Below are 230686 nucleotides of genomic sequence, written 5' to 3' on the forward strand. Positions count from 1 at the left end.
TCCACGGCCAAGCGTTTCTGCTCCTTTATAATGAGAGTCTTTTAGGTGGGCAGGAACTTCACCGCTCTTTCCATTTCTTATATCAGATAATGCTGCATCCAGTGCTTTATAGGCACTGTTTGACTTTGGAGACAGTGCAAGTTCGCTCACAGCCACGGACAAGGGAATACGAGCTTCAGGGAAGCCGATTCTCTCGGCTGCTTCTACTGCTGCCAAAGCTCTTGGTCCTGCTTGGGGGTTAGCTAGGCCGATGTCTTCATATGCAATTACTACTAATCTCCTTGCAATACTGTCGAGATCCCCAGCTTCAATCAGTCTCCCCAAATAGTGTAGAGAAGCATCTACATCGCTTCCGCGGATGGATTTTTGAAATGCTGACAAGACATCGTAATGTGCATCTCCATCTTTATCATGGGAGAAGCTCTTCTTTTGCATACATTCTTCAGCAACTTCTAATGTGATGTAAACAAGTCCATTCTTATTTTCGGGTGTAGAATAAGCGGCAAGTTCTACCCCATTTAAAGCAGCGCGTAAATCCCCATTTGCGGATTGAGCGAAATGTTCAAAAGCATCTTCGGTCATTTCAATCTCTATATTTCCGAGGCCATTTGTTTTATTTCGTAAAGCCCGTTGTAAAGCTTCTCGAATCTCCTCTTGGGTCAGGCGGTAAAGTTCGAACAAGTGGCAACGGCTGCGAATCGCAGGGTTAATGGAATGGTAAGGATTGCTTGTGGTGCAGCCAATCAATGTCAAGCGGTTGCTTTCCAGGTGTGGGAGGAGAAAATCTTGTTTCGCTTTATCCAGACGATGAACCTCATCAAGAATCAAAACAAGCTGTCCATGCATTTTCGCTTCCTCTACAGCTATTTCCATATCTTTCTTTTTATCAGTCACAGCGTTCAGTGTTTTGTGAGGAATCTGCAGACTTTTTGCCAGGGCAGTTGCCATCGATGTTTTGCCTGTTCCAGGAGGGCCGAAAAGAATCATCGAAGCTAATCTTTCCGCTTTGATCATACGATGGATCGTCTTTCCTTCAGCTACCAAATGGGATTGACCGATTATTTCATCTATATTGGATGGACGCATACGAAATGCGAGTGGTTGTTGGTTCATTGTTCAGTCTCCTTTAGAACGTTATGAATGTAAGCGTAGAATGATTTATGTGAAAATGCAAGAGACTTGCCATTCATGCTATAATAGCGTTTGGTATAATAGAGAGAGGAGGATGTCTATGCGCTTAAATAGTAGGAAAAAGCGTGAAGTTATGCTTCGCTGGAGCTTTTTCTGTATTGGCTTAGTCATCCTTGGACTTGGGATTTCCATGACGATGCAAGTGAAAGAATTCGGAATTGGACCATGGGATGTTTTTCACTATGGATTGTTTTTGAAGTTTGGTTTGACTGTTGGCTCATGGGCTATCATCGCTGGGCTTGTGATTGTTCTAGTGAGTGCAATTATACAAAAAAGGATTCCGCAGAGCGGGACAATATTGAATATGGTTTTTATTGGTGTGTTCATTGATTTTTTTAATTGGATTCTACCAGAACCAGAGACCTTTGTTATGCAATCGTTTATTTTTATATCAGGGACATTTGTAATTGCACTTGGAATCGGCATTTATGTAGCACCTGATATCGGTGCAGGACCTCGGGATAGTTTAATGTTATTAATAACGGATGCTACCGGGTGGAAGGTGTCCACAGTAAGGAATGGAATAGAGATTCTTGTAGCTGTCCTGGGGTTCTCCCTTGGGGGGCCTGTAGGGATAGGTACCGTCTTCATCGCCTTGTTTCTAGGCACACTTGTCGGGTACACGCTTCCCCTGGCTAAAAATAGTCTACAGTTTCTAATAATGAAAGGTGAAATGTATGAAAATATCTACCAAAGGCCGTTACGGGCTGACCATCATGATTGAGTTAGCAAGGAAATTTGGCGATGGCCCGATTTCTTTAAAACAGATTGCACGTGATAATGAATTGTCCGAACATTATTTGGAGCAGTTAATCGCTCCCTTAAGAAATGCCAGTTTAGTCAAAAGTGTCCGTGGTGCATACGGCGGCTATATGCTTACCAAAGCACCCCATGAAATTACTGCAGGTGATGTCATCCGTGTATTAGAAGGACCGATCACTCCTGTCGAAGGAATAGAAAACGAAGAACCAGCCAAACAGGCATTATGGAAAAGGGTACGGGACGCAGTGAAAGATGTATTGGATACAACTACACTGGAAGACTTGAAAGACCATGTTGACGATCAAACACAAGATGAGTATATGTTCTATATCTGAAAAATCGGAGGTGAAAAAATGAAATCCATCTATTTGGATCATGCCGCTACTTCACCTGTCCACCCTAAAGTAGTGGAAGCAATGGTCCCTGTTTTGGAGGAGGTATACGGAAACCCTTCAAGTGTCCATCAATTCGGGAGAAAAGCAAGACGTATTTTAGATGAGGCACGTCGTCGAATCGGTCAGAGTCTGCGGGCGAATGAAAAAGAGATTGTGTTCACAAGTGGGGGAACAGAAGCGGATAATTTAGCTGTTATCGGCACAGCCCGTGCGAACGAACACAATGGAAAGCATATCATTACCACCTCCATAGAGCATCATGCTACATTACATGCAGTCGAATATTTAGAGTCACAAGGATTTGAAGTGACCTACCTCTCTGTGGATGAAGAAGGCATGGTGAAAGCAGAAGATGTGGAAGCGGAGTTGAGGGAAGATACAATCCTTGTTTCCATTATGATGGTAAATAACGAGACAGGTGCGATACAGCCTGTGGAGTCTATTGCTGCATTGCTTAAAGGCCATCAAGCCTATTTTCATTCGGATATCGTCCAAGCCTATGGATTGATGGAGATTGACGTCACGCGAACAGGTATCGACCTTATGGCTGTTTCAGGGCATAAAGTCAATGGACCTAAGGGAATCGGTTTTCTATATGTCCGAGATGGCACAGTGATGGAGTCACTTCAGTATGGTGGGGAACAGGAAAGAAAACGGCGGGCAGGTACAGAGAACATTCCAGCTGTGAAAGGAATGCAGGTGGCCGTTGAAGTTATGGAAGAACAGCGTTCCGATTATAAAGAAAAATACCTTCAATATAAACGGCTGTTTTTACAAACACTCCAGGATGAAGCTGTGGAATTCGGAGTGAATGGTTCAGAAAAGAACACAATCGAATCCATCGTTAATATCAGTTTTCCAGGTATGAATGTTGAAACATTACTGACAAACTTTGATTTGTCCGGCATCGCCGCCTCCAGTGGGAGTGCCTGTACGGCAGGGTCTGTGGAGCCTTCCCATGTATTGACGGAAATGTTCGGCTCCGACCACCCCAGGACCACAAATTCAATACGTTTCAGTTTCGGACTGGCGAATAATGAAGAAGATGTGATCGAGGGAGCAAAAAAGGTCAGTCAGATCATCAAACGATTGACTGCATAAAGGAAGGTGAAATAAATGAAAGAACGAAAAGATACACGAGTAGTGGTAGGAATGAGCGGAGGCGTTGATTCATCCGTCTCAGCCCTTTTACTCAAAGAGCAAGGCTATGATGTAGTCGGCATTTTCATGAAAAACTGGGATGATACAGATGAAAATGGCGTTTGTACCGCTACGGAAGATTACGAAGACGTGATTCGTGTCTGTAACCAGTTAGACATTCCTTATTACGCGGTGAACTTCGAGAAGCAATATTGGGATAAGGTGTTTACGTATTTCCTTGATGAATATAAAAAAGGAAGAACCCCTAATCCTGATGTCATGTGTAATAAAGAAATCAAGTTCAAAGCTTTCATGGATCACGCAATGTCACTAGGAGCAGATTATTTAGCGACTGGTCATTATGCTCAAGTACGGGAAAATGAAGGCACATATGAAATGCTGCGAGGGGTCGATCATAATAAAGATCAAACCTATTTCTTGAACCAGCTTTCTCAGGATGTTTTGGCAAAAGTGATGTTTCCGTTAGGACACCTGGAGAAAAAACAAGTGCGTCAGCTTGCCGAAGAACACGGTTTAGCAACCGCCACGAAGAAAGACTCAACAGGAATCTGCTTTATCGGTGAGCGCAATTTCAAGGAATTCTTAAGTGAGTACCTGCCTGCGCAGCCAGGAAATATGGAGACGTTGGATGGAGAGGTTAAAGGGAAGCATGATGGTTTGATGTACTACACTCTCGGTCAACGCCAAGGGCTGGGGATAGGCGGTGCAGGAGATCCTTGGTTCGTTGTTGGAAAAAATGTCGAGGACAATGTTTTATACGTCGGCCAAGGCTTTCATCATGATGCGCTCTACTCTGACGGTCTGATCGCTTCCGAAGCGAACTGGACGAAGGGAGAAGCACCGACTGGATCATTTGAATGTACGGCGAAGTTCCGTTACCGTCAGGATGATAGCGGGGTTACCGTCCATCCATTAGAAGATGGGCGATGGGAAGTGCTGTTCCATGATGAGGAACGTGCTATTACTCCAGGCCAGGCTGTAGTTTTCTATGATGGGGAAGTATGCCTTGGTGGTGCGACAATTGATATCGTACTCAAGGAAGATGCTGCAGTCACTTACGTCGGTTGATCATAAAAAGTCATGTCCTTTTAGCCCGGGCATGACTTTTTTAATCTTAATGGTTAACGCTAACAAACCGCGAATTTTAATAGTAATTGGAAGGGGTCCATGATGGATAAATTGAAGCAGGGAATCGAAGAGATGCAAAACCACAATTATGAAGAAGCTGCAAAACTTTTTACAGAGGCGATTGATGAGAACCCGAAAGAGCCGGTAGGGTATATCAATTTCGGGAACTTGCTGACACACATGAATGATTATGAAAGGGCCGTACGCTTTTTCAATCGCGCTATAGAATTGGATGAAAAAGCCGCCACCGCTTACTATGGGTTAGGAAATGTTTTGTATGAGCAGGAAAAATATACAAAAGCCCAAGAACAATTCATGTTTGCGATCCAGAATGGCTTGGATGAAGCAGATGTGCATTTCATGTTAGGAATGACATTCAACCATCAAGAGTACGTCAAACTAGCTCTTCCCTATCTTTTACGTGCGGCAGAACTTGCACCTGAGGATATAGATATTCAATTTCAATATGGTCTTTGTCTCGCCCAAAATGGGCAAATCAACGAAACTGAAAAGGTGATGAAGCATGTGCTACAATTGGAAGAACAGCACAGTGATGCCCACTACAACCTGGGAGTCGTAGCACTACATCAAGAAGAAGCGAAGAAAGCCTTGGACCATTTCACGAAAGCTTTGGAAATCCAGCCTGATCATATGTTGGCTGCTCATGCGAAAGGTCAAGTTGAACAAGCCTTAAATGAGTAGAATGAAGGAGAACGATGGACATGACTCAACAATCACTCTTTGATGAATCGAATGAAGAACGTCCTTATGTTAAAGGGGAATTGGGGCGGATGATTTTTCACAATGAATCCGAGCATTTTTCTATTGCCACTATTAACGTCAAGGAGACAAATGAAGCGTTTGAAGAGAAAAGCCTTGTGGTCAAAGGTCATTTTTCTCCTCTGGAAGAAGGCGAAACCTATATCTTTTATGGAGAGTTCAAAAACCATAAAAAATTCGGTTTGCAATATGAAGTAGTCATGTATAATCGTGTTCTTCCTGAAACTAAAGATGGAATAGTCTTGTATTTATCGAGTGATCTTTTTCATGGAATCGGTAAGAAGACAGCCGAACGTATCGTAGATGAGCTTGGTGAACAGGCGATTTCGCTTATTTTAGAAAATAGGGACGTGTTGGATACAGTACCTAAGCTGGCGAAGGAGAAGGCGGATCATCTTTATCAATCCTTGAAAGAACATCAAGGCTTTGAGCATGTGATGATACACCTGTCTCAGTATGGATTCGGTTTAAAACTGGCTCAAAAAATATATCAGGCTTTCCAGGATCAAACGATGAATATTATTGAAGAAGACCCTTATCAGCTTGTCTTTCATGTGGAAGGTTTCGGTTTCCACCGGGCAGACGAAATGGCAAGGATGCAAAACCTTTCCCATGACCATCCTACAAGAATCAGAGCGGCATGTCTTTACATTATGCAAAAAAGTATGAGTTCAGGACATGTATATTTGCCGACTGAAGAATGTCTTGTCCAGGTTGAGCAGCTGTTGAATCAGGGGTTGGATCCAACCATTTCATTTGACCAGCTTTCAGAGCAAGTGATTCATCTGGGCGAAGAGAAATTTATTTACATTGAAGAAGACCGTCTTTATCTTCCCTCTCTTTACTTTGCAGAAAATGGATTTCGCAGCCATATCGAACGGATTATAGAAAATGGAGTCGAAGTAGAGCATACTCAAGCAGATTTGATGAAAATCATCGGACAACTGGAAGAGGAAGAATCGATGAGCTATGGTGAGGACCAATTCAATGCCATTGAAAAGGCTCTCCATTCAAAGCTGATGATATTGACAGGCGGCCCCGGTACAGGAAAGACTACGGTAATAAAAGGAATTATTCAAACGTATGCCGAACTCAATGAAGAATCAATCGACCCAGAAGAGTATGACGGGGAGAAACCTTTTCCCTTTATTTTAGCCGCTCCGACAGGGAGAGCTGCAAAAAGGATGACCGAGTCTACAGGTTTGCCTGCGAGTACAATACACCGCTTGCTCGGCTGGGATGGCCATGATTCTTTTGAACGCAACCAAAACAACCCTTTAGAGGGTAAAGTGTTGATTGTAGATGAATTTTCAATGGTGGATATATGGCTTGCGAATCAACTGTTTCGAGCCATTCCATCGGATATGCAAGTCCTGCTCGTAGGTGATGAAGACCAACTGCCTTCAGTAGGACCTGGACAAGTGTTGGCAGATCTCCTGGCATCTGGACAACTTCCGTCGATTAAGCTGACTGAAGTGTATCGACAAAAGGAAGGTTCGAAAATCATCCAGCTTGCCCATGAAATTAAAAATGATGTGTGCTCACCTCAATCTCTTGTTAAAGAACATGATTTCAACTTTATTCCTGCAAAAGAACATCAATTGAGTGAACTAGTCACTAATATAGTAAAAAAAGCAGTCGATAAAGGAATCGATTTGAAGGATTTGCAAGTGTTAGCACCTATGTACCGCACAGAGGTAGGGATTCATAAACTCAATCAACATATCCAACAGACGATCAACCCCAAGAATAAGCAGAAAAGAGACCTGACTTACTATGATGTCACTTATAGAAAAGGTGACAAAGTGATTCAATTGGTCAATCAACCAGAAGATGGAGTATACAACGGAGATATCGGTGAGATTGTTGCGATTTTCCGAGAAGAAGAAAACGTCGATAATGTGGAGCAAGTCGTGATAGATTTTGATGGTAAAGAGGTTGTGTACCCAAAGAAAGATTTAAATAATGTCATGCACGCTTATTGCACTTCCATCCACAAATCTCAAGGTAGTGAATTCTCTATCGTGATTTTACCTGTCGTACGCAGCTACCGTCGCATGCTCAGGAAAAACCTTCTCTATACAGCGATCACACGTTCCAAACAGTCCTTGATTATTTGCGGTGATCGGGAGGCTTTCCTGGATGGGGTCGGTACAACAGATACAAACTCAAGGTATACCAGATTGAAAGAGAAACTCCAGGAAGATTCTTCGCCAGAGGTTGAGGAGGAAGAGGAAGAACAGCTTTCCCCCTATGATTTCATGTAAAGGAGAATAAGAATGCCCCACATATTAGGAATGTCAGGTAGCACAATATTATCCAATCCGGATCAGTTTTCAGAGTTATTTCAAGAAGGGCTCTCACATATTGAGATTGGTGAATTTCCCGATGATCATGCTTTTCAAAACTTCCTCCAACTGAAGAAAAAACATGGGGGAAGTTTCGGGATTCATTCTCCCTTGCTAAGAGGCAATAGTAAATATGATTTAATAGAAGAAGTAGCGATGCCTCCTGAAAAAGCCCGAAAACTCTTTATTGAAGAAGCAGCAGAGCTGGCTCGAGCTGGAGCTGATTATATGCTCGTCCATTTTCCGTATTTCAATAATACAGCCATTGAACCAGGCAAACAGATTGAAGAAGGACTTGAATTTTTACATAATGTGCAAGAAACCTACGGCATCCCTGTAGTGTGTGAACCAAAATTAGGGACCCAGCGCTCGGCCAAAGGTATTCAATACTTACATGAGTTTCCCTCATCCTTGTGGGAAAAGTATGGATTAAGCGTTTGCATTGATATCGGAGATTATCAGATGGCTGTTGGAGAAGAGTGGCGAACTTACATAGAACCGCTTCTTCCATTCACTAAAGTTGTTCACTTACATAATGTCCGCTTGCGAGAAAATGGCTATATTTGGGTTCCGATCCATCCGAAGCTCGAACACACAGAAGGAGCGTTTGAAATGCAGCGATGTCTGGAGTTATTGGGTTCTGGTTCGGATAAATATTTTATTTTTGAGCACACACCTCATACAGAACCATCCAAAAAAGAAGTATCTGAAAGTATCCAATGGGTGCGGGACCTACTAAGCTAATGTATGAGTACAGTTCTCATGGACATACTAATTGGTAAAAAAAGGAGTATGTTTCATGAGGTGCCCGAACTGTAACAATAAAAACCTGGGAAAGATCGGAAATGAACAATACTATTGCTGGAACTGTTGTTTAGAACTGTCCATTGAAGATGGGAAAATGAATATTAATCAAATTGAGGAAGATGGCAGCTTGAGCTCGTTGAATGATATTTTCTACCAACAGGGGTCCTGAATTTAAATGACAGACCGTTCTACAAAATGGTTACGCAGGTTCACCATCTTCTTCATTACATTGCTCTCTCTTCTGCTTCTCGCATGGCTTTTTCCGTATTATGACCATGTTCTGCTTATGATAGGAAGAGTGTTACTGCCATTTCTATTAGCTCTTGTATTATCTCTATTGCTTCATCCGCTTGTGAATGGTTTGGAAGTTCTCGGTTTTAAGAGGATACTTGCTATTCTGTTCATTTTCGTGATTTTCTTTTCGTTGATCAGCCTGGGAATTTACAAGGGATATCCAAAATTATTGGAACAACTTAAACTATTGAATGAACATCTTCCGCAACTCTTCCAGTCCTATCAAGAGTGGACCAAACAGCTCTATGCGCAGACGGAGAGATTGCCTGATGGTATTCATCACCAGCTTGATGATCGCTTTTCTCATTTTGAACAATGGTTGAGCTCGAGAGTGATGGCGATTTTTTCCGGTCTTAATGGAATCTTCAACATGATTGTCTTACTAGCCGTTGTTCCGGTCATGACTTTTTACTTTCTTAAAGATTACAAGAGTATTGGGAAGATGATTCTCAGCATTCTCCCTGCAAGGTGGCATGAGGAATCCAGAAGGCTCGTAAAAGAGTTGAATCAGTCTTTGGGAGGCTATATCCGTGGTCAATTATTGATCAGCCTTTTTGTAGGGGTATTGGCCACGATCGGCTTTTGGATTATAGATTTGCCGTACCCTCTTGTCTTAGGATTGATTGCAGGGATAACCAATATCATCCCTTACTTCGGTCCTTTGTTAGGGGCAGGTCCTGCCTTGATTGTAGCGGTAACCGTATCCATTCAAACCCTTGTTTTCACTTTGCTGATTGTAGTGATCATCCAAGTGATTGAAGGAAATTTCCTATCTCCTTACATCATGGGGAAGAGCATACACATCCACCCGCTGTTTATTATTTTCGCTTTACTGGCAGGAGGAGAGATAGCTGGTATAGCAGGACTGATATTAGCCGTTCCTGTACTCACTTGTCTGAAAGTGATTGTTTCTGAAATCCGTACTGGACGCCTGAATATTGACAGATGAAGAACAGTTATCTATAATAACGCATATCAAAGACTATATGAACGAAGAAACATGATGAAGGAAACGAGTAGGCAATGATTCCATGATCAGAGAAGTATGTTCTTGGCTGAAAAACGTACTGCATGATGATTGCTGAACGCTATTCCGGAGTGCGGTTAACACCCGCCGTAGTTATGCCACGTTACAGGCGATTTGAGATGATAGGCGCCAGACGTCTATAATCAGGGTGGTACCGCGGAACTGAAACTCCCGTCCCTGCCGTTTTACAGGCAGGGACGGGAGTTTTTTCATCGTCTAGGAAATGGATTGTGAATCACTTTTCTAGAGGGTGTCATCCAGCTCCAGCGCCTATCCCCTCGAGGTCTTGGCTCCACACGAGGTGGGGTCGTTCGGCGTTGTAACAGGACGTTGCAATCTTAGCCGAACTTCACTTCCCTCTCTGTGACAAAGAACGTCACGGCGAGTTTCGTCTTAAGCTTGTCGGGGATGAGCAAAGGCACTTGGGTATTTTAAATCTAATCTTCGTTCAGGCCGGTCTATTTGAAGGGAAAATTTAAGGAGGATATGATATGAAAACATTGACATCAGCAGAAGTGCGCCAAATGTTTCTGGATTTTTTCAAAAATAAAGGACATAGTGTTGAACCGAGTGCATCTTTAGTTCCACATGAAGATCCGACATTGCTGTGGATCAACAGTGGTGTGGCAACTTTAAAGAAATATTTCGATGGACGAGTAGTTCCTGAAAATCCCAGGATTGTGAATGCGCAAAAATCCATCCGCACAAATGATATTGAAAACGTAGGGTTCACAGCACGTCACCATACATTTTTCGAAATGCTAGGTAATTTTTCGATTGGGGATTACTTTAAAGAAGAAGCGATGGAATGGGGATGGGAGTTTCTGACAAGCAAAGATTGGATCGGCTTTGACCCGGTCAAACTTTCTGTCACTGTCCACCCTGAAGATGATGAGGCCTACAACATTTGGAAAGATAAAATCGGTGTGGATGAAGAACGCATCATCCGAATTGAAGAAAACTTCTGGGATATCGGCGAAGGGCCAAGTGGACCCAATACGGAAATTTTCTACGATCGGGGAGAAAATTTCGGAAATGATCCGCAAGATCCGGAACTTTATCCTGGAGGGGAAAACGAACGGTATCTCGAGATTTGGAATCTTGTTTTCTCCCAGTTCAACCATAATCCAGATGATACGTACACACCGCTTCCGAAGAAGAATATTGATACAGGGATGGGGCTCGAACGCATCGTCTGTGTCATTCAGGAAACGGAAACGAACTTCGAGACAGACTTGTTCAAACCGATTATCGAAGCAGCTGAGAAAATGACTGATCACAAGTATGGGGGAAGTGTTAAAGGGGATTCCTCTTTCAAAGTAATAGCTGACCATATGAGAACCGTGACATTTGCGGTTAGTGACGGAGCATTGCCTTCGAATGAAGGCCGCGGATATGTATTAAGACGTCTTCTGAGAAGAGCGGTTCGTTTCGCAAAACAAATCGGTATTGATGAACCGTTTATGTATAAGCTTGTTCCTGAAGTTTCCAATATCATGGTCGACTTTTATCCTGAAGTGAAAAAGAAAGAGGCATTCATTCAAAATGTGATCCAAACGGAGGAAGAGCGTTTTCATGAAACATTGAATGACGGCCTGCAAATATTATCCACTATCATGAAGGAAGAATCGAATAAAGGCAGCAATGTATTCCCTGGTACGGAAGTGTTCCGTCTTTATGATACTTATGGTTTCCCGAAAGAACTGACTGAAGAATATATCGGGGAAGCGGGCTTCAAGATTGATGAAGAGGGATTCCGACTAGAAATGGAGAAGCAGCGTGAACGCGCCCGTAATGCTCGTCAGAAATCGGATTCCATGCAGATCCAAGACGGTGTCCTTGGTGATGTGCAAGTGGAAAGCTCCTTCATTGGATATGATCGTCTAAAGATCGAAGCTACAATTGTTGAATTGATTAAAGGGAAAAACTTCAGCGATCATGCAGATGAAGGTGACACGGTTTATTTATTCTTGGATGAGACACCTTTTTATGCGGAAAGCGGCGGCCAAGTGGCTGATCGAGGCTATATCAAGACTGAAGATGCTTCAGTAGAAGTTACAAATGTACAGAAAGCTCCGAATGGCCAGCACATGCATGAAGCTGTGGTAAGACAGGGAACGATAGCTAAAGGAGCAAAGGTCGAAGCGGAAGTGGATCAACATGGGCGTTCTTTCATCGTGAAGAATCATACAGCCACCCACCTATTGCACCAGGCTCTCAAAGATGTCTTAGGAGAACATGTCAATCAAGCAGGGTCGCTTGTTACCCCTGACCGATTGCGCTTTGATTTTTCCCACTTCGGATCGGTGACAAATGAAGAAATGGAAAAAATAGAGTCGATTGTCAATGAAAAGGTGTGGCAGTCGATTCCGGTAGCAGTTGAGTATAATTCCATTGAAGAAGCAAAGGAAAAAGGAGCTATGGCTTTGTTCGGTGAAAAATACGGAGATACAGTCAGGGTCGTCCAGGTAGGAGATTACAGCTTGGAGCTTTGCGGAGGGTGTCACGTTCTGAATACAGCGGAAATCGGACTTTTCAAGATTGTCTCTGAAACTGGTATTGGTGCAGGCACAAGAAGGATTGAAGCTGTGACAGCCAAAGATGCTTACCTTTATATGAATGAAAAAGAACGACTGTTGAAACAGGCAGGGGAATGGCTGAAGACCAAACCTGAACAAGTTCCTGATCGGATCAATGTCCTGCATAAAGAAATGAAGAATTTACAGAAGGAAAATGATTCTTTGAGTGCGAAGATTTCTTATATGGAAGCTTCCAATATTCTTGATGAAGTAGAAGACATCAATGGTGTAAAACTCCTCGCCAAACAAGTGGATGTCAAAGACATGAATGCACTCCGTTCCATGGTTGATGATTTGAAACAAAAAATTGAATCAGGAATCATTCTTTTAGCAGCACCTAACGGAAATAAAGTACAGCTGATTGCAGGAGTATCGAAAGATTTAATAGAAGAAGGATACCATGCGGGTCATTTGATAAAAGAGGCAGCCACCCGGTGCGGGGGCGGCGGAGGCGGTCGTCCTGATATGGCCCAAGCTGGTGGGAAAGATGCTTCTAAGATCCCGGAAGCATTGCAATATGCTAGAGAATATGCCAGCCAAAACGCTTGATTTTTCCTATAGGCGATTTAGGTATATAATAGAGTAAATACTAATGAGTGCGAGGTGACTGTAATGAGCTCAATGGATAAGACGATGAGGTTCAATTTTTCTGAGGAACCATTTGATCAAGATGTTCAATCTGTACTGCTTTCTGTGCACGCCGCCCTACAAGAGAAAGGGTACAACCCGATTAACCAGATCGTCGGGTATTTACTATCGGGCGACCCTGCTTACATTCCTCGTCATCAAGATGCAAGGAATTTGATCCGTAAAATTGAACGAGATGAATTAATTGAGGAATTGGTAAAATTTTATATTAAAGAGAATAAAGAGGGCATTGAATGAAGAAGATAGGATTGGATGTGGGCGAAAAAACCATCGGCATTGCCATATCAGATGCTTTTGGCTGGACTGCCCAGGGTCTCAAGACTTTGAGGTGGGATGAGCGGAATTATGAAACAGCGAAAGAACCGCTCAGAGAGGTCATCCGTGATCATGAGGTGACTGAAGCCGTTGTCGGTTTTCCGAAGAATATGAACGGAACCGTCGGCCCTCGTGGAGAAGCCAGCCAGGATTTCGCCGCATGGATTGAAGAAGAGTTTCATCTCCAAACACACTTGTGGGATGAGAGACTTACGACGATGGCTGCTGAAAGAGTCTTACTAGATGCAGATGTCAGTCGTAAAAAAAGAAAAAAAGTAATTGATAAAATGGCAGCGGTTATGATTCTGCAAAGCTATTTGGATTCGAAACAATAAGGAGGATGTCTGACATGGCATTAGAAAAAGAAGAACGTATTATTATCCCTGATGAAAATGGGGAAGAGCACTTATTTGAAGTATTGTTCACTTTTGACGTTGAACAAACTGGACATTCTTACATCGCAGTAATTCCAGCAGAGCAGAAAGAAGGGGAAGAGGTCGAAGTTTTCGCTTTCCGTTATGAAGAGAAAGGAAACGAAGAAGACGATTTAGCCCTATTTCAAATCGAATCAGACGAAGAATGGGAAATGGTAGAAGAAATGCTGAATACTTTGACAGATGAAGATTTAACATAATATTGAAAACCTGCAGCTATTTGCTGCAGGTTTTTTTACTGTCTGTGAAAAATTCAGCCACTGGATTTTTCATGCTCTACTGCACGGTCTCAACTTGACAGGGGGAAGAACGCTTGCACTGCTGCTTCTGTCTTTTTGCCATTAAATGCAGGTTTGAAAATGGTGATTCCTGTAGAAAATTACATGAATATGTAGAAAGGTCCATTTATTTTGTAGTATAATGTAGCGGATGAAGGGGGGAAGTCTGTTGTCTAACTCTGATTTTAAAAACCAATATAAAAAAAGATTAAAGACGAGAATAGAAGAGGCGAGTACGGTTCGTAAAATTGTCGCGATTATACTTACTGTCTTAGTTCTTGTACTCGTTATCGGAGGATTATCAGGTTATTTCTATGTGAAATCTGCCTTAGAACCTGTTGATCCAGACAATGAAAAACAAAAAAACGTAGAGATCCCATTAGGTTCTTCCACTTCTCAAATCGCTTCAATCCTTGAGGAGAATGAGATTATAGAAGATGATATGATTTTCCGTTTTTACACGAAGTTCAAAAACGAATCAGGATTTCAGGCTGGTAACTATCAATTCACCTCTTCGATGACTATCGATGAAGTCATCGAAACATTGAAGACAGGGAAATTGGTTAAAGATCCTGTTTTAAGAGTCACCGTTCCTGAAGGTCAAACGCTAAAGCAGATCGCCGAGATTTTTGCTGAAGACCTGCCGTTCACGGCTGAAGAATTCATGGAACGGGTAGACGATGAAGAATATGTGAAACAATTGATGGAACAATATCCAGAATTACTGAAAGAGGATATCCTGGGCGACGAAATCCGTCATCCTCTGGAAGGATACTTATTTGCATCTACTTATGATATCTATGTCGAGGATCCAAGCATCGATCAACTCGTTAAAAAAATGTTGAATCAAACTCAATCCGTCGTCCTTCCTTATAAAAATCAAATAGACGGACTTAAGGGAATTGAAAATGTCCATGACCTGATTACAATGGCATCTCTTTTGGAAAATGAAGCAAGGACTGCAGAGAGCCGTCAAAAAATTTCAGGTGTTTTCCAAAATCGGTTGGAGGAAGAAATGATGTTGCAGACAGATCCAACGGTTGTCTATGCTAAAGGAGAGGGCCATCAAGCGAAAGTCACCTATGATGATTTGGAGGTCGAATCCCCTTATAATACGTATCAAGTGGAAGGTCTTCCAGTCGGACCGATTTCGAACTTCAATAAAAACTCTCTACAAGCTGCAGCTGAGCCGCTTGATCATGAACTGTTATACTTCCTTGCAGACAGTGAAGGCGAAATTCATTATGCAGAAACATTAGAAGAACATAACAAATTGAAAGAAGAACATATAAACTAATGCTTATTTTTTGAAGGAATGTGAAGAACAACTCGCATTCCTTCTTTTTTTTATGTTAAAATAATGGGGTTGTAAAATTGATGTAAATATTATGTGAAGGGATGAACCTTGATGAAGCAAGAAGACTACTTACAATCATTGCTTTCAGAGCCTTCCAAACCTGTAAAAGATATGGAATCTTATGCGAAAGAGCACAGTGTGCCTATCATGGAACCATTGGGGATTGATTTCCTCATGCAGCTCCTCCGGATTCAAAGACCCGATAATATTCTTGAAATCGGTACAGCGATCGGATATTCAGCCCTTCGCATGTTGGAAGCATGTCCAGGGTGCACGATCACCACGATTGAAAGAGATGAAGAAAGATATAAAGATGCATTAGGGAATATTAAGGAATGGAAAGCGGAAGCTCAGATCACAGTGCTTCATGGTGATGCCCTGGAAGTAGTAGACAAAGTGAAATCTCGTGGTCCTTTTGACGTATTATTTATCGATGCTGCGAAAGGAAAGTATGAACAGTTCTTTCATTTATATACACCTCTGCTTACAGAAGATGGAGTCATCATTTCTGATAATGTGCTATTTAAAGGCTATGTAGCCGATGATCAGGCCGCAACTCCACGAATGGCGAAAATCGCCGGTAAAATCAGGGATTTTAATGAGTGGCTGGTTCGTAACCCTCATTATCACACAACTATCATTCCAATCGGAGATGGAGTAGCCATCACGAAGAAGAGACCACAACAGGATTAAGGTTTCATATAGATTCTATCCATATGAATGAAAGGAGCTCCTAGAGCATGAATGACAAACCAGTAGTTATCGGTGTCGCGGGTGGGACTGGATCTGGAAAGACAAGTGTGACACGTTCCATCATCCGGCGCTTCACGGATAAAACTTTATTGATGTTAGAACAGGATTATTATTATAAAGATCAGAGTCACCTTCCTTATGAGGAACGTTTAGAAACGAACTACGACCACCCGCTGGCTTTTGATAATGATCTCCTGATCGATCATTTAGAACAATTGATTGAACAAAAAACAGTAGAAAAACCGGTCTATGACTATAAAATGCATACCCGGTCAAATGAAACCATTCATGTGGAACCGAAAGAGGTCATCATTGTGGAAGGAATTCTCGTATTAGAGGATGAACGTCTCCGAGACCTGATGGATATCAAGGTGTTTGTTGATACGGATGCTGATGTAAGGATCATCCGCAGAATGATGCGTGATATTAACGAGCGAGGTCGTACATTGGACTCGGTCATTGATCAATACATCAATGTCGTTCGGCCCATGCACTTGCAATTCGTAGAACCTACGAAGCGATATTCAGATATCATCATACCTGAAGGTGGACAAAACCACGTAGCCATAGACTTGATGGCGACGAAAATACAAACGGTGCTGTATGAAAAGGGCCAAACAGTAAGCAGAGAAAATAGTTGAAATACTAGCGGAAATCTGGCATAGTTTTCAATAGCAGTTCTAAAATATCATGTCCTCGGGTAAAGTATAGTAAATTGTTAATGAGCGTACAGGCGTACTGCTCATTTCCTATATTAAGGACATCTCATTCTTTCTTGTACTAAAGGAGTGTTTACGGATCATGGCAGAAGAAAAAAGTTATTATATGACTGAAGAAGGTAAACAAAAGCTAGAAGAAGAATTGCATCATTTAAAAACTGAACGACGTAAAGAAGTAGTAGAACGCATAAAAATCGCACGTGGATTCGGGGATCTTTCCGAGAACTCTGAATACGACGCAGCAAAAGATGAACAAGCTTTCGTCGAAGCACGGATCACACAGGTAGAGAACATGATTCGCAATGCTGTTATCATTGAAAATGATAATGAAAATCCTGATACGGTGACATTGGGTAAATCCGTTACGTTCCAAGAGCTTCCCGATGGCGATGAAGAAACCTATAAGATTGTCGGAAGTGCTGAGGCGGATCCATTCGAAGGCAAAATTTCCAATGATTCTCCAATGGCTCAAAGTCTCATTGGCCATGTGGTTGGCGATCAAGTGAAAGTGGCCACACCAGGTGGGGAAATCGACGTAAAAATTGTAACCGTCGATTAAATAATTGTGATGATAAAAAGACAGGGACTCCCTGTCTTTTTTCTTCGCTGCGGGCACTTTTTTCTTTTTGCAATGTAAGTTACATTTCTTATTCTTTCCTGGTGCTGTTTTCAAATTATATGCAAAATAAAAATCGACGTTATTCTTATAGAAGTTAGGTGACGTCCTGGAGATCAGAACCTAACGGATTCCTATGGAAAAGAGTAAGGACCATGGGAGGATTGGTCGATGAACTTTCTTCATGTATAATATATTGCGAGTCAAAAGGAGGAGAATAGAAATGAATGAAAAACATACATCCAAGTCCCGTGCGAACCGTTTTGAGAAGAAAAGGCGCAGCACGAAATGGTTGACTTGGCTTATACCTGCAGGAAGCGTCTTGGCAGTATTATTCATTTCCGTATTGATCTTCGGGGGAGATGACCAAAAAGGTCAAGCTCAAAAGTCTGAAGAAACACCAAGTGTAGAAAGTGAAACGGAAGAGGACCAAAATAACCAGGATGCTGGAGAAGAGGAAACGCAATCGTCTGATTCAGCAGATGAAAATAAAGAAGAGCAGGAAGAACCAAGCGATAAGCAGAAAGTTTCACTAGAAGGTTTCGAAGAATTGAAACCTATTGAGGATGAAGAGGGATTGAAAATCGAAAAGAGTGAAGATCCCAATGTAGAGCGTGTCGTTACGAAAGACTGGTCTGTCGTAGCAACAGAGCAGGAATTAAGCGGCGAACACCGGATCACTTATGAAGAAGGCTCAAAAGACTATCAGGAACTTTTACAAGCTGTCAGGAATGCTGTAGGCTTGTCTGAAGACAATATCATCTATTGGTGGGTCGGTAATGGCGGAGGACCAAACAAAGCAGTAGCGACCGTCTCAGACAAAAATGAAACAGGTTATCTCCGCGTCCACGTCGAATGGGTCGATGGACAGGGGTATAAACCTGTGAAACTTGAAGTATTGAAAGAAAAAGAAGTGAATCGTTAAGAGAGGGAGTTTCACATGACAGTTGGAATCATTGGAGCAATGGATGAAGAAATTGAACGGTTGAAAAGTGAAATGAACGTGACCGCAGAAAGTGAAGTAGCAGGAAGTCTGTTTATCGAAGGGGATCTGCTTGGGAAAAAAGTTGTACTCCTTAAATCCGGAATCGGAAAAGTCAATGCTGCCATGTCTACTACCATCCTTCATGAAAGGTATGATATAGAATCCGTCATCAATACGGGATCCGCAGGTGGTTTTGCTAAGGACTTGGAAGTAGGTGATGTTGTCATATCAAGCTATGTGACACACCATGATGTGGACGTCACTGCCTTTCAATACGAATATGGGCAAGTCCCGGGTATGCCTGCCATGTATCCAGCTGATGAATCCCTGATTCAAAAGGCTATGGAAGCTGTGAAAGGAACAGATACTACTGCTGCCAGGGGGCTCATCGCTACAGGTGATTCCTTTATGCAGGAACAAACAAAAGTGGACTTTGTCAGAGGTAAATTCCCCAAAATGATCGCAGCAGAAATGGAAGCGGCGGCGATTGCACAAGTATGTCATAAATACGGGACGCCCTTTGTAGTAATCCGCGCATTATCAGATATCGCAGGAAAAGAATCGTCTATTTCCTTTGAGCAGTTCCTGCCGAAAGCAGCAGAAAATGCAGCTCAAATGATTATGAAAATGGTGCGAACTCTCAATTAGCAACAATTCCCACCGAATCTTGCATCTATTTATGTTACGATGAAAAATGTGCAGGAGGTGGGATAAGGTGAAATCTACCGAATGGATGAAAAAGAAAATAATAGACTACAAACGTTTTATTATGACATTGCTGATTTTCAGCAGTTATTTATATATTGGTACATTGATCAGTATTTATGAATATCACACGAATGCTCATCTTTATCTTTACCCGGTTATCGCTTCAGCCTTGATTACTTCATTGATCATGACTATGAAGATAAGAAAATGGCAAAAGGGTACAGCCGAGGAATAAAACCACTCAGCCACTGCAATCTATAAAAAGATGGTAGTGGCTTTTTTTTAGCTCTTTTTTCCTTGTTTGCTCTGTTTATAAAACTCATGAAAAATTTTCATTAATGCTCTTTTTTCAATTCTTGAAACATAGCTTCTTGATATCCCCAGCTCTTTAGCTATTTCCCGCTGCGTCTTTTCTTCGGTCTGATTCAGGCCGTAACGGAAGATGATAACCTCTTTTTCCCTTTCATCAAGGACTGTGATAAAGTCTTTTATTTTTTCAAGTTCCATATGGAGTTGAATTTCCTCTACAATATCCGTGACATCTGCTTGAAGGATATCCAATAAATTAAGCTCATTGCCCTCCTTGTCGTGTCCGATAGGGTCTTGGAGGGAAACATCCTTATTCATCTTTTTTGTTGATCTCAGGTGCATGAGAATCTCATTTTCGATACATCTGGCTGCATAGGTGGCGAGTTTCGTTCCTTTTCCAGTGGAATAGCTCTCGATGCCTTTAATTAATCCGATGGTCCCGATAGAAATAAGGTCTTCAAAATCTTCTTTTGTATTTTCGAATTTTTTGACAATGTGAGCGACAAGTCGCAGGTTGTGCTCGATCAATTTGTTACGTGCATCGTGACTCCCTTCTTGCATCAATTGGAGCTGTTTAGCTTCTTCTTCTGAAGACAGCGGGTTAGGGAACGCTTGGTTTTTCACATAGGACATGAAAAAGAGGGACTCTTTAAAGAAATATAGGATGGAAGCGATCAGACTGCTCATGGACGCACCTCCTCATGGATTAGGCAATGGCCTACAACATACTTATGTGCCTGAGAGGCTGTCTGTGCTTGTCTGTAAATAAATATAATAGTCATATCCACAAAAAAATGCCTCCATTATTTGGAGGCATTAAAAACCGTTTATTGATCAGGTGCTTGTCTTTTTTGCTCTTCTTTCAGCACTTCTGCGTATTCATCTTTCACACTGTTCTCCCAAAGAGGCACACCACTTCGATATGCTGCTCTTGAGATCATATGGCCGGAAACAGGAGCCGTCAACAGTACGAAAAGAATTCCAAGTAACAACTTGCCACTGACGATGTCATGTTCGACATATAGGAACAAGAAGGCCCCTATCATTATACCGGCTACTCCGAGTGTGGAACTTTTTGTAGCGGCATGAAGACGTGTGTAAACATCTGGGAAACGCAGGATGCCAATCGAGCCTGAAATAAGGAAAAAAGTGCCCATCAGTAAGGACAAGCAAATGATGATGTCGAAAATTAAATTAATCCAAGTCCCGCTCAATGATAACACCCTTTTCTAAGAATTTCGCCAAGCCGACTGTCCCGATAAACAATAGAATCCCTATCAAGAGGACGACATCATTGAACTTAGTCGTAACGAGCAGGATGGCGATCAATCCTGCAAGAGCCATTAAATTTATACCTATGATATCTAATGCTACGGCCCTGTCCGGATTGGTGGGGCCGATGGTAGCACGGTATAAAAGCAATATGATTGAAATGGCGACCGCGATGATGGAAACAATGGCTGATAATTGAATCAACATCTGAGTGACATCCAGAATTTCATCCATTTAGCGAGTCACCTCCATAATTCGTTTCTCGAAAGTGTTTTTGATTTCATTTACAGACTCTTCTACGTCAGGCATGTCCATAGCGTGTATGAAGATCTTTGTATGATCCTCGCTGACAACGACGGAAAGGGTGCCAGGTGTCAATGAAATCAGATTGGCAAGTAAAGTTATTTCAAAATTGGTTTTTACGTCAATCGGCAACGCGAAAATCCCCGGCTGCATATTCATTTTTGGTTTATATACATGCTTCACGATGTCAATGTTTGAGAGAACGAGCTCCCTGATAAATAATAAAATAAGCTTGAAAAACCGCCATGCACGTTTCATATAAAATGAATCCGGTACGAACCGCTGTAAAAAGAACAGCAAAATAATACCTAAGATATATCCAACTAAGAAAGTAGTGAAGTTGTACGTTTCACTCAGAAACATCCACATGATTGCTATAACGATGTTTAATACAATTTGTAAAGGCATCAGCTTCTACTCCTTTAACACAGAATCAATGTAGATTTCCGGATCCATCAAATACTGAGCGATCGATTCGATTGTCGGAAAGAACAACTCGGCTCCGACACCTAATAGAACGGATAATGTCAACAATCCAGCTGCAGGCCAGGCCATCCGTGAACCCTTCTTCTTTCGCTCGGGAATCGGTATATCCATTTTTTCGCCCCAATAACCACGGATGAAGATGCGCATCATGGAGAATAAAATTAGTAAGCTGGAAATCAAAGCCACGATGACGATCATGATTTCCTCCTGCCCTAGACCTCCACGAATTAACTGGAGTTTCCCGATAAACCCACTGAAGGGCGGGATACCGGCTAATACGAGAGAAGCTATGAACATCAGCCACCCAAGGACAGGGTAATGATGGATCAGTCCACCCATCTTCCGCAAGTCCGATGTACCTGCGACGTAGGTCGTTGCCCCGACAAGTATGAAAAGGACCCCTTTGATAATCATGTCATGGACCAGGTAATAGATGGTTCCGCTAATGGATACTTCTGTGAAAATACCAATCCCCATCAGCATGAAACCAACTGCAGGAATAATGTTATAAGCTACGATCAGCTTAATGTTATTCGTAGATAAAGCACCGACTACACCGAAGATCATCGTAAATGCTGCCAAATAAATGAATAAGGTGTGAGTCAATGGCACCTCTTGATTAAATATCAAAGTGAACGTACGAAGTATCGAATAAACGCCTACCTTTGTAAGCAGGGCACCGAACAATGCTGATACAACCGGGTTCGGTGAAATGTATGGACGAGGCAGCCAATAGTAAAGCGGAAAAACCGCAGCTTTTGTCGCAAACACGAAAAAGAACAGGATCGCAATGGTTGTCAAGACCCCTTGTTGTTCTACCTCCTGGACACGTTGAGCAACCTGGGCCATATTGACGGTCCCTACAACTGAATAAAGAAAAGCGATAGTTGTAACGAACAACATGGAAGAAAACAAGTTGATCAGCACGTATTTAATGGATTCACGAAGCTGTGCCTTTCCATTCCCCAACACGATTAAACCATAGGAAGCCATGAGAAGGACTTCAAAGAAAACAAATAAGTTGAACAGGTCTCCTGTTAAGAAGGCGCCGCTCACACCTGATATTAAAATAAAGAAGAAACTATAGAAATAGAACGATTCTTCTTTATCAGAAAGAGATTGAGGTGCAAAGAAAACACAAGCGACTGCAATGATGTTCGTTGTCAAAACAAGCGTCATCGCAAGTAAGTCACCGACAAGGACAATCCCGAATGGTGCCGACCAGCTACCTACTTCTAAAACGATTGAACCTTCTTGCTGTACTTGAAAGAAAACCCAGCCGACAACAAGTAGATTGACAATGGCGATAAGTTTAGAAACGGTTCGGACGATGGATGTTTTTTTGTGTATGAATGCCACGAAAATGCCGGCTAATAGTGGCAATAAAATTGGTAATACTGCTAAATTACTCATAATCGTTACCCCTCAATTGTTCCATATTATCGGTACCATTGATTTTAGCTGCCCGATAAGCTAATACGAGTAGAAGACTAGTAACACCGAAACTTATGACGATCGATGTCAAAATCAAAGCTTGCGGGAGTGGGTCTGTATAATTTTCGACACCTTCCGTCAATACCGGTGGAGCGCCCGTTTTCAGTCTTCCCATCGTTAGGATGAAGAGGTGGGCCCCATGGGAAATGAGGGCCGTACCGATGATAATCCTCAATAATTGTTTTTGAAGGAGGTTATAGACACCTGTTGTGAAAAGTAGACCGGCAAGTACGGCCATGATGATTTCCATATTTTATTCCTCCCCCTTAGACTTTCTCAATCGAATCAGGGCAAAGATCGCCATCGCAGCGAGTCCTAAGACGACAATCTCGAATAATGTATCCAAGCCACGGAAATCGACAAGAATGACGTTGACGATGTTATCTCCCCCTCCAAGTTTGTAAGAGTTGTCTATGAAGTATTGGGAGATTGGATCGAAAAACTTGCTGCTATGTGATGAAATGGCGACCATCGTCATCATTGCACCGAAACCAATAGATATGATCAGGTTCAATGCTTTCGTACTCATAGGCTCATCTTTTTTCTTAAGTTTAGGTAAGTGATAAAAGACGAGTAAGAATAAAGCGACAGTTACAGTTTCCACAATCAATTGAGTGAGAGCAAGGTCAGGCGCCCGGTATAACACGAATAACATGGATAAGCCGTAACCGACGACGCCTAAAATCAAGATTGCTGCAATACGATTATTCGTCAATACGGTACCGATTGCAGCAATAACCATTGTTAAAGCTACCAGAATTTCAGGAGCAGTGATTTGAGCCACATTTGATGTATCAATTGTAAAGCCACCGGTTACTGCCATAAAAGCGAACGTAATGATAATAATCGCAGCTAATATCAAGCGCATATAACGGCCTAGTGATCCATTCATATAACCTTTTGTAATGGTGGCAGAGTAGCTTTCAATCCGATCGACAGCTCCATCGTAAACCTTGTTCATGCTGAGAACCCCCGGAACTACCCGGTATACCGGCTGCCAGATCTTTCTTGATAGGGCAAGAATCGTACCGAATACGACGACGGCCAGCGACATGATAAACGGTGGGATGAATCCGTGCCAGAAATAAATATCTTTCGGTTTTAAGCTTGCCCCGTTCACAGCATCAGCAGCATGGGCAATAAATGAACCATTAAACAAGTTCGGAAATACACCGATGATGATCACCCCTGCGACTAAGATGATCGGTGAAATAAGCATACCCCAGGGTGCTTCATGAGGTTTCTTCGGCAGCTCGTCTAATTGAGGCTTGCCGCGGAAGGTTCCGAAAAAGAAATACATCGAATAAACGAATGTGAATATGCTTCCGAATACAGCTAAATATGGAATAGCCGATTGCAGGAAACCTGAAATATCGGTGCCTGCAGATTCAAGGTGTAAAGAAGCTTCAAAGAACATCTCTTTACTATAGAAACCATTCAAGAATGGTAAAGGGACACCAGCCATTGAAAACGAAGCAAGGACAGCTAGAGTCGCTGTCATAGGCATATAAGTCATTAACCCGCCTAGTTTACGTATATCTCTTGTGCCAGCTTCGTGATCGACGATTCCTGCAATCATAAACAGACTTCCTTTGAAGGTTGCGTGGTTTAAAATATGGAAGACCGCACCAAAGAGAGCAGCTTCCGTGCCGAATCCAAGCATGGCCATGATCATACCTAACTGACTGATGGTAGAAAAGGCAAGTATACCTTTTAAGTCTGTTTGACGCACAGCCATGTAGGAGCCCCAGCATAAAGTTACAATACCGGCTGAAGATACAATGATGAAAAACCATTCATTAGCCGATAGCATAGGTGAATAGCGGGCCACTAAATAAAGACCTGCTTTTACCATTGTCGCTGAGTGCAGATAGGCACTGACAGGGGTCGGTGCTTCCATTGCGTCAGGTAACCAAATATGAAAAGGGAACTGCGCTGACTTGGTAAAAGCTCCAAGCAATAGTAAACCAAGTATTAAGGGGAAATACTCACTATTCAGGATCAGTTGCTGTTGATCAATCATTCCTTGAATACTTGTCGTATTTGTGAGCACACTCATGAAGATGAGAGCCCCTAGTAGACTCAATCCTCCGAAAACGGTGATGAGCATTGATTTCAAGGCACCATATCTGGATTCTTTTTTGTAATTCCAAAAACCGATCAACAAGAAGGAAGAGAGCGATGTAAACTCCCAGAAACTATAAAGTGCGAATATGTTATCTGATAAGACGACCCCGAGCATAGATCCCATAAAAATGAGAAAGTATACATAAAAATGTCCCAGTTGCTCCGATTTATGTAGGTAAAAAATCGAATAAAAGGCAACTAGGGCGCCAATTCCGCTAATTAGAAGTACGAATAATAAGCTTAAACCATCAAGGTGGAAGACCATATTCATATCCAATGAAGGAACCCATGAATACTCCTGCACGACGGGTTCAAACCCTGACCCTAAAAAACGGGCAAAATAAATAAAAATAACCGCAGGCACGATAGTTACAAAGAAACCTGGGTGAAGTTTATCTTTCCATTTGCTTAAGAATGGAATGAAAATAGCAATGATAAAAGGCAATAATACAGCCACCAACATGTGGAATGTTCCTCCCTTGACTTATGTTTCATCTATCTATGGATTAGGATGATCGAAATGATGTATTCACCCAATTGTAATCAAAAAGAGGGTGATTGTTCAACTGTGGCAATCCAGATAAGTCGCTGGGCAGTCACCATTTAGTCTTCCCATATAAATAAGAAGAGACACATCATTTCGAAAAATAAAAAAGTCGCAAAAAAAATCTCGTCTGCTTCTATCAGACGAGATTTTGTGTCGATTAAAGTAAATAAGTGTCATTTTTGATGTTAGTCAACCGACTTGGAAGATGTAGTCATCTATAAGATGCTGGATGGATCGTTTTTGGATTTCCCTTTTGATTTGGTCTATGAATTCTTTAGAAAGGTTGAGTTCAATGGCTTTGTGGTAAGATTGTATAAGTAGGGAATCAGATAATTGCTTCATGCCGCTGTCACACATGTGACAGTCACCTCCCGGATAATTGAAATCTATGAACGAGACAAATTTAATGTATTCTTACCTTATCATGACCTTAAATTCGCCACAATATGGAAGTTATCTACAAGAAAATGTAGATAACTTTTGGGAAAAGTTTATTAATTGAGTGATAACAAAGGTGTTACTGTGTGGAAAATGTGTATAAACTTATCCACAGCCTGTTTTTGTCAGTATTTGTCGAACGATTTTTGTTCTTTTATGAGCGAGTTTCAATTGACGAAAAGTTTGAATCAGTCTGAAAATAGGACGTTTTACAAGTTGAACTGTGTTGAGCTGCTTTCATAAATTCAGACACTTTTTGAAACATGCCGTAATTTTGTATATGATGGTGAAGGAGATTTTGCCGTTGTATGAAGAGATGGAGTGAATGAATATATGTTGAAAAAATTTCTACCAAATGAACATGTTCCCAGTGTATTTGACATTGACCCGAACGAATTGAAAGAAAAAGGGATAAAAGGAGTAATTACTGACCTAGATAATACCCTGGTTGCCTGGGATGTGGCAGATGCAACCGAAGATATAAAAACATGGTTTCAAAAAATGAATGATCATGGCATTCAAGTGACGATCGCCTCAAATAATAAAGAAGCCCGCGTCAAACTATTTTCTGAGCCATTGGACACCACTTTTATATATAGTGCTAGAAAACCATTATCCAAAGCCTTTAAAAAAGCTCAAAAGAAGATGGAGCTTACCAAGAGTGAAATTGTTGTGATCGGGGATCAACTTCTTACAGATGTATTAGGTGGGAATACTGCTGGATTTTATACAATCTTAGTTGTACCTATTGTAGAAACAGATGGATTCATAACAAGGATCAACAGGAAGATTGAACGGAGAATATTGAATTGGATGAGAAGAAAAGGGAAAATAACATGGCAGAGGAGAGATCAATAATGGCAGATATTCAATGCCAGGGTTGTGGTGCAGTTATTCAAACAACCAATCCAGAAAAAGCGGGCTATGCACCTGCATCGGCCCTGGAACGAGAAGATATCATATGTAAACGTTGTTTCCGGTTGAAACATTATAATGAAGTGCAGGATGTCCCATATCAAGATGATGATTTCTTGGAAATGTTGAATCAAATCAGTGAAACAGATGGACTGATCATCCAGTTGGTGGATATTTTTGATTTTAATGGTAGTTTCATTTCAGGATTGAAAAGATTGACAGGCAATAACCCTGTCGTGCTTGTAGGAAACAAAATGGATGTATTACCGAAATCGGTCAATCCGGGAAAGGTGAAACATTGGTTGAGGCGTTCTGCCAAGGAAAATGGATTGGATGTGGAAGATGTTTTCCTGATCTCGGCTGAAAAGAACCAGGGTATCGAAGAGCTGTCTCAAGCAATCGATCGTTACCGAAAAGGCCGTGATGTCTATGTAGTAGGAACGACCAATGTGGGGAAATCAACTTTCATCAACACATTGATTTCAAATACTTCAGGAGAGAAGGATGCAATCACAACCTCTTACTTCCCTGGGACCACCCTCGGTTTCATCGATATACCCCTGGACGAAAAGAGTTCCTTGTTTGACACTCCAGGTGTGATTCACCGCCACCAAATGGCTCATTACGTGTCAGATAAGGATTTGAAATTGATTACACCAAGAAAAGAAGTGAAACCGAAAGTCTATCAGCTGAATGAAGGTCAAACTCTCTATTTCGGAGGATTGGCACGGCTTGACTTTTCCTCGGGTGAACGCAGTTCTTTTGTTTGTTATCTTTCTAATGAGATGAATATTCATCGTACGAAAATGGAAAAAGCAGAGGAACTTTATAACAATCATGTCGGAGAGTTGTTGTCACCACCTGATGAAGAGTCATTAGCGAAATTACCTCCATTAAAGGGCCATACCTTGAAAGTAAGAGAAGATAAGATGGATATTGTATTCTCAGGATTAGGATGGGTAACTGTTCCGGAAGGGGACGTAACGGTAACTGCATATGTACCTGAAGGTGTGAAAGTATCCTTGAGAGAGTCTTTGATATAGGAGGGGATCATTTGTACAAACTAGGCTTAATCGGCTACCCGATCGGTCATTCATCATCGCCATGGATTCATGAGCAATTAATGAAGCAGCAAGGGGTCCAGGGGAAATATGACTTGTTGGAAATTCACCCAGATAAATTCGATGAGGAGATTTCATCATTAAAAGAAAAAGGACTGGATGGTTTTAATGTTACGGTTCCTTTTAAAGAAAAAATCATTCCTCACCTGGATGCCATTGATGGAAGTGCTCTCCACCTTGGTGCTGTTAACACAGTAAAAAATACGGAAAACGGGTGGATCGGATATAATACGGATGGGAGCGGGTTTGTACATTCCTTGAAAAACCGTTTCCCTGACATTTTCCAAAGTGGTTCAAAAGCTCTCCTTTTAGGTAGTGGTGGAGCTGCAAGAGGTATTTATGAAGCTTTGACTGGATCAGGGATGGATTCTGTAGATATAGCGAACAGAACGATAGGCAGAGCTGAGGAAGTGATTGAACAAATCTCTTCCCGTGCACAAGCTGAGGCCCTGACATTAGCAGAAGCGGAAGAGTCGTTGGGCAGCTATGACCTTGTGGTTCAAACTACCACTGTAGGTATGAGTCCAAATGATCAGCAAACCATTATACGCCTGAATCGCTTGACAAAAGGGACGGTTGTAAGCGATATTGTTTATCGACCGATGAAGACGAAATTTTTAAAGGAAGCTGAGATAAATGGGGCAAGGGTCCATTATGGACACGAAATGTTGTTGCAGCAAGCCGTGTATGCATTTAAGATATGGACAGATACAGAACCTGAGGCTTTGCCCCTGCTCGATGAATTCGAACAAAAATTGAAAGGGGTATAGGATGTTAACTAGTAAACAGAAGAAGCATTTGCGGAAAGCCTCCCATAATGTACAACCGATCTTCCAAGTAGGGAAGGCTGGCGTTAATGAGAATATGACAACACAGATTAATGAAGCATTAGAGAAAAGAGAACTTATCAAGGTAAGTATCTTACAAAACTGCTTCGAAGATAACAATCAAGTAGCTGATGAGATTGTTGAAGCCACTGACGCTCATATTGTACAAGTAATTGGAAACACGGTTATCCTTTACAAAGAATCTGAAGAAAACAAACAAATCGAATTACCGTAAAGGAGAGGCGATATGAATAGAGTCGGAATACTCGGGGGTACTTTCGATCCACCACATCAAGGTCATTTAATTATGGCTGAGTATGCTTTAGAAGAAATGGACTTAGATGAGGTTTGGTTCATGCCCTCCTTTATCCCCCCTCATAAGCAGGAATCTACTACGGATGCGAATGCCCGTTTGAAAATGGTCGAATTGGCGACCAAGGATCATCCTGAATTCAGGGTTTGTGATGTTGAATTAATGAGAAAAGGTACATCATATACGGTGGATACCATGACTTATTTAAAACAACAATACCCTGAGCTCGCCTTTTACTTTATCATTGGAGGCGATATGGTGGAGCACCTATCGAAATGGAACCGAGTTGATGAATTGCAGCAAATGGTTGAATTCATAGGTGTTGAGCGCCCAGGTTATGAGTGGAGTGATGAGATTCCTGTCCACTTCATAGATATTCCATCTATAGATATCTCTTCGACAGTGGTCAGGGAGAGGGTAACAAGTGGGAAGAGCGTCCGGTATTTGATTCCGGATGCAGTCGATTCCTATATAAAGGAGCATCACTTGTATGGAAATAACTCGTGAACAAGCTTTAGAGTATGTTCGTCCCTTTTTGAAAAAGGAAAGGTATGAACATACGGTGAGAGTGACGGATGAAGCAATAAAGCTGGCAGAACGCTTTGGAGCGGATGTCAAGAAAGCGGAAACCGCTGCAGCCCTCCATGACTATGCGAAATATAAGCCTCGGGACCTGATGAGACGGTGGATCCAGGAAGATCGGCGCTTACCTAAAGATTTATTGGATTACCATCATGAACTATGGCATGGTCCAGTAGGTGCGTTAATGTTGGAACGTGAAATCGGTCTTGATGATGGAGATGTAATATCGGCGATTTCCTGTCATACTACAGGAAGAAAACATATGACAAAACTGGAAAAAGTAGTGTTTTTAGCTGATTACATCGAGCCTGGCCGGGATTTCCCCGGTGTTCATGAAGTTCGTGAAATTGCAGAAACTAACCTGGATAAAGCCTGTTCTTTAGCATTGAAGAATACGATTGTTTTTTTGATTCGTATGGAAAGAACCGTTTATCCGGACACGTTCCATGCATATAATGATTTAATATGATCTTTTGATCATGGTAGATAGAGATAGGAATGAAAAGGGAGGAAACCCATGGAAAGTAAAGAATTAGTGACCTTAGCGGCACAAGCATGTGATGAAAAGAGAGCTAATGATATTGTTGTTTTAGATATGGCAGAAGTATCCTTGATTGCAGATTATTTCTTGATTTGTGAAGGATCTAATGAGCGACAGGTGCAAGCGATCGCCAGAGAGTTGAAAAATCAAGCAGAAGAAAATGGGATTGATGTTAAACGTATGGAAGGATTCGAACAAGCGCGGTGGATTTTAGTGGATTTAAACGGAGTCGTTTGCCATATTTTCCACAAGGATGAACGTCATTATTACAATCTTGAAAGACTTTGGGGTGACGCTTCCTCAGTAGCCGTAGAGGGGCTTGAAGGTTAAGATGAGTTATGGTGATATGGCTGTGGTTTATGATCGGCTGATGAAGGACGCACCTTATGATCTTTGGGTGGAGTTTACGAAGCAAATGATTGTGGATTATCAGCCTGATACCCGTACAATTCTTGATATAGGTTGCGGTACAGGTGAAATTACTCATCGGCTACAACAAATTGGCTTTCAACTGACAGGGGTGGATTTATCCTCTGATATGCTGACAGTCGCCCAGCAAAAAGACCCTCGGGCGAATATTCAATGGCTCAAGCAGGATATGACAAACCTGGAAGGGTTGGACCAATTTGATTGTGTCATCAGCTACTGTGATGTTTTCAATTATTTAGTCGAAGAATCTCAGGTGAAATGCGCGTTTGCGAATATATATGACGCCCTTCATTCTGACGGTTTGTTCTTGTTTGACGTCCATTCTTTAGAGCATATTCATAATGATTTGAGTGGTGCAACATTCGCGCAGGTCCAGGACGATTTATCCTATGTATGGTTTTGTGATCCTGGTGAAGAAGATAACAGCATCGTCCATGATTTGACCTTCTTTGTGCAATCAGGGGAAATTTATCAACGATTTGATGAAGTTCATCACCAACGTGGGTATATGCTAGATGATTTGAAAGACTGGCTTGAGGATACAGGCTTCTTGATTCAACAAATCAGTGCTGATTTTAACAGTCATTATTCCACAGAGGGAGAGCGTTGGTTGTTTGTCTGTAAAAAATAATGTTGGGGAAAGAGTCCGATATAGCCGGACTCTTTTTTAATATCAGTTACTAAAAAATACTTTAAGCCTGTCATCTTATGCTACATCTGTCATATTCAGTTCTGCACCTAGTCCCGCGAGGCTTAAAGACCATCCGAAGAGTGAAAGACGAGCGCTTCACTTTACGAATGTCTTAAGCTTGTTGAGGTTGAACGAAGTGCTTCTATTTTTATTTAGCAGGATTTCCCCAGTTTTTGTCGAATAAGATTATTGTAAGTCAATGTTCTTTTTATCTTCTTTATGTTTGTTCTGTGTCGCTTGAAACATTTTGTGAAACAGTGGCCCTATGTGATCCTCAAGTGCCTGTAAACCTTCTCCTGTCACCCCGCCTTTTACTGTCACCTTCTCCATCAATTCATCTAACGTCATGATTCTTTGTGAGAGCAGCTCTCCTAGTCCTATCATCATATTTTCTGTCAAGGCCGTCGCTTTTTGTTCAGGTAACCCGGCGACATCCCCCGCTGCTTTAATCCATTCGCTCAGTAAGTAACTGATGAACGCAGGACCGCATGAAACAATATCAGATGCCACTCGTATATGCTCTTCTTCCACCTCGATAGGAGTGGAGATCTGTTGAAAAGTAGTGAGAAGTAATTGCCGGTATCTTTCATTGATTCTGGAACCGAAAGTGAATAAGCTGACTCCTGCCAATGCGTGATTGGTAATGGAAGGTACGATTCTTGCGACTTGACATGGTGTAGCTTTTTCTAGTTGTTTTACCGCTACGGGACTAGTGATGGATACAAGGCACTGATTTTCTGTCCATTCTTCTTTTAGCGAGTCAATGATGTCTTTATAATGATGTGGTTTTACACAAATGAAGAGAATTTCGCTTGTCTTTTGAAGCGATATCAGGTCTTTGGCTACATTTAAATTTGGAAATTCTTCTTGAAGATCTTCCGCTTTTTTCAATGTTCTATTATAGATCGTTAAATCATGAGCGGGAATGGCCCCGCTTTTGATAAGACTGGTCGTAAGCATACTCCCCATATTCCCAGTTCCGATGATTCCCCATTTCATTGGAATCCCTCCCTTTGTGATTACCTATATATCTTTATTCTAAAAAAATGGAAATATGAAAGAAGGTTACTTTCATGAACCTAGTCAAAAAATATGGGTGGATATTAGCCATTATATTGATTGCAGGTGTCATTTATTTGCAAACCCCTCAATCGGAAACAAATACAGTTATCGACCAGCAAGCAGACTTTCATAAAGCTGAAAATGAAGTGAAGGATCCAGAAATCATTAAAGTCGACGTGAAAGGTGAGGTCGTCCGTCCGGGTGTTTATTCAGTTCAATCGGGGACGAGAGTGGATGATGTTATTAAAGAGGCAGGAGGATTGACGTCAAAGGCTGACGCCTCAAGCGTGAACCTGGCACAAAAGCTTCAAGATGAAATGGTGATCCATGTGACATCTTTGATCATGAATGGAGAAGGCAGTCCCAGTCAGACTGAAGTCGCTAGCAAAAAAATAAGCATCAATCGAGCAACAGCAGATGAGATTGAATCTTTGAATGGCATAGGCCCGTCTAAAGCTGCAGCAATTGTCCAATATCGAGAAGAGAACGGTCCTTTTTCATCAGTAGAGGATTTAGTGCAAGTACCTGGTATTGGAGAAAAAACGGTAGAATCCTTCAAGGATAAGATCCGTGTTCCATGAGTATTTGACTGAATTACAAGTGCAGAGTACACTAAATGAAAAAAGCAGGGGGATACATAATGGAACGTATTTCGTGGGACCAGTATTTCATGGCACAAAGTTATTTGCTTAAATCAAGAAGCACCTGTCAACGGCTCGCTGTAGGAGCCGTTATCGTAAGGGATAAAAGGATGATTGCCGGTGGTTACAATGGGAGTGTCTCGGGAGGCGTACATTGTATTGATGAAGGGTGTTATGTCGTAGAGGGGCATTGTGTCCGTACCATCCATGCAGAGATGAATGCACTCCTGCAATGCTCTAAATTCGGTGTCGCTACAGAAGCTGCTGAAATATACGTGACTCATTTCCCTTGTCTTCATTGTACAAAAGCAATCATTCAAGCAGGACTCAAAGCAGTATACTACAGTGAAGATTATAAAAATGATCCGTATGCGATTGAACTTCTGCAACAATCTGGCGTAAGGATGCAAAAAGTACCGGTAGAGATTGAGCCTATGCAAATCGAACAACAACAGGTGGTAGCTCAATTATTAAGGAAACTGGAAGCGTATGACGACCCTGATTTTCAAAAGTTGAATGAAGAAGCGGAACATTTATTCCGCAATACCGAATAAGTGCTCATGAAAGGATTCTGGCACATCCCCGCAATGGCCTTTGTGCTGGGCGGGGTTGCTGCCATTCAAACAGGATGGGCATTTTATGTACTTCTAATGATGGTTCTATTGTGGATATCTTTGTACCGTAAGCGCCTTGCCCTTTTTATGGTGATCCTCTTATATTTTGTGTTTGGTTGGCACTATTTACCCTCTCCTTCAGAAACAAAACCTTCTTCAAGCTTTTCTGGAGCAACTATATCCTCAGCCATAGAAGAAACCTCACACACCATCCAGATGATACTGAAACATGAAAGTGGTGAAAAGTTCCAGCTGGTTTACTATAAAAATGAGGATCAGGACCAGAACGTTCCTCCTGATTGGCATCACGGAGCTGTTTGTAATGGTTTCGGAGATGCAGAGCCTTTTGCACGTGCGAGCAACCCAGGTCAATTTGATTATCGTGCTTATATGTTAAACAAAGGGGTGAACAGTCAAATAATATTAAATGATATCGAGGATCTCCATTGTGAAGGAAGATCATATCTCAGTTACATGAATGTGTGGCGAGATCAAGTAATGAGAAAAGTGAAGGCCAATGTTTACCCGGGTTCTTATGGTTGGATAAAAGCGCTTATATTCGGGGAAACGGATGAGTTGAATGAGGATACCGTCGAATGGTTCCGGGAGTTCAATTTGTCTCATATTTTAGCGATTTCAGGGTTGCACGTAGGATTGACTATTGGCAGTCTTTACTTTGTCATCTATAGAATGGGCGTCGGAACTCGCAGGCAAGCCCAGTTTTTTGTTCTCCTTCTTTTACCTGTTTACGGTTTTCTTGCTGGGGCCGCACCTTCAGTTATTCGAGCTTCCCTCATGGCATTGATTTTGCTCTTACTAACATTAATCAACAGGAAAATCCCTCTCACAGATATCCTCGCGGTGGTTGCGTTCTTACTTCTTTTGTTAAACCCCTTCTATTTTCATCAAATCGGTTTTCAGTTTTCTTTCCTGGTGACTTTCAGTTTGATCCTGTCACTTTCTATTTTAAAGCAGTATGAAAGTACGTGGATGCAGACTGTTGTCATCAGTCTTGTCAGTCAATTTTCTATTTTAGCTTTACAAATTCACTATTTTTATGAAATTCAGCCTTTTTCTCTATTCGTGAACCTCATTCTCGTGCCTTATTTTTCATTTATTGTCATTCCGGTTGTATTGATTTTGTTTATTTCCTGCTTGGTTCTTCCTGTATTTTCTTATTCTCTTTCCTTCGTACTAGTCGAGGGCCATGAGAAATTGCTGTCAATGATTCAGATGTGGACCCGACTCCTTGATTTTCAGTGGGTAATCGGTGAAGTCACTCCCATTTACATCTTTTTTTATACACTCATCTTTATTTTCAAGATGAAATGGTGGGGAGAGAGAAAACATGGCTTAGCTTTTTTTGCTGGGGTGTCTGCTGTAAGTGTTTTGATACTTTATAGTGCTTTCCCTTACTTATCACCTAAAGGAACGGTTACGATGCTTGATGTAGGCCAAGGAGACGCTTTTGTAATCGAACTCCCCTACAGGCGTGGAGTGATTATGGTTGATGCGGCTGGGCCGCCGGTATTTAACGAAAATCAAAAGAAAACCGCAGACCAGGTGATTCTGCCCTTTCTAAAGTCGAAAGGCATCGACCACATGAATGCTATGTTCATTTCTCATCAAGATTCCGACCATAGTGGAAGCGCCCCTTTTATCTTAAATGAAATCGACGTCGAACAAATTATTGTGAGTCAATATTATGTAAGTCAATGGAGCGGAGAGGATACTCTTCGTGTAGAAGCAGGTGATCGTATTTCGGTTGCCGGTCATGTTTTTCATATTCTTCATCCTGGAGATGACCAAGGAGAGCCGAATGATAATTCTTTGGTTCTGGATAGCATGATTGGGGGCAAGAGATGGTTGTTCACCGGAGATATCTCCACGAAAGTCGAGGATATTATATTAAAAAAACACTCTTCCTTATGGGTGGATGTATTGAAAGTAGGGCATCATGGAAGTCGAACTTCGACCTCTCGTGCATGGGTGGATCGTCTTAATCCTGAAATAGCCTTGATCTCAGCTGGAGTGGATAACCGATATGGGCATCCGCACGCCGAAGTGACTGAACGCTTAGAAAAGCGAGGTGTTTTGCTATTAGAAACAAACCGACACGGAGCTGTCCAGTTCATTTTCTCTGGGCAAAGTGGAACGTTTTCTCCTTATTTCCCGTATAATGCGAGCAGAGAATAAAAAAAGACTGCCAGGACAGCAGCCTTCAGGTTTTGTATTCATTATTGTCCGATAACTGAAAATACGACTCCGATAAAGAAAATGACGAAGAAGAAAACAAATGAAAATACAAACCCTAACCCAGAGTCGATCACATCATTAGTTTTGGATTGAATATCGTTTTTGAACTCGTTCATTGTTACCCCTCCTATATCAATTACTAAGTATAGTCCATTCTCAAGCAAAAATCTACATTCTTGTCGAAGGAAATCAAAATTCATCCCCAATTCATAGCATTCCCACACCTAGCAAGACTTGTCACATATAATTATTTCAGAAGCGGTCAAACTAAACGCAAGAGAGGAACAACATCGTCCTCTCCAAAAGCTTCCGGGGCTTTTGGAATGGCGTTTATATAGATGGTTCATACGGCGACGGCAGGTCACTATTTTGACAGATGTCTTATTGCGACATAAAATAGTGACACTGACTCCCCTTTACGGGGTCGCCGTATTCTTTTTTATGAAGGAAGGAAATAACCTTTATGGTCAATGTAAAACAATCACAGGTATATTTATTATATGGAGAAGAATCATATCTCATACAAGAGAATAAGAATAAAATCATAAAACAAACCTTGAAAAAAGAAGATCGAGAATTCAATGTTTCTCAATATGACCTAGAAGAAGTTCCAGTGGAAGATGTCGTCACAGATGCAGAAACTTTCCCTTTTTTAGGGGATGGAAAAGTTGTTATTGCTTTTCACCCTGTTTTCTTAAAAGCTAAGCCAGATAAACTGTCATTCGAGCATGATGTTGAGGCACTGCTTGAATACATCCAAAATCCTGCTGAATACACGGTCTTAGTAATAGTTGCCCCATATGAGAAGTTGGATGAACGGAAAAAAGTTTTCAAGCAATTGAAAAAGCATGGAGAAGTGATCGACTGTCAACCCGTTAAAGAATGGGATATCGACAAGTGGATCCAAACTCTTGCGAATGAACTACATATTACAGTCCCTGAAGAAATTCATGAATTGTTCACTCAAGAAATAGGTGCCAATTTGATGGCATTGAGGAAGGAAATGGAAAAGCTCGCCTTGAATGTTGGTGAAGGTGGTGTCGTAACCAAAGAATTGGCTGAACAACTGCTTTCTCATAGTGCGGAAGCTTCTGGCCTCAAGCTGGTGGATGCAGTTATGGAAAAAGACTTAGGAAGAGCGATACGTATTTATAAAGACTTGGAAAAGTTGAATGAAGAGCCGATCGCGTTAACTGCTTTATTGGCTTCCCAGTTCCGCATTATCAATCAGGCAAAAGTATTGAAACAAAAAGGTTACGCACAAAATCAAATGAAAGGTTACATCAAAGCACACCCGTATGTAATAAAAATGGCTTTGAAACGGGAGCGGTTTTTTACAAATCAAGAATTGAACCGGATTATAGAACAGCTAGCAGAAACGGATTATACCCTGAAACAGGGGAGAATGGAGAAATCTCTAGCCTTTGAAATGCTGCTTTATAAGTTGATTCACATTAAACAAAATCAACCGATTACTTCTTGAAGGAATTGCTAACCTTCATGCTCATGATCAGAAAAAATGATCAACTAAGCTTATTACAGATAAAAAGAAGCCCTACTCATCTGAGCAGGGCTTCTTTTACATGAAAAACGATCCGTTCAAAGGGAAGGATCGTTTGTTGGTCATAAATCACAAATTAATTATAATGCGTTAACTAATTTAGTTAGGCGAGATTTTTTGCGGTCCCCGTTATTTTGTGGAAGGGCACCACGTTGAACAGCTTTGTCGATTTTCTTAACAGCTGTAGGAAGGGCTTCTTTCGCACTCTCTACATCCTTGCTTTCAACAAGCTTTTCTACACGTTTAACGGCTGTACGCATATCAGATTTGAATGCTGCGTTCAGAGAACGAGCGTCATCGTTCAAACGTACACGTTTTTTCGCTGATTTAATATTAGGCATAGTTTCACCTCCTAGGTAAAAACAAAAGACTCATTCATATCGAACAAGAGACATTTTACCAGAGCGGAGAGCCGTTTTCAATACTTATGTGTATCCTCTTCGCTGATTTGCATAGTTTCAACCTAAATGGGAGAAGATGGTTTTAAGGAGGTCGAAGCGTATGGAAGAACAATTCAAATACACATTAAGAACAGACCTGGCGCTTGAGGCTCAGGAAATGAATGTCAAAGATGATCCTTCCTCTTCAGATTCAGATGGTGTCCAGGTACGCGAAAATGAAAAAAATGATATAAAAATTACTTACGTTACGGTTGATGAAGCAGGTGCCGAACGCATAGGGAAGAAGGCTGGTCATTACGTTACACTTGAATCCTTAGCTATTCGTAAACAGGATACGGATTTACAGGCCAACCTGGCGAAAAGCGTATCTTCCCAACTCCGTCAACTTTTGAATGAATGTGGGATCAAGGATATGGATCGTGGATTGATCGTAGGTCTTGGAAACCATAATATCACCCCGGATGCTTTAGGCCCTCTTGTTACAGAAAAAGTATTGGTGACAAGTCATTTATTCGAGCTTCATCCTGAAACAGTGGCAGAAGGGTATCGTCCTGTTTCAGCTGTCACACCAGGGGTGATGGGCGTGACGGGGATTGAGACGAGTGATATGGTACACGGAATAATTGAAGAAACGAAGCCAGACTTCGTTCTTGTCGTCGATGCTCTTGCTTCTCGTTCGATAAATCGTATCAATGCTACCATTCAACTATCTGACACTGGGATTCACCCAGGGTCAGGCGTTGGTAATAAACGAAAAGAAATCAGCCGCGAAACTTATGGAATTCCTGTTATTTCGATCGGTGTACCTACAGTCGTCGATGCGGTGACGATAACAAGTGATACCATCGATTATGTCCTGAAACATTTCGGTCGGGAATGGAAGGAAAAGGATCGGCCATCCAATGCTCTCTCACCAGCTATGAATCCATTCGAAAGAAAAACTTTGACCGAAGAAGATCACCCTAATGAAGAACAAAGCAAGGCTGTTTTAGGGATGTTTGGACAATTAGAAGATACAGAGAAGAAACAGTTGATCAAAGAAGTTCTCACACCGCTCGGGCATAATCTAATGGTCACGCCAAAAGAAGTAGATAGTTTTATCAAAGATATGGCACATGTAATTGCCACGGGAATCAATGGTGCATTACATCCAGGAGTCGAAGATGGAGAAGCCCAATCGTACTCCCGCTAAAACTTAATAGAGGTCGGTTCTATTAAAATCCTCTCTTTCATACCATTTACTAGATAGAGTATGAGGAGAGGATTTTTATGTCTCAATACCCGAAATGGAAGAAGAATCGGACGAGTTATATGAAACAAGGGACAGGATGGGCCATCATAGCGATCACGGTTCTGATTTTATTATTTATTGGTATCGGTATATTAACCGGGGCGAAAACGACGTACCGGCTTTATTCCGATACGATCCAGGAGTGGACGACTAAGCTTGAAGGGAGTGCTTTTCTTTATTTGTTTGAAATGGAAAACCGTTCTTTCAAGGATGCTCACCCAGAGGGTAACCGCATACCTGGTTTAGGGACATTATCTTTTCAGCTTCTTACAAGCCTAACGCCTAATGACCCTCGAAGTCTTCTAGGGAGAGAAATCCCCGGATTATCTTCCTACAACAGTCAAATCATCATCGCTGGGGAGGGGACGGACTATTCAACGCTCCCTATCGAATCAGAACCTCCGATGATTGTCGATGAGAGGGGAGAAGTGGGAGATGTTGAGGAAGAGAAAGAAGAGAAAGAAGATAAAGATCAAACGGAGGAGAAACCATTAGGAGAAGAGGATATTTATATTTTTCACACCCACAATACCGAATCCTTTTATCCTCACCTCCCGGACAAATCTACAGCTTATGACGGGAAAGTGAATATTACTCTTGTCGGTGAACGTTTAGGGGAGAGTTTAGAAGAAAAAGGAATAGGAACCATCGTGGATAAAACAGATATTGCTTCACTACTGAATGAAAAAGGGATGAAGCATTATCAATCATATGATGCCATGCGGCCTGTAGTGGAAGAAGCAATTAGTCAAAATGATGGACTCAAATATTTCTTCGACCTTCACAGGGATTCTATTTCAAGGGAACATACGACGACAACGATCAACGGCAAGGAATATGCCCGCTTCGCATTTGTTATAGGTGCTGAACATCCCAAATACGAACAAAATTTAAAGTTCGCCTCAGAGCTGCACCAACGTCTTGAAGATAAATATCCAGGAATAAGTCGTGGTGTCATTACTAAAAAGGGAGCAGGTGTAGATGGAGTTTATAATCAGGACTTACATCCCAATGCAATAGTGATTGAATTCGGTGGTGTGAATAATCACCTTGATGAACTATACCGTTCCGCGGATATCATGGCTGAAGTCTTCAGTGAATATTACTTTGAAGATGAAAAAGTAAACTCAGATTCATAAACAGTGGGAGGGGTACAAATGAAGTGGATTGCAGGTGTTTTATTAGTGGGGGCGGTTTTTATAGCAGGAGCTTTCTATGGAATAGATAAAAATAATGAAAAAACAAAAGAGGAGCCAGTAGTCGTAACCACACAGCCAGAGCCAGATCATGAGCGAAGGGCTGGACAAAAACCTGAAAAAGAAGCGAGAATAGAAAATTCTGCTAAGAACCACTGTGCCCCCCCGTATATAGAAGGTGAAGTTCCATGGATTTCAAGGCTGGCCGGTGGAGTAGGGGAAGGGATAGCAGTCAGTTTCAATGGAGTAATCGTAGTCCTTTCCGAAATGATTCAGTCCGGGTCTTCTTAAAAACAAAAGAACTGGGCGCTCAGAGTGGGCACGTTTTTGAACTGAAGGTGGAACATATCTTTTATATAGATCGTATTTCACAGACCGCTCAAAAGCACCCTCTGTGCTAAGCATTGAATAATCTTACTCGTATTGCTATAATCAACCTAGATATTTGTGTCGAATTCAGTAGGAGTGATTTAAGTTGACAACAGAATCAAAACAGCAGAGGGTCCGCAATTTTTCGATTATCGCCCATATCGACCACGGGAAATCGACACTTGCTGATCGTATTTTAGAAAAAACAAAAGCGTTGACTCAAAGGGAAATGAAAGAACAATTCCTGGATGCTATGGATTTAGAACGTGAACGTGGAATTACGATTAAGTTGAATGCAGTTCAATTGAACTATGAAGCCAATAGTGGAGATGATTATACCTTTCATTTAATCGATACTCCAGGCCACGTCGACTTTACATATGAGGTTTCCCGGAGTTTAGCAGCTTGTGAGGGGGCAATCCTCGTTGTTGATGCAGCCCAGGGGATAGAAGCACAAACGTTGGCGAATGTGTATTTAGCACTGGAAAATGATTTGGAAATCATTCCGGTTATCAATAAAATTGACTTGCCAGGCGCAGATCCAGAGCGTATTAAACAAGAAATAGAAGATGTCATCGGAATCGATGCTTCGCATGCCATCCTCGCTTCCGCTAAAGAAGGCGTGGGGATTGATGAGATTTTAGAGCGAATCGTAACAGATATCCCAGCTCCAGATGGAAATGCGAATGACCCGACGAAAGCATTGATTTTCGACTCCCTTTACGATTCATACCGCGGTGTTGTCGCGTATACTTGTGTGCGGGAAGGTTCCATCAAGATCGGGGACAAAATTCGGATGATGGCAACCGGGAAAGAGTTTGAGGTCAACGAGCTAGGCGTCTTCCGCCCGACTCCAACACCTTTGAAGGAATTGAATGTCGGAGATGTCGGTTATTTGACTGCTTCCATCAAAAACATTGGAGACAGCCGAGTCGGTGATACGATTACACTGGCAAATAATCCTGCAGCTGAACCACTACCTGGGTACAAAAAGATGAACCCGATGGTTTTCTGTGGGATGTATCCGGTGGATGCGAATAAATACAATGATTTAAGGGATGCATTAGAGCGATTAGAACTCAATGATTCTTCCCTTCAATATGAAGCAGAAACCTCACAGGCTCTCGGTTTCGGTTTCCGTTGTGGATTCTTAGGAATGCTTCACATGGAAATCATTCAAGAGCGGATTGAACGTGAATATAAAATTGATTTGATTACGACAGCACCTAGTGTCATTTATAAAGTGAAGATGACGGATGGAACAGAAGCGAATGTTGATAATCCGTCTATGATGCCTGATAACCAGAAGCTTGATGAAGTCCAGGAGCCGTTCGTTAAAGCGACAGTCATGGTCCCTCACGATTATGTCGGACCTGTAATGGAAATTTGTCAGCGCAAACGCGGCAATTTTATGGATATGCAATATCTGGATGACAATCGTGTCAATATCGTTTATGAAATTCCGCTATCCGAGATTGTCTATGACTTCTTCGATTCTCTGAAGTCACAGACGAAAGGTTACGCATCTTTTGATTATGAACTGATCGGGTACCGGGTTTCTAATTTGGTGAAAATGGACATTCTCTTAAATGGAGATACCATTGATGCCTTATCCTTTATTGTTCACCGTGATTTTGCATATGAACGCGGCAAGCTCATTGCAGACAAATTGAAAGATTTGATTCCGAGACAGCAATTTGAAGTGCCCATCCAAGCAGCAATCGGGACTAAGATTGTCGCCCGTACGACCATCAAAGCGATGCGCAAGAACGTACTGTCTAAATGTTATGGGGGAGATATCTCCCGTAAGCGTAAACTCCTTGAAAAGCAGAAAGAAGGGAAGAAACGCATGAAGATGGTCGGTTCAGTAGAAGTCCCGCAAGAGGCCTTCATGTCTGTCCTTGATTTGAATGAAGACTAAACCCATGTTAGACAGGACCAAACCGCAGGAGAGGATCTCTTGCGGTTTTCCTTATGAAAGGTGGAACATCAATGAAGATCCCATCCGCTTATATACACATTCCTTTTTGCCAACAAATTTGTCATTATTGCGACTTCACTAAGTTCTTTTATAACGAGCGCTTAGCTGATGAATATATGGAAGCATTAGAAAATGAAATCCATACCTATATTCCCGGGGAAAAAGCACAGGTACGTACTATTTTTGTTGGTGGCGGGACACCGACGGCTGTTAATCACAGCCAGCTGAAAAAATTACTGCAAATGATTGATGATCACTTCGATCTTGCCAGTTGTGAAGAATATACATTTGAAGCGAACCCGGGAGATCTGGATCTTGAAAAAGTCCGTTTGCTCAAAAATTATGGCGTGAATAGAATATCTTTAGGTGTGCAGGTTTTTGATGATGAAATGTTAGAAAAAATCGGCCGCGTCCACAAAGTGAAGGATGTTTACACTAATATCGACCGACTCCTTCAAGTCGGATTATCCAATATCAGCATCGATCTCATGTATGCTCTTCCAGGTCAAACTGTAGAAGATTTTGAAAAGACAATTGATGAAGCCATGCAATTCGGTTTACCGCACTACTCTTCGTATTCTTTACAGATTGAACCGAAAACTGTGTTTTACCAACGTTATAAAAAGGGAACGCTGGTCAAGGCTCCTGAAGAAGATGATGCGCAAATGTATGAGCTGTTACAGCGTAAACTATCTGCAGCAGGGGCGGTTCAATATGAAATCAGCAACTTCGCGAAACCCGGGTTTGAAAGTAAGCACAATCTGACATACTGGAATAATGAGTATTATTACGGAATCGGAGCAGGTGCACATGGCTATCTTCCTGGCAAAAGGACGATCAATCTTCGTCCGCTTCCGGCTTATGTAAAAAAAGCTACTTCCGATGGTATTCCGATTCTTCATGAAGAGCCGATAGGAATAAAGGAAGAGATGGAAGAGCAGATGTTTCTCGGATTACGTAAGACAGAAGGGGTTCTTACCGATCAATTTTATCGTAAATACGGACAGACGATTGTCGATGTATTCGGTCATGCTCTGAATACTCTTAAAGAGCGTTCTTTAATCGAAGAAAACAGCGGCTATATCCGTATGACGCCAAAGGGTCGAATGTTAGGAAATGAAGTGTTCCAGGAATTTTTGCTGGATGATTAAAAAAAGAAAGGTTTATCCGTTGACATCCCCGACCCCATTTGATAATTTATTATTAGATTTAGCACTCACTACATACGAGTGCTAACAGAGGTGATCATCGATGTTAACAGAGAGACAATTGCTCATTTTGCAAGTCATTATTGATGATTTCATTTTGACCGCCCAGCCTGTTGGCTCGCGGTCGATATCCAAAAAAGAAGCCGTGACATTCAGTTCGGCAACGATTCGGAATGAAATGGCTGATTTAGAGGAGTTGGGCTTCATTGAGAAGACACACTCTTCATCAGGAAGGGTCCCTTCTGAACAGGGGTACCGCTTCTACGTAGATCATTTACTTTCACCGTTGCGTCTTTCCAGCCAGGAAATTGTGACAATACGTGATGCTTTCGCTGATAAAATGATGGAATTTGAAAGAGTCGTGCAAAAATCAGCGGGAATTTTGTCTGATTTAACGAACTACACCTCCATCATCTTAGGTCCGGAAGTGTTTGAGACAAAATTAAAGCAATTGCAGATTGTTCCTTTATCTGATCAATCTGCCATCGCGATTCTTGTCACAAATACCGGCCATGTTGAACATCGGGCTTTTAATGTGCCAGTTGAAATCAAAGGCGAGGATTTAGAAAAAATGGTGAATATCCTGAACAGCAGGCTTCAAGGTGTTCCATTGGTGAAACTGCATGAAAAGCTTTATTCTGAAATTAATGACTTGTTGAAGAAACATACAAGTCAACATGAAGAAGCGTTCTCCTATTTACGTGCAGCTCTCGTGGATGACCACCCCACTAAGCTTTACATCGGTGGTAAAACGAATATTTTGATGCAGCCCGAGTTCAGGGATTTGGATAAGGTGCGCTCACTGTATGCGACTATCGAACAAGAGAATGAGATGGCTGACTTATTACGGTCAGGTGAAGAAGGAATCCAAGTGAGGATTGGGCAGGAGAACCCATTTGATGCTATGCAGAATTGCAGTTTGATAACGGCTAGTTACCAGCTTGGAAATGACCAGATTGGTACAATTGCATTGTTAGGGCCTACTCGCATGGAGTATAACCGGATGTTCTCATTGATGAATGTTTTATCTAAGCATATGACGGACACATTTCGTGGTTGGTATTAGAATTGCGGAACACAGAATAAGGTGGGGACAAGTTCCCATCGCTTCTTTTTGTCTATTGCTTTTTCAGGTTATCGATTCATGTTATAGTCAGTAACGGTGTAATGGAAAGTAGGAGGTGGAAGTCGTGGAAGAGAACAAGCAAGAAATCATTGATGAAAAAGATGAACAAAACCAAAGTGAAGATTCACAGCAGGACGTAGTAGAAGAGAATGGTGAGTTCGAACAACTACGTCAAGAAAAAGAAGAAATCAACAATCGATTGCTTCGTCTGCAAGCGGATTATGATAATTTCCGCCGCAGGACCCAAAAGGAAAAGGAAGCGGATCGGAAATATAGATCGCAAAGCTTAGTAGAAGAGTTGATTCCTGCATTGGATAACTTCGAAAGAGCTTTACAGGTGGAAGTGGATGGCGGATCAGCCAAGAATTTCGCAGAAGGAATGAAAATGGTCTATGACCAATTCAAAGCTGCACTAGAAAAAGAAGGTGTAGAGGAAATTCCAGCAAAAGGCGAAGAATTTGATCCCCACTTGCATCAAGCGATTATGCAAGTCGAAGATGAAAATTATGATTCCAATATCGTAGTAGAAGAATTACAAAAAGGGTATCGCTTAAAAGATCGGGTCATCCGCCCGTCTATGGTGAAAGTGAACCAATAAAAATTGTTTTATAGAATGTAAAGGAGGATATTTAACCATGGGTAAAATCATTGGTATTGACTTAGGTACAACAAATTCTTGTGTAGCAGTAATGGAAGGTGGAGAATCCAAAGTTATTCCGAATCCGGAAGGCAACCGCACCACTCCATCAGCTGTTGCATTCAAAAATGGAGAGCGTCAAGTAGGGGAAGTTGCTAAACGACAAGCGATTACAAACCCGAACACGATCCTTTCCATCAAACGTTACATGGGTACAGATCACAAAGTGGAAGTAGAAGGTAAAGAATATACACCTCAAGAAGTTTCTGCAATCATTCTACAGTATATTAAGAACTATGCAGAAGATTACCTTGGAGAGACAGTTGATAAGGCTGTTATCACTGTTCCGGCATACTTCAACGATGCGGAGCGTCAAGCTACCAAAGATGCTGGTAAAATCGCCGGCCTGGAAGTTGAGCGTATCATCAACGAGCCAACGGCAGCAGCACTAGCTTACGGTATCGATAAAGAAGACCAGGATCAGACGATTCTCGTATATGACCTTGGTGGAGGTACATTTGACGTATCCATCCTTGACATCGGTGACGGTACTTTTGAAGTTGTTTCAACTGCAGGTGATAACCGCCTTGGTGGTGACGACTTCGACCAAGTCATTATCGACCATATGGTAGCTGAATTCAAAAAAGAAAACGGCATTGATCTTTCCCAGGATAAAATGGCGAAGCAACGCTTGAAAGATGCTGCCGAAAAAGCGAAGAAAGATCTTTCTGGTGTAGCTCAAACACAAATTTCCCTTCCATTTATTACAGCAGGTGAAGCTGGACCGCTTCACTTGGAAATGAACTTGACTCGTGCAAAATTTGAAGAGTTAGCTTCTGATTTGGTAGAGCGTTCTATGAAACCGACGCGTCAAGCACTTAAAGACGCAGGTATGAGTGCAAGTGACATTCATAAAGTCATCCTTGTCGGTGGTTCTACACGTATCCCGGCAGTACAGGAAGCGATTAAGAAAGAAACTGGTAAAGATCCTTCTAAAGGTGTCAACCCTGATGAAGTAGTAGCACTTGGTGCGTCAATCCAGGGCGGGGTCCTTCAAGGTGACGTCAAAGACGTTGTTCTTCTTGACGTAACTCCACTTTCTCTTGGTATTGAAACAATGGGTGGCGTAACTACTAAATTGATCGAGCGTAACACGACAATTCCTACAAGCCACTCCCAAGTGTTCTCTACGGCTGCTGACAATCAGACAGCAGTAGACATCCATGTCCTGCAAGGGGAACGTGAGATGGCTCAAGATAACAAAACACTGGGTCGCTTCCAGTTGACGGATATCCCGCCAGCACCACGTGGTGTGCCTCAAATCGAAGTCAGCTTTGACATTGATGCGAACGGCATTGTTAACGTCCGTGCAAAAGACATGGGAACGAATAAAGAACAATCCATCACAATCAAGTCTTCTTCCGGCCTTTCTGATGACGAAGTAGAAGAAATGGTACGTCAAGCCGAAGAAAACGCAGAAGAAGATAAGAAGAAGCGTGAAGCGATTGAACTTCGTAACGAAGCAGATCAGCTGATTTTCACTACAGACAAGACGATCAAAGATCTTGGGGAACAAGTAAGTGAAGATGAAAAACAAAAAGCTGAAACAGCGAAAGAAGAACTTCAGACAGCACTTGAAGGTGAAGACCTTGAGGCTATTAAAGAGAAGAAAGATGCACTTCAAGAACAAGTGCAGGCACTTTCTGTGAAACTTTATGAGCAAGCACAGCAGCAAGCTGAAGCCGAACAAGGACAAGAAGCCGGCAGTGAAGAAGAAGAGGTCGTTGACGCGGACTATGAAGAAGTGAACGAAGACGACAAGAAGTAAGATAAGGTAGAAAAGAAAAGTCAAAGTCAGGTTCTTCTTGACTTTGACTTTTTTCTTAGTGTAGGCGTGCCCTGAAGGTCCTGTTGTGTAAGAGGATATCTTTGCCCCCACAAGTCCTGCTTGGCATTTGCCTCTCTCTATCTTCAATGATAATATAAACGTTATGTAATAGCGTCCGGGAGAGTGATCGACAAGTGAGTAAACGTGATTTATATGAAGTTCTTGGAGTATCCAAGGATGCTTCAAAAGATGAAATTAAAAAAGCTTATCGTAAATTAGCACGCAAATACCACCCTGATGTAAGTGAAGAAGAGGATGCTTCTGAAAAGTTTAAAGAAGCAAAGGAAGCTTACGAAACACTGAGTGATCAACAGAAACGTGCTCAGTACGATCAATTCGGCCATGCTGGTCCGAATCAAGGCGGCTTTGGCGGCTTCGGTGGCGGAGCTGAAGATTTCGGTGGTTTCGGAGATATTTTCGATATGTTCTTCGGTGGCGGTGGCCGACGCCGTGACCCGAATGCTCCACGTAAAGGTGCGGACCTTCAGTACACGATGACATTACAATTCAATGAAGCAATTTTCGGTAAAAGCACTGACATTGAAATCCCTACTGAAGAGTCTTGTGAAACATGTGATGGATCAGGTGCTAAACCAGGTACATCACCTGAAACATGCTCCCATTGCCAAGGAAGTGGACAAATTAACCAGGAACAGAATACACCATTTGGCAGAGTGGTGAATCGTCGTGTATGTCACCATTGCCAGGGAACTGGGCAGTTCGTCAAAGACAAATGTAATACTTGCGGTGGCGATGGCCGCGTGACGAAACGCAATAAGATCCACTTGGATATTCCGGCCGGAATTGATGACGGTCAGCAGATCCGTGTCCAAGGTAAAGGGGAAGATGGAGTGAATGGTGGGCCAGCTGGCGATTTATTTGTTGTCATCCGCGTCCAGCCTCATGAGTTCTTCCAGCGCGAAGGTGACCACATCTTCTGTGAGATTCCGTTGACATTCACTCAAGCAGCACTTGGAGACGAAATCGAAGTACCGACGGTTCACGGTAATGTGAAACTTAAAGTACCTGCGGGAACACAAACCGGTAAGACATTCCGTATGAAAGATAAAGGAGCTCCGAATGTTCATGGCCGTGGACAAGGAGATCAACATGTGAAGACAAAGGTCATTACACCGAAGAACTTGACGGAACGCCAAAAAGAATTGTTGCGTGAGTTTAATGATATTAGTGGTAATGAAGCGACAGAAGAACAACATGGCAACTTTTTTGAGCGTATGAAACGTGCGTTCAGAGGAGATAGCTGAAGTTTGTAAACAAGTGTCTGTACGAATTGGTCTGCAGGGTTTTTCGAACTGAATCTCCCGTTCCATCGTACAGGCATTTTTTTCATCAACAAATAAATAATCCAGTGAAAAGGGTGGATCATAAATGAAATGGTCTGAAGTTTGTATCCATACAACGAGTGAAGCGATAGAACCTGTCTCTAATATCTTCCACGAATCAGGCGCAAGTGGGGTAGTCATCGAAGATCCTCAAGATATGGAACGGCAGAAAACGAAGCTTGGTGAAATTTACGAATTAAATCCAGATGATTATCCAGCAGAAGGGGTATATGTGAAAGCCTACCTCCCATTGAATAGCTTCCTGAATGAAACAGTTGATGGTATTAAACATTCCGTAACTAATTTGAAGGAGTTCGGTATAGATATCGGGCATAACGAAGTATCCATTAACGAGGTTCAAGAAGAAGATTGGGCTACCTCATGGAAAAAATATTACAAGCCAGTGAAGATTTCTGAGAAAATCACGATCATCCCGACATGGGAGGATTATACTCCAGTTTCCAGTGACGAAATCATTATTGAAATGGACCCAGGTATGGCATTCGGTACAGGAACCCACCCGACCACCGTTCTAAGCATTCAGGCTTTGGAACAATACATGGAAAAAGGGGACACCGTATTGGATGTAGGCGCAGGTTCAGGTATATTGAGTGTCGCTTCGGTCCTGCTTGGTGCTGAACATGTTCACGCATATGATTTAGACGACGTAGCAGTATCAAGCACGAAAAACAATGCTGCATTGAACAATGTGGAAGGCAAAATCACCGCTAAGTTGAATGACCTATTAGAAGGTGTGGATGGAGAAACGGACTTGGTCGTGTCCAACATCCTTGCAGAGATCATTGTAAAATTTACAGATGATGCTTATCGTGTCATTAAACCCGGGGGTTACTTCATTACTTGCGGCATTATTTCAGGCAGAAAAGAAATGGTCCGCTCCCGATTAGTTGAATCAGGATTCGAAATTGTGGAAACGAATAAAATGGAAGACTGGGTCAGCATTATTGCTAAAAAGCCGGAGTGATTGCTATGCAACGATATTTTATAGGTGAAGAACACTGGGGGCATCGTAAGGTTACTATTTACGGTGAGGACCTTCATCATATTTCCCGGGTGATGAGAATGACCTCCGGGGATCAGTTGATCGGAATTCATCCAGAAGAAGGACCTGCCCTCTGTAAGATTTTAAATGTAACTGAAGATGGGGCCGAGTGTGCGGTTTTAGAATGGCTGGAAGAGGATAAGGAACTTCCCATCCAAGTGACGATTGTAGCCGGCTTGGGAAAAGGGGATAAGCTGGAACACATTGTTCAAAAGGGGACAGAGTTGGGTGCTTTTGAATTTATTCCTTTTCAAGCTGACCGCTCTGTTGCAAAGTGGGATAAGAAAAAGGTGCCAAAGAAAATCCAAAGGCTCCAGAAAATTGCTAAAGAAGCGAGTGAGCAATCAGAGCGGAGTCACGTTCCAGAGGTTTGTACAGTTCATACCTTACAGCAGGTGTCTCAGTTGAAGGATCGATATCACTGGTGGCTATATGCATACGAAAACGAAGCAAGAAAAAAGGAACATCAATCTCTTGCCACAAGACTGAAACTGGTACGGCCCGGGGAGAAGGTCATCGTCATTTTCGGCCCTGAGGGGGGATTTTCAGAAAAAGAAGTTTCCCATCTGGAAGAAAAAAATTTCCTTTCTGTCCGTTTAGGACCGAGGATTTTACGTATGGAAACAGCACCATTATATTTTTTATCCTCCCTGTCGTATGTTTTTGAAGAAGAAAGATAGGTAAGTGGTACTTTGAAAAGGTGTGAGCACAAATGTATTCGCATTCATACTGGTTTCATGCTATGATGGATGAGATGTACGAACAACTTAATGATGAAGGGACGATCCAATTATGGAACAAAACTTAGCAAAAATGATTGACCATACACAATTAAAACCAGATACACAGAAAGAGAAAATCACACAAATTTGTCAAGAAGCTAAAGAGCACGGCTTCGCTTCTGTTTGTGTGAACCCTCATTGGGTCGAGTATTGCCATGAATTATTGAAAGATACAGACGTTAAAGTTTGTACGGTCATCGGTTTTCCTTTAGGTGCCACAACTAAAGAAACGAAAGCTTTCGAGACAAAACAAGCGATTGAAAAAGGGGCGACAGAAATCGACATGGTAATTAATGTCGGTGAGCTTAAGTCTGGAAACAAAGAGCTCGTTCAACAGGATATAGAAGCTGTTGTCCGTGAATCGGAAGGTAAAGCAATTGTAAAGGTCATCATTGAAACCTCTCTTCTTGACGAAGAAGAAAAAGTCACAGCTTCTGAACTTGCAAAGGTTGCAGGTGCGGACTTTGTTAAAACCTCTACTGGTTTCTCTGGCGGAGGTGCAACGGTGGAAGACATCAGCCTGATGCGTAAAACTGTCGGTCCTGAGATGGGCGTCAAGGCTTCTGGCGGCGTTCGTGATTATGAAGGTGCTAAAACAATGATTGAAGCAGGTGCGACTAGGATCGGTGCAAGTTCTGGAATTGCAATCGTAAATGGTGAACAAGGAACATCTGATTATTAAAATGGAAAATCAGAGCTATCTGCTTTAAGAAGCAGATAGCTTCTTTATGAGCAAGGGAATTAATAATATTTCTTCATCTGGTTCTGAAAATAATCTTCCAGGTTTTATAAAACTACAATATCCCCTTTACTTCGGGCATTATACATTGGTCCAATCAGATGAAAAAGTTAAAAAACCACCGTTTGTTGTTTCTTTTATCTATAAAAAAAGTTGACCATATCTCATCCATATAATATAATTGTCAAAGGTATGGGGGGTTCCCATACAAGAGAAACAGTTTTGTTTGCTTCGGAGGGAGGGAAATTAGCATGTCAAAAACAACTCGCGTTCGTAAAAACGAGTCTCTTGAAGATGCTCTTCGTCGCTTTAAGCGTGATGTATCAAAAAGTGGTACATTAGCGGAATATCGTAAGCGTGAATATTACGATAAGCCTAGCGTACGCCGTAAGAAAAAGTCTGAGGCGGCTAGAAAGCGTAAGTAATCTAAGAGGGTGTTGAAGAGATGACAATCACAGACCGTCTGACCCAAGATATGAAAATCGCTATGAAAGCTCGTGACAAGGAAAGACTGTCTACGATCCGTATGGTGAAAGCTTCTATGCAGAATGAAGCGATCAAGTTGGGAAAAGACTCATTATCTGAAGAAGAAGAATTGACTGTTTTATCTCGTGAGGTAAAACAGAGAAATGATTCCCTCCATGAATTCAAAGAAGCTGGACGTGAAGATCTTGTAGAAGGACTCGAACGTGAAATTGAGATTTTACAAGTATATATGCCGAAACAGCTGACAGATGAAGAACTCAGGCAGATCGTTCAGGAAACGGTCCAGGAAGTAGGAGCTACTTCTAAGAGTGACATGGGTAAAGTCATGAGTGCCGTCATGCCTAAAGTAAAAGGCAAGGCCGACGGAACCAAGGTCAATAAGCTCGTTCTTCAGCAATTATCTTAAATATAAAGACCTCTCTTTTAGAAGAGAGGTCTTTTTATATTATTTTGAAACCTACATACACCTTCAATCGTATAGTTATTATTCGATGGGAAAGATATCAAATGAGGGGGTGAAAGCTGGATGAAAGGTACTTGGCGCCTCGGCATGTGGTTGACAGTAATTTTTGTAGCGGGTGCTTTATCGGTATTTCAACTATATTCAACAGCCCAAGCGGACGGTAAGGGAGATACTGTGTATGTTATTCCTGTAAAAGATACTGTTGAGCGTGGGATGGCTGCCTTCTTGAAAAGAACTACAAAAGAAGCCAGGGAAAATAATGTCGATCATATAATATTTGAAATTGACACTCCTGGTGGCCGTGTCGATGCTGCTGGAGACATTGGGGAGATTTTTCAGGGTCTCGATATACCAAACAGTGCTTTTGTTACGAGCAGGGCCTATTCCGCAGGTTCATATATCGCATTGAATGCGGATGAAATTTATATGAAACCTCAAGCTACGATGGGGGCTTCGGGTGTGATCAATTCAGATGGTACAGCTGCTGATAAGAAGGCCCAGTCCGCTTGGATATCCTCTATGGTTGCTGCTGCTGAATCTAATGGACGTGACCCACTCTATGCCAGGGCTATGGCAGATAGCAGTGTTGATTTACCTGACTATGGAGCAGGAGAAGGAGAATTTCTTACTCTTGGTCCCAGCGAGGCGGAAGAAGTCGGCTATGCAGAAGGAATCGTAGATGATCGTAACGAATTACTTAATGTGTTAGGGATGTCTGAAGCAGAAATAGTTGAACAAAACCCTACTTTTTCTGAAAATGTAGCCCGTTTCTTAACAAACCCCGTCGTCATACCGATATTACTTTCGATTGCGAGCATTGGACTTGTGGTAGAATTGTATTCACCGGGTTTCGGTATTCCGGGTACGATGGGAGCACTTTCACTAGTCTTGTTTTTTTACGGGCATATCGTGGCGGGACTCGCAGGGTATGAAGCAATTATTTTGCTTGTTTTAGGTATTGGTCTTGTTGTTGCTGAGTTCTTTTTACCCGGTGGCATCGCTGGAATTGCCGGGATCGTGGCGATTGTCTCATCGCTCATGCTTTCTTCCGCTGATATGGGGCATATGGCTATGAGTATAGGGATCGCCTTGCTGGTGACCATAATCGTATCGGTCATCCTATTCAAGACTCTTGGTATGGAAAGAGGTTTCTTCAGGCATATCATATTACAGGATTCCACATCATCGGATAAAGGTTATGTTTCTACGATTAATCGTTTAGAATTGATTGGGATGGAAGGAGAAACCCTGACTCCATTACGTCCTTCTGGAACGGCAGACTTTGCTGGTGAACGATTGGATGTTGTAACAGAAGGCGGATTCGTCGGAGTACATCAAAAGGTCAAAGTCATCAAGGTAGAAGGTTCTCGTATCGTTGTACGGGAATTGAAAAAAGTTGAACATGAGGAGGAAACAGAGTGACACTTCAAGAATTAATGCCAATTATTATTATTGGTGTCATTATTATTGTATTAGCAGTGTTATTTACATTCATACCGGTCATGCTTTGGATCAGTGCGTTAGCAGCTGGTGTGAAAATCAACATCTTTACATTGGTGGGAATGCGTTTAAGACGTGTCATCCCTTCCCGGGTTATCAACCCATTGATCAAAGCCCATAAAGCAGGCGTCAATGTTGATACGAACCAATTGGAAAGTCATTACCTGGCAGGGGGTAACGTCGATCGCGTGGTCAATGCTTTGATTGCAGCTCAGCGTGCGAATATCGAGTTGAGCTTTGAACGTTGCGCAGCGATTGATTTAGCTGGTCGAGATGTTTTAGAAGCTGTCCAGATGAGTGTAAATCCAAAAGTGATTGAGACGCCATTTATTGCGGGTGTTGCGATGGACGGTATCGAAGTGAAGGCGAAAGCGCGTATTACGGTACGAGCGAATATCGACCGACTTGTCGGTGGTGCCGGTGAAGATACAGTAATCGCCCGTGTGGGTGAAGGGATTGTATCCACCATCGGTTCTAGTCAAAATCACAACAAGGTTCTTGAAAATCCCGATCGTATTTCCCAAAATGTCCTCGGTAAAGGATTAGACGCCGGCACAGCATTTGAAATCCTTTCAATCGATATTGCCGACATCGACATCGGTAAAAACATTGGAGCCATCTTGCAAACCGATCAGGCTGAAGCGGACAAAAATATTGCTCAAGCGAAAGCTGAAGAACGTCGTGCGATGGCGATCGCTCAAGAACAGGAAATGCGAGCTCGTGTTCAAGAAATGCAAGCCAAAGTTGTTGAAGCAGAAGCTCAGGTTCCGCAAGCACTTGCAGAGGCTCTGCGTTCTGGGAAAATGGGTGTCATGGATTACATGAACTATCAGAATATCAATGCAGACACTGACATGAGAAACACCCTTGGCAAGATGTCTGATGAAGACAATGAAGGTGAAGAAAGTTAATCCCTTAACGGATATAAAGGAGAATTTTCATGGGAGAACTTTTTGAACTAGTGTTCAGTAATTTTCTTATTCTCGCTGCAATCATAGGTGGAATCATCAGTTGGTTCAGTGGTATGTCAAAAGAAAAAGATACGAAAAAGGAGTCAGAAAAAAAACGTGTCCCTAGGCCTTCTACTTACCCTAGCGGGCCTGGCTCGGATGCTCCTCCAGAGCGGACGATGAAGTCTGGAGAAGACCGGCTGAAGGAATATTATGAAGAAAAGAAGAAAAGGTCGGAGGAGTTATCTGGAGGAAATCAAGAAACCGATCCGATCAATGCCTATTCTTACGATAATCCAGAAGATGACGCTCACACTGTCAGGGTTCATAAGGATAATGGCCGAAAGGATGCTGCAAGCCGATTGATTGAAAACGGCCCTCTCATCGAGAGTGCAAAAAAATGGGATAAGAAACGTTTAGCTGAAGGAATATTGATGGCTGAAGTGCTTGGTCAGCCTCGCGCTCATAAGCCTCACAGTTCTCATCCTCGAAAAAGATAACGAAACGCACGAATTGTAGTGATACAATTCGTGCGTTTTTCGTATAAATAAAAAGAGGGGAGGGCTTCACATGTCAAAATGGCAACAGCAAATCCGAGCATGGATCGGTCGTTACTTCGATTTGCCATCAGATGTCATGTTGGATTTACCTAGAATAACCACTATCGGGTCCATCCACGTGTACATAGAAAACCATACAGGCCTCCTGCACTTTTCTGATAGTGAAGTCAGAATTCAATATAAAAAGGGTCAAGTTCGTATCCTCGGTAAAGATTTAGGTGTGAAAATGATGTTGAAAGAGGAGCTTCTTCTTGAGGGAGAGTTGAAATCAGTGGAATTTTTACCTGATTCGGAAGGGGGATGAGGTCATGAAGAATCAACATGATTTCTTTCACGGAATCATGACCGTCCAAGTAGAAGGGAAATTGATTGAACCATTTCTGCAAGCTTGTACAAGGCGAGGCTGTCAGATTACCGACTTGAAGAGGATCGATGAGTCGGCTGTTATTATGTCCATTCGGCTGAAAGATTGGACGGTCCTGAGGCAGATAAGAAAAAAGTACCGCTGCAAATTGACCATAAAGTCCGGTAAGGGTGTCCCTTTTTTATACAAGCATCTACTTCGAAAGGTATCTTTATTAGTTGCTTTTTTTGCTGCAATTGCCGTTATTTTCTTACTTGCTAATACACTCTGGTCGATTAAGGTGGAGGGACTGACTCCTGAACTAGAGTCAAATGTTGAAGAAAAATTGAATAGTTATGGGGTTTCTCCTGGAAAACTAACCATAGGGATGAGTGATCCTAATGAACTTCAACAAAAACTGCTGGATGATATCCCGGACTTATTGTGGATCGGGGTGAAGAAACAGGGGACAAGCTATCACCTGTATGGTGTGGAGAAGACGCGTCACGATACAGACATGAACAAGAAACCTTCTAATCTGGTAGCGTCGAAAAAAGGGATGGTCGTTGAAACTTTCATCAAAAAAGGACGGCCTATGGTGTCTGTATATGATGTCGTAAAGAAGGGACAGGTGCTCGCTACAGGGCAGTTAGTCGAGGAGGAGAATATCTTTGTTCACTCTGATGGAGATGTAATTGCAGAAACATGGTATAAAGTAGAACAAAACCTCCCGATGAAACAAGTCATGCTTTTGACAGATGGGACAGTGGAAAGTGAGTATCACTTGCAAATCGCTGACATTAAATTGCCTATCTGGGGGTGGTGGAGAGGGAATGAGGGGAGGTTCCGGGAAGAGACATTTGTTTCTGATTGGAAGCTATTCGGTATCCGAAGCCCATTCAACATTAAAACGACTGATCATTATTCTGTAGACCCTAAAGCCTATGAATCTTCAAAGAAAGAACTTGAAAAACTAGGGGTTGCAACGGCAAAAAGGAGTTTACAGCAAGAGTTGGATGTGGACGCTGAGATAAAGGAAGAAAAAGTTTTGCACCTGGGTGAGGAGAATGGTAAAGTAAAATTAATCCTATTGTACAAAGTTCATGAAAACATTGCAGTGACAAAGTATATAAGTCAAGGAGATTGAGTATGCCAGAAGATATGAAAAACATGGACATCCAATTAGATAATACAACAGAAGCACTAGCCCTGTTCGGGACAGAAGACCGGAACCTCAAACAAATTGAGGAACAGCTGCAAGTCACGATCATTTCTCGTGGCGAACAGGTGCGTGTAACCGGGCAAGCGGAACATGTCAAGTTAGTTGAAGACATTCTGCTAAGTGTCCTTGCGATTATCCGCAAAGGTTTGACGATTACAGAACGAGATGTCGTTTATGCTGTTGAGCTTGCTAAAAAAGGGAAAATCAATCAGTTTGAAGCATTATTTGAGGATGAAATCACAAAAAACTCCAAAGGTAAATCCATCCGGGTGAAAACACTCGGTCAACGTAACTACATCGCTGCAATTAAAAACAATGACCTTGTGTTCGGGATCGGCCCCGCAGGTACGGGGAAAACTTACCTTGCTGTCATCATGGCTGTCAATGCATTGAAAAATGGTGATGTCAAAAGGATCATACTTACACGTCCAGCGGTTGAGGCTGGAGAGAGTTTAGGTTTTTTACCAGGAGATTTAAAAGAAAAAGTAGACCCATATTTGCGTCCTTTATATGATTCATTGCATGATGTCTTCGGTGTAGAGCACACAACGAGACTGATTGATAGAGGGACTATTGAAATAGCTCCACTTGCTTATATGAGAGGGCGTACACTTGATGATGCTTTCGCCATCCTGGATGAAGCACAAAATACGACCCCTGAACAAATGAAAATGTTTCTGACGCGTTTAGGTTTTGGATCCAAGATGATTATCACAGGTGATATCACACAAGTCGATCTTCCTAAAGGTGTGAAGTCCGGTTTGCGTGTCGCTGAAGAGCGATTAGGTAAAGTGAAGGGTTCAGCCTTTATCCATCTCGATCAATCCGACGTAGTCAGACACCCGCTCGTACAGCGAATCATTAACGCATACGAAGGTGAAAATAAATAGGGCCCATACTGTTGGGCCTTATTTCATACCTGTTCTTGGAATAATTTGTAAGGGAGTGTATAGCTATGTTGGAACGCTTCAGCAAGAAATTGCAGGAAATGAGGCTGCACAGTTCAAAAGTAGTTTTAGCACTACCGGCCCTTGTTGTAGCTGTCTTCTTTTTTGTGCTGGCGGCTTCCAATGTTCATACACAAACATACAGCCTTGAAAAATATAGTACAGCACCTGAGACAATTCGTTCGCCGATCACAATTGAAAATGAAAAAAAGACGGAGCAGCAAATAAGAGAGGTCACTCAATCTGTTGATGATCGATATTCGATTTCGGAGGATATTACAGAAGAAAGGGTCTCTCTAGTTCGTGAGGTCTTTGAGGTCATAAAGGAAACGGAACATGATGCTGAAGAGCAATCAAGTACTGGGGAGCAGCTGTTGAAAGTAGAATCTTTATTAGATGAAGATATCACCCGGGGGCTGCCTTCTGGTGTTTATGAGCCACTTTTATCTGCCAAAGTTGAAGATTTAAAAGCAAGTGAGGACTTCCTTGTTACAACACTACATAATTACTTCCAGGAAGGCATTCGGCCAGCTCGATTAGATGATGCAGAACGGCGGTTGAAATTAAAAGTTCAATATTCCAACCTTCCTGACACACTGAAGCAGGTTACCTCGGACATAGGGGCGTTCGCATTAGTGGAGAATGCTTTATATGATCCGCAACAAACAGAAGAGGCCATCAAAGCAGCCGCCACACAAGTTGAACCGATTATGCTGCGTGCGGGTGAGGTGATCGTGAAGCAAGGCTCTACTATTACAAACGATGTCTACGATGATCTTCAATTGACAGGCCTATTGGATGACCAGCATAATGGTCTTCCTTTTTTCGGATTAGCATTATTTTCACTCTTATTGGGGATGATGATTTATATTGAAAGCTTGCGGGCGGTTAAGGAGTCTCATCTGACTTTGAGACACCTCACCATTGCAGCGTTCACATCTTTATTCATCATTGGTTTGATGAAAATATTCAGTCTTTATGGCAGTGCTGATCAGCCGGTTCACTATCTTGTCCCCGCCGTAGCCGGAGTCTTCCTGATAAAAATCCTTTGTCATGAACGTCTTGCTCTTGTGCTTGCGGTTGTATATGCACTGATGGCATGCATTTTGTTCAATGGACACTTATCTGGGGCTTTGAATGCGACAGCGGGTATGTATTTATTATTATCGCAACTGGCGGGGATTTTCTTCCTGACCAAAATGAAGGATCGCTTGTCCATAGTAAGAGCTAGTGCAGGGGTGGCTTTTACTAATATATGTGCTCTGTTATTCTTTTTATTCATGTCTTTTGAAAAGTATTCGTGGACAGAAGTACTTCTTTACTGTGGCTATGGATTCAGTGCAGCCTTTCTAGCAGCTGTTTTGACATTAGGATTGCTGCCTTTCTTTGAAACAGGGTTCGGAGTCTTGTCGGATCAAAAGTTATTGACGCTTGCCAATCCCAATCATCCTTTACTTCGTAAGATTCTGACAGAAGCGCCAGGGACTTATCATCATAGCGTCATGGTCGCTAATTTAAGTGAATCAGCCTGTGAAGCTATCGGAGCCAATGGACTTTTAGCTCGGGTGGCAGCTTACTATCATGACCTTGGTAAAACGGTTCAGCCCCATTATTTCATAGAAAATCAAATGGGCTTGAAAAACCCTCATGATTTTATAGATCCAGAGAAAAGTGCTGAAATTATTATTAACCATCCTTACGACGGAGCAAGGATGCTGGAAGATGAGAAACTTCCGAGTGAAATCGTTGATATAGCTAAGCAGCATCACGGGACCACATTGTTGAAGTTCTTTTATTATCAAGCAAAAGAACAGAATGAACGTACCCTGGAGAAAGATTACCGTTATCCTGGGCCCAAACCACAAACAAAGGAAGCGGCTGTTGTCTGCGTTTGCGATTCTGTTGAAGCTGCGGTACGGTCTTTGAATCATCCGACGGAAGAGAAAATCAAAGCGATTGTACACTCCATTATCGAGGATCGTTTACTTGATGGTCAGTTTGACGATAGTCATTTAACGTTTAACGAAATAAAAAAATTGGAACATGCTATATGTGAAACATTGCATGGGATATTCCATTCTCGAATTGAATATCCAGAAACGAAACCTTTAGTCAGGGAGGCAAAATAATGATAACCATCGATTTTCAAGATGAAACCAATTCAGTAGATGAAGCTTTTGTAGACTTGATTCAACGCATCATCCGATTTGCAGGGGAAAAAGAAGGTCTCAAAGGGGACTCGGAAGTGTCTGTAAGTTTTGTCGATAATAGTGAAATCCAGGAGATTAATCGGAATTACCGGCAAAAAGATGAACCTACAGATGTGATCTCTTTCGCTATGCAGGAATTAGGTGATGGAGAAATGAATATCCTGGACGAGAACATGCCCGTAATGCTTGGAGATATTGTCATATCAGTCGATAAAGCAAAAGAACAGGCAGAGGAATATGACCATTCATTAGAAAGAGAGCTTGGATTTCTGGCTCTGCATGGCTTTCTGCATTTGCTTGGATATGATCACCTGAACGAAGAAGAGGAAAAAACAATGTTCGGGAGACAAGAGGAAATCCTCCATGAGTTCGGATTACAAAGATCGTAAATATAAGAGGATGGTCGGCTTCAGTTTTGCCTTGAACGGGCTCAAAGAAGTTTATAAATCGGAGCGGAATTTCCGCATACACCTTCTGATAGCGGCGTTCGTTCTTATTGCCGGCTTCCTCTTATCTATATCCGCTCTCGAATGGATAGTGGTCACTCTTGTTATATCAATTATTTTGTCGTTGGAAATGGTCAATACGGGGATAGAGAAATTACTGGACCACTTGGCTCCGGAGCATCATCAAGCTGTAGGAACGGTCAAGGATATTACCGCAGGAGCTGTACTTGTTGCAAGTATAGGTTCTGCTATAATCGGGATCGTTATTTTTTTACCGAAAATCCTTTCTTTGTTCTAGTTACATGAAACAAGTGTGATTATGTAGTAGAATGGATGAGAACGATCGTCTAGTAATCATTGGAGGAACAATTTATGACAGAGAATTTCAAATCAGGATTTGTCACAATCGTAGGTCGGCCAAACGTGGGGAAATCTACGTTCATGAACCGTGTCATCGGTGAGAAAATCGCAATTATGAGTGACAAACCCCAAACAACCAGGAACAAAATTCAAGGAGTTATGACCGACGATGAATCACAGATCATTTTCATTGATACTCCGGGAATCCATAAACCCAAACATAAACTGGGCGACTATATGGTTAATGTCGCAGAAAACACCTTGAATGGAGTAGACGCTGTCCTCTTCATGATCAATGCTGAAGAAGGCTATGGGAGAGGTGATCAATTCATATTGGATCGGCTCCAGCGTGTGGATCAACCTGTCTTCTTGATTATCAATAAAATTGACAGAGTACACCCGGATGAGTTATTACCCTTAATTGATCAGTACAAAGAAATGCTTGACTTCGAAGAGATTATTCCCATTTCAGCTCTTGAAGGAAATAACGTCAATCACTTGATCAGCATTTTAAAAAGAATGCTTCCAGAAGGACCTCAGTTTTATCCGGAAGACCAGATCACTGATCACCCGGAGCGTTTTGTCATCAGTGAATTCATCAGAGAGAAGGTCCTGCATCTGACTAGGGAAGAAATTCCTCATTCAATTGCTGTAGTCATTGAAGGGATTGAGCCAAGAGAAAATTCAAATGCTGTTTATATCCAGGCTGCGATTATTGTTGAACGCAAATCTCAAAAAGGCATCATTATCGGTAAGCAGGGGAGCATGTTGAAAGAAGTCGGGAAAAGAGCGAGGAAAGACATTGAATCATTACTTGGAAGCAAGGTCTTTTTAGAGCTTTGGGTGAAAGTGCAAAAAGACTGGAGAAATAAGCAAATCCAATTGAGTGACTTTGGTTATCGCGAAGACGAATATTAAGGATTGGAAAAAATTAAGCCTTATGAATTCGGGGAGAGGAAGCATCCTAAAAATGTAACTTGTTTAGTGATGATAAGAAAGGCGGTGTTTCTTGTGCGCGACAAACTTTCATGGAATGTTTTCAGTCAAACGGGCAATGTGGAAACATATTTATTGATGAAAGAGTTGGAGTCTCAAGATCAACAGTCTCAAGAGCAAAGTGCTTCCTCACCTGAACGGATACCTATGGATGATTTGAATCCTTAAATAGAGCAGGTGAGCCATTTGTTAGATAAGGTGGAAGGTATTGTCATCCGAACGACTAATTATGGTGAAACACACAAAATCGTTACGATGATGACGAGAGAAAAAGGGAAAATAGGTGTGATGGCTCGAGGTGCAAAAAAACCTAAGAGCCGAATGTCTTCAATCACACAACCGTTTATCCACGGCACATTTCTCATTCATATAGGGTCCGGGTTGGGATCGATGAGCCAGGGGGAAATGCTTTCCTCATTAAGGTCAATTCGCGAAGATATCGTGAAAACCGCATATGCTTCATATATTGCAGAATTGACAGATAAACTCATTGAAGAAAAACAACCGGACCCTTTTATTTATGAACAATTGCTGCAAACATTGGAATGGATTCACGAAGGAAAAGATCCGAATATCCTGACGATGATGTATGAATTGAAGATGTTCAAAAAGGCAGGTTTTGCTCCTGTGGTGGATCACTGTGTTCAGTGTGGAAGTCAGGATGGCCCCTATTCTTTCTCCATGTCGGAGGGAGGTCTCCTGTGTTATCGTTGTAAGCAGAGAGATCCCGAAGCATACGGTTTACCTGAACCGTTACCGAAACTTCTGCGCGTTTTTTTACATATGGATGCCAAACGTCTCGGTCAAATCACCATGAAAGAAGAAAATAAAAAATTATTGCGTCAAATCATGGATGAATATTATGATCGTTACGGTGGATATTTCCTTAAATCCAAGAAATTTTTGAAACAACTTGACCTCTTCACTGATTAATGTTTGACATTTTTACAGGAGTTAGAGTATGATTTTAATACAAAATAACGTGTTGTGACGAAGGAAAGTAGTAACTGCCTCCCGTATTCTACAAGCGAGCTTGTTATGGTGGAAGACAAGTGTTTACGGATCAGTGAAGGCATTCCGGAGCAACTTTTCAAAGGGGCTTCTTGGTAACATCAGGAAGCAATTAGGGTGGAACCGCGGAGATCCCGTCCCTATGTCTATTACAGGCGTAGGAACGGGGTCTCTTTGTTTTCTACGCACAACGATCAAGGAGGAAAATCATGAATATTCAAGAAATGATTTTAACACTGCAAAACCATTGGTCCAACCAGGGGTGCTTGTTGATGCAGGCGTATGATACAGAAAAAGGGGCAGGGACAATGTCGCCGATGACATTGTTGCGCAGCCTGGGTCCTGAGCCTTGGAACGTAGCTTATGTCGAGCCTTCTCGCCGTCCGGCAGATGGACGTTATGGTCAGAATCCCAACCGTCTATATCAGCACCACCAGTTTCAAGTAATCATGAAGCCTTCACCAGATAATATCCAGGAACTATACTTAGATTCTTTACGTGCTTTAGGCATCGATCCTTTAAAGCATGACATCCGCTTTGTAGAGGATAACTGGGAAAACCCTACCCTCGGGGCCGCTGGTTTAGGGTGGGAAGTATGGCTTGATGGCATGGAAATCACGCAATTTACGTATTTCCAGCAAATCGGTGGGTTGGAAGCACGCCCGGTATCTGCTGAGATCACTTACGGATTAGAACGGTTAGCCTCTTATATCCAGGACAAGGAAAACGTTTTCGAATTGGAATGGACAAATGGGGTTACTGTTGGTGATATCTTTACACAGCCAGAGTATGAACACTCTGTTTATACATTCGAAGCTTCAGACGAGGATATGTTATTCGAATTATTCTCCACTTATGAGAAAGAGGCCCAACGGATCATGGAACAAGGGCTTGTGTTCCCTGCTTATGATTATGTACTTAAATGTTCTCACACTTTCAACCTTTTAGATGCTAAAGGCGTCATCAGTGTGACAGAAAGAACCGGATATATCGCACGCGTAAGAAACCTGGCAAGAAAAATCGCGAAAACCTATGTGGAAGAAAGGGAGCGCATTGGCTTCCCAATGCTGAAGAAGGAGGAAAGTAACCATGAGTAAATCCGTATTATTTGAACTAGGCGTAGAAGAACTGCCGGCCCGTTTTATTGACGATGCATTAAAACAGTTACAGGAGAAAACGGCCGATTGGCTGAGTGAAAACCGGATTCCTTATGGTGAAGTGAAAGGCTACGCGACACCAAGACGTTTGGCAGTAAAAATTACGGATGTGGAAGAAAAGCAGCCGGATATTGAAGAAGAAGCTAAAGGACCTGCGAAGAAAATTGCGTTAGATGATAATGGGGATTGGACAAAAGCGGCGATTGGGTTCTCTAAAGGTCAAGGAAAAGACGTAGAGGATATTTACTTTAAAGAAATTAAAGGAACAGAGTATGTTCATGTAAATAAGTTCATTCAAGGTGAGCCTACAATGAAACTTCTTGAGGGTTTTGGTGACATCTTACTTGGTTTGACATACCCGAAAAACATGCGATGGGGAGATCGTGAGCTTCGATATGCACGTCCGATCCGCTGGCTTGTTGCTCTTTATGGAGAAGAGGTCATTCCTTTTTCAATTGAAAATGTTTCGACTGGAAAGACGACTTTTGGTCATCGTTTCCTTGGTGGGACGGCAACTGTCAACGATCCGGAGCAGTATGAAGATGTGCTGAAAGAACAATCAATAATTGCTTCTGTGGAAGACAGGAAGAAGACCATTTATGATCAATTGAAACAATTAGAAGCAGCAAATAATTGGAAGTTAATCATCGATGAAGATCTCTTAAACGAAGTCACACATCTGGTAGAATACCCAACGGCTTTCAGTGGTTCTTTTTCAGAGGAGTTCCTTGAAGTACCAGAAGAAGCACTAATCACTTCAATGAAAGAGCATCAACGTTACTTCCCTGTCCGCTCGGACGATGGCGTTTTGCTCCCTTACTTTGTGGGTGTTCGAAATGGGGATGACCAGCATTTGGATACGGTAGCTAGGGGAAATGAAAAAGTATTGAAAGCACGATTGAAAGATGCGCAGTTCTTTTATGAAGAGGATCAGAAAGGGTCCATCGATAAAAAAATGGAAAAGCTTTCACGTATGGTTTATCAGGAAGAGCTTGGAACGTTAGCGGATAAAGTTAAGCGGGTCGTAGCTATAACTGGAAAACTGAGTGAGTGGTTGGAATTGGATGAACCTGAGAAGCAAAAATCCCTACGTGCAGCAGAAATATGCAAATTCGATCTTGTCACACAAATGGTAGATGAATTCACTGAACTACAAGGTGTAATGGGAGAGAAGTATGCTCGTATTTTCGGAGAAGATGAAGAGGTAGCAAAGGCTATTAATGAGCACTACATGCCTAGACAAGCAAATGGACAAGTACCGACAACAACGATCGGCTCTATAGTCAGCATCGCTGATAAACTTGATACAATTGTCGGAAGTATTTCAATCGGCATCATTCCCACAGGGTCTCAAGATCCCTACGGGTTAAGACGCCAGGCGCTGGGAATTTTACAAACCTTGAATAAGCAGCAGTGGCCAATACCTGTGGAGAAGTTGATCGATCTTGTTCACCAGTTCTATTTTGAACTCCAATTGCCTACACGCTCGGAAAAAGAGGTTCATAGTGATTTGCATGAGTTCTTCCGCGTCCGTGCTGCTTATCTATTAAAAGAAAAGAATATTGACCCGGATGTGGTAGACGCTGTTCTGTCACGGGGTATCGGTATTTATCCGACAACAATTCTGAAAGCAGAATTGTTAGTAGAAAAACGTCAGGAGCCATCATTTAAACCGGTCCACGAAGCTCTTGGGCGGGCCTTGAAATTGGCGGAAAAAGCAGACGATGATAAAGTATCTCCAGGTCTGTTCAAAAATGATCAAGAAAAGAAATTATATGAAGTCCATCAGTCCATCAGAGAGGAATATTTGTCATATCTTCAGGACGGACATCCCTCTGAAGCGCTTGACTTATTAGCTGAGCTTTCAGAACCGATCCATAGCTTCTTCGATGCGACGATGGTTATGGCAGAAGATGAAAAGGTTCGTAATAACCGTTTAGGTTTGCTGAAACAAATCGCTCAAGATGTGTATGTATTTGCAGACTTGAATGCAATCGAGTGGAAACAGCAGTTTTAAGACTCCTTCTTTTACCCGTTAATAAAAATGAGCTATAATGAGAAATAGTATGTCACAGTCAGTGATCAGGGTGGTGAAAGATTGGAACTCTCTAATCGACAAGAACAAATTATCCAAATTGTAAAAGATAATGGTCCGATAACCGGTGAGAACATTGCAGATCAATTGAATTTGACACGTGCTACTCTGCGTCCCGACCTTGCTATATTGACAATGGCAGGGTATTTGGATGCTAGACCGCGTGTGGGTTATTTTTTCACGGGAAAGACCGGGTCTGAGTTATTCACAGAAAAATTGAAGAAGTTCAAGGTAGATGAATATCAGTCCCTGCCGATCGTCGTAGAAGAAGATGTATCTGCTTATGATGCTATTTGCGCAATGTTTTTGGAGGATGTCGGTACATTATTTGTGACAAATGAGAAGTCCCACTTAGTTGGAGTACTTTCACGAAAAGACCTTTTAAGAGCGAGTATCGGTAACCAGGATTTGTCATCTATCCCTGTTCATATCATTATGACAAGAATGCCGAACATCACGATTTGTAAACCAGAAGACCTCTTGTTAGACGCTGCACAAAAGCTCATAGAGAAACAAATTGATGCTTTGCCTGTAGTAAACCCCGCAGAAGAAGGTTTGGAAGTAGTCGGCAGATTAACGAAAACCAATATAACGAAAGCTTTGGTGGAGCTTGGCCGGGATCGTCACCTATAAGCTGCAAAGACCGGAGGAGGGTGAAAATGGAGAAACCTTTAATTTATGTACTATCAGATTCAGTAGGAGAAACTGCTGAACTCGTCGTAAAAGCTTGTCTCAGTCAATTCGATGATGGCCCTTTTGATTTGCAGCGTATTCCATATGTCGAAGATAAAGGGACAATCAACGAAGCAGTCCTCCAAGCGAAAGAACATAGCGCTATGATCGGTTTCACGTTAGTTGTGCCAGAGTTCAGACAGCACCTAATATCTGAAGCGAGAAAAAACGGTATTAAATGTGTGGATATTATGGGACCGATGATGGAATTGATGGAAGACCATTTGAAAATCAAGCCTCGTTTAGAACCGGGGCTTGTTCATAAATTGGATGAGGATTACTTTAAACGGGTAGAAGCCATTGAATTTGCAGTCCGCTATGATGATGGACGTGACCCTAGAGGGATTTCAAAAGCGGACATCGTATTAATAGGTGTTTCCCGAACATCGAAAACACCTTTGTCCCAGTACCTTGCCCATAAACGGTTAAAAGTCGCTAATGTTCCTATAGTACCAGAAGTTCATCCCCCGGCTGAGTTGTTCAGGGTTGATCCTGATAAGTGTATTGGACTTAAAATCAGTGCAGAAAAGCTGAACGATATCAGGAAAGAAAGACTGAAGTCATTGGGGCTTGGTGATCAGGCAAGCTATGCGAATATCAACCGGATCCAACAGGAAATCGACCATTTCAACCGTGTAGTGGAGCGCATAGGTTGTCCAGTCATCGATGTTTCAAATAAAGCGGTGGAAGAGACAGCAAATGTAATTATGAATAAATTGCGTCAAGATGCTCAAGAATAGTACAAATTAACAAAAGTCGCGCTATGATTAAGCGCGACTTTTGTTGGGAAGAATGAAATTAAATGAAATTGGATATAGCATTAATGGGAGGAATGTATTATAATATCTATTTGTGGTAAAAATCCTTTTAATGAAGGGTTTGTCCTTGTTCAGAACGCAACATCCATCAATTCTTGCAGGTATTGACTTTTCAGAATAATAAAACATTCGTTTTTTAGGAGGATTCTACCGCTTATTGTAGAAATACTGATACTATGCCAAAACTAAATGTGAAGGTCTGGGTAGATGCAGATAGTTGTCCTGTGCAAAATGAAATCGTTGAAGTGTGTAACCTCTATGAAATACAACCTCAATTCATTGCGACAGTCAATCATTACAGTCCAGTAAAATCAAATGAAGGGTGGACTTTTGTCGATGATGGATCACAATCAGTAGACATATACATCCTCAATCAAGTTCGCTTTAATGATATCGTCATCACACAAGATCTTTCCTTAGCCGTGTTATTAACATCTAAAGGAGTTTACGTATTAACACCACGAGGTAAACTGGTTAAAGAAAATGATGCTGATAATATTATGAATCAAAAATTTATCCGGCAGCAAACAATGAAGCGCCGGAAAAAGTGGAAAGGCCCATCAGCTTTTACCAGCAAAGATGGTGAAAGATTTCGCTCGGCTCTCCAAGATTTGTTGTCAGATGTTGAAGGAATTTAGTCTTTAATCGAGAATAATTGAGTAGTATGGTGATCAAATGGCTGGACACATACCAGATGAAAAAGTGGATGAAATCAGAACGTCATCGGATATTGTCGAAGTGATCGGCGATTATATCGATCTCAAGAAACAAGGCAGAAACTATTTTGGTCTTTGTCCCTTCCATGGGGAAAACACTCCTTCTTTTTCCGTTTCTCAAGATAAGCAGATATTCCATTGCTTTGGTTGTGGAAAGGGAGGGAATGTTTATACCTTCCTAATGGAGATGGAAGGCTTCAGCTTTGTACAAGCGTTGAAACAATTAGCGGAGCAATCGGGTATCGAGCTTCCGGAACAAATGACAGATGAAGGTCCGGCAGAAAGAAGTCAAGAATCTCAATCGATGTTGGAAGCCCATCAATGGCTCACCAAATTATATCATCATTTGTTAAAGAATTCCAAAGAGGGTCAGGAAGCTTATCAATATTTGATGGATCGAGGCTTTACGGATGAAACGATTCAAAAGTATCAGATTGGCTTTTCGCCGAATTCAAAAGACTTTGTCGTAACTTTCCTCGAAAAGAAAGGCTACCATCCACAAACGATGGTCAAGGCGGGGCTGCTCAGTACGAATGATCATGGAGACTATGCGGACCGGTTCAGAGGACGGGTCATCTTCCCGTTAAGAAATCACCTCGGAAAGACTGTGGCATTTGCAGGGAGATCCATAGGAGAACAAGAACCGAAGTATTTGAACAGCCCTGAAACGGAGCTTTTTCATAAGGGAAGGCTGCTTTATAATTTCGATCTGGCACGTTCAGCGATCAGAAAAGAAAAGTCTGTGTTACTCTTTGAAGGTTTCGGCGATGTCATAACAGCAGATCAAGCAGGTATTCATAATGCTGTAGCAACGATGGGAACAGCATTATCAAGTTCTCAGGCAAACCTTTTAAAAAGGTATGTCGAACAAGTAATTATTTGTTATGACGGAGACCGTGCAGGCATAGAAGCTGCGGTCAAGGCGGCGAAATTGGTTAAGAGTATCGGATGTCACACCTATGTTGCAAGAGTGCCAGACGGACTGGATCCTGACGATTTCATTCAAAAGAATGGGGGAGAACGATTTCGTCGGGAAATCATCGATACAAGTGATACGTATATTTCATTCATGATGAGCTACCTTCGAAGGGATTATAATCTTCAATTAGAAGGAGATCGGATCACATATATCGAAAAAGTATTACAAGAGATCGCCGTTCTCGATCGTGCTGTTGAAAGAGAACATTACCTCAATGAATTGGCAGCAGAATTCAAGATGGCCCTGGATACTTTGAAAGAAGAAGTGCAGAGAATCAGAGGTAAAAGCGGTGTAAAGGATAATGAGACCAGGAACCGATATACTAATCATACGAGAAAATCATCGGTCCAGAATAAATTACTGCCAGCCTTTCACAATGCAGAAAGGAAACTGATTGCATATATGTTGAAAGATCCTTATATTGCTGATAAAGTTCAGAAGGAAATAGGCGGTGCTTTTAATATAGAAGATCATCAAGTCATCGTGACCCATCTTTATGCATATTATGAAGACGGTAATGAATCGGATATCAGTCAGTTTGTGGAACTGATTGAAGACCCTGCCGTGAAAAGTCTAGCTATAGAGCTTGCGATGGCTCCCATCAGCGAAGAGGTCTCTGATCAAGAAATCAATGATTATATTTCATGGATACGAGCAGAATATTGGGATCTTACCGACATCAAAAATCTCGAAGCTGAATTGAAAAAAGCAGAGCAGCAGAAAGATCCTATCAAAGCAGCAGAAATTGCCATGGATCTTATCAAACGAAAAAAAGAGCTGAAAAACAACTAGGTATAGTTTGTATAGATTGTTGGAAGGAGGGGGACTTATGGCAGATAAGAAACAACAGCCATCACGTTCTAAAGAAACAACTGAAAATCAGAGTGAACTGACACTTGAGCAAGCAAAAGAGCAAGTGTTGGAGATTGGAAAAAAACGCGGAATCCTGGCCTATGAGGAAGTGGCAGAAAAACTCTCCAGTTTTGAATTGGATTCAGACCAAATGGATGAGTTTTATGAGCACCTCAATGAGCAAGGGGTAGAGGTGATCGGAGACTCAGATACAGATCCGAGTATGAAACAATTGAATAAAGAAGAAGAATTCGATCTAAACGATTTGAGTGTGCCACCTGGGGTGAAGATTAATGATCCAGTCCGCATGTACTTGAAAGAAATCGGCCGTGTCAACCTTCTCGCTGCTAAAGATGAAATCAGTCTGGCTCAGCGTATTGAGAGTGGTGACGAAGAAGCGAAGCGCGATCTGGCAGAAGCTAACCTCCGACTAGTAGTAAGTATTGCTAAACGTTATGTAGGCAGGGGGATGTTGTTCCTGGACTTGATCCAAGAAGGGAACATGGGGCTTATCAAAGCCGTGGAGAAGTTCGATTATCGTAAAGGTTATAAGTTCAGTACTTATGCAACATGGTGGATCAGGCAAGCCATCACCCGTGCGATAGCTGACCAGGCCCGTACGATCCGAATCCCCGTACACATGGTGGAAACAATTAATAAATTGATTCGGGTGCAGCGTCAACTTCTACAGGACCTTGGGCGCGAACCGACACCAGAAGAAATTGCTCAAGACATGGACCTTACTCCTGATAAAGTCCGTGAAATATTAAAAATCGCTCAAGAACCAGTTTCTTTGGAAACACCTATTGGTGAAGAAGATGATTCTCATCTCGGTGATTTCATCGAAGACCAGGAAGCAACCTCTCCTTCCGATCATGCAGCATACGAATTGCTGAAAGAACAACTGGAAGATGTGCTGGATACATTGACTGATCGTGAAGAAAATGTTCTGCGTTTGCGTTTCGGATTAGATGATGGCCGTACCCGTACTCTGGAAGAGGTTGGAAAAGTATTTGGAGTCACACGCGAAAGAATTCGCCAAATTGAAGCTAAGGCTCTTCGTAAACTGAGACACCCAAGCCGAAGCAAACGTTTAAAAGACTTCATGGAATAACAATCTTCCTACTCAGGACCCCCTTATCGTTTGGTATTCATTCGGGTGGGTGTCCTGAGTTTTATCTTTGTTGCTGGAGGGTGCTATGAAAGATGACCGTACGAGGACCATTATCAGCGAAATTCATTATTGGAAAAATAACCGCTTATTACCAAGTGAATATTGCGATTTTCTTTTAGCGTTGTACACAAAAGGAGATGGGGATCACTTAGAAGAACGAGAGAACACCCATGCGAGATCGCATCTTTTTTTCTATCTGAGTATCAGCCTCACTTTATTTTTGGTACCCCTTTCATTTCTTGTCATTTATTTTACTGAAATGGGCATCATAATGCAAACAGGGCTTTTGTCGAGTTTTGTAATCATTGCAGGGTTTCATTTCTGGTGGTTAAGAGCTAAGAGATCGGAATGGTCGTTCCTGCCTTTGATTGTTACATTACTGACAATGCTCCTTCTATCCATCCATATCGTCCAGTATTTCTGGCAAAATGAAGTGGCCTTATACATAGTCATGGGCGTTCACTTTTCTTTGTGGGTCTATCTTGGCTGGTTATGGAATGTGAAAACCTTGCTCATATCTGGTTTGATAGGATTTTTGATACTGTTTATATATATTGTTTTATAAGTTTTCACATGTTATCTCTTTAATAAGTAACGGATTTCAAGTAAAATAAATATAGTCGAATAGACGCGAAAAATTCATATTGAGGGAATACATAAGGAGGTTGCAACTAATGAGAAAAAACCCTGTGATTCCATTCGCAGTGATTGCTGTACTAGGTATTATAGTCATGATTATCGTATCTTCAGCTGGTATCAATCAGCGCGAAGCCATCCAGAATGAAGAAGAAGGCGGAGGAGAAGAAGAAACGGTAGATGCCGGTCCGGAAGAATTGTTCCAAAATCAATGTGCCACCTGCCATGGTGGAGATCTTAGTGGAGCAAATGGTCCAAACCTTCAAGAGGTCGGAAGTAAATACTCTGCGGAAGAAATCAACGATATAATAGTCAATGGTAAAGGTTCCGCAATGCCTGCTGGGCTTTACACAGGAGAGCAAGCGACTAAATTGGCGGAGTGGTTGGCAGAGAAAAAATAAGACCTTATAAGAAAAGCTTTCTGTTCACTTCAGAAAGCTTTTCTTTTTAATGAGAGGATTTTTAATATGAATGTAAATCAATTATCAAAACGGCTGACTCTAGTGGCAGAATATCTGCCTCATGGCTCCCATTTTGCTGATATAGGTTCTGATCATGCTTATTTACCATGCTATGTCTGCTTAAGGGACTCAGAAGCACAGGCAATCGCAGGGGAAGTCAATCAGGGGCCTTATAATAGTGCCCGTCAAGAAGTGGAAAAACATGAACTTCAGGATAGGATTGATGTTCGCCTTGGTAATGGACTTGAGGTAGTACAAAAGGATGAAGTCGATCAGATTGTGATCGCAGGAATGGGCGGCCCCTTAATCAGAGATATATTGGAAGAGGGAAAAGATAGACTTACCTCCGTAGAGAGAATTATTACGCAGCCGAACGTTGATTCAAAATCGGTTCGACAATGGTTTTATAAGAATGACTATGAACTTGTGAGCGAATCAATCGTGGAAGAGAGCGGCCATATTTACGAAGTTTTAGCAGCTGAAAAGGGTGACCCTTCACGCCCCTACCATAAAGAGAGCATAGAGAAAGAAATGTGGTTAGGTCCATTTTTTTTAGCAAGCCCTTCAGAAACGTTTATCAAGAAATGCCAGGAGGAACTGAATAAAAAGGAATACGTCCTAAGGCAAGTGAAGCTGGCAGTAGAAGTCAGTGAGAGCAAAATAGATCGTCTTCAGCAAGAAATAAGATGGTTGAAGGAGGTTATTGAATTATGAAACAGCAATGGATAGTGCAGGAAATCATTAAACAGTTTGAAGAATGGTCCCCTAAGCATTTAGCTTATGATTGGGATAATGTCGGTCTTCAAGTAGGTTCTCTAAACAAACCAGTGAAAAATATCATGGTGACACTGGATGTATTAGAAAATGTCGTAGATGAGGCAATAGAAAAGAACGTTGACTTAATTATCGCTCACCACCCATTATTGTTCGTGAAATTAAACCAGATCAATTTGGATACGCCTAAAGGAAGGATAGTCCAGAAGCTGATCAAGCATGATATCACTGTATATGCAGCACATACTAATTTAGATATAGCACAAGGTGGTGTCAATGATGTGATGGCAGATCTATTAGGCTTGAAAAATCGAAAGCCTCTTATCAAATCAGGTGAGGATAAGTTAGTCAAACTGACGGTTTTCGTTCCTGAAGACCGTGCCGATGCGGTTAGAAATGCGATCAGCGAGGCTGGAGCAGGTCATATCGGTAACTATAGTCACTGCACATATCAATTGTCCGGCCAGGGTACGTTCCAACCAGAGAGTGGAACAGATCCGTTTATTGGCGAACAAGGAGAACTTGAAGTCGTTGATGAAAAGAGAATTGAAACCATTGTTCCTAAATCAGATTTGGCGGGTGTATTGAAGGCGATGGAAGCAGCTCACCCTTATGAAGAAGTTGCCTATGATCTTTATCCTTTGTTGAATGAAGGAGAGTCGCTTGGTGCTGGAAGGGTCGGTACACTCCCTGAACCTGTGCAGTTGGAGAAATTTATCGGCCAGGTTAAAGAAGCTTATGAGATCCCATCAGTTCGCGCAAGCGGTGATTTTACAAAGATGGTGAAAACTGTTGCTCTCCTTGGTGGCAGTGGAGAGAAATATATCCATGCTGCTAAACGGAGCGGGGCAGATGTTTATATTACTGGGGATATGACTTTTCATATAACTCAAGATGCAATGGAAATGGGGCTGGCTGTCATAGACCCGGGTCACCATGTCGAAAAGGTCGTATGCCCTAAGGTGAAGGATTACTTAGAAGAGCATTGCAATCAAAATGGACATTTGAATATTCTTGTTTCAGAATCAGATACAGAACCGTTCAAAATGGTATAATGAAAAACCACAGATTTACAAGGAGAGATGCTAAAAACCTTGTATATCTGTGGTTTTTTTGTATTTGACACTACCATTGAATGGCATCCTTGCGAGAAGGAAAGAATGGAATTGGTTGCTTATCGTAGGGTTTGAGGAAAGGGATAGGTCAATTTCCAAGTAGATTTTTTGTTTGGTCTTACTTTACTCTTATGGAAGGCTGGTTATTTCATTAAGTATTTAGCAAAGGTCATTTGATTCACCTGTCTGTTTCTTTCTATATAAAAATAAGGTTGGGAGCCTATGCCCCCAGCCTTATTACGTTCTATTCGCTTTCTTTTTGGTTTTGACTCTTGGAAGAATTTTTTTCTGTTCCACTTTAGATTCGCGAATCCATGTGTCTTCATCTTCGTGGTCAAACTGCTCAATGAATTTAATTACTTCTTTAGTGATAGGGGTCGGTGTGGAAGCGCCGGCTGTAACGGCAACTGTTTCGACACCTTCCAGCCAATCAAGATGGATTTCGGTGACGTCTGAAATACGGTAGGCTGTGGTTCCTGCTTTTTCTTTGGAAACCTGAGCAAGGCGGTTAGAGTTGTTACTTTTCGGGTCGCCTACGACGAGAGTCAAGTCAGCTTTTCCGGCTTGTTCAGACACGGCTTCTTGTCGGACTTGTGTCGCCATGCAAATTTCCTGCTGTTTCTCTAACTGAGGGAATTTTTCCTTCGCTCTCTCCATCACATCATAGACGTCCCATTGACTCATAGTTGTCTGGTTTGTGATCATCAATTTGTCATGGGTGATCTCAAGTTGGTTCACATCCTCTTCTGTTTGAACGAGATGGACTTTGCCCGGGGCTACCCCCATCGCTCCTTCAGGCTCTGGGTGGCCTTTTTTTCCTACATAAATGATTTCATAGCCTTCTGCTACTTTCTTTCGAATCAAGTTGTGAGTGTTCGTAACGTCAGGGCAGGTCGCATCAAGGACAGTCAATCCTTTAGCTTTGGCGCGTTCCTTCACTTGCGGAGATACACCATGTGCAGTGAATATAACTGTTCCATCATTGATTCCTTCTAACATGTCATTACGATTCTTCCCATCAACTGTGATGATTCCTTCCTCTTCGAAAGCATCTGTAACATGGGTGTTGTGGACAATCATCCCTAATATATATATCGGGCGAGGTAGATTCGGGTCTTTCGCTGCGTTCTGGGCAATGACCATAGCGTCTACTACACCGTAGCAATAACCGCGAGGGGCGATTTTAATGACTTCCATTCTTTAACGTCCTCCTCTTTATCCAATCCAATAACTTTTAAGATACCATTATCATTATAAAGGCTAAAGGGAAAGATGACAAAGAAAGCAGATGTTAAAATAACGATATCGTGCAATTTTTCCCTGCCTCTATTATAATAGGGAAGGAACATTTTATTTAAAAGGAGAACGGTTATGAGTAAGCATAAATTTGAACAATACGCCATTACCCCTACAGTCAGTAAGATTGTGGGAGGGCTGGGCTTTCAAGAACCAACACCTATTCAGAAACAAGTATTACCACCTGCATTGAGAGGTGAAAGTTTGATCGGTCAATCTCATACAGGTTCAGGGAAAACACATGCCTTTTTACTTCCATTATTAAATCAGTTGGAAGAAGCCATCAATTCAGTTCAGTTTGTCATTACAGCACCGACGAGAGAGCTTGCCATTCAGATTCAAGATGAAGTGAAAAAAGCGATTGAGTTAGCTGGAAAAGAAAATGTATGGCGCTCCAAGCTGCTTATAGGTGGTACGGACAAGCAAAAAATGGTGGACAAACTATCGTCAATGACTCCTCATATTGTTGTCGGCACACCAGGAAGAATATTAGATATGGTTAAAGAAGAAGCCATTGATTTATATCATGCCAAAGCATTCGTTTTGGACGAAGCGGACCTAATGCTTGATCTGGGTTTCATTGAAGATGTCGATCAAATTCTTGTGCGGATGGACCAAGAGGTACAAATGATGGTCTTTTCTGCAACGATCCCGGAAAGGTTACAGCCTTTCCTGAAAAAGTATTTGACGAATCCGACTCATATAGAAATTGAGGATGACAAACCTTCGCCTGAATCGATGGAACACCGTTTGATTCCATTGCGCCATAAAGAGCCTGCGGACATTATCATCGATATATCCAAAGCTATCCAACCCTATTTGGCAATCATCTTTACAAATGGAAAAGAACACGCGAACAGGCTAGCAGACCAATTGATGGACAAAGGTTTGGAAGTTGGGCTTTTACATGGCGGCTTATCTCCGAGAGAGCGTAAACGGATGCTTAAAGAATTGCAAAGCCTTCGTTATCAATACATCGTAGCCACGGATCTCGCATCTCGAGGAATTGATATTCAAGGTGTCAGTCATGTAATTAATGCCCAAATGCCGAAAGAGGAAGAATTCTACGTTCACCGTGTAGGTCGTACTGCCCGTGCAGGATTACAAGGCACAGCCATTAACCTTTATAAAGAATCAGATTTACCTTTGATACAGAAGTTAGAAAAGAAAGGTTTATCGTTTGATTTTTATGAGGTGAAAAATGGAGAATGGAAAGAAGTCAACTCCTACAATGAAAGACAAACAAGAGAGCGCAGTGCCTCAAGTGAAGAGAAAAAGGCAAAGCAAATGGTACGTAAACCGAAGAAAGTCAAACCAGGTTACAAAAAGAAAATGAAACAAGAAGCAGATCAGAATTTGAAAAAGATGAAACAAAACCGTTTTCGTAAGAAGTAAGGAAGGAAAGGGATTTTATGTTGAAAATCGGTTCACATGTATCGATGAAAGGAAAGAAAATGCTTCTAGGGGCCAGTGAAGAAGCTGCCTCCTATGGTGCAGGGACATTCATGATCTATACGGGAGCCCCTCAGAATACTAGACGTCGCCCGCTTGAAGAACTGAATATCGAAGCAGGCACTGAACATATGAAAGAACATGGCATGGAGGATATCGTCGTCCATGCTCCTTATATTATTAATATCGGAAATACTACAAAACCAGAGACTTTTCAATTAGGTGTCGACTTTTTACGTAATGAAATCGCCCGTACTGAAGCGCTGGGTGCGAAACAAATCGTGTTGCATCCTGGTTCCCATGTCGGTCAAGGAGTAGACAAGGGGATTCCGAAAATCATTGAAGGGTTAAATGAAGTCTTGCACAAAGACCAAAGTGTCCAAATCGCCCTTGAAACGATGGCTGGAAAAGGATCGGAGATAGGGAGAAGCTTTGACGAACTTGCCCAAATTATCGATGGTGTGACAATGAACGAAAAACTTTCCGTATGTATGGATACATGTCACATCCACGATGCAGGATATAACGTCGTAGAGGATTTTGACGGTGTACTGAATGAGTTCGACAAAATTGTTGGACTTGACCGTTTGAAAGTGATTCACGTAAACGACAGCAAGAATGCTCAGGGCGCAGGAAAAGACCGACACGAAAACGTTGGTTTTGGGCACATCGGTTTCAAGGCACTTCATCAGGTCATTCACCATCCGGCATTAAAAGATCTGCCTAAGATTCTTGAAACTCCATATGTCGGAGAGGACAAGAAAAACAAAAAACCTCCATACCGGTTTGAAATTGATATGGTTAAAGAAGGAACTTTCGATGAAAACCTAAAAGATAAAATCATGGAGCAATAATCGGATGTGAAAACGCGTTGGTATTCCCGCCAAGAAAAAATTGAGATATGCATAGAAAAAAGCAGGAAGCTTCCTGCTTTTTTTCGTCTGGAAAATGGTGGTACATGAGCGCCAAAACTCTCGGGGTCTTAAGCAAGCTCTTTGCTTTGGTAAAAAACCGCCACTTCAAAGATTTACTTAAGCTGGTCTAGGCTGGTCAAGCACTTGCGCTTTTGTTTATTTCAGCCAATCTTCCACACCATACTCCTTCGCGATCTTCATAAGTAATTGATTCACTGCTCGTGCTGTATCTTTTGAAGTGATACTCGCAAGTTTTTTCAGCATTCTCTTCCGGCCCTCTGGATCGAAGGGGTTCTCCTTATTTTTCTTCAAAGCTTTCACTATGGCTGCGGCTTCTTGTTCGGATATAGAAATGCGGTACTTCTTACTATAGAAAAGTAATTCATTTACGGTTAGTTGTTTCAACTTTTGGGTAATGAACTGTTGTGCCACATTTTTCATTGGCTTATACTCCCTCTCTCCTTATTTAGTACACCATATGAAAAGTGGGAAGGATATGTGTTTTTGAAAAATCATGTGATTGAGTATATCAATTGAAATACACCAGGCAATACTATAGTGTAAGCCAATGGGTCCAAATGGGTACTGCTCAACAGTGCCGATTTTGCAGGAACAGCGAAGGAGTGAATGAAATGAAGGAGAATCCCTTTTTAATGAAATCGGGTTTAGCGATGCTGCTCGTTGCAGTAACATTCTTTACTGTGCACCAATGGAACCAGAAAGAGGAAAAAACTTTAGCTGAAAAGAATCAGCAATTAGAAAATAAGAACGAAAAGCTTGTCACAGAAAATGATCGATTAAAGTCAACCAACGATTATTTGAAAGGGCAGCCTGTGGAAACAAGCGAGAAAAATGGATATCACACATGGCCTGCTATAGAAAAGAAGGCAGAACAACTGGTCAAAGATAGTGGTGGAGAATTCAAAAAGTCATGGGCGATGTATTTAGTGAGGGAGTCCAAGCGTTATGAAATCGATCCCTCTCTCGTTTACGAACTGTTAAAAGTGGAAACGGGGGGAACGTTTGATCCAGAGCTTGTAGGGCCTGAGACAAAGTATGGACACGCTTATGGAATGTCCCAGTTCATGAAGAATACTGCTCCATGGATTGCTGATATGGCTGACTTACCTTATGAAGATGAGCTTTTATTCGATCCTTATTATTCCATGCAATTATCATTAGTTTATTTAGATTTTCTTAAAAGCAAGTATGAAAATTGGGACGAAGCTTTAACGGCTTATCATCGAGGGATGGGTGGTCTAGAGCAATACAAGGAAGAAAATGGACATGCTGAAAGCTGGTATGCGGAAGAAATTCAAGAAAAAGCAGACACACATACAACAGTAGCTATAGCTAAGTAAGCTTCTGTATTTCCATTTGAGTAATTCAGTTATAGGGCGAAACCACATTTCGGAGTCCCCTCATCTGGATTATTTTTTTATCCAAATGGTAAAAAAAACCTTCCCATCAACTTCCTGATGTAAATGGAGATAATCTTCACATACTAATCATGATTCTCCAAACAGAAAGGGAGGTTTTCGCATGTATGATCCGAAAAATCCTGAAGAGAATCAGGAAACAGAAAAAGCTCCACAGCATGGTGATGAGATAGAACAAGTGCACCATGAATCGATGGATGAAGAAGTTCACGAGGAGCCAACAACTGAGCAAGTAATTAATGAAGCCTTTGATACTATGCAGGAACAAGATTTCAGAAGGGAAGAGGGCTATGATCAGGTAGAAGCAGTCGATGATCATGGTCGCGGACCTAACCAACCTGTATACGGAGATAGTTATGAAGAAGAATTCGCTCAAGAAGCGGCAGTCGGCCGTATAGATGAGCCTATGCACAATGAAGAGCAGGAAACGACCATGGAGGACAACGTAAATGCTGGAATGGGATGGTTGGGGTTAACAGCAGCTATCCTATCCTTTTTCTTCGCTCCATTGATCCTGGGTGCAGCTGGCATAATCTTAGGAATCGTCGGGAAGCGACGTGGAGCAGATACACTAGGGAATATGGCGATTATCGTCAGTATAGTTTCTATCGCTTTTTCCTTATTCTTCGCACCGTTTTATAACTTGATTTAATTATTTTGCCGGAAGTATCAAATAAAGGGGCGGACCATTATGGTCCGCCCCTTTATTTTTAGGATTGTTTTAATTTTTCTTTTTCAAGTCGTTCTTTTTCATAATGTTCTTCAGCCAGTTTGTCGACTTCTTTTTTCAGCTCTTCTACCATAATATCTTCTGGAACCTTACGGATAATCTCACCATGTCTGAATAGGAGTCCTTCACCACGAGCTCCGGCGATTCCGATATCCGCTTCACGTGCTTCTCCCGGGCCATTGACGGCGCAGCCGAGCACAGCTACTTTTATGGGTGCTTTGATGTTTTGAATATATTCTTCGACTTCATTAGCGATGGAAATCAGGTCGATTTCAATTCTTCCGCAAGTAGGACAGGAAATCAGTGTAGCTGCATTGGAAGCTAGACCATATGATTTGAGAAGTTCTTTTGCTACTTTAACTTCTTCCACAGGGTCCGCACTTAAACTGATTCTGACAGTATTCCCGATGCCTTTACTCAAAATCGCGCCTAGCCCTGCAGCGCTCTTCACTGTACCTGCGAAAAGCGTTCCGGATTCTGTAATGCCGAGGTGGATCGGATACTTGAAAGCAGCCGCCGCTTTTTCATAGGCTTCGATAGCCAATTTAACATCTGAGGCTTTCAAGGATACAATGATATCATGGAAGTCTAAATCCTCAAGAATCTTGATATGGTGCAATGCACTTTCAACCATCCCATCTGCAGTCGGATAGCCGTACTTTTCAAGAATGTGACGCTCAAGTGAGCCCGCATTTACACCAATACGAATCGGGATCCCCTTTTCCTTTGCAGCTTTTACAACTGCCTCTACCTTTTCACGCTTGCCGATGTTTCCAGGATTGATCCTGATTTTGTCGGCACCGCCTTCAATGGCTTTCAATGCTTTTTTATAATCGAAGTGAATGTCTACGACGAGTGGGATATTGATGCGTTTTTTGATTTCTGGAATTGCATCAGCCGCACGGTCATCCGGACATGCCACACGGACGATTTGACAGCCAGCTTCTTCTAATCGTTTGATTTCAGCTACTGTTGCTTCCACATCGTGTGTTTTCGTTGTAGTCATGGATTGGATGACGACCTCATCCGCTCCACCTATCGTTACGTCCCCGACTTTGACGGGACGAGTATCTTTTCTGTGTGTAATTGCCATTTAGAATCGCTCCTTTATATTTTCACAAAAAGGTATGCAAGATGTTTTTCCAACCTTCATTATAAGGGCTATCTTCTCAAATGAGAAGTCAAGTCACTTAAATAAAACCGTTCACACTTAAAATTAATGTGAATCGGAATCAAAGATGTATAAATTATATCATGAGACATTGGTGAAAAAAATTGATAATGTTTGAAACAAACCGCCACCTTTGCACGTACATATAGTATTCAGGGAGAGGATGTGAAACCCCGTGTTTTCTTATGATTGGATTGCTTTATTCATCACTTTATTAGGAACGATGTTTTTGATTGGTGAATTATTAGTTAATATGCGTGGCTTTTTCGCTTTGATCGGTTTTGGTTTCATTACTGTATATTTTTCAAGTTACCTTGCTACAGATATGTTTATAGTCATGATGCTTGTATATTTTCTCGGTATCGTTTTAGTAGTGATCGATGGAAAACTGATAAACGATGGTACACTCGCCACTATTGGCGGCGTAACAATGATTATAGCTGTAGGTTTCAGTGCGCCGAATTGGGTAGCAGGGATGTATAGTGTCATTGGTGTCATCCTTGGCGGCGCAGCGTCTTTACTTTTTTTGAAGGTGTTCAAGCGGAGGCAGATGTGGACGAAAATGACGTTAAACAATCAACTTTCTTCAGAAATGGGCTACAATTCGATGAAAGAAACTTACCAATTTCTAAAAGGAAAGATTGGTAAAGCCAGGACTGATATGAGACCAGTGGGAACAATTCAAATCGAAGGTGAAGATTACAGTGCTGTCTCCAATGGTCAGTGGATTTCAAGGAATGACAAGATAGAAGTTGTATCAGTGGATGGAACAAGAATACTGGTCAAAAAAATCGAGGACAACTAAATCACTGCATTGCTGGACATCATTACTTGGTTGTACAACCAAGTAATGATGTTTTTTCATATAAGACCCAAGTATGGAAATCGAGCGCATATACCCTTTCCAGTTCCAACGCCTGGCCATGTTTATATTATTTTACAAAGGAGATATTGATAGAGAGGGTTTTCTTTAGTTATCACTAACACCCAGTCTTTTTTAATTTTACTAATTCTCAGTATAATATGAACTTTATGAGGGTATTAGGGGAATGTAAATTTATTGTTAAGATTCATTATTATCCTTTACAACAATAAATCCATCGTTAATAATGAATGAGGTGTTTTAAAGAGAAATAATTTGTAGAATCTTGGATGAGGAAAGGGTGGAGAGTAAATTGGATATCGATGTGCAAAAGATGATATTTGAATTCATCGGTGGACTGGGTATTTTCTTGTTCGGCCTTAAATACATGGCTGATGGATTACAAAGAACAGCTGGGGATCGGTTGAGGGAACTATTGGACCGTTTTACGCGAAATCCATTAATGGGTGTAATCGCAGGTACAGTTGTTACAGTATTACTTCAAAGTAGTAGTACCACAACCGTGTTGACAGTCGGTTTAGTTAACGCCGGGTTTATGACATTCAGACAAGCAATCGGCGTCATCATGGGTGCAAACATAGGTACGACAATGACAGCATTTATCATCGGTTTTGATATTAAAGCATATGGACTTCCTATACTTGCAGTCGGTGCGTTCTTATTATTCTTTTTCAAAAGTAAAAAAGTGGCGAACATTGGACAAACATTGTTCGGTTTTGGTGCGCTATTCTTCGGCTTGGAAGTTATGAGTGGAGGGATGAAACCTCTTCGATCAATGCAAGCCTTCCAGGATCTTACCGTAAGTATGAGTGATAATCCTATTTTAGGAGTTATTGTCGGGACATTGTTTACAGTAATCGTCCAAAGCTCCAGTGCGACGATCGGTATTTTGCAACAGTTGCTGGGAGAAGGTTTGGTTGATCTTCAGGCAGCCATACCAGTACTTTTTGGTGACAATATCGGAACGACCATCACAGCTGTCCTTGCTTCGATCGGAGCAAGTGTAGGGGCGAAGCGTGCTGCTTTTGCCCACGTCATATTCAACGTACTTGGTGCAACTGTATTCTTGATTCTCCTGGTACCTTTCGAAAGGTATGTGAACTGGCTGCAAAGCACAATGAACCTCGAGGCGGAAATGACCATCGCCTTTGCCCATGGTTCTTTCAATTTAGCGAACACAATTGTACAATTCCCATTTATTGCAGTCCTGGCATGGATTGTCATTAAGTTAGTGCCTGGGGATGAATCTCTCATCGATCATAAACCTCAGCATCTGGACCCTATATTTATTGAACAATCCCCATCGCTCGCTTTGGACCAAGCCAAAGAAGAAGTGATCCGCATGGGTGAGTATGCTTATAAAGGACTGGAAGAAACAAGCCTCTATCTAAATAATAAACAACAGAAACACTCGGAAGTTGCGATGCAGATTGAAGATGCATTGAACAACTTAGATCGGAAAATCACCGATTACCTGGTGGATTTATCACAGGCATCGTTATCTGATGAAGAGAGTCATAAGCACTCTGCTTTGATGGATTCAGTACGTGACTTAGAGCGTATTGGCGACCACTTTGAAAACATCATTGAGCTCATCGATTATAAAAACTCTAATAAAGTAAACCTTACCTCACAGGCGTATGAAGATTTAAATACAATGTTCGACCTGACATTAATGACAGTGAAACAAGCAACAAAAGCTCTTGAAAATATGAGCAGAGAAGAAGCATTAGCTGTCGTACAGAAAGAGAATGAATTGGACCGTATGGAACGCAGTTACCGTAAGAAGCATATCATCCGTTTGAATGAAGGTGTATGCACAGGGCAAGCCGGTATCGTCTTTGTAGATATGATAAGCAACCTTGAGCGTATCGGTGACCATGCGGTGAATATTGCAGAAGAAGTACTCGGAGAAAAAGAAAGTTTATAGTTAAAACATGTAAGACGGATGTTTTACACATCCGTCTTTTGTGTTATTTCCTTAAAAAATCCTTGAAACCTTCACGGCAACATGCTATATTATTTTTGTCGCTATTTTAGATAGCAAAAACTTATTGACGAAAATACGGATAAGTGGTATATTAATAAAGTCGCTTAAGAGCGATTCTTAAAATATGGCGGTGTAGCTCAGCTGGCTAGAGCGTACGGTTCATACCCGTGAGGTCGTGGGTTCGATTCCCTCCACCGCCACTATCATTTACATATTTGAAACATGGCGGTTGTGGCGAAGTGGTTAACGCACCGGATTGTGGTTCCGGCATTCGTGGGTTCGATTCCCATCAGCCGCCCCATGTGGACCCTTAGCTCAGCTGGTTAGAGCTATCGGCTCATAACCGATCGGTCGCAGGTTCGAGTCCTGCAGGGTCCACCACATTTTCATACGGAGGAGTACCCAAGTTTGGCTGAAGGGAGCGGTCTTGAAAACCGCCAGGGGCTTTACGGCTCGCGGGGGTTCGAATCCCTCCTCCTCCGCCATATACATATACCAAACCGTGTGTAACTTCTTTAAAGCATGTTATGAAGTGAAAAATAATTATGGCTCGGTAGCTCAGTCGGTAGAGAAGCCGTGAAACTAACTTCTTTGAATTAAACATCCTTGCAGGCTTTGCGAGGAGCGTAGGCTTCACCGAAATCACTTGCAACGAGACGAGCACAGAACACCTTCGAATTAGCATCGAATCCAGATGAAGTGCGAAAGTAATATGAAAAATTTTAATCTTATCATGGCTCGGTAGCTCAGTCGGTAGAGAAGCCGTGAAACATCTTAGAATTAAACATCCTGCAGGCTTTGCGAGGAGCGTAGGCTTCACCGAAATCACTTGCAACGAGACGAGCACAGAACACCTTCGAATTAGCATCGAATCCAGATGAAGTGCGAAAGTGATATGAAAAATTTAATCTTAATTATGGCTCGGTAGCTCAGTCGGTAGAGCAACGGACTGAAAATCCGTGTGTCGGCGGTTCGATTCCGTCCCGAGCCACTATTTAAAAACAAGCCAGCTGGCTTGTTTTTTTATGTTTGAAATTTGAGTGTAAGGGAATTCTTAATAGCGGGAGAGAAGTTCTTCTCTTCTGATGCAAAAAATTTGCAAGTCATTTTCCGGTTTGATAATGTAAAGTGAGAAGCAGTTGCTTCTGGTTTTACATATTAATTTAAAGGAGGAGTTACATTATGGCTAAATTTGAACTACCAGAACTACCTTACGCTTATGATGCGCTAGAACCAACCATCGATAAGGAAACAATGAACATCCACCATACGAAACACCACAATGGTTATGTCACGAAACTGAACAACGCGCTTGAGGGTCATGCAGATCTTCAAGACAAATCATTGGAAGAACTGCTTTCCAATAACCTTTCAGTTGTACCTGAAGACATCCGTACTGCTGTACGTCGTAACGGTGGCGGTCACGCAAACCACAGCCTTTTCTGGACAATTATGTCCCCGAATGGCGGCGGTGAGCCAACAGGTGATCTAGCAACGCAAATCAATGATGCCTTCGGAAGCTTTGATCAATTCAAAGAGAAATTCGAAGAGACGGCTAAAGGTCGTTTCGGTTCCGGTTGGGCTTGGCTTGTAGTCAATAATGGAAACCTTGAAGTAATCGATACACTTAACCAGGATTCACCGATTATGGAAGGTAAAACTCCAATCTTTGGTCTTGATGTTTGGGAGCATGCTTATTACCTGAACTATCAAAACCGTCGTCCAGATTACGTTTCAGCATTCTGGAATGTAGTGAACTGGGAAGAAGTATCCAAGCGTTTTGACGCTGCTAAATAAGAGTAAACACTGGATAGAGAGGTGCGGGTGAAATATCCGTACCTCTCTTTTTTGTATATCTCCTTTTGTTCTGACAAGACTAAGTATGAACAAAAAGGAGACATGAGTATGGTGAGTAAGCTGCGAGCGTGGCTCAGCCACGAAAATGTATCAAAAGATTTATTGTTGTTACTTCTCATTGGAGGCTTATACTCCTTAGGAATTTTCCTATCCAGTACATTTGTGAATATTTATTTATGGAAGCAATCCAATAGCTATACGGATATCGCTTTATATAATTTAAGTATATATGTGTTGCAGCCGTTGACGTTCATTTTTGCGGGGAAATGCGCCAAGCGTATCGATCGTGTCATAGTTTTGAGAACAGGAGTCACTGTTTTATCTTTGTTTTTTTTGACCGTATTGATTGTAGGGGAGCGTGCGGCTACATTTAACATTATGCTTGGTTCGTTACTTGGGATAGGGTATGGGTTTTATTGGTTGGCCTATAATGTCCTGACTTTTGAAATTACAGAACCTGATACAAGAGATTTTTTCAATGGGTTTTTAGGAGTTCTTCAATCATTTGGAGGGATGTGTGGTCCTCTTTTGGCTGGATTCATCATTTCCCGGTTAAATAATTTTACAGGGTATACGGTCATATTCACCATTTCATTTGTTATGTTTATTGTGGCTGTTCTTGTCAGTTTAGGTTTATCCAGAAGAAAAGCGAAAGGGAATTTTTCTTTTCGACGGATTATTAATGAACGGGAAAATAATCCGAACTGGAGACGTATTCTGAATGCACATGTCGCCCAGGGTTTTAGAGAAGGAACTTTTTTGTTTGCTGTTTCTATATGGATTTTCTTGATGACGAAGGATGAATTGTCTCTAGGTGTCTTCAATTTGGTTTACTCAGGATTCTCATTTTTGTTTTTCTTTCTTGTCAGCAGATGGGTCAAGCCGCGTCGACGTAAAAAAGCAATATTCATATCAGGTTTAGCACTGTATTTGAGTGTAATTATTTTGCTTTTCAGTGACACGATGACTTTGTTATTGATTTATGGGGGCATCGCCGGAATCTTTTTCCCGCTTCTGTATGTGCCGTACGTTTCATTGACGTATGATGTCATCGGGAAATCATGGAATGCTGCAGAAATGAGAATCGAATATATAGTGGTGAGAGAAATTTTCCTCAATTTTGGACGTGTGCTGTCTATTATTGTTTTCCTGTTGGCTATTACGGTCATCCCACCCGAAACAGGGATTCCATATATTTTACTTCTTGTCGGCGGAGGCCATTTCCTTATTTACTTTTTCATCAAGGGTATCGATACGAAAATCCCTCCTGCGAGTCATAATTGAAACCATTCTCCCATGAGCTTCGTCTATCCTATAGTGAAGAAAAGATGCTATAATGGATAAAGGATTTTTAATGAAGGAGAGGAGTTCATGGGAAAGAATAAAAAGAATAAACATAAACAGAAATCACACCTTCCTTTCCGGCTGAACGTGGTGTTTTTTGTTGTGTTCCTATTGTTCGCGGGGATTATTTTACAGCTCGGTGTCGTTCAAATTCTCAATGGGGAAGAAGCCCAGGATGAAATTGACCGGACAGAAAATACGACCACCAGCATTCCTGTCCCTCGCGGGGAAATGTATGATCGATATGGACGAGTGATGGTTGATAATCAACCTTTATACTCTATTACATATACACCGCCAAAAGGTGTGCAGCCTGATGATAAGCTTGCCCTCGCAGAGGAAATGTCCCAGTACATTGATATGGAATTTGAAGATAATTTGACAGATAGAGACTTACGGGAATATTACTTTTTGAAAAATGAAGAAGAAGTACGATCACGTATCGAAGAAGAGGATACTTCAGACCTCGATAATGGTGAGGTGTATCAACTTCAATTGGACAGCATAACAGATGAGGAAATCTCTGGTTTTGATAATCAGACGAAAGAAGTCATCGCAATCAAGAAAGAATTGGATCGAGCTTATGCGCTTGCTCCGCATGTTGTGAAAAATTCCAACATTTCAGAAAAAGAATATTCAACAGTGGCTGAAAATTTGGCAAAACTTCCGGGCATCAACGTAACCTCAGACTGGGAAAGGACATATCCCTACGATTCACTCTTCCGTAGTTATATCGGGAGTATTACATCAAGAGAGCAGGGTGTTCCACGTGATCAGCTCGATTATTTCATGTCTTTAGACTATAGTCGGAATGATCGTGTCGGCACAAGTGGTCTGGAACAGCAATATGAAGAGGTCCTGCGAGGGACGAAGGAGAAAGTTCAATACGAAACAGATAAGAATAACAATGTCATCGACTCTAAAGTGATCCGGGAAGGTCAACGTGGGAAAGATATCGTTCTTTCAATTGATATAGAATTTCAGCAAAGAGTAAACGAAATCCTTCAGGACGAATTACTTAACGCCATCAGTAAAGCGCCTGGAGAGAACCGTCATTTAAAGAATTCTGTTGCAGTTGTGTCCAACCCGAATACAGGAGAAATTCTCGCGATATCGGGTCAGACTTATAATCGGAATCCAGAAAAAGGGGAGTCGCGTTTTACAAATACTTCACACCAGGCTGTTTATAACGCATACACCCCAGGGTCTGCTGTAAAAGGGGCGACGATTTTAACTGGTCTTCATGAAGGGGCCATTTCACCAGGTACCAGAGTCAACGATAAGAAAATTAAAGTCGGAACCGATGCTCCAAAAGGTTCTTATACGCCGAATATAGGTGTAGTCAATGATATTCAAGCATTGCAGCAATCGTCCAATGTTTATATGTTTTTCCTGGCGATGTATTTAGGTGGCGAATATAGCAACAGATATACAATGCCGAATTTGTCATTGAAAGAAGGAACGTTTGAGAATTTCGTCTATAATTTCAACCAATTCGGTTTAGGGGTGGAGACAGGCGTGGATTTCCCTTATGAAGGGATAGGAGTCGAAGGAAATCCAGATACACCAGGTAAGATCCTTGACTTTTCAATCGGCCAGTTCAGTACCTACACCGCCCTGCAGTTGAATCAGTATGTGTCAACGATTGCAAATGGTGGGGATAGAATAAAGCCCCGACTGGTGAAAAGCATACATGAACCATCCATCACAGACGATCTTGGAGCTGTTTATAAAGATTATTCTCCACAAGTTCTGAATCAATTGGAGATGAAACAATCGTACATTGAACGAGTGCAGGAAGGTTTCAGACAGGTCTTCCAGACGAACCAGGGGACAGCGAGCAGTGTTTTTTCAAAACAACCTTATGCTCAATATCGAATGGCAGGTAAAACGGGGACAGCTGAGGTAACGCAGTATAAACCGGACGGAAACGGTGGCACAACCATAATAGAAAACTTACTAAATAAGACTCTTGTCGGTTATGCACCTTATGATGATCCTGAGATTGCCTTTTCCATTATCACACCTTATTTAGGTGATCAAGCAACAAGTACGTTTAATGTAAGCAATAACATCGGAGCCCGGATTGGTCAGGCTTATTTTGAATTGAAAGAGGAGCGAGCAGAGAATGGAATCGAAATGAACAATAGTGAGGAAGCAGAAGAAGAGGAGTGATACGATTTGTATCACTCCTCTTTTTTTTGGTTAGTTGTACGGGGTTAGTGGTTTGAAAAAGCAATGGCTTTTTACAAAAATCCAAAGTTCGTAAATTATTCTACAAAAAACATCAATTTACAAAACCTTAACGTTTAGTTCATATGTGATTAAAACTCTCCCTTTAGTATAGAAAATGTGAGTTGGCCAAGCCGTCAACAACAAATACAAATGATGATAATAGGGGGAGAAAGGAAATGAAAGCTTTAAAGAATTCAGCACTGATGTTTGTATTCATCCTGGTATTGGGAGCACTGGCAGCATGTGGTGGCGGATCTGAAGAAGGATCAGCTACTGAAGAAGATAACGGTTCAACAGATGGTTCTGAAGAGGTATCCGGAGCAATCGCTATCGATGGTTCGTCAACTGTATTTCCAATCATGGAGAGCTTGACATATTCTTACAATCAAGAGAATCCTGACGTCAACGTCACTGTGAATACTTCAGGTTCTGGTGGTGGATTTAAAAAATCCACGGTTGGTGAAATTGATCTAAGTAATGCTTCTCGCCCGATTAAAGAAGAAGAAAAAGCGACAGCTGAAGAAAATGGTATTCAGCTGGAGCCATTGGAACTAGCTTATGACGGTATATCTGTAGTGGTTAGTCAACAAAATGATTTCGTTGAAGAGCTTACTATTGAGCAATTAAAACAGATATTCTTAGAATCTTCCGACGCAACGATGTGGTCCGATATTAACCCTGATTGGCCGGAAGAGGAAATCAAAATATTCAGTCCTGGTCATGATTCTGGTACTTTCGACTATTTCAATGAAGTTATTCTTGAAGAAGAACCGATGAGAGAAGGCGAAAACACGACATTATCTGAAGACGATAACGTTCTTGTACGCGGAATTAAGAATGACCCTAATGCAATCGGATTCTTCGGCTATGCCTACTATGCGGAAAATAAGGACAGCTTAAAAGTTCTAGGGATTTCTGAAGATGGCAATGAAGCTGTAAAACCGAATGGTGAAACAATCCAGGACGGTTCTTACACACCATTATCCCGTCCCCTATTCACATATGTGAATGTGGACTCTTATAAAGAAAAACCTCAAGTCAGAGATTTCGTTGAATTCACTTTAAATAATGCTGCTAAATCTGCTGAGGAAGTTGGTTATGTAGCATTACCAGAAGAAAAATACCAAGAACAGCTTGAAAAAGCTCAAAGCTGGGCTGAATAATCAAGCATGAAAACTGAAGGAGGAGGGTGAGACTGTTACTGGTCTCACCTTGCCTTATGGATGAGAGGAGTTTTAAGGATGGGCAAAGGTTTAGAGGGAAAATCGATTGATGTCCAACAGATGATTGAAGAAAATAAAAATAGTAGAAGTATTGGAGAGATAATAGAGAAAGTCATTCCATACTTTCTGCTTCTTTGCGCTGCTGTAAGTGTGCTCACTACAGGCGGTATTCTTTTTACTTTACTGAGAGAATCGATAGGATTTTTCTCAGAAGTCAACCTTATCGATTTCTATACTGGAACACAATGGTCTCCATGGTCTGGTGAATATGGAGTTGCCCCACTGATTGGTGGGACTTTACTCATCACATTGATTGCTACACTTGTAGCCGTACCTTTGGGGTTGATGTCAGCCATTTTTTTGAGTGAATATGCAAACGACAAAGTAAGACGTGTAATTAAACCTGTCCTTGAAGTATTAGCAGGAATACCGACTGTCGTTTACGGTTATTTTGCTTTAACGTTCATTACTCCAATGTTTCAATCGATCATCCCTGACTTAGGTATATTTAATGCTTTAAGCGGTGGTTTCGTAGTCGGAATCATGATCATCCCAATGGTCGCCTCTTTATCAGAAGATGCGATGAATTCTGTTCCTAATGCACTGCGCGAAGGTGCCTATGGATTAGGAGCTACGAGGTTGGAAGTTGTGTTCAAAGTTGTACTTCCTGCAGCATTCTCCGGAATTGTAGCATCAATTGTATTAGCTATTTCCCGTGCAATCGGAGAAACAATGATTGTAACCATTGCTGCCGGAGCCACACCGAATCTGACTTTCAATCCTACAGAATCCATTCAAACGATGACAGCATTCATAGTACAAGCAGCGACAGGTGACACAACGTTCGGCTCCACGATTTATTATAGTCTGTATGCTGTGGGTCTGACTCTATTCATCTTCACTCTTGTGATGAACTTGATTGCACAATATATTTCACGCAGGTTCAGGGAGGAATATTGATGTTTGGAAAAAATGAACAATCGATCAAGAAGCGAATGGAAGGAAGAGTGATTGCGAATAAAGCGATGATGGTTTTATTCGGATTAGCTACTACCGTCGGTCTTGTGTTTTTAGTACTGCTCTTTTACCGTGTGTTGACTCAAGGAATTGGATATTTAAGTTGGGAATATATTTCAAACTTTCCTGCCCCTTACCCTGAAAAAGCAGGAATTTATGCAGGTTTAATCGGATCTATTTTCTTAATGGTTATCGTTGCAATCTTTTCCGTCATTATCGGAGTTGCCACGGCAGTCTATTTAGAAGAATATGCACCGAAAAATAAGGTTACTGAATTTATAAGGGTAAACATTCAAAACTTAGCAGGGGTACCATCTATAGTGTTTGGACTTTTAGGATTGACGTTTTTCGTTTATATGTTCAACTTCGGCTATACGTTAATAGCTGGTGGTTTGACAATGGCTCTATTGATTCTTCCTGTTATTGTCGTGGCGGCGCAGGAAGCTGTTCGGTCAGTTCCCGGAGAAATCAAGGAAGCTTCCTACGGTATGGGAGCTTCGAAATGGCAGACTATTGCCCGTGTAATTCTGCCAGCAGCCATACCAGGTATACTCACAGGAGCCATTATTGCACTGTCCCGGGCAATCGGTGAGACAGCTCCATTGATTATTGTGGGGGCTGCCACAGCCATCTATACACTGCCAGATTCATTAATAGCTAAGTATACGGTTATGCCGATTCAGATATATAACTGGACGGGCCGGCCCCAGGAAGAATGGCAATTCGTTGCAGGAGCAGGAATCATAGTATTGCTAGCGGTTCTGCTGCTTATGAATTCAATTGCTGTGTTCATCAGAAATAAATATCAGCACCGTCTTTAATTTGGATGAGGAGGGTTTCATAATGAATAAAGTTATGGAGAAGAAACCGAAAGCTAGTGGTGACAAGGACAATCGGGTGATAACGAATAGTCAAAAGAAACCAAACCAATTGGAAAATATCATTGAAGTGAACGACTTGAATTTGTGGTATGGATCTGATCAAGCTCTTTATGAAGTGAATATGAAAGTGCCGCAAGAACGTGTGACAGCAATCATCGGTCCATCTGGATGCGGGAAGTCGACTTTTCTGAAGACATTGAACCGGATGGTCGAAATGGTTCCAATCGTGAAAACTTCCGGATCGATCAAATATCGCGACCAAAATATTTTCAATAGCAAATTCAAAGAAGAATACTTGCGTACAAAAGTCGGAATGGTTTTTCAAAAGCCCAATCCGTTTCCGAAATCAGTCTATGATAACGTAGCCTATGGTCCAAGAATCCACGGCATTAAGAAAAAAGAGGTTTTAGACCAGATTGTCGAAAAGAGTTTGAAAGATGCTGCGATTTGGGAGGAAGTGAAGGATCGCCTTCATGAAAATGCTTATGGTTTATCCGGTGGACAGCAGCAACGTGTATGTATTGCCCGTGCTTTAGCTGTTGAACCTGACGTCATTCTCATGGACGAACCGACATCTGCATTAGATCCAATTTCTACAGCAAAGGTAGAAGAACTGGTTCAAGAACTTAAGAAGAAATATAGCATCATTATCGTTACGCACAATATGCAGCAGGCTGCCCGTATTTCTGATAAGACAGCTTTCTTCTTAAATGGTGAACTGATTGAATTCGCAAATACTGATGACTTGTTCCAGAACCCTCAAGATAAACGAACAGAAGACTATATCACGGGACGTTTCGGTTAAAATAACATTCAGGGGGAAGTCTCATGTCCATTCGTGCTCATTTTGAAGAAGAACTAAATGATTTGAAAGAACAGATCAAACAATTATCTATTGATACAAAAGAATCTTTGGACGCTGCTATTCACGTCCTTTATGCAGCAGATGTAGAAGGTGCCAAAAGGATTATGGAAGAAGATAGCATCATTGATCAAAAGGAAGAAAAAATTAATGATGATGCGATTTTGATGTTAGCCAAACAACAACCTGTAGCAAGGGATTTGCGGAGAATCATTATTGCAATAAAAATATCTTCAGACTTAGAGAGGATGGCTGATCACTCTACGAATATTGCCAAAGCGACCATTCATCTCGGGAAGAGTCATGGAATAGAAGTTACTCCAGATTTGAAGCAGATGGCGATCATGGCAATGGACATGGTGGACCTTGCTGTCAAAGCTTTTGAATATGAGGATATTACTTTGGCAAGTAAACTGGCTGAGTTGGATGATGTCATCGATGAAAAGTATGGGTCGATTGTAAAAGAAATGCTGGAACTTACAGCTGTGAACCCTGAACAGATTCAGCACATTATGCAAATGGCTTACATTGCCCGTTATATCGAGCGTTTTGCAGATCATATCACGAATATTGGTGAGAATGTCTTCTATTTGGTCAAAGGTAAAACGTACGATTTAAATAATTAGAGCATGAAAAAGCTTGGATCATTCAGATCCAAGCTTTTTTCCATATCGAAAGCTATTTAGACGTAATAGCTTCAGCAATTTCTTGATGAGTCATTCCTGAATTCAGAGTTGCTTGTCCTATTTGGATAAATCGACTGTAATCATTTTCTTTCATGAAGGTTTCAAAAGCATTGGCATCATCGATAATATTAGCCTGTTGCAGCTTTTGACTGATTTCTGTTGAGTTTGTCCCACTTACAATATCGATAGAAAAAGTGACATGGGTGCTCTTTTCTTTTTCCTTATCGCTCGATCTAGCTGTAGTTTGTTGCTGAGCTTCCCATTCTTCATTGCTTACAACGTGGTACCCGTCCTCTTCTAATTGAGAAATCATTTTCTCTGTCCCAAGGGATTTTTCCTTCACCTCGACAGAAGGCTCTTCTGAATTCCAATAGGTGATTCCGACAACAATGGCAGCTGTTAATAATCCTATAGAATAAGAACGGATCAAATGCTTCATTATTGGACACCTTCGCTTTTTTGCTGTTGGACCAATGATTGAATGTCATGTTCGCTCAAATTCGTCTGTTTAGCTATGTAATGAGGCTTATATCCTTTTTTATACATAGAAAGGACCGTGTCTACAAGAGGTAACTGTTTTGATGTTTCTGGCTTGGGAGCAGGCTGTTTCATGATTTCTTCTGTTACATCTTCTGCTAGCAGCTCTTCTTCCAATACCTTCATCTTTTTCTTCATCTGATAATTGTTTTGCATCATCGTCATCGACACCTGCTCAATTTGACTTTCAATCCCCTTCATACGATCATTCATGAAAAATGAGAGAATGAATAAAACGATGGCGACGGCTGCAATTGTTCCTAAAGCATATAACAAATTGATCACTCCTTATTTGTTCCACGTTTATTTATATCATAGATATACTTGCATGGCTATGGGACTTTTCATAGGTTTTACGTGAATATCCACTTGAAAGGGGGCAGTGTTTTTGTTATTATAAACAAGTCTGATAATGTGGATAAGACAGTGAAAAGATTGATTAGGAGGAATAATGATGCGCGTAAACATTACACTTGCTTGCACTGAAACTGGTGACCGCAATTATATTAGTACAAAAAACAAGCGTAAAAACCCTGAACGTTTGGAGCTTATGAAATATAGCCCACGCGTAGGGAAACACACGCTTCACCGTGAAACTAAGTAAAACAGTAGGATTATTTCCTACTGTTTTTTTCTTAGGGATTGATAATATAACTGTTAGTGGATATTAAGCTTGTGGAGGCTGACGGGGCGATTTCGCATGTGTTTAACTCAGGCTCTTGAGGTCCTCCCCCTCATTCTGGGTAAAAGAGGGCCTATCGTTTTCTGTTGAACTAATACATAGAAGGGTTTTTATATAACTATTCCTATACATGAAAACGGGGTGGAAATATGGACAAAACGGAATGGAGATTCGTCGGTAAAAACATCCTGCAGAAAATAACGCTTAAAGATAAACAAAAGATGGAAGCTGTCATGTATGCCCACTTATTCGACAGTCCCCTTTGGAAGGAAGCTGACGTTGTAGGGGTGACGCTGTCCCAATCACATGAATGGGCGACAGAAGATATCATTGAAGAAGGATGGAAGGCCAATAAGATCATCGCAGCTCCTAAGTGTATTCCTGAAAATAAACAAATGCAGTTCTACCAGCTCGATGATTATGATCAATTGGAAAAGGTGTATTTTGGTCTGAAAGAACCTGATCCGGAGCGTTCTGAGAAAGTGAATAAAGATGATATAGACCTCCTCCTTGTACCTGGGTTATTGTTTGATGAGCGAGGCTACAGGATCGGGTATGGTGGGGGTTATTATGATCGGTTTATTGAAGGATACCTTGGGAAAACAGTGATGATTGCTTCTGAGAAACAAAAACAGTCAGGTCTTCCTGTAGAAGAATTTGACCAAAGAGTAGAATATGTCCTGACTGAGAATGGGATACGTGGAACGTACACTTTTTAACAAAACGTCCATAATTTTTCTATGAAATGTGAATTACTGAGCAAACCTTCGCAGTATAATGGGAGTAACTTAGTAAAGGAGTGGTAATGATGGAGCGTGTGAATCGAGTCGCATTAATTGGCACAGGATCGGTAGGTTCCAGTTATGCTTTTGCACTTTTGAACCAAGGTGTTGCGGATGAGTTGGTTTTGATTGATTTGCACAAAGACAAGGCTGAGGGTGATGCGATGGATCTGAACCATGGCTTAGCTTTTGCCCCGGCCAATAAGAAAATCTGGTTTGGAAGTTATGAAGACTGTGAACTGGCGGACATTGTGGTAATTACGGCAGGTGCTAATCAAAAGCCCGGTGAAACACGTCTCGATCTCCTTGAAAAAAATACTGCAATATTCAAAACCATTGTAGAATCTGTCATGCGAAGCGGTTTTGATGGTATTTTCATCGTAGCGACCAATCCGGTTGATATTTTGACATATATGACATGGGAATTTTCTGGACTGCCGGTGAATAAGGTGATCGGTTCGGGTACGATTCTTGACACCGCTCGTCTAAGGTTCCAATTAAGTGAATACTTTAATGTGGATACAAGAAATGTTCATGCTTATATTATGGGAGAGCATGGAGACTCCGAGCTACCGGTTTGGAGCCATGCTAATGTGGGAGGACGGTCAGTATTCGATCGCATCCAAGACCATCCGGATAAGTACGATATTACAGATTTAGATACCATTTTTGAACAAGTGAGAGATGCAGCTTATCATATTATTGAGAGGAAGGGTGCTACTCATTATGGTATTGCTATGGGACTTGTAAGATTAACAAAGGCTGTCCTCCATAATGAAAATGCAGTATTGACGATTTCTGGTTATGTGAACGGTTCATATGGCGTTGATGACTTGTACATTGGTGTTCCGGCGATTGTGAATCGTAAAGGGGTTACTGAAATTATCCAACTCGATTTAAATGAAGAAGAAAAGGGGAAATTCACCGAATCTGCCTCTATCCTGAAAACAACGATGGAGCCTGTGCTGAAGAAGTATTTGAATAAGGATCCACAGGCTGGCAAAAAATAACCTCATCTAACGAAATGAGGTGGGTGAAATGCGTCAATTACTCCGGTGGGGGTTGATTATAAGTACTGCAGGTGTGTCTTTATATAAATATCGCTATAAAGCATTGGATATTGTTACAAGAATTCCAGCACTGCGAAAAGTTTTCGTTCGACTCTCCATGAATATTCCATGGGTCAGGCAAAAATTTCTTTCACAAATGTTTCGAGGTCGTTAATGTATTGACAAGCTGTCAGGCTAACACCTGGCGGCTTTTTCATCGTGTAGTGAGAGGGTGACTTCGCTATATGATTTCTCTTAAGATTGAGGAAGATAACTTCGACTGCTGAAAATACAAAGAGTGTGTTTTTTATAAAGCTGATGGATGGTTCTGCTGGATGTGAAAATGGTATGATGTTAGGCATGAAGGGGGAAGAAGTGTGTTCATTCAGCAAGAGTTTTACTTATGGAAATTGACATACGATCTTGTTATCGGCCAAGATTTTCAAGTATTGCATATGAATACGGAAGAAGGAGAAGTGTGGCTCGAGAAAGGTTCCAAATGGAAAACCCATGTCGTTCGCCTGAAGCATAAACAGATCAACTGGAGAAGTGAGCTGAAAAGAGATGTAGAGGCCACTTATGAACAATTGAAAAATAACCGCCAGCTTTTTCGTGGCGGAAAGGTCCACTTACATAGTTTATATATATCTGAACATCCGCCGGTAGATGAATGGGAGGATATTACGGAACAGCTTCCGGATTCAAAAATACCTACAAGGCTTTATTACTTATCTGATAGCAATAAAGATAAAGAGAAGTCACGTTTCTACGATACAGTTGGTTTGAATGAACCATTGATTGATCAACACATCAATGAACAAGAAATGGAAGCGATGATTCCATATATTAAGCAACAGGTCGTCAGTCAGGATCGAACTCAGAAGAAACGAATGCAATCTTTATTTGAGTTCGGTAAACCGAGAATAACCTATGTTTTATTGATGTTGAATATACTGATCTTTACGTATGTGGAGTGGAAGGGGGACAGCACCTCTGTTCTTACCCTGATTGAGTTTGGTGCAAAATACAACCCTGCCATTATATCTGGGGAATGGTGGCGGATCGCAACATCCATGTTTTTGCATATTGGTACTTTGCATTTATTGATGAATATGTTTGCGTTATTTTATTTAGGTACAGCTGTGGAGAAGATTTACGGCACTTGGCGTTTTTTCGTCATTTATATGCTGGCTGGTATCTTCGGCGGGGTGGCAAGTTTCATGTTGAATCCCCATGTGGCCGCTGGTGCTTCAGGTGCAATTTTTGGTTTGTTTGGTGCGCTTCTCTATTTCGGGGTTCAGCATAAGCGTTTGTTTTTCCGGACAATGGGGTGGAATTTATTATTTATTATCGGCTTGAATATCGTCTTTGGATTACTTGTCCCTCAAGTGGATAACGGAGCCCATATGGGAGGATTGATAGGTGGCTTCCTGGCTTCGGCACTTATTAATATGCCAGGGCAAAAAAATAAAAAGCTGCAGAGTTCAGCTTTCCTCCTTTATCTTATAATACTGGGAGCAATGGTCTTTATGGGGGCGACCAGCATCTTTAATGGCGAGCAGACATTATCCCAAGTCCAGGAAACTCAAGAACTCAATCAAAAGGAAGCCTATGATATTGTAATAGAAAAGACGACAGCCGCCCTCGATGATCCTGGGGAATATGAAGCGGAATTACTGTTTAATCGTTCCTATGCTTATTATCAAACAGAGGAAATCGATCGAGCACGTAAAGACTTACATGCAGTCATCGATCTTGCTCCTGATATGGCTGAGGCACATTATAACTTAGCTCTTTTATACCAGAGTGAAGGTGAATTGGAAAAAGCGGGTGAACATGCCGCTACAGCCGTTGACTTGAAACCAGACCAGGAGGATTTCCAAAATTTAAATAAAGAACTTCAATAGTACTGGAGCAGTTGATGTTTCTTGCCGGTGTCATCTTCATACAGGACCATCAAATGTTTACCGTTTTTATCAAATAAGATGAGAGGAATGTAGCTTTGGATCGGGTGGGATGACTTTGTATCACTGATTCCAAGAATATAATTTTTATAGAGACCTTCCCACAGTTGGCCTTTGATCCTGGCAAAATTTTCTTCTGTTGTGCCAGGGAAGGTTTTTTCTTTAAAATCTGCTAATTCGGTCAACGGAACTAAGGTGTAGTTATCTTTTTGGATTTGATAATGTCTCAGCAATTCTTCCCATTGAGCTTCAATTTGCTGTGTAATGGTATGATCAAGCCTTTCTTTCCACTCTTCTTCTTCAGGATCTGAAGGTTTTTTGAAGGCAGTAGTACTGGAATGTGGGGAATCTATGACATATAATTCATCTTTTGAAGTAGCTTGTATACTTTTGATCGGGTCATCGCCTTCATGAATTTCTCCATGATGGAAAGAGATGGCCTGGTATTTTTGGCTATCTTCTCCATGTATGCTCGTCTCTTTTTTTATTTCAGAAACGTTTTCTTCCCATTTACTCACAACACCTTTAAGGCGTCCGTTCACATATAAAAGAGACACGTCTTGTCGCAAATACATAGGGCCGTCACTTTCAGAGGAGACGTCCCAAAGGACCTCGTATTCATCCGCATCTTCTTGTGCTGAAAAATTTAACGTGGTTGCAAACTTGCTGAAACCTCGTTCTTCATCTAAAGGAAAATATTTGACCACAGATTCTTCCTGAAAATATTGTGTGTATAAGGCTATGATAATAGCTAAGGCTAACGGACCCAATACCCAGAACAACCAAACTTTTTTCACGTTATCCTCTCCTTAAGCTTCCTTTCTTTCTGACGGGTATGTATACAGATAGATATGATAGATCTTTCTTGGACATGCAAGGGAATTCAAGAGAAAGAGGCTTCTCATGTTTCTGCGTATGTTTTCTTCTATTTAGAAAAAGCTAAATGGTAGCAGGCAGCAGGGAGGGAACGTCATGGAAGAACAGCTTTTGTTTGATAACTATGAGAAAAATGTCTCCTACATGCGGGAAAGACTTGGTGTGGATGAAAGTTTTGATATGATCCATTTAGACTTGGTGTATGCAGGAAGAGGCATGTCGCTATTTCTCGTGGATGGGTTCGTCAAAGATGAGATACTGCATTATTTGATGAAATTGCTTTCTCGTTTAGATAAAGAACAGCTTGATCCAGATCCCTTAGAGCAATTGTTGAAAACGCACTTACCCTATGTGGAGCTGGATGAACAAAAGGATTTGAATAAAGCGGCTGATAATGTTTTAGCCGGGCCAACGGCTCTTCTTGTTGAAGGTGTAGATAAGATCATCATGATTGATGCCAGGACTTATCCAGTCCGTGGACCAAAAGAGCCTGATTTAGAGAGAGTTGTTCGTGGCTCAAGAGATGGTTTTGTTGAAACAATTGTATTCAACACAGCTTTGACGAGACGACGGGTCAGGGACAGATCATTACGGATGGAATATCTCAAAATCGGACGTCGTTCACAAACCGATGTGTGCTTGTGTTATTTGAAAGATATTGCGGAGACGGATCGGATCGAACACTTACAGAGAGTTTTGCAGGAAATCGATACGGATGCTCTGCCAATGGCTGAAAAGACAATCGAAGAATATATAAGTGGTCAGCATTGGAACCCTTATCCAGTGGTTCGCTATACCGAAAGGCCGGATACGGCAGCGGCTCACCTTTACGAAGGACACATATTGATCATCATTGATGGATCACCGAGTGTGATGATCACGCCAGCGACTTTTTGGCATCACCTCCAGCATGCGGAAGAATATCGCCAAAAACCACTTGTAGGAGCATACCTCCGCTGGGTTCGTTTTTTTGCATTTTTTGCTTCGATTTTCATTTTACCTTTATATTTTCTGGTATCAAAACAACCTGTCCTCCTTCCGGAAAATTTATCCTTTATCGGCCCTTCAGAAGCGGGGACCATCCCTTTGATTGTCCAGTTTCTTATTGCCGAAGTTGGAATTGATATGTTGAGGATGGCAGCCATCCATACGCCTTCCTCTCTCGGAACCGCTTTGGGTTTGGTGGCCGCTATATTAATCGGTCAAGTGGCTGTAGATGTAGGATTGTTTTCAAGCGAAGTCGTCTTGTATTTAGCATTAGCTGCTATTGGAACTTTTGCTACTCCAAGTTACGAAATAGGACTCGCAGATCGAATATCAAGGCTTGCTTTATTACTTGTCACAGGCTTGTTCGGTGTAAAAGGTTATGTAATCGGGGTCACCTTCTGGTTGCTTTACCTTTCTCACATGCAAACATTTAAAACTCCTTACCTATGGCCTTTCATGCCATTTTCCTGGAAGCCATTGAGAGATGTCTTGATTCGGTCCCCTATTCCACTTAAAAACAGAAGACCGGCCTTTCTTCATCCAAAAGACCCTGACCGATGAGCGGTCAGGGTTTTTTGCGTTTTCAATCTAGTTATCTATTGGTATAATAAGAGAAGGTGATGTGACGTGAGAACAATTTATGATGTACAACAATTTCTGAAGAAGTTCGGTACTATTATATACGTAGGTGATCGTATAGCCGATCTTGAATTGATGGAAGACGAAGTCCGTGAGTTGTATAAATCACAATGTATGACCATTGAGGACTATCAGATGGCTATCTTGTTGCTGCGAAGTGAAATGACGCGGCTACGGGATCGGAAGAAGGGGGAAGAAGACCGGTGGGACAAACGTTTTATTTAGGGGCAGATATTGGTGGTACGACCGTGAAATTAGCAGTTCTTCAAGAAGACGGTACAATCGTTGAAAAGTGGGAAATTCCGACAAATACAGAAGAGCAAGGGAAATCTATACCATCAGATATTGCCAAAGCGATCGATGATAAACTGGGGCACCTGCAGATTGAAAAGAATAATCTCGCAGGAATCGGTGCGGGCGCTCCTGGATTTGTTGACACGAAAACCGGTTACATACATGAGGCCGTAAATATAGGATGGAAAGACTTTGCTTTCGGGGAGCGCTTGAGTGAACTGACTGGCCTTCCAGTCTGGGTCGATAATGATGCAAACCTTGCCGCTTTAGGTGAAAACTGGCTGGGAGCTGGTGAAGGTTGCAGTGAACTGATTGCCGTGACACTTGGAACAGGTGTGGGTGGCGGCATCATCGCTAATGGTAACGTTTTGAACGGTGCTAATGGCACGGCGGCTGAATTAGGTCATGTCACAGTAGTTCCAGACGGTGGCGCCCCTTGTAATTGTGGGAAAACCGGTTGTTTAGAAACGGAGGCTTCGGCTACCGGTATTGTGAGAAAGGCGAAAGAAATCGTGGCAAAATATCCTGAATCTTCTCTACACAAAACCATGGCAACAGGCCAGTTGACAGCAAAAGACGTTTTCGAAGCTGTTGAAGCCGGCGATACACCAGCGGAACAAGTATTAAAAGACGTATCCGACGTATTGGGAATGGCCATTGCTAATATGGCTATAGCCATCAATCCGGAAAAAATAGTGATCGGGGGTGGAGTTTCTCAAGCTGGTCGTTTACTGTTAGACCCTTTGGAGGTCGCTTACAGAAAATACGCATTGCGCAGAACAGCTGAGGCGTCCAGTTTTGACCTGGCAGAGCTTGGCAATGATGCAGGAGTCATCGGAGGCTGCTACTTAGTTAAGAAGAATAGGTGAAAAAATTGGAGCTTTTTCAGCTCCATTTTTTTATTGTCGCAGTCATAAATATTTCCTCTTTGTCTTATTTTGTAAAGGATTTTTAATGTGAGAGACTTCCAATTCTAATGTTCTTTTATTATGATGGGAAAGACACTGGAACATTATTTTACAAATGTTGGTTTCTGCTGATTTTCATGAAACCTTTCTGGTGGTTAATTCGTCATATAATAAGAACGAGTTTAATATTGATTATAAGTGGAAATTGTAAAAAGAGATATGGAATTGGGTAAACGTATGTCTCGTTGGCCTGGTAACGTAGTAGAGGAGGAACCATCATGCAATTGAAAAACATTCGCATGCCTTTATTTGTGATAGCGACATTGCTATTTGGTTTGAAAACATATTTCGTCTATAGATTCATGTTTGATTTATCTATTGAAAATCCGATGCAGGAATTTATATTGCTATTCAACCCAATCGCTAGTGCATACTTGATTTTTGCTATCAGTGTGTGGTTGCAACCGAAAAGGCAAATGAAATATTTAAGATGGACGATATTGATTGGATCTTTGATCTTATTTGTAAACTTAATTTTTTACCGTAATTTTACTGATTTTATAACTATCCCGGTATTGTTTCAAGGAAATAATGCAGCAGATTTGACAGGCAGCTTTTTGACCTTGCTTCACATTGAGGATCTTCTGATTTTCGCTGATGTCGCACTCGTTTGGTATTTGAGTAAACATAAGTTCGGCTTATCTGTCCAGTTACCAAAACGGGGGAAAATTGCAGCTACAGCGGTCACATTTCTGCTTTTGTCGGGGAATGTAGTACTTGCGGAGATTGAGCGTCCAATGTTATTTGTCCGTGCTTTTGACCGTGAATACTTGGTGAAAAATATCGGAGTGTACAACTATCACCTTTATGATGCAACGATGCAGACAAAGACGAAAGCACAAAGGGTGTTCGCAGATGGAAGTGAAATCAGTGAGATTGAAACATATTTAGAAGAAAATTCTCCTGATGAAGTTAATAAAAAAGCAGACCTTTATGGCATTGCAGAAGATAAGAATGTCATTTTCGTAAGTGTTGAATCTTTCCAGAATTTCCTATTGGATTCTAAGGTCAACGGTACAGAAACAACACCATTCTTGAATGATTTGAAAGAAAGTAAAGATACTATTTTCTTTAAAAACTTTTATCACCAAACAGCACAAGGGAAAACATCGGATTCCGAGTTCATCGTTGAAAACTCTCTTTATCCTTTAGGGAGGGGAGCGGTGTATTTCACACATGCAGGGAATGAGTACAATGCCCTGCCTGAAATATTGAATGATGAAGGTTATGAAACTTCTGTTTTTCATGCTAATAATGGAAGCTTCTGGAACCGAGATACGATGTATGACAACATTGGATATGATGAGTTCTATGATGAAAAATCTTACCAGGTGACACCAGAGAACTCATTTGGATGGGGCCTTGAGGATAAAGCATTTTTCGAACAATCCATCAAATATATGCAGTCTCAGGAGAAACCGTTTTATAGTAAGTTCATTACTTTGACGCACCACTTTCCTTTTGAACTTCCTGAAGAAAAAGCGAATATTGATAAATTTGATTCAAATTCTAAGACATTGAATTCCTTTTTCCAAACCGCTCGCTATACGGATGAAGCTTTACAGCAATTCTTCCAACAATTGAAGGATGCGGGGTTATATAAGGATTCGATCATCGTATTGATGGGGGACCATTATGGAATCAGTGATTTCCACAATGAAGCGATGGGGCAGTTCTTAGGGAAAGAAGTGGATCCGTTCGTCCAGACTCAATTGCAGCGTGTCCCATTCATGGTGCATATCCCTGGGTATGAAGGTGGAGGAGTTAGAGAAGACGTCGTCGGCCAAATAGATGTCAAACCTACCTTGCTTCATTTGCTCGGAATAAATGCCGGTGGAGACATGACCTTCGGTGACAATATGTTCGCAGAAGATGGGAAGGACTTCATTGCAATGAGAGACGGAAGCTTTATTAGTGAAGAGTATTTATTTACGAATGAGCAGTGTTATGACCGCGCTACCGGTGAGCTGTTAGCCGAAGAAGAAGCGGAGGCTTGCCAACCGATTAAAGAGAAGGTCGAAAAAGAGCTCAATTACTCTGATAACATCATTTATGGAGATCTTTTCAGGTTTTATGATTTCGATTCTTCAAGTGAATAAGAGAAGTACTAGCCGTCATGACATCGATGTCATGACGGCTTTTTTATGATAAAGCTTTGTTGAACTTTAGTGGTGACATTTATGGCAGTGATCGATGGCTTGAACTCGGAGTAATAAAGAGCGTTACCATTAGAGAATGAGGGACCACAGACACTTACGATATAAAAAGTAACAATCAGAGGTGAATTTTTCATAAGGATGACATTCTGTTTATGTCAATCTTATCTGCCAGTGTGAACCCGCAGGTTATGGATAATGGTGTTTTGGATGAGAATAGGAGCGCTGAAGTTTAACCTGGCTTTTGATATAATGATATTTCCGCTTTTTTTATCACATATTTTGATATGAGTAAGGGTAATGATACCAACATACGATAGTCTTTATTAGAAGGTGAGGTTCGATTATGTTCCGTTTTGAAAATGTTTGCCAGGAACCGCTGCATGATTTGAATTTTAGAATAGATAAACAGGATAAGGTTATTCTATTCGGACCGTCAGGAGCAGGTAAGAGCACACTGCTTTTTTTATTGAACCGACTAAGCGATCCTGAACAAGGAGAGATTTACTATAAAGACACCCCTATCCAAAACCAGCCCATAACTAAACTTCGTAAAAATGTCGGGCTTGTGCTTCAAGCGCCAAATCTATTCCCAGGTACTGTGCTTGAGAATATTAAATATGGACCAGCACTGTTTGGGGAGTGGGAAGAAAAAGATGGAAAGAAACTGCTTGATTATGTTCAGCTTCCCTCCAGTTATTTAAATCGGGATGTAGAGCAGCTCTCAGGCGGAGAAAAACAACGGGTATCGTTGGCGCGTACGTTAGCCAATTCACCTGAAGTATTGCTTTTAGATGAGCCGACGAGTGCTTTGGACTATAAGACAGCAGAAGAGATTGAAGAAGTTTTAGCATGTCTGATTCAAGAATATCAGCTGACAATGTTGATGGTGACTCACAATTTGAATCAAGCACGACGCTTGGGAGACCGGGGATTGTTTATTGCAGATGGGAAGCTCCAGGAGGATGGCGCTATACCAGATATGCTCGATGAGCCTAAAACAGAGCGGCTATCCAAATTCTTAGAGCAGTAAGGAAGTGAACACATTTGGAACCTGAAATTTCTAATCAATCGCTGTTTTTTCTTATTATTTTTGTGATCGTTCCATTAGTTCTCTCATATTATTACCAGCTGGGTGTAAGTAAGAGTGTCATTTGGTCAACTTTCCGCGGGACGATACAATTATTTATTATTGGTTATATACTTACTTTTTTATTTGATTTACCCGCCTCTTATGGGATCCCGTTCATGCTTATGGTAATGATTGTCATCGCTACCCTTCATGCCCGGCAAAAAGGGAAAGAACTCCCTTATGTTGGGTACGTGATCTTTGCTGGCCTTCTTTTTGTTGAAATCGGGGTACTTTCTTTATGGCTCGTTTTTGATATGATCAACTTTCAGCCATCAGAGGTCATTCCGATGAGTGGAATGGTTATTGGTAACAGTATGACAGCTATGGGGTTGGCACTTGAAAGAATGAAAAATGAATTCAGGGCTAACAACGGAAGGCTTCTTGCTTCTTTATCGCTGGGAGCGGAACCACGGCAAGCGTCTCACCTAATTGTTCAAAAGACATTGCATTCCTCGCTCATTCCCAACGTCGATCGTTTGAAAACAATTGGGCTGGTACAATTACCCGGTATGATGACAGGACTTATTTTAGGCGGTGTTTCACCTGTCATGGCCATCAAATATCAGTTGGTAATTTCCCTGAGTATATTTTCCTCTGTTTCATTAAGTGCGATGTTCATAACACTAGCCATGTATCGATATTTTTTCAATAGAAATAAGCAATTACTGGAGTCGGCAGAAGATATTAAGAGTTCTCGATCTTAAGAATCGTTATGTTTCATTCAGCCTCTCCCAACTTAAAATACTCATTAGAGAAGAGATCCTCTTGTGCAATAAAAAAAGCAGGCTGCTGTATAGCAACCTGCTCTCCTGTGTTCATTAGCCGAATAGATTGTAATAAATCGTCATTACAGAGAACCAACCGAAAATTAATGCTGATGCAGCTGCGAATAAGACGGCAAAAAAGTTTTTCGTTTTCAGTTCGCGGAAAACGGCAAATACACATAGGATTGTTACGAGTAGAAGAAGAATAGCTGTTACCAAGCTCAGCACCCCCTATATCTCTTTTCTTTATTATCATCCCGTTACTATGGATGTTATACTATATGTAGCGAATGTTGATCCTTATTTATTTTATAGTATAAAAGAGAAAATGTCGAGTTATCTATCTGTATTTTAATAAATTACAAAAGAGGTGTCTACCCATTGTTGAAAATTTCACGTCTGCCATTAGGGCCGATGGCTACAAACGCATATATCATTCATGAAAATAAAAAGGCTTTAGTTATTGATCCTGGAGGAGACTTTGAGAAATTGGAGAGTTACTTGAAAGAACGTGAACTGAATGTGGTTGCAGTGCTTCTGACGCATGCTCATTTTGATCACATAGGTGCTGTCGAAGATGTCCGTAACGCATATGAAGCACCTGTGTACATACATGAAAAAGAAGCGGATTGGCTTGGTGATCCTGCAAAGAATGGATCCGGTTTGTTCGGTTTGGGGGAAATATCCGCAAGTCCTGCTGATCACTTCTTTGAAATTGGGCAAGTCGTTTTGGAAGGGTTTGCTTTCGAGGTTCGCTATACCCCTGGTCATTCTCCGGGTAGTGTTTCATTTGTGTTTAGAAACCAACGGTTCACAATTGCTGGAGATACACTATTTCAGCGAGGGATAGGGCGAACGGACCTCCCGGGAGGAAGCCGGCAAGAATTAGAGAAGAGCATTGAAAAGGAACTGTTCAGCCTTCGCGATGACATGCGGATTTATCCAGGTCATGGGCTCCCGACTACGATTGGAGAAGAGAGGGACGAAAACCCGTTTTTTAATTAGTCTTTATAGAATACACAAGTTAATCCGGTAAATGTTTTTGCTGAAATCAAGCGGATTCTCCATTCCACCTTTAAAAAAAGAACCTGTTACCCTTTTGGGTAACAGGTTTTTTTAGTGTCCACCGAAACTCGGTACGAGAATAAATGAAGAATAATACGTAAAACCAATCATGAAAACTGTCAAGTATGAGAAAAATATGTACACATACATACGCTCAGACAGTTTAAGGTAACCAACAGCAAGGAAAAAAGCCGTTTGAGCAAGAGATAATAATGCCGCTTCCATCATATCGCCTGTATAGAACATGACAGCAAATATACCTGTCCAAAAGGCTAGCACTCGAAACATACGATCCATGCTATTCCCCCTCCTTTTCTCTCGTTAAACTATCATACACATTATAAACGACCGCTAAACAATTGTAAATAAATCATATTTTTCTTTACCTTTCAACAGTATTTGTTAAACAACGCTATTATATGCGTTCAAGGCTGGTGAGGGGGAGCTTCTTGTTATAATTCGAAAAACAAGTTTTAAATATTGTACAAAGGTTATACAATAGATATACAATGTGGATATACTTAAATATAGTGAGGAGAGCTGAATATGGACGAGTTGAAATTCTACACATACCCGAGTTGTACATCATGCAGACGTACAAAGGCATGGTTGAAAAATCAGGGAGTGGAATTTAACGAACAGCACTTATTTCGTGAAACTCCTTCTGTGAATGAACTGAAAAAAATACTCTCGCTTACAACACATGGAATTGATGAGATTCTGGCAAAGAGGAGTAGAGAATATAAAACGTTAGAAGTGGATGTGGAAAATTTATCGTTGAGTGAGTTTTTGGACCTTGTCATCGATAAACCGAAACTTTTGAGACGGCCTATTTTGACGAATGGAAAAAGCATTGTTATTGGTTATGACCCTGATGGACTAAAAAAGATTACGGATTACCGGATGGAGTCCTTGGGAAATATATCTTGAATTACGATGAAGCTCATCGCACCTCCTGAATGAAGGTGCGATTTTTATTCTGATAATGTATGGAAGGTTCTGGAATGCTGGGTGCGCCCGTCGAAATCCTTAAGCACCCATTCACATACCCATTTTTGTCCAGACTCTCTCATACATACGGAAGAGATTTCGCCATTTGGGTGCTGCGATGTATAATTGTAGGTAGTTTGTAGCTCTGGAAGTGAAATTAAATGATTTTCTAAAGAACTTCTTGTTGTTTCTAACATGCTTTGTTTCATGATGGAGCTTTCGTGGAGTTGTGTTAGCAATAATTGATTTTTATATTGTTGGATGGTATTCATAGTGAAGAGGATGAGCAACAAGGAGATCATCAGCACCCATGGAAAAATAACTCCTCTTTCATTGTTAATGTGGAAGGTGGATCGTGCGCTTGTAAACTTTTTCACTTTTCATCATCACTTCCATCGTGATGGTTTGGGGGCTCGTATCTATCTTGAATGATTGGACATCCTGTAACAAGCTTTCATGTCCAGAACCGTCCACACTCCTTTTGATGATTACCCCGTATTGTTCGATTAAGACATTCCGGTGGTTCTTGTCAATAACTGTAATGGCATCCGGATAAATGGAGTAATTCCTGGATCTGTTAATTTCTTCTTGAATAAATGCCCCAAGTTGCTGAACGGCCATTTCCTCATAATAAAAATTTTTTGTATGAATCAGCGATAGAAGTGGTGTAGACAATGAGAGTATGATCATTGTCAAAGTCAAGCTGATCATCACTTCTGAAAGGGTGAACCCCCTCTCATTCTTCATAAGGCGCATACAAGCAGAACTCCTTGCTTCGTTTGTGATGATTTTTCCATTCTGCACACCCTTCTATCCAGCCTTTTTCTATTTGGAAACTCATCCTGACAGGGAGGATAGTAGTATCTGACTTGAAATAAGGAAATTCATCAGATGTTTGTATATAATTATAGAACTCATCATGTAAAAGTAAGTGTACTTCCCTTTCCAACGAGAGATCTTTTTGCGAGCTTTGGACAAGGGTCAGAATGGGAAGCAGGAAGGTGGTGATGACTAATAATATACTGAAAGCAGAAATGGTCTCAATCATTGTAAATCCTTCATTCTTTTTCAATTCGAACCCTGCTTGTACCAAACGGAAAGGTGATTCTATATATAGTACGAGGGGTTTCAATTCTCATCGTACCAGCCTGGTTAATCATTCCTCTTTGGTTGAATTGAATAACAGTTTTCAAGGTGAGCATTTTAATCCTCCATTGATCGGGTAGTTTCCTTATAAAAATGTTTTCTTTGTTTTTTGCATCATAAAGTTTATATTCGTTTGTTTCTTCTTCGAATAACAACATATGATAGGCATGTTTCTGCATGGTCAACTGCTGGATAAGTAGAACGTCTTCCTGGAATTGTTGGATGAATAATGATGCTTGCACCTGTTGAGACGTTCTGTGGTGGAGAGGCATGATAGAAGATAGAAGCACCGACCAACACAATAGGACAATAATCATTTCTGTGAATGTGTAGCCTTTATAATTATTCCCCCACAATTGATACTTTCCCATCACTGTATGCTAACTCGTCTCCGTTCGGGCATGTCGTCGTACTGATATAGTCTGATGATTCTAATATGTCAATGCTGGTGGCGTAAGAATCAGTGTCGATATAATAAGCTTCTCCTTGAGCTTCGACTGTTTTTATAAGCGCTTCACACCCCTTACTTCGTATCGTCGTACTGTTTTGTGCCATATTCGGAATGGTAATGATCAATAAGACGGAAATAACGAGCAGGACGATAAGCATTTCAATTAGAGTGAAACCTTTTTCGTTATTTAACAATTCGATTTCTCCTTTATTTAAATTTGTTGCATCCATTGATAGAGGGGGAGCATAATGGATGCATAAATGCTGATGATGACGACAGCGATGCAAACAAAAAACACGGGCTGGATCATTTGGAGCCACGCTTTGATTTTTTCTTGCATGTACTCCATGAAGAAGGCCGCAAGCATTTCCAGCTCATCTTGTAATGCTTTTATGTCATTTGTATGATGGAAGATATCCGTCAACTCTGTTCGGAAAAGCGTGCATGAATGAAGGGCTTCGCCGAAGGATTTTCCTTCAGATAGTTCTGATAGGATCTGTTCACTATAAAAGGAGAGGATTTCATATTGTTTATGGTTTTTCATCAGCTCCATCGACTCTTTTAAAGTCAAGCCTGCCTGCAATAAAGAATAAAGGTGTGTAGTGAAAAGGAACGATAGAGAGAAGGACTGATAAAACTTCACCAGTGGGACACGGTGGTAGAAGGAAAGCTTTTTTTGTAATGTCAAGTGGGGTAAGATAAACTTGAGGCACATCAGACTTAGGAAGAAGATGATACTGCATATTCCGATTGCGTTGAGAGCATGTGTCATCAAAACCATAAGTCCAAGGGCTTTATTTTCTTGACCCTCAAATAACAACACGAAATTGGGCATGACCGTTTGTTGAAGAATGAGGAATGCGATAACAAGAAAGATAAACAAAAAGAGGGGATAACGAATGACCTGAAAAAACCTTTGTTTATAGTCCTTTTTCATTTGCAATAAGTCTTTGCATTGTTTCAAAGTCTTCGGTAAATCATTGTGGATATGGCTGAAATATAAAAACTGTGTGACAGTAGAGGAAAAACGGGCTTTTTCACATGCTGCATCAAGCGTGTCTCCTTTACTCAATGATCGTGCTACTGCTTCGGTGGTCGGTTTCAAAGCGACATCCCATCCAGTCATTTTAAGTGCATCGAGCAATGGATAACCTTTTTCCAGGATGTGACTTAAACGTTGAAAAAAAGTGATTTGATGCTTAACTGATAAAGGGGGGTCACGAAACCGGATCGATTTCATGTTTCTTAATGAATCCGAGGGCATATGCTTTCCTCCTTAAATGGGAAAAAGAATAAAAAGACTGGTCCCCTGGAGGGTAGCCATGAATTGCTTTCTGTAAAGTGCCTCCTTCCAATAATTCAAGTATCGCTGCTCTCTTAGGAAGCTGCTCACCTCCTTCAATGGAGACAAGTTGTTGGGAGGCGATGGCAATCAGAGATTGTTCAAGCTCAGCCTGTTGGATATTCATTTCTTTGAGGCGGTGAATCGTTCCAAAGGCGCTTCTGGCATGGATTGTACTAATGACAAGATGTCCGCTTAAAGCTGCCCGGAATGCGAATTGCGCCGTATCTTGATCACGGATCTCACCGACCATCAGTAAATCAGGATCATGTCTCAAGGCAGCTTTTAACCCAGCATCATAAGTGATACCTGCTCGTTCGTTGACTTGCACCTGAATAATATTATTGAGGTTTTTTTCGATCGGATCTTCTAATGTGATGGCTTGGAAAGAACTTTGATTCATCAAAGATTGAAGTAAGGCATAGAGCGTGGTGGTTTTTCCGCTGCCAGTAGGTCCTGTGAAAAGGATCATACCGCTGCGGTGATGCAGCCAATGTTTGATTTTTTCTAATTGGTGGGGAAAAAGGAAAAGCTGTTCCAGTGGTGTGTGGTCCATAGGGTTGAGTATGCGGATGGCTAAGCTTTCCGTCCCGGTGATGGGGAGAGTGGATAGACGCAGATCGAAAATCGAGTGATTGGCTCTGTGCTGGAGGGTTCCGTTTTGAGGGCGCTTTTGCTCTCCGATATCCATTCCTGAGGTGAATTTAAAGTAAGAGAGCATCTTTTGATAAAGGGGTAACGGAAGGTTTGAGTGGAAAATTCTTTTTCCGTGGATTCGAAAATAGATGCTCGCATTTTCTGCATAGGGAGAGAAGTGGATATCAGAGGCGGTTTGCTGGACAGCAGATACAATCAGGTCATGAGCATGATTGGCAATGGACTTCAATAAACATACCACCTCATTTTTTTATATTTGCAAAGTATACTATTCGACATAACTTGTAATAATCCTGCTTCATTTGATTTTTTCTAGGAGGTTACGCATGATTTATTTAATTGGTTTTATGGGAAGTGGCAAATCCACAATAGCTAAGCAGCTTAGTGAGGAGCTGCATAAAGAATACATAGAAATGGATGAAGAAATCGAAAAAAAGGAGGGGGCTACTATTCCCCAGATGTTTTCAGATCACGGGGAAAGCTACTTCAGAGAGAAAGAAACGCTTTTTTTGAAAAGTATCAAGGGGGACGAGATTGTATCAACCGGCGGCGGAATCATTTTGGCAGATGAAAACAGGGACCTCCTTGCAGAGGGTACAGTTTTTTATTTGCAGGCTTCCTGGGAAACGATTGTCGAGAGGTTGGCTGATGATACCGAACGCCCGCTTTGGAAAGGGGAGATAGCAGAAAAGAAAGCCCGACTCGAAGAGCGTCTTCCTCTTTATGAAAGCCTTGCAGATTATATTATCCCGGTGGACGGAAAAACGCCCGGGGTGATTACAGATGAGATTGTAAAGTGTCTAAAATAAGGGGATTCTGAACATACTATAAATAATATAGGTGAAAAAAGAGGGATTCTCATGAAGCAGAATGACTACGTGAAGTTTTTGACAGAAGAAATGGTCAAGTATATGCACATGTCTAAGGAAGAGAAGAAACAAAAGAAAGAAAAGAAACCATCCAAGAAATCTTCTTTTTACTGGTTTGGAATGGTTCCGATGGCTTTGAAGATGTTCAAAAGAAAAAGGAAATTGACCAATCATTGAAAAGGAAAACGTTCAAGAAGAAGCCGCTGATACATCAGCGGCTTCTTTACGTTGCTCCAGGAATTCATAATATACCATCTTGAGTGTTCCAAGAGCTAATTCCATTTCAACCATTGATCCAGGATGCACTTGTTTCTTGAGATATATAAAACAACCCGCCGTTTATGACTTCCATGTCAATGTATGGCTTATAGCGGGTATCGATTTGTTCACGTTCTTTAGTGAATGATTCCAGTCCGATATCTTCGGATTGGTAGAAAGATTCCAGCAATTGTTTTTCTTGGTCTAAATGCCGTAAAGATTCTATCGCCCATTCGTTATTTTTTGATGCGATGTAATTTTCTACATGTTTCTCGATTCTTTTATAGGCACTTGCCAGCGTAATAACAGGGGTCATGGGAAACGTATAATCAGACACCTTTGTTTCGAAATCAATATTTTGGATTCGCTCCATCATTCTGAGTGTCATTGTCCCATGAATTAAATTCAACCCGATGGATATAGGTTCGTCCTTCGCCTGCTTTCCTCTATAGTGAAGAAGTGCGTTCACCACCAGCCAGGGACTCATCGCTTTATTGTGGTCGGGTTGATGGATGACTTCATATAAGCGCGCTGTCCTTGCTTTTTTTATGGCTGTATTGTAAAGAGTATGCAGTTTCGGTGTTCCTGCATGCAAATAGATGCCTTGATTTGTTTTTTGATCTGTATCTGTGAAGGTGAGCTGCATGGGATCACCTTCGCGGTTCATCTTCTTCATATAGTGCCAGTAGAAGGGGCGATTCATGATTTCTTCATCCATTTCATTTGTCAATTGCACTTTAAAATGAGAATCGCTTTGTTCGACGACTGAGCATCCATACGAGGTGAAAAACTGTTGAACAAACGTAGTATAAGGGTTTAAGGCGTTCAACTGGATTCTCTCCTTTCATTGACTGTGTGCTCTACATAACTGACTAAATTATCCAGCTTGATGTCCATCTCACCCTGGCTTTCCGACTGTTTCAGGATAGACTGGATTTGCTGTTCAAAAGCTCCTCCCGGGATTTGCTCCAGGATATGATCCAGGTCACCGACTGCATTTTTGAACATTTCGATTTTCTCATAAAGCATTTTCATTATATGATCTTCAATAGTGTCTTTAATGGCGAAATTGAAGATTTTTACATCGTGTTCTTGGCCAAAACGGTGGATACGGCCGATGCGCTGCTCTAAACGCATTGGATTCCACGGTAGATCATAGTTGATCATATGATGACAAAACTGCAGATTGATACCTTCTCCGCCAGCTTCTGTGGCCACCATTACTTGTGCTTTGTTTTGAAAGAGCTGCTTCATCCAATCTCGTTTGCTTTTGTTGAACTTCCCACTGAAAGGTACAGAAGTGATTCCATTTTGCTGCAAGTACCATTGCAGATAAAACTGAGTTGCTCTATATTCCGTGAAAATAATGAATTTTTCCCCTGTATTCTCAATCAATTCTGCCATCCGCTTTGCCTTCACATGATGGGGAAGCTTCCCGACCGCGTCAATGTATTCGTCATATAACTTCCCGTTTTCTTCAGAAGCGTTCTTCTTTAATTGATTCAGAGACATATAGCAAGCCTCTCTTGAGGAACAAAGTTCTTTAGCTAGAGTCAACCAGGTGAAAGACGGGTGGGTCATTTTCAGAGCTTCTAATTGCAAGTACATTTCTTTTTCTTCTTCTGTAAAAGACAGGGTTTCGTTCACGACTTTCCGTTTGGAGGAATCCAGTCCTGTATCTTTACGGCGGTTACGAATCATCAAGTGACCGACAAGAGAGTGAATGTGCTCGATATTATTGTCTTGTTCAGCATTTTTTCTATATTTTTTCTTAAAATCTGTAAGGTTTCCTAGATAACCAGGTTTCAATATCGACACTAGGTTAAAGAGGTCACTCAATTTGTTTTGAATAGGAGTGGCCGTCAAAAGTAAGCAATAAGTTTTTTTCAAGGATTGGACAAATTGATAATTTTTTGTTTGATGGTTTTTCAATTTATGGGCTTCATCAATAATGATGAGGTCATAATCAATGGATAATATTTCTTCTTTGTGGTTTTCCCTTTTAGCCATGTCGATGGAAGTGACTGTGACGTCCCATTCACTCCAGGCAGCTTGTTTTTTTCTGGGAGAAGCAGCCTGGATATAAAATTTTTCGTTCAATTCCTGTATCCACTGGTTCACCAGGGAAGCGGGGGTAAGGATCAGAATCTTTTTGGCACGGCCCCGAATCATATATTCTTTCAGGATCAAACCAGCTTCCAATGTCTTCCCTAACCCTACTTCATCGGCTAAGATAGCTCTGCCATTCATCTGGTGGATGACTGTTTCAGCGGCTTCCAACTGGTGTTTCATAAAATCGACATGTGGAAGATGCTCAATGGCAAGCAGTCCATCAAAGCGGGGAACGGTTTTGAACTGCGCGGCTTTATAGGCTAGTTTGAATCCTTCCCATGTGGCTAATCGGTCGGGTTGGTCCAGGTTTTCAGATAGGTTTTGAATAAATGATTGATCTGGTTGAATCTCGATCATTGTGGCAGCCCTCCATCTATTCTTAATAGGAATGATTAAAGATTGTGAATTATTGTAGAATTTTCGTGTCTTTTGTTGAAGACGCGTGATATAATGTAGCTGAAAATGATACTGAAATGCATCTAATCGCTAGGCAATAGTATGCCCGGTAAAATCTAGAAAAATACGAAAGCGAATGACTATAGAGGGAGAGACCGCTTACGTGGCGCCGAAGGAGCAAGCATTCCGATGTGAATCTCTCAGGCAAAAAGACTTCTATAGGACGCAACTCTGGAGAGTGTTCGCACAAAACAGATGCGAACCACCCAAGAAGCAAGCGTTTGGCACAAGAAGAGGCCGCGTGAAACTTTCTGGTTAACGGACAGAGACTTCCCACGAACGGTGAAGTCTCTTTTTTTATGGGTGAAAATAGTACTGAAGGAGTGATTGGTTTGACAGAATTAAAACGTACACCTTTATATTCTGAGTACAAAAAACTAGGCGCGAAAACGATTGATTTCGGAGGTTGGGCATTACCTGTGCAATTCTCGAGCATCAAGGATGAACATGAGGCGACCAGGACAGCTGCTGGATTGTTCGATGTTTCCCATATGGCTGAGGTAATGGTTGAAGGGCCGGACAGTTTAGCATTTTTGCAAAAGATGTTGACGAATGATGTGTCTAAGCTTGAACCCGGAAAAGCGCAATATACCATCATGTGTTATGAAAACGGGGGCACGGTAGATGATTTGATTGTTTACCATTTAGATGAAGCGAAATACTTATTAGTCGTAAATGCTGCCAATCGTGAAAAAGATTTTGAATGGTTGAAGCAGCACCAGGATGGAGATGTGCGGTTTGAAGATGTTTCTGACGAATATGTACAGTTAGCCGTTCAAGGTCCAAGAGCAGAAGAAACGTTGCAGACTTTGACAGATACAGATCTTTCTTCCATCAAATTCTTTCGTTTTGAGCAAAACGTATCCTTGCGTGGTGTAGGAGGACGGGCGGTTGTTTCCCGAACGGGATATACAGGGGAAGATGGTTTCGAAATCTATTTGAATGCCTCTTCCGGAGCGGAACTATGGCAGGCCCTTCTTAAAGCAGGGGAGCCATTCGGACTGAAGCCTGTCGGTTTAGGTGCGCGTGATACATTGCGCTTTGAAGCGAACCTGGCATTATACGGTCAGGAATTAAGTGCAGATATCACACCAATTGAGGCAGGTCTGAATTTTGCTGTCAAGGTTAAGAAGGATACGGACTTCATTGGCAGGGAAGTCTTGAAGCGACAAAAAGAAGAAGGCCCGGAACGGAAATTGGTCGGAATCGAAATGATTGATAAAGGGATTCCCCGCACTAATTATGACGTGTTGGACGACGAAAAGGTCATCGGTTTTGTTACTACAGGGACCCAGTCCCCGACGCTTGGCAAAAATGTCGGACTTGCATTGTTGGATAAAAATTATATATCGGAAGGGACAGAAGTCACTGTCCAAGTGCGTAAGCGCCGTTTGAAAGCGAAAGTCGTCTCAACACCATTTTATAAACGATAATGATTCGAGGGGGATATACGTATGGAATTTCGCTATTTGCCAATGACAGAAAGAGATAAAAGAGAGATGCTTGAGGGGATCGGAGTAGAGCAATCGGATGAACTGTTCTCTGATATCCCTGAAAATGTCCGCTTCAAGGGAGAATTGGACATCAAGGCACCGAAAAATGAATTTCAACTAATGAAGGAACTTACGAAGTTATCTGAACAGAATGTCAATCTGAAATCACATTCTTCTTTTTTGGGAGCGGGGGTGTATGATCACTACATTCCTTCCATTGTCGATCACGTAATATCCAGGTCAGAATTCTATACTGCTTATACTCCATACCAACCGGAAATATCCCAGGGTGAATTACAAGCTATTTTTGAATTCCAAACGATGATTTGTGAGCTGACCAGCATGGATGTCGCTAATTCTTCAATGTACGATGGAGGAACGGCTTTAGCGGAGGCGGTCAACCTATCCGCTGGGCAGACTAAGAAGAAAAAGGTGCTCGTATCGAAGGCGATCCACCCTGAATCACTTGCTGTTATTCACTCTTATGTTAAAGGGCCTGGAGTGGAAGTGGTTGAAATCGATCACAAAAACGGTATGACTGACCTTGATCAATTAGAGCGTGAGCTTGATGATGATACCGCTAGTGTTGTAGTCCAGTATCCAAACTTTTTCGGGCAAGTAGAACCGTTAGATAAAGTCCGTTCTCTTGTAGATACACAGAAAAAAGCGATGATGATCACATCAAGCAATCCTTTAGCTCTCGGTTTCTTGACACCCCCTGGTGAATTTGGTGCAGATATTGTCGTCGGAGATGCTCAAGTATTCGGAATCCCGGCACAATACGGAGGGCCGCATTGTGGTTACTTTGCAACTACTAAAAAATTAATGCGCAAAGTACCAGGACGCCTTGTAGGTCAAACGGTCGATGAAGAAGGGCGACGAGGATTCGTTCTCACTCTACAGGCGCGTGAGCAGCATATCCGCAGGGATAAAGCGACATCAAATATTTGTTCCAACCAGGCCTTGAATGCCCTGGCGTCCTCTGTAGCCATGTCTTCTTTAGGAAAACAAGGATTAAGGAAAATGGCTTGGATGAATATTCAAAAAACCTCTTATATGAAGAAAGTGTTACATGAGAACGGTTTTGAGGTAGCTTTTGAGGGTCCTTTTTTCAATGAACTTGTCGTTAAGCTGAGTCATGATGTCGCTGAAGTCAATCGTGTGTTATTGGATAGAGGTTTTATCGGAGGTTATGACTTAGGTCAAGTAGATAGAAGTTTAACAAAGTCGATGCTGATCGCTGTCACAGAAATCCGCACTAAAGAAGAGATCGATCAATTTGTCAGGGAAATGGGGGATATCCATGGCTAAACAAGATTTTCCAGTGATTTTTGAACTGAGCCAAGAGAGTCGTACAGGTTTCAGCCTGCCTGATTTGGATGTACCAGAAGTCGATGTTGAAGACATGCTTGGAGATGCGTATGTCAGAAAGGACGAACCGGACCTTCCTGAGGTAAGTGAGCTTCAGATTATGAGGCATTATACAGCTTTGTCGAAGCGGAATCACGGAGTAGACTCTGGCTTCTATCCTCTTGGGTCCTGTACGATGAAATACAATCCGAAAATGAATGAAGATGTGGCCCGTCTGACAGGCTTCAGCCATATCCACCCACACCAGCCGGCAGAATCGGTCCAGGGGGCATTGCATTTGATGTATGACCTGCAAGAGTCTTTATCAGCTATCACCGGGATGGATACGGTAACCCTTCAGCCTGCTGCAGGTGCGCACGGAGAATGGACAGGACTTATGATGATTCGTGCCTTCCACGAAGCCAACGGTGATGAAAATCGTACGAAGGTCATTGTTCCTGACTCCGCTCATGGAACCAACCCTGCGTCTGCAACAGTTGCCGGCTTTGAAGCTGTGACTGTCAAATCGGATGCACGCGGCCTTGTAGATTTAGAAGACTTGAAGCGTGTGGTTGATGATCAGACAGCAGCGTTGATGTTGACGAACCCAAATACTCTGGGGTTGTTTGAAGAAGATATTGAAGAAATGGCAAACATCGTCCACCAAGCTGGAGGAAAGCTGTATTACGATGGGGCGAATTTAAATGCTGTTTTAGGCTATACTCGGCCTGGGGACATGGGTTTTGATGTTGTCCACTTGAATCTGCATAAAACATTCACTGGACCACACGGGGGTGGAGGACCTGGTTCTGGACCAGTCGGTGTTACATCAGAATTAGCTCCTTACTTACCAAAACCGATTTTGACAAAAGTGGATGATACTTATTTGTTCGATTATGACCGTCCGGATTCAATCGGGAGAGTCAAACCTTACTATGGGAACTTCGGAATCAATGTCCGTGCCTATACTTACATCCGTACAATGGGGCCGGAAGGTTTGAAGAAGGTAAGTGAGTATGCCGTGATTAATGCAAATTACATGATGCGCCGTTTACAAGGCGAATTTGAGCTGCCTTTCGATCGTCATTGTAAGCATGAATTCATTCTTTCTGGTAAGCGTCAGAAGAAGCTGGGTGTCCGCACATTGGACATGGCGAAAAGACTATTGGACTTTGGCTACCATCCCCCTACAATCTATTTTCCGATCAATGTAGAAGAAGCATTGATGATAGAACCGACGGAAACAGAGTCTAAAGAAACATTGGATGATTTCATCGATGCGATGATCCAAATTTCTAATGAAGCAAAAGATGATCCCGAGAAGGTTCAAGATGCACCGCATACTACAATTGTCAGCCGAATGGATGAAACACAGGCGGCGAGAAAACCAGTACTGCGGTATATCAAAGAATAATAGAAAAACCGGAGTCCACATGCAGCGGACTCCGGTTTTCTAATGTGAGATTTATTTTTTCGTTTTGATTTTACCAGACCACTTTTTAAACCCACCTTGAAGCATGTTCAAGTCTTCATAGCCTTTCTTGTGTAACATCATAGCTGCACGGGCAGATCTCGCACCACTTTGACAATACAAGTAAACAGGCTTATCTTTGCGGATTTCCACAAGTCGGTTTTTCATTTGTGAAAGTGGAATGTTTCGTGCACCCAGGATGTGGCCGCCATCGAACTCTTTTGATTCCCTCACATCGATCAATTGTGCCTTCCTGTATCCTTCGCGAAATTCATCTTCAGTCAATGTGTCCATGATTTTTCTAGCTTTGAAGAATCTATAAACACCGAAGGCAATGATTGCTGCAAGTGCCCCGATTAAGATCCATAATTCCATGATTCCATCCCCCTCATTTCTCTACTCCTCTATCTATTATAGGAGGGAATCGACTGCATTTCAAAAATATTTTTTTCACTGCTTATAAAAAATGCTGATTTGATGAGATTGAGGCAACATCTCGGGACGCAAATGATGAAAAAGGTGATGACGGTAAAAAATAATTGTATTTACTTTCGTTCACTTGCTTTTTCGTCGATATTCTTATGATTTCCTGATTGACAAATTTCTACACACTTGTTCAATAACACAATATATTGTGCGACTTTTAAAAAAAGGCACAATATATTGATTAACTTTTAATGAGTGTGGTATGTTACTTATAGTAGATTTATTAATTAAGGGAGAGATGCAAGATGCAGACAACTACCTCCGTGGATGTTCATACAAAAATAAATGTGGAACGATTGAATGCTGATATTCGTCAGTTTTCACAAGTACATGAAATTACAGACTCCATGTCTATTACACACAAAGGTGTGTCGCGACTAGTCATGCTTGATCGTTATGCGTTTAAGGATACAGAAAAGCTTACATTATCGGAAGGGGATTTTGTTGTTCTGACAGTTAAGGACGACCCTAAATTCCCGGCTCGAGGCTTTGGATTTATTCACTCCATCGATTGGGATACACATGAAGCGATCGTACGAGTCGAGAATGAATTTTTGAATGTACTTGACCATGAAGAAGAGCGTGAAACCGGGCTGATTCGAAGGAATCTGGATACGATCGACAAGCCTCTGGAAGTATACTACGAACAGATTGCGTTAAGAAACGCAACAGGGCTGGCAGAAGTAGAAACAAATCCCCGGAAAAAGAGTCAAAGCTTTCAAGAATTTTATGAAGAACTTTCAGATCTTAACTTCATCCCGGCTGGCCGTGTATTATACGGAGCAGGGTCCCAAACGGATGTCACTTATTTCAACTGTTATGTGATGCCATACATTCAAGATTCACGGGAAGGGATTTCGGATCACCGCAAGCAAGTGATGGAAATTATGTCGCGGGGTGGAGGAGTTGGAACAAATGGTTCTACGCTTCGTCCAAGAAACACATTGGCTCGCGGGGTGAATGGAAAATCTTCTGGCTCCGTCTCCTGGTTGGATGATATAGCTAAACTCACGCATCTGGTCGAGCAAGGCGGGTCAAGACGCGGAGCACAAATGATCATGTTAGCTGATTGGCATCCAGATATCCTCGAATTCATCATTTCTAAAATGCAGAACCCGAGGATCCTTCGATTTTTGATTGAAAATACAGAAGATGAACAAATAAAACAACTTGCTAAGGACAGGCTTAAATTTACGCCGCTGACTGATACAGAAAAGGATTTGTATCAAAGTGTTGTGAATTATAAACATATTCAAGGGCAGGGTGGTTTTACAGATAAGAGCATTCAGGAAGCTGAAGAGAAACTTCAAACAGGCGGCACATATTCCGTTCATAATTCAGAGTTTCTGACTGGGGCGAACATTTCTGTCTGTATTACAAAAGAATTCATGGATGCGGTAGAAAATGGCGCAACATATCAGCTGCGTTTCCCGGATGTTGAAAATTACACAGCAGATGAAATGACGACGTATAACGCCGAATGGCACAACAGCGGGGATGTCCGTGAGTGGGAAGAGCGTGGTTTCGGTATTCGTACCTATCGTACAGTCCAGGCGGAAGAGCTTTGGAATCTGATCAATATTTGTGCGACATACTCTGCTGAGCCTGGGATCTTCTTTATTGATAACGCCAATGAAAAAACAAATGCTACAGCATACGGCCAAAAAGTCGTAGCAACAAACCCGTGTGGAGAGCAGCCTCTCGCGCCGTTTTCCGTTTGTAACTTAGCAGCTGTAAACCTGGCCAGCGTTGCTGATAAGGAAAACAAACAGGTTGATTTCTCCAAGCTTAAGCAAACCGTTGAACGGGGAGTGCGTATGCAGGATAATGTGATCGATGCTACCCCGTATTTCCTGGAAGAAAACAAAGTCCAAGCACTTGGTGAACGCCGCATAGGTCTTGGGGTTATGGGGCTGCATGACTTATTGATCTACTGTGAAACTGTCTATGGTTCAGAAGAAGGCAATAAGTTGGTAGATGAGATTTTTGAAACAATTGCAACGACTGCCTATCGTGCTTCAATCGACCTTGCTAAAGAAAAAGGAAGCTTCCCTTTCTTAGTTGGTGGTACAGATGCGGAGACGAAAAAACTTCGTGAACGCTTTATAGAAACAGGTTACATGAAGACGATGCCGCAGGATATCCGAGATGGTGTACTGGATTATGGTATTCGTAACTCCCACCTCCTCACTGTAGCTCCAACAGGAAGCACAGGTACAATGGTCGGAGTAAGCACAGGTCTTGAACCTTATTTCTCCTTCTCTTATTACCGTAGTGGACGTCTAGGGAAATTCATTGAAGTGAAAGCGGACATTTTACAAGAATACCTGGACCAGCACCCAGAACAGGATTCTGATGAGTTGCCGGAATGGTTCGTGACGGCGATGACGATGAGGCCGGAAGATCATGCTGATACTCAATGCATCATTCAACGATGGGTGGATAGCAGTATATCCAAGACGGTGAATGCACCGAAAGGGTATACCGTGGAACAAGTTGAAAGTGTCTATCAACGCTTATATCGGGGTGGAGCCAAAGGTGGTACGGTCTACGTCGATGGCAGTCGCGACAGCCAAGTATTGTCCCTGAAAGCTGAGGAAAATGACTTTGATGGTGAACAGACGGAACTTTTTGAGGAAGAAGAGAATACTCCTCGCGTCGTCTTGATGGATACCATTCAGGAATTGGATAAGACTAATGTCACGATCGGTTCAGAAGTTGGCGATACATGCCCGGTTTGCCGCCAGGGGACCGTGGAAGATATCGGTGGCTGTAACACATGCACCAATTGTAACGCTCAGTTGAAATGTGGACTTTGAAATTTATCAAACACCAGATGAGGTCCAGCCTTGTCTGGTGTTTGTTTTCTGATATTTATAGAAAATTTGAGGGAGTAAATTGGGAGATATCTTCTTCAATAAGTACGCAAGCTTATTCAAAGCGTGACCTTGCTTGTCACAAGGTGGAAACTAGTGTATCATTTTTATGGAAGAATGAGTCTTACTTAACATAGCTCTACGCCTTATGCTATGGAATCCTTAAGGCGCGAGCACAATTGTTCAGCACCTACATATGACAGGTTATTGGGGGTTCAACATGCCAACACCAAGCATGGAAGATTATATTGAACAAATATATATTCTTATAGAAGATAAAGGATATGCACGGGTATCCGACATTGCTGAAAATCTCCAGGTGCATCCATCCTCTGTCACAAAAATGGTTCAGAAATTGGACCGTGATCAATATTTGAATTATGAAAAGTATCGCGGTCTCATCCTAACACCAAAAGGGAAGAAAGTTGGTAAACGTCTTGTCTACCGCCACGAACTTCTCGAACAGTTTTTAGAAATTATCGGGGTCGACCACGATAATATCTATGAAGATGTTGAAGGAATTGAACATCATATGAGCTGGAATTCTATTGATCGCATTGGCGATCTCGTCCAGTACTTTGATGAGAAACCGGATCGTGTGAATGCATTGCGCGATGTTCAGAAGAAAAATGAAGAACAGAATGAAGAGTGAAAAACAGGCGCATGGATCTCCATGCGTCTTTTATTTTTCAAATTTCTTCTTGTGGCTTGCCGTTCTAATTCTTTTATCTTGCGTTTATAATGGAATAAAGTGGGGTGAATCAGGATGAAAGTGGACGGTGTTTTTTCCGGAGGTGGTGTCAAAGCCCTTGCCTTTATCGGTGCTCTGGAGGAGTTGGAAAGTCAGGGTTATTCATTCCATCGAGTGGCGGGTACTTCGGCTGGTGCGATTCTTGCCAGTCTGACTGCAGCCGGTTATTCCGCAACAGAGATCAAAGAGAGATTGAAAAGCTTGTCGTTTGAAGAACTCGTCGATGTTCCGATCACGGATCGACTTTTTCCATTTATGAAGTGGCTGCTCTTATATTTTCGTATGGGTTTGTACAAAGGTAATCAATTAGAATTCTTGTTGGAAGAGTGGTTAGAAGAAAAAGGTGTCCGCACGTTCGCAGATATCCCTCAAGGCTCATTGAAAGTCATATGTTCTGATTTGACCCTTGGAAGGATCGTTGTTCTCCCTGATGATTTGAAAAAGGTATATGGCATTGAACCTGCCACTTTTTCTGTCGCAAAAGCGGTCCGAATGAGTTCAGGGCTTCCTTATTTTTTCATCCCCGTAAAAATCCATGGCAAAAGAGGGAAGTCTGTCATAGTAGATGGAGGAGTGTTAAGTAATTTTCCACTTTGGATATGGGAAAAGAAAGAGGGATGTAGAACACGGCCCATAATTGGAATGAAATTGAGTGATGAACCTGATAAATTACCGGAGCAGAAAATCCAGAACGCGATTCAAATGTTTCATGCCTTGTTCAAAACGATGCAGCAAGCTCATGATGCCCGCTATATATCCAGATCCATGAGTAAAGACATTATTTTCATTCCTGTAAATACGATTGAGACGACGGATTTCGATATGAGTGAGGAAGAAAAAGAAGCATTGATGAATCTTGGGCACGAGCATGCAAGGGAATTTTTGAAACGGTGGAGCAGATAACTTTCTAAACGATAAAAAATCGAGTCACTTAAAAAGTGGCTCGATTTTTATCTTTGCTTTTATTTCCTTCAATGACACGTAATTGTGGCGTGTTCGTTCTTTTGCGTTTTTTCTTGCTGAATGGAGAAGATTTGGCTGGTGTTTTAGCTGCGTTGGTCTTTTTAACTGGCGGACTCGGTTGTTTATATTTTTGTTTAGACTGTTTTACCGCTTGTTTGTATTTCTTCATATCATTGCGGTTTCCGCCCGTTCCCCCTCCAAAACCGCGGTTGCGGAGGAAAAAGAAGTAAATTGCTCCATAAAGGAGGGCAGCAATTCCGATCATCATAACAATCGATGTCAAGAAACTAGAAGTGTTTGTAAACAGTTGGATGGCAACGAAAAAGATGGCTAAACCGATCAATGTGTACATGACAGGAGTCATCCATTTACGCATATGATCATTCCTCCCTTCTAATGAATGTCACTTAGTGTATGGTTATTCATTATATACCCTTATTCGGACCATTATCATCATTTTCTAAGGATTGAATTCGTTTGTGTGTGTTATTTATGATTCTTTCCCTTTTGTATGAAAGTATGCAAAGATTGTTTTAATCTTGTTAAGATTCATAACCGATATTAATAAACTTGTTCCTTCTCTGAGTTTTGTTTAAACACTAGAATATTTATTTGGGACTACATCTTTATTTTACCTCAAAATGGAAAGAATCACTAGTCTCACTCTTGAAAAGAGCATGAAATAAATCGGGTTGGTTAAAATGAAGGTATGAGGTGATTGAGATGGCAGACAAGCCGAAACAACAGAGACAACAAGAGCCACAGCAAAGTGTTTTAGGAAAAGCTTTAGTGACAGGTTTTACGGCGGGTATCTTATGGAGCGGGTTAGGCGCAATTGCATATTATTTTCATTTCTCAGAGGTTTCAGCTGCTTCCTTCATTTTTCGTTCCTTCTGGCAGACGGACTGGACCGGGACTTGGCTGGCGGAGGTCTTAGCTATTCTTTTTGTTGGTTTACTCTCTCTGGGTAGTGCATTACTTTACTATTTTACACTGAAAAATAAAAATGGAATTTGGCCTGGTGTATTTTTCGGGCTTGCTCTATGGTCAATTGTGTATTTTGTGCTGACTCCTTTATTTCCAGCAATCCCTTCTTTTCTTGAATTGAATAGTGATACATGGGTCACGACAGGCTGTTTATTTATTTTATACGGTGTGTTTATCGGGTATTCCATTTCTTATGAATATCGAGAATTCAACGAGACTGCGAATTCTTATTCAAATGAAGGAAGAGTATGATAAACTGAAAATGTATGACAATTTCGGAAATGGTGGGATCGTCGAATGGGGAAAAAACGACTTTTCTTGATTAACGGACCAAATTTGAACATGCTTGGCAAGAGGGAACCGGATACTTATGGTCATGAAACCTTGGAGGATGTCACAAAAGTCGTCAAAGATACAGCATGGGAACATGGGTATGAAGTGGAAGCCTTTCAATCGAACCATGAAGGTGACTTGGTAGATAAAGTGCAATTGGCAGAAGGGGAGGCTGCGGGTATTGTCATTAATCCAGCAGCTTATACCCACACCAGCATAGCGCTCCGGGATGCAGTCAGTGCTATTAATCCACCAGTAGTAGAAATCCATATATCGAATGTCCATAATCGGGAAAGCTTTCGCCATACATCCATGTTGGCACCTGTGTGTGCAGGGCAAGTGGTCGGATTCGGAATTGATGGATACCGCCTGGCTACATTAGGGGTTATTCAAAAGATCGAAAGGGAAGGGAGAAATGATTCATGAGTAAGCTTGTTAGTTTGCGAAAAAAGATAGCTTCAGAAAAATTAGATGGTTTGTTGATTATGAGCGCGAAGAACAGACGTTACATCTCAGGATTTTCAGGCTCTTCGGGAGCAGTGTTGATCACAAAGGATGAGGCAATCCTGATCACTGACTTCCGTTACACTGAACAAGCCAGCGAGCAGGCGAATGAATTCAGTGTCATTGAACACAAGACTCCTATGCCGAAAGCAGTGGCAGCTAAAGTAGAAGAGCTTGGTTTGGGCAAAATAGGATTTGAAAAGGACCATGTTACATACAGTCTTTTCGAGCAATATAATGAAGCATTAGCAGCAGAACTGATTCCGACGTCGGGTATCGTAGAAAAATTACGCTTGATTAAGACGGATGAGGAGATTAGTATATTAAAGGATGCTGTTAAGATTGCAGGTGATGCCTTTGAACATATTCTCGGCTACATAAAACCTGGTGTCAGAGAAATCGATGTTTCTAACGAGTTGGAATTCTTCATGCGAAAGCAGGGAGCGACTTCCTCTAGTTTTGATATCATTGTTGCTTCTGGATACCGCTCTGCATTACCGCACGGAGTAGCATCTGAAAAACAAATCCAGTCAGGTGAGTTAGTCACGCTTGATTTCGGCGCGCTATATAAAGGATATTGTTCAGACATAACGCGAACTATAGCCGTAGGTGAAATCAACGATCAGTTGAAAGAAATCTATGATACTGTTTTACAGGCGCAATTGAAAGGTATGGAAGGAATAAAAGCAGGAATTACTGGCAAAGAAGCCGATGCATTGACGCGTGATTATATCAAGGAGAAAGGGTATGGCGAATATTTCGGTCATTCAACAGGACATGGATTGGGTCTGGATGTTCATGAAGGTCCAGGTTTATCTTTCCGTTCAGATCAAGTCCTCGAGCAAGGTATGGTTGTCACAGTCGAACCGGGAATTTATGTTCCGAATGTAGGCGGCTGCCGCATTGAAGATGATACGATTGTCACGAAGTCAGGCAATGAGCGTTTGAGTCACTCTTCAAAAGAATTGATCACGTTGTAATTTTAAAGGAGGAACAAAGATGATTTCAGTGAACGATTTTCGTACAGGTTTGACAATAGAAGTAGAAGGGGATATTTGGCAGGTCATGGATTTCCAACATGTTAAGCCAGGTAAAGGGGCGGCGTTCGTCCGTTCAAAACTTCGTAACCTCCGTAATGGCAATATCCAGGAAAAAACGTTTCGCGGCGGTGAAAAAGTGGAGCGTGCCCACATTGAAAACCGTAAAATGCAATATTTATATGCAAACGGCGATATGCATGCATTCATGGACACGGAAACATACGAACAAGTTGAAATTCCTACAGCTACGATTGAAGAGCAGCTGAACTACTTGAAAGAGAATATGGAAGTGCAAATCCAGTCTTATCAGAGTGAAACCATCGGTGTAGAACTTCCGAAAAACGTTGAACTTGAAGTGACAGAAACTGAGCCGGGAATCAAAGGAGATACAGCAAGCGGTGGTACAAAACCAGCGACGCTTGAAACAGGCTTGACTGTACAAGTTCCTTTCTTCATTAATGAAGGAGAGAAATTATTGATCAGTACAACAGATGGAAAATATGTTTCACGCGCCTAAGCGTGGATGATAAAAAGAGAGCTTGCCCTGCATATGCAGGGCAAGCTCTCTTTTTATTGCTTTGGGATTTAAAAATAACTGGCTGTTTAATCAGGCTGATAAAAAATTTTCTGAAATTCTCCGAATATGTTCTTCTATTTTTGAATTTTTGATCATTGTAATTAGTAGGAAGCTTTTTATTTTGTTTTTCTATTCCGTCTCTATCATCTCCCATATGACTCACTTTGACTCTCTTAAATTCTTCTATTTTATATCATTCCATCTGTCATAAGCATGGAGTATAGACATACATATGAAGTAAACCAATTAAAGGAGTAAGAGAGGATGAAGGAGATTATCCGTTTGTTTCCATCACCTATCCAACATCTCTTAAAAAGCGAGGTCTGTTGGAAGAGTGTCCAGGAAATCCGCTTGCGAGTCGATCGTCCCATTGAGATCTTAGATTCTTCCCATCATCAAAAATTAAAGGGAACCCTGATGACCCCTGAAAATCTATCTTTTGTTCTAAACCAGATCAGTCAATTCTCACTCTATCGATTCAAAGACGAATTAAAAGAGGGGTTCATTACAATCGAAGGCGGTCATAGAGTTGGTTTGGCTGGAAAAGCGAACACTCATCACAATGAAGTAGATACTTTGAAGCATATCTCTTTCATGAATATCCGAGTCGCTAAGGCTACAAGTGGACAAGTCGAGAGTTTAGTACCGTATTTGTATAAGGATGGGAAATGGCAGAGCACGTTGATCATTGGTCCACCTCACTCAGGAAAAACGACAGTGCTAAGGGAACTCAGCAAATATATAGGCTCCCCTCATCGAGGTTATCAGGCTGCAAAGGTAGCAGTGGTAGACGAGCGTTCAGAAATCGCGGCGAGTATGAAAGGGGTTCCGCAACTAGAAGTAGGAGAGAGGACGGATGTCATGGATGCCTGTCCAAAAGCGGAAGGCATGATGATGATGATTCGATCGATGTCTCCAGATGTATTGATCGTAGATGAAATAGGTGGAGAAACCGATGCGCTTGCTGTCCGGGAAGCCACGTTCACAGGGGTGGATGTCATATGCAGTATCCACGGAAACAGCTTGTCAGGGGTGAGAAAGAGACCTTCTGCCAATCGATTAATTGAAGAGCAGATTTTTGAAAGATACCTTATTTTAGAGCGTATGACACCAGCGAAACGGAGAGGTTTAACAATTTTGGATCAATCTGGACAAGTTCTTGCTACATGGAAGGGAAGTGATTCAGGTGCAATGGATCGGAGCCGTCATCATACTGACGGTCACTACGTTAGCAGGTTTTGATATCGCTTCTAGATATAAGCAAAGACCCGGCCACATCCGGCAGTGGAAAAACGCCCTGCAAATGATAGAAGCAGAAATGGTCTATGGTCAATCCTCATTATGGGAAGTTTGTGAAAGTTTAGCCAGGCATTTGCCAAGACCGATTTCTCAATTTTTCGAGAAAATTGTCCAGGAGCAAGCCACATGTGATGATTTCTCTCAGCTTTGGTCCGAACAATTGAAGAAACACTGGTCTTGGAATGCGATGACAAAAACTGAGCTGGAAATATTGATTCAGTTCGGACGTACATTGGGTCAACACGATTTAGAGCAGCAGCAAAAACAAATTCAATTGACACTCCATCACCTTGACCGTGAACTCCATGAAGCTCTCGAGGCTGGTGAGCAATACCAAAAGATGGCCAGAGGGATGGGTATCTTGAGCGGGTTGCTCGTAATTATCTTAATTATATAAAAGGGGGAAGGGCAATTGTGCTTCAAGATGCATCGATCTTGTTCCAAATAGCAGGTGTGGGAATAATTGTCGCTATGATTCACAGTATTTTAAAACAAATGGGAAAAGAGGAAATCGCACAGGTTGTAACGTTAACAGGCTTTATCATTGTCCTGTTCATCGTACTTCACCGCCTGGCCGATCTTTTTCAGCAGATCAAATCGGTTTTCCTTTATCAAGGGTAGCGTCATGGACATCATTCAAGTCGTATCCTTAGGATTAGTGGCGGCTTTATTGATTATATTGCTGCAAGAACAAAAATCCTCGGTCGCCTTTCTGCTCCTTTTGTTCACTGTGATCATCATATTTTTATCTATTCTTGATCAGGTGAAGCATATTTTTTCACTGCTTGCTTATATCGCAGCACAAGCACAAATTGAACCAGTGTACTTCAAGACGATTTTGAAAATTATCGGAATTGCTTATATCGCAGAGTTCGGAGCGCAGCTGATCCGAGATGCGGGGTTGAACGCCCTGGCTTCTAAGGTAGAGCTTGCCGGAAAATTGTTCATTCTCATGCTGGCAATTCCCATTGTCACAGCTGTGATAGAGACAATATTGAACTTCATACCAGGTACCTAGGAAAATCGGGAGGGATGCAATGAAACGATTATTGACGTTGTGCTGCCTAGTCATCGGATTGGTGGGGTCTCCAATAGTCTCCTTCGCTTCTTCTTCCTCTCCCGATGCAGTTCCTTCGATGCTGGATCATGTGACGACAGAGGAATTAGAGGAAAGCTGGAAACAATTAAATCACGAGTATGGGGAATACATGCCTACATTCAATACAAACAACTTCCGTGAATTCATCGAGAGTGAGAGCTCTGTTAAGTCTTCTGATTGGTTCTCAGGTATTTTGAAATTCTTTTTTCATGAATTGCTGTTGAATGGAAAGCTGCTTGCTTCTTTGTTATTTTTGACGTTATTCAGTACGTTATTGCAGTCAGTCCAGTCGGCATTTGAAAACTCTGTTGTCAGCCGGATTGCATATATGGTTGTCTATCTCGTTCTACTGACTTTGGCATTAGAAAGTTTCGGCCAGGTAATTGACTATACCTTGAATGCAATCGAACGCATGAGCAGCTTCATGATTGGCCTGATTCCGCTTCTATTGGGAATCATGGCATCTTTCAGTCATTTGATGTCGATCTCTTTCTTCCACCCTATTATCGTAGCACTTGTACAGTCCAGCGGTCTTTTAGTCAAATACCTGCTCATTCCATTATTCGCTTCTTCTGCTTTACTTTTGATTGTTGGAAGTTTGAATGAGACGTATAAGGTCGATCAGCTTGCTGAATTATTGAGAAAAACAGGGCTTGCCATTATGGGTATTTTCTTGACGATATTTCTCGGCGTCATTTCCGTGCAGGGTACAGTCACTGCCGTTCAAGATGGGATCACGATGAAAACAGCAAGGTTTGTCACTGGTAATTTCGTTCCTGTCATCGGAAGACTTTTTACAGATGCGACGGACACCATCTTAGGCGCATCACTTGTATTGAAGAATACATTAGGTATCGCAGGTGTAGTCATCCTACTGGGGATTGCTGTATTTCCTGCTTTGAAAGTATTAGCGATCGCTATCATATATAAAATAGCAGCGGCTTTGCTGCAGCCACTTGGTGATGGTCCAATCATCCAGGCTATGGATGTCGTCAGTCGACATATTATGTATATATTTGCTGCATTATTAATGGTCTCGATGATGTTCTTCTTAGTCATCGTTATCATGGTGGCTGCCAGTAATATCACTATGATGGTCAGGTAGGGTGGTGAATGTGCAACTTTTCATCGAATGGATTACGAAAATCGTCTTATTTCTTATATTAGCGATGATGGCAGATGCATTACTGCCTTCTGGAGTGATGAAAAAATACGCCCGGCTTGTTATGTCCATTCTGCTGCTTCTTATTTTTCTCGGACCTTTACTTCAGCTTTTGAAGATTGAACCAGAGCGCTTGATCCAACAAGCCGATGATACGATGCAGGAACAATGGAATACAGAGTTATTGGATGAAAATATAGAATCTAAGAAAAATGAAATACTCGAGGGACAAGATGCATATAAATTAGAACAAGTTACCCAATCCTTAGCTGCTGAAATTGAGGAACCTTTGAAAGAAGAGCAGAATCTAGCCCTTATGAATGTAGAAATGAGCTTTCTTCAAGAGCCATACAGTATGGAGACACTGGACAAGCTGACCCTCACAGTATCACGTGACAATCAACCCCATACTGTAGAGGAAGTGGACATTACGGTAATGGAAGATACGAGTCCAGAAGAGGGTGGAGACGATCCCAAAGTACAAAAATGGGTAGCTGATTTCTTAAACTTGGACAAAGAACAAATCGATATCCGCTGGGAGGAAGAGGATGGATAAATGGTGGAATAAGCTGTTGCAACCTTTGTCTAGTAAAGAAGGGAGAAAAATCAACAAACCGAAATATTTCATCGGGTTAGGCATAATCGGAATCCTCATCATTTTAACGAGTAACTGGTTTTCTTCTGATCCACCCGCACCACAACAAGTGCCGGACCAAGGAGTGCCATCACAAGAGGAAGAATCCGCAGCGCCTAAAACAGGTGAGATGACGAACTCCATTTCACAGTTGGAAGTGGAATATGAAAAACAACTCAAGCCGTTACTTGAAAACATTCAAGGTGTCAATGCCGTGGATATTATGATCAACCTGTCCTCTACACATAAAAAAGTGTATGACAAAAACTTAATCATAGGAAAGCAAACAACAAAAGAAAATGATAAGAACGGAGGCGAACGGGAAATTGAAGATTATTCGAGAGAACAGCAGTTAGTCCTCGTCCGTCAAGGCGATCGCGAAGTACCACTACTCACACAAACGTCCAAGCCAGACGTCAGTGGAGTTTTCGTGACTGCTGAAGGTGTCGATCAAATGCAGGTGAAAGCGTGGGTGGTTGAAGCTGTCGCTAGAGTATTGGATGTGCCGACACACAGGATTTCCGTCTTGCCTAAACAATAAGGAGGGGTTACCTTGGTTAAAAAGCAAACAGTTTGGTTGTTGACAATGTTGAGTTTGTTGATCGTATTGAGTGTGTATTATATGACATCACCGGATAGTGGAGAAATGGCCTTCATACAAGAAGATGAATGGGCGGAAATCACCGATGAAGCGACAGGGGAAGAAGGTGTGGAAACCACTGGAGATGGGACGGTGATTTCTCAAGTTTCCACAGAGGAACTCTTCTCAGCCATCCGCTTGGATATGCAGCAGGAACGAGACCAAGTAACTGAACAATTATCTGAGATCATGGCCTCCAGCGATTATTCTACCGAAGAAAAAAATGAAGCTTTAGAAAAAATGGAGACCATCAAATCGACCCAATCCAAAGAGTCAATCATTGAAAATACGATTCTAGCCAGTGATTCTTATGAGGATGTTCTGGTTAGAGCTGAAGATGATGTTGTTCATGTAACCGTCAGAGCAAATGAACTTTCTAAAACGGAAACAAACCAAATCATCCAGATGGTATCAGATGAATTCGGCCAAAAAACGGTCCAAGTCCAGTTTCAGCCAACAAGTTAAATCATTGAAAACCTCACCCCTGTTCCAAAGGGGTGAGGTTTTTTTGTATCAATAAAATTAAATGATGGAAAGGGGAAGTGAAAGGTGTGCCATATCTTTAAACAGGGTAAAGATACTGCAGCGGGTTCTATCACTGACTGCCTAACGACATCGTTATTTAGCAATCGCAGCTTTTGTTAGTTTCAGCCATTTAAGGAGTGCTTTCTTTTGAAATTATTAAAGAAGATGCTTACGCTTTCATGTGGGAAGTTGCAGGGAAGTGGTATTCTATAATAGAATGTTAAGAGGAGTTATTAGTACCAGTTATAAAAAGTTATTTTACATAAAGGGGTGCCACATATGTTGAAGGTGCAAGAAATTCGTGAAATTATTAAATTGATCGACCAATCCAATATTGATGAATTTTGTTATGAAGCTAATGGAACAAAAGTGCAAATGAAAAAACAACAAGGACAAGTTGTAACAGAACCTGCTCAGGCCCCGCAGCCCGTCCAGGCAAAAGCGGAGCCTAAACCAGAGGTGAAAGAGCAAGCACCGCAACAGCAGCCAAAGGAAGATCCGGCGGAAGAAGAGACTGCCCCCGTTCAGGATTCCAAGAGTGATTATGATGCGGAAGTGACGTCTCCGATGGTTGGAACGTTCTATCAATCACCATCACCGGATCAAGATGTTTATGTGAAGATCGGGGATCAGGTGAAAGAAGATTCCGTAGTCTGTATTGTCGAAGCAATGAAATTATTTAATGAAATTGAAGCGGAAGTATCAGGGGAAATCGTCGAGATTCTTGTTAAAGACGGCGAACTGGTAGAATATGGTCAGCCGTTGTTCCGCGTAAAGTCTAAGTAAACGGGGGATGAGACGTTGATTAAAAAAGTTCTGATAGCCAACCGCGGGGAAATAGCGGTCCGGATCATTCGTGCTTGCAAAGAAATGGGCATCGAAACGGTCGCTGTTTATTCCGAAGCAGATAAAGAAGCGTTGCACGTCCAACTTGCTGATGAAGCATATTGTGTAGGACCGACGCTAAGTAAAGATAGTTACTTGAATTATACGAATATAATGAGTCTTGCAACATTGACCGAAACCGATGCCATCCATCCAGGTTATGGATTTTTAGCTGAAAATGCCGAATTCGCCGAAATGTGTGAGGAATGCAACATTACCTTCATCGGCCCATCTGCATACGCTATCCAGAAGATGGGGACCAAAGACGTGGCGAGAGAAACGATGAGAGAAGCTGGCGTCCCTGTCGTTCCAGGTTCTGCCGGGATTATTGAAGATGAAGAGGATGGTCTGAAAGTAGCCGGGGAGATCGGATATCCTGTTATCATCAAAGCGACAGCCGGAGGTGGCGGTAAAGGGATTCGTGTTGCTCGTAATGAAGAAGATTTGAAAAAAGGAATCCGCATGACCCAACAGGAAGCTGAAACGGCTTTTGGAAACCCGGGAGTTTACATTGAGAAATTCATTGAAGATTTCCGACACGTAGAAATCCAGGTGTTGGCAGATAACCACGGAAATGCCGTACACCTGGGGGAACGTGATTGTACGATTCAGCGCCGCCTTCAGAAGCTGATTGAAGAAACACCATCGCCTGCGATTTCAGATGCAATGAGAGAGAAGATGGGGGATGCGGCTGTTAAAGCTGCTTTAGCTGTGGATTATTCAGGTGCAGGTACTGTCGAGTTTATTTTCGATAAAGAAGCGGACTCCTTTTACTTTATGGAGATGAATACGAGAATCCAAGTGGAACATCCTGTGACAGAGATGGTGACAGGTGTCGATTTGATAAGAGAGATGTTATTGATTGCAAATAACGAACCACTTTCCTTTACTCAAGAGGAAATCAAATTTGAAGGCTGGTCGATTGAATGTCGGATAAATGCAGAAAATCCACACAAGGACTTCATGCCCTCTGCTGGGAAAATCGATATGTACCTTCCACCTGGTGGACTCGGAGTACGCGTGGATTCTGCCGCATATCCAGGGTATATGATCCCTCCCTATTATGATTCGATGGTTGCGAAACTGATCACATATGGCAGGGATCGTGACGAAGCCATTCGCCGGATGAAGCGTGCATTGGATGAATTCGTGATCGAAGGTGTTTATACAACCATTCCATTTCACCAGCGGGTCATGAACCATGAAATTTTCGTTGGAGGAGATTTTAACACGAAGTTCTTAGAGAAATATACTATAATGAAAGATGAATCCTAAAAGGAGTGGTCATAGTGAGTGAAAAGCAATTGTTGAATGTGACGGACGGATCGACATTAGGCAATATAGAGATTGCTCCTGAAGTAATTGAAGTCATCGCCGGGATCGCTGTATCGGAGGTTGCTGGTGTTGCCTCCATGCGGGGAAATTTCGCTTCTGGTGTAGCAGAGCGCCTTGGGAAGAAGAACCATGGTAAAGGTGTGAAGGTTGAGTTGACCGAGAGCGGGATATTGCTCGATGCTTACGTCGTTGTGGATTACGGAATTTCGATTCCCGATACAGCACAGAAAATCCAGGACAATACAAGGCAAGCGCTTAAAAATATGACCGCACTCGAAATAAAAGAAATCAATGTGCATATTGTTGGTGTACAGATGGAAAAAGAAGAAGAAATTGAAGTGGAAGAATTTTAAATGATAATCAGAAAGGGGATTCCCTTTCTGATTTTTCTTTTTTATGAAAGAATTCACTATGATTGGTTCTACCCTATCATCATAGCTTTTATTCCGCTAAAATGTTATTATTCTAACGGATATTACCTTAAAGGAGAATGAACATGAAACGACGCACAGCACGAGAAAAAGCACTACAGGCGCTTTTTCAAACGATTACGAGTGAAATAGACACAGATGAAGCAATCGAGCATGTAGTCGAAGGGCATGAAGTGGATGATTTCCTTTATGATCTTGTACATGGAGTTATGAAGTACCGGGAGGAATTGGATCAATGGATTTCTGACAATCTGGATCATTGGACATTGGCACGTCTGGCTAAAGTAGAGAAAACAGTCTTGCGAATGGCAGCATATGAAATGAAGTACAAAGAAGATGTACCGACACAGGTGGCTATCAACGAAGCTATCGAATTAGCCAAAATCTTCGGGGAAGAAGATTCAGGGAAGTTTGTCAACGGCGTTTTATCAAAAATGGTATAAAATTTTGAAGGGGGAATGGAGAAATGTCAGCAGAAGTGATTTACGGAAAACCATTAGCTGAAGAACTACGTCAAGAGATGAAAGAAGAAGTCAGTGCTTTACATGAGAAGAAAATTCATCCGAAATTGGTGGTCGTGATCATAGGAGAAGATCCTGCATCCATGTCCTATGTTAAAGGCAAACAGCGTGCTTCTGAAAAAGTTGGCCTTGATTCCGAATTGATTGAACTACCTGTAGATACTTCAGAGCAATATCTTTTGGATTTAATCGACCGTTTGAATCAGGATGATGAGGTACATGGCATTCTCGTTCAGCTGCCAGTACCAGAGCATATATCTGACCAGAAGATCATTGAATCAATCGATCCCAGAAAAGATGTCGACGGTTTTCACCCTATGAATGCGGGCAGAATGTTGACTGGACAAGATACATTTTATCCTTGTACCCCTTACGGAATTTTAGTGATGCTCAAGCGTGCATCTATCTCTTTGGAAGGGAAGCATGTTGTAATCGTGGGCAGAAGTAACCTTGTCGGTAAACCAGTCGGCCAATTGTTGTTGAATGAAAACGCAACAGTTACACATTGCCATTCAAGGACGAAAGATCTGCGTCATCATACTAAACAGGCAGATATATTGATTGTAGCAGCTGGTAGACCATCTCTTGTATCTGGAGAAGATATTAGTGAAGGGACAGTGGTCATTGATGTCGGTGTAAATCGTGTGGATGGTAAGTTGACGGGAGATGTCGACTTTGATTCTGCCAAAGAAGTAGCATCCTACATCACCCCGGTCCCTAAAGGAGTTGGGCCGATGACGATTACGATGCTGCTCCATAATACGATTGAAGCCGCCAAACGAATTCACGGCCAGTAAGGGGGAATAGTTGGTGCAGGACCAATATTTAACAGTTACAGCCTTGACGAAGTATATCAAGCGGAAGCTCTCCGGTGATCCACACTTGAAAACCGTGTGGCTCCGGGGAGAGGTCTCTAATTTTAAACACCATAGCCGAGGGCATATGTACCTTTCTCTTAAAGATGAACAAGCCCGCATTCAGGCTGTTATGTTTGCCGGAAACAACCGATCGTTGAAATTCGTCCCCGAAAATGGAATGAATGTGTTGGTCAAGGGTGAGGTGAATGTGTACGAACCGATGGGGCAGTACCAGTTATACCTTAAAGAAATGCAACCTGATGGAATCGGTGCCCTATACTTTGCCTTTGAACAATTAAAAGGAAAGCTTGAAAAAGAAGGGCTGTTCGCTTTCGATCGGAAAAAGCCCCTCCCTACATATCCGCAGCATATTGGGGTTATCACTTCGCCGACTGGCGCTGCCGTCAAGGACATATTAACGACCATTGAACGTCGGTATCCGATTGTCCCTGTCTCGATTCTTCCTGTCCTTGTGCAAGGGGAAAGAGCGGCGAATTCAGTGGTCAATGCCATTCAATATGCGAATGAACATTTAGATTGCGACGTTCTTATCGTCGGTCGAGGCGGAGGTTCTATCGAAGACTTGTGGGGGTTCAATGAAGAGGTGGTCGCAAGGGCGATCGCCGAATCTGAGATCCCAGTGATTTCTGGTGTCGGTCATGAAACGGATACCACGATCAGTGATTTTGTGGCGGATGTAAGGGCAGCGACCCCGACTGGAGCAGCTGAATTGGCAGTACCATCGATAATTGAATTGAAGGACCAGGTTCATGCTTATAATCAACGCTTGATTCGAGTAATGGCTGGAATTCAGTCGGAAGCCAAGCAAAAGTTGACTAGATTGCAAAAGTCATACGCTTTTAAATATCCCGAACAATTGATGCGTCAGAAAGAACAAGACCTTGATCGGATATTAGAACGGATGAACCGGCAGATTGAACGGAAACATTCCCAGCACCAGGAACAGTGGTCTTATTTGACCAAAAGGCTGCGTCAGCAAGGACCGGAAACGAAGATGAAAGAAGGGGCGGAAACGTTGGAAAAGCAGACGAAGCAGCTCCAACTAAGGTTTCAGCATCTTTTGCAACACAAAAAGGAACGTTTCCATACCACAATTGATAAATTGACCCTTTTAAATCCACTTGACATTATGAAGCGCGGTTATGCCATTCCTTTTACTGAAAAAGGAAAAGTCATCAAAAAAGCAAGCAGCGTGAAGTCAGGGGATCCGATCTCGTTGAAAGTGCAGGATGGAACAATCGACTGCCATGTAACAGGCGTGAAGGAGGAAGAAAATGACTGATAATAAAGAAGAAATCAGCTTTGAAGAAGCAATGAAGCAATTGGAAGAGATAGTAGAGAAACTTGAAACAGGCGAAGTACCTTTGGAAAAAGCGATCCAATTTTATCAAGAAGGGATGAAACTTTCCAAATTATGCAGTGAAAAGCTCGGCAATGTAGAAACACAAATGCAAAAGATCATGAATGAGCATGGTGAATTCGAGCCGTTTTCGGTGCAGGAGGAAGAGTGAATCGTGCAATTATCGGAATATTTGAACCAAAAACGCCGATTAATTAATGAACAGCTGAAACTCTATGTGCGGGATTATTCCGTACCCGGAAGAATCCAGGATGCCATGATGTATTCTATCGAAGCGGGAGGTAAACGTCTTCGGCCGATTTTACTTATGGCTACGGCGGAAGCTTTTGGGGCTGATGAGCAAAAAGCAATAGGGGTGGCTTCCAGTCTTGAAATGATTCACACGTATTCACTTATCCATGATGATTTGCCAGCAATGGATAACGACGATATGCGAAGAGGCATGCCTACAAGTCATAAGCAGTTCGATGAGGCGACGGCCATTTTAGCTGGTGATGCATTATTGACATTGAGCTCCCAAATAATTGCAGAAGATTCCAGTCTTGATGCTCATGAGCGGGTATATTTGATTCGCGAACTCTCTAAGGCGAGTGGGGCGACAGGAATGGTCGAAGGGCAAATGCAGGATATGCTGAGCGAAAATAAAAAAGTTTCCCTGGAACAGCTGGAAAGCATTCATAAGAATAAAACTGGCCAATTATTACGTTTCTCCATTATAGCTGGAGCGTACCTTGGTAAAGCTGCAGGTGATTCTAAAGAAGAAATCACCAAAATGGCGGAAGCAATTGGGCTCATTTTTCAAATCCAGGATGATATTCTTGATGTTACTGGAGACGCAGATAAAATCGGTAAGCCGATTGGAAGTGACGAAGACAATCTGAAGAGTACCTATCCGCAACTGTTGGGAGTGGAAGGGGCTAAGAAACAAAAAGAGAAATATGTCTTGACGGCCCAGGAATCTTTGAAAAATGCCGGCGTCGAAGGGACTTATCTTTCTGCATTAATCGATTATCTCAGCAGCCGTGATTACTGATTAGAATGTTTCGATTGAGGACGACATTATAATATGATATATTAGGATTACAAAAGGAATGGTGCAGTATTCTAGTCGGCCCTCCGTTCCTGAAGGCGGGCCTAAAAATCCGCCAAAGGGCATATCGATGAAGTTCCTTGTGTTGGCTTGAGGCGCCCAGCCTTGGGTCGATGCTGGGAGTTAAGGTCGCAGGGCGATCCACAAAGGCATGTGGGCGTTGACCCTGCTTCCGCGGAGGCCCATTCTTGTGATGGTATCTGAGCCAGATACCGTTATGAAATGGGGTATGAACCTGCAGCATATGGAGTAACATCTATATGCGCAGCGTAGCCTGCCTTGAGTGGTTTTTGAGGGGATTATAGTCATTGAACACCAAGCAGCTTCAGATGGCCACTGAGGTGCTGGTGCGTAAACTATATGAAATCAATACTGCAAAAGAGGCTAAGGAACGGTTAAAGGCTGTCGGGGAAATCCCCTAGACTGTTCAGAAATGGACATGGAATAAGAATTATAGTGTGGACTAAGTGGCAATCTAGTCCAACTTTCGGAAACGGAGTTGAGTCGAGTTTAAAGGGGAACCGCCAGAGTGGTGACACTCGGTACTCGATTGGGAAAACCTACTAGACCTAAGCCGCAATTTTTACTTGTTCCATGACCATTCCTTTCGAATACATACATTCCTTAATTTTAAGATATAGAGGTAAAGAATGGACAATAAATTAAAAAGAGCTGTACAATTCAGTTTAAGTATTGCCGTTATCACATTTGTGTTAGCGGCTATTTTTTCAGTTATATCTTCTTCCGTATTGAGCGGGGTCATTTGGATTTTCGGCCTCGTCATTGTATTCATCATCGTTTTTACAGGTGTGGTTTTTGACATGCTCGGTATTGCGGCTACGGCTGCTCAAGAGAAGCCGTTTCACGCGATGGCATCTGAAAAAGTGCCTGGTGCCAAGGAAGCGATTGCTATTGTCAGAAATGCAGACCGATTCGCAAGTTTCTGTAACGACGTTATCGGGGATATATCTGGTATAGTGAGTGGGACGGCTTCTGCAGTCGTCGTCATTCAGCTGGCCAACAGTTTCGGTTACAGTGACGGATCTACCGTTCAAATCGTCATTTCTGTAGCCCTGACAAGTATTGTGGCGGCTTTGACGGTCGGAGGGAAAGCGCTGGGGAAATATTTTGCTATTCATTCATCAACGAAGATCATCTTTTTTGCCGCTAAAGTAATCTCATGGTTAGAAAAAAGGCTGAAAGTAAGAATAGTAACAAGTGCCGCGACATCCACAAAAAAATCAAGATAACTACAAGGGGGTCCTTTAATGGATCTGTGTAAAATCAAAGACCCTTCGATACTGAAGGACATGAATATGAATCAACTGGAAGACTTTGCTGAGGAAACGAGACAGTTTCTTATTGAAAATTTAGCTACGACAGGCGGACACTTAGGTGCGAACCTTGGTGTAGTGGAACTTACATTGGCCTTGCACAAAGTGTACAAGAGCCCTGAAGACCGATTTTTATGGGATGTCGGACATCAATCCTATATTCATAAAATTTTGACGGGCCGCGGCGGTAAATTCGATACGCTACGCCAATACCAGGGTTTGTGCGGATTCCCGAAACGGGATGAAAGTGAACATGATATTTGGGAAACAGGACATAGTTCAACATCCCTGTCAGCTGCGATGGGAATGGCTATCGCCCGTGATTTGAAGAAAGAAGATCATTCGATTTTACCGATTATCGGTGATGGTGCTTTGACAGGTGGAATGGCCTTAGAAGCGCTCAACCACATCGGCCATGAGAAAAAAAATGTAACCGTTATCCTCAATGATAATGAAATGTCAATTGCTAAAAACGTGGGAGCATTGCACGGAGCACTCGGACGTATGAGAAGTGCAGGAAAATACAACAGAGCGAAAGATGATCTTGAATGGTTATTGAAAAAAATACCGGCAGTCGGAGGCAAAATTGCTCAAGCGGCTGAGCGTCTGAAAGATAGCATGAAGTATTTTGTTGTGCCGGGTATGTTTTTCGAAGAACTTGGGTTCACCTATTACGGTCCGGTTGATGGCCACGATTTCAATGATTTGATTGAGAACTTGAACTATGCGAAAAAGACGGACGGGCCGGTAATCGTCCACGTCATGACTAAAAAAGGAAAAGGATACCACCCAGCCGAAACCGATGTGAAGGATAAATGGCATGGAGTAGGACCTTATAAGATCGAGTCTGGAGAAAAGATTAAACCAGCGGATGCTCCACCTGCATGGAGTTCTGTCATCAGTGATGCCTTAAGAGTGGAGGCGCGTCAGGATGATCGGATTGTAGCTGTTACACCTGCTATGATTCTCGGCTCGAAGTTAGAGAAGTTCGGGGAAGAGTTCCCGGATCGTTTGTATGATGTGGGAATCGCAGAACAGCATGCGACCACTTTGTCTGCAGGTTTAGCTACCCAAGGTATGAAACCGTTTTTAGCCATCTATTCCACGTTTTTACAACGGGGATATGATCAAGTGATCCACGATGTCGCCAGGCAAAAATTGAATGTCACATTCGGTATCGATCGTGCGGGTCTCGTCGGTGCGGATGGGGAGACCCATCAGGGAGTTTTTGACGTAGCGTTTCTAAGATCCGTACCCAATATGATCATCTCAATGCCGAAGGATGAAAATGAGGCGCAGCATCTTGTACACACAGCAACACAGTATGATGATGGTCCATTCGCCATCCGCTACCCGCGCGGAAACGCAAAAGGTGTCGAGTCAGATCAGAAACTACAAACGATTCCCATCGGCAGCTGGGACGTGCTCAAAGAAGGTTCCGATGCTGTTGTTTTGACATTCGGTACTACCATTGACATGGCATTGGAAGCAAGTGAGCGCATGGAAAAAGAGGGACGTTCTGTCCGGGTCGTAAATGCACGCTTCATTAAACCATTGGATGATAGCATGTTGCACGATATTATGAAAGAAGGCCTTCCGATTTTGACAGTGGAAGAAGCTGTGTTACAAGGTGGTTTTGGCTCAAGTGTCTTGGAATTTGCTGAAGAAAACAGCTATACCTCCCAGTGGGTGAAACGCATGGGGATTCCTGACCGGTTCATTGAACATGGCAGTGTACCTAAGCTTTGGGAAGAAATCGGTTTGACAGCTGAAAATATGGTTCACTATTTGAAAGAAATGACACCGACTAAGAGGCAAAGGGCTTAATTGATATGAGCAGAAAAGTCAGATTAGATGTTTTATTAGTGGAAAAAGGTTATATAGAAACACGGGAAAAAGCGAAAAGGTCTATCATGGCGGGCTTAGTTTTTCACGACCAGGTCCGGTTGGATAAGCCGGGTCAGAAGGTAGAGGAAGATGTTGAGCTGACTGTCAAAGGAAAAGCGATTCCTTATGTCAGCAGGGGTGGTCTGAAGCTCGAAAAGGCCTTGAGGGAATTCGATCTTAGCGTAGAGGACAAACTGATGATCGATATCGGGTCTTCAACAGGCGGTTTTACGGATTGTGGGTTACAAAATGGTGTGAAATTAAGCTATGCCATTGATGTGGGGTATAATCAGTTAGACTGGACGTTGCGTAATCATGAGCAAGTCATTGTGATGGAGCGGACGAATTTCCGTTACGTTACGAAAGAAGATTTAACAGCAGGAAGTCCACAATTCGCTTCAATCGATGTTTCTTTCATATCGTTACGCATCATCTTGCCGGTGCTTGCGACAATCCTGGAAGAACAGGGAGATGTCGTCGCTTTAATAAAACCCCAGTTCGAAGCCGGTCGTGAGCAGGTTGGTAAGAAAGGAATTGTCAAGGACCCGCGTATTCATAGCCAGGTCGTTGAAACGATTCTTGATTTTGCAGCAGATCATGGCTATTCTGTTTATGGACTTACTTTTTCTCCAATTACCGGAGGGGACGGAAACATAGAGTTTCTTGTACACCTTCGTCTGACTGGCGAAAAAAGAGGAAATACAATGGATGGCGTCGATATCGGGGCGGTAATAGCCGAAGCGCATGATGTGCACAGCAAAAACGCATAATGTATGTAAAAGGGCTGTTAAGAGGCCCTTTTCTTATGGAAGGACTTGAAACGGAGGATGGTCATGAATAAAGGACAACGGCATATCAAAATCAGGGAACTCATAACGAACGACGATATTGAAACTCAAGATGAATTAGTCGATCGATTGAAGGGTATGGGATATAATGTCACTCAGGCTACAGTTTCCCGTGACATAAAAGAACTGCATCTTGTCAAAGTGCCAATGATGGATGGACGCTATAAGTACAGCCTTCCTGCGGATCAGCGCTTTAACCCTTTTGAGAAGTTGAAGCGTTTGATGATGGATGCATTTGTCAGTATTGACAGGGCAGGGCACTTCATCATTTTGAAGACTTTACCGGGAAACGCCAACGCCGTCGGTGCATTAGTGGACAACCTGGAGTGGGATGAAATCATGGGCACAATTTGTGGTGATGATACATGCTTGATTATTTGCCGGAGTGAAGAACAGACAGAAACGATTAGTGACCAATTGCTAAATATGCTATAACTGAGGTGGTTAGTTTCATGCTGACAGAATTGTCTATTCGTGATTTTGCAATTATTGATCGAATTTCAATCACGTTCAAAGAAGGGTTGACCGTCTTGACAGGGGAGACCGGTGCAGGAAAGTCGATAATCATCGATGCAATCCAATTGCTGGCTGGAGGACGGGGATCCGTCGAATTTGTTCGTCATGGAACAAAAAAAGCCGAAATCGAAGGGTTGTTTACGATCGATCCGGATCACCCGATTTATAAAACGGGGGCAGAGTTCGGAGTGGACATCGATGAGGACGGAATGGTAGTTCTGCAAAGAACGATTACCCATCAAGGAAAAAGCATTTGCCGGGTTAATGGCAAACTTGTCACTCTTGGCATAATGAAGGAATTCGGAAGAACACTCATCGACATCCATAGTCAACATGAAACCCAGTCATTGATGGACCCTGAGCGGCATATCGAGTTACTGGATGTTTTCTCCAGCAGTGATTTAAAGCCTTCCCTCGAGGAATACCGCCGTGTCTATGATAAATATCGCAGCTTAGTGAAACGCTATAAAGAATTAAGTGAAAATGAGCAGGAGATGGCTCAACGCTTGGATCTTTTGGAGTTTCAACTTCGTGAACTGCAAGAAGCTGAATTGCAGCCTTTAGAGGACGAACAGTTGGAAGAAGAACGAAGTAAACTTATGAATTATGAAAAGATCTATCAAGGTATCCATGATGCGTACTATTCATTGTATGGTGAGCAGAGGGGTTTGGACTGGCTCAGTCATGCAATGACATCGCTTGAAAGCACAGCGGATGTAGATGAACAGTTAGCGAAATTGTCCGAAGAACTTTCGAACTCTTATTATTTGATTGAAGAAATGACTTTTCAACTGAGCAATCAAATGGCTGAGCTTGAATTCGATCCGGAGCGATTAAACTCAATTGAGTCACGACTTGATGAACTGAACCGTTTGAAGAAAAAGTATGGTGCCAAAGTTGATGACATGTTGCAATATGCCTCGAAGATCGAAGAAGAAATCGATGAAATTCGCAATAAGGATTCACACTTAAATAAAATGGAGAATGAAATCCACGAATTGGCGCAGGATGCTGTGTTGGAAGCTAAGACTATGCATGATATCCGCACGCATACAGCAGCGACACTTTCAGATTATATACATGAAGAGTTAAGAGGCCTTTACCTGGAAAAAGCATCGTTTGCTGTTGATATTCAAATGAAAGAAGGACGATCCTCCGATCCTGCGTTAGATGGTAAGCCAGTACAACTGCTTCCAAACGGATTCGATATCGTTAAGTTCTTAATTACCACTAACCCGGGTGAACCACTCAAAGAATTACATAAAGTGGCTTCCGGTGGAGAAATGTCACGTATCATGCTCGCATTGAAACGGATTTTTTCACGTCATCAAGGTGTAACCAGTGTAATTTTCGATGAAGTCGACACTGGTGTCAGTGGGCGGGTAGCTCAAGCGATTGCTGAAAAAATTCATGGCATCTCCGAAGGTTCCCAAGTTCTTTGTATATCTCACTTGCCACAAGTAGCGGCTATGGCAGATACACATGTACGAATCGAAAAACGAGTAGATAATGAACGTACTCAAACCGCAGCTGCAGAACTGAATGATGAGGAAAAAGCAGACGAAATTTCACGGATGATTACAGGTGCAGAGTTGACAGAAACGACAGTCGAGCATGCAAAAGAATTGCTTGTAATGGCAGGAAAACATAAAAATAAATAAAAGTTCTTAATTAAGGGTAAAATAAATAAACGCATGGAACTGTTCCATGCGTTTATTTATTTTACCCTTTTATAAATGGTTAAACCAAAATCAGGCAGAATAATAATCCCCTCATGAACCCAATTCCTTCAGAAAAACCCACTTTCGCAGGCTCCTTCCATTTTTCAGCCACTTCCTATTCCTGAATATTATCCAATGTTTTCATATACGTTGGAGAATGTTTCAAGTCAAGGGAATCGGTACTATATTTACTGTGATTATGCTCGTTTAAAAAAGGCTCCTGAAGACCACATTATAAGTAAGCCATTTAAATGGTACTGGAGTGATAAGGAGTGTGAACCCGTGATTCATCAAAAAACATTTAAATATATATGTGGTTCTGTTCTCCTGCTGTTCATGCTCATTTTACCTTTGATAGCACCTGTGCAAAAATATCTGTCCATCCCTACAGAAGTTAAGGTCACTGCTACAGCAGATAAGGAAGTAGATGCTGGCGGGGATGATTCAGAAGCTTTGACTGCCTTTTCTTCGACCGATGATCATCAAGTGTTTTACGAATTCGCTGGGGTTCCCCTGAAGAAAACGGAACTGAAAACGATGAAAGATATTCGTTTGGTCCCAGGCGGGCAGTCAGTTGGCGTCGAGCTGCATACTAAGGGTGTACTCGTAGTGGGACATCATTTAGTGAATGTGGATGGAGAAGAGAAATCTTCCCCGGGAGAAGAAGCGAATGTCCTAGTCGGTGATATCTTACTGAAGGGTAACGGCAAAGAACTCAATAGTATGGAAGAACTTTCATCCATTGTCAAAGACTCTGGAGAAGATGAGCAAGCCATTGACTTGACTATCAAGCGAGGCGAAGAAATTATTAAGACATCTTTAACACCTGCATTCAATGCGCAGGAAGATGAATATCAAATTGGTTTATATATCCGTGACTCGGCTGCGGGAATTGGAACAATGACCTTTTTTCATCCGGAAAGTAAAAAATATGGTGCTTTAGGACATGTCATTTCTGATATGGATACAAAAAAACCTATCGAAATTCACGAAGGTACAATCGTCAGGTCTCATGTCACCTCAATAGAAAAAGGGAGCCAGGGAATTCCGGGTGAAAAGAAAGCGAAATTTTCGATGAGAGACGATCGATTAGGTAATATCACAAAGAATACGCCATTCGGCATTTTTGGGAAACTTGATGGAGATATGGAAAATTCCTCTTATCCAGATGGTTTGCCGATTGGATTCGCTGAACAAGTAGAAGAAGGACCTGCTCAAATCATGACTGTGTTAGATGGAGAAGAAATGCAAAGTTTTGACGTAGAAATAGTCAGTAATATGCCGAAGAAATCCGCTGTTACTAAGGGTATGATCGTTAAAATTACAGACAAGGAACTGCTCGCCAAAACGGGCGGCATCGTCCAGGGTATGAGCGGCAGTCCGATCATTCAAAATGGAAAAATAATCGGTGCAGTCACTCACGTTTTCGTCAATGATCCGACTAGTGGATATGGCGTACACATCGAGTGGATGCTACAAGAAGCCGGAATTGAATTATCAGAGACAAAAGAAGGTCAAAAAGCAAGTTAGAAGAGCTCAAAAAAGAGCTCTTCTTTTTTTTGGGGAAAATTACTGAGGGTTTAGTCATGGATGCATTCGACAAATTTCGACAATAGAGAATAAAGATTGTCGAATTACTGCGATTTTCAAAGTATTTAAAAGCATTTTGAAGATAATATAAAATATTGGATTTTATTTGTTATAATAAAAAAGGGATGAATTTCCTTTGTGTCGAATATATGAGTTACAGTAAGAAAGAGGACTATTTTGTAAGGAGGAAGATAAATGGAAAAAATTAAGGTGTGTTTGGCTGATGATAACCGCGAGCTTGTAAAGCTTCTTGAGGAATATTTTGGTGATACCCATGACATTGACGTAGCCGGTACTTCGTATAACGGGAAAGATTGTTTGCAAATGGTTGAAGAGAAGAACCCTGATGTATTGATTCTTGATATTATCATGCCTCATTTGGATGGCCTTGCAGTTTTGAATAAGTTGAAGGATTTGGACAAGCAGCCGGAAGTTATCATGTTGACAGCGTTCGGTCAGGAAGAAGTGACGAAGAAAGCGGTGGAATTAGGAGCTGCCTACTTCATGATGAAACCATTTGATCTTGACCATTTAGGAGAGCAGGTACGTCAAATCAAACACGCAGGTGACCCAATCAACCGTGCCCTAGGAAACAGCTACACTTCGACGAAGTCAAGAAAACCTGATTTGGATACAAGTATCACTCACATCATTCACGAAGTCGGTGTTCCAGCTCATATTAAAGGTTATCAATACTTACGTGAAGCAATCACTATGGTTTATCGTGATCTCGAATTGCTGGGTTCCATTACAAAAGTCCTCTATCCAGATATTGCAACGAAATATAATACTACTGCTTCAAGGGTGGAACGAGCGATACGTCACGCCATTGAAGTAGCTTGGAACCGTGGGAACATCGATGCGATTTCATCTTTATTCGGTTATACGATTTCAACGACCAAAGCGAAACCTACGAACAGCGAATTCATTGCAATGGTTGCAGACCGTTTGCGATTGGAGCACAAAGCAAGTTAATAGCATTTCGTTGAATCATAAAACATTTCAGAAAGCGCGAGGGGCAAGAACTCTCGTGCTTTCTTTTATTTCATAAGGGCTGTGATTTTCTTGGCCAATTGAGGGTCATCGTAATATCCTTCATCGATTTTTGTGACTTCATTTAACAAAAATTCACAGACCTGCTCTTCCAGTAAGAGTATGCCGTCCCTGTTTATGAGGCGGTAACTGAAAGGAAGGTCCAAATATCGAATGATTACATATCTGTAACCTGTATTAATATAGGTACATAGGACAGTTATTTCACTGTTTTCAGGATAAAATCTTGATCCACCGAACCCATCTCTGCGTAAAACCATAGTACCATCCTTCCTTTCACCTACCATATTAAAGGAAAAGCAGAAAAGATGTAATAGATATACATAATTAATGTAAAAATTCCCAATATCACGTCGAAATTCCGTATTAAAATGTTTTTTTATATTTGGTGTTCATTTTTTTGTATGATTTGTGATACAATTCTTAATTATTAATAACTTTGTTCACTAGCGGGGTGTTTTACATATGAAGGTCGTAAAATTTGGAGGCAGCTCACTTGCCGATGCAAGTCAAATAGCCAAAGTGAGAAGCATTATTGAAGCAGATGAGAATCGAAGAGTGGTCGTTGTATCCGCACCAGGTAAAAGAAGGGGTGAGGATACTAAGGTTACGGATTTGTTGATTCAATTAGGGGACTCCATTCAAACAGACGGTACAATGGATATGGATACTTATATGAAAATCATTGACCGTTTCAGAACAATGGCAGAAGAATTAGCTCTGCCAATCGGGGTTCTGGAAACAGTGAAGGATCGCATCGATCAGGCAATCGATTTAGTGAAAGAACAGAGCAACAATGCTTTGGATACATTAAAGGCGTGTGGAGAAGATGGGTCTGCGTTGATTGTCAGCTCCTATCTTCAGCAAAGCGGGTTACAATCTTCTTACGTAAACCCGAAAGAAGCGGGTATCCTCGTCTGTGATCAACCAGGTGGAGCAATAGTACTTGAAGAGAGCTTTGAGCGCTTGTACGGGCTCAGAGAGCGTAATGAAATTCTTGTTATCCCAGGATTCTTCGGATTTACCCCTGAAGGACAGTTGGTTACCTTCTCAAGGGGTGGGTCGGATATTACAGGTTCCATCGTAGCAGCTGGATTGAAAGCGGATATGTATGAGAACTTTACCGATGTGGACTCTGTTTATTGTGTGAATCCGATGTATGTGGAATCACCGAAACAATTGACATCATTGACCTATAGAGAGATGAGGGAACTGTCGTATGCAGGATTTTCAGTCTTCCATGATGAAGCTTTGATTCCTGCATTTAAAGAAAAGATACCGGTCTGTATCAAGAACACGAATAATCCTTCAGCTCAAGGGACGATGATCGTGGCTGAGTTACCGGAGCGAGAATCGCATGTAGTGGGCATTGCAAGTGACAAAGGATTTTTGAACTTATATGTAAGCAAATTTTTGATGAACCGAGAGATTGGCTTCGGAAGAAAATTGCTGCATATCCTTGAAGATGAAGGAGTTTCTTTTGAACATGCACCTTCTGGAATCGATGATATGTCCGTGATTATCCGTGACCATCAGTTGCCACCGGAAAAAGAACAGGTTGTAGTTCAGCGGATCAAGGAAGAGTTAGAAGTGGACATGGTCATGATTGAAAGAGACATGGCGATGATTATGATTGTCGGTGAAGGAATGAACCAGACCGTTGGCATAGCAAGTAATGCCGCGTGTGCTTTCCGTGAGGCTGGGGTGAATATTGAGATGATTAACCAGGGATCATCGGAAGTCTCGATGATGTTCGGAGTCAAATCTTCAGAATTATCAAGTGCAGTTGAATCTTTATACAGAACATTTTTTGAATGAGAGTATAGGAAAAAAGAATAATACTATATGGGAACAAAATGCAAAAAAGCGAAGCAGTCAGGATTTCTGCTTCGCTTTTTTTTGCTGTTCCAAAATTTTATGAAGTTCTGCAAATGTGTGAAGTCCTTGATCGGTCGTTTTCCTCAAGAGATACCGGAATAGCTCAGCCGTCATAATTGCATCGTTCAGCGCATGGTGGCGATCTCGCTTGTCAATGCCGACATATTTTAATAATGGATCCAATTGATGTCTCACTTCAGGTAAAAGCCATTGGGCCATCAATTGAGAATCAATAACAGGGGGGTCGTAGTCAGGCAGCTGCCAGCGTCGGAGCATAGCTTTTAAAAAACGCATATCGAACTTTGCTGGGTGGGCGACCAGTACTGATCCTTCGCTGAAATCCATGAAGTTTTGAAATCCTTCAATGAATGGGCTGGCATTTCTCAAACGCTCTTTAGTTAAGCCTGTCAGTCGAAGTGTTTGTTTATTCACCGGGCGGATCGGCTGTATGACTTGGTGGAATTTCACATTATGACAAGCATTCATTCCTTGCAGCCGTATCGCACCAATGGAGATGATCTCATGGCCGATTTCAGGAAGGAAGCCAGTCGTTTCCAAATCAAAAATAGTATAGTCCAAGTTTTTCAATGGTTGTTCATCAAGTCGTGAATCTTTTTCATAATTACTCAGCTGTTCTTCAAGCTTATGATAAGTATTCCATTTCAAATAAGGCTTGATTTTGTAATGGTACATCGGCTTTTCGAAGAGAAGGTATTTTATGATTTGTAAGTCTACTGGTAACATCATACCACCCGATTTCGGTTGTAGCTCAATTCCAGGACTTGCTGCAGGCGTTTAGCAATGATCAAGGATTCCCTCAATGATCGTCGTTCTTCTTTTTTGAGAGGGATGAGTTTTAAATCATTGGATAATGGCTCGTTTTCTTCTAACTGCTCTAAGTTTGCTTTCAATCGGAATAGCATCAAGCGATGGAGAGCAGTTTTAGCGTTTTCGACATCCCGTGGGTGAAAACGTTCTTGCTCAGCTAGTGCGTCAAGACGGTTGACAGTATTGATCTCTTCGATGCCATATTTCATACTGTAAATACGGATGGCATTGACGATTTGCATGATTGCAGATTTCTTCAAATTGAGTGTACGTTTTTTTCCGATTCCGGAGATACGTCCAAACGGCTGGACTGGCACACGGAAGCGTAATGTATCTTTCATTAGGAGCTGATGAAGGTTCAGAGACTTTTGTACCCGTTTAGTCACGTGCTTTTTTAAGTCGTATGCCAGGGAGTAATCTCCGAAGATCGGGCGGAAGTCCATGAAAATGGTAAAGTCACGTATTTCTTCAGCATCCATTTTTCGGATCCAGCGATCGATGCTTTCATGCCACTCCGTTGTCTGTTGCCGCCATTTTTCTTCTTTTGCCATGATGCCTCCTGTGCAGTAAGGAAAGCCGCATTCATCAAGCATATCGTTGATCTTTTTTGTAAAAATAGAAAAGAATTGTTCAATTTTCGCTTTATTTTTAGACCCTTCATAATCGGCAAGGATCATTGCGTTGTCCTGGTCAGTGGAGAAGGCCTGCTCTTTACGGCCTTCACTGCCCATTACCAAAAAACAATAGTTGATCGGAGGTACGCCATAGCCATCCTTGATCATCTCGTCTTCTGCAATCTGGACGATTTGCTTATGGATCCGGTCATTGTAATTCGTCATCAGTTCCGCGATATCGTAGGCAAACATATGATCCTTGATCAAGCTGGCTATGAACTGCTGGAACCTGGTGTTATGGATCGGTGACAAAGGTTTGATTTCATCGATGTTGGTAGCATTTGAAATTTTATAGGTCAAATCAAAGTAAACGGAATTCTTAATCGTGAAAAAGGATGACTGCCTTAATATCCCTACAATTTTGTCTTTGTGTAGAACAGGGATGATTTCAGTTGGATGGTGCTTTAAGTAACTGAGGGCATCATAAATGAACTCTTGCTCATTGATTTCATAGGCTTCCTCGGCCATATACGCTTTGACCGGGTTGTTATGGTCGTTTTCAAAATAAGCCCGCAGAATTTCACCGTATCCGATCATCCCAAGCATCGTTTGCTGATCTTCACTGACGATAAGCGCCTCAATCTTTTGTTGCTGCAGCATACGAGCTGCTTTTTCAATCGAAGCTTCAGGATGAATAAATGTCGGCGGCTCCATATAAGCGTCCGCACGCTTTTTATATAGTTCACGATCATCCTGTTCATCTGTGGTGGAGCTTTTATATTTCACTTCATCATATAAACTTTTCATTAAATGGCTGATGCCGTCCATAACCACCTTTGAGAAAAGGTTATTGTTGGACATTATTTTCAAAAAAGATTCTCTGTTAAAACGCACGGTTTTGATGGGTTCTAAGGCTTGTACAGAAAATCTCATTTCACCACTAGTCAGGAGAATCATGACACCGACCAGGTCACCAGGGTAATAAAACCTTACCGATAATTGGCGGCCATTGGATCTGTGCATGATGTTCTTTGCTAATCCCGACACCATGAAGTGGATATCAATCATGTCATCATCCTCATCTTCGTGGATGATGAACTCATTTGTCCCGTATTCTTTTACAACAGCGTCACCGAATACTTCCTCAAACTCTTCATCAGAAAGTAAATCGAATGGGTACTGCTTTCTGAATAACTCAAACTCTGTCACACAGCAAAACTCCTTCATTCCGGGTGGTCATTTTGTTTAAAACGCCCCTTTGTCAAATTCCTCTTCCGGTCTCTATGTAAGATGAATCCACCGATGAACGCGATTCCGCCGACCACGAACAATATTCCGAGGATCCCTTGAATGGCGATGTGAAAAAAAACTTCGTGGAATTCACCAAATAGGGCATCACGGATCAATTTTATCCCATAAACGGCGATGAGTCCCGGGGTGACTAATAGTAATAAAGCAATTAATCGCATATTCGTAACTCCTTTTTTCAATCAATGATTAGTATATCAAATGCAGCGTCTATAGGGAACATCCATACACTTGCTAAAACCTGCAGAATAGTATAGGATGAAGATGCGCAAAATATTGCAGGGTGTGATGAAATGAAACGTGTGTTGATTGTCGGTGCAGGGAAAGGTGGAACCGCCCTGTTGAAATTGCTGAATGAAATCGACCGTATGCAAATAGTCGCTGTCACAGATATAAACCCTGGGGCTGCTGGGCTATCTATCGCAAAAAGTTATGGAATCCCGACAGATCGGAATTGGAAAGATTGGATACATAAAGACATTGATATCATTATTGAAGCGACAGGTGAAGAGGAAGTATTCAATGCAATCAGGGAGACTCGTCATCGATCAACCGTCGTTATTCCTGGATCGGTTGCATATGTAACCGCTGAGCTGCTGGAAGAAAAAGAATCACTTGTTCAAGAACTGAAGCAGCAGGCAGAAAATCAACATCTCATTCTGAACAGTATCCACGACGGTATGATTGTCATTACAGAGGAGGGAAAGGTTTCTTTTCTCAATCGCAGTGCCGAACGGATTTTAAGCAGGAAAAGATCTTCGATGATCGGTGAACCGATCAATGAGATCATCCCTGCATCGAGACTGCCGCAGATATTGACCTCACGAAAAAAAGAAGTCAACCAAAAGCTCGAATTGGATAATGGAAAAAAGGTAATTACTACGAGGATACCGATGATCGGACAAGACCAAAAAGTCATTGGAGCTTATGCTGTTTTTAAAGACATCACAGAAGTTGTCAATTTAGCAGAGGAAATCACGGACTTGAAAGAAGTTAAAACAATGCTTGAAGCCATCATTCATTCATCAGATGAGGCGATTTCAGTAGTAGATGAAAATGGAAGCGGTTTAATGATAAATCCTGCTTATACAAGAATTACAGGTTTATCAGAGAGTGAAATCGTAGGGGAGCCTGCTACGGTTGATATCTCTGAAGGGGAAAGCATGCACATGAAAGTACTGCGCACAAGAAGGCCGGTACGTGGGGTGAGAATGAAAGTTGGGCCGTCGAAGAAAGATGTCCTCGTCAATGTTGCTCCCGTGATTGTAGATGGAAAACTGAAGGGGAGTGTCGGGGTCCTTCATGATGTCTCGGAAATTCAATCATTAACGAGTGAATTGAAGCGTGCCCGTCAAATCATCCGAAGCCTTGAAGCGAAATACACCTTTGATGATATCATTGGTGACTCGCCGGAAATGACCCTTGCTTTAGAACAGGCCAAAGTCGGTGCTCGTACGCCGGCGACCGTTCTTCTCCGCGGAGAGTCAGGGACAGGGAAAGAGCTTTTCGCCCATGCGATTCATAACGAAAGTAAGCGGCGCCATAATAAGTTTATCCGTGTCAATTGCGCAGCCATTGCGGAATCACTTCTGGAGAGTGAACTTTTCGGTTATGAAGAAGGTGCTTTCTCCGGAGCGAAGCGGGGCGGGAAAAAGGGACTGTTTGAAGAGGGCAATTATGGCAGCATTTTTCTTGACGAAATCGGAGAACTGACTTTACCGATGCAGGCTAAACTTCTACGCGTATTACAAGAAAATGAAATTATGCGGGTGGGGGGCACAAAACCGGTCCACGTGGATGTACGCGTAATAGCTGCAACGAATATTAATTTAGAAAAGGCAATTATGAACAAAAAGTTCAGAGAAGACTTGTATTACCGTTTAAACCGGCTGCCAATTTATATCCCGCCTCTCAGGGAGCGGAGAGGAGACGTCCATCAGCTGACAGAACACTTGATTCAGAAACTGAATGAAGATTATGGGCGCCATGTCATTTCAGTCAATGATCAAGCATTCCAACAGTTGAAGGACTACGATTGGCCTGGTAATGTCCGTGAGTTAGAAAATATCATCGGACGGGCAATGATCTACATGGAGAACGTAGAAGATACCATATTACCAGGGCACCTCCCTCATTTGAAAAAAGCAGCAGCAGATGCAGCTAGTGAGGAAAAAGACACGCCTTGGCTGGGGGAAACTCTGCAACAAGCAGTTGATGAATATGAAAAGAAATTGCTCGCAGACGCTTACCGGTCTCATAATTACAACAAAACGCAAACAGCGAAAGCGTTAGGGATCTCCATTAGGAATTTGTATTATAAATTGGAAAAATATCATTTGGACAAAAACAGCATGCAAAATTTTTCATAATGCAAATGTTTGCAATGTTGCACAAGCCTTTATTATAGTGTTTTCTAGAAAAGGTTAGTTGGCATGAAACTTGCAAGTATAACAGTGGGAAGAGGTGACAACATGAAATCATTAGACGATTTAATTGAAGGCGTCGATCGTACGAACCTTAAAACGGTCGCTGTCGCTCAAGCAGTAGATGAAGAAGTCTTGAAAGCCGTCAAAAAAGCGCGCGAAACGAACCTGGCGAATTTCTTCCTTGTCGGTGAAGAGGATGAAATAAGCCGTTCAGCTTCGGCGATCGGCTTAGATTTACATCAAGATGGGATCCATGTAATCCAATCCTCAAAGGAAGAGAGTGCCTCTATTGCCGTAAAATCGGTTCATGACGAAAAAGCGCATGTACTCATGAAAGGCAATATCGATACGAAATCGTTGTTGAAAGCGGTGCTGGATAAACAGTATGGTTTACGCAGAGGGAACGTCTTATCCCATGTATCTTTGTTTGAAATACCTGGGCGTGAAAAATTGATCTTCCTGACAGATGCAGCTATGAACATCGCCCCGACATTAGAAGAAAAAGTACAAATCATTAATAATGCGGTCGAAGTTGCCAGACAGGCAGGATGGGAAAAGCCTAAAGTTGCTCCATTGGCAGCTGTTGAAGTCGTCAACCCGGCAATGCCGGCGACACATGACGCAGCAATACTTACTCAAATGAATAGGCGGGGCCAAATCAAAGATTGTATTGTCGATGGGCCACTAGCTTTTGATAACGCGGTCGATCTGAAGGCTGCTAAGCAAAAAGGTGTTGAGTCGGAAGTGGCTGGACAAGCAGACATACTTGCAGTACCAACGATTGAAGTAGCCAACGCCTTATATAAATCATTCATGTATTTTGCCAATGCTAAAGTAGCTGCCGTGATAAGCGGAGCGAAAGCACCGATCGTTTTAACGTCTCGTGCTGACGATGCAGAAAGCAAAATAAATTCATTGGCTTTAGCTCTTAAAGCCAGTCATTAAAGAGGAGGATTCATCATGGAAATTTTCAGTTATATGCAAGAATACGATTACGAGCAATTGGTATTTTGTCAAGATGAACAATCAGGGTTGAAAGCGATTATCGCGATTCATGATACAACATTAGGGCCTGCATTGGGTGGAACACGGATGTGGACTTACGCATCAGAAGACCATGCCGTTGAAGATGCATTGCGTCTCGCCAAAGGGATGACCTATAAGAACGCTGCAGCAGGTTTGAACCTTGGAGGAGGAAAGACTGTTATCATCGGAGATCCGAAGCAGGATAAGAATGAAGAAATGTTCCGTGCATTCGGTCGTTATATTCAAGGGTTGAATGGCCGTTACATCACTGCAGAGGATGTAGGGACAACAGTTCAGGATATGGACTTGATCCACGAAGAAACAGATTACGTGACAGGTATTTCTCCAGCTTTCGGTTCTTCTGGTAACCCTTCACCCGTTACAGCTTATGGGGTTTATCGCGGCATGAAAGCAGCAGCGAAAGAAGGGTTCGGTTCTGATTCCCTGGAAGGAAAAACCGTAGCTGTTCAAGGTGTCGGAAATGTCGCTTTCACTCTGTGCCGGCACTTGCATGAAGAAGGGGCGAATTTGATTGTCACAGACATCAACAAAGAAGCTGTTCAACGTGCGGTCGATGAATTTGGAGCAAGAGCTGTAGACCCTGATGATATTTACAGTGTTGATTGTGATATTTATGCACCATGTGCCCTTGGTGCGACAATCAATGACGAAACAATTCCTCAATTAAAAGCGAAAGTTATAGCTGGTGCTGCAAACAATCAACTTAAAGATACAAAACATGGTGACATCCTTCATAAAAAAGGCATCGTTTATACACCAGATTATGTTCTTAACGCAGGTGGAGTCATTAACGTAGCCGATGAGCTTCATGGCTATAATAAAGACCGGGCGATGAAACGTGTCGAAACGATTTACGATAATGTCTCTCGCGTATTTGATATTTCACGCCGAGATGATCTTCCAACTTACGCAGCGGCAGACCGAATGGCCGAGGAACGCATAGAGCGCATGCGCCGTTCACGCAGCCAGTTTTTACAGAATGGCCATCATATTTTGAGCAGAAAACAGAACGGATGACGGGGGTTTAGGGAATTGCAAACACATCGAATCCTTGTCATCAATCCTGGGTCCACATCAACTAAAATAGGAGTCTTTGATGATGTGGAAGTGGTTTTTGAAAAGACAATCCGGCACAATGCGGAAGAAATCAATCAGTACAAACGAATCATCGATCAATATGAATTCAGAAAACAAGTCATTCTGAATGAACTTGATCAAGAGGGTATAAACATCAGCAAGCTGAGTGCTGTATGTGGACGAGGCGGCCTTCTGCGTCCGATAGAAGGCGGCACTTATGAAGTGAACGAAGCGATGCTTGAAGATTTGAAAAATGGTTACAATGGTGAACATGCTTCCAATCTGGGTGGAATCATCGCACATGAGATTGCCAGAGGATTGAATATCGGAGCTTATATCGTCGACCCGGTCGTCGTAGATGAACTGCAGGAGCTTGCCCGGGTATCAGGTGTTCCTGAAATTCCGCGAAAAAGTATTTTTCATGCACTGAATCAAAAGGCTGTTGCACGCAGAGCTGCTGCTGATTTACAGAAGTCCTACAAAGACGCGCGGTTGATAGTCACTCACATGGGCGGGGGGATTACAGTCGGAGCGCATGCAGATGGACGTGTCATCGATGTGAATAATGGCCTCCATGGTGACGGTCCATTTTCACCGGAACGTGCGGGCACTGTTCCAGCAGGGGATCTTGTATCACTCTGTTTCTCTGGACAATACTATCGTGATGAAGTCATGAAGAAATTGGTCGGTCAGGGCGGGCTCATGGCGTATTTACATACCAATGATGCTCGCGAAGTCGAACAAATGGTGGAAAATGGTGATCGGAAAGCGAAAGTCGTCTTTGATGCGATGGCTTACCAGATTGCCAAAGAAATCGGCAGCATGAGTGCTGTTTTGGAAGGAAGAGTCGATGCTGTGGCATTGACTGGTGGACTGGCTTACGGTAAAGGATTCGTTGAAGAAATTTCTAAGAGGATACATTGGATTGCAGATGTCCTTGTCTACCCGGGTGAAAATGAATTAGAAGCATTGAATGAGGGAACATTGCGTGTGCTGAATAATGAAGAAGCACCGAAACAATATCCTAATTTTGCAGAATAGGAAGGAGAGTCCAAATGGCACAAGAATACGATTTAGTCGTCCTCGGAGGCGGAACTGGTGGCTATGTAGCTGCTATTCGAGCTTCGAAACTTGGACTTAAAACAGCGATCGTTGAGGAGCGGGAATTAGGCGGGACGTGTCTGCATCGCGGATGCATCCCTTCTAAAGCATTACTCCGGAGTGCGGAGGTTTTCCGACAGACGAAGGAAGCCGATGCGTTTGGAGTGAGCACGGAATCGCCGACATTGAATTTCACTAAAGTGCAAGAACGAAAGCAATCCATCGTGGACACATTACATAAAGGTGTTCAAGGACTGATGAAAAAAGGCAAAGTCGACATTTATGAAGGGTTTGGACGTATTCTGGGTCCATCGATTTTTTCACCTACAGCGGGGACAATCTCTGTTGAAATGAACAATGGTGAAGAAAACGAAATGCTCATTCCTAAAAATGTGCTGGTTGCAACAGGTTCCAGCCCGAAATCACTGCCAGGACTTGAAGTTGACGGCGAATTAGTGATGACTTCTGATGAAGCTCTTTATATGGAGGAACTGCCATCTTCCATTGTTATCGTAGGTGGAGGTGTAATCGGAATCGAATGGGCATCAATGCTTGCTGACTTTGGTATTGAGGTTACCGTCCTTGAATACTTACCGCACATTTTACCGACTGAGGACGAAGATGTCTCTAAGGAAATGTTGAAGCAAATGAAGAATAAAGGTGTGAACGTCGTCACAGGTGCAAAAGTGATGGCTGATACCCTTGAAAAAGGGGAAGGGGTCACTATTCAAGCTGAGGTCGATGGAGAGACTTCGACTTTTCAGGCAGACCGTATGCTTGTGTCTGTGGGGCGCTCTGCGAATGTAAAGAATATCGGTCTTGAAAACACAGATATAGTCGTTGAGAATGGGGTCATCCAGACGAACAAGTTTTACCAGACGAAAGAGAGTCACATTTATGCGATCGGTGATGTCATCGGAGGAATGCAGCTTGCTCATGTCGCTTCACATGAAGGGATGATTGCCGTTGAACATATGGCAGATGGTTCTCCTCACCCGATGAACCCGGAACAAGTGCCGACATGTATTTATTCCAATCCTGAAGTGGCAAGCGTCGGCTTGACAGAGACAGGGGCCAAAGAAAAAGGTTTTGAAGTCAAGGTTGGGAAGTTCCCATTCAAGGCAATCGGCAAAGCACTCGTATACGGCGAGACAGATGGCTTCGTAAAGATTGTCGCTGACAAAGAAACAGACGATTTGTTAGGAGTCCATATGGTCGGTCCTCATGTCACCGATATGATTTCAGAAGCAGGGCTTGCAAAAGTATTGGATGCTACTCCATGGGAAATTGCAGAAAGCATCCACCCGCACCCGACACTTGCAGAGGCGATCGGCGAAGCGGCAATGGCTGTTGATGGTAACCAAATCCACGGTTAAAGAACAAAGGAGGGAATCACATGGCTGAAAATCGCCATAAATCTTTAGGTTTAAGTGATGAACAAGTGTTAGACATGTTTCGCACGATGTTACTAGCAAGGAGAATCGACGAACGGATGTGGCTGTTAAACCGGGCAGGTAAAATTCCATTCGTGATCTCATGTCAAGGACAAGAGGCGGCGCAAGTGGGTGCATCTTATGCCCTCGATCGCGAAAAAGACTACGCACTACCTTATTACAGGGACATGGGTGTCGTTCTTTCTTTCGGTATGACACCACAAGATCTGATGTTGTCCGGGTTTGCAAAATCCGAAGACCCGAACTCTGGTGGTCGTCAAATGCCAGGGCACTTCGGGCAGAAGAAAAACCGTATCGTAACAGGTTCTTCACCTGTTACCACACAAGTTCCGCATGCGGTCGGTATCGCCTTGGCAGGTAAAATGGAGAAAAAAGATTTCGTTTCTCTTGTCACTCTCGGAGAAGGATCTTCTAACCAGGGAGACTTCCATGAAGGTGCAAACTTTGCAGGCGTGCACAAACTTCCGGTCATTTTCATGGTAGAAAACAATAAATATGCGATTTCAATACCTGTATCAAAGCAACTTGCATGTGAAAAAGTATCTGACCGTGCAATCGGGTATGGTATGCCGGGTTATACGGTAGACGGAAATGATCCACTAGCTGTCTATGAAGCAGTCAAAGCAGCAGCTGATCGCGGGCGTGACGGTGAAGGACCGACTTTGATTGAAACCGTTTCTTATCGACTTACACCTCACTCCAGTGACGATGATGATCGTACTTACCGTGAACGTGAAGAAGTCGATGAAGCGAAGAAGAAAGACTCGATCGTTACATTTGCCAACTACTTACGTGAGCAAGGCATCTTGACAGAAGAAAAAGAGACAGCCATGAATGACGAAATTAATCAAATCGTCAATGAAGCGACTGATTATGCAGAGGATGCTGCATATGCGGAAGCTGAATCTGCACTGAAATATGTGTACGAAGAGTAAGGAGGGGGAGAAACTATGGCAGTTATTTCATATATTCAAGCCGTAACTCAAGCGTTGAAAGAAGAAATGCAGCGGGATGAAAAGGTTTTCGTACTTGGTGAAGATGTCGGAAAACGCGGAGGGGTATTCCGTGCAACCGACGGCCTTTACGATGAATTCGGTGAAGATCGTGTGTTAGATACGCCGCTTGCTGAATCAGCTATAGCCGGCGTTGGAATTGGTGCAGCTATGTATGGCATGCGTCCTGTGGCGGAAATGCAGTTCGCAGACTTCATCATGCCTGCGGTTAACCAAATCATTTCAGAGGCAGCGAAAATCCGTTATCGTTCGAATAATGACTGGAGTGCCCCACTTACCATTCGTGCTCCTTATGGCGGGGGAGTCCATGGTGCCTTATATCATTCTCAGTCCGTGGAAGCGGTGTTCGCTAATCAGCCAGGCTTGAAAATCGTCATGCCGTCAACTCCGTATGATGTCAAGGGATTATTGAAAGCATCCATACGCGATAACGACCCTGTCCTGTTTTTTGAACATAAGCGTGCCTATCGTCTGATTAAAGGTGAAGTGCCAGATGAGGATTATACATTGCCGATTGGAAAGGCGGATGTCAAACGGGAAGGTTCAGATATTACCGTTATCACTTATGGTCTTTGTGTCCATTTTGCCCTCCAGGCGGCAGAAAAGCTTGCTGAAGAAGGCATAGATGCACACATCCTCGACCTTCGAACTGTATATCCGTTAGATAAAGAAGGAATCATTGAAGCGGCTTCAAAAACGGGTAAGGTATTGCTCGTTACAGAAGACAATAAAGAAGGCGGCATTATTTCAGAGGTTTCTGCGATCATCAGTGAAAACTGCTTATTCGATCTTGATGCACCTGTTCAACGTCTGGCAGGACCTGATGTGCCATCAATGCCATACGCGCCGACGATGGAAAAATACTTTATGATGAATCCAGATAAAGTTGAAAAAGCGATGCGCGATCTTGCGGAATTTTAATCAAAGGAGGAATTCCTGGTGGGTTTAGAAAAAATCAATATGCCTCAACTCGGTGAAAGTGTAACCGAAGGAACAATAAGCACTTGGCTTGTCCAGCCTGGCGATAAAGTGAATAAATACGATCCAATTGCTGAAGTCATGACTGATAAAGTAAATGCCGAAGTACCATCTTCTTTTACAGGGGAAATTAAAGAACTTGTAGCATCTGAAGGAGATACGATTTCTGTAGGTGATTTGATGTGCCATATCGAAGTCGAAGGTTCCGGTCCTGCTGAAAAGCCTGAGCAAGAAGAGAAAAAAGAAGAAGTACCACCAGAAAAAGAAGCGCCGAAAACAGCTGCTTCTGAAAAAACGGCAGGCTCTGCACCGAAACAGGACAAAGGAAGTAAAAAACGCTATTCTCCTGCAGTAATGACACTTGCTCAAGAGCATGATATTGACCTGAATCAAGTAGAGGGTTCAGGGCGCGGGGGCCGGATCACTCGAAAAGATATCGAGAAAATCATTGAAAGCGGGAGCATTCCTACTGTCGATCAGGAACCTGCGGAAGGCAGCGGACCTGCTCAAGAACCAGCAGCACAACCAGAAGCACCGTCCCAAGCACCAACCCAGCAAACTACCGCTGCTCCTGCTCAAACAGGCGAAGGTGATGTAGAGATTCCTGTGACAGGTGTGCGTAAAGCGATTGCAGCAAACATGGTGAAATCCAAAACGGAAATTCCTCATGCATGGATGATGGTTGAAGTCGATGTAACGAACTTGGTAGAACTGCGTAATGCCAAGAAAAACAAATTCAAGCAGCAGGAAGGCTTCAGCTTGACTTATTTCGCATTCTTTGTGAAAGCTGTCGCCCAAGCATTGAAAGAATATCCACAATTGAACAGCATGTGGGCAGGCGACAAGATCATTCAGAAGAAAGCAATTAACTTGAACATAGCTGTAGCGAAAGACGACCAGTTGTTCGTGCCGGTGATCCGTGATGCTGACGAAAAAAGTATCAAAGGCATTGCCAAGGATATTACAGATCTTGCAGGAAAAGCCCGACAAGGCAAGCTGACTTCTAAAGACATGGAAGGCGGTACATTTACGGTGAATAATACCGGTTCATTTGGTTCTGTACAATCCATGGGCGTCATCAATCATCCGCAATCGGCGATTCTGCAAGTGGAATCGATCGTGAAGAAGCCTGTTTATCAGAACGGGATGTTCGGTGCGCGTGATATGGTGAATCTCTGTCTATCTTTAGATCACCGCGTATTGGATGGGCTTGTTGCCGGTAACTTCTTAGCACGAGTAAAAGAAATATTAGAAAAGATGTCTGAAGATAATACTTCTGTTTATTGATTTAAGGGCTGTCTTCCTAGTTTGGAAGGCAGTTTTTGTATTTGAAACAATCAAAAAATGTCAGCTTGAGATTATATTAAAGCCAATTCAATTGAAAGCCTGCTGATATCTTGGTAAAATGTTCATAGTATTTCTAAAAAAAGGGGCCATGTGATATGGATTTCAATATTTTTATGAACGATGTGGTTACAAAAGCACGTGAAGAAATTACCCAAGCCGGTTATTCTGAGCTGACAACTGCAGAAGAAGTCGAGCAATCCTTGAATAAAGAGGGGACGACTCTTGTCATGATCAACTCAGTTTGTGGTTGTGCAGGTGGAATCGCACGTCCTGCAGCTGCGCACGCAATTCATTATGACAAGCGTCCAGATCAGCTGGTAACTGTATTCGCTGGTCAGGATCGCGAGGCGACCGAACGTGCAAGAGAATATTTTGAAGGGTACCCACCATCTTCTCCTTCTTTTGCGCTTTTGAAAGACGGTAAAATCCAAACGATGGTCGAGCGTCATGATATTGAAGGGTTTGAGCCGATGGAAGTGATCGGAAAGCTTCAACGCAGTTTTGAAGAGTACTGTGAAGAAGTATAATTGAATCATTAGCTCAGGATCTTTGTTGAGAAGCAAAGATCCTTTTTTCGTCCAGGAATCAATAAAGTTACGGCTTATTGTTGAACGTTTTGTAATCGGTGAAATCGTTAATATATAGTAGAGCGAGGTGAGGTTGGCAGTGAAAATCGGATATCGGACGATTAAAACAGCATTAGGTACACCTTTGGCCATATGGATTGCACAATTGCTTCAATTGGAAAATTTCGCATCGGCAGGTATTTTGACAATCCTTTGTATCCAAATTACGAGAAAGCGGTCATTCTTGAGTGCATGGCATCGGTTCTCAGCCTGTTTGGTCGCGATGGTTTTCTCTTTTACTTTCTTTGAACTTCTTGGTTACAACCCCATCTCGATCGGTTTGATGTTGTTTGCCTTTATACCTGTTACAGTCTGGATGCGGATCACACCTGGAATAGTTACTAGTTCAGTCATTATCCTACATTTGTATGGGTCAGGCGCTATCGACTGGGGAGTAATTTGGAATGAAATGGTGTTGATCACAGTCGGGATAGGAACTGCACTAATACTTAATTTATATATGCCGAGTTTGGAAAATAAGTTGAAGAAATACCAAAAAGAAGTGGAAAGCAACTTTTCCATCATTCTGAAGGAAATAGCTGAGTTCATGCGTGAAGGTGATCATGATTGGACAGGGAAAGAACTGACAGATACAGCCGCATTATTAGAAAAGGCAAAGTCGCTTTCCTTCCGTGATGTTGAAAACCATCTGCTTCGTTCCCATAACCATTATTATCATTATTTCCATATGCGGACAAAACAATTTGAGCTTCTTGAACGCATGTTGCCGCTTGTCAGCCGGATCTCCAGTTTGGATATCCATGGTCAAAAAATTGCTGATTTTTTCGAAGACTTAGCTGAAGGAATCCATCCAGGGAACACAGCTTTGATTTACTTAGGAAAATTAAAGGAAATGAAAGAGGAATTTAGAGAAGACAGGCTTCCTGAGACACGGGAAGAATTTGAAGTTAGAGCAAGTTTATTTCACTTGCTGAACGAAATCGAGGAGTATTTGATCATTAAACGCTCCTTTAAAAAGAGTGATGTATAGAGGCTGTGTACGAGGGGAAACTTTGACTAAAAGAGGATGACTCTTATGAAAATTATTGCTTTCGTACTTTTTCTTGTCAGCCCACTGCTGCCGCCGAACGTCAATGGAGAGCCGGTCATTGTTGTAAATAAAGCTACCCATGAGGTCGTACTTTTCTCGGATGGAGAAGAAGTATTCAAAGCTCCCGCAGCTATCGGAAAAACAAAAGAATTGACGCCGGAAGGACGCTTTCACATCAAAGTGAAAGCGAAAGATCCTTATTATCGAAAGAAAAACATCCCCGGAGGTGATCCCGATAATCCTTTAGGGAGCCGCTGGATCGGTTTCGATGCTCTTGGCACTGATGGAAGAATCTACGGAATACACGGTACAAACCGCCCGGAATCGATCGGAAAGTCTGTTTCTGCAGGGTGTATCCGCTTGAATAATGAAGATGTGGAAAAACTGTACGAACTTGTCCCTGTGGAAATGGATGTCATTATTGTTGACTCCGATGAAGAACTGAAAACTATTTATCAAGTCTGGGAAAAAGAGAAATTGGACAGAATGCTGAATCCGGCAACGTGAACATAATAAGAAAGCCGATAGAGAGGGGACTCCCCAATCTATCGGCTTCTTCATTGTATGGAATGTACCATATGCTTAAAAAGTGTCGCCCCTAAAGCAATCCAAACACTAGGTTGTATGCTTCAGGGGTGCTGGATATTTCTTATAGGAAGAAACTTGCGCCTGCCAATACGGTAGATAATACCATAGAAAGAATCATGATATAAATGATGACTTTCATGCGGCGTTCACGTTTCGAGCGTTTTTTTGTTTTTGTCTCAGCCAAGGTGTGTAACCTCCTTCTCAGTCAATCCTACAAACATTCTACCGAAAAAAGAGAAATTGGACAAGGGCGTGAAATCATTTACAATATAATTGTGAATTCTAATAATTTTTAGATAGGTAAGCGCTTCATTTCTGGTATGCTAGAATAGAGTATGGACTGAATAAGGAGGCCTTTCGTATGACCCTTTCATCAAATGATCAACATTCTAAACAAAATTGGGAAAAAGACGTCGAAAAAACGACGCAGCGTTTTCCAGAACGGAAAGATTCGTTTCAAACGAGTTCAGAAATTCCGGTGGAAAGACTTTATACACCTGAAAATATCAATGAAGATTACATAAAGGAGATAGGGTTTCCCGGCCAGTACCCTTATACCAGGGGGATTCAACCCACAATGTACCGCAGTCGTTATTGGACGATGCGCCAGTACGCAGGTTTTGGATCGGCGGAAGAGACCAACCAAAGATTCCGCTATTTACTGAAGCAAGGTCAAACCGGTTTGTCGGTCGCCTTCGACCTGCCCACACAAATCGGCTATGACTCGGATGACGCGATGGCTGATGGGGAAGTAGGCAAGGTCGGTGTCGCTATTGATTCATTAAAGGATATGGAACAACTTTTCGATCGGATCCCATTGGATCGAGTGAGTACATCGATGACGATCAATGCACCGGCAAGTATTCTTTTAGCTATGTATATTGCAGTCGGAGAGAAACAGGGGGTTTCACCTGAAAAATTGACAGGAACCATCCAAAACGACATATTGAAAGAATACATTGCACGCGGGACGTATATCTATCCGCCTAAACCATCAATGCGGCTGATTACAGATATTTTCGGATATTGCCAGGATCATTTACCGAAATTCAACACAATCAGTATCTCAGGATATCACATTCGTGAAGCAGGATCGACAGCTGTCCAGGAGGTTGCCTTTACGATTGCCAATGGTATGGCATATGTGGATGCAGCGATAGAGGCTGGTCTGGAAGTGGATCAATTCGCTCCCCGTCTTGCCTTTTTCTTCAATGCTCATAATCAATTCTTTGAAGAAGCAGCCAAATTCCGGGCCGCTCGGCGGATGTGGGCGAAAATCATGAAAGAGCATTATGGTGCAGTAAACCCGAAAAGCTGGAAACTCAGGTTCCACACGCAGACCGGTGGGAGTACATTAACGGCTCAGCAGCCGGATAACAATATCGTCCGCGTAACTTTGCAAGCGCTTGCTGCTGTCATGGGAGGGACCCAAAGTCTTCATACAAATTCCCGTGATGAAGCGCTCGCTTTACCGACAGAAGATTCTGCCCGGATTGCCTTAAGAACACAACAAATCATTGCTAATGAGAGTGGGGTGGCGGACACAATCGATCCACTTGCAGGTTCTTATTATGTCGAGTCACTTACAGATGAAATCGAAAAAGAAGCAAATGACTACTTGGAACGTATCAAAGAATATGGTGGAGCGGTCCAAGCAGTGGAAGAAGGGTATATGCAGCGGGAGATCCATAAGGCAGCCTATGAAGCTCAAAAACGGATCGAGTCGAATGAAGAAATTGTCGTCGGCATGAATGAATACAAGTTAGAAGAAGAAATCCATGCCGATTTGTTAAGGGTGGATGAAGCTCTTGAACAAGCTCAAATTGAAAAAACAAATGAAGTGAGATCTTCACGTGATCAAAAGAAAGTGGACACTTGCCTGGCAGATCTGCGTCGGGCTGCGAAAGGGACCGATAATGTGATGCCGCACATTGTCGATGCCGTAAAGGTGTATGCAACTGTTGGAGAAATCGCAAATGTATTACGTGATGAATTTGGAGAATATACCGGAATGTAGGAAGGGATGAAGAGGATGAAACCAATACGTGTACTCATAGCTAAACCAGGGCTGGATGGACATGATCGAGGGGCTTTGATTATCGCCCAGGCGCTCAGGGATCATGGTATGGAAGTGATCTATACTGGTCTGCGTCAATCAGCCATCCAGATTGCTCGAGCAGCTATACAGGAAGATGTCGATGTCGTCGGCCTCTCGTCTTTATCTGGAGCCCACAAGTCGTTATTTCCAAAAGTGGTAGAAGCACTTGCAGAGGAAGGAGCAGCGGATATTCCAGTTATCGGCGGAGGAGTCATCCCAGCTGAGGATATTCCTTATTTAGAAGAAAAAGGGGTCAACAAGATTTTCACGAGTGGCTCGCCAACAGATGCGATTGCCATTTATATTAAACAGATGATGGAAAAAGAAATAATCGCAGAACCAAAGAAAGTCGCGCATATCGGAATTGCTGTCGAGAGCATCGAAGCTGTGATTCCTTTCTACCAAAATATATTAGGCCTTGAACTTGAAGCCGTCGAGCGTGTTGAAGCGGAACAAGTCCGTGTAGCTTTCCTAAGAATAGGGGAAACGAAGTTTGAATTGCTGGAACCGCTCAGTGAAGAGTCTGCGATTCAGTCCTTTTTAACGAAAAAGGGTGAAGGGGTCCATCATATAGCGCTTGAAGTCGATGATATCCATACCCGACTGAAACAATACAAAGACCAAGGCATACGCATGATAAATGAGGAACCGAAATTAGGCGCGCGCAATAGTCAAATCGCTTTTTTGCATCCGAAAGCAGCCAACGGTGTCTTGTTCGAGCTATGCCAGCAGGGTGAGGAGGAGTGATTGTAAATGGACATTTTCGATAAGATTAATGAACTGTATGATAAACGTCGCCAGGTTGAAATGGGCGGTGGTGATGAGCGAATTGAGAAACAGCATGAAAAAGGCAAGTGGACCGCACGTGAACGGATCGACTATTTGCTAGATGAAAGCTCATTCATTGAGCTGAATCCATTCACAGAACACCGTCATGATGCATTTGGCATGGATGGTAAATCAGCCCCCGGTGAAGGGGTCGTTACCGGTTTTGGAAAAATTGGCGGACGTGATATTTATTTGTTCGCACAGGATTTCACAGTGTATGGCGGAGCCTTGGGAGAAATGCACGCGAAAAAAATTGCAGCAGTCATGGATTTAGCGGCTAAGAATGGTACACCATTCATCGGTCTGAATGATTCTGGAGGAGCGCGGATACAAGAAGGCGTTTCCTCGTTAGATGGTTATGGTCAGGTTTTCTATCGTAACTCGATATACTCAGGGGTTATCCCGCAAATATCAGTCATTATGGGCCCATGTGCCGGTGGTGCGGTTTATTCTCCTGCCATTACTGATTTTGTCATCATGGTTGAGAAAACATCGCAAATGTTTATAACAGGACCGAAAGTCATTGAAACAGTGACAGGAGAACAAATATCAGCTGAAGACCTGGGTGGCGCAGGGGTACATAATTCATTGAGCGGTAATGCTCATCTGAAGACGAATGATGAAGCTTCTGCTCTTGAAGCAGTAAAGGACCTCGTCAGTTATCTGCCCCAAAATAATCAAGAAAGAACACCAGTAGCAGAGATAGAGAAAACGGATGATTTCCGACCAGATATCACGGACAAAATTCCGTTTGACCCGATTCGTCCTTATGATGTCAGAATCATCATTGATGAAGTAGTCGATCCAGATTCATTTTTTGAAATCCATAAAGATTTCGCAAAGAACATCGTCGTCGGCTTTGCCCGTTTGCAAGGCAAAACGGTAGGACTTGTATGTAATCAGCCGAAATATATGGCCGGGGGTCTCGACATCGACTCAAGCGATAAAGCAGCTCGTTTTATCCGTACATGTGATTCATTCAATATTCCTTTGATCACATTTGAAGATGTGACAGGCTTTTTCCCTGGTATTAAACAGGAGCATGGAGGTATTATCCGTCACGGAGCAAAAATACTTTACGCCTACTCGGAAGCTACTGTTCCCAAGCTGACTGTAATTACAAGAAAAGCCTATGGTGGGGCATATGTGGCACTTAATAGTAAGTCGATTGGTGCTGACCTCGTCTATGCATGGCCGAATGCTGAAATCGCTGTGATGGGCCCTGAAGGCGCAGCAAATATCATTTTTGCCAAAGAAATCCGTGAGAGTGATACTCCAGAAGAAACACGGCAGAACAAAATCAATGAATATCGTGAGCGCTTTGCCAACCCATATGTAGCGGCAGGTTTAGGAATGATTGATGATGTGATCGATCCGAGGGAAACGCGTTCGACACTGATAAATGCTCTTTATATGCTGAAGAACAAACGTGAGGATCGTCCTTATAAAAAACATGGGAACATCCCTCTCTGATTGACACCATTCCCGAGTTCCGCTAACGTACTAAGGGGAATGGGTTTACATATGAAGGAGGATAATATTTATGGTAGCGATTAATAAAGAACGCCTGCTTGAAGAGTTTCTTGAATTGGTGCAAATCGATTCAGAAACGAAATATGAATCTGAAATTGCTAAGGTTTTGAAGGAGAAATTTGAAGACCTTGGTCTTGAAGTATTAGAAGATGAAGCCGCATCTGTGACAGGTCACGGAGCCAATAATCTGATTTGTAATTTGAAAGGGTCTAAAGAAGCAGCAGATACCATCTACTTCACTTCCCACATGGATACGGTAGTACCAGGGAACGGCATCAGCCCTGTTGTGGAAGATGGATATATTGTAACGGATGGTACGACAATTCTTGGAGCAGATGATAAAGCGGGAGTCGCGGCAATCTTAGAAGCGATCCGTTCGTTAAAAGAGCAAAACGTTGAACATGGCGATCTCCAGTTCGTTATAACTGTAGGTGAGGAAAGTGGTCTTGTAGGTGCTAAGGCACTTGACAGCTCATTATTGAAAGCGAAATTCGGCTATGCCATCGATAGTGATGGTCAAGTAGGAAACATTATCATTGCAGCCCCGACTCAGGCTAAGATTAATGCAGTAGTGAAGGGGAAGACCGCTCATGCAGGTGTCGCTCCTGAGAAGGGGATTTCTGCGATTACACTGGCATCTCGTGCGATAACTAAAATGCCTTTGGGACGAATCGACGATGAAACAACAGCGAACATCGGTCGATTTGAAGGTGGTCAGAAAACGAATATTGTTTGCGATCATGTGGAGGTTTTAGCCGAAGCACGTTCATTGAATCCAGATAAGATGGAAGCCCAAGTAGAGAAAATGAAAAAAGCATTCACAGAAACTGCGGAAGAGATGGGTGGAGAAGTAGATATTGATATCGAAATCATGTACCCTGGTTATAAACAGCAGGCAGGTGATGAAGTTGTAGAAGTAGCTCGTTCTGCTGCTGCACGAATCGGTCGTGAAAGCCAATTGCTTACAAGCGGTGGCGGCAGTGATGCAAATGTAATTGCTGGACACGGAGTTCCGACTGTCAACCTAAGTGTTGGCTATGAAGAGATTCATACGACAAATGAGCGGATGCCTGTCGGTGAACTTGAAAAAATTGCGGAATTTGTGACAGCGATTATCGAAGAAGTCGCACAATAACAGATGATGGATGCCTCCAGGTAATGGGGGCATTTTTTAAATAACCTAGGAAATGATAAATTCACTAAGTATGTTACAGGAAAACTCGAGGACAATTGCGTTCGATGGGACTCCTATTGGACAGAGGAAAGGAACCTCATGTTATAATAGAACAAATGTTCCAATGGAGGAAGAAGAGTATGGAGTCCAGGTGGTATCCGAAAAAAGGCCGTGTTATTTTCCATGTTGATATGAACAGTTTCTATGCGTCCGTAGAAGCGGCTTTCGACCCGAGTTTGAAAGGGAAACCTCTCGCAATCGCAGGGAACCCCGAAGAACGTCGCGGAATCGTTGTCACAAGCAGCTACGAAGCAAGAAAATACGGAGTGAAAACAACGATGCCTGTCGGTGAAGCAAGACGTTTGTGCCCTGATCTGCTCGTCATGCGTCCGAATTTCGAACGGTATCGGATGGCTTCCAAAGAGATTTTCAAAATTCTTGCAGACGTAACATCTCTCATCCAGCCTGTTTCGATCGATGAGGGTTATATGGACATAACAGCTTGTGAAGACCAGGGTTCTCCCCCGGTCATTGCTGAGCGCATTCAACAGCGGATTGCAGATGAACTGGATTTGCCCTGCAGCATCGGAATTGCTCCAAACAAATTTTTAGCGAAGATGGCCTCTGACATGAAAAAACCGATGGGGATTACAATCTTGAGAAAACGGGACTTACGCCATAAGTTATGGCCTCTTCCCATCGAAGAGATGTATGGTGTCGGATCAAAGACAGCAGAAAAATTGCGGAAAATGGAAATAGAAACGATCGGGCATTTAGCGGATCATCCTGTACTTGACTTGAAACAAGTGCTGGGAATAAACGGGGAACGGTTGCAAAACAGAGCAAATGGAATAGATGACAGGCATGTAGATCCCGATGCTGTCCACGAATTCAAAAGCATCGGTACATCTACGACCCTCCCTGAAGATACCACCGAAGATGCAGAAATCCAGGCGGTTCTGCGTCGTTTATCCAATAAAGTAGAAGCCCGTATGAAAAACAAAAAAGTACTTGCGAGAAATGTGCAGCTGATGATTCGTTACTACGATCGTAAAACTGTCACAAGAAGCCGGCAATTGCAGGAATTTGTCCATACATCCGAGGATCTTTTTCAAACGGCAATGCAGCTCTTTGATGAACATTGGAACCAGCAGCCCGTGAGACTCTTAGGTGTGACAGCAAGTGATTTGGCGGAGAAATCAGAGGTGACACAGCAGCTGGATTTATTCAACTACCAGAAATATGCAAGTAAAGAAAAACTTTATAAAACCATTGATGATCTTACTGAAAAATATGGAAGTAATCCTTTCCGCAAATTAAGTAATCCTAATGAAAACCAAGTGACGACAAGCTTTCAAAAGGATTTTATCGATGATTTCAAAAAATGATTACCAGGCATGACTCCTCCTTTCTTGTTTCATACTAAACAGGAAGGGAGGAGTTTTTTATGGGTAGAGATCGTCAAGAGAAAAAATTGAAACGATCCGGAAAAGTTGAATCTGATCGTGACCAGAAATTGAGCTATAATGGGGCGACTATGTTGGAAGGCCCAGAAGAAGCTCGTAAACGCAGATAAGCTGAAGGAGGCGGATTCTTATGGGTGGACGACGCATGGGACCGAAACAGCAGGAACAACCAAATTTACCTCTTGGGCCGAAGCAATCCTATGGCGAGCCGGCGCAAGGTTCTCATAAAGTGAAGAATGCCAATCATTCGCGTCAAAAACAAAAATCTTCTCACGATATGTAAACAGAAGGCAGCCTGAAAGGGCTGTCTTTTTAGCATTGACGGCTAGTGGAACTATTGTCAGTTAAATTAACTTAGTGTAACCGTATAATTTCTTCATCACTTCACACACTATCACTGAGGAGGTTGAGAATGATGCCAGAACGAATTGTCGCTGTTAGAAAAAATGGCCAAGGAAGCATTGTAGAGATGCAGCTGTCGTCAGGGCAGGTGGTCGACTACAAACGAGCTCATGACATGGCGCGCAGTGGTGACCTGGAACACGTGAATTTAATTCGAGGCAAAGATGGGGAAGACCATCTACGCAGTGAACCAGATGGCATTCAATCCAACAATTTGGACAACCTTCCATCTTTTTAATTATGGGGCCCAGGAAGAGCATCAGCTCATCCTGGGTTTCTTCTTTTGTTTTATTCTTAAGTTTAAAAAACTCTGACCAAATACTATTTTTCATACCCTTTTTTCAACTTAGAAATTCCTTCTACAATAAGTCGGTTTCGAAAATCTCTTATGGCAAGCGACCTTTTATTCCACACAAACATTTTAAAACTGAGTCTTCTGGATATGGGTGCTTTTGTGGGGTAGGGAAGGTTTGAATTAACAGTAGTAAGTTATTTCTTAATAAATAATGAAATATATTAATGTAAATAATTCAAAAATTATTGACTTATCTTTTTCTTGATGTAAACTGAAAATGAAATATATGTTGCAAATGATTTCAAAACTTTCAATGGGGATGATGTTATGATGATCTTCGCAAACAAGGTCAATAAAACGTATGAAAGCGGAGAGATAACGGTTCAAGCACTGAAACAAGCGTCTCTTACAATTCCTGGTCAGAAAATCGTGACTATTCTAGGACCTTCCGGATCGGGAAAATCAACGTTACTTAATGTCATTGGAGGAATCGATCGTTACGATTCAGGCTCTATTACTATAGGTGATCAAGTGTTAGAAAAATTAAAAGATCGCCAACTGACGGAATACAGGAGAAATTTTGTCGGTTTTATATTCCAACAGTATAATTTGATACCAACTCTGACGGTCGAAGAAAATGTTGAGGTGGGGCGGGAACTGAGTAAACAACCACTTGAAATGAAAGACATATTATTAAAGGTCGGGATGTGGGATAAAAAAGACAAATTCCCTTATCAATTAAGTGGGGGTGAACAGCAGCGGGTGGCCATTGCGCGTGCCCTGATCAAAAATCCGCAGATTCTTTTATGTGATGAACCTACAGGGGCATTGGATGAAGAAACAGGTAAAAATATTCTGCGTCTATTGAAATATGTCAACGAAAATTACGGTACGACGGTTTTAATCATTACTCACAACCAGGGTATCGGAGAAATGGCCCACACTGTCATCCGGATGAGCAGTGGAGAGATAGTCGATACGTATCAAAATGAGCAGCCGATTGACCCGGAGAAGGTGACTTGGTCATGATTTTAAAAAAGACGATTCGCCGAACCTTGAAGGATAAGAAGTTTCAATATGCCGGCGTTATTGTTTTACTCATGTTAGCGGTCATGCTATATGTTTCGTTATCTATGGCAATCACAACGCTGGAAGAGAGAAATGAGCAATTTTCTGAGGAATATAAACAGGAGTCCTTTCATTTTGTCACCGGTGAGGAAGTTCCAGAGAGCCACCTTTCTTCATGGGAAGAACAATTTTCATTGACCCTCGAAAAAAGGAGGTACACCGATCTCTCTTTGGGTGAGGAGCGCATTTTAAGACTTTTTTCCATAACAGATGAAGTGAACCTTCCATATATTTCTGAAGGGGATATGCCTGATCAGGAAGGTGAGATAGCCATTTCTAAGGTGTTTGCCGATAAACATGGGTATGAACTCGGAGATGCGATCGACCACGCCGGATATGAGGCAACCATAACGGGATATGTTTTTCTTCCTGACTATATTTATATGGTCCAACAACAGACCGACTTATTGGCAGATGCTGAGAAGTTTGCAGTCGGGATAGCTGCGGAAGCGACTATAGAACAGATAGCAGGGGATGGTCAGACAGAAGTTTTGGGTCTGTCTGAGGGAGGTGTAACGGAAGAGTTCCGATCGACAGTAAGCGAAGAAGCGACAATTCTTCAATTTGTAAATAGCGAAGAAAATGCGAGAATTCAATTTGTAGAGACCGAAATTGAAGGGGCCAAAGGGATGATCACGACCTTGCCTCTCTTCATTCTCGCTTTGTCCTTAGCTATGGTCCTGATGCTCATGAAGCGTCGCATTGATATGCAGCGTAAAGAAATTGGAACATTGATGGCGCTCGGTTATCGTAAAGGGGAGCTGCTCAAAAACTACTTGGGGTATGCGTGGTTTATTGGATTGACAGGAACATTGCTCGGTCTTGCAGCAGGTGCAGGTCTTTCTGTCCCTTTATCAGACGTCTACGCCACCTATTTCAATCTCCCGGCTATTTCCCTGTTTGACTGGGACCCGATGGTACTCGTCATCGGCTTAGTCATTCCAATTACGCTGCTTGTTCTGTTGACAGCACTCGTTGTTTGGCGTTCACTGAACACGGACCCACTGACACTATTAAGACCGAAAGAAATGTCTAGTGGTCAAAAATCCTGGCTGGAAAAATTGCCCGGTATTGACCGTGGAGGATTTGTCCGGCGTTTCCGAATTCGCTTGTTAGTTCGGAGCAAAGCGCGTAGTTTATATGTTTTCTTAGGTGTCATGTTTTCGACTGTCTTACTGTTGTTCGGCTTGATTACGTTCAACAGTATGGATCAGCTTGTTGAGACAACATATCAGGATATACAAACCTATGATTATGCTGTCCATTATAAATCTCTTCAAACCGAAAGAACTGAAGCAGGTGCTAGCCCTTTTACAATGAATGAACTGACAGCTGCAGAACAGGATGTTAAAGTCACGGCATTTGGTATGGAACCGGATACAGATTATATTCATCTGCTTGCTGATGGCGAACCACTTAATTCGGAATTAAAAGACGGTGCTGTCATCAGTGCCCCCTTATCAGTTGTATTGGATGTGAAGAAAGGGGATACCATTACTTTAGAGAATAGACTTAACGATGATACGCTCTCAGTGAATGTGGCAGGGGTTGCAGATGTGTTTATCGGGCATCATCTTTATTTGCCGAGAGAGCAGCTGAACGAATTTCTCGGATTTCCTGAAATGGCCTACACCGCTGTTTGGCAGGAAGAGGAACCAGGCTCTTCTGAGGAGATCTATATGGTTGAAGACAAACAAAAAGCAATCAGCAGCTTCGAGGCTACAACAGGCGCGACACGTGGGTCTGTTCTGGGAATGGCCGTGTTTGCTGTCTTGATCGGAGTCATCATTCTTACATTGCTGACAAACTTGATTGTTGAAGAGAACTCGCCATCTATTTCTCTTTTCAAAGTGATGGGATATCATGATAAAGAAGTATCAAAGCTTGTTTTGAGCGTCTACACTCCGATTGTGTTAATTTCATATTTTGTATCCATACCACTGGCAAGCCTCGGTTTAGAACAAACTATGAATACTCTCGTGCAGGAAACAGGCTTTCTTATGCCGACTGATATAGCCTGGTGGATGATTTTTGTAGGCTTTGTCGTCATTATGGTGACCTATTGGTTTTCTTTGACATTGTCGAAACGTAAATTAAAGCAAATATCCTTGCAGGAAGCATTGAAAAAACAGCAGGATTAAAAAGGACGGGAAGCATCAAACTCAAAAAAGCGAAGGGCATCGGTAGGCCACTGAAAAACCTTTTCAATCAAGAGAGAGGAGCTGTTAACGTTTGTTGTTGCTTCTCACGAATCGCTTGTCGGTGGATGCTTGCCGCGGGCACGGCCTCAGCTAACTTGGTCAAGAAGAGCACTTGACCAAGTGGATCTTCGGCTCGCGCTGTTCCCACAGGCGTCACCACCGAACGCTCCTCGTGGAAGCACCGAGGCGCTTCTAAAAGAATGATTGGCCCGTTGGCGATATTCACTCTCCCTATAAAACGAATATTAATGACTTGGAGGAGTACGAACCCGAATATTTCATCGCAATAAAGAAGCCGAGTTGAACGAGAAAATCGTCCTACTCGGCTTTTTCTTTGCTTGATAATTCAGGATGTTGCAGTTCTTCAGTAGACTCAACGTCGGTCTTGTTTTTTTCGCGAGTGGAGACCACTTCTTTATCCAAATATGCGTTTCATTACTGCTAGCCTAAAAGGGGAACCGGGATAGCGGAAGCTCTGATCGAATTTCGTGGTTTGCTTCGTAATACTTTTCTCATGTGTGAACGTATCAAAGCTTGCTCGACCATGATAGCTGCCCATTCCACTTTCCCCGACACCGCCGAAGGGGAGATGTGGATTGATAATATGGTAAAGAGTATCATTGATACAACCGCCGCCAAAGGAAATCGAATCCATAATTAGCTGTTGATCCTCATCTTTCTCACCAAAGTAATAGAGAGCGAGCGGTTTCGGGCGTTCGTTGATTTGAGTAATGACCTCATCAAGATCAGCATAGGTCAAGACAGGGAGTACAGGGCCGAAGATTTCATCTTGCATGACAGCATCACTCCAGGTGACTTGGTCCAATATAGTCGGTTCAATTTTATGGACTTGATCATCTGTTGTACCACCTGAAACCACTGTGCCGGATTCGAGGTACGAAGTGAGTCGGTTGAAATGGCTATGATTGACGATTTTGGTGTACTCAGGATTTTCAAGTGGTCTGTCGCCGTAAAACTCTCTGATATACTTCTTCAGAGCTTGGATCAAGTCAGCTTTTACTTCATGGTGTACATAAAGGTAATCAGGCGCAATACACGTCTGTCCTGCATTGGTGAATTTCCCCCAGACGATTCTTTTGGCAGCAAGGTCAATGGAGGTGTCCTTATGGATGATAGCAGGGCTCTTCCCACCGAGTTCCAGAGTAATTGGAATCAGTCGTTTACTCGCTTTTTCCATAATGACTTTTCCTACTGGGACGCTTCCTGTGAAAAAGATATAGTCAAGGGGCTGATCGATAAGTTCCTGGGTAACATTTTTATCGCCTTCAACGACAGCGATGTAATGAGCGGGGAAATATTGCTCGATCATTTTTTTCAGGACCCACGAAACCGTCGGTGTGAGTTCAGACGGTTTAATAATAACGGTGTTTCCCGCTGCTACAGCCCCGATAACGGGGGCTAATGCCAGTTGTATCGGATAGTTCCAAGGAGCAATGACGAGCACTGTGCCGTAGGGTTCTTTACGAATGAAATTTTTAGACCCTGTGTGGGTGAGAGGTGCCTTTACTTTTGTCGGCTGCATCCAGGATTTCAATTGCTTAAGGTGATGATCGATCTCGCTTTTTAGAAATGCGATTTCAGATGCATAAGCTTCATATTCAGATTTGTTCAAATCAAACTTCAACGCGTTGATGATAGGCTTTTCGAATGTAGTCAGCATTTTCTTCACCTTTACCAGTTGTTCTTTTCGGAAGTTATAGCTTTTCGTATGGCCTTCTTTGAACCATGATTTTTGCAGTTTGACAGTTGCGTTCATCATGAAACCTCCTTAGCGTTTTCGTTCGATTGGATGCTGATAAAAATCGTGGGCGATGGTCGTGCTTGGGAAAATGGCAGCAGCTTCGTTGCGGAGTTCAGCCACGGCATCTCCTTGATAACGGGAAGAGAGATGGTTGAGAATCAATTCGCCTGCATCTGCCTCTTTTGCTAACATGGCTGCCTGCTTAACAGTCGAATGGAAATATTCATAGGCCATCTCTTCCTCATCACCAGCGAATGTCGCTTCATGGACAAGGACATCGGTGTTTTTCAAAAGGCCGGCGAGCTCAGGTATGTATCGTGTATCACCGAGAATCGCAATTTTTCTACCTTTCTTCGGTGGTCCGATAACATCTTCTCTCCTAATGATGCGACCATCTTCCAGCTCTGTTCGTGATTGGCTTTTGATCTGCTGATAGATGGGTCCTGGTTTTATTCCGAGTGCCTTTAATTTATCAGGTTGCAGCTCACCCAATTTGTCTTTTTCCTTCAAGATATACCCGAAGCTGGCAAGGCCATGCTTCAGCTTGACAGCTTCTACGATGAACTGTTCATCTTCAAAAAGCAGCCCATCTTCCACTTCTTCAACATAGAGGGGATAGCGCAAATGTGTGCCGCTAATACGCAGGCTTATATCGAGGTATTCTTTTAATCCGCGTGGACCGTAAATGGTAACAGGGGTTTCGCCACCTTGGAAGGAGCGGCTGCTCAGCAACCCCGGAAGACCGTAAATGTGATCCCCATGCAAGTGGGTGATGAAAATGACTTCAATTCTGCGCGGTCGTATATTCGTATTTAAAATTTGTTGTTGGGTTCCTTCGCCGCAGTCGAACACCCATGTGGTACCGCGTTCTTCTAAAATGCGGAGGACAAGAGAGGATACGTTACGCTCTTTTGACGGCACCCCTGAACCTGTACCTAGAAAAAAAAGTTCCATAGAAAACACACTCCTATTATTCCCATCATACCACCAGTTGGCATGGAAAACACTTCAAAAGGAATGAAAAAAACTGCTGGTTACGATCCAGCAGTTTTGAAGTATTGGAAACTGAAAGAGTTATCGTGAGGGAGGAGGTAACTGAGAGTTGAATTTTTTAATTACATTTGAGAAATACCGCCAGCAAGTAAACTGATTATGAAACTGATAGTTGTTAAAGCGGCAACAGGTGTAGCAAAAGCCTGCGTTTCTAAATTCATTAATTGCTGCAATACTTCCTACGATGCAAAGTGCCCACCATAAAGGAACAAATATTTGATCGGCAACATTTACAGGTAATAAAGAGTAAGCATTTGCACACTGTAAATGCAAAAAGGAAGCAGCTACAGCGAGGGCAATGAAGAACTGCAACTTTTTGAATTATGCATCAAATCGGCTTCTTTCAATGTACTAGGAAAAAGAGTGATTTTCTTTGATTTAAAAACAAAGAAAATCACTCTTTTTAGGGGGCCTTGTTTCCACGATAAGCGTTCGGTGGTGATGCTTGCGGCAAGCACCCCCCGACAAGCGATTCGTGAGAAGCAACAACAAACTTTAACAACTCCTCTAGATTGAGAAGTGTTTTTTTGTGCCCCCAGCTGCTCCCTTTTTTTATAATGATTACTTTGTTAACTCTTTTCTTGCAAAATAAGAAAATGATTAAACTCTATTGCCAAGCTCTCGTGTACTGCCTCGGTCCTTCAAGTTCGTGACCGAGTTCGTCAGCCGCTTGTTTCGGCCAGTATGGGTTTTTCAGCAGTGCTCGCGCGAGGAAGATGAGATCAGCACGATCATTTTGCAGAATTTCCTCTGCCTGGTTGCCGCTTGTAATCAAACCGACAGCCCCGGTATTAATTTTCGCACCTTCTTTGATTTGTTCTGCGAATTTCACCTGGTATCCTGGATACGGTTCAATGGCAGCAGGAACAACGCCTCCTGAGCTGACATCAATCAGATCCACGCCTTGGTCCTTCATTTCGGAAGAGAAGTAAACGAAATCTTCCATAGTATTTCCGCCTTCGTGGTATTCGGCTCCAGATATGCGTACGAACAAAGGCCCATCCCACTCTTTCTGAACAGCAGTGATCGTGTCCGCTAAGAATCGATAACGATTTTTCCGAGAACCTCCATATTCATCTGTGCGTTTGTTCGTCAACGGGGATAGAAATTGATTGATTAAATAACCATGGGCTCCATGAAGTTCAACAATATCAAAACCTGCTTTTTTTGAACGAGCAGCTCCTTTTTGAAAGGATTTAATGGTACGTTGGATATCTTCTTTTGTCATTTCTGACGGTACTTTCATGGCATCACTGAAAGCTTCCGCACTAGGCGCGAAAATTTCATCACGCAAATTGGCCTTTCTACCTGCATGAGCAAGCTGGATCCCTGCTTTAGCACCATGCCTGTGGATGCCTTCATTTATACTTTTCAACCCTTCGATATGAGAATCATCCCAAATGCCAAGGTCTTCATGTGAAATCCGGCCTTCGGGCAGAATTGAGGTAGCCTCTGTAAAAACCAGGCCGACTTGCCCTGCAGCACGGCTCTCATAGTGGGCGAAATGAAAGGGTTGAGCATGTCCATCTTGATCATAAGCCGAGTACATGCACATAGGAGACATGACGATACGGTTTTTCAACGTTACATTTTTTACAGTATAGGGTTCAAATAGTTTGAGTTTCACTTGTTGTCCTCCTCGGATAGTTGGTAAAATTGTTTTAATTATTGTAGGGAATAATGGTTTCCTAGCAGGTTCAAGCATAAGCCCCCTCCCTAATGGATGGATGGATGGAAAGGAGAGCGAGAACCATTGCTTTTGTATTGCGTAACCCGAGTGGTAAAGCTATATAAGCGCAATAACAAAAGGGGATTATTTGCGCTCATTCATCCTTTGCCCATGGTCTTTAGCCCTTTCTGCGCTTTTTCCAAAGGTCACGGTACTCGATGGCCTGATGCGGAACATCCGTAAAAATGCCATTCACCCCGAGTTGATAGCACTTTTTCATCATCGCAGGGCGGTTGACAGTATAGATCCTCAGTTCTAACTCTTGCTTGTGACATCGTTTCATGAGTTTTTTATCAAGTAAGCGATGCTTCACATGCAATGCATTGCAGTCCAGTGATTTGGCATATTGAGGCAGGCTGCGCATGTTTGTAGAGGTGAGGAACGCGGTCTGGACAGACGGATTGATTGATTTCATACGGACAAGTGAGTCGGAATTGAAACTGGAGATGACTGACCGTTCCAGGACATGATACCGCTTCAAAGATTCATAGACGATGCGTTCGATATTCTTATATTCAATGACATTCGTTTTCAGTTCAATATTCAAAAACATCGGCTGCTCATGGAACCAGCGAAGGAACTCGTCCAGTGTTACAATATAAGTGTCAGAAAATTTAGGAGAAAACCAGCTTCCTGCATCAAGCAGACGAAGCTGAGCATATGTATAATCTTGTACGAACCCTGTTCCATTCGTGGTGCGGCGGAGATTCTCATCGTGGATGAGTACGGGAATCTGATCTTTCGTCAACTGGACATCGGTCTCGATTCCTTCCGCTCCAGCTGCTCGTGCCAGTTCAAACGCAGGCATTGTATTTTCAGGGGCCAGTTTACTAGCTCCTCTGTGAGCATATATCAATGTTTTCACCAAAAGACATTCACCTCTTCCAGATAGGCTTTAAGTTTGATTGTGTTTGATAATTCAGGAAAAGTCAATAAGGAGTGTTTTATATGAGTCTATGGCAAACGAAAGATCAGTTGACAGATTTATTGTGTTCCCTCGTAGAATACCCCAGTATTACAAACAGCAATGAGGAAATCGCAATCATCGAATACTTATATTATATTTTAGAAGATCGTGATTATTATAAAAAACGCCCCGAACAATTGAATTTGCATCCATTGGATGATGGGCGTCAGCTGCTGACAGCTTTGGTGAAAAAAGACGAAGCAAAAGAGACGCTTGTTCTGCTTGCTCATGTAGATGTCGTCGGTGTCGATGACTATGGGTCTTATCAGAATTTAGCATTTTACCCTCGTGAGCTTACACAGGAGCTGCAGAAAAATCTCCAGGACTTACCAAAGGAAGCAGCAAGAGATCTCCAAACGGGGAACTGGTTGTTCGGACGCGGAACGATGGACATGAAAGCGGGGTTGACCGTTCATCTTTCGCTGTTGGAAAAAGCGATGGCGGGGGAGTTCGATGGTAATCTGTTGTTGGTTGCCGTGCCGGATGAAGAAGTCAATTCAGAGGGGATGTTAGCAGCTTTACCTGCCCTTGCAGAAATTAAAGAAAAGCAGAACCTCACCTTCAAGGGCGCACTGAATGGCGAGCCGATGTTCAGTAAATATCCAGGCGATTCTGCTTATTATCTTTATACAGGATCGATCGGCAAAACGCTTCCGGGCTTTTTATGTTATGGAAAGGAAACCCACGCAGGAGAACCATTCGGAGGATTGAACGCGAATTTGATGGTCAGTTACCTGGCTCAAGAGATGGAATTGAACGAGGCTTTCATTGAAAAAGTGGGGGGAGAGCGGACACCGCCGCCTCTCAGTTTAATGCTGCGCGATTTGAAACATGAATATTCCGTCCAGACGCCCCAGGCAGCAGTGGCGATGTACAACGTCCTGTATATGAAACAGACGATTCAAGAACTGAATGAAAAGTTGCTGTTAGCAGCACAGCGGGCCAAGGCGAAAATCATCAACCATTATCACCATCAAGCATCGTTTTATTTAGAGGGAACTCAAACATCAGCCTTTCACCCAGACATAACTATCTTATCGTATGAACAACTATACAAGGAGGCAGTCGATCGGTACGGGAAAAAGGAAGTCGAACGAAGGCAGAACCGGTTAGTGAATTTAAGAGACCAGGGGGACCGTGATTTCTCCACGACCCTCGTCCAGAGTCTTGCTTCATTATGTAAAGATATCAGTCCGATGATCGTTCTGTTCTATAGTCCTCCATTTTATCCATCGGTTTCTTCACACAACGATCCGTTCATCAAGCATGGCGCTAAAGTGGCAATGGATTATGCAAAAGAAAATTTTGATGAAGAACTTGAGGTCGTCGAGTATTTCACGGGGCTTTCGGATTTAAGCTTCATCGGCCCGTCTTCAACGGCATCGTCGCTTTCTGATTTGACTAAACAAATGCCGATCCACGGGAATGGTTTCGAGTGGCCGGCAGAAGTGATGGAATCGATTACGATGCCGATTATCAATATCGGCCCGTTAGGCAGAGACCCCCACCAATGGACTGAACGCTTGGAACTTTCTTATAGTTTTGAGAAACTCCCACAGATATTGACGAGGACGATTCACGAGCTGTTCAAGACAGAGCGCTCTTCTACAGTTTAAAGGCTATTAATGCGGGAAGACTCAGTTTCGATATTTTTGTATGAGGCAATGGTGGATGGAAAAACGAATCGCTTTCCGCGGGGATGGCGGCAAGCCTGCCCATCCATTCCCGCAGGAGTCTCACCGTTTTCCCATCCACCATACTTAAGAACGAGCTCGAAACTACCTTCATGGTTAGGAGCATTTTTTGCTGAAAATGCTATAGTCACGAGACAGAATGATACATGCTCATCAATGCTGCTTATACCTAATGTTTTCGAGAACATTTTATCGCAAGGGTCGGCGGGGAATGGTGAGACTCCTGCGGGAAGAGAGTGCTTGGTGAGATCCCGGAAGGCGAAAGCCTGAGGAAGCTCACGGCGCTCCCGCGGAAAGCGAGCTATTCCCCGGCGATCCGATCCACTCATCAAACATCTCGAAATCAAATCTTTAGGGTGAGGGGGCTTTAGTTGAAATGTGATGAGCGTAACGGGAATACAAAAAAGAGTCGGGACTTCGATGTCCCGACTCTTTTTATGAATGATTAACCATTATAGTAAAACTCTGCTCCTGGGCCGATCGGTAGTCCTGTCAGCATCCAAATTAACAGCATGATGATCCAAACAACGGAAAATGCGATGGAATAAGGAAGCATCGTGGAGATCAATGTTCCGATTCCGACTTTTCTGTCATACTTCTGAGCAAAAGCGATAACGATTGCGAAGTATGGCATCAACGGTGAAATGATGTTCGTCGTTGAATCTGCAATCCGGTAAGCGAGTGTAGTCAGCTCCGGAGAGTAGCCAAGCTGCATCATCAATGGAACAAATACAGGCGCCATGATCGCCCATTTGGCTGAAGAACTCCCGATGAACAAATTGATAAATCCAGCGACGAAAATAAAGGCAATGATCAAACCGATTCCTGTGAACCCTACAGAATCAAGAAATTCAGCTCCGCTGACAGCAATGACTTTTCCTAAATTCGTATGGTTGAAGTAGGCTACGAATTGTCCAGCTGTGAAGGCAAGTACAATGTAAATGCCCATTGAAGCCATCGTATCAGACATTTGATTGGCAACATCTTTATCACTCTTGATTTCATCCGTAATTTTTCCGTACACATACCCTGGAATCAGGAACATGATTAAAATGACCGGGACGAGACTATGGAAAAATGGAGAAGCTAAGAAATCATCCGGATTGCGCAACGGCCCCCAAGTCGGCACTACTAAGAGAGACAGCACACCGACCGTAACGATGAAGGCGATCAGAGCACCGATCATCCCTTTTTTCTCTAGTGGAGTAACGTTCTGAGCTTCCTCTTTAATTCCACCTGTGTATGTGCCAAGACGCGGCTCGACAATTTTATCAGTGACGAGTGTACCGATGATCGTCAGTACGAAGACAGAAACAATCATGAAATAATAGTTCATTGTGTACAAGATCGTATCTGCATAGGCAGGGTCGATGGTCGCGGCTGCCTGTATCGTTAAGTCACCAAGTAATGGGTCAAGCGATGTCAAAAGCAGGTTGGCACTGAAACCTGCAGACACACCGGCGAATGCGGCGGCTAAACCAGCTAGCGGGTGACGTCCGAGTCCGGCGAATAATACAGCACCAAGAGGAGTCAATACGACATAACCTGCGTCAGCGGCCATACTGGACATGATTCCGCCGAATACCAGGGCAGCTGTCATTAATGAACGAGGGACGGATGTGACTAATCCACGAAGCATCGCACTGATTAACCCGGAACGTTCGGCAACTCCTATACCGAGCATCGTGACCAGGACAGTTCCAAGTGGTGCGAAGCCTACGAAATTCTCTACCATACTTTCAAAGATGTATTGAATGCCGTCACTTGATAATAGGTTGACGACTTGCAGGGTTTCGCCTGTAGCCGGGTCTTCTACTTCTACATTCAATGTAGAGAAAACCCAAGAAGCGACGATTACCATAAGAGCAAATATTGCGAACAATGTGACAGGGTGAGGCAATTTGTTCCCGATCCGTTCAATCCAGTCGAGAATGCGCATTGTCAGCCCCTTCTTTTCTTGATGTTCCATGATCTTCCTCCTTATTGACTCTAACACTACCTAAAAATTGCAATAACGCGTTAAAGTATAATGAAAAATAATTTTATTTTGAAGTCTTTTGGAAAAAGTCCCACTAGAAAAATAATTAAGAATAATAAGAGGAATAGCAATTTTTTATGAATTAGGGAAAATAGTTGGGAACCATGCTACAATAGTAATAAATGAATGATCATTCAGTATGGAGGAAGTGTATGAAAACATTGAAGGATACTATTGCTCAAATAACTTTGCCGACCCCATTTGCTGTTGGTGATGTCCATGTATATGTATTGAAGGGAGACCGGTTATCCTTGGTCGATGCCGGTGTGAAAACAAAGGAAGCTTGGGAGGCACTCTGTGCTCAACTGAAAATGATCGGGTACCGGCCGGAAGATATTGAACAAGTGATTCTCACTCATCACCACCCTGATCACATGGGGTTCCTCGAAGAGTTCCCGAATGTTGATACAATCGCCGCCCATCCGAAATTACGGCCATGGCTAGAGCGGGAGGAAGATTTCTTTGTACGTTATGAACAGTTTTATTTGGAAATGTACAAACAATCTGGTGTTCCGGACCGCTTTTACAAGCTTTTAAAAGGATTGCGCAAGCCTTTAAAATGGACGGCTAAAGGCACTATCACACATGAATTAGGGGAAGGAAGCAAACTTCCTGGACACGAGGAATGGTTGACGACCGAAACCCCTGGCCATGCTCAGAGTCACGTGTCATTTTTTCGTGAGGAGGATGGAGCGTTGATCGGTGGCGATCACTTACTTGGCCATATTTCTTCAAATCCTTTGCTTGAACCGCCATTCCTAGAAGGTGGAGAGCGTCCGCGTCCACTACTGCAGTACCGTGATTCAATGGAAAAGTTATTAAAAATGGAAATCGGTGACGTTTACCCTGGACATGGGAAAATATTCGACCACGCCCATGCCCTTGTACATGACAGATTGAAAAAGCAAGAGCAACGAGCAAATAAAGTATATGGGATGTTTAGTGAGGGGACATTGCGTGCATATGATGTATGCGAGCGGTTGTTTCCTAAACATGTGGAAACACAGTTCGGGTTGACGATGTCTGAGACGATTGGACAGCTTGATTACTTAGAACACATAGGAAAACTGGAGACGTTTACGGATCAAAACCAAACATTTTATAAGGTGAAATAGGTGATGAAATGAACAAACAAGTCAAAGGGAAAAAAGTATTAATTACAGGGGCTTCCGGCGGAATCGGCGAATACTTGGCTATCCATGTAGCAAGAGAGGGAGGTATTCCGATTCTTGTTGCACGGTCGGCAGGCAAGCTTGATATTATCGCAGAAAAGATTGAAGCAGCATTCGGTGTGGAGTGCCCGTGGTACAAAGCGGATCTTTCTATGGATGCGGAGTGGAAAGATGTGATCGATCGGATCTGCTATGAACACGGATCTATTGACGGGCTCATTAATAATGCTGGAATAGCAGTGTTCGATCTTGTTGCTGAATCCAACTGGCAGGATATTGATCGGATGCTTTCTGTTAATGTGAAGTCATTATTTCGCACAACCCATCAGTTGCTTCCTCACTTTTTACAAAAAGGGGAAGGTCATATTGTTAACATCGCTTCGCAAGCAGGTAAGATTGCAACACCTAAGTCCGCCGTCTATTCAGCGACCAAGCACGCTGTTATCGGGTTCACAAATGCTTTGAGAATGGAAGTCGAACCTAAGGGCGTTCATGTCACCTCGGTAAATTTAGGCCCTGTCCGGACGAACTTCTTCCAGCAGGCAGACCCGACCGGAAGTTATGAAAAGTCAGTGGACAAAATCATGCTCGACCCGAACCGAGTTGCTCGCACGGTCGTTGGTCATTTATTCACAAAGCAACGGGAAATAAACCTTCCTTCCTGGATGGATTCAGGAAGCAAAGTATATTCCATTGCTCCAGTATCAATGGAGAAGCTTATGCAAAAACAATTCAACAAAAAATAAGTACAAAAAATCCCTCTTTCATTAAAAAGGAAGAGGGGTTTTTATTTGGAAAATATTGTTATACCTGAGGTGGGAATATATGGTTCACTTGAGGTGGGGAAAATTGGAAGTATAGGACGTTTATCGTGTTTTTCTATATGATTTTGGTATGGACGCTATATGATAAACGCTTGGCCCTCTTGAAAGACCTTTTATATAAAGGTTTGACAGATAGTTACAAACTTTTATTTTAGCGCGTAAAAGTGATATTGCTTTAAATAAGGTTCTTGATAGAAAATTTCGATAATTCTAAACTTAAGCTGATACAGTTTTTTACATATTGAGATAGAGGAGGAATGTTTGATGATAGATCCACGACCACAGCTTGACGGAATATCGATGTATTCCCCGGGGAAACCGATTGAAGAAGTGAAACGGGAGAAAGGCCTGACAAAAATATATAAAATGGCTTCCAATGAAAATCCGTTTGGCTGCTCACCATTAGTAGAAGAAGCGATCAAAAATGAAATGATAGAAATGACGCGCTACCCTGAGACTACATCTCCCGCACTAGCAGCAAAATTAGCTCAACGTCTTAGACTGAAAGCCGATCAGCTTATCTTCGGTAATGGCTCTGACGAAATTATTCGTTTGCTGACCCGTTCCTATATAAATCATGGAGATGAGGTGGTCATGGCACGTGTCACTTTCCCACGTTACCAAACAAATGTATTGATTGAAGGTGGTGTGCCTGTTCAGGTTGATATGACAAATGGCTGTCATGATCTTGATGGCATGCTTGCTGCAATCACAAATAAAACGAAAATGGTCTTCGTTTGCAACCCTAATAATCCGACGGGGACCATCGTGGAACGACAAGCTCTTTTGAATTTCATTGAGCAAGTGCCTTCCCACATCCTTCTCGTTATAGACGAAGCCTATTTCGAATATGCAGATAGCGATGAGTATTTAGATACTCGCCCATTGCTGCCTCAATATGAAAACATGGTCATTTTAAGGACTTTCTCTAAGGTTTATGGTCTGGCAGCGCTCAGAATCGGTTACGGTATGATGGATCGTGAAATCGTCCATCAATTACAAAAAGTAAAGGACCCGTTCAATGTGAATCGTTTAGCATCTGCTGCAGCATATGCATCTTTGGATGATGAATCGTTTTTGGAGGAGACGATCGCCAAAAACCGCGAAGGGAGAAACTTTCTTCTCCGAAATTTTGAGGAGATGAACCTCTATTATTTCCAAACCCAAACGAACTTCATCATGGTAGATGTCAATCGACCGGCAAAAGAGGTTTATGAATCTCTGCTGGAGGAAGGAATCATTGTCCGTCCTGGTCACCTGATGGGGTATCCGGAAATGATCCGAGTCACTATCGGTCAACAAGAGGAGAATGCAGCATTCATACAGAAATTACAGGCCATTTTAAATAGGCCTGCTTCAAACCTGCAGAATCATTGAGGAGGATGGATATGAATATGGAAAAACAGTTTCCAATTGTACAATATGTTGATGAAGATGGACAGTTGGTGAAGGACGATGCACGATTAGATAAGGAACAGCTTTACCAATTTTACCGGGCAATGCTTCGGGCAAGGATGATGGATAAAAAGTGTTTGAATTTGCAAAGGCAAGGTAGGATTGGGACATATGTTCAATATGAAGGCCAGGAAGCCGCCCAAGTCGGCAGTGCTTTAGCTGTAGAAGATGGAGACTGGATGTTTCCGACCTACCGTGATCATGCTGCAACAATGACGTTCGGTCACTCTTTAACAAACCTTTTCCTTTATTGGAAAGGGCGTCTGGAAGGAAGCATTCCCCCAGAAGGGAAAAATATTTTTCCACCGGCTGTGCCGATTGCATCTCAGCTCCTCCACGCAACAGGAACCGCGTGGGCGGAGAAGAAAAAGAAGAGTGATCGGGTCTCTATCGCCTATTTCGGAGATGGCGCGACATCTGAAGGAGATTTTCACGAAGGGCTCAATTTTGCAAGCGTTTTCAATATACCTGTCGTCTTCTTTAACCAAAACAATGGGTATGCCATCAGTGTCCCGATGGAGAAACAGATGAAGTCTAAAACGATCGCGCAAAAAGGCCTCGCCTATGACATTCCAAGTATAAGGGTGGATGGGAATGATATTCTGGCGGTTTATTTTGAAACGGAGAAAGCGGTCGAACGTGCACGAAGCGGAGGAGGACCGACATTGATCGAGGCAGTGACGTGGAGGTATGGAGCGCATACGACCGCTGATGATCCATCCAAATATAGAAACCAACAGGAAAGCGATCAGCGCAGACAGACGACGGATCCGATTCTCCGTATTGAAAGACTTTTAAACAACCAGGGATGGTGGAACGAAGCTGCGGTTAAGGAGATGCAAGAAGAAATTACGGATGAAATGAATGACGCTCTTCAAGCATCTGAAAGTGTGGAAAAGCCTGACTTGAATCAGCTGTTCGACAATGTATTTGCTGAACCGACGTGGACGATTGAAGAACAGCGAATGAAGCATAACCGAATCAGTAAGGAGGTTGGCCAATGACGACAGTGGCTGCGCAAGTGAAAAAGTTGACGATGATCCAAGCGATTACTGATGCCATGAAAACAATGATGAAAGAAGATGACTCTGTTCTTATCCTTGGGGAGGATGTAGGAATTAATGGCGGGGTGTTCCGGGCGACAGAAGGGCTCATTGAAGAGTTTGGCGACGAGCGGGTTGTAGACACACCATTAGCCGAGTCCGGTATTGTAGGAACGTCAGTTGGTCTTGCGGTCAATGGCTTTAAGCCGATATGCGAAATGCAATTCTTTGGTTTCATTTACCCGGCATTCAATCAACTCATCACGCATGCAACAAGGATGAGACAGCGTTCTCTTGGCCGTTATACTGTTCCGATGGTGATTCGAGCTCCTTATGGCGCTGGCGTCAAAGCACCGGAGATTCATTCGGATAGTGTTGAAGCGCTTTTCACCCATATCCCAGGCCTTAAGGTCGTAACTCCTTCTAATCCCTACGATGCTAAAGGTCTGCTTATAGCAAGTATTGAAGATCCGGACCCTGTGCTTTTCATCGAACCGATGCGTTGTTACCGAACAGGACGTACACAAGTTCCAGACGAAAAGTATGCTGTCGAATTAGGAAAGGCAGCAACGGTCAAAGAAGGAACAGATGTGACAATTCTCACTTGGGGAGCTATGGTGCAGGATACTGTTAAGGCAGTGGAGAAGTGGGAAGCTGGCAAAGATGCATCCTGTGAAATTATCGACTTGCGGACACTTTATCCATTAGACAAAGAGACGATCAGAAAGTCAGTTGAAAAAACCGGAAGAGCCGTTGTAGTCCACGAAGCTCCAGAAACGGGCGGGGTCAGTGGAGACGTCATTTCACTAATTAACGATGCGGCCTTCTTCTATCTGAAAGCACCTGTTCAAAAAGTGACAGGATTCGATACACCTGTCCCTGTCTATTCTTTAGAACTCGATTATCTGCCAAGTGCTCAGAAAATCATCCATGCGGTTGAACAGACCCTGCAATACTAGAAAAAGGAGGAAATAGGGATGGAAGTGAAATTACACGATATAGGCGAGGGAATGCATGAAGCAGAGATTCTTCATTATTTTGTAGAGCCTGGGCAAAACGTGAAAAACGACGAACCGCTTGTTGAAATTCAAACAGACAAAATGACAGCTGAACTCACGGCTCCTGCTGACGGGGTCGTCGAGGAATTGAGGTTTCATATCGGCGATGTGGTGGAAGTCGGTACGACGATTCTTTCATTACGGACAGATGATTATGAAGAAACCCAGACAATGATCGTCCAGCGTGAACAAAAACAGCCTATGAAAACAGGGGCGTCTTCTACAAGTACAAAACCTTATAATAACGAAAATCCGCACAAGCGTGTGCAAGCTTCCCCTCATACGCGCCGGGTTGCAAGAGAACAAGGGGTCAACATTGAAGAGGTGACAGGCTCGGGCCCTTCCGGAAGAATCACCGATGAGGATATCTATCAATTTTTGAAAGCGCCTTCAAAACCTGTCTCGGAAAAGTCAACAGAGGAGGCTCAGCCAAAAGAACAGGAGGAACGCAAATTCGTCCCATTCCGTGGACGTAGAAAGCAGATAGCGAAGAAAATGGTAAAGTCGCTCCATACTGCACCCCATGTGACACACTTTGATGAAGTCATGATGAGCGATCTCCTAGACTTGAAGCAACAATTAAAGCAAGAGGGTACGTCGATTTCTGTAGCTGCTTTTTTCATTAAGGCGATTCAAATGTCACTTGAGGAGCATGCGATCTTCAATAGCAAGTTGAATGAAGAACAAGAGCGTATAGAGCTTGAGCCTCATTTCAACATCGGATTAGCAACAGATACTGAAGAAGGGCTCATTGTTCCAGTCATCAAGAATGTGGAAGACAAGTCAATCGAACTTATTCATAAAGAAATGAAAGAACTGACCGCAAAAGCCAAAGAGAATCAGTTGTCTGCGAAAGAGTTATCTGGCGGGACGTTTACCATGAGTAATGTAGGACCGTTAGGAAGTACGGGCGCAACGCCGATCTTGAATTACCCAGAGACGGGTCTGATCGCCTTTCATAAAACAAAACGGATGCCAGTAGTCGTAAATGAAGAAATAGTTATCCGTGATGTGATGAATATTTCCTTTATATTCGATCATCGTGTTGCAGATGGGGCAAAAGCTGCCACCTTCGTCAATCGTTTCATTGATTATATACACCATCCATCAAAGATGCTCGTCAAACTCGTATAATTCTTCGTTTGAAAAAATGTGAGGAGGCGTAATGTGGAAAAAAGAACACCATCGTTCGCTATGTCGATAACGATTTTCGCTGCTATCATAGCAATTCTCGGGGTCAGTATCCTGGTATTCGGGGCTGCTCCACATATCCCGATTGTGTTAGTAGCAATCATTGTAGCTGTTTATGGGTTCAAGCTCGGCTACACGTGGAAGGAATTAGAGAAAGCCATCACTAAAGGAGTCTCCCACGGGGTTCCTGCCATACTGATTTTAAGCTTAATCGGGATTCTTGTAGGGGTGTGGGTCTTGAATGGAACAGTTCAGACGATTACCTTTTATGGGCTTCAAGTTCTTTCGCCATCCATTTTTCTCGTCTCAGCCGTTATTATTACGGCGGTCGTCGCTACCATGACAGGAAGTTCGTGGAGTGCGATCAGTACTATAGGCATCGCGCTTATGGGGGTTTCCTATGGGATGGAAATCTCAGCGTCCATGACTGCAGGAGCAATCGTATGCGGAGCCATTTTCGGTGATAAAATGTCTCCCCTATCTGACACCACGAACTTGACAGCAGCTACAGCCAAGGTAGATATTTTCCAGCACATTAAACATATGTTATGGACAACTGTTCCAAGCTTGCTGATCACGTTGCTCATCTTCGGGGTGATCAGTTTTATGACATCAGCTGGTGCAGCCAGCACAGATAATGTCCAAATGATGATATCTACGCTTGAAAATGAGTACAATCTTACGCCGATTTCGCTGATTTCACCTTTATTGATCATCATTCTTGCTTTCCGGAGAGTGAGCTCGATCCCTGCGCTTGTCATCGGGTTGGTGGCAGCTGTTGCGACAACGTTCTATACGGTTCCAGGAGTGACCTTCGGCGAGATCATGAGTACCGCTCATTTCGGCTATACCGCAGAGACGGGTGTGGAAGCAATCGACAGCTTGCTCTCCCTGGGAGGGCTTGATAGTATGCTGTTCGGTGTATCACTTATTTTGATCGCTTTATCATTCGGTGGGATCATTCGGGAGATCGGTATCGCCTATGCCCTCATCGACGGCATGCGTAACTTTCTGAAAAACCGTGGCAACGTGGTGTTATCGACGGTGCTTTCTTGTTTAGGAATTAATGTAGCTGTAGGGGAGCAGTATTTGTCCATCATTTTGCCTGGTCAAATGTTAGAGGACAGTTACAAAGAAGCGAATCTTCATCCGAAGAATTTATCACGGACATTAGAGGATGCAGGCACAATCATCCACCCGCTCATCCCGTGGGGAGTGACAGGAGTATTCATTATGTCGACATTGAATATCGGTATGGGGTACATCCCGTTCGCTTTCATTTGTTTCATCACCCCGGTTATTGCCATTATTTATGGCTACACCGGCTTTGCTATGACACCATTGAATGAAGACCCGATCAAACTGGAGAAAGCCAGGTGGGAAAAAGACGCATAAACGGAGAGGATCAATGATGAACACACACGTACAAGTCGCAAAGGATTCGATCCCATCAAAGGATGGAGATCGCACATTCTATTATACATTGCCAGAATCAGAGGGAGAACCTGTCCCACTCGTGTTTTGTTTTCACGGTGCTGGAAGCAGTGCAAAGTATCACATGAGTATGACGAATTTTCATGAACTCGCAGCAAAAGCAAAGGCTTGTTTCGTCTTCCCTGAAGCGGTGCAGGTCGATCCGGATGATCCGATGTCAAAACAATTCAATGAAGGGAGAAGAAAAAACAAATCTTTTCAAAATGAAATTGACGATGCCGGTTTTGTATTACGATTGATCGATTATTTCCGTTCGCTCTCGCACATTGATGAAACACGGATTTTCCTGTCAGGATTTTCGAATGGATCTGCCTTTGCTATGAAACTCGCTATCGAAAATCCAGACCTTTTTGCTGCTGTTGGAGGTGTGTCCGGGCCTGTAGTGAAAGAGGTAGCTGCTAAGGTTGAATGGTCAAAACCAATGCCTCTCATCTTTTTCATGGGTGAAGACGACCGGGTCGTACCTTATGACGGGGTGGATGCTTCTCATTATATGATTGACCAGCTCTTGTCAGCGAAGGGGACGGCACAGGCATTTGCCTGCTCTCTTCCTGCTCCGATGGAAGAAAAGATCCAAAAGGATGGAAAAGTGACTCAACACATTTATCAGTCAGGAGATGAAGGCGCAGAAGTCATTTTTTATTCTATTGAAGGGAGCGGACACACATGGCCGGGCGGCTCACTGAAACAGGAAAGCCAGCTATTCGGGAAAGTATCCCAGGAACTTGATGCCGCTGGATTGATGTGGAGTTTTTTTGAGAAAATGACAAAGGAAGAACACTGAACATAATCAAATGTTCATCAATCTGAAATATCATGCACTATTTTGCTCTGAAAAGTAGTTCAGTCTGTGAGTCAAGTGGCGGTTTGGTCTCTAAGACTGAACTGCTTTTCATTCATTGGCAGCATTAAACAAACAATGGAGTCTTTCGAATTCAATAACCAAATGTACTTATGGGGGAAGATCTCTAGATTTAATAAAATTATTAAACCAAGCGAGAATTTCCTTTTATATACTTTTTTCATATTCATTTCAAATCTTATCTATATTTTATAGATAGATCATTGAGTGGTAGGTTGGAATTATCGAATACTTCACAAAAAGGAGAGATGATAATGAATTCATATGTACGTGCGCGAGTAAATGGACTTCCCTATGACCAGCACTTGTCAGCTTCCTTCGTTGAAGAAGGAATACAGGTGGATGAACAATCCGTGGATTCTTGGTCTCCTCCAGTCCAAGGGACCGTCTATGGGACACTTTTGAATGATCGAGAGGCACTCAAAGCCATGGAGAATGAGTTGGATAACCCTCCATATAAAAAGCCGCCCGAAGCCCCGGTGTTGTACATAAAACCGATCAACACCTTTTCATCACACAAGGCGGATATCGTCCTTCCAGACGGGGAAGACCAGGTCCAAATCGGAGCGAGTGTCGGCCTTGTGATCGGAAAAAAAGCTACCAATATCCCAATTGAAAATGTCTATGATTATATAGAAGGTTACACGATTGTAAATGATGTCAGTATCCCGCATAAAAGTATCTTTCGTCCAGCAATCAAGGAAAAGTCACGGGACGGCTTTTGTCCGATGGGGCCATGGGTGGTACCAAAAAGAAATATCGCTGATCCGGGTCAACTAGAGTTGAACCTTTATATCAACCAGGAATTCAAACAGCGTTTTTCAACAAGAAACTTAGTCAGGTCGATCCCTGAACTTCTCTCAGACGTGACAGAGTTCATGACGCTGCAAGAAGGGGATTTGCTGATGGTCGGGTGTGGAGCGCGTCTGCCAACAGTTAAAGAAGGTGAAACAATCCGCGTGGAGTGCGCTGAACTTGGAGTGTTGGAAAACACAGTAAGGAGGGTCGGTCTATGAAAACAGCACGCATAGCGTTTGAAGGAGATATTCATTCTGCTGTCTCCACTTCCGAGGGGTTGTTGCTTGCGAACGGAAAAGTGGTTGAGGAAGAGGAAGTGGTATGGCTGCCACCTGTCAAGCCAGTTACATGTTTTGCACTTGGACTCAATTATATCGACCATGCGAGTGAACTGGAATTCCAGGCACCAGAGGAACCGCTCGTTTTTTTAAAAGGGCCGAACACGTTCATCGGTCATAACGGACGTACAAAAAGACCTTGTGACGTTACAAACATGCACTACGAATGTGAACTGGCAGTTGTAATCGGACACCAAGCCAAAAAGGTCCACCAACAAGCTGCTTATGACTATGTGGCTGGCTACACGATTGCAAATGACTATGCCTTCAGAGATTACTTGGAAAACTATTATCGCCCGAATTTACGCGTTAAAAACCGCGATCACTCAACACCGATCGGCCCCTGGTTAGTGGATGCGGCAGATGTCGAAGATCCAATGAATCTGAATTTGCGGACGTTTGTCAATGGGGAGCTCGTCCAGGAAGGTTCTACGAAGGATATGATTTTCGGTGTGCCATACTTGATTGAATATTTGAGCAGCTTTATGACCTTGAATCCCGGAGATGTTATTTTGACAGGGACACCTAAAGGAACGATTGATACAAAAGTTGGGGATGAAGTCGTAACAGAAATCGAAGGGCTGGGCCGCTTGAAGAACACAGTTGAATAAGGAGGAGTCATGATGCCGCACATCGTTGTAGAATACACTGATAATTTGTCTTCACACATAAATATCAAAGGTTTGTTAGAACAAATTAATGACGCTGTCATGGCGGAAAAAGATGTATTCCCGATTGGAGGTATTCGGAGTCGTGCCTACGAACTGATGGATTATCACGTGGCGGATGGAAAGGAAAACGATGCTTTCGTCCATCTCAATTTAAAAATCGGGAAAGGACGATCAGACGAGGAAAAAAAGAGAGTATGCGAGCGGCTTTTTCAAGTTTTGCAGGAATACTTTTCCGAATATGCAAGTGAACACTACCTCGCTTTATCACTTGAACTGAATGAGTTTCAGCATCAGACCTATAAAGCGAATAATATCCACAAACGATTCTCATGAGTATGCTAACGGCATGCTCTTTTTTTAGCGCGTTTCAAACCACATACTTCGACATAATGGCAGGATTGTTGAAGACACGATTTCGAGTCATTTTGTGAGAGAATCGGGTCGCCGGGGAATGCTTTCGCTTTCCGCGGGAGCGCGTTGAGCCTCCTCGGACTGTCCTGTGGGGTCTCAACATGCCCTCTCTTCCCGCAGGAGTCTTCGCATTCCCCGCCGCCCCTTGCTATATGTTTTTCTCGAAATTCGTTCAGAAAAAAACTGTCATATATGAGTGAGAATCAAACATCTTACGCTTAATTACAGGGTGTCCTCCATGAATGCTCCCCTTTAGATGTAGTTTCGAGAATCTTCTTAATCGTATGGTTGGCTGGAAAACAGCGAGACTCCCGCGGGAATGGATTGGCTGGCAAGACCCCACAGAGCTTCATAGCTCGAGGAGGCTTGCCGTCATCCCCGCAGGAAAGCGAGCCGTTTCCCAGCCAACCATAACCTCATACAAAGCCTCGAAACTGAGTCTTACACAATAGGAAGCTTATGGGATAAACTTATCTTTAAAATTACAAAAAGTAACCTATATGAAAATCATTATGTAAAACTACATTATTGATATTTATCAAAGAGAGTGGACAGTGGTACTCTTAAATTGTTTCATAATTCCGACTATAATAATCGAAAATGAAAGCGCTTGCTTATTGATCGATAAACTTTGAATTTCAATACAGGAAGGGGAAAGGCAGCGCGAGAAAGGCATTAAGTAAAAAGGTGGAAAGTGTCGTAAAAGGCCTTTATTTCAAGTTAAAAAAAGGGGTGAGCCAGATGTTGGGTTTTGATGATTTTTGGATCGGTTTAGTATGGTTCGGTACGATTCTTGCGCCTCTTGGGTGCGTCCTTTATGGTGCTCTGATGTGGAATAAGGGAGGGGAGGAAGAATGAATTTAGCGATTTTACTACCACTTGTCCTTGTTTATATCGGGATAATGTCTTTACTCGCATATTATGGATACAAAAAGACAGTGACCCCGGAAGATTACCTTGTCGGAGGGCGTAATACAAACCCGATTATCATGGCTCTCTCCTATGGTGCAACGTTCATCAGCACATTGGCCATGGTAGGATTCGGAGGGGTCGCTTCTGTTTATGGGATGGGCTTATTATGGCTCGCTTTTTTGAATATCGTGTTAGGAATTTTCGTTGCTTTTGCTGTATTCGGGAAACGGATCCGTTCTATGTCCTCAAAGCTGAATGCCTCGACCTTTCCGACATTTCTAGGGAAACATTATGATTCTAAATTCATCACAGTTTTCGCAGGGGTGATGATTTTTATTTTTATGCCTGCCTACACGAGCATTGTTCTAATTGGAGGCGGGCGTTTCTTACAAGAATCGTTATCGATCAACTTTAATGTCGCGCTGCTGGTTCTTGCTTTCATAGTAGCGGTCTATGTCATTACCGGCGGGATAAAGGCTGTCATGTACACAGATGCCTTCGGGGCTGTGATCATGCTTGTGGGTATGGCGATCTTCTTGTTCATGACCTATCAGGCAGTAGGTGGACTGTTTGGTGGACACAGGGCGTTACAATCGTTGTCGAGCATGGTTCCGGACAATTTAAAAGCAGACGGGCATAATGGCTGGATGAGTATGCCGGACCTTGGATCACCGATGTGGTGGACACTTGTCAGTACAATGATTCTCGGTGTCGGGATCGGGGTACTGGCACAGCCGCAGCTTGCAATGAGAAGTATGACTGTTTCCAGTAACAAATCCCTTTATCGCTCGGTTATTGTCGGTGGGGTCTTTATTTTCTTCATGGCAGGGGCTGCGTATATGATCGGGCCGCTCAGCAACGTGTATTTCATGGAAACGAGTGGACAACTTGCCATCCAAGCAGCAGGAGGAAATACAGACCTTGTGATTCCAAAAATGATCAGTACCTTGATGCCAGATTGGTTTGTTTATTTATTCACGCTTACTTTGATTTCAGCTACGTTATCGACTGTCAGTTCTTTGATCCATGTCCAGTCCTCTGCTTTTGGGGAAGATATTTTGCGGACCATCGGTGTTAAGAAAATCTTTGCAGGTAAAATAAGCCCTAATCGACTGGGAGTGATCGTTGGAGTTGTGCTTGCAGTCATTCTTGCTTATGCACTTCCGGGTGGAATCATTGCCCAGGCGACAGCTTTTTGGTTCGGGATATGTGCGGCTGGATTTCTGCCGGCATTGACTGGTGCTCTATTTTGGAAAAGAGCATCAAGACAAGGGGCAGCCGCAAGTATGGTCGTCGGTTTTTCCATGAGTGTGTTCGGGTTTCTTTTTTTGAAAAGCTCCCAATCTTCAGCTTTCGGAGTCTCTCAAGCCCTATTCGGCCGTGATTTCCTGCTGCCATTTCCCTGGACGAACATTGACCCCTTGCTGTACTCCTTGCCACTCTCGACGATTGTATTTATCAGTGTAAGCTTGATGACGAATAAGAAAGAAAAACAGGAATGGAATAAAGAAAAAATAGACGCCGTTCAGTAAAAAAAGCCGTCTCTTCAATTTTGGAGAGACGGCTTTTTGCGATCCAGATTGAACTAGGATTTTGCTCTTAGTTTGTCAAAGTGGAAGGTTTTCAAGTTTCAAAGTTTCCAAGGTGTCTATCATCCGTTGGGATGCTTTTGTCAGGTACCGGTCTTTTTGCCAAATGACGGCGGATTCAGCTAGAATGTCAGCATTTCTCAGGCGATAGCTTTTTAAATTTCGGAAGGGAAAAGCGTCAAGGGTCGACTTAGGAACTATTGTAGCTCCGACACCACGAGCCACGAGAGAAAGGAGCATGGCCGCATCCGGGCATTCACATGTAATACTTGGTTCAAAGCCGTGGGCACGGCATTCTTCGATAATTAACTCGAATTGCCCGCGTCCACTAATCCGATGCAACAACATGAGCGGGATATCGCGAAGTTCTTCCACATCGATCCTTCCCTCTTCATTACTGATTTTCCATACCTCCGGGGCTACGAGAATGTAAGGTTCAGAAGGAAGCGTCAGTATATTGAAGTCCTCGGAATGGAGAGGTAATCTGACAATCGCCAGCTCAATTTCGCGAGTTTTAATACATTCTTCAAGGAAATACGTATCCCCCTCACGTAGTTGATAAGTCATATGGGGGTGTTGGGTTTTGAACGTGTTTAGAGCAGTACTCAAATAAGAAAAACATGACTTGGTGGAACCGATGTGCATTTTTCCGCGCATCCCCTCACTCGTCTCACGTACTTCGATTAGTGCTTCATCAAATTCTTGAAGGAGCAGTCCTGCTTTTTCAAAAAGGATTTCGCCAGCTTTTGTCAGTTCAAGTTTACGTCCCTGACGATCGAACAACTTCAAGTTCAGTTCTGTTTCCATCAGTTTGATTTGCTGACTGAGAGGTGGTTGGGCCATGTGCAGCCTCTTAGCTGCTTTCGTTACCTGCTGTTCCTCTGCGACTGTACGGAAATAGCGTAATTGTTTTAAATCCATCTTCTCGATCCCCTTCCATTCCGTTTATATCTTTTATGTATATAAAGTAAATAATATAGATATTTTCCATATACTTTTCGCTGTGATAACTTTAAGATACAAAGTTTATTGAATATTTGCAAACTTTTTTGGCGGGTTTGCATTTTTAAAGAAAAGTAAAGTAAGCGCTGTCATTTTTTATTCAGAAGGAGGATTTTTTTATGAGTGACATGCATGTAGCAGCAAGTGAAAAACAGAAAGCACTCGCCAATGTGCACAATGTCCAGCTTTATATTGATGGTCGGTTCGTCAATGCTGAATCGAATCAGGAGTTTGATAACATCAATCCATTTACAAATGAAAAAATTAACAGCGTGGCCTCAGGTGGGAAAGAGGACATCCATAAAGCAGCACTTGCTGCTAAACGAGCATTCAAAGGTGAATGGGGAAATATGAAGCAGAAGGAACGCCTTGCTTTCATTTATAAGATTGCGGATCTGATTGATGAACATGTGGAAGAACTTGCGCCACTGGAATCTTATGATACAGGGCTGCCGCTAAGCATTACGAAAAAAATGGTCAGCCGTGCTTCACAGAACTTCCGCTTTTACGCAGAGATGGTTTCAAGCCGGATGGTGGGGGACGCCTATCAAGTCGATGATGAGTTTTTGAACTACACGATTCATAAACCAGTTGGAGTGGCGGGGTTGATTACACCTTGGAATGCTCCTTTCATGTTGGAAACGTGGAAAATCGCACCGGCTCTTGCGACTGGAAACACCGTCATTTTGAAACCGGCAGAATGGTCGCCGCTTACAGCCAACAAACTGGCTGAAATTATCGACAAATCAGGATTGCCTGACGGCGTATTCAATGTTGTTCACGGTTTTGGGGAAACAGCTGGGGCATCACTGGTCGCTCACGAAGATGTCGAGCTCATTTCCTTTACAGGGGAAACGACCACGGGTTCTGAAATAATGAAAAACGGAGCCGATGCTTTGAAACGCTTTTCCATGGAACTAGGTGGAAAATCACCGATCATCGTCTTTGATGATGCGGATCTGACTCGAGCTTTGGATGCCTGCACGTGGGGAATCTTTTCTTTCAATGGCGAACGGTGTACAGCCAATTCAAGACTTTATATCCACGAAGATGTTGCTGATCGATTCATCGCCGCCTTGAAGGAACGGGTCGATAATATCAGGGTTGGTGACCCGTTGGATGAAAGGACCCAGGTCGGACCGCTTATTCATAAGGAACATTTTGAAAATGTGAACAGCTATCTTGAGATTGCTAAAGAAGAAGGCTGTGAGGTTTACCAGGGCCGTGTCCCAGAGGAATATAAACGAGGTAATTACGTACCGCCGACAATTTTACTCAATGCTGACAACTCTATGCGTGTGGTCCAGGAGGAGATTTTCGGTCCTGTGCTGGCGGTCATGACCTTCCGTGATGAAGAGGAAGTGATCGAACTTGCAAACGATGTGCGCTATGGTTTGGCAGGATATGTATGGACGAAGGATATCCAGCGCGGCCATCGAGTTTCACAGGCTGTCAATGCCGGGATGCTTTGGCTTAACTCTCAAAATGTGCGTGATTTACGGACACCGTTCGGTGGGTCCAAACATAGTGGGATAGGGCGCGAAGGTGGCTATTATGCGTTTGAATTTTATACAGAAATGCAAGTTGTACATGTAGCGCTGGGTGACCATAATATCCCACAATTCGGTAAAAAATAAAGGAGGAGAACTATGCCAGCTAAAACAGGTGCACAATATATTGAACGATTGAAGAAAGCGAAAAACAACGTCTATATCGCTGGAGAACGAGTGGAGGATCCGACCACGCATCCGGCATTCAAAAATGTGATCCAATCAATGGCGAAACTTTATGATAAACAATATGAAAAGCCGGATAAAATGCTTTATACCTCCCCAAAAACGGGAGATCAAGTCGGTATGACGTTTTACCAGCCTGAGACGGTTGAGGATTTGATTAAAAGAAGGGAAGCCATCCAGGAATGGGCGCGCCTTTCCGGCGGAATGATGGGACGGTCCCCTGATTATTTGAATGCAGAAGTCATGGCGATGGGAGTGGCCAATGATCTTTTTGCGGAAGACGATCCGATGTTCGCAGAGAACGCGAAAAACTATTACGACTATGCGCGCGAGAATGATATCAGTTTGACGCACACTTTGATCCACCCGCAAGTGAACCGGGAGAAAGCCCAGCATGAACAACAAGATGCGAATGTCGCGCTTCATCTTGTTGAGAAAAGAAGTGACGGAATCGTTGTAGACGGTGCCCGGCTGCTGGCTACTCAAGGTGGAATCACTGATGAGATCCTCGTCTTCCCTTCCACAGTGAAAAAGGCAGGCGAGCTTGATGATCCCTACTCCCTTGCTTTTGTCGTGCCGAATAATACAAAAGGACTCAAGTTCTTTAGCCGTGAATCATTCGATTATGGCAAGAATGAATGGGACCACCCATTAGGCGGGCGCTTTGAAGAGGGCGATGCCATTGTTTATTTTGACAATGTTTTTGTGCCGTGGGAGAAGGTATTTGTTTGTGGGAATTCATCCATATGTAACCGCACATTTGTTGAAACCAATGCCGTTGTGCACATGTCTCACCAGGTTGTAGCCAAAAATATCGTGAAGACAGAATTCGTCCTCGGCGTTATTCTAAGTGTCATGGATTCCATCGGCATCGATAAATTTCAACACGTGATGGATAAGGGAACTGAAGTGATGTTGATCTTGGAAAATATGAAATCACACCTTTATAAAGCAGAGCACAATGCGAAACTTGATAAATGGGGAACGATGACACCAGATTTTGAAGCCTTGAATGCAGCACGCAACTGGTTTCCGCGCGTCTACCCGCGGATGACAGAAATCCTCCGTATTCTCGGTGCTTCAGGGATGATGGGAATCCCTTCTGAAGCTGATTTTCAAAACGAGGAGATTGCTCCGTTACTCGATCGGGCGTTACAGTCGAAGAATCTGCAAGGCTATGATCGTGTGAAACTCTTCCGTTTAGCCTGGGACGTGACAATGAGTGCGTTCGGAAGCAGGCAGACGCATTATGAGTATTACTTCTTCGGGGATCCGGTCAAGATGGGAATGACTTATTTCGATCAGTTCGATAAAGAGCCGTATAAAGCGTTCGTCCAGGATTTTTTAAGTGATGTGAAATCATCTAAACCGACAAAAGTGTGAGGAGTGGAAGTATGAGTTTTGATATTATTCGTTCAGGACGCGCCGTTTTACATGTCACAGACTTAGAAAAATCTCGAAAATTCTATGATGCGCTCGGTTTTATAGTGACGGACTCAGATGAAGAGCAAATTTTCTTAAGAGGATTAGAGGAGCACAATCATCACAGTCTGCTGCTAAAGAAGAAACATGAGCCGGCATTGGAGGTCATCAGCTATAAGGTTCGCTCAGAAGCTGACTTGGACCGATTGGCAGCAAAGCTTGAGCAAGACGGTTATCAAGTGAAGTGGATCGACAAGCAAAAAGCGCTCGGGCGTGCCTTTCGCTATCAAGATATCTCTGGCCTCCCTGTCGAGTTTTATTGCCAAATGGAGACGGTCGAACGCAAGCTGCAGCAATACGACCTTTATAAGGGAGCGAAAGTGCAGCGCATCGATCATTTCAATTGTATGGTCTCGGATGTAGAGTCTGTGCAGGATTATTATATGAAGGAACTCGGTTTTTCCTGTTCTGAGTACACAGCTGGTGAAGAAGATAAAGTCTGGGCTACATGGCTTCATCGTAAACCGAGTGTCCATGATGTCGCCTTTATGAATGGGGATGGGCCGCGCCTTCACCATGTAGGCTTTTGGTTGAAGGATCCAATGAGTCTGATCGACGGTTGTGATTTCCTCGCATCTATCGGCTATGCGCCTAATATCGAACGCGGGCCTGGCCGCCACGGATTATCTAATGCCTTTTTCCTATACCTGCGTGATCCTGATGGGCATCGGATTGAACTATATAACGGTGATTACTTGACAAGTGACCCGGATTTCAAACCGATTCGATGGGAACTGAATGACCCGATGCGTCAAACTTTCTGGGGACACGAAGCTCCTGACTGCTGGTTTGAAGAAGCCACCGAAGTGCTGGACGTGAACAGTCAAAAGAAAGTGAAGACAACAGCCGCCAAGTTGAAAAAACATAAACCGACCTTTGTGATTTAATAAAATGGATGAGGTGATCAAAATGGACGATCGTATGTTTCGGACAGCTATGGGGAAATTTGCTACAGGAGTCACTGTCATCGCTTCAGAAGCAAACGGTGAAGTACATGGAATGACAGCGAATGCTTTCATGTCCGTTTCACTGGATCCCAAACTTATCCTTATCTCTGTCGGGAAAAATGCAAAAATGAACCAGACCATTCAACAAGCCCAGAAATTCACGGTCAATATCCTGTCAGAAAATCAACAGGAAATGTCGATGATTTTTGCCGGCCAAATGGAAGGTCGTGAAGTGGGATTCGATCGCTTTGAAGAAATGCCGATCATCGAAAACTCACTCGTTAGTCTGGCGTGCAACGTATATGACGCACATGAAGCGGGCGACCACATGTTATACGTCGGAGAAGTGGTCAATTTGTGTATCCAGGATGGTGACCCACTGACGTTTTTCGAAGGGAAATATAATTCTCACGTAACTTCATAAGAGGAAGGGGGAGGAAAGGATGAAGCGGATTCATATAGATTTTCCCATCGATGCAAAAATCCAGGAAAATAGTGAAGCATGTGTGATGGCGTTGGGGTTCTTTGACGGAGTTCACCTTGGTCACCAAGAAATCATTAAGCAAGCCAGACAAATCGCGGATAGAAAAAATTTGAAGCTAGCGGTGATGACATTTTTTCCACACCCTTCTTCTGTTATTCCAAAGGGTCCGACTGTAACAAAATACTTGACTCCACTACCGGTCAAGATGAAAATATTCGAGCTGCTGGGTGTCGACCTGATGTATGTTGTTGAATTCAATGCCCAGGTGGCAAAAATTCCGCACGACAAGTTTGTTGACGATTATCTGGCTGGCCTTCACGTTCGCCACGTCATTGCCGGGTTTGATTACAAGTATGGTTTCAAAGGTAAAGGCAGCATGGAGCAAATGGTGATCGACAGTGCTGATCGTTTTGAAGTCACCACTGTTTCCAAGTTCACACGAGAACAGCAAAAAGTAGGGTCGACATTACTTCGGGAATTGTTATCCTCAGGAAAAGTTGAAAAAGTGAGGACTTACCTGGGAAAAGATTATGAAATGAATGGATTGATGAACGGTCAGGGTGGAAAAGTGGAAGTTATGATAGATTCCGATTATTTTCTTCCATGTTCTGGTCTTTATGAAGTGACGGTTCACTATCAAGGCATACGGGCAAAAGGGGTATGTGAAATCAGCTCGCAAATAGCGAATGACCGTCTGCAAGTAAGGTTGTTTCATGAATCCTTAATTGGACACGATCAACCTGTCATAGTAGCTTGGAACAATTTCATCGCTGATTTTGATATGGAGGAATTTCATGCTCAGGCAAATATGCTCGATGTAAGTTTATAAAAACAGAGGAGGATTCGTATGGCTGACGATTATACTGAAATCAAATCGAAATTACGAGGGTCGATCACCCCTGTCATCACCCCGTTTAAGGGAGATGGTTCGATCGATTTTGAAAAGATGAGTGAACTGATTGAATTTCAATTGGCCAATGGCACGCACGGAATATCTGTGACCGGTACATCCGGCGAACCAAGCTCCATGACCCTGGAGGAACGTGAGCAAGTGATGCTGAACGCTCAACAAACGATCAACGGCCGTGTTCCTTTTGTTCCAGGCACTGGCTCAACAAATCATGATGAAACGATGCGTTTGACTAAGAAGGCAGAAGATATCGGGGCTGATGCAGCCATGGTCATCGTCCCTTATTACAATAAACCGAATCAGCAGGCGCTTTATAAGCATTTCAAAACCGTTGCTGATTCGGTTGAGATCCCGATCATCGTTTATAACATCCCTGGACGAACAGCGCAGAACCTTCATGTCGATACACTGGCTCAGCTAAGTCGTGATTGTCCGAACATTATCGGGGTCAAAGAGTCAAACAAAGACTTTGAGCATGTCAATCGTGTGCTTCAACGCTGCGGACGTGATTTCTTATTGTTTTCCGGCATCGAATTGCTTTGTTATCCGATGTTGGCCATCGGTGGGGCAGGGTCAGTAAGTGCGACCGCCAACGTCCTTCCAGGCAAAGTGGCAGAAATGCATGATGCCTGGTTTGATGGGGACGTCGTAAGGGCTCAGAAGCTTCACTATGAGCTAATGGAACTGAACGACGTACTCTTCAAGGATACCAATCCTGCTCCAGTGAAAGCTGCACTTGGTATGATGGGTAAAATTGAACCCCATTTACGTTTGCCGATGGATGTTCCTTCTAAAGAATTGCAAGCGGAAATCCGTGAGACACTGAATAAGTATAATATTACTGTAGAGTATGCTTAAGAAAAATAAGCCTGAGGACGCTCGCCCGCGTTCTTGGGTTTTTTGCTATACTGAGTGAAAAGAGGAGAGGATGAGACATATGGATTTATATCTGAAAGGGAAATCTGTCGTTGTAACCGCCGCAAGTAAAGGACTTGGTAAAGCAACAGCTATGCAGTTCGCCGAAGAGGGCGCCCATGTTCTGATTTCGAGCAGGAGTGAAGACGAATTGGAAAAGGCACGAACTGAAATCATTTCAAAAACGGGGAATGAGAATGTGGACTACCAAGTCTGTGATGTAACGAGTCCTTTGCAAATCACTGCGCTGATTGAAAAAGCGGTGGCGTGGAATGGGACGGTGGATGTACTGATCAATAATGCGGGCGGGCCGCCTGCCGGGTCCTTCGACGATTTTGCTGATGAAGATTGGCAGGAGGCTTTTGAACTGAATCTGTTAAGTTTCACTCGTACCATCCGGGAGGTTCTGCCACATATGAAACAACAACAAAGCGGCCATATCTTGAACATTGCTTCTTCATCGATCAAGCAATCGCTTGATAACTTGATTCTGTCCAACACCTTCAGAGCTGGGATCGTCGGCTTATCCAAAAGTCTATCACAGGAATTGGCTGGCGATAATATTCTTATCAATACGGTCGGTCCTGGACGGATAGCCACAGATCGAGTGGCTGATCTTGACGCTTCCAAAGCCGAAAAGCTCGGTGTCCCTGTTGCGGATGTACAAGAAAAAGCAGCTGGATCAATCCCGATGCAGCGCTATGGGGAACCGGAAGAGTTTGCCCGTGCTGTCGTTTTTCTTGCTTCAGGTGGAAATACATACGTGACAGGCCAGGCCCTCGTGGTCGATGGAGGTCTCGTAAAAGCTCTATAAACAATCTCAATTATGAACCATAGCAAAACCCCATCCTCTCTTCAGTAACTGAAGGGAGGTTTTTATTTGGAAAAAAATGTTTGACCTGAGGTGGTAAAAAAAGGTTCACTTGAGGTGACAGTCATTTCCTTTCATTTATCACAGATAATGCCGATATTTATAAAGGATTTATTAAATTTAATCGATTGTACATAAAGGTCCGTAGAATTAGAGGTGTGAAAGGGGTACATCATGGTTTCCATTTTACTCGTTGAAGATGATAAAGAAATTGCACGAATCGTCCAGGACCATTTGAACCGACAGGGGATGGAGGTGACGTGGTCATCGACTGGGCAAGAGGGGTGGGAAGACTTTCAATATGATTCATATGATCTCGTTCTCGTCGACTTGATGCTTCCTGAGATGGATGGTTTCCAGCTTTGCAAAAATATCCGTCTCAGAAGTGACGTTCCGATTCTCATTATAAGTGCCAAGCAAGAGGATGACTCAAAAATAAAAGGGCTTGATCTAGGGGCAGATGATTATGTGACGAAGCCGTTCAGTCTTGTCGAACTCACAGCTAGAGTACAGTCACATTTACGCAGGTATCAACGCTACAAAGGCGTGGAAAGAACCCCTGAAACTCAATCGTTCACACACGGATTGAGGATCGACTTGGAACGACGGGCCGTTTTTGTCGAAGAAAAGGAAACGCCGCTCACTTCAAAGGAGTTCGCCTTACTACGTTTATTCGTGACCCATCCCCGCCGGACTTTTTCAAAAGGAGAACTGTACGAGCATGTATGGGGAGAGGTCGATGTAGCCGGTAACAATACCATCAATGTCCATATCAAGAGTTTGCGAAAAAAGCTCGGTGAGCAATTAAAGGACCCTATGTGGATTGAAACGGTCTGGGGTACTGGCTATCGCTTTATCGGAGAAGCGATATCATGAAAATCCGTACATGGCTGATGGTCAGTTACTTAATTGTCATGATGCTGCCGCTTGCTGCTGCATATGGTTTCTTCCTGCTCGTTCAAGATTGGGACCAATCTCGTCGCCCGGCGGATACCTTTGAGTTGACCGAACAGCTCCGCTCTATTGAAGATCAGCTTCAATCTCCTGCGCTCTATCAAGTACAGCAACTAGAATCTATAGAAAAGGTCCTGCCAAAATCGATTGATGATGACCGGATTACATTGAAGTTGTATCGTACGGATGGGGTTCGTGTGTATCACTCTGAAGATGAACACCATTCTCTGCAGCAAATGGATCGCTCCCGGTTATTGAAAAACCTCTATCAATATGATTTGACCTATCACACTCTGAAGGTCAAAAAGCCGGTATTTGAGAATCAGCAAATTCAAGGTGTTTATGAAATCAGCATCGATCGCTCCAACTGGGTCGAAGGAGTGGAGACGCGGCGGACGATGATGACGGTCGCATTTCTCGTGTTGTTCATACTTTTATACGCTGCCGTCCTTTGGTTGCTGCAAAAGAAATTGAACAACCCGCTGAAAGAATTGATGACAGGGATGTCAACTTTCGCTGAAAAGCATGAAACCGTCCATTTCACTCAAAAAAAGAACGATGAAATAGGTCGTCTGATGACTCATTTTGAACAGATGCAAAAACAGGTGGAAACCGCTCAGAAAGAAACGGAAAGGGAGCAGGAAGAAAAGCAATTGATGATGGCTTCTTTTTCCCACGACATAAAAACGCCGCTCACCTCTCTTCAAACTTATGCCGAAGCTTTACAAAATGAAAAAGGTCTGACGCAGGAGGAACGTGAGGAATATTTGCAAATCCTCGCAAAAAAATCCTGTCACCTGAAAGGGATGATAGAGGATTTAACGACCTATGCCAAGCTGCAGTCTGCTCATTATGAGATGCCTCTTCTTGAAGTAGATGCGGAAGAATTTTTCGATATGTTGTTTGAAGGTTACGATGAGCTTGCCGCTCAGGAAGGAGTATCTCTGAAAAAAGAACATTCGATCACAGGTCCCCTCCGCGTGAATGACAGACAGATGATACGCTACGTCGATAACTTGATGAGCAATGCCCTCCGTTACACAACTGAAGGGAAGATGATTGGTCTTGCTGCCGTTGGATCAGAAATGCAGCTTCCGGCGTGGGTGTTTGCAGACAAAGTGGCCGAAGTAGATCGCTTCCGTGGCAGCAAGGCGTTATTATTGGTGCAAAATGAAGGTCCTGCTATCGATGAAGAACACCTGGAATCAATATTCATGCCTTTTTACCAGGGAGAAGGAGCACGCACATCCGACGTGACGAAAAATTCAGGTCTTGGGCTTAGTATCGCTCTTATGATCGCCGAAAAGCACGGGGGTGAGATGAAGTTGTGGTCCTTGCCAGGGAAAGGGACATTAATTGCAATGAAATTTGATGACCAACATGTGAAGGAGAGATTAATAATATGAATAAACTATGGAAAAGCTTGACCGTTCTCGGTTTTGCCTTCGTACTAGGAGCCTGTTCAGCTGAAGAGGTCAGCCAGTATTCACCTGACCAAATTGTGGCCAATGCTGTGGAAAAGGAAAGTGATATGAAACGGTATTACATGAAGGCGGAATTCAATGTCCTCAGAGGGGATGAGCAAATTGATGATTCAACGATGGAACAATGGACAGATACAGAAAACAACCGTACTAAGGTCGTTTCGAAAACCGCGGGTGGCGAGGTATCAAAGTCTGTCAATGATGGAGAAAAGGTAATCTTTTATTCCGACTTGCAAGGAGAAGCGTACGAAATGGAAGCACCTGAGCTGGCTAGTTCCGTAACAGGTCAAAATCAGCGTGAACAAATCGAGCAAACATTGGAACAGACGAGGCAAACCCATGACATCGAGCTAGTAGGTGAGGAAAAAGTAAACGGTTTTAATACGTATCACATTAAAGCGGTGCCGAAAGAAGAAGGCGGAATTCGTGGGGAAGAAGAGTACTGGGTGACGACTGAGCATTGGTTTGTCGTTAAATTCGTATCTGAAACCGACGATATTGATATGGAGTACAATGTCAGTGAATTAAAAGTCGACCCGTCTTTTGATGATCAGACATTCACGATCGATCTGCCTGAAGGTGTCGAAGTGCTGCCGTTTGAAGACATGGACCCAAGTGAAGAAATAACAATCGAAGAAGTGGGGAGCGCCTACGGTCAACCGGTATTGACTTTGATGGATGGAGCGTATCAAAGAGTGAAAATCGATCAGATCGAGATGGAGAATTTTGACCGTACGGAAGTGAATCAGGAGTATGAGAAAGATGGATATCAACAATTTACATTGACGGTTTTTGAAGCTCCAGAGGACGAAGAGATGGCGCTCGGATTAGGAGAAGAAGAGGAGCTGGAAGTTCGAGGAACAAAAGCGATTTACACAGAAGATGTAATTACGACTCTTACCTGGGAAGAAGAAGGATTGCGCTACTCTTTACTGGCTCAAAATCCTGATTTGACGAAAGATGAAATCATAGAAATCGTTGAAAAACTGGAATATACAGAATGAAAAAGAGGCCATCAGGTCTCTTTTTATTTGGAAATTTATGGTTCACCTGAGGTGGGAAAAACTGGATGACTTGAGGTGACAGGAAGTGGTAACAGGAATTGCCACTTGCAAATACGAACATATATTCGCATAATGGAGGGTAGAATAGCAATAGGAGGTGGAGACATGAATAATCCGAGCATCGATTATAGCAGCTATCCTGACCGGGGGCTCCTTTGTGTAGATATGAAAAGCTTTTACGCTAGCTGTGCCGCTATTGACCGGGGTCTTGATCCTCTGACCTGTCCACTTGCCGTGGTTGCAGATATGAACCGGAGAGGAAGCGTCGTCCTTGCTGCCACACCGGCTATGAAAAAGAAATACGGAATCCGTACAGGGAGCCGCTTATTTGAAATTCCATCTGCGCCGGAAATTGTCATCGTCTCCGCACAAATGAAAAAATATTTAGAAGTTTCGACTCAAGTAACGAATCTCTTTCATAAATTCGTGCCGAAAGAAAGAATTCATACCTACAGCGTTGATGAAAGCTTCCTGGAAATCGGGCAAAACAAGGGCAAGTTCGGCATCCCGGAAGAAACGGCTCAGATGATTCTCCATGAATTGAAGGAGACCTTCCATCTGGATGCAGCCATCGGCATTGGACCGAACATGCTGCTTTCCAAGCTGTGTCTCGACTTAGAAGCAAAAAAGACCGGCATCGCTCGCTGGACCTATCATGACTTTCACGAGAAACTGTGGCCGGTTGCACCTCTGTCTGAAATGTGGGGAATTGGTCCGCGTATTGAGCACCGTTTGAATCGTATGGGGATCTGGTCTGTCGGTCAATTGGCGAAATTTCCGCTCGAGCGTTTAGAAAAAACATTCGGGGTCATGGGCAACCAGCTGTATTATCATGCGAACGGAATCGACCATTCCGACCCCGGCGCTCCGATCATCCACGGGCAGTTGAGTTATGGGAAAAGCCAAATACTGATGCGCGATTACCACAAATCCGAAGAAGTGAAATACGTCATACTCGAAATGTGTGAAGAAGTCGCTCGCCGCGCCAGGAGAAAAGGTCACGCAGGAAGGACCATTTCTTTGGGAATCGGGTATAGTAAAAGTGAGGGAGGAGGTTTCCACCGGTCGGTCACCATTGAACATCCAACGAGCATTACGATGGATATCTATCATGCTTGTCTCACTTTATTCGGACGCTTTTACAATGGTGGGGTCGTCAGAAAGATTTCCATCGCCCTCGGCAATATTACAGAAGATGCGAATGTTCAACTCAACCTCTTTGATGATGGGCGTGATAAAAAAAGAGACCTCGGCTACGTCATGGATGAAATCCGCGAACGTTACGGTCAAGATATGCTGCTGCGTGCTGTTTCCTGGACCGAGGCCGGGACCGCCCTTCACCGCAGCCGTCTCGTCGGGGGTCACTATGCTGAATAAACATAAAGATTGCCCCTGGCTCGAGGATTTTTTACAATAGAAGGAACAGGAGGGGATGGATGTATGAAACTGCGTATAACAGAAGAAGCGAAAGACCAGCTGGAACAAATCAGAGACCAAGAACGTCCGCTTATCCGCCTTTTTTATGATACCGAAGGCTGTGGCTGCGGTGTGAACGGTCTGCCGACAATTCGCCTGGAGAAGAAGGAGTACGAGACGGATGAGAAAGTAGACAATGGGGATTATGCCGTCATCATCGATCAGCAGCAAGCCATCTTTTTCAAAAAAGACATGAAGCTTGACTGCGTTAAAGGATCTTTCCGGCTCTCCAGTCCAGACGGTATCCTAAATCCGATTATATCCATTAAAGATGTGAAAGAGGGAGCGACCGTATGAGTAAGAAAAAACAAGAATCCGGTTCACTCGGAGATCAATTGAACGCCGATGTCCTCTCGAAACTGAAATCCAAAAAAACTGAACTCAAACAGCAGGCCGACGAACGTGAAGAACAAGAGAAACAGCGCCGTACCGAAGAGCGCAAGCGTCGTGAGGCCAACAAAAGTTTTGAAGAACTGCTTGAGGAAAGTGAATTGGATTGGAAATCATTCAAGAAGTAAGCACTCTGCATAGAGGGTGCTTATTTTTTTATCTGAAAAATTCTGATAAGCAAAATCTCTCTTACGCCGATATAAATGCTGTTGTGCAGATGAAATTATTAACAAAGCGGATCGACAAATGATGAAACGTAAAAGCGCATTCATCCGTATGTAAGATTAGGGAGTGATCGGGATGCTCGATTTTTTAATATTATTCGGGGTTGGATTGACTGGTATCATTGTTGCTGTCATCGGCTGTGTCATGATTGTAGGGAGGAAATGGCAGCAGCCTGACCAGCAACAGGAAAGTCGGATCCGGAGGCTGGAACAAGAAGTTACAGCTTTGAAAAAAGAGGAACGAGAGGATGGGCGTAGTGATCTGTAAGAAATGTGGAGACGCTTGGACCTTCAGGCAGGCGTTTGTCAGTGGTTTGATGTTGCAAAGGAAAAAAATATGCCCTCAATGCAGAGCGAGACAGTACCCAACAAGAAAATCCCGCCATCGTTCAAGTATGCTTTCCTTTGCAGCTTTTCTTGTATTCCTTATTATTGTTGAAACATTTCAGATGCGGCTAGCCTATTCGCTCGTATTCGCAGGCTTTGTACTCTTAGTGACGGCGGTCGTCAACCCGCTGGTCATTCAACTTTCTAATGAAGAGGAATCGCATTGGTGAAAGGCGGAGCAGGCATAACGATAAAAGAAAGCTCCATAAAGGAGGATGAGATGGATTTTCAATATAGTAACAAAGAAGTATGGAAGAAAAGAGTGAGAAATTCCATCTTTAATGCCATTTCAGGGTTGTTTGTAGTGGGAGTCTCGCTTTATTTATATGGTCGAGTCGAGGGAGTGTTTATTTATACAAGCTCATTACTATTTGGAATTGGACTTTTTCAAACGATCTATTATTTAAGGATGCCGGAAAAGGATTATATCCGCTTCAAAAAGAACTATATGAGTATAAGGCGTGGATTCGCCGTTTCCCCACTGAAAATCGGTTATGACGAAATCGAACGTGTACAACAAATCGATGACATCATTTCTATCCGGACAATAGAAAAAGACGAAGATAACCTTTATTTAGAGTACTTGACAGAGGGGGACGTCCGTAAATTACTCATTGAATTGGAGCGTCGCCTGGGTTCACGTATGAATGAATTTGCCGGGGAGGAGAGTGGTTGATGTTCAAAATCCTGATTTTGATTCTCTTGTTATTGGCGGTTCATCGATTAGTCAGAAAGGAAAGAAAACCTCTCAAATTAGCAGCACTTATTTACTTTACTCTTCTCTCCATTATTTTCATGGCCGGAAGCTTCTACATACGGAAAGAGTACCAACTCAGCTATAATCCGGTCGACGGTGGTTTTTCCAAACACATGGACTGGGTCGCCCCTTTTGCGAATATTTATGTAATCTCACTATTCATATTGATTGCATTTAAATTATTCACTTTGGACAATTGGAACTTTCGCCATATGTGGAGCCGTGTTGTAACATTCGGTTTGCTTGGATTGGCGCTCACGGGAGCTGCATATATCTCTATTTTTGCATTTATTCTGATATTTTACGGGTTCGCCCCATAACGATAAGGAGGAAGATTCATATGAGTCAAACAACCGATCACAATAGTAAAGCATGGGATAAAAAAGTAGAGGCTGGTGTACGGTATACAACCACTGTCAGTCCAGAAACAATTAAAGAAGCAAGAAAGGGAAATTGGACGATCGGAGTTACAGCGGATCGTCAAGTTCCACGAGAGTGGTTCCCAGCTTCCCTGGAAGGGTGTAAAGTATTATGCCTTGCCTCTGGTGGAGGACAACAAGGTCCTGTCCTGGCAGCTGCAGGAGCGGATGTGACCGTATTCGACCTTTCAGCTAAACAGTTGGAGCAGGATGAGCAGGTGGCAGAACGTGAGAACTTATCTTTAAAGACAGTCCAAGGTGATATGACCGAATTGTCTGCTTTTGCCGATGAATCCTTTGATATGATCGTCCATCCTGTAGCAAACGTATTTATTGAAGACGTCCGTCCCGTTTGGTCGGAAGCAGCCCGTGTGCTGAAAGAGCGAGGTGTCTTAATCTCTGGATTCATGAATCCTGTGCTGTATTTGTTTGATGACGAAAAAGAAGAACAAGGGGTATTGGATGTGGCGCATACGATTCCCTATTCCTCTTTGGATGAAGAAGAAGTCATAGAAGGGCAAGCGTTGGAATTCGGTCATACATTAGAAGATCAGCTTCGCGGCCAAACAGCTGCGGGCTTTGCCATTGTTGATATGTATGAAGATGACTTCGGTGGTACAAGAATCATCGATCAACATATTAAAACAATGATGGCAACGAAAGCTGTGAAAATTCGCTTATAACAAAAGGGGGTTTTTTCAATTCGACCCTCTTCCTTCCTTTTTCATGGTCAGGGCGGGAAAAAACGCCTGGTATCGTCAGGAAGTATAGATGAAAGGTTAAAAAGGTCTGCGCTGATGAATGCGCAGACCTTTTTGGGTAAAAAATTTTCATAACAGCATCACCCTTCCTATTAAAAATTCACCGTAATGTGGGCAGGAGATTTCCCGGGGTGAATGGAAGTGAAAGGAGAAAATGAAAAGGAGGTGTTTCGATGCAGACCACTGTCGTCCGTGTCGGGACGATTTATATTCCCGTTCAAGATGTACAAAGGGCTGTAGATTGGTATGAAAATCATTTAGGAGCATCCACCAACTATCAAGATCACGACAAAGCGATCATCGATGTTGCGAATCTGAGTCTTTTTCTAGTGAAAGCTGAACAAAAGCAATCGGCTAACTTTATAGATTGCTACGGGCGTGAACGTTTTTCTTTGACATTCGAGGTAGATGGAGAGGAAGATTTGAGGTCTCTCCACAGCGAGCTGCGGGATAAAGGAGTCCAAACCAGTGAAGTCGAAGACCGGGGGCACCCGGGCGTGAACTTCGTGTTCCAGGATGCTGACGGCAACCTGTTTGATGTTTGGAGTGAGCTGAGCCCAGCCTATTGATCAATTTCGATCCGCCTCATGAAAAAATGACAAAAAGGGTATCCCTCCTGTACATTGGAGATAGTCGACATGTCAGGAGGGAAAAGATGATAAGTGCATTTTTCATATTTTTATTTGCAGGAATTGCAGAGATCGGCGGCGGGTATTTGATCTGGCTTGCGATAAGAGAAGGGAAACCTTTTTATTGGGGCATTCTTGGCGGGTTGTGCCTCGCTTTATATGGAGTGATAGCGACCTTCCAAAGTTTCCCGTCATTCGGGCGGGTGTATGCCGCGTATGGCGGGGTGTTTATTGTCCTCTCCGTCCTTTGGGGGTGGGGGATCGATAAGAAAACACCGGATTTCTATGATTGGATAGGAGCCCTCATCTGTATCGTTGGTGTTTGTGTAATGTTATTTGCACCACGTCATTAAAACAGAGGGAAATGATACATACAATAGTTCGAGGAGTTCCGAGCATACTAGGATATCCGCTCGGGTTTGGAATTTTATGATGGACCACTTGAAAAGAGTTGAACCGTCGGGGGACTGGTTCAGAAGAACTCGGCAATCGTCACCTCTACATTGAAGTTGATCCAATTATCAGTCCAGTCCAAGCACAAACTCAATTTTTAGTGCCCTTTAATCCGGGGCGCTTTTTTCATGGCGGGAGAAAGTATGCTTCGCAGTCGTCGCCATTTCCACCTCTTCAATCGTCTTACAGTAGATAGGTTCGATGTCACCAGATAGCTGGTTCACTTTCCTTTTCATTAAATGGAGGACTCCGACATGCTTGAACCAGTCACCGGGCTCGGCTTCTTTGTGGGACCAGTCTTCCCACGCCAGTGTAAGTGGAGGACTGTAAACCTTCGGACCTTTATGCTGACGCTTACAAGGGCTTTCGGCCATTTCATGAACTCGGCCCGGTGCGGTTTCATCGATGTCATTGAAAAGCTGCGGCCAGAAGTCTTTGCGGGATCCACTATGAGGATGTTCCGAAGCCCATTGGATGATCTCCTCTAATCGGCTATTCACAGAAAAAAGCAGCTCATAAAGCGATCGTCCGAGAAAAACCCGTTCATCAACGGCTGAGAAGTGATGTACCGTGCCCCCGATTATCTTTGTTTTCTGTTGCGCAGACGTATTATAAGGAAAAAGGATGTGATTAAAGTTTAAAGAATCTTGAAATTTGAACAGGATTTTGTCCATGACAGTCTCCATATATTGATGATTGTGGACGACCCTCCTTTCAATATAATGCTGTTCGTTGATGATGAGTGCTTCTGTCAATTCTTCACTCTCACCGTTTACCCAAAAGCGTTCCCAAAATGGCCTCATGAACTTTGATATATTCAAAGCATCAAGCAATTGAAAAAGCGGACGCCCGCACTGCCTGCTTTTTTCATAGAGAAGTAATTGGGGGTAAGCATCTTGGAAAATGAGCCAGTTCCCTCTTTCTAAGAAAATAAAGAAGTCAGTTTGCTCTTTACTTGTCAATAGTTTCGGCAAATACTCCCCTTTTAGATCCGTCATGTTCCATCCCGCGTTGCGCGATACCAGATGAGCAAGTAACGCCCAGTGGATTTCCGGATTTTTTTTGAAAAAAGCGAAATAAGCCTGTGTGCGTGTAACATTATTCAGGTTCGCTTGACTGGTGGCCATCCGTATATCTGCCACCATTCTCCGTTCATTCTCTGATAAATCGGCAAGCTTAGAAGCTGATTTCATCGCTCCCTTCAATTCTTTTTTCAATAGTCTCCATTTGGCTGAGAACATGCCCATGCACTTCCTTGTAACAAATTTATGATTCGGTGCCATCTTCACCTTTGTATTAGTATCTGTTCCATGCTTTTTCCTATGTAAAAAAAGGAAGGATTTTCTATGCTGGCAGCGAATTTTAAGAGAAGGAGGGACATTTAATGAAGATTCCTTTGACGAATGGGGAAAAAGCCAAACTGCGTAAAAGAAAAATGAGAATCGCTCACATACCAGAATTATCAATAGCTGATCTAGCGGAGATCTTGGAAGTTCCGGAAAAACGCGCTCAAGAACTTAAAGGGATAGCTATATTTCAACAGATCCCGTCCATCGGCCATCATCTGGCTGCAAAAATGGTACACAATCTTGGAATCTGTTCATTAGAGGAATTGAAAGGAGCAGATGGGGCGGTGTTGTGCGACAGGCTTGAATTGGAGATGGGGGTGTGGACGGATCCCTGCGTAGAAGATCAGATCCGCTGTCTCGTCCATCATTCGGAGCACCAGGACAGTAAGATGCAGTGGCATCATTTCACCAGCGAGCGAAAGAAATACCGTAGTCATTATGGATATCCTGAAACAAGGCCGAAATTGGCTTGGTATGAATTGAGGGAAGAGCATGCTCACGTACCGGACGATTGACTTGGAGAAGGATCAAGGTGAGATTGTAGAGTTTCGGAAAGATTCATTTATGACCAGTTTCGGTGACATATCAGGGTTCCACAAAAGTAATTACCTTACCTATGTAGAGAAAATGAAAGAGGCTTTCGGAGATGGATTCGTAATGGCTGAGGAGGATGGAAGAACGGTCGGTCAGCTGGAGTTATCGGTGAAAAGGTACGAAGGAAGAGTAATCGGTTATATTCACCTTTTCTATTTAGTGGCTGAAAAAAGAGGCAAAGGATATAGCGGTGCTTTGCAATCTTACGCAATGGATTTCTTTCGAAAGTATCGGGTCGGGGAGTATCACTTGCGAGTAGCACCAGCAAACAGAAGGGCCCGTCAGTTTTATAAGAAAAATGGTATGGTTGATATCGGACCAGAGCTTGACGGAAAAGTGATTCGTATGAAAGGTACCATCTGAAAATTGGATAGGAGGATGTATTATGGAGCATCGTGTCATTTGGGATCACCTTGAAGCAGCTGGAGCGGAACATGTGAAATTGAAAAGGTCAGAGACTCATATGGAAGTGAATGGGACAGTCTTGCTCGTCCACAACCAAATGCCCCACCGACTGGAATATGAAGTGAAATTGGATCTGGATTGGAAGACGAAAACAGTGAAGGTGTATCACGATGGGAGCCCCAAGCCTTTTGTAGTTCATGCTGAAAAACAAGACAAATGGTGGGTCAATGGCGAATATGATGAAAATCTCGATGGAGCGACAAATGTGGATCTGACGTTTACACCTTTTTCGAATATGCTGCCCATCAACCGTGTTTCCTGGAAAATCGGGGAGCGGCGTACATTCAAAATGGTCTATGTTGATGTGATGCTCCGGGAAGTGCAACCATTGCTGCAAGTCTATACCTATCTTGGAGACACAGAGGGGAAGCGGATTTTCCAGTATAAATGCAGAGATTACGAAACAGCGCTCGTCGTTGATCAGGACGGTTGGGTTGTGGAGTACCCAGGTGCCTTCATTCGTAAAGGATTCACTAAAACCGGAGGGATGCTGAAGCAACAGGAAGACCACTCTTTTACAGGGGAGAATAGCACAACCAAAAGTGCTTTTTATTGAACCAATACCATTCGTAAGTGACGACGACGGAATCGATGATGGTTTCGTCTCTTTTTATTGATTATCTTAGGATTTTATAGGATGGAAGACTTGATATCAGATTCATTAAATATCCTGTTCTAATGAAAAACTCGTTTTTATTTAAAAGAGGTGATTTAAATGGAATTTAAAATAATGCCACAATATGGATTCACTCCACAAATCGGTCACTTGGTTGCACAGATGAACTATGCCAGGAAAACAACATTAGATGCTGTAGAGGGCTTGACCACAGCAGAATTGGATTTTTTACCATGTACGGATGGGAATACAATCGGAGCACTCTTATTACATATGGCTGCTGTAGAGAAAGGGTTTCAAATAGAAATTTTTGATGGCCGAACTCCAAACGAAGAGGAAATCCGGGTGTGGGGTTCCTCCTATGATCTTGGTGAAAAAGGTAGAAAGAATATTAGAGGCCACCCATTAGAATTTTATAGATCAAAGCTTGAAGAAGTCAGAGAGAGAACCCTTCATGAATTTTCTGAGTTGACCGATGATTGGTTATACGAAAATAGAGAGTGGGACAATCATTCATCTAATCATTATTTTATCTGGTTCCATGTATTTGAAGATGAAATCAATCACAGGGGACAGATTAGAGTCATAAAAAAATTATTGGCGCAAGAAAGGTCTATCCCCTTATTTGAATAGACGATGAAAGCTTTAGAGGGTGACGTTTGTTTGGGCTTGAATGAAAATTCACCCCTCTGCTGACTGTGATTGTTATGATTTACAATGTTAAAAAAACTGACTTTTCAAGGAGAGAAGAAATGAAAAAAGCACTTTTAGTGATCGATGTCCAAAATGGAATGTTCCAAGAGGGAAATGCCGTATATAAAGGGGATGAGTTTCTCCAAAACTTGAAAGGATTAATTCTCAGGGCACGTTCTTCTGACACACCAGTTATATATGTACAACATAACGAACCAGCGGGGGGATCTTTAGAGTATGGTACTAGCGATTGGGAGATTCATCCACAGATATCGCCACAAAAACATGATGTTATTATTCATAAAACAACCCCCGATTCATTTTTTAATACTTCTTTGAATCAGGAATTGGAAAAATTAGGAGTGGAACATTTGATATTGGCAGGCATTCAAACAGAAGTTTGTGTGGATACAACTTGTAGAAGGGCTTTTAGTATGGATTATAAGATTACTTTAGCTTCAGATACCCATAGGACCTGGGACAGTGAGGAGCTGACAGCTCAGCAAATCATTCAACACCACAATGGCGTATTACGTTGGTTCGCAGATGTTACCCCTTGTAATGATATTGGATTTGGAGTTTGAGTATTGTGTGAAGGGAATCGAATTATGCACAATGAAATGATTCGAAACTCGTTTTTCACGATAAGTCTTTAGAAAAAGGAGCCATGGAGTTGAAAGTACAACAGATTAAACCTGAACAAACGTACAATCTACGACATATTATTTTGCGCCCGCATCAATCTTTTAAAGCCTGTCAGTACGAAACAGATCATGACGACAATGCTTTTCATATCGGGGCGTTTCACAATGATGAGCTGGTCAGTGTCGGCTCCATTTATTTAGAATCACACCCTGAGTTCAATAAATGCAAACAATATCGGTTAAGGGCCATGGCTACGGTTGAGGCATTCCGGAATAAGGGGGCAGGGAGGGCAGTCGTTGATTTCGCTGAGAAGATAATCAAGCATCACGATGGAGAACTTTTATGGTGTAAAGGTAGAACGACTGTTGAAGAATACTATAAAAAGCTTGGCTTCAAACCATTTGGAGAAGTTTTTGATTATCCACCGATCGGTCCTCACCTCATAATGTATAAAAAAATTCAGAAGTAGAAATGAGCAGAAGAAATGCTGCAAAGTGGTCAAGGCAGTATGTTCTGCACTTGCCCCCAGTACAGGAAAAAATCATAAAGAAAAGAATCCTCCCTCATCATTTGGACTAAAAAACAAGCCAAAGGCGGGGGGGTTTTATATTTTATAAAAATGACAGGTTGGGTATATCCAATGCTATATGTACTACATTCATTTTTGAATTGAATGCTGCGATCATAGCCGCACTTCATATGGTTGTTTGCTATGGGAAGATACTACATCAATGGTTATCCCGATCTTGCAGCGATGTCTTCCTTCGTTCTTACGGTGATAAATGTCCCCGTGTCCAGGTGAGTCAAATGAATGTTTCTGTGATATTTTTCAAAAATCATACCCTTCCTCAAAAACCTTTTCTTAATAAGGGTTTTAGAATGCGAATTTTTAAATGTAAGAGAATAACCGCTTATCGCGGACTTTGCTAAAGCATTCACCCTAAAAAGTGGTAATCAGGCCCATTGAGTACGTCTTTAGCTGATATTTTCTAATAAAGCAGCTTTGACAGAAGAGCACAGTTTTATTATCGTCTAATTGAACACTTGACAGAACTTTCAGAAAAAAACGGGGAGGTGATTTTATTCCAACGACTAAAGAAGAAGTAAAAAACTATGTATTTTCTGAACCAGAGAAGTCCGATGGTGCAGCGGTTTATGAAATGATCGAAGCTATCCCGATCCTCGATTTAAATTCATCCTACAGCTATTTGTTATGGTGTGAGTTTTTCAGTGAAACCTCTGTAATTGTGAACGAAGGAAAGGAGACGGTCGGGTTTATTTCAGGCTTCATCAACCCGACCTCGCCCGATACGTTGTTCATCTGGCAAGTCGCAGTAGCGGAAACTGAACGGGGACAAGGCCTTGCGACAAAAATGATTGATAGCATTTTAAATCGCCAGGTTTGCCAAAGTGTGGAATATGTTGAGGCCACGGTTTCACCCTCAAATCAACCCTCGCAAAAACTTTTCAAAGGGTTTGCCGAAAAGAAAAACGTTTCTTGTGACATTAGTGTCTGCTTTGAAGAAGACGATTTTCCAGGGGAGGAACACGAACAAGAAAACACATTCAGAATTGGACCACTAAAAAACTAGGAGGATCTAATATCTATGAATTATTCTAACCAGCACACAGACATGAGCGTTTTTGAAAATCTTGAATCATCCGTACGCAGTTATAGCAGAAGTTTTCCGACGATTTTTGAAAGAGCCAAAGGGCATGAATTGTGGGATGTGAATGGAAATTCCTATATCGACTTTTTTGCAGGTGCCGGAGCTCTGAATTATGGTCATAATCATTCGGATATGCAGGAAAGGTTGATTGAATACATTCAGAGTGATGGGCTTTTACACAGCCTCGATATGGCGACAGGGCCACGTGCCGAGTTTCTGCAAACCTTCCATGATGTAATTTTAGAACCGAGGGGGATGGACTATAAAGTCATGTTCCCGGGCCCGACCGGTACGAACACCGTCGAAAGTGCTCTTAAAATAGCAAGAAAAGTTACCGGACGCGAAAAAGTGGTAACATTTACAAACGCTTTTCACGGCATGACCATCGGTGCACTTTCTGTGACAGGGAACGCATTCAAGCGTCACGGTGCCGGGATCCCACTTACTTACAGTATGGCTATGCCATACGATGACTATATGGACGGTTTCGACTCGTTGAATTATTTGGAAAAAATGATTGAGGATGATGGCAGTGGGATCGATCTGCCTGCCGCTGTCATTTTGGAAACCGTCCAGGGTGAAGGAGGAATCAACGCGGCCAGTTTCGAATGGCTGAAAAAAGTGGAAGAACTGTGCCAACGCCATGGCATCTTCTTGATCATCGATGATGTCCAGGCGGGATGTGGTCGTACCGGAACATTTTTCAGTTTTGAAAAGGCAGGAATCAGTCCGGATGTCATTTGCCTCTCCAAATCAATCAGTGGCAGCGGGCTGCCGATGGCTATTACATTGATTAAACCTGATTATGATCAGTGGGGGCCAGGTGAACATAACGGTACCTTCCGTGGCAATAACTTAGCTTTTGTTACTGCATCAGAAGCATTGAAATACTGGAAATCTGAAGAATTCAGTACATCCATACAGAAGAAAAGCGAAATCTTCCAAAAACGTCTGCATGAATTTGTGGAGTCATATCCTGAATTAGAAGGAGAAGTACGCGGGCGCGGGTTGATGCTGGGAATCGCCAGTGAAAAACCAGGACTTTCTGGTCAGATAGCTGAAAGGGCTTTTGCAGGAGGACTGATTGTCGAAACTTCTGGACCAGACGACGAAGTCCTGAAATTTCTCCCACCGCTGATTATTGATGAAGAAGCCATTACAAAAGGACTCGACATTATAGAAGATAGTATTAAAGCTGTATTAGGCAAGGAGGAAGCAAAAGTATGAAGGTGACCAAACTAGAAGATTTATTAGGTACAGATCGAGAAGTAAAGGATGATAATTGGGCAAGTCGAAGATTCCTTTTGCAAGGAGACAAGGTAGGATTCAGTCTTCATGATACGGTGCTTTATGCTGGGACTGAAACGTATATTTGGTATAAGAACCATATCGAAGCAGTTTATTGTATTGAAGGCGAAGCAGAAATTGAAACAGTGGATGATGGTAAGAAATATCAAATCAAGCCAGGGACTATGTACTGCCTGGATGGTCATGAAAAGCATTACCTGCGGGCAATAACCGACTTCCGTGTCGTTTGTGTCTTTAATCCGGCCCTAGTCGGAGATGAAATACACGATGAAGATGGTGTATATAAGCTGCCGGAAGAAAGTAAATAAGCAAAGCAAAGAGGACTTCCGATAAACAGGAAGTCCTCTTTTTTTTTCAGGCAGACTTGAAGGTTACAGTTTCCCCGGTGGTAAGTATGTATGCAAACGCTTTTTGTTGCTGCGGCTATAAATACTCATTTACGCCGATAAAATCCGCAATCACAACGAACCTCCCTTTACATATGCAAAATTGAATAAATCCAATCGAATGCATTCCTGAAACTTATCGAATTCCAATTTATTGAAACTTTTCATGATGTTTTCCGTATGGATAGTAAAAGAAAGGGAGTGGCACAAGTGTGGACATATTTATGGGTGGTTGTAATAATCGCCGGGCTTTTTTTCTTATTCAATTGGTTGATGGGCTACAGAAAAGGTCATATGCAAATAGATTTTGATGAGCGGTTTAGGAATCATAAAGAGTATGTGTTAGCGATTCAGAAAGAACTTGAAAATAAAGGGCACAAAGTCAGTTACGAGGGCAATTATAAATTTTACATAGATGGCAGGTCTTATGTGTTTATCGAAAGAAATGTGAACATGGGAGGGGTTCCTTTGCAACGGACAATCTTGAAACCTGTGAAATGGTGATATGGATGGGTACTCCCGTTTCGAAAGCTAACAATCCTAAGGGGATGGTCAAGAAATGAGAGAGTGGTGGGAAAGTAAAAGACAAGTATTGAGAGATAAGAGAGAAGGGGAAGGGAGATATAGATTTTCTGATTTCATAACAGAAGTTTTGTGTTGGGTCCCTGAACTGCTTATTTTCCCTTTCCGGCTTCTCTATTGGTTTGTGAAAGGAATTGGAAGGTTGATTGGATTCATCCTTGACCTCACTTGAAGTGGGGAGGGAAGCCTGTAAAAGAAGCTATCCTTTTCATGGCTTCCATCCTTCGAAAATTTTAACTGTATAACGTTATACATGAATCTTAAAGCTTCCGATGTCTCAAAAGGCTCAATATGAATATGGATGGTAATAATAATTATATGATGGGTTCCTGTAAGGCATAGCTGGTTGAGGATAGGGATATGGATAGTTGGTTTGTTTTTGATTGGCTTGTGCCTGGTTATTTGAACAGGACGGTCCAATATAAGTACTTGGCTGTACAGGGGCTGTCGTTTTGATCCAATCCTTTTCATCCATACAATAGGTATGAGCCATTACCTGAGACGGGGTGAACTTCAAGATATCGGATCCTAATATTACTTCTGGTGTAGGGGCATCAAAGATAGCTAGTAAATGAGTGTTGTCTTCGGTCGCTTCTTCATAATGCCACCAGCCTTGAGGAACATTGGCTACTTGCCCCGGGGTAATGGTGAAGTTGAGGATTTCTTTTGTGAAGGGGTTCAACATAGACACTACAGCTGAGCCTGATATGCAATAGACGAGCTCGGCAGCATTTTGGTGATAATGGGGTTCAACGACATTATGCTTGCTAAGGTAGATATCAAGAAGGGAGGAATTCTCAAGAGTATTCAACTGGCTTACGCCAAGGATGTTGATTAAGTTTTGGTCATCTTTTTTGAACAGGGTGCTTCCATTGAGGTCAAAAGCAAACTGAGCTTGAGGGGAAGTGTAGTCCATATATTTTGTCATCCTTCTCACCGTCACTTTCATATTTGATACGTATTCACTATTTTACATATATATGGATAACTGGATGAATTGTGATTATAAAAGTGCTTGAAGGAATATGGGAGTGCCTGGGACACATTTTATTCATCTTCCTGCTGTCGGAGTTATTCGGATTCTATATTAAGCATAAGGAGATGGTTCAATGGATCAAGTCCTTTTGTTCGGCGTGCTGTTGACTTTATTTTCATTATTGACCATCAAAAAATTGAAAGAAGAGACGAATGTCCAAAAATTCTTTCACATCTCATCCCTCATCATTGGTCTTGTGTTATTGATTCTCTTTTCCATTCAATTCTCTACATTTCTAGAATAGTCATTTTTTCAACGGAGTGGGTTGAATCCTGCATAATCGTGCAGGAAATATCGGATGCGCCTCAGGATTCCCTGCTATTCTTTTGTAGAAGGGAGGTTTTGCAGATGGATTCGCTTAAAAGAATGAACGAATCTTTAAATTATATTGAGCAGAATTTGACGGAGGAAATTGATTATAAAAAAGTAGCCTTGATCGCTCAGTGTTCAGAATATCACTTCAAGCGTATGTTCTCTTTCCTTGCAGGGGTTTCTCTTTCGGAATATATCCGGCGCAGACGATTGACTTGTGCAGCCCTGGAATTAAGGAAAAGCAGGGAACGGATCATTGATATTGCACTTGAATATGGGTATCAATCAGCAGATGCTTTCACGAGAGCTTTTCAAGGTTTACATGGAATTACTCCGTCAGCAGCTCGGAAGAATAGTCACTCGTTAAAAGCTTTTCCACGCATGACCTTCCACTTGACCATTGAAGGAGGAAGTGAAATGAATTATCGCATGGAAGAGAAAGAACCGTTTCGGATTATCGGAATCAAGAAAAGAGTACCGATCATATTTGATGGGGTGAACCCGGATATTGCCGACATGTGGAAATCATTAAGTGAGGATAAAATCGAGCGCTTGAAAGCTCTTTCGAACATAGAACCAGAGGGGTTAATCAGTGCGTCCACGAACTTTTCAGAAGGACGCATGGAGGAAAAAGGAGAGCTGGATCATTATATTGGGGCAGCAACCATAAAAGATTGTCCCGACGATTTCACCATGCTGGAGGTGCCTGCATCGACCTGGGCGGTATTCGAAGCCATCGGACCATTCCCGGATGCGCTTCAGGAAGTATGGGGGAAGGTTTACTCGGAATGGTTTCCGACTTCAGATTATGAGCAGGTTGCAGGTCCTGAAATTCTTTGGAATGAAAATAATGAAGTGCATTCAGAAAAGTTCAAAAGTGAAATTTGGATTCCGGTCCGGAAAAAATAATACACTATCCAAAGCCATGTAAAAGGAGGCGCTTATTTTTAAGCGCCTCCTTTCATCACTTATTCATAATGTCTGCAACAATTTCATAAGAACGTAAACGAGCGTCATGATCGTAAATCTGGGAAATGACCATCATTTCGTCTGCTTGTGTATCCATTTGGAATTTCTCGAGCTTTTCACGGACGGTGTCAGCGCTCCCGATAATGGAGGCTCCTAATTGCTGCTGAAGTGCCGCTTCCTCCTGTGTTGTCCAGATCTCATCCATATCATCGACAGGCGGCTGCAGTAATTTGTTCGTATTCCGGACAAGGTTAAGGAATTGCTGTTGGAGCGAGGTGGCTAAACGTTGCGCTTCCTCGTCAGTATCCGCTGCAATCACGTTTACACCAACCATCACATAAGGCTCGTCCAAAGTTTCAGAAGGCTGGAAGCTCTGCCGGTATAACCGAAGAGCACCATGAGTATTGTTCGGTGAAAAGTGGCTGGCAAAGGAGAATGGTAAACCGAGCTGTCCAGCGAGTTGAGCGCTGAAACCGCTTGATCCTAACAACCATATCGGAACATTCAATCCTTCTCCTGGAATTGCTCTGATCCGGCTGTCTCCAGTAAAATATCCGC

Annotated in this window: 244 protein-coding genes, 5 tRNA genes, 2 riboswitches and 1 other annotated feature (2 of these 252 running past the window's edge); of the genes, 204 read left to right on the plus strand and 45 right to left on the minus strand. The window is 42.6% G+C overall.

All coding sequences use genetic code 11. The features are described 5' to 3' along the window. Positions 1-1113 carry the 5' portion of a replication-associated recombination protein A gene (locus HLI_RS18410; protein ID WP_128526363.1) on the minus strand. The gene continues 165 nt to the left of window position 1, outside the view, so the window shows 1113 of its 1278 coding nt (coding positions 1-1113); it begins with the start codon at positions 1111-1113; its stop codon lies beyond the left edge, outside the window. A gap of 118 nt (positions 1114-1231) precedes the next feature. Between HLI_RS18410 and HLI_RS18415 the strand changes: the two genes are divergently transcribed. The 20 genes from HLI_RS18415 (at position 1232) to HLI_RS18505 (ending at position 19520) form a co-directional block, all read left to right on the plus strand. Further along, the gene (locus HLI_RS18415; RefSeq protein WP_128526364.1) at positions 1232-1915 is read left to right on the plus strand and encodes a YczE/YyaS/YitT family protein; all 684 of its coding nucleotides are present in this window, start codon (positions 1232-1234) and stop codon (positions 1913-1915) included. Beyond that, positions 1869-2288, plus strand: coding sequence for a cysteine metabolism transcriptional regulator CymR (gene cymR, locus HLI_RS18420; protein WP_128526365.1), 420 nt, complete (start codon positions 1869-1871; stop codon positions 2286-2288). Before HLI_RS18415 ends, cymR begins: the two co-directional genes overlap by 47 nt. Positions 2289-2306: 18 nt before the next feature. After that, positions 2307-3449, plus strand: coding sequence for a cysteine desulfurase family protein (locus tag HLI_RS18425; RefSeq protein ID WP_128526366.1), 1143 nt, complete (start codon positions 2307-2309; stop codon positions 3447-3449). A 15-nt stretch (positions 3450-3464) separates the two neighbouring features. Then, the gene (gene mnmA / locus HLI_RS18430) at positions 3465-4577 is read left to right on the plus strand and encodes a tRNA 2-thiouridine(34) synthase MnmA (RefSeq protein WP_128526367.1); all 1113 of its coding nucleotides are present in this window, start codon (positions 3465-3467) and stop codon (positions 4575-4577) included. 102 nt (positions 4578-4679) lie between these two features. After that, on the plus strand, positions 4680-5339 hold the full coding sequence (locus tag HLI_RS18435; protein WP_128526368.1) for a tetratricopeptide repeat protein: 660 nt from the start codon (positions 4680-4682) through the stop codon (positions 5337-5339). Positions 5340-5359: 20 nt separating this feature from the next. After that, entirely contained in the window at positions 5360-7684 is a 2325-nt protein-coding gene (gene recD2 / locus HLI_RS18440; RefSeq protein ID WP_128526369.1) for an SF1B family DNA helicase RecD2, read from the plus strand. Positions 7685-7696: 12 nt separating this feature from the next. Then, on the plus strand, positions 7697-8509 hold the full coding sequence (locus tag HLI_RS18445; RefSeq protein WP_128526370.1) for a TIM barrel protein: 813 nt from the start codon (positions 7697-7699) through the stop codon (positions 8507-8509). Positions 8510-8564: 55 nt separating this feature from the next. Beyond that, complete coding sequence (locus tag HLI_RS21800) at positions 8565-8741, plus strand: hypothetical protein (RefSeq protein WP_164908601.1); 177 nt, start codon at positions 8565-8567, stop codon at positions 8739-8741. 6 nt (positions 8742-8747) lie between these two features. Further along, positions 8748-9815: an AI-2E family transporter gene (locus tag HLI_RS18450; RefSeq protein WP_128526371.1), complete on the plus strand. Its 1068-nt coding sequence runs from the start codon at positions 8748-8750 to the stop codon at positions 9813-9815. Positions 9816-9860: 45 nt separating this feature from the next. Beyond that, positions 9861-10075: a binding site (T-box leader), on the plus strand. A 309-nt stretch (positions 10076-10384) separates the two neighbouring features. Next, positions 10385-13021: an alanine--tRNA ligase gene (alaS, locus tag HLI_RS18455; protein ID WP_128526372.1), complete on the plus strand. Its 2637-nt coding sequence runs from the start codon at positions 10385-10387 to the stop codon at positions 13019-13021. 63 nt (positions 13022-13084) lie between these two features. Continuing rightward, positions 13085-13357, plus strand: coding sequence for an IreB family regulatory phosphoprotein (locus HLI_RS18460; protein ID WP_128526373.1), 273 nt, complete (start codon positions 13085-13087; stop codon positions 13355-13357). Beyond that, positions 13354-13770 (plus strand): Holliday junction resolvase RuvX, encoded by a 417-nt coding sequence (gene ruvX, locus HLI_RS18465; RefSeq protein WP_128526374.1) that lies wholly within the window; start codon positions 13354-13356, stop codon positions 13768-13770. Before HLI_RS18460 ends, ruvX begins: the two co-directional genes overlap by 4 nt. 14 nt (positions 13771-13784) lie before the next feature. Next, entirely contained in the window at positions 13785-14069 is a 285-nt protein-coding gene (locus HLI_RS18470; protein WP_128526375.1) for a DUF1292 domain-containing protein, read from the plus strand. Between the two features lie 247 nt (positions 14070-14316). After that, entirely contained in the window at positions 14317-15444 is a 1128-nt protein-coding gene (mltG, locus tag HLI_RS18475; RefSeq protein WP_206659624.1) for an endolytic transglycosylase MltG, read from the plus strand. A gap of 111 nt (positions 15445-15555) precedes the next feature. Next, positions 15556-16197, plus strand: coding sequence for an O-methyltransferase (locus tag HLI_RS18480; protein WP_128526377.1), 642 nt, complete (start codon positions 15556-15558; stop codon positions 16195-16197). A 47-nt stretch (positions 16198-16244) separates the two neighbouring features. Continuing rightward, a complete protein-coding gene (gene udk / locus HLI_RS18485) occupies positions 16245-16898 on the plus strand; it encodes a uridine kinase (RefSeq protein WP_128526378.1) in 654 nt (217 codons plus the stop codon). Positions 16899-17058: 160 nt separating this feature from the next. Then, complete coding sequence (greA, locus tag HLI_RS18490; RefSeq protein ID WP_128526379.1) at positions 17059-17535, plus strand: transcription elongation factor GreA; 477 nt, start codon at positions 17059-17061, stop codon at positions 17533-17535. Positions 17536-17815: 280 nt separating this feature from the next. After that, a complete protein-coding gene (locus tag HLI_RS18495; protein WP_164908602.1) occupies positions 17816-18517 on the plus strand; it encodes a YrrS family protein in 702 nt (233 codons plus the stop codon). Positions 18518-18532: 15 nt separating this feature from the next. Further along, positions 18533-19225, plus strand: coding sequence for a 5'-methylthioadenosine/S-adenosylhomocysteine nucleosidase (gene mtnN / locus HLI_RS18500; protein ID WP_128526381.1), 693 nt, complete (start codon positions 18533-18535; stop codon positions 19223-19225). A gap of 67 nt (positions 19226-19292) precedes the next feature. Then, entirely contained in the window at positions 19293-19520 is a 228-nt protein-coding gene (locus HLI_RS18505) for a YrhC family protein (protein WP_128526382.1), read from the plus strand. 47 nt (positions 19521-19567) lie between these two features. On the opposite strand, the gene sigK is transcribed toward HLI_RS18505, so the two are convergent. The 8 genes from sigK to HLI_RS18545 all read right to left on the minus strand — a co-directional run bounded on the left by sigK (position 19568) and on the right by HLI_RS18545 (position 26180). Continuing rightward, positions 19568-20281 (minus strand): RNA polymerase sporulation sigma factor SigK, encoded by a 714-nt coding sequence (gene sigK / locus HLI_RS18510; RefSeq protein WP_128526383.1) that lies wholly within the window; start codon positions 20279-20281, stop codon positions 19568-19570. 140 nt (positions 20282-20421) lie between these two features. Beyond that, on the minus strand, positions 20422-20808 hold the full coding sequence (gene mnhG, locus HLI_RS18515; protein ID WP_128526384.1) for a monovalent cation/H(+) antiporter subunit G: 387 nt from the start codon (positions 20806-20808) through the stop codon (positions 20422-20424). After that, positions 20789-21100 carry a monovalent cation/H+ antiporter complex subunit F gene (locus HLI_RS18520; RefSeq protein WP_128526385.1) on the minus strand — a complete coding sequence of 104 codons (312 nt, stop codon included), beginning with the start codon at positions 21098-21100 and terminating at the stop codon, positions 20789-20791. The genes mnhG and HLI_RS18520 overlap by 20 nt, the downstream gene beginning before the upstream one ends. Continuing rightward, complete coding sequence (locus HLI_RS18525) at positions 21101-21577, minus strand: Na+/H+ antiporter subunit E (RefSeq protein WP_128526386.1); 477 nt, start codon at positions 21575-21577, stop codon at positions 21101-21103. Between the two features lie 6 nt (positions 21578-21583). Beyond that, the gene (locus HLI_RS18530) at positions 21584-23068 is read right to left on the minus strand and encodes a Na+/H+ antiporter subunit D (RefSeq protein ID WP_128526387.1); all 1485 of its coding nucleotides are present in this window, start codon (positions 23066-23068) and stop codon (positions 21584-21586) included. Continuing rightward, the gene (locus HLI_RS18535; protein ID WP_128526388.1) at positions 23061-23399 is read right to left on the minus strand and encodes a Na(+)/H(+) antiporter subunit C; all 339 of its coding nucleotides are present in this window, start codon (positions 23397-23399) and stop codon (positions 23061-23063) included. The genes HLI_RS18530 and HLI_RS18535 overlap by 8 nt, the downstream gene beginning before the upstream one ends. A 3-nt stretch (positions 23400-23402) precedes the next feature. After that, positions 23403-25739 carry a hydrogen gas-evolving membrane-bound hydrogenase subunit E gene (mbhE, locus tag HLI_RS18540; protein WP_128526389.1) on the minus strand — a complete coding sequence of 779 codons (2337 nt, stop codon included), beginning with the start codon at positions 25737-25739 and terminating at the stop codon, positions 23403-23405. Positions 25740-26012: 273 nt separating this feature from the next. Then, positions 26013-26180 (minus strand): sporulation histidine kinase inhibitor Sda, encoded by a 168-nt coding sequence (locus tag HLI_RS18545; RefSeq protein ID WP_431357375.1) that lies wholly within the window; start codon positions 26178-26180, stop codon positions 26013-26015. Positions 26181-26594: 414 nt separating this feature from the next. Here HLI_RS18545 and HLI_RS18550 point away from each other — a divergent pair, with 414 nt between their 5' ends. From HLI_RS18550 to HLI_RS18585, 8 genes are read left to right on the plus strand one after another with little or no spacing between them, the layout of a single operon-like run. Next, positions 26595-27119 (plus strand): YqeG family HAD IIIA-type phosphatase, encoded by a 525-nt coding sequence (locus HLI_RS18550; protein ID WP_128526390.1) that lies wholly within the window; start codon positions 26595-26597, stop codon positions 27117-27119. After that, the gene (gene yqeH / locus HLI_RS18555; protein WP_206659625.1) at positions 27119-28219 is read left to right on the plus strand and encodes a ribosome biogenesis GTPase YqeH; all 1101 of its coding nucleotides are present in this window, start codon (positions 27119-27121) and stop codon (positions 28217-28219) included. Before HLI_RS18550 ends, yqeH begins: the two co-directional genes overlap by 1 nt. 11 nt (positions 28220-28230) lie before the next feature. Then, positions 28231-29067: a shikimate dehydrogenase gene (gene aroE / locus HLI_RS18560; protein ID WP_128526392.1), complete on the plus strand. Its 837-nt coding sequence runs from the start codon at positions 28231-28233 to the stop codon at positions 29065-29067. Position 29068: 1 nt separating this feature from the next. Further along, positions 29069-29359: a ribosome assembly RNA-binding protein YhbY gene (gene yhbY / locus HLI_RS18565; protein WP_128526393.1), complete on the plus strand. Its 291-nt coding sequence runs from the start codon at positions 29069-29071 to the stop codon at positions 29357-29359. A 12-nt stretch (positions 29360-29371) separates the two neighbouring features. After that, positions 29372-29944: a nicotinate-nucleotide adenylyltransferase gene (locus HLI_RS18570; RefSeq protein WP_128526394.1), complete on the plus strand. Its 573-nt coding sequence runs from the start codon at positions 29372-29374 to the stop codon at positions 29942-29944. Further along, positions 29928-30488 (plus strand): bis(5'-nucleosyl)-tetraphosphatase (symmetrical) YqeK, encoded by a 561-nt coding sequence (yqeK, locus tag HLI_RS18575; RefSeq protein WP_206659626.1) that lies wholly within the window; start codon positions 29928-29930, stop codon positions 30486-30488. Before HLI_RS18570 ends, yqeK begins: the two co-directional genes overlap by 17 nt. A gap of 48 nt (positions 30489-30536) precedes the next feature. Further along, on the plus strand, positions 30537-30890 hold the full coding sequence (gene rsfS / locus HLI_RS18580) for a ribosome silencing factor (RefSeq protein ID WP_128526395.1): 354 nt from the start codon (positions 30537-30539) through the stop codon (positions 30888-30890). A 1-nt stretch (position 30891) separates the two neighbouring features. After that, complete coding sequence (locus tag HLI_RS18585) at positions 30892-31620, plus strand: class I SAM-dependent DNA methyltransferase (protein WP_164908603.1); 729 nt, start codon at positions 30892-30894, stop codon at positions 31618-31620. Positions 31621-31866: 246 nt separating this feature from the next. Here the strand turns inward: HLI_RS18585 and comER are convergent, their stop codons facing one another. After that, entirely contained in the window at positions 31867-32679 is an 813-nt protein-coding gene (gene comER / locus HLI_RS18590) for a late competence protein ComER (protein WP_128526396.1), read from the minus strand. A gap of 74 nt (positions 32680-32753) precedes the next feature. On the opposite strand from comER, the gene HLI_RS18595 reads away from it, so the two are divergent. The 3 genes from HLI_RS18595 to HLI_RS18605 are packed head-to-tail and all read left to right on the plus strand — an operon-like array spanning position 32754 to position 36193. Next, a complete protein-coding gene (locus HLI_RS18595; RefSeq protein ID WP_128526397.1) occupies positions 32754-33323 on the plus strand; it encodes a ComEA family DNA-binding protein in 570 nt (189 codons plus the stop codon). Positions 33324-33382: 59 nt separating this feature from the next. After that, the gene (locus HLI_RS18600; protein WP_128526398.1) at positions 33383-33937 is read left to right on the plus strand and encodes a ComE operon protein 2; all 555 of its coding nucleotides are present in this window, start codon (positions 33383-33385) and stop codon (positions 33935-33937) included. Between the two features lie 6 nt (positions 33938-33943). Next, positions 33944-36193, plus strand: a complete 2250-nt coding sequence (locus HLI_RS18605; protein ID WP_128526399.1) for a DNA internalization-related competence protein ComEC/Rec2 — start codon at positions 33944-33946, stop codon at positions 36191-36193. Positions 36194-36234: 41 nt separating this feature from the next. Here HLI_RS18605 and HLI_RS18610 read toward each other — a convergent pair whose 3' ends face one another. Beyond that, complete coding sequence (locus tag HLI_RS18610; RefSeq protein WP_128526400.1) at positions 36235-36369, minus strand: YqzM family protein; 135 nt, start codon at positions 36367-36369, stop codon at positions 36235-36237. Positions 36370-36716: 347 nt separating this feature from the next. Between HLI_RS18610 and holA the strand changes: the two genes are divergently transcribed. Then, positions 36717-37736, plus strand: coding sequence for a DNA polymerase III subunit delta (holA, locus tag HLI_RS18615; protein WP_128526401.1), 1020 nt, complete (start codon positions 36717-36719; stop codon positions 37734-37736). Positions 37737-37894: 158 nt separating this feature from the next. On the opposite strand, the gene rpsT is transcribed toward holA, so the two are convergent. Beyond that, positions 37895-38155, minus strand: coding sequence for a 30S ribosomal protein S20 (gene rpsT / locus HLI_RS18620; RefSeq protein WP_128526402.1), 261 nt, complete (start codon positions 38153-38155; stop codon positions 37895-37897). 160 nt (positions 38156-38315) lie between these two features. Here rpsT and gpr point away from each other — a divergent pair, with 160 nt between their 5' ends. The 37 genes from gpr to HLI_RS18805 all read left to right on the plus strand — a co-directional run bounded on the left by gpr (position 38316) and on the right by HLI_RS18805 (position 74781). After that, positions 38316-39407: a GPR endopeptidase gene (gene gpr / locus HLI_RS18625; protein ID WP_128526403.1), complete on the plus strand. Its 1092-nt coding sequence runs from the start codon at positions 38316-38318 to the stop codon at positions 39405-39407. Positions 39408-39484: 77 nt separating this feature from the next. Continuing rightward, positions 39485-40645: a stage II sporulation protein P gene (spoIIP, locus tag HLI_RS18630; protein WP_128526404.1), complete on the plus strand. Its 1161-nt coding sequence runs from the start codon at positions 39485-39487 to the stop codon at positions 40643-40645. Between the two features lie 18 nt (positions 40646-40663). Next, positions 40664-40993, plus strand: a complete 330-nt coding sequence (locus HLI_RS18635; protein WP_128526405.1) for a hypothetical protein — start codon at positions 40664-40666, stop codon at positions 40991-40993. Between the two features lie 184 nt (positions 40994-41177). Continuing rightward, a complete protein-coding gene (lepA, locus tag HLI_RS18640; protein ID WP_128526406.1) occupies positions 41178-42992 on the plus strand; it encodes a translation elongation factor 4 in 1815 nt (604 codons plus the stop codon). A gap of 71 nt (positions 42993-43063) precedes the next feature. Further along, positions 43064-44203, plus strand: coding sequence for a radical SAM family heme chaperone HemW (gene hemW, locus HLI_RS18645; RefSeq protein WP_128526407.1), 1140 nt, complete (start codon positions 43064-43066; stop codon positions 44201-44203). Between the two features lie 100 nt (positions 44204-44303). Then, positions 44304-45326, plus strand: coding sequence for a heat-inducible transcriptional repressor HrcA (gene hrcA / locus HLI_RS18650; RefSeq protein WP_128526408.1), 1023 nt, complete (start codon positions 44304-44306; stop codon positions 45324-45326). 124 nt (positions 45327-45450) lie between these two features. After that, a complete protein-coding gene (gene grpE, locus HLI_RS18655) occupies positions 45451-45984 on the plus strand; it encodes a nucleotide exchange factor GrpE (protein WP_128526409.1) in 534 nt (177 codons plus the stop codon). A gap of 37 nt (positions 45985-46021) precedes the next feature. Beyond that, a complete protein-coding gene (gene dnaK / locus HLI_RS18660; RefSeq protein ID WP_128526410.1) occupies positions 46022-47851 on the plus strand; it encodes a molecular chaperone DnaK in 1830 nt (609 codons plus the stop codon). Between the two features lie 194 nt (positions 47852-48045). Next, the gene (gene dnaJ, locus HLI_RS18665) at positions 48046-49176 is read left to right on the plus strand and encodes a molecular chaperone DnaJ (protein WP_128526411.1); all 1131 of its coding nucleotides are present in this window, start codon (positions 48046-48048) and stop codon (positions 49174-49176) included. Between the two features lie 124 nt (positions 49177-49300). After that, entirely contained in the window at positions 49301-50239 is a 939-nt protein-coding gene (prmA, locus tag HLI_RS18670) for a 50S ribosomal protein L11 methyltransferase (protein ID WP_128526412.1), read from the plus strand. Between the two features lie 5 nt (positions 50240-50244). After that, positions 50245-50997, plus strand: a complete 753-nt coding sequence (locus tag HLI_RS18675) for a 16S rRNA (uracil(1498)-N(3))-methyltransferase (protein WP_128526413.1) — start codon at positions 50245-50247, stop codon at positions 50995-50997. A 112-nt stretch (positions 50998-51109) separates the two neighbouring features. Continuing rightward, the gene (gene deoC, locus HLI_RS18680) at positions 51110-51781 is read left to right on the plus strand and encodes a deoxyribose-phosphate aldolase (RefSeq protein WP_128526414.1); all 672 of its coding nucleotides are present in this window, start codon (positions 51110-51112) and stop codon (positions 51779-51781) included. 308 nt (positions 51782-52089) lie between these two features. Further along, positions 52090-52263, plus strand: coding sequence for a 30S ribosomal protein S21 (gene rpsU, locus HLI_RS18685; RefSeq protein WP_008638284.1), 174 nt, complete (start codon positions 52090-52092; stop codon positions 52261-52263). Positions 52264-52283: 20 nt separating this feature from the next. Continuing rightward, positions 52284-52730, plus strand: coding sequence for a GatB/YqeY domain-containing protein (locus HLI_RS18690; protein ID WP_128526415.1), 447 nt, complete (start codon positions 52284-52286; stop codon positions 52728-52730). A gap of 120 nt (positions 52731-52850) precedes the next feature. Continuing rightward, positions 52851-54209, plus strand: a complete 1359-nt coding sequence (locus HLI_RS18695; protein WP_128526416.1) for an NfeD family protein — start codon at positions 52851-52853, stop codon at positions 54207-54209. Between the two features lie 14 nt (positions 54210-54223). Beyond that, positions 54224-55198, plus strand: a complete 975-nt coding sequence (gene floA, locus HLI_RS18700; protein ID WP_164908639.1) for a flotillin-like protein FloA — start codon at positions 54224-54226, stop codon at positions 55196-55198. 29 nt (positions 55199-55227) lie between these two features. Continuing rightward, entirely contained in the window at positions 55228-55737 is a 510-nt protein-coding gene (locus HLI_RS18705; protein ID WP_128526418.1) for a hypothetical protein, read from the plus strand. A 70-nt stretch (positions 55738-55807) separates the two neighbouring features. Then, positions 55808-56101: a sporulation protein YqfC gene (gene yqfC / locus HLI_RS18710; protein ID WP_128526419.1), complete on the plus strand. Its 294-nt coding sequence runs from the start codon at positions 55808-55810 to the stop codon at positions 56099-56101. Positions 56102-56105: 4 nt separating this feature from the next. Continuing rightward, entirely contained in the window at positions 56106-57287 is a 1182-nt protein-coding gene (yqfD, locus tag HLI_RS18715) for a sporulation protein YqfD (protein WP_128526420.1), read from the plus strand. Between the two features lie 2 nt (positions 57288-57289). Continuing rightward, on the plus strand, positions 57290-58252 hold the full coding sequence (locus tag HLI_RS18720) for a PhoH family protein (RefSeq protein WP_128526421.1): 963 nt from the start codon (positions 57290-57292) through the stop codon (positions 58250-58252). Between the two features lie 65 nt (positions 58253-58317). After that, positions 58318-60438, plus strand: coding sequence for an HD family phosphohydrolase (locus HLI_RS18725; RefSeq protein WP_128526422.1), 2121 nt, complete (start codon positions 58318-58320; stop codon positions 60436-60438). Then, a complete protein-coding gene (gene ybeY, locus HLI_RS18730) occupies positions 60435-60908 on the plus strand; it encodes an rRNA maturation RNase YbeY (RefSeq protein ID WP_164908640.1) in 474 nt (157 codons plus the stop codon). Before HLI_RS18725 ends, ybeY begins: the two co-directional genes overlap by 4 nt. Then, the gene (locus HLI_RS18735) at positions 60883-61263 is read left to right on the plus strand and encodes a diacylglycerol kinase family protein (RefSeq protein ID WP_128526424.1); all 381 of its coding nucleotides are present in this window, start codon (positions 60883-60885) and stop codon (positions 61261-61263) included. The genes ybeY and HLI_RS18735 overlap by 26 nt, the downstream gene beginning before the upstream one ends. Positions 61264-61337: 74 nt before the next feature. Then, a complete protein-coding gene (gene era, locus HLI_RS18740) occupies positions 61338-62243 on the plus strand; it encodes a GTPase Era (RefSeq protein WP_128526425.1) in 906 nt (301 codons plus the stop codon). 93 nt (positions 62244-62336) lie between these two features. Then, a complete protein-coding gene (locus tag HLI_RS18745; RefSeq protein WP_241655886.1) occupies positions 62337-62489 on the plus strand; it encodes a YqzL family protein in 153 nt (50 codons plus the stop codon). An 18-nt stretch (positions 62490-62507) separates the two neighbouring features. Further along, a complete protein-coding gene (recO, locus tag HLI_RS18750; RefSeq protein WP_128526426.1) occupies positions 62508-63254 on the plus strand; it encodes a DNA repair protein RecO in 747 nt (248 codons plus the stop codon). Between the two features lie 287 nt (positions 63255-63541). After that, positions 63542-64429, plus strand: coding sequence for a glycine--tRNA ligase subunit alpha (gene glyQ, locus HLI_RS18755; RefSeq protein ID WP_128526427.1), 888 nt, complete (start codon positions 63542-63544; stop codon positions 64427-64429). Next, on the plus strand, positions 64422-66506 hold the full coding sequence (gene glyS, locus HLI_RS18760; RefSeq protein ID WP_128526428.1) for a glycine--tRNA ligase subunit beta: 2085 nt from the start codon (positions 64422-64424) through the stop codon (positions 66504-66506). The genes glyQ and glyS overlap by 8 nt, the downstream gene beginning before the upstream one ends. 81 nt (positions 66507-66587) lie before the next feature. Beyond that, positions 66588-67217, plus strand: a complete 630-nt coding sequence (locus tag HLI_RS18765) for a transcriptional regulator CcpN (protein WP_128526429.1) — start codon at positions 66588-66590, stop codon at positions 67215-67217. A 26-nt stretch (positions 67218-67243) separates the two neighbouring features. Then, on the plus strand, positions 67244-68056 hold the full coding sequence (locus HLI_RS18770; RefSeq protein WP_128526430.1) for a pyruvate, water dikinase regulatory protein: 813 nt from the start codon (positions 67244-67246) through the stop codon (positions 68054-68056). Between the two features lie 254 nt (positions 68057-68310). Continuing rightward, positions 68311-68772 (plus strand): YaiI/YqxD family protein, encoded by a 462-nt coding sequence (locus HLI_RS18775; RefSeq protein ID WP_128526431.1) that lies wholly within the window; start codon positions 68311-68313, stop codon positions 68770-68772. Positions 68773-68809: 37 nt separating this feature from the next. Beyond that, complete coding sequence (gene dnaG / locus HLI_RS18780) at positions 68810-70621, plus strand: DNA primase (RefSeq protein ID WP_128526432.1); 1812 nt, start codon at positions 68810-68812, stop codon at positions 70619-70621. Positions 70622-70658: 37 nt separating this feature from the next. After that, a complete protein-coding gene (rpoD, locus tag HLI_RS18785; RefSeq protein ID WP_128526433.1) occupies positions 70659-71795 on the plus strand; it encodes an RNA polymerase sigma factor RpoD in 1137 nt (378 codons plus the stop codon). Between the two features lie 85 nt (positions 71796-71880). Beyond that, a complete protein-coding gene (locus HLI_RS18790; RefSeq protein WP_128526434.1) occupies positions 71881-72420 on the plus strand; it encodes a hypothetical protein in 540 nt (179 codons plus the stop codon). 109 nt (positions 72421-72529) lie between these two features. Continuing rightward, entirely contained in the window at positions 72530-72892 is a 363-nt protein-coding gene (cccA, locus tag HLI_RS18795; RefSeq protein WP_128526435.1) for a cytochrome c550, read from the plus strand. A gap of 66 nt (positions 72893-72958) precedes the next feature. Beyond that, the gene (locus HLI_RS18800; protein WP_128526436.1) at positions 72959-73666 is read left to right on the plus strand and encodes a tRNA (adenine(22)-N(1))-methyltransferase; all 708 of its coding nucleotides are present in this window, start codon (positions 72959-72961) and stop codon (positions 73664-73666) included. Next, on the plus strand, positions 73663-74781 hold the full coding sequence (locus HLI_RS18805; RefSeq protein ID WP_128526437.1) for a Nif3-like dinuclear metal center hexameric protein: 1119 nt from the start codon (positions 73663-73665) through the stop codon (positions 74779-74781). The genes HLI_RS18800 and HLI_RS18805 overlap by 4 nt, the downstream gene beginning before the upstream one ends. Positions 74782-75078: 297 nt before the next feature. On the opposite strand, the gene HLI_RS18810 is transcribed toward HLI_RS18805, so the two are convergent. Then, entirely contained in the window at positions 75079-76038 is a 960-nt protein-coding gene (locus tag HLI_RS18810) for a 4-hydroxy-3-methylbut-2-enyl diphosphate reductase (protein ID WP_128526438.1), read from the minus strand. 174 nt (positions 76039-76212) lie between these two features. Here HLI_RS18810 and HLI_RS18815 point away from each other — a divergent pair, with 174 nt between their 5' ends. Next, positions 76213-77532 carry a DEAD/DEAH box helicase gene (locus tag HLI_RS18815; protein WP_128526439.1) on the plus strand — a complete coding sequence of 440 codons (1320 nt, stop codon included), beginning with the start codon at positions 76213-76215 and terminating at the stop codon, positions 77530-77532. Positions 77533-77549: 17 nt separating this feature from the next. Then, positions 77550-78443 (plus strand): deoxyribonuclease IV, encoded by an 894-nt coding sequence (locus tag HLI_RS18820; RefSeq protein ID WP_128526440.1) that lies wholly within the window; start codon positions 77550-77552, stop codon positions 78441-78443. A 216-nt stretch (positions 78444-78659) separates the two neighbouring features. Here the strand turns inward: HLI_RS18820 and HLI_RS18825 are convergent, their stop codons facing one another. Then, a complete protein-coding gene (locus HLI_RS18825) occupies positions 78660-78944 on the minus strand; it encodes a DUF2624 domain-containing protein (RefSeq protein WP_128526441.1) in 285 nt (94 codons plus the stop codon). Positions 78945-79135: 191 nt separating this feature from the next. Between HLI_RS18825 and HLI_RS18830 the strand changes: the two genes are divergently transcribed. Further along, the gene (locus HLI_RS18830; protein ID WP_241655887.1) at positions 79136-79864 is read left to right on the plus strand and encodes a transglycosylase SLT domain-containing protein; all 729 of its coding nucleotides are present in this window, start codon (positions 79136-79138) and stop codon (positions 79862-79864) included. A 181-nt stretch (positions 79865-80045) separates the two neighbouring features. Beyond that, the gene (locus HLI_RS18835) at positions 80046-80594 is read left to right on the plus strand and encodes a nucleoside recognition domain-containing protein (protein ID WP_128526442.1); all 549 of its coding nucleotides are present in this window, start codon (positions 80046-80048) and stop codon (positions 80592-80594) included. 58 nt (positions 80595-80652) lie between these two features. Here the strand turns inward: HLI_RS18835 and ispG are convergent, their stop codons facing one another. Continuing rightward, positions 80653-81765, minus strand: a complete 1113-nt coding sequence (ispG, locus tag HLI_RS18840) for a flavodoxin-dependent (E)-4-hydroxy-3-methylbut-2-enyl-diphosphate synthase (RefSeq protein ID WP_128526443.1) — start codon at positions 81763-81765, stop codon at positions 80653-80655. Between the two features lie 253 nt (positions 81766-82018). Here ispG and HLI_RS18845 point away from each other — a divergent pair, with 253 nt between their 5' ends. The 15 genes from HLI_RS18845 (at position 82019) to phoU (ending at position 94761) form a co-directional block, all read left to right on the plus strand. Further along, positions 82019-82648 carry an NfeD family protein gene (locus HLI_RS18845; protein ID WP_128526444.1) on the plus strand — a complete coding sequence of 210 codons (630 nt, stop codon included), beginning with the start codon at positions 82019-82021 and terminating at the stop codon, positions 82646-82648. 370 nt (positions 82649-83018) lie between these two features. Next, positions 83019-84656, plus strand: a complete 1638-nt coding sequence (locus tag HLI_RS18850) for a Na/Pi cotransporter family protein (protein ID WP_128526941.1) — start codon at positions 83019-83021, stop codon at positions 84654-84656. 186 nt (positions 84657-84842) lie between these two features. Beyond that, positions 84843-84916, plus strand: a tRNA-Met gene (locus tag HLI_RS18855). Positions 84917-84941: 25 nt separating this feature from the next. Continuing rightward, positions 84942-85017 (plus strand) — tRNA-His (locus HLI_RS18860). 3 nt (positions 85018-85020) lie between these two features. Further along, positions 85021-85097: transfer RNA gene (locus tag HLI_RS18865), tRNA-Ile, on the plus strand. Positions 85098-85108: 11 nt separating this feature from the next. Beyond that, positions 85109-85201: transfer RNA gene (locus tag HLI_RS18870), tRNA-Ser, on the plus strand. Between the two features lie 433 nt (positions 85202-85634). Next, a tRNA-Phe gene (locus tag HLI_RS18875) sits at positions 85635-85707 on the plus strand. 191 nt (positions 85708-85898) lie between these two features. Then, positions 85899-86513 (plus strand): superoxide dismutase, encoded by a 615-nt coding sequence (locus HLI_RS18880; RefSeq protein WP_128526445.1) that lies wholly within the window; start codon positions 85899-85901, stop codon positions 86511-86513. Between the two features lie 108 nt (positions 86514-86621). Next, positions 86622-87857 (plus strand): MFS transporter, encoded by a 1236-nt coding sequence (locus HLI_RS18885; protein WP_128526446.1) that lies wholly within the window; start codon positions 86622-86624, stop codon positions 87855-87857. 87 nt (positions 87858-87944) lie between these two features. Continuing rightward, the gene (locus tag HLI_RS18890; RefSeq protein ID WP_128526447.1) at positions 87945-90092 is read left to right on the plus strand and encodes a peptidoglycan D,D-transpeptidase FtsI family protein; all 2148 of its coding nucleotides are present in this window, start codon (positions 87945-87947) and stop codon (positions 90090-90092) included. A 236-nt stretch (positions 90093-90328) separates the two neighbouring features. Then, positions 90329-91315: a PstS family phosphate ABC transporter substrate-binding protein gene (locus HLI_RS18895; protein WP_128526448.1), complete on the plus strand. Its 987-nt coding sequence runs from the start codon at positions 90329-90331 to the stop codon at positions 91313-91315. 78 nt (positions 91316-91393) lie between these two features. Then, positions 91394-92335 (plus strand): phosphate ABC transporter permease subunit PstC, encoded by a 942-nt coding sequence (gene pstC, locus HLI_RS18900; protein WP_128526449.1) that lies wholly within the window; start codon positions 91394-91396, stop codon positions 92333-92335. After that, a complete protein-coding gene (gene pstA / locus HLI_RS18905; protein WP_128526450.1) occupies positions 92335-93213 on the plus strand; it encodes a phosphate ABC transporter permease PstA in 879 nt (292 codons plus the stop codon). Before pstC ends, pstA begins: the two co-directional genes overlap by 1 nt. 22 nt (positions 93214-93235) lie before the next feature. Then, positions 93236-94078 carry a phosphate ABC transporter ATP-binding protein PstB gene (gene pstB, locus HLI_RS18910; RefSeq protein WP_128526451.1) on the plus strand — a complete coding sequence of 281 codons (843 nt, stop codon included), beginning with the start codon at positions 93236-93238 and terminating at the stop codon, positions 94076-94078. Positions 94079-94101: 23 nt separating this feature from the next. Then, on the plus strand, positions 94102-94761 hold the full coding sequence (gene phoU, locus HLI_RS18915) for a phosphate signaling complex protein PhoU (protein WP_128526452.1): 660 nt from the start codon (positions 94102-94104) through the stop codon (positions 94759-94761). 52 nt (positions 94762-94813) lie between these two features. Here phoU and HLI_RS18920 read toward each other — a convergent pair whose 3' ends face one another. Next, positions 94814-95260 (minus strand): endolytic transglycosylase MltG, encoded by a 447-nt coding sequence (locus HLI_RS18920; RefSeq protein WP_128526453.1) that lies wholly within the window; start codon positions 95258-95260, stop codon positions 94814-94816. Next, positions 95260-95634 carry a hypothetical protein gene (locus HLI_RS21910; protein ID WP_206659627.1) on the minus strand — a complete coding sequence of 125 codons (375 nt, stop codon included), beginning with the start codon at positions 95632-95634 and terminating at the stop codon, positions 95260-95262. Before HLI_RS21910 ends, HLI_RS18920 begins: the two co-directional genes overlap by 1 nt. A gap of 178 nt (positions 95635-95812) precedes the next feature. Here HLI_RS21910 and rpmG point away from each other — a divergent pair, with 178 nt between their 5' ends. The 4 genes from rpmG to HLI_RS18950 all read left to right on the plus strand — a co-directional run bounded on the left by rpmG (position 95813) and on the right by HLI_RS18950 (position 99778). Then, a complete protein-coding gene (gene rpmG, locus HLI_RS18930) occupies positions 95813-95962 on the plus strand; it encodes a 50S ribosomal protein L33 (RefSeq protein WP_035509116.1) in 150 nt (49 codons plus the stop codon). Positions 95963-96189: 227 nt separating this feature from the next. Continuing rightward, complete coding sequence (locus HLI_RS18935; protein WP_128526454.1) at positions 96190-96759, plus strand: 5-formyltetrahydrofolate cyclo-ligase; 570 nt, start codon at positions 96190-96192, stop codon at positions 96757-96759. Positions 96760-96845: 86 nt separating this feature from the next. Then, positions 96846-97832: an L-lactate dehydrogenase gene (locus HLI_RS18940; RefSeq protein WP_128526455.1), complete on the plus strand. Its 987-nt coding sequence runs from the start codon at positions 96846-96848 to the stop codon at positions 97830-97832. A gap of 416 nt (positions 97833-98248) precedes the next feature. Beyond that, positions 98249-99778 carry a rhomboid family intramembrane serine protease gene (locus HLI_RS18950; RefSeq protein WP_128526457.1) on the plus strand — a complete coding sequence of 510 codons (1530 nt, stop codon included), beginning with the start codon at positions 98249-98251 and terminating at the stop codon, positions 99776-99778. On the opposite strand, the gene HLI_RS18955 is transcribed toward HLI_RS18950, so the two are convergent. Continuing rightward, entirely contained in the window at positions 99772-100632 is an 861-nt protein-coding gene (locus HLI_RS18955; protein WP_128526458.1) for a hypothetical protein, read from the minus strand. The two genes, HLI_RS18950 and HLI_RS18955, sit on opposite strands and share 7 nt — an antisense overlap. 175 nt (positions 100633-100807) lie before the next feature. On the opposite strand from HLI_RS18955, the gene HLI_RS18960 reads away from it, so the two are divergent. From HLI_RS18960 to HLI_RS18985, 6 genes are all read left to right on the plus strand, one after another. Beyond that, on the plus strand, positions 100808-102259 hold the full coding sequence (locus HLI_RS18960) for a spore germination protein (protein WP_128526459.1): 1452 nt from the start codon (positions 100808-100810) through the stop codon (positions 102257-102259). Positions 102260-102325: 66 nt separating this feature from the next. Beyond that, positions 102326-102562, plus strand: coding sequence for a YqgQ family protein (locus tag HLI_RS18965; RefSeq protein WP_128526460.1), 237 nt, complete (start codon positions 102326-102328; stop codon positions 102560-102562). Further along, a complete protein-coding gene (locus HLI_RS18970) occupies positions 102541-103500 on the plus strand; it encodes an ROK family glucokinase (RefSeq protein WP_128526461.1) in 960 nt (319 codons plus the stop codon). Before HLI_RS18965 ends, HLI_RS18970 begins: the two co-directional genes overlap by 22 nt. A gap of 317 nt (positions 103501-103817) precedes the next feature. Next, complete coding sequence (locus HLI_RS18975) at positions 103818-105698, plus strand: LTA synthase family protein (RefSeq protein ID WP_128526462.1); 1881 nt, start codon at positions 103818-103820, stop codon at positions 105696-105698. A gap of 403 nt (positions 105699-106101) precedes the next feature. Continuing rightward, positions 106102-106788: an ABC transporter ATP-binding protein gene (locus HLI_RS18980; protein WP_128526463.1), complete on the plus strand. Its 687-nt coding sequence runs from the start codon at positions 106102-106104 to the stop codon at positions 106786-106788. Between the two features lie 14 nt (positions 106789-106802). Next, on the plus strand, positions 106803-107591 hold the full coding sequence (locus HLI_RS18985) for an ABC transporter permease (RefSeq protein WP_128526464.1): 789 nt from the start codon (positions 106803-106805) through the stop codon (positions 107589-107591). A 114-nt stretch (positions 107592-107705) separates the two neighbouring features. Here HLI_RS18985 and HLI_RS18990 read toward each other — a convergent pair whose 3' ends face one another. Then, the gene (locus HLI_RS18990) at positions 107706-107870 is read right to left on the minus strand and encodes a DUF2759 domain-containing protein (protein ID WP_128526465.1); all 165 of its coding nucleotides are present in this window, start codon (positions 107868-107870) and stop codon (positions 107706-107708) included. 162 nt (positions 107871-108032) lie between these two features. On the opposite strand from HLI_RS18990, the gene HLI_RS18995 reads away from it, so the two are divergent. Next, the gene (locus HLI_RS18995) at positions 108033-108656 is read left to right on the plus strand and encodes an MBL fold metallo-hydrolase (RefSeq protein WP_128526466.1); all 624 of its coding nucleotides are present in this window, start codon (positions 108033-108035) and stop codon (positions 108654-108656) included. A 111-nt stretch (positions 108657-108767) separates the two neighbouring features. On the opposite strand, the gene HLI_RS19000 is transcribed toward HLI_RS18995, so the two are convergent. Continuing rightward, entirely contained in the window at positions 108768-109013 is a 246-nt protein-coding gene (locus HLI_RS19000) for a DUF2626 domain-containing protein (RefSeq protein WP_128526467.1), read from the minus strand. A gap of 249 nt (positions 109014-109262) precedes the next feature. Between HLI_RS19000 and HLI_RS19005 the strand changes: the two genes are divergently transcribed. Continuing rightward, positions 109263-109646, plus strand: coding sequence for a Spx/MgsR family RNA polymerase-binding regulatory protein (locus HLI_RS19005; RefSeq protein ID WP_128526468.1), 384 nt, complete (start codon positions 109263-109265; stop codon positions 109644-109646). A 396-nt stretch (positions 109647-110042) separates the two neighbouring features. Here HLI_RS19005 and HLI_RS19010 read toward each other — a convergent pair whose 3' ends face one another. The 6 genes from HLI_RS19010 to comGA are packed head-to-tail and all read right to left on the minus strand — an operon-like array spanning position 110043 to position 113531. Further along, the gene (locus tag HLI_RS19010) at positions 110043-110462 is read right to left on the minus strand and encodes a competence type IV pilus minor pilin ComGF (RefSeq protein ID WP_128526469.1); all 420 of its coding nucleotides are present in this window, start codon (positions 110460-110462) and stop codon (positions 110043-110045) included. Next, positions 110443-110778 carry a type II secretion system protein gene (locus tag HLI_RS19015; protein ID WP_128526470.1) on the minus strand — a complete coding sequence of 112 codons (336 nt, stop codon included), beginning with the start codon at positions 110776-110778 and terminating at the stop codon, positions 110443-110445. Before HLI_RS19015 ends, HLI_RS19010 begins: the two co-directional genes overlap by 20 nt. Continuing rightward, a complete protein-coding gene (gene comGD / locus HLI_RS19020) occupies positions 110765-111208 on the minus strand; it encodes a competence type IV pilus minor pilin ComGD (RefSeq protein ID WP_241655888.1) in 444 nt (147 codons plus the stop codon). The genes HLI_RS19015 and comGD overlap by 14 nt, the downstream gene beginning before the upstream one ends. Further along, positions 111195-111497 (minus strand): competence type IV pilus major pilin ComGC, encoded by a 303-nt coding sequence (comGC, locus tag HLI_RS19025; RefSeq protein ID WP_347232251.1) that lies wholly within the window; start codon positions 111495-111497, stop codon positions 111195-111197. Before comGC ends, comGD begins: the two co-directional genes overlap by 14 nt. Before the next feature lie 17 nt (positions 111498-111514). Continuing rightward, positions 111515-112567, minus strand: a complete 1053-nt coding sequence (locus tag HLI_RS19030; RefSeq protein WP_241655889.1) for a type II secretion system F family protein — start codon at positions 112565-112567, stop codon at positions 111515-111517. After that, positions 112521-113531, minus strand: coding sequence for a competence type IV pilus ATPase ComGA (comGA, locus tag HLI_RS19035; protein WP_128526473.1), 1011 nt, complete (start codon positions 113529-113531; stop codon positions 112521-112523). Before comGA ends, HLI_RS19030 begins: the two co-directional genes overlap by 47 nt. 97 nt (positions 113532-113628) lie before the next feature. Between comGA and HLI_RS19040 the strand changes: the two genes are divergently transcribed. Next, complete coding sequence (locus tag HLI_RS19040; protein ID WP_128526474.1) at positions 113629-114111, plus strand: shikimate kinase; 483 nt, start codon at positions 113629-113631, stop codon at positions 114109-114111. A 51-nt stretch (positions 114112-114162) separates the two neighbouring features. Beyond that, positions 114163-114348, plus strand: coding sequence for a YqzE family protein (locus HLI_RS19045; protein WP_128526475.1), 186 nt, complete (start codon positions 114163-114165; stop codon positions 114346-114348). Between the two features lie 106 nt (positions 114349-114454). On the opposite strand, the gene HLI_RS19050 is transcribed toward HLI_RS19045, so the two are convergent. Then, entirely contained in the window at positions 114455-115258 is an 804-nt protein-coding gene (locus HLI_RS19050; RefSeq protein ID WP_128526476.1) for a YqhG family protein, read from the minus strand. Continuing rightward, a complete protein-coding gene (locus HLI_RS19055; RefSeq protein WP_128526477.1) occupies positions 115255-116898 on the minus strand; it encodes a DEAD/DEAH box helicase in 1644 nt (547 codons plus the stop codon). The genes HLI_RS19050 and HLI_RS19055 overlap by 4 nt, the downstream gene beginning before the upstream one ends. Positions 116899-117073: 175 nt before the next feature. Beyond that, positions 117074-117163: riboswitch (glycine riboswitch) on the plus strand. 3 nt (positions 117164-117166) lie between these two features. Then, positions 117167-117265: riboswitch (glycine riboswitch) on the plus strand. A 64-nt stretch (positions 117266-117329) separates the two neighbouring features. Here HLI_RS19055 and gcvT point away from each other — a divergent pair. From gcvT to gcvPB, 3 genes are read left to right on the plus strand one after another with little or no spacing between them, the layout of a single operon-like run. After that, positions 117330-118430, plus strand: a complete 1101-nt coding sequence (gene gcvT / locus HLI_RS19060; protein WP_206659628.1) for a glycine cleavage system aminomethyltransferase GcvT — start codon at positions 117330-117332, stop codon at positions 118428-118430. 21 nt (positions 118431-118451) lie between these two features. Then, the gene (gene gcvPA / locus HLI_RS19065) at positions 118452-119801 is read left to right on the plus strand and encodes an aminomethyl-transferring glycine dehydrogenase subunit GcvPA (RefSeq protein ID WP_128526479.1); all 1350 of its coding nucleotides are present in this window, start codon (positions 118452-118454) and stop codon (positions 119799-119801) included. After that, complete coding sequence (gene gcvPB / locus HLI_RS19070; RefSeq protein ID WP_128526480.1) at positions 119794-121254, plus strand: aminomethyl-transferring glycine dehydrogenase subunit GcvPB; 1461 nt, start codon at positions 119794-119796, stop codon at positions 121252-121254. The genes gcvPA and gcvPB overlap by 8 nt, the downstream gene beginning before the upstream one ends. A gap of 51 nt (positions 121255-121305) precedes the next feature. Here the strand turns inward: gcvPB and HLI_RS19075 are convergent, their stop codons facing one another. After that, positions 121306-121686, minus strand: coding sequence for a rhodanese-like domain-containing protein (locus HLI_RS19075; RefSeq protein ID WP_128526481.1), 381 nt, complete (start codon positions 121684-121686; stop codon positions 121306-121308). 356 nt (positions 121687-122042) lie between these two features. Between HLI_RS19075 and HLI_RS19080 the strand changes: the two genes are divergently transcribed. The 3 genes from HLI_RS19080 (at position 122043) to HLI_RS19090 (ending at position 126327) form a co-directional block, all read left to right on the plus strand. After that, on the plus strand, positions 122043-124616 hold the full coding sequence (locus HLI_RS19080; protein ID WP_128526482.1) for a vitamin B12-dependent ribonucleotide reductase: 2574 nt from the start codon (positions 122043-122045) through the stop codon (positions 124614-124616). Positions 124617-124893: 277 nt separating this feature from the next. Continuing rightward, positions 124894-125325, plus strand: a complete 432-nt coding sequence (mntR, locus tag HLI_RS19085; protein ID WP_128526483.1) for a transcriptional regulator MntR — start codon at positions 124894-124896, stop codon at positions 125323-125325. 114 nt (positions 125326-125439) lie between these two features. Further along, the gene (locus HLI_RS19090; protein WP_128526484.1) at positions 125440-126327 is read left to right on the plus strand and encodes a patatin-like phospholipase family protein; all 888 of its coding nucleotides are present in this window, start codon (positions 125440-125442) and stop codon (positions 126325-126327) included. 28 nt (positions 126328-126355) lie between these two features. On the opposite strand, the gene HLI_RS19095 is transcribed toward HLI_RS19090, so the two are convergent. Next, positions 126356-126763 carry an SA1362 family protein gene (locus tag HLI_RS19095; RefSeq protein WP_128526485.1) on the minus strand — a complete coding sequence of 136 codons (408 nt, stop codon included), beginning with the start codon at positions 126761-126763 and terminating at the stop codon, positions 126356-126358. A gap of 347 nt (positions 126764-127110) precedes the next feature. Between HLI_RS19095 and HLI_RS19100 the strand changes: the two genes are divergently transcribed. The 27 genes from HLI_RS19100 (at position 127111) to spo0A (ending at position 150558) form a co-directional block, all read left to right on the plus strand. Beyond that, positions 127111-127626: a YqhR family membrane protein gene (locus HLI_RS19100; protein ID WP_128526486.1), complete on the plus strand. Its 516-nt coding sequence runs from the start codon at positions 127111-127113 to the stop codon at positions 127624-127626. A 45-nt stretch (positions 127627-127671) separates the two neighbouring features. Further along, positions 127672-128133, plus strand: coding sequence for a type II 3-dehydroquinate dehydratase (aroQ, locus tag HLI_RS19105; protein ID WP_128526487.1), 462 nt, complete (start codon positions 127672-127674; stop codon positions 128131-128133). Beyond that, positions 128130-129191, plus strand: coding sequence for a M24 family metallopeptidase (locus HLI_RS19110; RefSeq protein ID WP_128526488.1), 1062 nt, complete (start codon positions 128130-128132; stop codon positions 129189-129191). The genes aroQ and HLI_RS19110 overlap by 4 nt, the downstream gene beginning before the upstream one ends. Before the next feature lie 19 nt (positions 129192-129210). Further along, the gene (gene efp, locus HLI_RS19115) at positions 129211-129768 is read left to right on the plus strand and encodes an elongation factor P (protein ID WP_128526489.1); all 558 of its coding nucleotides are present in this window, start codon (positions 129211-129213) and stop codon (positions 129766-129768) included. A 324-nt stretch (positions 129769-130092) separates the two neighbouring features. Continuing rightward, positions 130093-131070 (plus strand): stage III sporulation protein AA, encoded by a 978-nt coding sequence (gene spoIIIAA, locus HLI_RS19120; protein ID WP_128526490.1) that lies wholly within the window; start codon positions 130093-130095, stop codon positions 131068-131070. Continuing rightward, the gene (gene spoIIIAB / locus HLI_RS19125; RefSeq protein WP_128526491.1) at positions 131015-131524 is read left to right on the plus strand and encodes a stage III sporulation protein SpoIIIAB; all 510 of its coding nucleotides are present in this window, start codon (positions 131015-131017) and stop codon (positions 131522-131524) included. The genes spoIIIAA and spoIIIAB overlap by 56 nt, the downstream gene beginning before the upstream one ends. 17 nt (positions 131525-131541) lie before the next feature. Further along, positions 131542-131748 (plus strand): stage III sporulation protein AC, encoded by a 207-nt coding sequence (gene spoIIIAC, locus HLI_RS19130; RefSeq protein WP_128526492.1) that lies wholly within the window; start codon positions 131542-131544, stop codon positions 131746-131748. A gap of 4 nt (positions 131749-131752) precedes the next feature. Then, on the plus strand, positions 131753-132145 hold the full coding sequence (gene spoIIIAD, locus HLI_RS19135; RefSeq protein ID WP_206659629.1) for a stage III sporulation protein AD: 393 nt from the start codon (positions 131753-131755) through the stop codon (positions 132143-132145). A 19-nt stretch (positions 132146-132164) separates the two neighbouring features. Continuing rightward, a complete protein-coding gene (spoIIIAE, locus tag HLI_RS19140) occupies positions 132165-133331 on the plus strand; it encodes a stage III sporulation protein AE (RefSeq protein WP_128526493.1) in 1167 nt (388 codons plus the stop codon). Positions 133332-133341: 10 nt separating this feature from the next. Further along, on the plus strand, positions 133342-133944 hold the full coding sequence (gene spoIIIAF, locus HLI_RS19145) for a stage III sporulation protein AF (RefSeq protein ID WP_128526494.1): 603 nt from the start codon (positions 133342-133344) through the stop codon (positions 133942-133944). Further along, positions 133937-134563, plus strand: a complete 627-nt coding sequence (gene spoIIIAG, locus HLI_RS19150; RefSeq protein WP_128526495.1) for a stage III sporulation protein AG — start codon at positions 133937-133939, stop codon at positions 134561-134563. The genes spoIIIAF and spoIIIAG overlap by 8 nt, the downstream gene beginning before the upstream one ends. A 12-nt stretch (positions 134564-134575) precedes the next feature. Next, a complete protein-coding gene (locus tag HLI_RS19155; RefSeq protein ID WP_128526496.1) occupies positions 134576-135127 on the plus strand; it encodes a SpoIIIAH-like family protein in 552 nt (183 codons plus the stop codon). A gap of 339 nt (positions 135128-135466) precedes the next feature. After that, positions 135467-135973, plus strand: a complete 507-nt coding sequence (gene accB / locus HLI_RS19160) for an acetyl-CoA carboxylase biotin carboxyl carrier protein (RefSeq protein WP_128526497.1) — start codon at positions 135467-135469, stop codon at positions 135971-135973. A gap of 15 nt (positions 135974-135988) precedes the next feature. Next, a complete protein-coding gene (accC, locus tag HLI_RS19165) occupies positions 135989-137347 on the plus strand; it encodes an acetyl-CoA carboxylase biotin carboxylase subunit (protein WP_128526498.1) in 1359 nt (452 codons plus the stop codon). Positions 137348-137361: 14 nt separating this feature from the next. Continuing rightward, complete coding sequence (locus HLI_RS19170; protein ID WP_128526499.1) at positions 137362-137760, plus strand: Asp23/Gls24 family envelope stress response protein; 399 nt, start codon at positions 137362-137364, stop codon at positions 137758-137760. Between the two features lie 143 nt (positions 137761-137903). Beyond that, entirely contained in the window at positions 137904-138281 is a 378-nt protein-coding gene (gene nusB, locus HLI_RS19175; protein WP_128526500.1) for a transcription antitermination factor NusB, read from the plus strand. 23 nt (positions 138282-138304) lie between these two features. Further along, positions 138305-139156, plus strand: coding sequence for a bifunctional methylenetetrahydrofolate dehydrogenase/methenyltetrahydrofolate cyclohydrolase FolD (gene folD / locus HLI_RS19180; protein ID WP_128526501.1), 852 nt, complete (start codon positions 138305-138307; stop codon positions 139154-139156). A 13-nt stretch (positions 139157-139169) separates the two neighbouring features. Then, the gene (gene xseA / locus HLI_RS19185) at positions 139170-140519 is read left to right on the plus strand and encodes an exodeoxyribonuclease VII large subunit (RefSeq protein WP_128526502.1); all 1350 of its coding nucleotides are present in this window, start codon (positions 139170-139172) and stop codon (positions 140517-140519) included. Next, positions 140512-140748 carry an exodeoxyribonuclease VII small subunit gene (locus HLI_RS19190; RefSeq protein WP_128526503.1) on the plus strand — a complete coding sequence of 79 codons (237 nt, stop codon included), beginning with the start codon at positions 140512-140514 and terminating at the stop codon, positions 140746-140748. Before xseA ends, HLI_RS19190 begins: the two co-directional genes overlap by 8 nt. A 3-nt stretch (positions 140749-140751) precedes the next feature. Beyond that, on the plus strand, positions 140752-141630 hold the full coding sequence (locus tag HLI_RS19195) for a polyprenyl synthetase family protein (protein ID WP_241655890.1): 879 nt from the start codon (positions 140752-140754) through the stop codon (positions 141628-141630). A 707-nt stretch (positions 141631-142337) separates the two neighbouring features. Next, positions 142338-142937 carry a hypothetical protein gene (locus HLI_RS19200; RefSeq protein WP_128526505.1) on the plus strand — a complete coding sequence of 200 codons (600 nt, stop codon included), beginning with the start codon at positions 142338-142340 and terminating at the stop codon, positions 142935-142937. An 18-nt stretch (positions 142938-142955) separates the two neighbouring features. Then, positions 142956-144848 carry a 1-deoxy-D-xylulose-5-phosphate synthase gene (gene dxs, locus HLI_RS19205; protein WP_128526506.1) on the plus strand — a complete coding sequence of 631 codons (1893 nt, stop codon included), beginning with the start codon at positions 142956-142958 and terminating at the stop codon, positions 144846-144848. Between the two features lie 5 nt (positions 144849-144853). Further along, a complete protein-coding gene (locus tag HLI_RS19210) occupies positions 144854-145678 on the plus strand; it encodes a TlyA family RNA methyltransferase (RefSeq protein WP_128526507.1) in 825 nt (274 codons plus the stop codon). A gap of 63 nt (positions 145679-145741) precedes the next feature. Beyond that, a complete protein-coding gene (ahrC, locus tag HLI_RS19215) occupies positions 145742-146191 on the plus strand; it encodes a transcriptional regulator AhrC/ArgR (RefSeq protein ID WP_128526508.1) in 450 nt (149 codons plus the stop codon). A gap of 17 nt (positions 146192-146208) precedes the next feature. Beyond that, entirely contained in the window at positions 146209-147933 is a 1725-nt protein-coding gene (gene recN, locus HLI_RS19220; RefSeq protein ID WP_128526509.1) for a DNA repair protein RecN, read from the plus strand. A 342-nt stretch (positions 147934-148275) separates the two neighbouring features. Further along, positions 148276-149523: a SpoIVB peptidase gene (gene spoIVB, locus HLI_RS19225; protein ID WP_277750297.1), complete on the plus strand. Its 1248-nt coding sequence runs from the start codon at positions 148276-148278 to the stop codon at positions 149521-149523. A gap of 255 nt (positions 149524-149778) precedes the next feature. Continuing rightward, positions 149779-150558 (plus strand): sporulation transcription factor Spo0A, encoded by a 780-nt coding sequence (spo0A, locus tag HLI_RS19230; protein WP_128526511.1) that lies wholly within the window; start codon positions 149779-149781, stop codon positions 150556-150558. A gap of 65 nt (positions 150559-150623) precedes the next feature. Here spo0A and HLI_RS19235 read toward each other — a convergent pair whose 3' ends face one another. Continuing rightward, entirely contained in the window at positions 150624-150896 is a 273-nt protein-coding gene (locus tag HLI_RS19235) for a hypothetical protein (protein WP_128526512.1), read from the minus strand. 205 nt (positions 150897-151101) lie between these two features. Here HLI_RS19235 and HLI_RS19240 point away from each other — a divergent pair, with 205 nt between their 5' ends. Then, complete coding sequence (locus HLI_RS19240; RefSeq protein ID WP_128526513.1) at positions 151102-152454, plus strand: aspartate kinase; 1353 nt, start codon at positions 151102-151104, stop codon at positions 152452-152454. A 57-nt stretch (positions 152455-152511) separates the two neighbouring features. Here HLI_RS19240 and HLI_RS19245 read toward each other — a convergent pair whose 3' ends face one another. From HLI_RS19245 to HLI_RS19255, 3 genes are read right to left on the minus strand one after another with little or no spacing between them, the layout of a single operon-like run. Continuing rightward, positions 152512-153258, minus strand: coding sequence for a 3'-5' exonuclease (locus HLI_RS19245; RefSeq protein ID WP_128526514.1), 747 nt, complete (start codon positions 153256-153258; stop codon positions 152512-152514). After that, on the minus strand, positions 153258-155165 hold the full coding sequence (locus HLI_RS19250; protein ID WP_128526515.1) for a DUF294 nucleotidyltransferase-like domain-containing protein: 1908 nt from the start codon (positions 155163-155165) through the stop codon (positions 153258-153260). Before HLI_RS19250 ends, HLI_RS19245 begins: the two co-directional genes overlap by 1 nt. A 14-nt stretch (positions 155166-155179) precedes the next feature. Further along, positions 155180-155425 carry a DUF2627 domain-containing protein gene (locus HLI_RS19255; protein WP_128526516.1) on the minus strand — a complete coding sequence of 82 codons (246 nt, stop codon included), beginning with the start codon at positions 155423-155425 and terminating at the stop codon, positions 155180-155182. A 132-nt stretch (positions 155426-155557) separates the two neighbouring features. Here HLI_RS19255 and HLI_RS19260 point away from each other — a divergent pair, with 132 nt between their 5' ends. The 11 genes from HLI_RS19260 to HLI_RS19310 all read left to right on the plus strand — a co-directional run bounded on the left by HLI_RS19260 (position 155558) and on the right by HLI_RS19310 (position 167891). After that, a complete protein-coding gene (locus HLI_RS19260; protein WP_128526517.1) occupies positions 155558-157633 on the plus strand; it encodes a sigma 54-interacting transcriptional regulator in 2076 nt (691 codons plus the stop codon). Positions 157634-157735: 102 nt separating this feature from the next. Further along, positions 157736-158635, plus strand: a complete 900-nt coding sequence (gene yqiS, locus HLI_RS19265) for a phosphate butyryltransferase (protein ID WP_128526518.1) — start codon at positions 157736-157738, stop codon at positions 158633-158635. Between the two features lie 15 nt (positions 158636-158650). Continuing rightward, positions 158651-159754, plus strand: a complete 1104-nt coding sequence (bcd, locus tag HLI_RS19270; protein WP_128526519.1) for a branched-chain amino acid dehydrogenase — start codon at positions 158651-158653, stop codon at positions 159752-159754. 15 nt (positions 159755-159769) lie between these two features. Beyond that, positions 159770-160855, plus strand: coding sequence for a butyrate kinase (gene buk / locus HLI_RS19275; protein ID WP_128526520.1), 1086 nt, complete (start codon positions 159770-159772; stop codon positions 160853-160855). Between the two features lie 14 nt (positions 160856-160869). Continuing rightward, positions 160870-162291, plus strand: coding sequence for a dihydrolipoyl dehydrogenase (gene lpdA, locus HLI_RS19280; protein WP_128526521.1), 1422 nt, complete (start codon positions 160870-160872; stop codon positions 162289-162291). A 20-nt stretch (positions 162292-162311) separates the two neighbouring features. Further along, the gene (locus tag HLI_RS19285) at positions 162312-163304 is read left to right on the plus strand and encodes a thiamine pyrophosphate-dependent dehydrogenase E1 component subunit alpha (RefSeq protein ID WP_128526522.1); all 993 of its coding nucleotides are present in this window, start codon (positions 162312-162314) and stop codon (positions 163302-163304) included. A 15-nt stretch (positions 163305-163319) separates the two neighbouring features. Continuing rightward, entirely contained in the window at positions 163320-164303 is a 984-nt protein-coding gene (locus HLI_RS19290) for an alpha-ketoacid dehydrogenase subunit beta (RefSeq protein ID WP_128526523.1), read from the plus strand. Positions 164304-164321: 18 nt separating this feature from the next. Continuing rightward, positions 164322-165647, plus strand: coding sequence for a dihydrolipoamide acetyltransferase family protein (locus HLI_RS19295; protein WP_128526524.1), 1326 nt, complete (start codon positions 164322-164324; stop codon positions 165645-165647). Positions 165648-165802: 155 nt separating this feature from the next. Then, a complete protein-coding gene (locus tag HLI_RS19300; protein WP_128526525.1) occupies positions 165803-166234 on the plus strand; it encodes a BrxA/BrxB family bacilliredoxin in 432 nt (143 codons plus the stop codon). A gap of 139 nt (positions 166235-166373) precedes the next feature. After that, positions 166374-167324 (plus strand): aromatic acid exporter family protein, encoded by a 951-nt coding sequence (locus HLI_RS19305; RefSeq protein ID WP_128526526.1) that lies wholly within the window; start codon positions 166374-166376, stop codon positions 167322-167324. Positions 167325-167369: 45 nt separating this feature from the next. Then, entirely contained in the window at positions 167370-167891 is a 522-nt protein-coding gene (locus HLI_RS19310) for a L,D-transpeptidase (RefSeq protein ID WP_128526527.1), read from the plus strand. Between the two features lie 142 nt (positions 167892-168033). On the opposite strand, the gene prli42 is transcribed toward HLI_RS19310, so the two are convergent. Next, entirely contained in the window at positions 168034-168156 is a 123-nt protein-coding gene (gene prli42 / locus HLI_RS22045) for a stressosome-associated protein Prli42 (protein ID WP_241655891.1), read from the minus strand. Positions 168157-168333: 177 nt separating this feature from the next. Here prli42 and HLI_RS19315 point away from each other — a divergent pair, with 177 nt between their 5' ends. The 10 genes from HLI_RS19315 (at position 168334) to HLI_RS19360 (ending at position 179037) form a co-directional block, all read left to right on the plus strand. Next, on the plus strand, positions 168334-169989 hold the full coding sequence (locus HLI_RS19315; RefSeq protein WP_128526528.1) for an acyl-CoA mutase large subunit family protein: 1656 nt from the start codon (positions 168334-168336) through the stop codon (positions 169987-169989). A gap of 15 nt (positions 169990-170004) precedes the next feature. Then, complete coding sequence (gene mce, locus HLI_RS19320; protein WP_128526529.1) at positions 170005-170817, plus strand: methylmalonyl-CoA epimerase; 813 nt, start codon at positions 170005-170007, stop codon at positions 170815-170817. Between the two features lie 6 nt (positions 170818-170823). After that, positions 170824-172371 (plus strand): acyl-CoA carboxylase subunit beta, encoded by a 1548-nt coding sequence (locus tag HLI_RS19325; protein ID WP_128526530.1) that lies wholly within the window; start codon positions 170824-170826, stop codon positions 172369-172371. Positions 172372-172441: 70 nt separating this feature from the next. Next, positions 172442-173566, plus strand: a complete 1125-nt coding sequence (locus HLI_RS19330; RefSeq protein WP_128526531.1) for a M20/M25/M40 family metallo-hydrolase — start codon at positions 172442-172444, stop codon at positions 173564-173566. A gap of 179 nt (positions 173567-173745) precedes the next feature. Continuing rightward, positions 173746-174993 (plus strand): DNA polymerase IV, encoded by a 1248-nt coding sequence (locus HLI_RS19335; RefSeq protein WP_128526532.1) that lies wholly within the window; start codon positions 173746-173748, stop codon positions 174991-174993. A gap of 59 nt (positions 174994-175052) precedes the next feature. Next, a complete protein-coding gene (locus HLI_RS19340; protein WP_128526533.1) occupies positions 175053-175181 on the plus strand; it encodes a YpzI family protein in 129 nt (42 codons plus the stop codon). Between the two features lie 20 nt (positions 175182-175201). Beyond that, the gene (locus HLI_RS19345) at positions 175202-175354 is read left to right on the plus strand and encodes a small acid-soluble spore protein P (RefSeq protein WP_128526534.1); all 153 of its coding nucleotides are present in this window, start codon (positions 175202-175204) and stop codon (positions 175352-175354) included. A 132-nt stretch (positions 175355-175486) separates the two neighbouring features. Further along, positions 175487-175711 (plus strand): DUF3892 domain-containing protein, encoded by a 225-nt coding sequence (locus HLI_RS19350; protein ID WP_128526535.1) that lies wholly within the window; start codon positions 175487-175489, stop codon positions 175709-175711. Positions 175712-176095: 384 nt separating this feature from the next. Next, positions 176096-176797, plus strand: coding sequence for an ABC transporter ATP-binding protein (locus HLI_RS19355; protein WP_128526536.1), 702 nt, complete (start codon positions 176096-176098; stop codon positions 176795-176797). Then, positions 176794-179037 (plus strand): ABC transporter permease, encoded by a 2244-nt coding sequence (locus HLI_RS19360; RefSeq protein WP_128526537.1) that lies wholly within the window; start codon positions 176794-176796, stop codon positions 179035-179037. The genes HLI_RS19355 and HLI_RS19360 overlap by 4 nt, the downstream gene beginning before the upstream one ends. Before the next feature lie 67 nt (positions 179038-179104). Here HLI_RS19360 and HLI_RS21810 read toward each other — a convergent pair whose 3' ends face one another. The 3 genes from HLI_RS21810 to rnz all read right to left on the minus strand — a co-directional run bounded on the left by HLI_RS21810 (position 179105) and on the right by rnz (position 181813). Beyond that, positions 179105-179257 (minus strand): hypothetical protein, encoded by a 153-nt coding sequence (locus tag HLI_RS21810; RefSeq protein ID WP_164908605.1) that lies wholly within the window; start codon positions 179255-179257, stop codon positions 179105-179107. A gap of 255 nt (positions 179258-179512) precedes the next feature. Next, positions 179513-180874, minus strand: a complete 1362-nt coding sequence (locus HLI_RS19365) for an aldehyde dehydrogenase (RefSeq protein WP_128526538.1) — start codon at positions 180872-180874, stop codon at positions 179513-179515. A 12-nt stretch (positions 180875-180886) separates the two neighbouring features. After that, positions 180887-181813 (minus strand): ribonuclease Z, encoded by a 927-nt coding sequence (gene rnz, locus HLI_RS19370; RefSeq protein ID WP_128526539.1) that lies wholly within the window; start codon positions 181811-181813, stop codon positions 180887-180889. 366 nt (positions 181814-182179) lie between these two features. Here rnz and HLI_RS19375 point away from each other — a divergent pair, with 366 nt between their 5' ends. Beyond that, positions 182180-182428 (plus strand): hypothetical protein, encoded by a 249-nt coding sequence (locus HLI_RS19375; protein WP_128526540.1) that lies wholly within the window; start codon positions 182180-182182, stop codon positions 182426-182428. Positions 182429-182519: 91 nt separating this feature from the next. Here the strand turns inward: HLI_RS19375 and namA are convergent, their stop codons facing one another. Next, positions 182520-183539 carry an NADPH dehydrogenase NamA gene (namA, locus tag HLI_RS19380; protein ID WP_128526541.1) on the minus strand — a complete coding sequence of 340 codons (1020 nt, stop codon included), beginning with the start codon at positions 183537-183539 and terminating at the stop codon, positions 182520-182522. A 220-nt stretch (positions 183540-183759) separates the two neighbouring features. Next, positions 183760-184506 carry a glycerophosphodiester phosphodiesterase gene (locus HLI_RS19385; RefSeq protein WP_128526944.1) on the minus strand — a complete coding sequence of 249 codons (747 nt, stop codon included), beginning with the start codon at positions 184504-184506 and terminating at the stop codon, positions 183760-183762. An 83-nt stretch (positions 184507-184589) separates the two neighbouring features. Between HLI_RS19385 and HLI_RS19390 the strand changes: the two genes are divergently transcribed. Further along, on the plus strand, positions 184590-186224 hold the full coding sequence (locus HLI_RS19390) for a M20/M25/M40 family metallo-hydrolase (RefSeq protein ID WP_128526542.1): 1635 nt from the start codon (positions 184590-184592) through the stop codon (positions 186222-186224). A 523-nt stretch (positions 186225-186747) separates the two neighbouring features. Here the strand turns inward: HLI_RS19390 and HLI_RS19395 are convergent. Further along, entirely contained in the window at positions 186748-188271 is a 1524-nt protein-coding gene (locus HLI_RS19395) for an AbgT family transporter (RefSeq protein WP_128526543.1), read from the minus strand. A 221-nt stretch (positions 188272-188492) separates the two neighbouring features. On the opposite strand from HLI_RS19395, the gene HLI_RS19400 reads away from it, so the two are divergent. The 13 genes from HLI_RS19400 to HLI_RS19455 all read left to right on the plus strand — a co-directional run bounded on the left by HLI_RS19400 (position 188493) and on the right by HLI_RS19455 (position 202101). After that, positions 188493-189455, plus strand: a complete 963-nt coding sequence (locus tag HLI_RS19400) for an MBL fold metallo-hydrolase (protein ID WP_128526544.1) — start codon at positions 188493-188495, stop codon at positions 189453-189455. Between the two features lie 8 nt (positions 189456-189463). Continuing rightward, the gene (locus tag HLI_RS19405) at positions 189464-190258 is read left to right on the plus strand and encodes an SDR family NAD(P)-dependent oxidoreductase (protein ID WP_128526545.1); all 795 of its coding nucleotides are present in this window, start codon (positions 189464-189466) and stop codon (positions 190256-190258) included. Between the two features lie 342 nt (positions 190259-190600). Next, on the plus strand, positions 190601-191713 hold the full coding sequence (gene hisC, locus HLI_RS19410) for a histidinol-phosphate transaminase (protein ID WP_128526546.1): 1113 nt from the start codon (positions 190601-190603) through the stop codon (positions 191711-191713). A 17-nt stretch (positions 191714-191730) separates the two neighbouring features. Then, positions 191731-192795 carry a pyruvate dehydrogenase (acetyl-transferring) E1 component subunit alpha gene (pdhA, locus tag HLI_RS19415; protein WP_128526945.1) on the plus strand — a complete coding sequence of 355 codons (1065 nt, stop codon included), beginning with the start codon at positions 191731-191733 and terminating at the stop codon, positions 192793-192795. Next, positions 192792-193793: an alpha-ketoacid dehydrogenase subunit beta gene (locus HLI_RS19420; RefSeq protein WP_128526547.1), complete on the plus strand. Its 1002-nt coding sequence runs from the start codon at positions 192792-192794 to the stop codon at positions 193791-193793. Before pdhA ends, HLI_RS19420 begins: the two co-directional genes overlap by 4 nt. Positions 193794-193811: 18 nt before the next feature. Continuing rightward, a complete protein-coding gene (locus tag HLI_RS19425; protein ID WP_128526548.1) occupies positions 193812-195026 on the plus strand; it encodes a dihydrolipoamide acetyltransferase family protein in 1215 nt (404 codons plus the stop codon). 33 nt (positions 195027-195059) lie between these two features. Then, on the plus strand, positions 195060-196478 hold the full coding sequence (gene nhaC, locus HLI_RS19430) for a Na+/H+ antiporter NhaC (protein WP_128526549.1): 1419 nt from the start codon (positions 195060-195062) through the stop codon (positions 196476-196478). Positions 196479-196494: 16 nt separating this feature from the next. Further along, on the plus strand, positions 196495-197361 hold the full coding sequence (locus tag HLI_RS19435) for a CE1 family esterase (protein WP_164908606.1): 867 nt from the start codon (positions 196495-196497) through the stop codon (positions 197359-197361). A 332-nt stretch (positions 197362-197693) separates the two neighbouring features. After that, positions 197694-198455 carry a fumarylacetoacetate hydrolase family protein gene (locus tag HLI_RS19440; RefSeq protein WP_164908607.1) on the plus strand — a complete coding sequence of 254 codons (762 nt, stop codon included), beginning with the start codon at positions 197694-197696 and terminating at the stop codon, positions 198453-198455. Further along, on the plus strand, positions 198452-199186 hold the full coding sequence (locus HLI_RS19445; protein WP_128526552.1) for a fumarylacetoacetate hydrolase family protein: 735 nt from the start codon (positions 198452-198454) through the stop codon (positions 199184-199186). The genes HLI_RS19440 and HLI_RS19445 overlap by 4 nt, the downstream gene beginning before the upstream one ends. Before the next feature lie 12 nt (positions 199187-199198). Continuing rightward, complete coding sequence (locus HLI_RS19450) at positions 199199-199579, plus strand: 5-carboxymethyl-2-hydroxymuconate Delta-isomerase (protein WP_128526553.1); 381 nt, start codon at positions 199199-199201, stop codon at positions 199577-199579. Positions 199580-200398: 819 nt separating this feature from the next. Next, positions 200399-200515, plus strand: coding sequence for a symporter small accessory protein (locus HLI_RS22230; RefSeq protein ID WP_347232252.1), 117 nt, complete (start codon positions 200399-200401; stop codon positions 200513-200515). Beyond that, positions 200512-202101, plus strand: coding sequence for a sodium:solute symporter family protein (locus tag HLI_RS19455; protein WP_128526554.1), 1590 nt, complete (start codon positions 200512-200514; stop codon positions 202099-202101). The genes HLI_RS22230 and HLI_RS19455 overlap by 4 nt, the downstream gene beginning before the upstream one ends. Before the next feature lie 75 nt (positions 202102-202176). Here HLI_RS19455 and HLI_RS19460 read toward each other — a convergent pair whose 3' ends face one another. Further along, on the minus strand, positions 202177-203079 hold the full coding sequence (locus tag HLI_RS19460) for a LysR family transcriptional regulator (RefSeq protein ID WP_128526555.1): 903 nt from the start codon (positions 203077-203079) through the stop codon (positions 202177-202179). A 200-nt stretch (positions 203080-203279) separates the two neighbouring features. Here HLI_RS19460 and hpaE point away from each other — a divergent pair, with 200 nt between their 5' ends. The 20 genes from hpaE to HLI_RS19560 all read left to right on the plus strand — a co-directional run bounded on the left by hpaE (position 203280) and on the right by HLI_RS19560 (position 219403). Then, entirely contained in the window at positions 203280-204797 is a 1518-nt protein-coding gene (hpaE, locus tag HLI_RS19465) for a 5-carboxymethyl-2-hydroxymuconate semialdehyde dehydrogenase (RefSeq protein WP_241655892.1), read from the plus strand. A 12-nt stretch (positions 204798-204809) separates the two neighbouring features. Continuing rightward, complete coding sequence (hpaB, locus tag HLI_RS19470; protein ID WP_128526556.1) at positions 204810-206279, plus strand: 4-hydroxyphenylacetate 3-monooxygenase, oxygenase component; 1470 nt, start codon at positions 204810-204812, stop codon at positions 206277-206279. A gap of 11 nt (positions 206280-206290) precedes the next feature. Then, positions 206291-207265, plus strand: coding sequence for a 3,4-dihydroxyphenylacetate 2,3-dioxygenase (hpaD, locus tag HLI_RS19475; protein WP_128526557.1), 975 nt, complete (start codon positions 206291-206293; stop codon positions 207263-207265). A gap of 22 nt (positions 207266-207287) precedes the next feature. After that, a complete protein-coding gene (locus HLI_RS19480; RefSeq protein ID WP_128526558.1) occupies positions 207288-207749 on the plus strand; it encodes a flavin reductase family protein in 462 nt (153 codons plus the stop codon). 19 nt (positions 207750-207768) lie between these two features. Next, positions 207769-208638, plus strand: coding sequence for an FAD synthetase family protein (locus HLI_RS19485; protein ID WP_128526559.1), 870 nt, complete (start codon positions 207769-207771; stop codon positions 208636-208638). 18 nt (positions 208639-208656) lie between these two features. Further along, positions 208657-209577, plus strand: coding sequence for a 2,4-dihydroxyhept-2-ene-1,7-dioic acid aldolase (hpaI, locus tag HLI_RS19490; protein WP_128526560.1), 921 nt, complete (start codon positions 208657-208659; stop codon positions 209575-209577). 79 nt (positions 209578-209656) lie between these two features. After that, positions 209657-210448 carry an SDR family oxidoreductase gene (locus tag HLI_RS19495; protein WP_128526561.1) on the plus strand — a complete coding sequence of 264 codons (792 nt, stop codon included), beginning with the start codon at positions 209657-209659 and terminating at the stop codon, positions 210446-210448. Positions 210449-210676: 228 nt separating this feature from the next. Then, positions 210677-211381, plus strand: coding sequence for a response regulator transcription factor (locus HLI_RS19500; protein ID WP_164908643.1), 705 nt, complete (start codon positions 210677-210679; stop codon positions 211379-211381). Beyond that, complete coding sequence (locus HLI_RS19505) at positions 211378-212865, plus strand: sensor histidine kinase (RefSeq protein WP_128526563.1); 1488 nt, start codon at positions 211378-211380, stop codon at positions 212863-212865. The genes HLI_RS19500 and HLI_RS19505 overlap by 4 nt, the downstream gene beginning before the upstream one ends. Then, the gene (locus tag HLI_RS19510; RefSeq protein WP_128526564.1) at positions 212862-213947 is read left to right on the plus strand and encodes a LolA family protein; all 1086 of its coding nucleotides are present in this window, start codon (positions 212862-212864) and stop codon (positions 213945-213947) included. The genes HLI_RS19505 and HLI_RS19510 overlap by 4 nt, the downstream gene beginning before the upstream one ends. Positions 213948-214112: 165 nt before the next feature. Next, a complete protein-coding gene (locus HLI_RS19515) occupies positions 214113-215384 on the plus strand; it encodes a Y-family DNA polymerase (protein WP_128526565.1) in 1272 nt (423 codons plus the stop codon). A 63-nt stretch (positions 215385-215447) separates the two neighbouring features. Further along, the gene (locus tag HLI_RS19520) at positions 215448-215780 is read left to right on the plus strand and encodes an iron-sulfur cluster biosynthesis family protein (protein WP_128526566.1); all 333 of its coding nucleotides are present in this window, start codon (positions 215448-215450) and stop codon (positions 215778-215780) included. Next, positions 215777-216001 carry a YqkE family protein gene (locus HLI_RS19525; RefSeq protein ID WP_128526567.1) on the plus strand — a complete coding sequence of 75 codons (225 nt, stop codon included), beginning with the start codon at positions 215777-215779 and terminating at the stop codon, positions 215999-216001. Before HLI_RS19520 ends, HLI_RS19525 begins: the two co-directional genes overlap by 4 nt. Before the next feature lie 172 nt (positions 216002-216173). Then, positions 216174-216365: a tetratricopeptide repeat protein gene (locus HLI_RS19530; RefSeq protein ID WP_128526568.1), complete on the plus strand. Its 192-nt coding sequence runs from the start codon at positions 216174-216176 to the stop codon at positions 216363-216365. Beyond that, positions 216346-216654, plus strand: coding sequence for a TIGR04104 family putative zinc finger protein (locus HLI_RS19535; protein WP_128526569.1), 309 nt, complete (start codon positions 216346-216348; stop codon positions 216652-216654). The genes HLI_RS19530 and HLI_RS19535 overlap by 20 nt, the downstream gene beginning before the upstream one ends. A 50-nt stretch (positions 216655-216704) precedes the next feature. After that, complete coding sequence (locus tag HLI_RS19540) at positions 216705-217160, plus strand: hypothetical protein (RefSeq protein ID WP_128526570.1); 456 nt, start codon at positions 216705-216707, stop codon at positions 217158-217160. Then, complete coding sequence (locus HLI_RS19545) at positions 217160-217561, plus strand: hypothetical protein (RefSeq protein WP_128526571.1); 402 nt, start codon at positions 217160-217162, stop codon at positions 217559-217561. Before HLI_RS19540 ends, HLI_RS19545 begins: the two co-directional genes overlap by 1 nt. A gap of 20 nt (positions 217562-217581) precedes the next feature. Then, a complete protein-coding gene (locus HLI_RS19550) occupies positions 217582-218343 on the plus strand; it encodes a class I SAM-dependent methyltransferase (protein ID WP_128526572.1) in 762 nt (253 codons plus the stop codon). 251 nt (positions 218344-218594) lie between these two features. Further along, complete coding sequence (locus HLI_RS19555) at positions 218595-218990, plus strand: VOC family protein (RefSeq protein ID WP_128526573.1); 396 nt, start codon at positions 218595-218597, stop codon at positions 218988-218990. Between the two features lie 86 nt (positions 218991-219076). After that, the gene (locus tag HLI_RS19560; protein ID WP_128526574.1) at positions 219077-219403 is read left to right on the plus strand and encodes a YnfA family protein; all 327 of its coding nucleotides are present in this window, start codon (positions 219077-219079) and stop codon (positions 219401-219403) included. Between the two features lie 207 nt (positions 219404-219610). On the opposite strand, the gene HLI_RS19565 is transcribed toward HLI_RS19560, so the two are convergent. After that, on the minus strand, positions 219611-220744 hold the full coding sequence (locus tag HLI_RS19565; RefSeq protein WP_128526575.1) for a DUF2515 family protein: 1134 nt from the start codon (positions 220742-220744) through the stop codon (positions 219611-219613). Positions 220745-220887: 143 nt separating this feature from the next. On the opposite strand from HLI_RS19565, the gene HLI_RS19570 reads away from it, so the two are divergent. From HLI_RS19570 to HLI_RS19615, 10 genes are all read left to right on the plus strand, one after another. After that, positions 220888-221367, plus strand: a complete 480-nt coding sequence (locus tag HLI_RS19570; protein WP_128526576.1) for a helix-hairpin-helix domain-containing protein — start codon at positions 220888-220890, stop codon at positions 221365-221367. Then, the gene (locus tag HLI_RS19575; protein ID WP_128526577.1) at positions 221345-221809 is read left to right on the plus strand and encodes a GNAT family N-acetyltransferase; all 465 of its coding nucleotides are present in this window, start codon (positions 221345-221347) and stop codon (positions 221807-221809) included. The genes HLI_RS19570 and HLI_RS19575 overlap by 23 nt, the downstream gene beginning before the upstream one ends. Before the next feature lie 22 nt (positions 221810-221831). Further along, positions 221832-222467 carry a putative glycolipid-binding domain-containing protein gene (locus HLI_RS19580; RefSeq protein WP_128526578.1) on the plus strand — a complete coding sequence of 212 codons (636 nt, stop codon included), beginning with the start codon at positions 221832-221834 and terminating at the stop codon, positions 222465-222467. A 159-nt stretch (positions 222468-222626) separates the two neighbouring features. Beyond that, positions 222627-223160, plus strand: a complete 534-nt coding sequence (locus HLI_RS19585; protein ID WP_128526579.1) for a DinB family protein — start codon at positions 222627-222629, stop codon at positions 223158-223160. A gap of 119 nt (positions 223161-223279) precedes the next feature. Next, entirely contained in the window at positions 223280-223804 is a 525-nt protein-coding gene (locus HLI_RS19590) for a cysteine hydrolase family protein (protein ID WP_128526580.1), read from the plus strand. 83 nt (positions 223805-223887) lie between these two features. Further along, a complete protein-coding gene (locus HLI_RS19595; RefSeq protein ID WP_128526581.1) occupies positions 223888-224334 on the plus strand; it encodes a GNAT family N-acetyltransferase in 447 nt (148 codons plus the stop codon). A 691-nt stretch (positions 224335-225025) separates the two neighbouring features. Next, positions 225026-225457: a diaminobutyrate acetyltransferase gene (gene ectA, locus HLI_RS19600; protein WP_128526582.1), complete on the plus strand. Its 432-nt coding sequence runs from the start codon at positions 225026-225028 to the stop codon at positions 225455-225457. A 15-nt stretch (positions 225458-225472) separates the two neighbouring features. Continuing rightward, entirely contained in the window at positions 225473-226762 is a 1290-nt protein-coding gene (gene ectB, locus HLI_RS19605) for a diaminobutyrate--2-oxoglutarate transaminase (RefSeq protein ID WP_128526583.1), read from the plus strand. Continuing rightward, on the plus strand, positions 226759-227151 hold the full coding sequence (locus HLI_RS19610; RefSeq protein WP_128526584.1) for an ectoine synthase: 393 nt from the start codon (positions 226759-226761) through the stop codon (positions 227149-227151). The genes ectB and HLI_RS19610 overlap by 4 nt, the downstream gene beginning before the upstream one ends. Before the next feature lie 288 nt (positions 227152-227439). After that, a complete protein-coding gene (locus HLI_RS19615; RefSeq protein ID WP_241655893.1) occupies positions 227440-227733 on the plus strand; it encodes a hypothetical protein in 294 nt (97 codons plus the stop codon). Between the two features lie 364 nt (positions 227734-228097). Here the strand turns inward: HLI_RS19615 and HLI_RS19625 are convergent, their stop codons facing one another. Continuing rightward, a complete protein-coding gene (locus HLI_RS19625) occupies positions 228098-228739 on the minus strand; it encodes a cupin domain-containing protein (protein WP_128526587.1) in 642 nt (213 codons plus the stop codon). A 181-nt stretch (positions 228740-228920) separates the two neighbouring features. On the opposite strand from HLI_RS19625, the gene HLI_RS21815 reads away from it, so the two are divergent. Both HLI_RS21815 and HLI_RS19630 read left to right on the plus strand, forming a co-directional pair. After that, positions 228921-229091 carry a hypothetical protein gene (locus HLI_RS21815; protein WP_164908608.1) on the plus strand — a complete coding sequence of 57 codons (171 nt, stop codon included), beginning with the start codon at positions 228921-228923 and terminating at the stop codon, positions 229089-229091. 104 nt (positions 229092-229195) lie between these two features. Next, positions 229196-230068: an AraC family transcriptional regulator gene (locus HLI_RS19630; protein ID WP_128526588.1), complete on the plus strand. Its 873-nt coding sequence runs from the start codon at positions 229196-229198 to the stop codon at positions 230066-230068. 55 nt (positions 230069-230123) lie between these two features. On the opposite strand, the gene HLI_RS19635 is transcribed toward HLI_RS19630, so the two are convergent. Beyond that, on the minus strand, positions 230124-230686 hold the 3' portion of the coding sequence (locus HLI_RS19635) for an LLM class flavin-dependent oxidoreductase (RefSeq protein WP_128526589.1). Its footprint extends 436 nt past the window's final position; 563 of the gene's 999 nt are visible here — the last part of the coding sequence; the start codon falls outside the window, past its right edge — the gene reads right to left on this strand; the stop codon is at positions 230124-230126.

This window comes from Halobacillus litoralis (genome assembly GCF_004101865.1).
GTDB lineage: Bacteria > Bacillota > Bacilli > Bacillales > Halobacillaceae > Halobacillus > Halobacillus litoralis_A.

Coding starts and splice junctions, on each gene's coding strand:
- HLI_RS18415 (WP_128526364.1), top strand. CDS start 1,232: ATGCGCTTAAATAGTAGGAAAAAGCGTGAAGTTATGCTTCGCTGGAGC.
- cymR (WP_128526365.1), top strand. CDS start 1,869: ATGAAAATATCTACCAAAGGCCGTTACGGGCTGACCATCATGATTGAG.
- HLI_RS18425 (WP_128526366.1), top strand. CDS start 2,307: ATGAAATCCATCTATTTGGATCATGCCGCTACTTCACCTGTCCACCCT.
- mnmA (WP_128526367.1), top strand. CDS start 3,465: ATGAAAGAACGAAAAGATACACGAGTAGTGGTAGGAATGAGCGGAGGC.
- HLI_RS18435 (WP_128526368.1), top strand. CDS start 4,680: ATGGATAAATTGAAGCAGGGAATCGAAGAGATGCAAAACCACAATTAT.
- recD2 (WP_128526369.1), top strand. CDS start 5,360: ATGACTCAACAATCACTCTTTGATGAATCGAATGAAGAACGTCCTTAT.
- HLI_RS18445 (WP_128526370.1), top strand. CDS start 7,697: ATGCCCCACATATTAGGAATGTCAGGTAGCACAATATTATCCAATCCG.
- HLI_RS21800 (WP_164908601.1), top strand. CDS start 8,565: ATGAGGTGCCCGAACTGTAACAATAAAAACCTGGGAAAGATCGGAAAT.
- HLI_RS18450 (WP_128526371.1), top strand. CDS start 8,748: ATGACAGACCGTTCTACAAAATGGTTACGCAGGTTCACCATCTTCTTC.
- alaS (WP_128526372.1), top strand. CDS start 10,385: ATGAAAACATTGACATCAGCAGAAGTGCGCCAAATGTTTCTGGATTTT.
- HLI_RS18460 (WP_128526373.1), top strand. CDS start 13,085: ATGAGCTCAATGGATAAGACGATGAGGTTCAATTTTTCTGAGGAACCA.
- ruvX (WP_128526374.1), top strand. CDS start 13,354: ATGAAGAAGATAGGATTGGATGTGGGCGAAAAAACCATCGGCATTGCC.
- HLI_RS18470 (WP_128526375.1), top strand. CDS start 13,785: ATGGCATTAGAAAAAGAAGAACGTATTATTATCCCTGATGAAAATGGG.
- HLI_RS18480 (WP_128526377.1), top strand. CDS start 15,556: ATGAAGCAAGAAGACTACTTACAATCATTGCTTTCAGAGCCTTCCAAA.
- udk (WP_128526378.1), top strand. CDS start 16,245: ATGAATGACAAACCAGTAGTTATCGGTGTCGCGGGTGGGACTGGATCT.
- greA (WP_128526379.1), top strand. CDS start 17,059: ATGGCAGAAGAAAAAAGTTATTATATGACTGAAGAAGGTAAACAAAAG.
- HLI_RS18495 (WP_164908602.1), top strand. CDS start 17,816: ATGAATGAAAAACATACATCCAAGTCCCGTGCGAACCGTTTTGAGAAG.
- mtnN (WP_128526381.1), top strand. CDS start 18,533: ATGACAGTTGGAATCATTGGAGCAATGGATGAAGAAATTGAACGGTTG.
- sigK (WP_128526383.1), bottom strand. CDS start 20,281: ATGAGCAGTCTGATCGCTTCCATCCTATATTTCTTTAAAGAGTCCCTC.
- HLI_RS18520 (WP_128526385.1), bottom strand. CDS start 21,100: ATGGATGAAATTCTGGATGTCACTCAGATGTTGATTCAATTATCAGCC.
- HLI_RS18525 (WP_128526386.1), bottom strand. CDS start 21,577: ATGCCTTTACAAATTGTATTAAACATCGTTATAGCAATCATGTGGATG.
- HLI_RS18530 (WP_128526387.1), bottom strand. CDS start 23,068: ATGAGTAATTTAGCAGTATTACCAATTTTATTGCCACTATTAGCCGGC.
- HLI_RS18535 (WP_128526388.1), bottom strand. CDS start 23,399: ATGGAAATCATCATGGCCGTACTTGCCGGTCTACTTTTCACAACAGGT.
- mbhE (WP_128526389.1), bottom strand. CDS start 25,739: ATGTTGGTGGCTGTATTATTGCCTTTTATCATTGCTATTTTCATTCCA.
- HLI_RS18545 (WP_431357375.1), bottom strand. CDS start 26,180: ATGTGTGACAGCGGCATGAAGCAATTATCTGATTCCCTACTTATACAA.
- HLI_RS18550 (WP_128526390.1), top strand. CDS start 26,595: ATGTTGAAAAAATTTCTACCAAATGAACATGTTCCCAGTGTATTTGAC.
- yqeH (WP_206659625.1), top strand. CDS start 27,119: ATGGCAGATATTCAATGCCAGGGTTGTGGTGCAGTTATTCAAACAACC.
- yhbY (WP_128526393.1), top strand. CDS start 29,069: ATGTTAACTAGTAAACAGAAGAAGCATTTGCGGAAAGCCTCCCATAAT.
- HLI_RS18570 (WP_128526394.1), top strand. CDS start 29,372: ATGAATAGAGTCGGAATACTCGGGGGTACTTTCGATCCACCACATCAA.
- yqeK (WP_206659626.1), top strand. CDS start 29,928: ATGGAAATAACTCGTGAACAAGCTTTAGAGTATGTTCGTCCCTTTTTG.
- rsfS (WP_128526395.1), top strand. CDS start 30,537: ATGGAAAGTAAAGAATTAGTGACCTTAGCGGCACAAGCATGTGATGAA.
- HLI_RS18585 (WP_164908603.1), top strand. CDS start 30,892: ATGAGTTATGGTGATATGGCTGTGGTTTATGATCGGCTGATGAAGGAC.
- comER (WP_128526396.1), bottom strand. CDS start 32,679: ATGAAATGGGGAATCATCGGAACTGGGAATATGGGGAGTATGCTTACG.
- HLI_RS18595 (WP_128526397.1), top strand. CDS start 32,754: ATGAACCTAGTCAAAAAATATGGGTGGATATTAGCCATTATATTGATT.
- HLI_RS18600 (WP_128526398.1), top strand. CDS start 33,383: ATGGAACGTATTTCGTGGGACCAGTATTTCATGGCACAAAGTTATTTG.
- HLI_RS18605 (WP_128526399.1), top strand. CDS start 33,944: ATGAAAGGATTCTGGCACATCCCCGCAATGGCCTTTGTGCTGGGCGGG.
- HLI_RS18610 (WP_128526400.1), bottom strand. CDS start 36,369: ATGAACGAGTTCAAAAACGATATTCAATCCAAAACTAATGATGTGATC.
- holA (WP_128526401.1), top strand. CDS start 36,717: ATGGTCAATGTAAAACAATCACAGGTATATTTATTATATGGAGAAGAA.
- rpsT (WP_128526402.1), bottom strand. CDS start 38,155: ATGCCTAATATTAAATCAGCGAAAAAACGTGTACGTTTGAACGATGAC.
- gpr (WP_128526403.1), top strand. CDS start 38,316: ATGGAAGAACAATTCAAATACACATTAAGAACAGACCTGGCGCTTGAG.
- spoIIP (WP_128526404.1), top strand. CDS start 39,485: ATGTCTCAATACCCGAAATGGAAGAAGAATCGGACGAGTTATATGAAA.
- HLI_RS18635 (WP_128526405.1), top strand. CDS start 40,664: ATGAAGTGGATTGCAGGTGTTTTATTAGTGGGGGCGGTTTTTATAGCA.
- hemW (WP_128526407.1), top strand. CDS start 43,064: ATGAAGATCCCATCCGCTTATATACACATTCCTTTTTGCCAACAAATT.
- hrcA (WP_128526408.1), top strand. CDS start 44,304: ATGTTAACAGAGAGACAATTGCTCATTTTGCAAGTCATTATTGATGAT.
- dnaK (WP_128526410.1), top strand. CDS start 46,022: ATGGGTAAAATCATTGGTATTGACTTAGGTACAACAAATTCTTGTGTA.
- prmA (WP_128526412.1), top strand. CDS start 49,301: ATGAAATGGTCTGAAGTTTGTATCCATACAACGAGTGAAGCGATAGAA.
- HLI_RS18675 (WP_128526413.1), top strand. CDS start 50,245: ATGCAACGATATTTTATAGGTGAAGAACACTGGGGGCATCGTAAGGTT.
- deoC (WP_128526414.1), top strand. CDS start 51,110: ATGGAACAAAACTTAGCAAAAATGATTGACCATACACAATTAAAACCA.
- rpsU (WP_008638284.1), top strand. CDS start 52,090: ATGTCAAAAACAACTCGCGTTCGTAAAAACGAGTCTCTTGAAGATGCT.
- HLI_RS18690 (WP_128526415.1), top strand. CDS start 52,284: ATGACAATCACAGACCGTCTGACCCAAGATATGAAAATCGCTATGAAA.
- HLI_RS18695 (WP_128526416.1), top strand. CDS start 52,851: ATGAAAGGTACTTGGCGCCTCGGCATGTGGTTGACAGTAATTTTTGTA.
- floA (WP_164908639.1), top strand. CDS start 54,224: ATGCCAATTATTATTATTGGTGTCATTATTATTGTATTAGCAGTGTTA.
- HLI_RS18705 (WP_128526418.1), top strand. CDS start 55,228: ATGGGAGAACTTTTTGAACTAGTGTTCAGTAATTTTCTTATTCTCGCT.
- yqfC (WP_128526419.1), top strand. CDS start 55,808: ATGTCAAAATGGCAACAGCAAATCCGAGCATGGATCGGTCGTTACTTC.
- yqfD (WP_128526420.1), top strand. CDS start 56,106: ATGAAGAATCAACATGATTTCTTTCACGGAATCATGACCGTCCAAGTA.
- HLI_RS18720 (WP_128526421.1), top strand. CDS start 57,290: ATGCCAGAAGATATGAAAAACATGGACATCCAATTAGATAATACAACA.
- HLI_RS18725 (WP_128526422.1), top strand. CDS start 58,318: ATGTTGGAACGCTTCAGCAAGAAATTGCAGGAAATGAGGCTGCACAGT.
- HLI_RS18735 (WP_128526424.1), top strand. CDS start 60,883: ATGAGTTCGGATTACAAAGATCGTAAATATAAGAGGATGGTCGGCTTC.
- era (WP_128526425.1), top strand. CDS start 61,338: ATGACAGAGAATTTCAAATCAGGATTTGTCACAATCGTAGGTCGGCCA.
- glyQ (WP_128526427.1), top strand. CDS start 63,542: ATGAATATTCAAGAAATGATTTTAACACTGCAAAACCATTGGTCCAAC.
- glyS (WP_128526428.1), top strand. CDS start 64,422: ATGAGTAAATCCGTATTATTTGAACTAGGCGTAGAAGAACTGCCGGCC.
- HLI_RS18770 (WP_128526430.1), top strand. CDS start 67,244: ATGGAGAAACCTTTAATTTATGTACTATCAGATTCAGTAGGAGAAACT.
- HLI_RS18775 (WP_128526431.1), top strand. CDS start 68,311: ATGCCAAAACTAAATGTGAAGGTCTGGGTAGATGCAGATAGTTGTCCT.
- dnaG (WP_128526432.1), top strand. CDS start 68,810: ATGGCTGGACACATACCAGATGAAAAAGTGGATGAAATCAGAACGTCA.
- rpoD (WP_128526433.1), top strand. CDS start 70,659: ATGGCAGATAAGAAACAACAGCCATCACGTTCTAAAGAAACAACTGAA.
- HLI_RS18790 (WP_128526434.1), top strand. CDS start 71,881: ATGAAAGATGACCGTACGAGGACCATTATCAGCGAAATTCATTATTGG.
- cccA (WP_128526435.1), top strand. CDS start 72,530: ATGAGAAAAAACCCTGTGATTCCATTCGCAGTGATTGCTGTACTAGGT.
- HLI_RS18800 (WP_128526436.1), top strand. CDS start 72,959: ATGAATGTAAATCAATTATCAAAACGGCTGACTCTAGTGGCAGAATAT.
- HLI_RS18805 (WP_128526437.1), top strand. CDS start 73,663: ATGAAACAGCAATGGATAGTGCAGGAAATCATTAAACAGTTTGAAGAA.
- HLI_RS18810 (WP_128526438.1), bottom strand. CDS start 76,038: ATGGAAGTCATTAAAATCGCCCCTCGCGGTTATTGCTACGGTGTAGTA.
- HLI_RS18815 (WP_128526439.1), top strand. CDS start 76,213: ATGAGTAAGCATAAATTTGAACAATACGCCATTACCCCTACAGTCAGT.
- HLI_RS18820 (WP_128526440.1), top strand. CDS start 77,550: ATGTTGAAAATCGGTTCACATGTATCGATGAAAGGAAAGAAAATGCTT.
- HLI_RS18825 (WP_128526441.1), bottom strand. CDS start 78,944: ATGAAAAATGTGGCACAACAGTTCATTACCCAAAAGTTGAAACAACTA.
- HLI_RS18830 (WP_241655887.1), top strand. CDS start 79,136: ATGAAGGAGAATCCCTTTTTAATGAAATCGGGTTTAGCGATGCTGCTC.
- HLI_RS18835 (WP_128526442.1), top strand. CDS start 80,046: ATGTATGATCCGAAAAATCCTGAAGAGAATCAGGAAACAGAAAAAGCT.
- ispG (WP_128526443.1), bottom strand. CDS start 81,765: ATGGCAATTACACACAGAAAAGATACTCGTCCCGTCAAAGTCGGGGAC.
- HLI_RS18880 (WP_128526445.1), top strand. CDS start 85,899: ATGGCTAAATTTGAACTACCAGAACTACCTTACGCTTATGATGCGCTA.
- HLI_RS18885 (WP_128526446.1), top strand. CDS start 86,622: ATGGTGAGTAAGCTGCGAGCGTGGCTCAGCCACGAAAATGTATCAAAA.
- HLI_RS18890 (WP_128526447.1), top strand. CDS start 87,945: ATGGGAAAGAATAAAAAGAATAAACATAAACAGAAATCACACCTTCCT.
- HLI_RS18895 (WP_128526448.1), top strand. CDS start 90,329: ATGAAAGCTTTAAAGAATTCAGCACTGATGTTTGTATTCATCCTGGTA.
- pstC (WP_128526449.1), top strand. CDS start 91,394: ATGGGCAAAGGTTTAGAGGGAAAATCGATTGATGTCCAACAGATGATT.
- pstA (WP_128526450.1), top strand. CDS start 92,335: ATGTTTGGAAAAAATGAACAATCGATCAAGAAGCGAATGGAAGGAAGA.
- pstB (WP_128526451.1), top strand. CDS start 93,236: ATGAATAAAGTTATGGAGAAGAAACCGAAAGCTAGTGGTGACAAGGAC.
- phoU (WP_128526452.1), top strand. CDS start 94,102: ATGTCCATTCGTGCTCATTTTGAAGAAGAACTAAATGATTTGAAAGAA.
- HLI_RS18920 (WP_128526453.1), bottom strand. CDS start 95,260: ATGAAGCATTTGATCCGTTCTTATTCTATAGGATTATTAACAGCTGCC.
- rpmG (WP_035509116.1), top strand. CDS start 95,813: ATGCGCGTAAACATTACACTTGCTTGCACTGAAACTGGTGACCGCAAT.
- HLI_RS18935 (WP_128526454.1), top strand. CDS start 96,190: ATGGACAAAACGGAATGGAGATTCGTCGGTAAAAACATCCTGCAGAAA.
- HLI_RS18940 (WP_128526455.1), top strand. CDS start 96,846: ATGATGGAGCGTGTGAATCGAGTCGCATTAATTGGCACAGGATCGGTA.
- HLI_RS18960 (WP_128526459.1), top strand. CDS start 100,808: ATGGAAGAACAGCTTTTGTTTGATAACTATGAGAAAAATGTCTCCTAC.
- HLI_RS18975 (WP_128526462.1), top strand. CDS start 103,818: ATGCAATTGAAAAACATTCGCATGCCTTTATTTGTGATAGCGACATTG.
- HLI_RS18980 (WP_128526463.1), top strand. CDS start 106,102: ATGTTCCGTTTTGAAAATGTTTGCCAGGAACCGCTGCATGATTTGAAT.
- HLI_RS19000 (WP_128526467.1), bottom strand. CDS start 109,013: ATGGATCGTATGTTTCGAGTGCTAGCCTTTTGGACAGGTATATTTGCT.
- HLI_RS19005 (WP_128526468.1), top strand. CDS start 109,263: ATGGACGAGTTGAAATTCTACACATACCCGAGTTGTACATCATGCAGA.
- HLI_RS19010 (WP_128526469.1), bottom strand. CDS start 110,462: ATGCGCCTTATGAAGAATGAGAGGGGGTTCACCCTTTCAGAAGTGATG.
- HLI_RS19030 (WP_241655889.1), bottom strand. CDS start 112,567: ATGCCCTCGGATTCATTAAGAAACATGAAATCGATCCGGTTTCGTGAC.
- HLI_RS19040 (WP_128526474.1), top strand. CDS start 113,629: ATGATTTATTTAATTGGTTTTATGGGAAGTGGCAAATCCACAATAGCT.
- HLI_RS19045 (WP_128526475.1), top strand. CDS start 114,163: ATGAAGCAGAATGACTACGTGAAGTTTTTGACAGAAGAAATGGTCAAG.
- HLI_RS19055 (WP_128526477.1), bottom strand. CDS start 116,898: ATGATCGAGATTCAACCAGATCAATCATTTATTCAAAACCTATCTGAA.
- gcvPA (WP_128526479.1), top strand. CDS start 118,452: ATGGAATTTCGCTATTTGCCAATGACAGAAAGAGATAAAAGAGAGATG.
- gcvPB (WP_128526480.1), top strand. CDS start 119,794: ATGGCTAAACAAGATTTTCCAGTGATTTTTGAACTGAGCCAAGAGAGT.
- HLI_RS19075 (WP_128526481.1), bottom strand. CDS start 121,686: ATGGAATTATGGATCTTAATCGGGGCACTTGCAGCAATCATTGCCTTC.
- HLI_RS19080 (WP_128526482.1), top strand. CDS start 122,043: ATGCAGACAACTACCTCCGTGGATGTTCATACAAAAATAAATGTGGAA.
- mntR (WP_128526483.1), top strand. CDS start 124,894: ATGCCAACACCAAGCATGGAAGATTATATTGAACAAATATATATTCTT.
- HLI_RS19090 (WP_128526484.1), top strand. CDS start 125,440: ATGAAAGTGGACGGTGTTTTTTCCGGAGGTGGTGTCAAAGCCCTTGCC.
- HLI_RS19095 (WP_128526485.1), bottom strand. CDS start 126,763: ATGCGTAAATGGATGACTCCTGTCATGTACACATTGATCGGTTTAGCC.
- HLI_RS19100 (WP_128526486.1), top strand. CDS start 127,111: ATGGCAGACAAGCCGAAACAACAGAGACAACAAGAGCCACAGCAAAGT.
- aroQ (WP_128526487.1), top strand. CDS start 127,672: ATGGGGAAAAAACGACTTTTCTTGATTAACGGACCAAATTTGAACATG.
- HLI_RS19110 (WP_128526488.1), top strand. CDS start 128,130: ATGAGTAAGCTTGTTAGTTTGCGAAAAAAGATAGCTTCAGAAAAATTA.
- efp (WP_128526489.1), top strand. CDS start 129,211: ATGATTTCAGTGAACGATTTTCGTACAGGTTTGACAATAGAAGTAGAA.
- spoIIIAA (WP_128526490.1), top strand. CDS start 130,093: ATGAAGGAGATTATCCGTTTGTTTCCATCACCTATCCAACATCTCTTA.
- spoIIIAD (WP_206659629.1), top strand. CDS start 131,753: ATGGACATCATTCAAGTCGTATCCTTAGGATTAGTGGCGGCTTTATTG.
- spoIIIAE (WP_128526493.1), top strand. CDS start 132,165: ATGAAACGATTATTGACGTTGTGCTGCCTAGTCATCGGATTGGTGGGG.
- spoIIIAG (WP_128526495.1), top strand. CDS start 133,937: ATGGATAAATGGTGGAATAAGCTGTTGCAACCTTTGTCTAGTAAAGAA.
- accB (WP_128526497.1), top strand. CDS start 135,467: ATGTTGAAGGTGCAAGAAATTCGTGAAATTATTAAATTGATCGACCAA.
- nusB (WP_128526500.1), top strand. CDS start 137,904: ATGAAACGACGCACAGCACGAGAAAAAGCACTACAGGCGCTTTTTCAA.
- folD (WP_128526501.1), top strand. CDS start 138,305: ATGTCAGCAGAAGTGATTTACGGAAAACCATTAGCTGAAGAACTACGT.
- HLI_RS19190 (WP_128526503.1), top strand. CDS start 140,512: ATGACTGATAATAAAGAAGAAATCAGCTTTGAAGAAGCAATGAAGCAA.
- HLI_RS19200 (WP_128526505.1), top strand. CDS start 142,338: ATGGACAATAAATTAAAAAGAGCTGTACAATTCAGTTTAAGTATTGCC.
- dxs (WP_128526506.1), top strand. CDS start 142,956: ATGGATCTGTGTAAAATCAAAGACCCTTCGATACTGAAGGACATGAAT.
- HLI_RS19210 (WP_128526507.1), top strand. CDS start 144,854: ATGAGCAGAAAAGTCAGATTAGATGTTTTATTAGTGGAAAAAGGTTAT.
- ahrC (WP_128526508.1), top strand. CDS start 145,742: ATGAATAAAGGACAACGGCATATCAAAATCAGGGAACTCATAACGAAC.
- recN (WP_128526509.1), top strand. CDS start 146,209: ATGCTGACAGAATTGTCTATTCGTGATTTTGCAATTATTGATCGAATT.
- spo0A (WP_128526511.1), top strand. CDS start 149,779: ATGGAAAAAATTAAGGTGTGTTTGGCTGATGATAACCGCGAGCTTGTA.
- HLI_RS19235 (WP_128526512.1), bottom strand. CDS start 150,896: ATGGTTTTACGCAGAGATGGGTTCGGTGGATCAAGATTTTATCCTGAA.
- HLI_RS19240 (WP_128526513.1), top strand. CDS start 151,102: ATGAAGGTCGTAAAATTTGGAGGCAGCTCACTTGCCGATGCAAGTCAA.
- HLI_RS19245 (WP_128526514.1), bottom strand. CDS start 153,258: ATGTTACCAGTAGACTTACAAATCATAAAATACCTTCTCTTCGAAAAG.
- HLI_RS19255 (WP_128526516.1), bottom strand. CDS start 155,425: ATGCGATTAATTGCTTTATTACTATTAGTCACCCCGGGACTCATCGCC.
- HLI_RS19260 (WP_128526517.1), top strand. CDS start 155,558: ATGAAACGTGTGTTGATTGTCGGTGCAGGGAAAGGTGGAACCGCCCTG.
- yqiS (WP_128526518.1), top strand. CDS start 157,736: ATGAAATCATTAGACGATTTAATTGAAGGCGTCGATCGTACGAACCTT.
- bcd (WP_128526519.1), top strand. CDS start 158,651: ATGGAAATTTTCAGTTATATGCAAGAATACGATTACGAGCAATTGGTA.
- lpdA (WP_128526521.1), top strand. CDS start 160,870: ATGGCACAAGAATACGATTTAGTCGTCCTCGGAGGCGGAACTGGTGGC.
- HLI_RS19285 (WP_128526522.1), top strand. CDS start 162,312: ATGGCTGAAAATCGCCATAAATCTTTAGGTTTAAGTGATGAACAAGTG.
- HLI_RS19290 (WP_128526523.1), top strand. CDS start 163,320: ATGGCAGTTATTTCATATATTCAAGCCGTAACTCAAGCGTTGAAAGAA.
- HLI_RS19300 (WP_128526525.1), top strand. CDS start 165,803: ATGGATTTCAATATTTTTATGAACGATGTGGTTACAAAAGCACGTGAA.
- HLI_RS19310 (WP_128526527.1), top strand. CDS start 167,370: ATGAAAATTATTGCTTTCGTACTTTTTCTTGTCAGCCCACTGCTGCCG.
- HLI_RS19315 (WP_128526528.1), top strand. CDS start 168,334: ATGACCCTTTCATCAAATGATCAACATTCTAAACAAAATTGGGAAAAA.
- mce (WP_128526529.1), top strand. CDS start 170,005: ATGAAACCAATACGTGTACTCATAGCTAAACCAGGGCTGGATGGACAT.
- HLI_RS19325 (WP_128526530.1), top strand. CDS start 170,824: ATGGACATTTTCGATAAGATTAATGAACTGTATGATAAACGTCGCCAG.
- HLI_RS19330 (WP_128526531.1), top strand. CDS start 172,442: ATGGTAGCGATTAATAAAGAACGCCTGCTTGAAGAGTTTCTTGAATTG.
- HLI_RS19335 (WP_128526532.1), top strand. CDS start 173,746: ATGGAGTCCAGGTGGTATCCGAAAAAAGGCCGTGTTATTTTCCATGTT.
- HLI_RS19340 (WP_128526533.1), top strand. CDS start 175,053: ATGGGTAGAGATCGTCAAGAGAAAAAATTGAAACGATCCGGAAAAGTT.
- HLI_RS19345 (WP_128526534.1), top strand. CDS start 175,202: ATGGGTGGACGACGCATGGGACCGAAACAGCAGGAACAACCAAATTTA.
- HLI_RS19350 (WP_128526535.1), top strand. CDS start 175,487: ATGCCAGAACGAATTGTCGCTGTTAGAAAAAATGGCCAAGGAAGCATT.
- HLI_RS19355 (WP_128526536.1), top strand. CDS start 176,096: ATGATGATCTTCGCAAACAAGGTCAATAAAACGTATGAAAGCGGAGAG.
- HLI_RS19360 (WP_128526537.1), top strand. CDS start 176,794: ATGATTTTAAAAAAGACGATTCGCCGAACCTTGAAGGATAAGAAGTTT.
- HLI_RS19365 (WP_128526538.1), bottom strand. CDS start 180,874: ATGAACGCAACTGTCAAACTGCAAAAATCATGGTTCAAAGAAGGCCAT.
- rnz (WP_128526539.1), bottom strand. CDS start 181,813: ATGGAACTTTTTTTTCTAGGTACAGGTTCAGGGGTGCCGTCAAAAGAG.
- HLI_RS19375 (WP_128526540.1), top strand. CDS start 182,180: ATGCAAAAAGGAAGCAGCTACAGCGAGGGCAATGAAGAACTGCAACTT.
- HLI_RS19390 (WP_128526542.1), top strand. CDS start 184,590: ATGAGTCTATGGCAAACGAAAGATCAGTTGACAGATTTATTGTGTTCC.
- HLI_RS19395 (WP_128526543.1), bottom strand. CDS start 188,271: ATGGAACATCAAGAAAAGAAGGGGCTGACAATGCGCATTCTCGACTGG.
- HLI_RS19400 (WP_128526544.1), top strand. CDS start 188,493: ATGAAAACATTGAAGGATACTATTGCTCAAATAACTTTGCCGACCCCA.
- HLI_RS19405 (WP_128526545.1), top strand. CDS start 189,464: ATGAACAAACAAGTCAAAGGGAAAAAAGTATTAATTACAGGGGCTTCC.
- hisC (WP_128526546.1), top strand. CDS start 190,601: ATGATAGATCCACGACCACAGCTTGACGGAATATCGATGTATTCCCCG.
- pdhA (WP_128526945.1), top strand. CDS start 191,731: ATGGAAAAACAGTTTCCAATTGTACAATATGTTGATGAAGATGGACAG.
- HLI_RS19420 (WP_128526547.1), top strand. CDS start 192,792: ATGACGACAGTGGCTGCGCAAGTGAAAAAGTTGACGATGATCCAAGCG.
- HLI_RS19425 (WP_128526548.1), top strand. CDS start 193,812: ATGGAAGTGAAATTACACGATATAGGCGAGGGAATGCATGAAGCAGAG.
- HLI_RS19435 (WP_164908606.1), top strand. CDS start 196,495: ATGAACACACACGTACAAGTCGCAAAGGATTCGATCCCATCAAAGGAT.
- HLI_RS19440 (WP_164908607.1), top strand. CDS start 197,694: ATGAATTCATATGTACGTGCGCGAGTAAATGGACTTCCCTATGACCAG.
- HLI_RS19445 (WP_128526552.1), top strand. CDS start 198,452: ATGAAAACAGCACGCATAGCGTTTGAAGGAGATATTCATTCTGCTGTC.
- HLI_RS19450 (WP_128526553.1), top strand. CDS start 199,199: ATGCCGCACATCGTTGTAGAATACACTGATAATTTGTCTTCACACATA.
- HLI_RS22230 (WP_347232252.1), top strand. CDS start 200,399: ATGTTGGGTTTTGATGATTTTTGGATCGGTTTAGTATGGTTCGGTACG.
- HLI_RS19455 (WP_128526554.1), top strand. CDS start 200,512: ATGAATTTAGCGATTTTACTACCACTTGTCCTTGTTTATATCGGGATA.
- HLI_RS19460 (WP_128526555.1), bottom strand. CDS start 203,079: ATGGATTTAAAACAATTACGCTATTTCCGTACAGTCGCAGAGGAACAG.
- hpaE (WP_241655892.1), top strand. CDS start 203,280: ATGAGTGACATGCATGTAGCAGCAAGTGAAAAACAGAAAGCACTCGCC.
- hpaB (WP_128526556.1), top strand. CDS start 204,810: ATGCCAGCTAAAACAGGTGCACAATATATTGAACGATTGAAGAAAGCG.
- hpaD (WP_128526557.1), top strand. CDS start 206,291: ATGAGTTTTGATATTATTCGTTCAGGACGCGCCGTTTTACATGTCACA.
- HLI_RS19480 (WP_128526558.1), top strand. CDS start 207,288: ATGGACGATCGTATGTTTCGGACAGCTATGGGGAAATTTGCTACAGGA.
- HLI_RS19485 (WP_128526559.1), top strand. CDS start 207,769: ATGAAGCGGATTCATATAGATTTTCCCATCGATGCAAAAATCCAGGAA.
- hpaI (WP_128526560.1), top strand. CDS start 208,657: ATGGCTGACGATTATACTGAAATCAAATCGAAATTACGAGGGTCGATC.
- HLI_RS19495 (WP_128526561.1), top strand. CDS start 209,657: ATGGATTTATATCTGAAAGGGAAATCTGTCGTTGTAACCGCCGCAAGT.
- HLI_RS19505 (WP_128526563.1), top strand. CDS start 211,378: ATGAAAATCCGTACATGGCTGATGGTCAGTTACTTAATTGTCATGATG.
- HLI_RS19510 (WP_128526564.1), top strand. CDS start 212,862: ATGAATAAACTATGGAAAAGCTTGACCGTTCTCGGTTTTGCCTTCGTA.
- HLI_RS19515 (WP_128526565.1), top strand. CDS start 214,113: ATGAATAATCCGAGCATCGATTATAGCAGCTATCCTGACCGGGGGCTC.
- HLI_RS19520 (WP_128526566.1), top strand. CDS start 215,448: ATGAAACTGCGTATAACAGAAGAAGCGAAAGACCAGCTGGAACAAATC.
- HLI_RS19525 (WP_128526567.1), top strand. CDS start 215,777: ATGAGTAAGAAAAAACAAGAATCCGGTTCACTCGGAGATCAATTGAAC.
- HLI_RS19530 (WP_128526568.1), top strand. CDS start 216,174: ATGCTCGATTTTTTAATATTATTCGGGGTTGGATTGACTGGTATCATT.
- HLI_RS19535 (WP_128526569.1), top strand. CDS start 216,346: ATGGGCGTAGTGATCTGTAAGAAATGTGGAGACGCTTGGACCTTCAGG.
- HLI_RS19540 (WP_128526570.1), top strand. CDS start 216,705: ATGGATTTTCAATATAGTAACAAAGAAGTATGGAAGAAAAGAGTGAGA.
- HLI_RS19545 (WP_128526571.1), top strand. CDS start 217,160: ATGTTCAAAATCCTGATTTTGATTCTCTTGTTATTGGCGGTTCATCGA.
- HLI_RS19550 (WP_128526572.1), top strand. CDS start 217,582: ATGAGTCAAACAACCGATCACAATAGTAAAGCATGGGATAAAAAAGTA.
- HLI_RS19555 (WP_128526573.1), top strand. CDS start 218,595: ATGCAGACCACTGTCGTCCGTGTCGGGACGATTTATATTCCCGTTCAA.
- HLI_RS19560 (WP_128526574.1), top strand. CDS start 219,077: ATGATAAGTGCATTTTTCATATTTTTATTTGCAGGAATTGCAGAGATC.
- HLI_RS19565 (WP_128526575.1), bottom strand. CDS start 220,744: ATGTTCTCAGCCAAATGGAGACTATTGAAAAAAGAATTGAAGGGAGCG.
- HLI_RS19570 (WP_128526576.1), top strand. CDS start 220,888: ATGAAGATTCCTTTGACGAATGGGGAAAAAGCCAAACTGCGTAAAAGA.
- HLI_RS19575 (WP_128526577.1), top strand. CDS start 221,345: ATGCTCACGTACCGGACGATTGACTTGGAGAAGGATCAAGGTGAGATT.
- HLI_RS19580 (WP_128526578.1), top strand. CDS start 221,832: ATGGAGCATCGTGTCATTTGGGATCACCTTGAAGCAGCTGGAGCGGAA.
- HLI_RS19585 (WP_128526579.1), top strand. CDS start 222,627: ATGGAATTTAAAATAATGCCACAATATGGATTCACTCCACAAATCGGT.
- HLI_RS19590 (WP_128526580.1), top strand. CDS start 223,280: ATGAAAAAAGCACTTTTAGTGATCGATGTCCAAAATGGAATGTTCCAA.
- HLI_RS19595 (WP_128526581.1), top strand. CDS start 223,888: ATGGAGTTGAAAGTACAACAGATTAAACCTGAACAAACGTACAATCTA.
- ectA (WP_128526582.1), top strand. CDS start 225,026: ATGATCGAAGCTATCCCGATCCTCGATTTAAATTCATCCTACAGCTAT.
- ectB (WP_128526583.1), top strand. CDS start 225,473: ATGAATTATTCTAACCAGCACACAGACATGAGCGTTTTTGAAAATCTT.
- HLI_RS19610 (WP_128526584.1), top strand. CDS start 226,759: ATGAAGGTGACCAAACTAGAAGATTTATTAGGTACAGATCGAGAAGTA.
- HLI_RS19625 (WP_128526587.1), bottom strand. CDS start 228,739: ATGACAAAATATATGGACTACACTTCCCCTCAAGCTCAGTTTGCTTTT.
- HLI_RS21815 (WP_164908608.1), top strand. CDS start 228,921: ATGGATCAAGTCCTTTTGTTCGGCGTGCTGTTGACTTTATTTTCATTA.
- HLI_RS19630 (WP_128526588.1), top strand. CDS start 229,196: ATGGATTCGCTTAAAAGAATGAACGAATCTTTAAATTATATTGAGCAG.